The organism is Annamia dubia NIES-4383, assembly GCF_055394725.1.
In genome coordinates this window covers 2,343,358-2,574,043 of sequence record NZ_AP025630.1, presented here as the reverse complement: position 1 = coordinate 2,574,043, position 230,686 = coordinate 2,343,358, and the positions used below count along the sequence as shown (strand labels likewise).

Annotated in this window: 216 protein-coding genes, 2 tRNA genes, 1 other RNA gene and 4 pseudogenes (2 of these 223 running past the window's edge); 123 read left to right on the top strand and 100 right to left on the bottom strand. The window is 33.7% G+C overall.

The window, feature by feature from the left end:
• Together Anndu_RS11620 and Anndu_RS11615 are read left to right on the top strand one after the other, a co-directional pair.
• On the top strand, positions 1-577 hold the final stretch of the coding sequence (locus Anndu_RS11620) for a CHAT domain-containing protein (protein ID WP_464101357.1). The gene continues 4,046 nt to the left of window position 1, outside the view; only the last 577 of its 4,623 coding nucleotides appear in the window; its start codon lies beyond the left edge, outside the window; its stop codon occupies positions 575-577.
• A 132-nt stretch (positions 578-709) separates the two neighbouring features.
• On the top strand, positions 710-1,729 hold the full coding sequence (locus Anndu_RS11615; protein WP_464101356.1) for a fused MFS/spermidine synthase: 1,020 nt from the start codon (positions 710-712) through the stop codon (positions 1,727-1,729).
• A gap of 35 nt (positions 1,730-1,764) precedes the next feature.
• On the opposite strand, the gene Anndu_RS11610 is transcribed toward Anndu_RS11615, so the two are convergent.
• Positions 1,765-1,974, bottom strand: coding sequence for a DUF2283 domain-containing protein (locus Anndu_RS11610; RefSeq protein WP_464101355.1), 210 nt, complete (start codon positions 1,972-1,974; stop codon positions 1,765-1,767).
• A gap of 100 nt (positions 1,975-2,074) precedes the next feature.
• On the opposite strand from Anndu_RS11610, the gene ileS reads away from it, so the two are divergent.
• The 4 genes from ileS to Anndu_RS11590 all read left to right on the top strand — a co-directional run bounded on the left by ileS (position 2,075) and on the right by Anndu_RS11590 (position 6,051).
• A complete protein-coding gene (gene ileS, locus Anndu_RS11605; RefSeq protein ID WP_464101354.1) occupies positions 2,075-4,990 on the top strand; it encodes an isoleucine--tRNA ligase in 2,916 nt (971 codons plus the stop codon).
• 63 nt (positions 4,991-5,053) lie between these two features.
• Entirely contained in the window at positions 5,054-5,437 is a 384-nt protein-coding gene (locus Anndu_RS11600; protein WP_464101353.1) for a type II toxin-antitoxin system RelE/ParE family toxin, read from the top strand.
• 5 nt (positions 5,438-5,442) lie between these two features.
• Entirely contained in the window at positions 5,443-5,766 is a 324-nt protein-coding gene (locus Anndu_RS11595) for a helix-turn-helix domain-containing transcriptional regulator (RefSeq protein WP_464101352.1), read from the top strand.
• A 24-nt stretch (positions 5,767-5,790) separates the two neighbouring features.
• Complete coding sequence (locus tag Anndu_RS11590) at positions 5,791-6,051, top strand: hypothetical protein (protein WP_464101351.1); 261 nt, start codon at positions 5,791-5,793, stop codon at positions 6,049-6,051.
• 194 nt (positions 6,052-6,245) lie between these two features.
• Here the strand turns inward: Anndu_RS11590 and Anndu_RS11585 are convergent, their stop codons facing one another.
• Positions 6,246-6,647, bottom strand: a complete 402-nt coding sequence (locus tag Anndu_RS11585; protein WP_464101350.1) for a hypothetical protein — start codon at positions 6,645-6,647, stop codon at positions 6,246-6,248.
• A gap of 144 nt (positions 6,648-6,791) precedes the next feature.
• On the opposite strand from Anndu_RS11585, the gene Anndu_RS11580 reads away from it, so the two are divergent.
• The 4 genes from Anndu_RS11580 (at position 6,792) to Anndu_RS11565 (ending at position 8,357) form a co-directional block, all read left to right on the top strand.
• Positions 6,792-7,355, top strand: a complete 564-nt coding sequence (locus Anndu_RS11580) for a helix-turn-helix domain-containing protein (RefSeq protein WP_464101349.1) — start codon at positions 6,792-6,794, stop codon at positions 7,353-7,355.
• A 3-nt stretch (positions 7,356-7,358) separates the two neighbouring features.
• Positions 7,359-7,718, top strand: coding sequence for a DUF6972 family protein (locus tag Anndu_RS11575; RefSeq protein WP_464101348.1), 360 nt, complete (start codon positions 7,359-7,361; stop codon positions 7,716-7,718).
• Positions 7,681-7,938, top strand: coding sequence for a hypothetical protein (locus Anndu_RS11570; RefSeq protein ID WP_464101347.1), 258 nt, complete (start codon positions 7,681-7,683; stop codon positions 7,936-7,938). The genes Anndu_RS11575 and Anndu_RS11570 overlap by 38 nt, the downstream gene beginning before the upstream one ends.
• A gap of 191 nt (positions 7,939-8,129) precedes the next feature.
• On the top strand, positions 8,130-8,357 hold the full coding sequence (locus Anndu_RS11565; protein ID WP_464101346.1) for a type II toxin-antitoxin system HicB family antitoxin: 228 nt from the start codon (positions 8,130-8,132) through the stop codon (positions 8,355-8,357).
• A gap of 24 nt (positions 8,358-8,381) precedes the next feature.
• Here the strand turns inward: Anndu_RS11565 and Anndu_RS11560 are convergent, their stop codons facing one another.
• The 3 genes from Anndu_RS11560 to Anndu_RS11550 form a co-directional block, all read right to left on the bottom strand.
• Positions 8,382-9,161: a CorA family divalent cation transporter gene (locus tag Anndu_RS11560; protein WP_464101345.1), complete on the bottom strand. Its 780-nt coding sequence runs from the start codon at positions 9,159-9,161 to the stop codon at positions 8,382-8,384.
• 83 nt (positions 9,162-9,244) lie between these two features.
• A complete protein-coding gene (locus tag Anndu_RS11555; protein ID WP_464101344.1) occupies positions 9,245-11,434 on the bottom strand; it encodes a GAF domain-containing sensor histidine kinase in 2,190 nt (729 codons plus the stop codon).
• Positions 11,435-11,518: 84 nt separating this feature from the next.
• On the bottom strand, positions 11,519-13,498 hold the full coding sequence (locus Anndu_RS11550; RefSeq protein ID WP_464101343.1) for a VgrG-related protein: 1,980 nt from the start codon (positions 13,496-13,498) through the stop codon (positions 11,519-11,521).
• A gap of 242 nt (positions 13,499-13,740) precedes the next feature.
• On the opposite strand from Anndu_RS11550, the gene Anndu_RS11545 reads away from it, so the two are divergent.
• Complete coding sequence (locus tag Anndu_RS11545) at positions 13,741-14,877, top strand: DegT/DnrJ/EryC1/StrS family aminotransferase (protein ID WP_464101342.1); 1,137 nt, start codon at positions 13,741-13,743, stop codon at positions 14,875-14,877.
• A 125-nt stretch (positions 14,878-15,002) separates the two neighbouring features.
• Positions 15,003-15,767 carry a pentapeptide repeat-containing protein gene (locus Anndu_RS11540; protein WP_464101341.1) on the top strand — a complete coding sequence of 255 codons (765 nt, stop codon included), beginning with the start codon at positions 15,003-15,005 and terminating at the stop codon, positions 15,765-15,767.
• Between the two features lie 406 nt (positions 15,768-16,173).
• Here the strand turns inward: Anndu_RS11540 and Anndu_RS11535 are convergent, their stop codons facing one another.
• Positions 16,174-16,653: a DUF4112 domain-containing protein gene (locus Anndu_RS11535; RefSeq protein WP_464101340.1), complete on the bottom strand. Its 480-nt coding sequence runs from the start codon at positions 16,651-16,653 to the stop codon at positions 16,174-16,176.
• A gap of 96 nt (positions 16,654-16,749) precedes the next feature.
• On the opposite strand from Anndu_RS11535, the gene Anndu_RS11530 reads away from it, so the two are divergent.
• The gene (locus Anndu_RS11530) at positions 16,750-17,067 is read left to right on the top strand and encodes a muconolactone Delta-isomerase (RefSeq protein ID WP_464101339.1); all 318 of its coding nucleotides are present in this window, start codon (positions 16,750-16,752) and stop codon (positions 17,065-17,067) included.
• 32 nt (positions 17,068-17,099) lie between these two features.
• Here Anndu_RS11530 and Anndu_RS11525 read toward each other — a convergent pair whose 3' ends face one another.
• Positions 17,100-17,423, bottom strand: coding sequence for a hypothetical protein (locus Anndu_RS11525; protein ID WP_464101338.1), 324 nt, complete (start codon positions 17,421-17,423; stop codon positions 17,100-17,102).
• 130 nt (positions 17,424-17,553) lie between these two features.
• Here Anndu_RS11525 and Anndu_RS11520 point away from each other — a divergent pair, with 130 nt between their 5' ends.
• Positions 17,554-18,201, top strand: a complete 648-nt coding sequence (locus Anndu_RS11520; protein ID WP_464101337.1) for a DUF6861 domain-containing protein — start codon at positions 17,554-17,556, stop codon at positions 18,199-18,201.
• A 71-nt stretch (positions 18,202-18,272) separates the two neighbouring features.
• On the opposite strand, the gene Anndu_RS11515 is transcribed toward Anndu_RS11520, so the two are convergent.
• Positions 18,273-18,518 carry a transposase gene (locus Anndu_RS11515; RefSeq protein WP_464101336.1) on the bottom strand — a complete coding sequence of 82 codons (246 nt, stop codon included), beginning with the start codon at positions 18,516-18,518 and terminating at the stop codon, positions 18,273-18,275.
• 12 nt (positions 18,519-18,530) lie between these two features.
• Positions 18,531-19,557, bottom strand: a protein-coding gene (locus Anndu_RS11510) for an IS630 family transposase (protein WP_464104048.1) whose coding sequence is annotated in 2 segments (ribosomal slippage) — positions 18,531-19,113 and positions 19,112-19,557 — 1,029 coding nt in all. Because the reading frame shifts where the segments join, the coding sequence is not laid out codon by codon here.
• 340 nt (positions 19,558-19,897) lie between these two features.
• Here Anndu_RS11510 and Anndu_RS11505 point away from each other — a divergent pair.
• Complete coding sequence (locus tag Anndu_RS11505) at positions 19,898-20,485, top strand: exopolysaccharide biosynthesis protein (protein ID WP_464101335.1); 588 nt, start codon at positions 19,898-19,900, stop codon at positions 20,483-20,485.
• 38 nt (positions 20,486-20,523) lie between these two features.
• Here Anndu_RS11505 and Anndu_RS11500 read toward each other — a convergent pair whose 3' ends face one another.
• Positions 20,524-21,141, bottom strand: a complete 618-nt coding sequence (locus Anndu_RS11500; RefSeq protein ID WP_464101334.1) for a hypothetical protein — start codon at positions 21,139-21,141, stop codon at positions 20,524-20,526.
• Positions 21,142-21,307: 166 nt separating this feature from the next.
• Here Anndu_RS11500 and Anndu_RS11495 point away from each other — a divergent pair.
• The 3 genes and pseudogenes from Anndu_RS11495 to Anndu_RS11485 form a co-directional block, all read left to right on the top strand.
• A pseudogene (locus Anndu_RS11495) lies at positions 21,308-21,534 on the top strand (helix-turn-helix domain-containing protein); the annotation flags it as partial.
• Positions 21,535-21,558: 24 nt separating this feature from the next.
• Positions 21,559-21,780, top strand: coding sequence for a hypothetical protein (locus Anndu_RS11490; RefSeq protein WP_464104143.1), 222 nt, complete (start codon positions 21,559-21,561; stop codon positions 21,778-21,780).
• A gap of 92 nt (positions 21,781-21,872) precedes the next feature.
• Positions 21,873-22,148, top strand: coding sequence for a transposase family protein (locus Anndu_RS11485; protein ID WP_464104082.1), 276 nt, complete (start codon positions 21,873-21,875; stop codon positions 22,146-22,148).
• 19 nt (positions 22,149-22,167) lie between these two features.
• Here Anndu_RS11485 and Anndu_RS11480 read toward each other — a convergent pair whose 3' ends face one another.
• Positions 22,168-22,362 carry a hypothetical protein gene (locus Anndu_RS11480; protein ID WP_464101333.1) on the bottom strand — a complete coding sequence of 65 codons (195 nt, stop codon included), beginning with the start codon at positions 22,360-22,362 and terminating at the stop codon, positions 22,168-22,170.
• 167 nt (positions 22,363-22,529) lie between these two features.
• Positions 22,530-22,868, bottom strand: coding sequence for a hypothetical protein (locus Anndu_RS11475; protein ID WP_464101332.1), 339 nt, complete (start codon positions 22,866-22,868; stop codon positions 22,530-22,532).
• A gap of 129 nt (positions 22,869-22,997) precedes the next feature.
• On the opposite strand from Anndu_RS11475, the gene Anndu_RS11470 reads away from it, so the two are divergent.
• The 10 genes from Anndu_RS11470 (at position 22,998) to rnc (ending at position 30,888) form a co-directional block, all read left to right on the top strand.
• Positions 22,998-24,017 carry a permease gene (locus Anndu_RS11470; protein WP_464101331.1) on the top strand — a complete coding sequence of 340 codons (1,020 nt, stop codon included), beginning with the start codon at positions 22,998-23,000 and terminating at the stop codon, positions 24,015-24,017.
• A 91-nt stretch (positions 24,018-24,108) separates the two neighbouring features.
• A complete protein-coding gene (locus tag Anndu_RS11465; protein WP_464101330.1) occupies positions 24,109-24,900 on the top strand; it encodes a TIGR03943 family putative permease subunit in 792 nt (263 codons plus the stop codon).
• 17 nt (positions 24,901-24,917) lie between these two features.
• Positions 24,918-25,199 carry a type II toxin-antitoxin system RelE/ParE family toxin gene (locus Anndu_RS11460; RefSeq protein WP_464101329.1) on the top strand — a complete coding sequence of 94 codons (282 nt, stop codon included), beginning with the start codon at positions 24,918-24,920 and terminating at the stop codon, positions 25,197-25,199.
• An 11-nt stretch (positions 25,200-25,210) separates the two neighbouring features.
• A complete protein-coding gene (locus Anndu_RS11455; protein ID WP_464101328.1) occupies positions 25,211-25,510 on the top strand; it encodes a HigA family addiction module antitoxin in 300 nt (99 codons plus the stop codon).
• A gap of 70 nt (positions 25,511-25,580) precedes the next feature.
• The gene (locus Anndu_RS11450; RefSeq protein ID WP_464101327.1) at positions 25,581-25,772 is read left to right on the top strand and encodes a type II toxin-antitoxin system HicA family toxin; all 192 of its coding nucleotides are present in this window, start codon (positions 25,581-25,583) and stop codon (positions 25,770-25,772) included.
• Between the two features lie 23 nt (positions 25,773-25,795).
• Entirely contained in the window at positions 25,796-26,002 is a 207-nt protein-coding gene (locus tag Anndu_RS11445; protein ID WP_464101326.1) for a type II toxin-antitoxin system HicB family antitoxin, read from the top strand.
• Positions 26,003-26,056: 54 nt separating this feature from the next.
• Positions 26,057-27,982, top strand: a complete 1,926-nt coding sequence (locus Anndu_RS11440; protein ID WP_464101325.1) for an ABC-F family ATP-binding cassette domain-containing protein — start codon at positions 26,057-26,059, stop codon at positions 27,980-27,982.
• Positions 27,983-28,085: 103 nt separating this feature from the next.
• Positions 28,086-28,559 carry a single-stranded DNA-binding protein gene (locus Anndu_RS11435; protein ID WP_464101324.1) on the top strand — a complete coding sequence of 158 codons (474 nt, stop codon included), beginning with the start codon at positions 28,086-28,088 and terminating at the stop codon, positions 28,557-28,559.
• A gap of 135 nt (positions 28,560-28,694) precedes the next feature.
• Positions 28,695-29,741, top strand: a complete 1,047-nt coding sequence (gene trpD / locus Anndu_RS11430) for an anthranilate phosphoribosyltransferase (RefSeq protein ID WP_464101323.1) — start codon at positions 28,695-28,697, stop codon at positions 29,739-29,741.
• Positions 29,742-30,213: 472 nt separating this feature from the next.
• Complete coding sequence (gene rnc / locus Anndu_RS11425) at positions 30,214-30,888, top strand: ribonuclease III (RefSeq protein WP_464101322.1); 675 nt, start codon at positions 30,214-30,216, stop codon at positions 30,886-30,888.
• Between the two features lie 88 nt (positions 30,889-30,976).
• Here rnc and Anndu_RS11420 read toward each other — a convergent pair whose 3' ends face one another.
• The 3 genes from Anndu_RS11420 to Anndu_RS11410 all read right to left on the bottom strand — a co-directional run bounded on the left by Anndu_RS11420 (position 30,977) and on the right by Anndu_RS11410 (position 32,475).
• Positions 30,977-31,684, bottom strand: a complete 708-nt coding sequence (locus Anndu_RS11420; protein WP_464101321.1) for a TerC family protein — start codon at positions 31,682-31,684, stop codon at positions 30,977-30,979.
• A 100-nt stretch (positions 31,685-31,784) separates the two neighbouring features.
• A tRNA-Leu gene (locus Anndu_RS11415) sits at positions 31,785-31,866 on the bottom strand.
• Positions 31,867-31,947: 81 nt separating this feature from the next.
• Entirely contained in the window at positions 31,948-32,475 is a 528-nt protein-coding gene (locus tag Anndu_RS11410) for a DUF4168 domain-containing protein (RefSeq protein WP_464101320.1), read from the bottom strand.
• A gap of 223 nt (positions 32,476-32,698) precedes the next feature.
• Between Anndu_RS11410 and Anndu_RS11405 the strand changes: the two genes are divergently transcribed.
• The 3 genes from Anndu_RS11405 to guaA all read left to right on the top strand — a co-directional run bounded on the left by Anndu_RS11405 (position 32,699) and on the right by guaA (position 38,171).
• The gene (locus Anndu_RS11405) at positions 32,699-35,029 is read left to right on the top strand and encodes a transglutaminase TgpA family protein (RefSeq protein WP_464101319.1); all 2,331 of its coding nucleotides are present in this window, start codon (positions 32,699-32,701) and stop codon (positions 35,027-35,029) included.
• Between the two features lie 57 nt (positions 35,030-35,086).
• Entirely contained in the window at positions 35,087-36,238 is a 1,152-nt protein-coding gene (cbiD, locus tag Anndu_RS11400; protein WP_464101318.1) for a cobalt-precorrin-5B (C(1))-methyltransferase CbiD, read from the top strand.
• 334 nt (positions 36,239-36,572) lie between these two features.
• Positions 36,573-38,171, top strand: a complete 1,599-nt coding sequence (gene guaA, locus Anndu_RS11395) for a glutamine-hydrolyzing GMP synthase (protein WP_464104081.1) — start codon at positions 36,573-36,575, stop codon at positions 38,169-38,171.
• Positions 38,172-38,349: 178 nt separating this feature from the next.
• Here guaA and acsF read toward each other — a convergent pair whose 3' ends face one another.
• The gene (gene acsF, locus Anndu_RS11390; protein WP_464104080.1) at positions 38,350-39,414 is read right to left on the bottom strand and encodes a magnesium-protoporphyrin IX monomethyl ester (oxidative) cyclase; all 1,065 of its coding nucleotides are present in this window, start codon (positions 39,412-39,414) and stop codon (positions 38,350-38,352) included.
• 159 nt (positions 39,415-39,573) lie between these two features.
• Complete coding sequence (locus Anndu_RS11385; protein WP_464101317.1) at positions 39,574-41,211, bottom strand: alpha/beta hydrolase; 1,638 nt, start codon at positions 41,209-41,211, stop codon at positions 39,574-39,576.
• 463 nt (positions 41,212-41,674) lie between these two features.
• Here Anndu_RS11385 and trpE point away from each other — a divergent pair, with 463 nt between their 5' ends.
• The 6 genes from trpE to lpxA all read left to right on the top strand — a co-directional run bounded on the left by trpE (position 41,675) and on the right by lpxA (position 48,742).
• Positions 41,675-43,204, top strand: a complete 1,530-nt coding sequence (trpE, locus tag Anndu_RS11380) for an anthranilate synthase component I (protein ID WP_464101316.1) — start codon at positions 41,675-41,677, stop codon at positions 43,202-43,204.
• 590 nt (positions 43,205-43,794) lie between these two features.
• On the top strand, positions 43,795-44,367 hold the full coding sequence (locus Anndu_RS11375) for an HD domain-containing protein (RefSeq protein WP_464101315.1): 573 nt from the start codon (positions 43,795-43,797) through the stop codon (positions 44,365-44,367).
• A 140-nt stretch (positions 44,368-44,507) separates the two neighbouring features.
• Complete coding sequence (locus Anndu_RS11370; RefSeq protein ID WP_464101314.1) at positions 44,508-46,478, top strand: BamA/TamA family outer membrane protein; 1,971 nt, start codon at positions 44,508-44,510, stop codon at positions 46,476-46,478.
• A gap of 36 nt (positions 46,479-46,514) precedes the next feature.
• Entirely contained in the window at positions 46,515-47,363 is an 849-nt protein-coding gene (gene lpxC / locus Anndu_RS11365) for a UDP-3-O-acyl-N-acetylglucosamine deacetylase (RefSeq protein WP_464101313.1), read from the top strand.
• A gap of 42 nt (positions 47,364-47,405) precedes the next feature.
• Complete coding sequence (fabZ, locus tag Anndu_RS11360) at positions 47,406-47,864, top strand: 3-hydroxyacyl-ACP dehydratase FabZ (RefSeq protein WP_464101312.1); 459 nt, start codon at positions 47,406-47,408, stop codon at positions 47,862-47,864.
• Between the two features lie 95 nt (positions 47,865-47,959).
• Positions 47,960-48,742 (top strand): acyl-ACP--UDP-N-acetylglucosamine O-acyltransferase, encoded by a 783-nt coding sequence (lpxA, locus tag Anndu_RS11355; protein ID WP_464101311.1) that lies wholly within the window; start codon positions 47,960-47,962, stop codon positions 48,740-48,742.
• Between the two features lie 45 nt (positions 48,743-48,787).
• Here the strand turns inward: lpxA and gmk are convergent, their stop codons facing one another.
• Positions 48,788-49,351: a guanylate kinase gene (gmk, locus tag Anndu_RS11350; RefSeq protein WP_464101310.1), complete on the bottom strand. Its 564-nt coding sequence runs from the start codon at positions 49,349-49,351 to the stop codon at positions 48,788-48,790.
• 78 nt (positions 49,352-49,429) lie between these two features.
• Positions 49,430-49,684, bottom strand: coding sequence for an extracellular matrix/biofilm regulator RemA (gene remA, locus Anndu_RS11345; RefSeq protein ID WP_464101309.1), 255 nt, complete (start codon positions 49,682-49,684; stop codon positions 49,430-49,432).
• 367 nt (positions 49,685-50,051) lie between these two features.
• Here remA and Anndu_RS11340 point away from each other — a divergent pair, with 367 nt between their 5' ends.
• Positions 50,052-50,687 carry an LOG family protein gene (locus Anndu_RS11340; protein WP_464101308.1) on the top strand — a complete coding sequence of 212 codons (636 nt, stop codon included), beginning with the start codon at positions 50,052-50,054 and terminating at the stop codon, positions 50,685-50,687.
• A 36-nt stretch (positions 50,688-50,723) separates the two neighbouring features.
• Here Anndu_RS11340 and Anndu_RS11335 read toward each other — a convergent pair whose 3' ends face one another.
• Positions 50,724-51,230: a TIGR02652 family protein gene (locus Anndu_RS11335; RefSeq protein ID WP_464101307.1), complete on the bottom strand. Its 507-nt coding sequence runs from the start codon at positions 51,228-51,230 to the stop codon at positions 50,724-50,726.
• A gap of 93 nt (positions 51,231-51,323) precedes the next feature.
• Here Anndu_RS11335 and Anndu_RS11330 point away from each other — a divergent pair, with 93 nt between their 5' ends.
• Positions 51,324-51,860 (top strand): gamma carbonic anhydrase family protein, encoded by a 537-nt coding sequence (locus Anndu_RS11330; RefSeq protein WP_464101306.1) that lies wholly within the window; start codon positions 51,324-51,326, stop codon positions 51,858-51,860.
• A 110-nt stretch (positions 51,861-51,970) separates the two neighbouring features.
• Here the strand turns inward: Anndu_RS11330 and psbD are convergent, their stop codons facing one another.
• The gene (gene psbD, locus Anndu_RS11325) at positions 51,971-53,029 is read right to left on the bottom strand and encodes a photosystem II D2 protein (photosystem q(a) protein) (RefSeq protein WP_464101305.1); all 1,059 of its coding nucleotides are present in this window, start codon (positions 53,027-53,029) and stop codon (positions 51,971-51,973) included.
• 278 nt (positions 53,030-53,307) lie between these two features.
• Between psbD and Anndu_RS11320 the strand changes: the two genes are divergently transcribed.
• The 3 genes from Anndu_RS11320 (at position 53,308) to nuoH (ending at position 56,421) form a co-directional block, all read left to right on the top strand.
• A tRNA-Ser gene (locus Anndu_RS11320) sits at positions 53,308-53,394 on the top strand.
• A gap of 38 nt (positions 53,395-53,432) precedes the next feature.
• Positions 53,433-55,172, top strand: coding sequence for a CHASE2 domain-containing protein (locus tag Anndu_RS11315; protein ID WP_464101304.1), 1,740 nt, complete (start codon positions 53,433-53,435; stop codon positions 55,170-55,172).
• Positions 55,173-55,302: 130 nt separating this feature from the next.
• The gene (gene nuoH / locus Anndu_RS11310) at positions 55,303-56,421 is read left to right on the top strand and encodes an NADH-quinone oxidoreductase subunit NuoH (protein WP_464101303.1); all 1,119 of its coding nucleotides are present in this window, start codon (positions 55,303-55,305) and stop codon (positions 56,419-56,421) included.
• A 65-nt stretch (positions 56,422-56,486) separates the two neighbouring features.
• Here the strand turns inward: nuoH and Anndu_RS11305 are convergent, their stop codons facing one another.
• Together Anndu_RS11305 and msrB are read right to left on the bottom strand one after the other, a co-directional pair.
• On the bottom strand, positions 56,487-57,059 hold the full coding sequence (locus Anndu_RS11305) for a DUF2808 domain-containing protein (protein ID WP_464101302.1): 573 nt from the start codon (positions 57,057-57,059) through the stop codon (positions 56,487-56,489).
• 238 nt (positions 57,060-57,297) lie between these two features.
• Positions 57,298-57,696, bottom strand: coding sequence for a peptide-methionine (R)-S-oxide reductase MsrB (gene msrB / locus Anndu_RS11300; protein WP_464101301.1), 399 nt, complete (start codon positions 57,694-57,696; stop codon positions 57,298-57,300).
• A 215-nt stretch (positions 57,697-57,911) separates the two neighbouring features.
• Here msrB and psb29 point away from each other — a divergent pair, with 215 nt between their 5' ends.
• The 4 genes from psb29 (at position 57,912) to gltX (ending at position 63,506) form a co-directional block, all read left to right on the top strand.
• Entirely contained in the window at positions 57,912-58,589 is a 678-nt protein-coding gene (gene psb29, locus Anndu_RS11295; RefSeq protein ID WP_464101300.1) for a photosystem II biogenesis protein Psp29, read from the top strand.
• A gap of 33 nt (positions 58,590-58,622) precedes the next feature.
• On the top strand, positions 58,623-58,823 hold the full coding sequence (locus tag Anndu_RS11290) for a hypothetical protein (RefSeq protein WP_464101299.1): 201 nt from the start codon (positions 58,623-58,625) through the stop codon (positions 58,821-58,823).
• A gap of 338 nt (positions 58,824-59,161) precedes the next feature.
• The gene (locus Anndu_RS11285) at positions 59,162-61,837 is read left to right on the top strand and encodes a phycobilisome rod-core linker polypeptide (protein WP_464101298.1); all 2,676 of its coding nucleotides are present in this window, start codon (positions 59,162-59,164) and stop codon (positions 61,835-61,837) included.
• A 217-nt stretch (positions 61,838-62,054) separates the two neighbouring features.
• Entirely contained in the window at positions 62,055-63,506 is a 1,452-nt protein-coding gene (gene gltX / locus Anndu_RS11280; protein WP_464101297.1) for a glutamate--tRNA ligase, read from the top strand.
• A 239-nt stretch (positions 63,507-63,745) separates the two neighbouring features.
• On the opposite strand, the gene Anndu_RS11275 is transcribed toward gltX, so the two are convergent.
• Entirely contained in the window at positions 63,746-64,720 is a 975-nt protein-coding gene (locus Anndu_RS11275; RefSeq protein WP_464101296.1) for a cytochrome c oxidase subunit II, read from the bottom strand.
• Positions 64,721-64,976: 256 nt separating this feature from the next.
• Between Anndu_RS11275 and Anndu_RS11270 the strand changes: the two genes are divergently transcribed.
• Entirely contained in the window at positions 64,977-65,612 is a 636-nt protein-coding gene (locus Anndu_RS11270) for a pseudouridine synthase (RefSeq protein WP_464101295.1), read from the top strand.
• Positions 65,613-65,700: 88 nt separating this feature from the next.
• On the opposite strand, the gene Anndu_RS11265 is transcribed toward Anndu_RS11270, so the two are convergent.
• The 4 genes from Anndu_RS11265 to Anndu_RS11250 all read right to left on the bottom strand — a co-directional run bounded on the left by Anndu_RS11265 (position 65,701) and on the right by Anndu_RS11250 (position 68,551).
• Positions 65,701-66,408 (bottom strand): hypothetical protein, encoded by a 708-nt coding sequence (locus Anndu_RS11265; RefSeq protein WP_464101294.1) that lies wholly within the window; start codon positions 66,406-66,408, stop codon positions 65,701-65,703.
• Positions 66,409-66,571: 163 nt separating this feature from the next.
• The gene (locus tag Anndu_RS11260; RefSeq protein ID WP_464101293.1) at positions 66,572-66,889 is read right to left on the bottom strand and encodes an MgPME-cyclase complex family protein; all 318 of its coding nucleotides are present in this window, start codon (positions 66,887-66,889) and stop codon (positions 66,572-66,574) included.
• A gap of 148 nt (positions 66,890-67,037) precedes the next feature.
• Positions 67,038-67,757, bottom strand: a complete 720-nt coding sequence (locus tag Anndu_RS11255; protein WP_464101292.1) for a pyridoxine 5'-phosphate synthase — start codon at positions 67,755-67,757, stop codon at positions 67,038-67,040.
• 152 nt (positions 67,758-67,909) lie between these two features.
• Positions 67,910-68,551: a DUF2301 domain-containing membrane protein gene (locus Anndu_RS11250; protein ID WP_464101291.1), complete on the bottom strand. Its 642-nt coding sequence runs from the start codon at positions 68,549-68,551 to the stop codon at positions 67,910-67,912.
• Positions 68,552-68,699: 148 nt separating this feature from the next.
• On the opposite strand from Anndu_RS11250, the gene Anndu_RS11245 reads away from it, so the two are divergent.
• From Anndu_RS11245 to obgE, 3 genes are all read left to right on the top strand, one after another.
• Positions 68,700-69,254, top strand: coding sequence for an RNA 2'-phosphotransferase (locus Anndu_RS11245; protein ID WP_464101290.1), 555 nt, complete (start codon positions 68,700-68,702; stop codon positions 69,252-69,254).
• Between the two features lie 66 nt (positions 69,255-69,320).
• Positions 69,321-70,145, top strand: a complete 825-nt coding sequence (gene larE, locus Anndu_RS11240) for an ATP-dependent sacrificial sulfur transferase LarE (protein ID WP_464101289.1) — start codon at positions 69,321-69,323, stop codon at positions 70,143-70,145.
• A 75-nt stretch (positions 70,146-70,220) separates the two neighbouring features.
• Complete coding sequence (obgE, locus tag Anndu_RS11235) at positions 70,221-71,270, top strand: GTPase ObgE (RefSeq protein WP_464101288.1); 1,050 nt, start codon at positions 70,221-70,223, stop codon at positions 71,268-71,270.
• A 112-nt stretch (positions 71,271-71,382) separates the two neighbouring features.
• Here obgE and Anndu_RS11230 read toward each other — a convergent pair whose 3' ends face one another.
• Positions 71,383-72,357 carry a cysteine synthase A gene (locus Anndu_RS11230; protein ID WP_464101287.1) on the bottom strand — a complete coding sequence of 325 codons (975 nt, stop codon included), beginning with the start codon at positions 72,355-72,357 and terminating at the stop codon, positions 71,383-71,385.
• A gap of 108 nt (positions 72,358-72,465) precedes the next feature.
• Here Anndu_RS11230 and Anndu_RS11225 point away from each other — a divergent pair, with 108 nt between their 5' ends.
• The 4 genes from Anndu_RS11225 (at position 72,466) to nusB (ending at position 75,308) form a co-directional block, all read left to right on the top strand.
• Entirely contained in the window at positions 72,466-72,909 is a 444-nt protein-coding gene (locus Anndu_RS11225; protein ID WP_464101286.1) for an NUDIX hydrolase, read from the top strand.
• Between the two features lie 49 nt (positions 72,910-72,958).
• Positions 72,959-73,759, top strand: a complete 801-nt coding sequence (locus tag Anndu_RS11220) for an HpsJ family protein (RefSeq protein WP_464101285.1) — start codon at positions 72,959-72,961, stop codon at positions 73,757-73,759.
• 133 nt (positions 73,760-73,892) lie between these two features.
• Positions 73,893-74,570, top strand: coding sequence for a DUF502 domain-containing protein (locus Anndu_RS11215; protein ID WP_464101284.1), 678 nt, complete (start codon positions 73,893-73,895; stop codon positions 74,568-74,570).
• Between the two features lie 99 nt (positions 74,571-74,669).
• A complete protein-coding gene (gene nusB / locus Anndu_RS11210) occupies positions 74,670-75,308 on the top strand; it encodes a transcription antitermination factor NusB (protein WP_464104079.1) in 639 nt (212 codons plus the stop codon).
• Positions 75,309-75,384: 76 nt separating this feature from the next.
• On the opposite strand, the gene Anndu_RS11205 is transcribed toward nusB, so the two are convergent.
• The 3 genes from Anndu_RS11205 to Anndu_RS11195 are packed head-to-tail and all read right to left on the bottom strand — an operon-like array spanning position 75,385 to position 76,810.
• A complete protein-coding gene (locus tag Anndu_RS11205) occupies positions 75,385-75,801 on the bottom strand; it encodes a hypothetical protein (protein WP_464101283.1) in 417 nt (138 codons plus the stop codon).
• Positions 75,802-75,806: 5 nt separating this feature from the next.
• Complete coding sequence (locus Anndu_RS11200; protein ID WP_464101282.1) at positions 75,807-76,259, bottom strand: hypothetical protein; 453 nt, start codon at positions 76,257-76,259, stop codon at positions 75,807-75,809.
• A 59-nt stretch (positions 76,260-76,318) separates the two neighbouring features.
• Positions 76,319-76,810: a hypothetical protein gene (locus Anndu_RS11195; RefSeq protein WP_464101281.1), complete on the bottom strand. Its 492-nt coding sequence runs from the start codon at positions 76,808-76,810 to the stop codon at positions 76,319-76,321.
• Between the two features lie 150 nt (positions 76,811-76,960).
• Between Anndu_RS11195 and rfbB the strand changes: the two genes are divergently transcribed.
• Positions 76,961-78,028 carry a dTDP-glucose 4,6-dehydratase gene (gene rfbB / locus Anndu_RS11190; RefSeq protein ID WP_464101280.1) on the top strand — a complete coding sequence of 356 codons (1,068 nt, stop codon included), beginning with the start codon at positions 76,961-76,963 and terminating at the stop codon, positions 78,026-78,028.
• 279 nt (positions 78,029-78,307) lie between these two features.
• Here the strand turns inward: rfbB and rsmA are convergent, their stop codons facing one another.
• Both rsmA and Anndu_RS11180 read right to left on the bottom strand, forming a co-directional pair.
• Entirely contained in the window at positions 78,308-79,123 is an 816-nt protein-coding gene (rsmA, locus tag Anndu_RS11185) for a 16S rRNA (adenine(1518)-N(6)/adenine(1519)-N(6))-dimethyltransferase RsmA (RefSeq protein WP_464101279.1), read from the bottom strand.
• Positions 79,124-79,168: 45 nt separating this feature from the next.
• Entirely contained in the window at positions 79,169-79,735 is a 567-nt protein-coding gene (locus Anndu_RS11180; RefSeq protein ID WP_464101278.1) for a manganese efflux pump MntP, read from the bottom strand.
• 179 nt (positions 79,736-79,914) lie between these two features.
• Here Anndu_RS11180 and pheA point away from each other — a divergent pair, with 179 nt between their 5' ends.
• The gene (gene pheA / locus Anndu_RS11175; RefSeq protein ID WP_464104078.1) at positions 79,915-80,754 is read left to right on the top strand and encodes a prephenate dehydratase; all 840 of its coding nucleotides are present in this window, start codon (positions 79,915-79,917) and stop codon (positions 80,752-80,754) included.
• Between the two features lie 285 nt (positions 80,755-81,039).
• On the opposite strand, the gene Anndu_RS11170 is transcribed toward pheA, so the two are convergent.
• Complete coding sequence (locus Anndu_RS11170) at positions 81,040-82,917, bottom strand: hypothetical protein (protein WP_464101277.1); 1,878 nt, start codon at positions 82,915-82,917, stop codon at positions 81,040-81,042.
• A gap of 169 nt (positions 82,918-83,086) precedes the next feature.
• Positions 83,087-84,670 (bottom strand): HsdM family class I SAM-dependent methyltransferase, encoded by a 1,584-nt coding sequence (locus Anndu_RS11165; protein WP_464101276.1) that lies wholly within the window; start codon positions 84,668-84,670, stop codon positions 83,087-83,089.
• A 174-nt stretch (positions 84,671-84,844) separates the two neighbouring features.
• On the opposite strand from Anndu_RS11165, the gene chlP reads away from it, so the two are divergent.
• Positions 84,845-86,068 (top strand): geranylgeranyl reductase, encoded by a 1,224-nt coding sequence (gene chlP / locus Anndu_RS11160; protein ID WP_464101275.1) that lies wholly within the window; start codon positions 84,845-84,847, stop codon positions 86,066-86,068.
• A 217-nt stretch (positions 86,069-86,285) separates the two neighbouring features.
• Here the strand turns inward: chlP and Anndu_RS11155 are convergent, their stop codons facing one another.
• Together Anndu_RS11155 and Anndu_RS11150 are read right to left on the bottom strand one after the other, a co-directional pair.
• Positions 86,286-87,050, bottom strand: a complete 765-nt coding sequence (locus Anndu_RS11155; RefSeq protein ID WP_464101274.1) for a transposase — start codon at positions 87,048-87,050, stop codon at positions 86,286-86,288.
• Between the two features lie 148 nt (positions 87,051-87,198).
• Positions 87,199-87,474 carry a transposase gene (locus tag Anndu_RS11150; RefSeq protein ID WP_464101273.1) on the bottom strand — a complete coding sequence of 92 codons (276 nt, stop codon included), beginning with the start codon at positions 87,472-87,474 and terminating at the stop codon, positions 87,199-87,201.
• 65 nt (positions 87,475-87,539) lie between these two features.
• Here Anndu_RS11150 and Anndu_RS11145 point away from each other — a divergent pair.
• Positions 87,540-88,186 (top strand): annotated as a pseudogene (locus tag Anndu_RS11145) (transposase).
• On the opposite strand, the gene Anndu_RS11140 reads toward Anndu_RS11145, so the two are convergent.
• Positions 88,154-88,555, bottom strand: coding sequence for a helix-turn-helix domain-containing protein (locus Anndu_RS11140; RefSeq protein WP_464101272.1), 402 nt, complete (start codon positions 88,553-88,555; stop codon positions 88,154-88,156). The pseudogene Anndu_RS11145 and the gene Anndu_RS11140 overlap by 33 nt on opposite strands.
• Before the next feature lie 283 nt (positions 88,556-88,838).
• Between Anndu_RS11140 and Anndu_RS11135 the strand changes: the two genes are divergently transcribed.
• Complete coding sequence (locus tag Anndu_RS11135) at positions 88,839-90,341, top strand: MBOAT family O-acyltransferase (protein WP_464101271.1); 1,503 nt, start codon at positions 88,839-88,841, stop codon at positions 90,339-90,341.
• Between the two features lie 81 nt (positions 90,342-90,422).
• Here Anndu_RS11135 and Anndu_RS11130 read toward each other — a convergent pair whose 3' ends face one another.
• Positions 90,423-90,755: a ribbon-helix-helix domain-containing protein gene (locus Anndu_RS11130; RefSeq protein WP_464101270.1), complete on the bottom strand. Its 333-nt coding sequence runs from the start codon at positions 90,753-90,755 to the stop codon at positions 90,423-90,425.
• Between the two features lie 582 nt (positions 90,756-91,337).
• Between Anndu_RS11130 and Anndu_RS11125 the strand changes: the two genes are divergently transcribed.
• Together Anndu_RS11125 and tkt are read left to right on the top strand one after the other, a co-directional pair.
• Positions 91,338-91,718 (top strand): alr0857 family protein, encoded by a 381-nt coding sequence (locus tag Anndu_RS11125; RefSeq protein WP_464101269.1) that lies wholly within the window; start codon positions 91,338-91,340, stop codon positions 91,716-91,718.
• Positions 91,719-92,048: 330 nt separating this feature from the next.
• A complete protein-coding gene (tkt, locus tag Anndu_RS11120; protein ID WP_464101268.1) occupies positions 92,049-94,055 on the top strand; it encodes a transketolase in 2,007 nt (668 codons plus the stop codon).
• A gap of 175 nt (positions 94,056-94,230) precedes the next feature.
• Here the strand turns inward: tkt and Anndu_RS11115 are convergent, their stop codons facing one another.
• A complete protein-coding gene (locus tag Anndu_RS11115; protein WP_464101267.1) occupies positions 94,231-94,434 on the bottom strand; it encodes a transposase in 204 nt (67 codons plus the stop codon).
• A gap of 24 nt (positions 94,435-94,458) precedes the next feature.
• Positions 94,459-95,519: pseudogene (locus Anndu_RS11110) on the bottom strand (IS630 family transposase).
• A 119-nt stretch (positions 95,520-95,638) separates the two neighbouring features.
• Here Anndu_RS11110 and Anndu_RS11105 point away from each other — a divergent pair.
• From Anndu_RS11105 to Anndu_RS11085, 5 genes are all read left to right on the top strand, one after another.
• Positions 95,639-96,841 carry a hypothetical protein gene (locus Anndu_RS11105; RefSeq protein ID WP_464101266.1) on the top strand — a complete coding sequence of 401 codons (1,203 nt, stop codon included), beginning with the start codon at positions 95,639-95,641 and terminating at the stop codon, positions 96,839-96,841.
• Between the two features lie 233 nt (positions 96,842-97,074).
• Positions 97,075-97,314 (top strand): DUF4160 domain-containing protein, encoded by a 240-nt coding sequence (locus Anndu_RS11100; RefSeq protein ID WP_464101265.1) that lies wholly within the window; start codon positions 97,075-97,077, stop codon positions 97,312-97,314.
• Complete coding sequence (locus Anndu_RS11095) at positions 97,292-97,555, top strand: DUF2442 domain-containing protein (RefSeq protein ID WP_464101264.1); 264 nt, start codon at positions 97,292-97,294, stop codon at positions 97,553-97,555. The genes Anndu_RS11100 and Anndu_RS11095 overlap by 23 nt, the downstream gene beginning before the upstream one ends.
• Before the next feature lie 153 nt (positions 97,556-97,708).
• Entirely contained in the window at positions 97,709-97,939 is a 231-nt protein-coding gene (locus tag Anndu_RS11090) for a hypothetical protein (RefSeq protein WP_464101263.1), read from the top strand.
• 3 nt (positions 97,940-97,942) lie between these two features.
• Positions 97,943-98,392: an HNH endonuclease gene (locus tag Anndu_RS11085; RefSeq protein ID WP_464101262.1), complete on the top strand. Its 450-nt coding sequence runs from the start codon at positions 97,943-97,945 to the stop codon at positions 98,390-98,392.
• A 76-nt stretch (positions 98,393-98,468) separates the two neighbouring features.
• Here the strand turns inward: Anndu_RS11085 and Anndu_RS11080 are convergent, their stop codons facing one another.
• Positions 98,469-98,846, bottom strand: coding sequence for a hypothetical protein (locus Anndu_RS11080; protein WP_464101261.1), 378 nt, complete (start codon positions 98,844-98,846; stop codon positions 98,469-98,471).
• A gap of 501 nt (positions 98,847-99,347) precedes the next feature.
• Here Anndu_RS11080 and Anndu_RS11075 point away from each other — a divergent pair.
• The 7 genes from Anndu_RS11075 to Anndu_RS11045 all read left to right on the top strand — a co-directional run bounded on the left by Anndu_RS11075 (position 99,348) and on the right by Anndu_RS11045 (position 101,931).
• The gene (locus tag Anndu_RS11075) at positions 99,348-99,911 is read left to right on the top strand and encodes a hypothetical protein (protein ID WP_464101260.1); all 564 of its coding nucleotides are present in this window, start codon (positions 99,348-99,350) and stop codon (positions 99,909-99,911) included.
• A 124-nt stretch (positions 99,912-100,035) separates the two neighbouring features.
• Complete coding sequence (locus Anndu_RS11070; RefSeq protein WP_464101259.1) at positions 100,036-100,371, top strand: DUF6883 domain-containing protein; 336 nt, start codon at positions 100,036-100,038, stop codon at positions 100,369-100,371.
• A 10-nt stretch (positions 100,372-100,381) separates the two neighbouring features.
• On the top strand, positions 100,382-100,621 hold the full coding sequence (locus Anndu_RS11065; protein WP_464101258.1) for a DUF4926 domain-containing protein: 240 nt from the start codon (positions 100,382-100,384) through the stop codon (positions 100,619-100,621).
• A 137-nt stretch (positions 100,622-100,758) separates the two neighbouring features.
• On the top strand, positions 100,759-100,965 hold the full coding sequence (locus Anndu_RS11060; protein WP_464101257.1) for a hypothetical protein: 207 nt from the start codon (positions 100,759-100,761) through the stop codon (positions 100,963-100,965).
• Complete coding sequence (locus Anndu_RS11055) at positions 100,946-101,215, top strand: type II toxin-antitoxin system RelE family toxin (protein ID WP_464101256.1); 270 nt, start codon at positions 100,946-100,948, stop codon at positions 101,213-101,215. Before Anndu_RS11060 ends, Anndu_RS11055 begins: the two co-directional genes overlap by 20 nt.
• 199 nt (positions 101,216-101,414) lie before the next feature.
• The gene (locus tag Anndu_RS11050) at positions 101,415-101,702 is read left to right on the top strand and encodes a type II toxin-antitoxin system HigB family toxin (RefSeq protein ID WP_464101255.1); all 288 of its coding nucleotides are present in this window, start codon (positions 101,415-101,417) and stop codon (positions 101,700-101,702) included.
• Between the two features lie 4 nt (positions 101,703-101,706).
• Positions 101,707-101,931, top strand: coding sequence for a hypothetical protein (locus tag Anndu_RS11045; RefSeq protein ID WP_464101254.1), 225 nt, complete (start codon positions 101,707-101,709; stop codon positions 101,929-101,931).
• Between the two features lie 194 nt (positions 101,932-102,125).
• Here Anndu_RS11045 and Anndu_RS11040 read toward each other — a convergent pair whose 3' ends face one another.
• Positions 102,126-102,560, bottom strand: coding sequence for a hypothetical protein (locus tag Anndu_RS11040; RefSeq protein WP_464101253.1), 435 nt, complete (start codon positions 102,558-102,560; stop codon positions 102,126-102,128).
• A gap of 202 nt (positions 102,561-102,762) precedes the next feature.
• Positions 102,763-103,740, bottom strand: coding sequence for a chlorophyll synthase ChlG (gene chlG / locus Anndu_RS11035; protein ID WP_464101252.1), 978 nt, complete (start codon positions 103,738-103,740; stop codon positions 102,763-102,765).
• 374 nt (positions 103,741-104,114) lie between these two features.
• On the opposite strand from chlG, the gene Anndu_RS11030 reads away from it, so the two are divergent.
• On the top strand, positions 104,115-105,446 hold the full coding sequence (locus Anndu_RS11030) for an ABC transporter substrate-binding protein (RefSeq protein WP_464101251.1): 1,332 nt from the start codon (positions 104,115-104,117) through the stop codon (positions 105,444-105,446).
• Positions 105,447-105,721: 275 nt separating this feature from the next.
• Here the strand turns inward: Anndu_RS11030 and Anndu_RS11025 are convergent, their stop codons facing one another.
• Complete coding sequence (locus Anndu_RS11025) at positions 105,722-105,919, bottom strand: hypothetical protein (RefSeq protein WP_464101250.1); 198 nt, start codon at positions 105,917-105,919, stop codon at positions 105,722-105,724.
• Positions 105,920-106,152: 233 nt separating this feature from the next.
• Here Anndu_RS11025 and Anndu_RS11020 point away from each other — a divergent pair, with 233 nt between their 5' ends.
• Positions 106,153-107,259 carry a Gfo/Idh/MocA family protein gene (locus Anndu_RS11020; protein WP_464101249.1) on the top strand — a complete coding sequence of 369 codons (1,107 nt, stop codon included), beginning with the start codon at positions 106,153-106,155 and terminating at the stop codon, positions 107,257-107,259.
• Positions 107,260-107,475: 216 nt separating this feature from the next.
• A complete protein-coding gene (locus Anndu_RS11015; RefSeq protein ID WP_464101248.1) occupies positions 107,476-108,894 on the top strand; it encodes a protein kinase domain-containing protein in 1,419 nt (472 codons plus the stop codon).
• Between the two features lie 11 nt (positions 108,895-108,905).
• Here Anndu_RS11015 and Anndu_RS11010 read toward each other — a convergent pair whose 3' ends face one another.
• Together Anndu_RS11010 and Anndu_RS11005 are read right to left on the bottom strand one after the other, a co-directional pair.
• On the bottom strand, positions 108,906-109,118 hold the full coding sequence (locus Anndu_RS11010) for a hypothetical protein (RefSeq protein ID WP_464101247.1): 213 nt from the start codon (positions 109,116-109,118) through the stop codon (positions 108,906-108,908).
• Between the two features lie 109 nt (positions 109,119-109,227).
• Positions 109,228-117,813: an alpha/beta fold hydrolase gene (locus Anndu_RS11005; protein WP_464101246.1), complete on the bottom strand. Its 8,586-nt coding sequence runs from the start codon at positions 117,811-117,813 to the stop codon at positions 109,228-109,230.
• Between the two features lie 548 nt (positions 117,814-118,361).
• Here Anndu_RS11005 and Anndu_RS11000 point away from each other — a divergent pair.
• The 3 genes from Anndu_RS11000 (at position 118,362) to prmA (ending at position 123,916) form a co-directional block, all read left to right on the top strand.
• On the top strand, positions 118,362-121,145 hold the full coding sequence (locus Anndu_RS11000; RefSeq protein ID WP_464101245.1) for a cyclic nucleotide-binding domain-containing protein: 2,784 nt from the start codon (positions 118,362-118,364) through the stop codon (positions 121,143-121,145).
• Positions 121,146-121,327: 182 nt separating this feature from the next.
• The gene (gene serA, locus Anndu_RS10995; protein WP_464101244.1) at positions 121,328-122,908 is read left to right on the top strand and encodes a phosphoglycerate dehydrogenase; all 1,581 of its coding nucleotides are present in this window, start codon (positions 121,328-121,330) and stop codon (positions 122,906-122,908) included.
• Positions 122,909-123,013: 105 nt separating this feature from the next.
• A complete protein-coding gene (prmA, locus tag Anndu_RS10990; protein WP_464101243.1) occupies positions 123,014-123,916 on the top strand; it encodes a 50S ribosomal protein L11 methyltransferase in 903 nt (300 codons plus the stop codon).
• A gap of 21 nt (positions 123,917-123,937) precedes the next feature.
• Here prmA and murD read toward each other — a convergent pair whose 3' ends face one another.
• From murD to Anndu_RS10970, 4 genes are all read right to left on the bottom strand, one after another.
• Positions 123,938-125,278, bottom strand: a complete 1,341-nt coding sequence (gene murD, locus Anndu_RS10985) for a UDP-N-acetylmuramoyl-L-alanine--D-glutamate ligase (RefSeq protein ID WP_464101242.1) — start codon at positions 125,276-125,278, stop codon at positions 123,938-123,940.
• Positions 125,279-125,388: 110 nt separating this feature from the next.
• Positions 125,389-125,871, bottom strand: a complete 483-nt coding sequence (ribH, locus tag Anndu_RS10980; protein ID WP_464101241.1) for a 6,7-dimethyl-8-ribityllumazine synthase — start codon at positions 125,869-125,871, stop codon at positions 125,389-125,391.
• A 106-nt stretch (positions 125,872-125,977) separates the two neighbouring features.
• Positions 125,978-126,166 carry a photosystem II reaction center protein PsbZ gene (gene psbZ, locus Anndu_RS10975; RefSeq protein WP_464101240.1) on the bottom strand — a complete coding sequence of 63 codons (189 nt, stop codon included), beginning with the start codon at positions 126,164-126,166 and terminating at the stop codon, positions 125,978-125,980.
• 192 nt (positions 126,167-126,358) lie between these two features.
• Positions 126,359-127,642 (bottom strand): inorganic phosphate transporter, encoded by a 1,284-nt coding sequence (locus Anndu_RS10970; protein ID WP_464101239.1) that lies wholly within the window; start codon positions 127,640-127,642, stop codon positions 126,359-126,361.
• 283 nt (positions 127,643-127,925) lie between these two features.
• On the opposite strand from Anndu_RS10970, the gene Anndu_RS10965 reads away from it, so the two are divergent.
• The 3 genes from Anndu_RS10965 to Anndu_RS10955 all read left to right on the top strand — a co-directional run bounded on the left by Anndu_RS10965 (position 127,926) and on the right by Anndu_RS10955 (position 131,013).
• The gene (locus Anndu_RS10965) at positions 127,926-128,294 is read left to right on the top strand and encodes a 2Fe-2S iron-sulfur cluster-binding protein (protein ID WP_464101238.1); all 369 of its coding nucleotides are present in this window, start codon (positions 127,926-127,928) and stop codon (positions 128,292-128,294) included.
• Between the two features lie 103 nt (positions 128,295-128,397).
• Entirely contained in the window at positions 128,398-128,514 is a 117-nt protein-coding gene (locus tag Anndu_RS10960; protein ID WP_464101237.1) for a photosystem II reaction center protein I, read from the top strand.
• A gap of 183 nt (positions 128,515-128,697) precedes the next feature.
• Positions 128,698-131,013: a DUF3769 domain-containing protein gene (locus tag Anndu_RS10955; RefSeq protein ID WP_464101236.1), complete on the top strand. Its 2,316-nt coding sequence runs from the start codon at positions 128,698-128,700 to the stop codon at positions 131,011-131,013.
• A 171-nt stretch (positions 131,014-131,184) separates the two neighbouring features.
• Here the strand turns inward: Anndu_RS10955 and Anndu_RS10950 are convergent, their stop codons facing one another.
• Entirely contained in the window at positions 131,185-131,553 is a 369-nt protein-coding gene (locus tag Anndu_RS10950) for a single-stranded DNA-binding protein (RefSeq protein WP_464101235.1), read from the bottom strand.
• A 226-nt stretch (positions 131,554-131,779) separates the two neighbouring features.
• Between Anndu_RS10950 and Anndu_RS10945 the strand changes: the two genes are divergently transcribed.
• The 3 genes from Anndu_RS10945 (at position 131,780) to mreD (ending at position 134,307) form a co-directional block, all read left to right on the top strand.
• Positions 131,780-132,805 (top strand): rod shape-determining protein, encoded by a 1,026-nt coding sequence (locus Anndu_RS10945; protein ID WP_464101234.1) that lies wholly within the window; start codon positions 131,780-131,782, stop codon positions 132,803-132,805.
• Between the two features lie 123 nt (positions 132,806-132,928).
• Entirely contained in the window at positions 132,929-133,732 is an 804-nt protein-coding gene (mreC, locus tag Anndu_RS10940; protein ID WP_464104077.1) for a rod shape-determining protein MreC, read from the top strand.
• 23 nt (positions 133,733-133,755) lie between these two features.
• Positions 133,756-134,307 carry a rod shape-determining protein MreD gene (gene mreD, locus Anndu_RS10935; protein ID WP_464101233.1) on the top strand — a complete coding sequence of 184 codons (552 nt, stop codon included), beginning with the start codon at positions 133,756-133,758 and terminating at the stop codon, positions 134,305-134,307.
• A 24-nt stretch (positions 134,308-134,331) separates the two neighbouring features.
• Here the strand turns inward: mreD and Anndu_RS10930 are convergent, their stop codons facing one another.
• Positions 134,332-135,927, bottom strand: coding sequence for an MBL fold metallo-hydrolase (locus Anndu_RS10930; protein ID WP_464101232.1), 1,596 nt, complete (start codon positions 135,925-135,927; stop codon positions 134,332-134,334).
• 458 nt (positions 135,928-136,385) lie between these two features.
• Between Anndu_RS10930 and Anndu_RS10925 the strand changes: the two genes are divergently transcribed.
• Entirely contained in the window at positions 136,386-137,729 is a 1,344-nt protein-coding gene (locus Anndu_RS10925; RefSeq protein ID WP_464101231.1) for a MurT ligase domain-containing protein, read from the top strand.
• Positions 137,730-137,822: 93 nt separating this feature from the next.
• Here the strand turns inward: Anndu_RS10925 and Anndu_RS10920 are convergent, their stop codons facing one another.
• The gene (locus Anndu_RS10920) at positions 137,823-139,136 is read right to left on the bottom strand and encodes a recombinase family protein (RefSeq protein ID WP_464101230.1); all 1,314 of its coding nucleotides are present in this window, start codon (positions 139,134-139,136) and stop codon (positions 137,823-137,825) included.
• A 164-nt stretch (positions 139,137-139,300) separates the two neighbouring features.
• On the opposite strand from Anndu_RS10920, the gene Anndu_RS10915 reads away from it, so the two are divergent.
• From Anndu_RS10915 to proB, 6 genes are all read left to right on the top strand, one after another.
• Positions 139,301-139,519: a hypothetical protein gene (locus Anndu_RS10915; RefSeq protein WP_464101229.1), complete on the top strand. Its 219-nt coding sequence runs from the start codon at positions 139,301-139,303 to the stop codon at positions 139,517-139,519.
• Positions 139,520-139,854: 335 nt separating this feature from the next.
• Positions 139,855-140,889: a PstS family phosphate ABC transporter substrate-binding protein gene (locus tag Anndu_RS10910; RefSeq protein ID WP_464101228.1), complete on the top strand. Its 1,035-nt coding sequence runs from the start codon at positions 139,855-139,857 to the stop codon at positions 140,887-140,889.
• Positions 140,890-140,983: 94 nt separating this feature from the next.
• A complete protein-coding gene (locus tag Anndu_RS10905; RefSeq protein WP_464101227.1) occupies positions 140,984-141,904 on the top strand; it encodes an MBL fold metallo-hydrolase in 921 nt (306 codons plus the stop codon).
• A 180-nt stretch (positions 141,905-142,084) separates the two neighbouring features.
• The gene (gene dcm, locus Anndu_RS10900; RefSeq protein WP_464101226.1) at positions 142,085-143,029 is read left to right on the top strand and encodes a DNA (cytosine-5-)-methyltransferase; all 945 of its coding nucleotides are present in this window, start codon (positions 142,085-142,087) and stop codon (positions 143,027-143,029) included.
• Positions 143,026-144,189 (top strand): hypothetical protein, encoded by a 1,164-nt coding sequence (locus Anndu_RS10895; protein ID WP_464101225.1) that lies wholly within the window; start codon positions 143,026-143,028, stop codon positions 144,187-144,189. The genes dcm and Anndu_RS10895 overlap by 4 nt, the downstream gene beginning before the upstream one ends.
• Positions 144,190-144,222: 33 nt before the next feature.
• The gene (gene proB, locus Anndu_RS10890) at positions 144,223-145,341 is read left to right on the top strand and encodes a glutamate 5-kinase (protein ID WP_464101224.1); all 1,119 of its coding nucleotides are present in this window, start codon (positions 144,223-144,225) and stop codon (positions 145,339-145,341) included.
• Here the strand turns inward: proB and Anndu_RS10885 are convergent.
• The 3 genes from Anndu_RS10885 to Anndu_RS10875 form a co-directional block, all read right to left on the bottom strand.
• Positions 145,338-146,375 (bottom strand): class I SAM-dependent methyltransferase, encoded by a 1,038-nt coding sequence (locus tag Anndu_RS10885; protein ID WP_464101223.1) that lies wholly within the window; start codon positions 146,373-146,375, stop codon positions 145,338-145,340. The genes proB and Anndu_RS10885 overlap by 4 nt on opposite strands.
• An 81-nt stretch (positions 146,376-146,456) precedes the next feature.
• Positions 146,457-146,849, bottom strand: a complete 393-nt coding sequence (locus tag Anndu_RS10880; protein ID WP_464101222.1) for a DUF4280 domain-containing protein — start codon at positions 146,847-146,849, stop codon at positions 146,457-146,459.
• Positions 146,850-146,884: 35 nt separating this feature from the next.
• Positions 146,885-148,330: a phospholipase D-like domain-containing protein gene (locus tag Anndu_RS10875; protein WP_464101221.1), complete on the bottom strand. Its 1,446-nt coding sequence runs from the start codon at positions 148,328-148,330 to the stop codon at positions 146,885-146,887.
• Between the two features lie 174 nt (positions 148,331-148,504).
• Between Anndu_RS10875 and Anndu_RS10870 the strand changes: the two genes are divergently transcribed.
• Positions 148,505-149,335: an inositol monophosphatase family protein gene (locus Anndu_RS10870; RefSeq protein WP_464101220.1), complete on the top strand. Its 831-nt coding sequence runs from the start codon at positions 148,505-148,507 to the stop codon at positions 149,333-149,335.
• Between the two features lie 66 nt (positions 149,336-149,401).
• Here Anndu_RS10870 and rnpB read toward each other — a convergent pair.
• Positions 149,402-149,777: RNase P RNA component class A (rnpB, locus tag Anndu_RS10865), an RNA gene on the bottom strand.
• 107 nt (positions 149,778-149,884) lie between these two features.
• Positions 149,885-150,526 carry a hypothetical protein gene (locus Anndu_RS10860; RefSeq protein WP_464101219.1) on the bottom strand — a complete coding sequence of 214 codons (642 nt, stop codon included), beginning with the start codon at positions 150,524-150,526 and terminating at the stop codon, positions 149,885-149,887.
• A gap of 109 nt (positions 150,527-150,635) precedes the next feature.
• Between Anndu_RS10860 and Anndu_RS10855 the strand changes: the two genes are divergently transcribed.
• Positions 150,636-153,572, top strand: a complete 2,937-nt coding sequence (locus Anndu_RS10855) for a sensor histidine kinase (protein ID WP_464101218.1) — start codon at positions 150,636-150,638, stop codon at positions 153,570-153,572.
• A gap of 51 nt (positions 153,573-153,623) precedes the next feature.
• On the opposite strand, the gene Anndu_RS10850 is transcribed toward Anndu_RS10855, so the two are convergent.
• Together Anndu_RS10850 and lipB are read right to left on the bottom strand one after the other, a co-directional pair.
• Positions 153,624-154,571, bottom strand: coding sequence for an Hpt domain-containing protein (locus Anndu_RS10850; RefSeq protein WP_464101217.1), 948 nt, complete (start codon positions 154,569-154,571; stop codon positions 153,624-153,626).
• Between the two features lie 209 nt (positions 154,572-154,780).
• Positions 154,781-155,458: a lipoyl(octanoyl) transferase LipB gene (gene lipB, locus Anndu_RS10845; protein WP_464101216.1), complete on the bottom strand. Its 678-nt coding sequence runs from the start codon at positions 155,456-155,458 to the stop codon at positions 154,781-154,783.
• A gap of 569 nt (positions 155,459-156,027) precedes the next feature.
• Between lipB and hpf the strand changes: the two genes are divergently transcribed.
• Positions 156,028-156,609 carry a ribosome hibernation-promoting factor, HPF/YfiA family gene (hpf, locus tag Anndu_RS10840; RefSeq protein ID WP_464101215.1) on the top strand — a complete coding sequence of 194 codons (582 nt, stop codon included), beginning with the start codon at positions 156,028-156,030 and terminating at the stop codon, positions 156,607-156,609.
• A 79-nt stretch (positions 156,610-156,688) separates the two neighbouring features.
• Here the strand turns inward: hpf and Anndu_RS10835 are convergent, their stop codons facing one another.
• Together Anndu_RS10835 and Anndu_RS10830 are read right to left on the bottom strand one after the other, a co-directional pair.
• On the bottom strand, positions 156,689-157,843 hold the full coding sequence (locus Anndu_RS10835) for an ABC transporter permease (RefSeq protein WP_464101214.1): 1,155 nt from the start codon (positions 157,841-157,843) through the stop codon (positions 156,689-156,691).
• Positions 157,844-157,857: 14 nt separating this feature from the next.
• Positions 157,858-158,715 carry an Npun_R2479 family HD domain-containing metalloprotein gene (locus Anndu_RS10830; protein WP_464101213.1) on the bottom strand — a complete coding sequence of 286 codons (858 nt, stop codon included), beginning with the start codon at positions 158,713-158,715 and terminating at the stop codon, positions 157,858-157,860.
• Positions 158,716-158,799: 84 nt separating this feature from the next.
• Between Anndu_RS10830 and Anndu_RS10825 the strand changes: the two genes are divergently transcribed.
• Both Anndu_RS10825 and Anndu_RS10820 read left to right on the top strand, forming a co-directional pair.
• Positions 158,800-159,870 (top strand): hypothetical protein, encoded by a 1,071-nt coding sequence (locus tag Anndu_RS10825; RefSeq protein ID WP_464101212.1) that lies wholly within the window; start codon positions 158,800-158,802, stop codon positions 159,868-159,870.
• Between the two features lie 87 nt (positions 159,871-159,957).
• Positions 159,958-160,539: a TIGR04376 family protein gene (locus Anndu_RS10820; protein ID WP_464101211.1), complete on the top strand. Its 582-nt coding sequence runs from the start codon at positions 159,958-159,960 to the stop codon at positions 160,537-160,539.
• 102 nt (positions 160,540-160,641) lie between these two features.
• On the opposite strand, the gene aroQ is transcribed toward Anndu_RS10820, so the two are convergent.
• The 7 genes from aroQ to Anndu_RS10785 form a co-directional block, all read right to left on the bottom strand.
• Positions 160,642-161,088, bottom strand: a complete 447-nt coding sequence (gene aroQ, locus Anndu_RS10815; protein ID WP_464101210.1) for a type II 3-dehydroquinate dehydratase — start codon at positions 161,086-161,088, stop codon at positions 160,642-160,644.
• 111 nt (positions 161,089-161,199) lie between these two features.
• Positions 161,200-161,343, bottom strand: coding sequence for a hypothetical protein (locus tag Anndu_RS10810; protein ID WP_464101209.1), 144 nt, complete (start codon positions 161,341-161,343; stop codon positions 161,200-161,202).
• 343 nt (positions 161,344-161,686) lie between these two features.
• Entirely contained in the window at positions 161,687-161,824 is a 138-nt protein-coding gene (locus Anndu_RS10805; RefSeq protein WP_464101208.1) for a hypothetical protein, read from the bottom strand.
• A 17-nt stretch (positions 161,825-161,841) separates the two neighbouring features.
• Positions 161,842-163,461 carry a SpoIID/LytB domain-containing protein gene (locus Anndu_RS10800; RefSeq protein ID WP_464101207.1) on the bottom strand — a complete coding sequence of 540 codons (1,620 nt, stop codon included), beginning with the start codon at positions 163,459-163,461 and terminating at the stop codon, positions 161,842-161,844.
• 130 nt (positions 163,462-163,591) lie between these two features.
• On the bottom strand, positions 163,592-164,038 hold the full coding sequence (locus Anndu_RS10795) for a DUF2996 domain-containing protein (protein ID WP_464101206.1): 447 nt from the start codon (positions 164,036-164,038) through the stop codon (positions 163,592-163,594).
• Between the two features lie 92 nt (positions 164,039-164,130).
• A complete protein-coding gene (locus Anndu_RS10790; protein ID WP_464101205.1) occupies positions 164,131-166,050 on the bottom strand; it encodes a peptidoglycan D,D-transpeptidase FtsI family protein in 1,920 nt (639 codons plus the stop codon).
• Between the two features lie 101 nt (positions 166,051-166,151).
• The gene (locus Anndu_RS10785; RefSeq protein WP_464101204.1) at positions 166,152-166,805 is read right to left on the bottom strand and encodes a hypothetical protein; all 654 of its coding nucleotides are present in this window, start codon (positions 166,803-166,805) and stop codon (positions 166,152-166,154) included.
• Between the two features lie 199 nt (positions 166,806-167,004).
• Between Anndu_RS10785 and Anndu_RS10780 the strand changes: the two genes are divergently transcribed.
• Positions 167,005-168,414 carry a 1-acyl-sn-glycerol-3-phosphate acyltransferase gene (locus tag Anndu_RS10780; RefSeq protein ID WP_464101203.1) on the top strand — a complete coding sequence of 470 codons (1,410 nt, stop codon included), beginning with the start codon at positions 167,005-167,007 and terminating at the stop codon, positions 168,412-168,414.
• 9 nt (positions 168,415-168,423) lie between these two features.
• On the opposite strand, the gene Anndu_RS10775 is transcribed toward Anndu_RS10780, so the two are convergent.
• Positions 168,424-168,822, bottom strand: a complete 399-nt coding sequence (locus tag Anndu_RS10775; protein ID WP_464101202.1) for a bacteriohemerythrin — start codon at positions 168,820-168,822, stop codon at positions 168,424-168,426.
• Positions 168,823-169,049: 227 nt separating this feature from the next.
• On the opposite strand from Anndu_RS10775, the gene Anndu_RS10770 reads away from it, so the two are divergent.
• Positions 169,050-169,895: a YaaW family protein gene (locus Anndu_RS10770; protein ID WP_464101201.1), complete on the top strand. Its 846-nt coding sequence runs from the start codon at positions 169,050-169,052 to the stop codon at positions 169,893-169,895.
• A gap of 55 nt (positions 169,896-169,950) precedes the next feature.
• On the opposite strand, the gene Anndu_RS10765 is transcribed toward Anndu_RS10770, so the two are convergent.
• Positions 169,951-171,327: a PrsW family glutamic-type intramembrane protease gene (locus Anndu_RS10765; protein ID WP_464101200.1), complete on the bottom strand. Its 1,377-nt coding sequence runs from the start codon at positions 171,325-171,327 to the stop codon at positions 169,951-169,953.
• Positions 171,328-171,570: 243 nt separating this feature from the next.
• Between Anndu_RS10765 and Anndu_RS10760 the strand changes: the two genes are divergently transcribed.
• The 8 genes from Anndu_RS10760 to Anndu_RS10725 all read left to right on the top strand — a co-directional run bounded on the left by Anndu_RS10760 (position 171,571) and on the right by Anndu_RS10725 (position 176,942).
• Positions 171,571-171,777 carry a DUF2949 domain-containing protein gene (locus tag Anndu_RS10760; RefSeq protein WP_464101199.1) on the top strand — a complete coding sequence of 69 codons (207 nt, stop codon included), beginning with the start codon at positions 171,571-171,573 and terminating at the stop codon, positions 171,775-171,777.
• Between the two features lie 588 nt (positions 171,778-172,365).
• The gene (locus Anndu_RS10755; RefSeq protein ID WP_464101198.1) at positions 172,366-174,063 is read left to right on the top strand and encodes a phage tail sheath family protein; all 1,698 of its coding nucleotides are present in this window, start codon (positions 172,366-172,368) and stop codon (positions 174,061-174,063) included.
• Between the two features lie 201 nt (positions 174,064-174,264).
• Positions 174,265-174,750 carry a phage tail protein gene (locus tag Anndu_RS10750; protein WP_464101197.1) on the top strand — a complete coding sequence of 162 codons (486 nt, stop codon included), beginning with the start codon at positions 174,265-174,267 and terminating at the stop codon, positions 174,748-174,750.
• Between the two features lie 132 nt (positions 174,751-174,882).
• Positions 174,883-175,374: a phage tail protein gene (locus Anndu_RS10745; protein ID WP_464101196.1), complete on the top strand. Its 492-nt coding sequence runs from the start codon at positions 174,883-174,885 to the stop codon at positions 175,372-175,374.
• A 101-nt stretch (positions 175,375-175,475) separates the two neighbouring features.
• The gene (locus Anndu_RS10740; RefSeq protein ID WP_464101195.1) at positions 175,476-175,964 is read left to right on the top strand and encodes a phage tail protein; all 489 of its coding nucleotides are present in this window, start codon (positions 175,476-175,478) and stop codon (positions 175,962-175,964) included.
• Between the two features lie 111 nt (positions 175,965-176,075).
• The gene (locus Anndu_RS10735; protein ID WP_464101194.1) at positions 176,076-176,462 is read left to right on the top strand and encodes a hypothetical protein; all 387 of its coding nucleotides are present in this window, start codon (positions 176,076-176,078) and stop codon (positions 176,460-176,462) included.
• Positions 176,463-176,484: 22 nt separating this feature from the next.
• Positions 176,485-176,805, top strand: a complete 321-nt coding sequence (locus Anndu_RS10730; RefSeq protein WP_464101193.1) for a hypothetical protein — start codon at positions 176,485-176,487, stop codon at positions 176,803-176,805.
• An 8-nt stretch (positions 176,806-176,813) separates the two neighbouring features.
• Complete coding sequence (locus Anndu_RS10725; RefSeq protein WP_464101192.1) at positions 176,814-176,942, top strand: DUF6760 family protein; 129 nt, start codon at positions 176,814-176,816, stop codon at positions 176,940-176,942.
• A 39-nt stretch (positions 176,943-176,981) separates the two neighbouring features.
• Here Anndu_RS10725 and Anndu_RS10720 read toward each other — a convergent pair whose 3' ends face one another.
• Positions 176,982-177,626, bottom strand: coding sequence for a lysophospholipid acyltransferase family protein (locus tag Anndu_RS10720; RefSeq protein WP_464101191.1), 645 nt, complete (start codon positions 177,624-177,626; stop codon positions 176,982-176,984).
• A gap of 293 nt (positions 177,627-177,919) precedes the next feature.
• Here Anndu_RS10720 and Anndu_RS10715 point away from each other — a divergent pair, with 293 nt between their 5' ends.
• The gene (locus tag Anndu_RS10715) at positions 177,920-179,227 is read left to right on the top strand and encodes an FAD-binding oxidoreductase (protein ID WP_464101190.1); all 1,308 of its coding nucleotides are present in this window, start codon (positions 177,920-177,922) and stop codon (positions 179,225-179,227) included.
• Positions 179,228-179,328: 101 nt separating this feature from the next.
• Here the strand turns inward: Anndu_RS10715 and Anndu_RS10710 are convergent, their stop codons facing one another.
• The 3 genes from Anndu_RS10710 to Anndu_RS10700 all read right to left on the bottom strand — a co-directional run bounded on the left by Anndu_RS10710 (position 179,329) and on the right by Anndu_RS10700 (position 183,187).
• Positions 179,329-180,855: a phosphomannomutase/phosphoglucomutase gene (locus tag Anndu_RS10710; RefSeq protein ID WP_464101189.1), complete on the bottom strand. Its 1,527-nt coding sequence runs from the start codon at positions 180,853-180,855 to the stop codon at positions 179,329-179,331.
• Between the two features lie 198 nt (positions 180,856-181,053).
• A complete protein-coding gene (gene mnmG, locus Anndu_RS10705) occupies positions 181,054-182,961 on the bottom strand; it encodes a tRNA uridine-5-carboxymethylaminomethyl(34) synthesis enzyme MnmG (protein WP_464101188.1) in 1,908 nt (635 codons plus the stop codon).
• A gap of 16 nt (positions 182,962-182,977) precedes the next feature.
• Positions 182,978-183,187, bottom strand: coding sequence for a hypothetical protein (locus Anndu_RS10700; protein WP_464101187.1), 210 nt, complete (start codon positions 183,185-183,187; stop codon positions 182,978-182,980).
• A 455-nt stretch (positions 183,188-183,642) separates the two neighbouring features.
• On the opposite strand from Anndu_RS10700, the gene Anndu_RS10695 reads away from it, so the two are divergent.
• Positions 183,643-185,661, top strand: a complete 2,019-nt coding sequence (locus Anndu_RS10695) for a DUF262 domain-containing protein (protein ID WP_464101186.1) — start codon at positions 183,643-183,645, stop codon at positions 185,659-185,661.
• Positions 185,662-185,746: 85 nt separating this feature from the next.
• Here the strand turns inward: Anndu_RS10695 and Anndu_RS10690 are convergent, their stop codons facing one another.
• The 7 genes from Anndu_RS10690 to Anndu_RS10660 form a co-directional block, all read right to left on the bottom strand.
• Positions 185,747-186,082, bottom strand: a complete 336-nt coding sequence (locus Anndu_RS10690; protein WP_464101185.1) for a ribulose bisphosphate carboxylase small subunit — start codon at positions 186,080-186,082, stop codon at positions 185,747-185,749.
• Between the two features lie 152 nt (positions 186,083-186,234).
• Entirely contained in the window at positions 186,235-187,647 is a 1,413-nt protein-coding gene (locus tag Anndu_RS10685; protein ID WP_464101184.1) for a form I ribulose bisphosphate carboxylase large subunit, read from the bottom strand.
• A 469-nt stretch (positions 187,648-188,116) separates the two neighbouring features.
• A complete protein-coding gene (locus Anndu_RS10680; protein WP_464101183.1) occupies positions 188,117-188,920 on the bottom strand; it encodes an LbetaH domain-containing protein in 804 nt (267 codons plus the stop codon).
• Between the two features lie 71 nt (positions 188,921-188,991).
• Positions 188,992-190,944, bottom strand: coding sequence for a ribulose bisphosphate carboxylase small subunit (locus Anndu_RS10675; protein ID WP_464101182.1), 1,953 nt, complete (start codon positions 190,942-190,944; stop codon positions 188,992-188,994).
• 60 nt (positions 190,945-191,004) lie between these two features.
• Positions 191,005-191,304: a EutN/CcmL family microcompartment protein gene (locus tag Anndu_RS10670; protein ID WP_464101181.1), complete on the bottom strand. Its 300-nt coding sequence runs from the start codon at positions 191,302-191,304 to the stop codon at positions 191,005-191,007.
• A 106-nt stretch (positions 191,305-191,410) separates the two neighbouring features.
• Complete coding sequence (locus Anndu_RS10665) at positions 191,411-191,746, bottom strand: carbon dioxide-concentrating mechanism protein CcmK (RefSeq protein WP_464101180.1); 336 nt, start codon at positions 191,744-191,746, stop codon at positions 191,411-191,413.
• A gap of 197 nt (positions 191,747-191,943) precedes the next feature.
• Positions 191,944-192,255 (bottom strand): carbon dioxide-concentrating mechanism protein CcmK, encoded by a 312-nt coding sequence (locus Anndu_RS10660; protein ID WP_464101179.1) that lies wholly within the window; start codon positions 192,253-192,255, stop codon positions 191,944-191,946.
• 715 nt (positions 192,256-192,970) lie between these two features.
• Here Anndu_RS10660 and Anndu_RS10655 point away from each other — a divergent pair.
• Complete coding sequence (locus Anndu_RS10655) at positions 192,971-194,863, top strand: NAD(P)H-quinone oxidoreductase subunit F (RefSeq protein WP_464101178.1); 1,893 nt, start codon at positions 192,971-192,973, stop codon at positions 194,861-194,863.
• Between the two features lie 356 nt (positions 194,864-195,219).
• On the opposite strand, the gene Anndu_RS10650 is transcribed toward Anndu_RS10655, so the two are convergent.
• The 3 genes and pseudogenes from Anndu_RS10650 to Anndu_RS10640 form a co-directional block, all read right to left on the bottom strand.
• Positions 195,220-196,515 carry a dihydrolipoamide acetyltransferase family protein gene (locus Anndu_RS10650; protein WP_464101177.1) on the bottom strand — a complete coding sequence of 432 codons (1,296 nt, stop codon included), beginning with the start codon at positions 196,513-196,515 and terminating at the stop codon, positions 195,220-195,222.
• Positions 196,516-196,792: 277 nt separating this feature from the next.
• Entirely contained in the window at positions 196,793-197,317 is a 525-nt protein-coding gene (locus tag Anndu_RS10645; RefSeq protein ID WP_464101176.1) for an outer membrane beta-barrel protein, read from the bottom strand.
• Between the two features lie 209 nt (positions 197,318-197,526).
• Positions 197,527-197,673 (bottom strand): annotated as a pseudogene (locus Anndu_RS10640) (DUF1902 domain-containing protein); the annotation flags it as partial.
• Positions 197,674-197,839: 166 nt separating this feature from the next.
• Here Anndu_RS10640 and Anndu_RS10635 point away from each other — a divergent pair.
• On the top strand, positions 197,840-199,684 hold the full coding sequence (locus Anndu_RS10635) for a protein kinase domain-containing protein (protein ID WP_464101175.1): 1,845 nt from the start codon (positions 197,840-197,842) through the stop codon (positions 199,682-199,684).
• A gap of 86 nt (positions 199,685-199,770) precedes the next feature.
• Here the strand turns inward: Anndu_RS10635 and Anndu_RS10630 are convergent, their stop codons facing one another.
• The 3 genes from Anndu_RS10630 to rpmI form a co-directional block, all read right to left on the bottom strand.
• Entirely contained in the window at positions 199,771-200,865 is a 1,095-nt protein-coding gene (locus Anndu_RS10630; protein WP_464101174.1) for an alkene reductase, read from the bottom strand.
• A 162-nt stretch (positions 200,866-201,027) separates the two neighbouring features.
• Positions 201,028-201,378 carry a 50S ribosomal protein L20 gene (gene rplT, locus Anndu_RS10625; protein ID WP_464101173.1) on the bottom strand — a complete coding sequence of 117 codons (351 nt, stop codon included), beginning with the start codon at positions 201,376-201,378 and terminating at the stop codon, positions 201,028-201,030.
• 178 nt (positions 201,379-201,556) lie between these two features.
• On the bottom strand, positions 201,557-201,760 hold the full coding sequence (rpmI, locus tag Anndu_RS10620; RefSeq protein WP_464101172.1) for a 50S ribosomal protein L35: 204 nt from the start codon (positions 201,758-201,760) through the stop codon (positions 201,557-201,559).
• A 324-nt stretch (positions 201,761-202,084) separates the two neighbouring features.
• Here rpmI and purF point away from each other — a divergent pair, with 324 nt between their 5' ends.
• On the top strand, positions 202,085-203,557 hold the full coding sequence (purF, locus tag Anndu_RS10615; RefSeq protein WP_464104076.1) for an amidophosphoribosyltransferase: 1,473 nt from the start codon (positions 202,085-202,087) through the stop codon (positions 203,555-203,557).
• A 75-nt stretch (positions 203,558-203,632) separates the two neighbouring features.
• Here the strand turns inward: purF and Anndu_RS10610 are convergent, their stop codons facing one another.
• A complete protein-coding gene (locus Anndu_RS10610; RefSeq protein WP_464101171.1) occupies positions 203,633-204,364 on the bottom strand; it encodes an undecaprenyl-phosphate galactose phosphotransferase family protein in 732 nt (243 codons plus the stop codon).
• Positions 204,365-204,527: 163 nt separating this feature from the next.
• A complete protein-coding gene (locus Anndu_RS10605; protein ID WP_464101170.1) occupies positions 204,528-205,661 on the bottom strand; it encodes a glycosyltransferase in 1,134 nt (377 codons plus the stop codon).
• 268 nt (positions 205,662-205,929) lie between these two features.
• Here Anndu_RS10605 and Anndu_RS10600 point away from each other — a divergent pair, with 268 nt between their 5' ends.
• Positions 205,930-206,649 carry an SIMPL domain-containing protein gene (locus Anndu_RS10600; RefSeq protein ID WP_464101169.1) on the top strand — a complete coding sequence of 240 codons (720 nt, stop codon included), beginning with the start codon at positions 205,930-205,932 and terminating at the stop codon, positions 206,647-206,649.
• A gap of 100 nt (positions 206,650-206,749) precedes the next feature.
• Here Anndu_RS10600 and Anndu_RS10595 read toward each other — a convergent pair whose 3' ends face one another.
• Complete coding sequence (locus Anndu_RS10595; RefSeq protein ID WP_464101168.1) at positions 206,750-207,586, bottom strand: acyl-CoA desaturase; 837 nt, start codon at positions 207,584-207,586, stop codon at positions 206,750-206,752.
• A 971-nt stretch (positions 207,587-208,557) separates the two neighbouring features.
• Here Anndu_RS10595 and Anndu_RS10590 point away from each other — a divergent pair.
• Positions 208,558-212,613, top strand: coding sequence for a peptidoglycan-binding protein (locus tag Anndu_RS10590; protein ID WP_464101167.1), 4,056 nt, complete (start codon positions 208,558-208,560; stop codon positions 212,611-212,613).
• 181 nt (positions 212,614-212,794) lie between these two features.
• On the opposite strand, the gene Anndu_RS10585 is transcribed toward Anndu_RS10590, so the two are convergent.
• Positions 212,795-213,598, bottom strand: a complete 804-nt coding sequence (locus tag Anndu_RS10585; RefSeq protein ID WP_464101166.1) for an SPFH domain-containing protein — start codon at positions 213,596-213,598, stop codon at positions 212,795-212,797.
• Positions 213,599-213,710: 112 nt separating this feature from the next.
• On the opposite strand from Anndu_RS10585, the gene Anndu_RS10580 reads away from it, so the two are divergent.
• Genes Anndu_RS10580 through cutA form a run of 3 tightly spaced genes read left to right on the top strand, consistent with a single transcriptional unit; the run spans position 213,711 to position 215,492 of the window.
• Positions 213,711-214,502, top strand: a complete 792-nt coding sequence (locus Anndu_RS10580; RefSeq protein WP_464101165.1) for a YdcF family protein — start codon at positions 213,711-213,713, stop codon at positions 214,500-214,502.
• Positions 214,503-214,560: 58 nt separating this feature from the next.
• On the top strand, positions 214,561-215,145 hold the full coding sequence (locus tag Anndu_RS10575; RefSeq protein WP_464101164.1) for a thioredoxin family protein: 585 nt from the start codon (positions 214,561-214,563) through the stop codon (positions 215,143-215,145).
• A gap of 26 nt (positions 215,146-215,171) precedes the next feature.
• Positions 215,172-215,492 carry a divalent-cation tolerance protein CutA gene (cutA, locus tag Anndu_RS10570; protein ID WP_464101163.1) on the top strand — a complete coding sequence of 107 codons (321 nt, stop codon included), beginning with the start codon at positions 215,172-215,174 and terminating at the stop codon, positions 215,490-215,492.
• A gap of 67 nt (positions 215,493-215,559) precedes the next feature.
• Here cutA and clpB read toward each other — a convergent pair whose 3' ends face one another.
• Positions 215,560-218,169 (bottom strand): ATP-dependent chaperone ClpB, encoded by a 2,610-nt coding sequence (clpB, locus tag Anndu_RS10565; protein ID WP_464101162.1) that lies wholly within the window; start codon positions 218,167-218,169, stop codon positions 215,560-215,562.
• 380 nt (positions 218,170-218,549) lie between these two features.
• Between clpB and lepA the strand changes: the two genes are divergently transcribed.
• Both lepA and Anndu_RS10555 read left to right on the top strand, forming a co-directional pair.
• Complete coding sequence (gene lepA / locus Anndu_RS10560; protein WP_464101161.1) at positions 218,550-220,358, top strand: translation elongation factor 4; 1,809 nt, start codon at positions 218,550-218,552, stop codon at positions 220,356-220,358.
• Positions 220,359-220,555: 197 nt separating this feature from the next.
• On the top strand, positions 220,556-222,559 hold the full coding sequence (locus Anndu_RS10555) for a diguanylate cyclase (RefSeq protein ID WP_464101160.1): 2,004 nt from the start codon (positions 220,556-220,558) through the stop codon (positions 222,557-222,559).
• Here the strand turns inward: Anndu_RS10555 and Anndu_RS10550 are convergent.
• From Anndu_RS10550 to sds, 3 genes are all read right to left on the bottom strand, one after another.
• Positions 222,556-223,515: an RpnC/YadD family protein gene (locus Anndu_RS10550; protein ID WP_464101159.1), complete on the bottom strand. Its 960-nt coding sequence runs from the start codon at positions 223,513-223,515 to the stop codon at positions 222,556-222,558. The two genes, Anndu_RS10555 and Anndu_RS10550, sit on opposite strands and share 4 nt — an antisense overlap.
• Before the next feature lie 63 nt (positions 223,516-223,578).
• Positions 223,579-224,334: a response regulator transcription factor gene (locus tag Anndu_RS10545; protein WP_464101158.1), complete on the bottom strand. Its 756-nt coding sequence runs from the start codon at positions 224,332-224,334 to the stop codon at positions 223,579-223,581.
• A gap of 161 nt (positions 224,335-224,495) precedes the next feature.
• Positions 224,496-225,467, bottom strand: a complete 972-nt coding sequence (gene sds, locus Anndu_RS10540) for a solanesyl diphosphate synthase (protein WP_464101157.1) — start codon at positions 225,465-225,467, stop codon at positions 224,496-224,498.
• Between the two features lie 180 nt (positions 225,468-225,647).
• On the opposite strand from sds, the gene Anndu_RS10535 reads away from it, so the two are divergent.
• The 4 genes from Anndu_RS10535 to purB all read left to right on the top strand — a co-directional run bounded on the left by Anndu_RS10535 (position 225,648) and on the right by purB (position 229,633).
• Positions 225,648-226,775: a peptidylprolyl isomerase gene (locus tag Anndu_RS10535; protein ID WP_464101156.1), complete on the top strand. Its 1,128-nt coding sequence runs from the start codon at positions 225,648-225,650 to the stop codon at positions 226,773-226,775.
• Between the two features lie 131 nt (positions 226,776-226,906).
• Positions 226,907-227,794, top strand: a complete 888-nt coding sequence (speB, locus tag Anndu_RS10530) for an agmatinase (RefSeq protein WP_464101155.1) — start codon at positions 226,907-226,909, stop codon at positions 227,792-227,794.
• Between the two features lie 95 nt (positions 227,795-227,889).
• Positions 227,890-228,102, top strand: coding sequence for a ferredoxin-thioredoxin reductase variable chain (locus Anndu_RS10525; protein WP_464101154.1), 213 nt, complete (start codon positions 227,890-227,892; stop codon positions 228,100-228,102).
• Positions 228,103-228,337: 235 nt separating this feature from the next.
• A complete protein-coding gene (purB, locus tag Anndu_RS10520; protein ID WP_464101153.1) occupies positions 228,338-229,633 on the top strand; it encodes an adenylosuccinate lyase in 1,296 nt (431 codons plus the stop codon).
• A 102-nt stretch (positions 229,634-229,735) separates the two neighbouring features.
• Here purB and Anndu_RS10515 read toward each other — a convergent pair whose 3' ends face one another.
• Positions 229,736-230,554 (bottom strand): hypothetical protein, encoded by an 819-nt coding sequence (locus Anndu_RS10515; protein WP_464101152.1) that lies wholly within the window; start codon positions 230,552-230,554, stop codon positions 229,736-229,738.
• 120 nt (positions 230,555-230,674) lie between these two features.
• Positions 230,675-230,686, bottom strand: partial view of a hypothetical protein gene (locus tag Anndu_RS10510; RefSeq protein ID WP_464101151.1) — the 3' end only. 141 nt of this gene lie beyond the right edge of the window; the window shows 12 of its 153 coding nt (coding positions 142-153); its start codon lies off the right edge, out of view; it ends in the stop codon at positions 230,675-230,677.

Sequence of the window (230,686 nt, the reverse complement as noted above, 5' to 3'; positions counted from 1 at the left end):
ATTAGGGGGAATTACTGACGAGATTCAAGGTTTTAATGCGCTACCAAATGTGGAGATAGAATTAGAAGAAATCGCTAAAAATATCAGTAATGAAATTTTATTAAATCAAGATTTTACTTATAATCATTTACAAGAAATTATTAGTAATAATTCATTTCCAATTATTCATTTAGCCACTCATGGCGAATTTAGTTCACAAGCACAAGATACATTTATTTTGACCTACGATGGTAAAATAAATGCTAAACAATTAGAGGATTTATTGAGTTCAGGAAAACAAAATGTTGAATTATTAGTATTAAGTGCTTGTCGCACGGCCGCCGGAGATAATCGGGCGGCGTTGGGATTAGCCGGAATCGCCGTCAGAGCGGGAGCTAGAAGTACGGTTGCAACCCTGTGGTATGTGGATGACAAGGCAACTTCTGAATTAATGATTGAATTTTATCAACAATTACAAAAACCAAATATTACCAAAGCGGAGGCTTTGCGCCAAGCCCAAATCAAACTTTTAAAAAATCCCGAGTCTTCCCATCCACTTTATTGGGCCCCCTATGTTTTAGTTGGTAATTGGTTGTAAGAGAAAATCAAAATATTAGTAATTTTCTTTTCTTATTTTTGATAATCATTTCTATAGTTTTATCAACCAATTTAGTATATTATTTAGCTAAAGTTAACTCCAATTTTGAACATAAAATATTTAAGTAAAACCATGACAAATAATAACCCAAATTTTCAAAAAAATCATTTTAGTTTACTACAAAAAAAGTTTATACAATTACAAACTAAACCTGATGGTTTTTTATTTTATCAACCTTCAGGAGTTCATTTCATTGTAGTAGAAAAACAACAAAATTTTATTAAATTAGGTTTAATTGATCAAGTTAATTTATCTTCTGCTTTAACTCAATCTCAATTTAACTTAAATGATCCTTTTAATCTAATTGCTGATTATAGTAAAGCTATTGTCTTATCTTTATTGTGGCAAAATAATCCGAAAAATATCTATATTGCAGGTTTAGGTGGTGGCATAATTCCCCTATTTTTCTATCATTATTTTTCTGAAACTATGATTAATACCACAGAAATTGATCCCAATATTATTAAAATAGCTAATCAATTTTTTGGCCTTGATTTTGATGATAGATTAACTGTTGATCCTGATGATGGTAGAGTTTTTCTAACTAAAGTTAATCCTGATTTTAAATATGATCTGATCATAACTGATGTTATATTAGGTAATGGTTATACTCCCTATCGTCTTTTTACTAAAGAATTTTATCAACTATGTCAAGATCATTTATCAGATCAGGGTGTGATGATTATTAATTTAGTAGAAACCGATCCTTTTTTACTAGAAAAAATAAAAACAATTCAAGAATGTTTTAAATATGTTTATGTTTGCAGTTTAGCAAGTGGAAATATTGTTATTATTGCCAATAATCATCAAAGTTTAAGCAGTGAAAATATTATGAAAAAAGCTAAAATTTTACAAGAAGAATATAATTTTAATTTTTCACTTTTAGAAGTAGCTTCTGAATTAAAATCTTTAACAGATAATATAGAATTATTAACAAAAGTTAATCAAGTTCAATCTTTAACAGACAACCATCCTCCTGATGATTATTTTGATTATTTACCCTCTTTTAATACCATGTTTGCTAAAGTTAATCAAGGTGATCCTTGCCCTTGTGGATCGGGAAAATTATATCAAAATTGTCATGGTTTATAAATAAATTTATGATGGTTTCAAACTGTTAAACTTAGTTAAAAATTAGCTTTAATTGGCAATTCAAACCATTGATTTAGAAGTAATCTTTTAGAAAAAAACATTACTTCTAAATTTTCAATTTCTTCTGATTCCTGTTCAGCATAGGTATCACATTTATTAATATAAAGTATATCCCCTTCTTTGTCATATTCAAAAGTTAATTCTACTAAACTATTTAGATAAGAACAAAAAAATTTTTTAGTCACTTTATATTCAATAAAATTAAAGTTATTTTTAATATTAAGATAACATAAAATCCCTAGACACGATAATATAAACAAATGTAAACCTATTTTAACAATAATCATGACTGAAGAAACTAAAAGTTATAAAGATACGGTTAACCTGCCCCAAACTAAGTTTGATATGAGGGCAAATGCTACCAAAAAAGAGCCAGAAATCCAGAAATTTTGGCAAGATGAGCAGATTTATGAGAAATTAGCACAAAATAACCCCAAAGAGCCGTTTATTCTCCATGATGGGCCGCCCTACGCCAACGGAGACTTGCACATGGGTCATGCTTTAAATAAAATTTTAAAGGATATTATCAATAAGTATAAGTTATTGCAAGGTCATAAGGTGCGATATGTGCCGGGGTGGGATTGTCACGGGCTACCGATCGAGCTTAAAGTGTTGCAAAATATGGATCAACAAACGAGAGAGGGTTTAACCCCCCTCAAAACCCGCTACAAAGCCCGTGATTTTGCCCTTAAAACCCAACAAAAACAGGCTGAAGGTTTCAAAAGGTATGGCATCTGGGGCGACTGGGAAAACCCCTATTTAACCCTCAATCCTGAATATGAGGCGGCACAGATCGAAGTTTTTGGTCAAATGGCTCTGAAAGGTTATATTTATCGAGGCTTAAAGCCTGTGCATTGGAGTCCATCCTCACAAACTGCTTTAGCTGAGGCTGAGCTAGAATATCCTGAAGGTCACACCTCCAGAAGTGTTTATGTGGCTTTTAAAGTAACAGAATTAAGTGATAAAGCTCAGAATATTTTGGGCGATTATAAAGAGGATTTAGCTGTTGCAATTTGGACTACTACCCCTTGGACATTACCCGGAAACTTGGCTGTGGCGATTAATGGTCATTTAGATTATGCCGTAGTTGAAGTTAATTCTGCTGAAAATATTGCTACAAAATATGTAATTGTTGCTAAAGATTTAGCGGAAAAACTAACAGAAACTCTAGGAGTTCAATTAACAGTAAAAGCCACATTTAAAGGAGAAATTTTAGAACATTGTCAATATAAACATCCCCTGTTCGATCGTCAAAGTCCTGTTGTGATTGGGGGTGATTATATTACCACAGAAAGCGGTACAGGATTAGTTCATACAGCGCCCGGCCATGGTTTAGAAGACTATTTTACAGGACAAAAATATCATTTACCCATTTTATGCCCTGTGGATGCTAACGGTAATTTTACATCAGAAGCAGGTCAATTTTCCGGTTTAAATGTATTAGATAAAACTCCTAAAGGTGCGAATCAAACTATTATTAATTCTTTAAAAGATTGCGGTGCATTATTAAAAGAGGAGGCTTATCAACATAAATATCCTTATGATTGGCGCACGAAAGAACCTACTATTTTTCGCGCAACTGAACAATGGTTTGCATCGGTTGAAGGCTTCAGAAATCAAGCATTAGAGGCGATTAAAAATGTTAATTGGATTCCCTCGATCGGTGAAAATCGAATCACCGCTATGGTGAGCGATCGAGGTGATTGGTGTATCTCCCGTCAACGTGCTTGGGGTGTTCCCATTCCCGTATTTTATGACACAGAAACAGGCGAGGCTTTATTAACAGAAGAAACTATTAATTTTGTGAAAGAAATTATTAGAAAAGAAGGGTCAGATGCTTGGTGGAAAATGTCAGTGGAGGAGTTATTACCCCCTAGTTATCGTAATAATGGGAAAACCTATCGGAAAGGTATGGATACTATGGATGTGTGGTTTGATTCTGGTTCATCTTGGAATGCTGTTGCTAATAATAGATCAGAATTAAAATACCCAGTTGACTTATATTTAGAAGGTTCAGATCAACATCGGGGTTGGTTTCAATCTAGTTTATTAACTAGCGTGGCTGTTAATGGAATTGCCCCCTATAAAACGGTGTTAACTCATGGTTTTGCCCTCGATGAAAAAGGGCATAAAATGAGTAAATCATTAGGAAATGTGGTTGATCCAAATATCATTATTAACGGTGGAAAAGATCAGAAAAAAGAACCGCCTTACGGTGCGGATGTATTACGTTTGTGGGTTTCTTCCGTTGATTATTCTTCCGATGTTCCCATTGGTCAAACTATTTTAAAACAGTTAGCAGACGTTTATCGTAAAATTCGTAATACTGCCCGTTTCTTATTAGGAAATATTCATGATTTTAACCCCCAAACTGATGCAGTAAGTTATGAAAATTTACCAGAATTAGATAAATATATGTTACATCAAATGAGTAACATTCTAACAGAAATTACGGAAGCTTTTGAAGAATATCAATTTTTCAAATTCTTCCAAAAAGTGCAGAATTTCTGTGTAGTAGATTTATCTAATTTCTATTTAGATATTGCCAAAGATCGCTTATACATTTCTGCTGAAAATGCTTTACGCCGCCGTAGTTGTCAAACAGTAATGGCAATCATTGTAGAAAATTTAGCCAAAGTTATTGCTCCCGTATTATCCCACATGGCGGAAGATATTTGGCAAAATTTACCATACAAAACTGAGTTTAAATCAGTCTTTGAATCAGGTTGGTTACAGTTAGAAACTCAATGGACACAAAACCCTGAAATTTTAGCAAAAGGTGAAAAATTAAGAAATATTCGCACGGGAGTTAATCAAATTTTAGAAAAAGCCCGTACTGAAAAATTAATTGGTTCATCTTTAGAGGCTAAAGTATTAATTTATGATGAAAGTCAAAAATTAATAGATTGGTTAACAAAACTCAATCCTATTGATAGTTTAAACGCTGAAAATAGGGTAGATGAATTACGTTATTTAATCCTAGTTTCTCAAGTTGAAATTATCACAGATGAGGCTAAAATTAACGAATCAAACTATCACGATGTAATTAATTTATCTGATGGTAATTTAAAAATTGCTGTAGTAAAAGCCGATGGTGAAAAATGCGATCGCTGTTGGAATTATTCAGTTAAAGTTGGAGAGTTTAAAGACGATCCAACTATTTGTGAAAGATGTAATGATGCTTTAGTTGGGAAGTTTTAGAGAACAAAAGTCGGGGATTTTAAAAATCTCCGACTTTTGATTATTACTAAACAAGTAACTTATATGTTACTATTAGTATTTATGATTAAAATTCAAGAATATATTAAAGAAGATGGCTCAAATCCCTATCAAAAATGGTTTAATAGTCTTGATCCGATAGCGGCCTCCAAAGTGACAGTTGCTAAAACAAGATTAGAATTAGGCAATACATCAAATATTAAATGGTTTGATGGAATTGGCGAATATAAAATCAATTGGGGTGTAGGTTATAGAATTTATTTAGCTCAAGATGGAACACAACTAATTATTTTATTTGGAGGTGGTACAAAAAAAAATCAACAAGCTGATATTCAAAAAGCTAAACAACTTTATCAAGAATATAAACAACGAAAAAAAGCAATTACTAAACAAACAAAAGAAAAATCTAAAAATAATAAAAAGAGGTAAATTTTATGAAGTTAACAAGAGATTATAAAGAAACTATCAAAGAAAGAATTAAACAAGATGAAGCTTTTGCTAGAGCTTTATTTGATGAAGCTATTTATCTTTTTCTTAATGGGGAAGCCGAAACAGCAAGATTAATTTTAAGAGAAGTTATTGATGCTACAATTGGTTTTGAAGCATTAGCGATCGCTACTTCTAAACCTAGTAAAAGTCTTCATCGAATGTTATCAGCTAAAGGTAATCCCACGATGAATAATTTAACTAATATTATTAATATTGTTCGTCAAAATCTTAATGTTAATATTCAAGTTAAAACCGTTTCTTGTATTTAAAATTAAAGAAATTTATCAATAAGAATGAAAGTTAGAGAACGAAACATTACTACAAATAACTCTACTTTAAATCATTTAATAATGGAGTTGGGAGAAGAATGTCAAAATGTTATTTCTTTAATTAATCAATTACAATTATCTGATTTAAGTAACAAACAAACAGTAGAAATTTTAGCAGAATTATTAGCATCTACAATTCATTTACACAGCCATTGTGATCAAGATTTTCAAGATTTAATTGCTAATGAATTAGAATTTTTACCTTATACCATTTACATAAAGTAAATTCAGACTGAGGCTTAATAGAATAGTTTATTCACAAAGATTTCAGTGATTTAACTATGTAACTAGTAAATGTAAATGGTATTAGTTGATAAATTTTCAATTTCAAAAGTAGGAAATTTTAAAAATTACCTACTTTTATAACAATTTCTTAAAAGGAGAATTTATATAACAATTAATATTAAACTAATGGGGGACTATTTAGATGGATTTGTCCCAATAATAGTATTGAGATCGTTATTGATTGCTTGTTCATCATAAATAGTTAGCATCCCATCACGAAGACTTTGATAATAATTTCTTCCTGCTTGTAAAGCCTCAAATCTCAAGGCTGAATTATTGGGTTCTTTTCGTAATTTATCTAATGCTTCTTGATAGGCTAATTGAATTTTATCTCTTTTCTTTTGATTATTTGAGATCCATTTGAAAACTAAAATTAAGGGTAAACCAAGTATTCCAAAAAATACTAAAAAAGCAAGAATCTTACCAAAAAAACCTCTAAAAACAAAAATAACTAATCCTATTATTGCAAAGATTATTACTTTTTGTATTATTGGTAGTGACTTTATTTTGTTTTGTAGTAACTTAATTTGACTCATAAAACTAACCCATATTTTTATTTTTTTATAACTTACTTTAGTTTTTAGTTAGTTTCAAGTATATTTTCCCCAAAATAAGTTATACTAAGTTATAATTTACGTTATAATCTAGTTAGTCAAAGTTACTGTAAAAATCAAATAAATATGGCTATTACAAACAATCATTTTCGACAAGCAGAAAAATCTTGGGACTTAACAAAACTTTACAAAGATCTAGCACAAATGAAAGGAAAACCTCTTACTGAAATTGAAAAATTGCATCTAAGAGGTTTATTATGTGGTTATAGTCCGGCGGAAATAGCAAACAAAAGAGGTTTAAAAAATAGAGGTATTGAAGCTAATTTCTGTAATACTTTATATCAATATGTTAAAAAGTTAGTTAATAAATGTGATCATAAATTAGATAATTATGAGCAAGTGGTGAGATGGTTAGAAGAAGTTGGTTATAAAATAGAATCACCTCATGATTTTAATAATGAAGATGCTTTTTCTTTAGAGATTAATTCTTTAGATGTTAATGTTAAGGTTAGAAAAGCACAAATTAACTTAAAACAAAATAAAGTTTTTGTGGATATTAATATTAGACTTGTAGCACCGATCGAAGATGATATTTTAGAGGAAGAAATTATGACAGATCATTTAGAGGAAAATTTTAATGAAAATGGTTATATATTTAATAATGATCAAGTTGAAGAATATAATAATTAAAAAATGACTGGAATTAATAAAAAAATTATTCCTGATCCTAGAATTAGTTTATTTCAAAAACATTTACCTGAAACTACACAAGTTAAAAGATTATTAAAAAAGGAAGGGAAAGCTCATGTTTTTAATGATCAGGCTACAATGGAAAGGGTAATTGAAATTATTATTAATCAAGGTGAACAAACAGGAATTAATGATGAGACGGATAAATATGAAAGATATGGTTTATATTTTACTGAATCCATTGGCTATATAATTAAAATTGATGGTAGTAAAATCCCTCTTTACTACGCCGAAATAAAAATTATTAAAGGAGACAATTTGTATCATGTTATCCCCAGAACTAATCCAAGAAAAACAACTTAATCAATGGGAATTTATCGAATTATGGATTGATCCGATTGTTTTCCCTCCTACAATATTAATGTTAATTAAAAATAAAAATAATCAATTTAATATTTGTGATATTGCTAATCATAATAAAGTTATTTTTTCTACTTCAAATTATGATGAGGCTAATTCTTGGTTACTTGAAGATGAATATGAAAGAGTTGATGGACGTTTATTAGCAGAAGAAATGATTTAAAATAGTAGGGTGGGCAAAGAAACAATAATTAAATAAAATTTGCCCACCTTACAAGATTATTTGTTATAATTTTGATTAAAAATTGTTGATTTATGCTAAAAAAGATTAGAGAATTAAAAAAATGGTAATGATGCTAAACTTTATTTAGAAAAACAAGTTAATCAAAGATTAAAACAACTGGAGGAATTATTATGAATATTAATTACTCAATGGTTATTACATGGAGTGACGAAGATCAATGTTATTTAGTCCATTTACCTGACTTTCCTTTTCAAGAATTTCATACCCATGGTGATACTTATGAAGAAGCGGCTAAACATGGTAGAGAAGTAATTGAAAGTTACATTGAAATTTATCAAGAAGATGGAAAAGAATTACCCCAACCTAAAAATATTTTATATGATCTAACTGCCGCCTAATTTCATTTTTAAAAGTCGGGGATTTTATTTTTCTTTTTCTCTAAAATTAGAGAGAATTTTACTATTAAAAACCCAACCTCTCATCACAAAACCAAGGAAAATACCACCACTAAAAATCAACCAAAAAAAGATAGTTGGGCTATTTTCTAAGCCACTGGGTAGATTCATCCCAAAAACGCTTGTAATAGCAGTTAAAGGCAAAAAAATTGCCATTAAAATATTAAGACGATCGCTAAAATGCAAAGATTGAATGGTTAAACGATTTTGTTCTTCTGCTTTTTGTGCTAAATAAAAATCAAGGGCATTCTTAGTATCAGTATAAATTAAATCTAAATTACGTTCTAATTCGTAAGCAAAATCCCTTAAATCTATTAAATCTCGATCGTCTGGGATTTCTTCTCTTGCTGATTGTAAAGTAGCGTGTAAATTTTTAATCGAACGATTAAGAGGAGTCAAATGTTGTAAAATTAAAAAATAATCTTGAGCATTTTTAGCATTATGATATTGTTGAGTAAAATCCCTTTCCATTTGCGCATATTCTTGAAGATGATTAATTAATTGTTTAATTCCTGCGGCTTTTTGTTGACTTAATAAAGTGTTTTTTTGTTCACTTGATAACCATTCACCTGAAGGTTTGCGCCAATAAAAAACACTTTCCCGATTTTTTTGATGTTGACGAGGGGCTTTATGTAAAACTAATAATAAATGCCCTTGAGCCTCCATTGCTCGTTGTTTTCCCGAACTTTTTTGGCCAAATCTAGTTTTAATAATTTCCGGTAAATCCCATGATAAAGGTAATGGCATAATCAAAATTTAATCAATAAATAACAAATAAAAAATTGGGTAAGATATTCAATTTTAAGTCAAAGAAATTGTCAATTATTAAACTAATAAGGTAAAGTAATTTTAAAAATTGTACCCTTACCTTCTTCAGAAAAACATTGAATTTTACCCCCATGTTTTTCCACAATAATTTGATGGGTAATAGCCAAACCGAGGCCTGTACCCCTTCCCACAGGCTTAGTAGTAAAAAAAGGTTCAAAAATGGATTGACGTACAGTTTCCGGCATTCCTTTGCCATTATCACTCAATTCGATCAAGATTTCTTGAGTTTGGGGAAAGTTTTGAGTGGAAAGGGTAATTTCTGGAGCAAAATCAGGTTTAAGCATTAATTTTTCCTCGATCGCATCAATAGAATTGCTAAAAAGATTCATAAAAACTTGATTTAATTGCCCCGCATAACCCTTAATTTCAGGGAGATCACCATAATTTTTAATAACTGTAATTTCCGGTTGAGAACCTTTAGCTTTCAAACGATGATATAATATTAATAAAGTGCTATCAAGACCTTCATGAAGATTAAGAAATCTTTTTTCTGTTTGATCTTTATGGGAAAAATTGCGCAAAGATAACACAATTTGACGGATTCTTTCGGCCCCAATTTTTAAAGAATTAACTACTTTTGGTAAATCTTCCTGTATAAATTCTAAATCAATTTCTTCAATTTCATCTAATACTTGATCCGGCGGATCGGGATAGGCTTGATCATAAACAGAAATTAACTTCATTAAATCTTTAATATAACCTTCTAAATAAGTTAAATTTCCATAAATAAAGTTAACTGGATTATTAATTTCATGGGCAACTCCGGCCACTAATTGCCCTAAACTTGAGAGTTTTTCCCCTTGAATTAACTGGGTTTGGGCTTGTTTTAAATCATTTAAAGTTTTGGTGATTTTTTCCGTTTGTTGTTGAGTTTTAGTTAATAATGAACTTTGTTGAATTGCTACCCCTAAATGAGTGGAAATATGTTGAACAAATTGAATTTCTGAAGGTAGCCATTCCCTTGCATAATGACAGTTATGTAAATAAATTATCCCCCATAAATTATCATTTTTAAATAGAGGGATCCCCAAATGGGAAAAAATATTATATTGTCCAAAAAATTCTTTTTCTTCTGTCAATAAAGTATCTTGTACTTGTTCCACATCATCAATTTGTTCAATTAATCCCTTTTCAAAAATTGATTTAATTTTATCAGTTAAATAGGGATAATCAAATTTTAATTTTAACAATGAGGGGCAATTTTCGTTTAATCCTTCGGCGATAAAATTGATAGTAATGGGCTGATCTGTTTGATTAAATAATTGATTTTCTAAACAACAAATAGCCACTCGATCGAGATTTAAAACCTGTTTAATTTCTTCAACAGTTGACTCAAAAATAGTAGTTAAATCAAGGGATTCTCTGATCTTGGTAACAACTCTAAAAGTAGCCTGTTGTTGTTCGATTACCCTTTGTAATTTAAAGGCCGTTTCGGTTGCTATATCAGCCGTTTCACAACTTTGTTGATATAATTGACTTTGATAAATTGCCATGCCGGCCTGAGTAGAAATCTGTTGAAGTAATTTAATTTCTTGAGGTAGCCATTCCCGAAAAGAATTACATTGATGACAAATAATTAAACCCCATAAATTACCACTTACACTAATAGAAACGATTAAACTTGATTTAACATTTAATTGTGCTAAAAATTTTTGATGACAAGGTGATAAATCAGCTTGTGTAATATTATTAATTATCCTAACATAATCGGGAGCTTGTAATTGTTCATAATTATTAATAAAACATTGATCTTGATTGCTAAGATTTAAAACAGAACTAACTTGATCATTAATCGCTTCTACAATAACTTTTCCGGTAATATCATCTAAAAATTGATAGATTAAAACTCGATCGCAAATTAAAACATGATGAATTTCTTTAACAAAAACTTGTAAAATAGTTTCTAAATCTAAACTACTATGAATTTGTTGCGTAACTTTAATAATACTATTTTGAAAAATCAAATTATTTTCTAATTCTTTAGTTTGTGACAATAACTTAGTTTGGATAATTTCTTCTAATTTAGTTTGAATAATTGATTCTAACTCATTAATACTATTAGTTTCTAATTTTAATTGCTGATGGATTACCTTGGCGATCGTTTGAGAAAAATCAGTCACAGAAAGATCAGACAACTCAAGCGATCGCCGGAAATTTTGTAAAAGTTCTGATAATTGAGTTTCTTGAGTCATCTTTCTTTGTGATCCAATAAATTAAGAAATGAACACCTTAATTTTAGTTTATCAAAATAAGTTTAAATCGTTACCTAATTAATATTAATTAATCTTAACCATTGATCCCTTAACATTAGTAATAGCACTAGATTCAACCGTCATCATACCAGAGGCTTTAATCGTCATGGAAGCATTGGCTTCATAATTAGCAGTAGCCGTTGCTTTAGCCTCAATCTTAACACCATTAATTTTAATACCACTTTGACTAATTTCAATAGTATTAGAACCAACCTTCAAGGTAATTTTCGTCATTGCGGTTAAATTAATATTCCCCGCATTAATATTAATATCTTTAGAAGTGCCACTGGTGCCTGATTTTACATTAATATTACCAGTAGAAATCAGATCAATATTTTTGGCAGAATCATCCATTAAAATTTTATGACCACCAGAGGTTTTAATTTCAATTTTTTTATTTTGATCATCTAATAAAGCATAGTGGGATCCCCCCGTTTCAATATTAATTTTTTTCTCACTATCATTACAGTGAATTTTATGTTTATAAACCGTATCAGTATAAACCCCCTTCTTACTACTGGCCTTATCTTCCTCTACAAATTGTAAAGTATGGCCAGTGCGAGTTTTAAAAGTTCTCAAGCGCACTTTACTACTTACTACCGACTCAGTAACAACGGTGGGAGGGGCATCCTTCCCATTCCACACACCCCCCAACACAAAAGGCCGATGAATGTCACCATGTTCAAAAGCCACTAAAACTTCATCATTGATCTCCGGTAAACAATCAAAACCCCGATCAGGGCCTGCCCCGATCGCCACTACCCTTGCCCAATGACTCTCATGTTCCTCCGTTAAAGTAGGAAACTTAACCTTAACCCGTCCCCATTTTTTGGGATCATTATTATTCGTCACCATGCCGATCATTAAAGTTTGGCCGGGCTGTAAACGGGTTTGAGGAGATAAAGCCGTTAAAATATCACCCCCCCTCAAGCCCCTCACACTAAACTCAGTGGTATAAACCCGATTGACAAACAAATGACGGGTTTCCGTGACATAATAACTCCCCGTATATTTGCCCATTTCCTGTAAAGTTACCACCTTCCCCGGCCGGATCGTAGGATTGCCAATGGCGATCGCATCGGCTTGGATAAACTCTCCTCCCAACTCATCACATAAAGACTGGGCGATCGAGGTGGCTTCCGTAGCTAAATAAACAGGCTGATCCACGATAGTGACAGTGGGAGTAGTGGGTTTACCCTTAAAAGCACTACTTTTAGCCGATCCCGTACCATGTTGATTAGACGTTAAAACCGTTGCACTACTAGCCGTTCCCACGATGGCCTTTTTCTGTTCATAATCCCAGCCCCTTACTTCAACTTTATTAACCTGTTCACCACTACTGACCCGAACTTTAAAACTTTGTAATTCTTCTAACCATGTTAAAGCAACGGATCCCCCACTTTTCGGTTTGCGAAAATTCAATTTTCCATCCTGCACAAACAACTCATAACCATTACGCGCCGCCCTTTCGCGCAAAAACTCCATATTAGTTTGATTTTCTTGAAAAAGATATTCATGGGTGGTACTGGTAGCCTCCACTGTTCCGGCGGAGATCCCCACTTCACCAATCACTTTTGAGACCACATCAGAATCTTTCACATTTTGGAAAGAACGGTTAAAACGCCCCCGATGTAACCGATGTGCCACATCATAACCTCTGATGATAATGGGGGCTTGAGATTCTTGAGTAAAAAAGTTTTCGATCGCCGTGACTTCACCTTGAAAAATATCACCTTTTAACTGAGTGGCAAACTCCGCATCATCCATTGTACTAGAACCAAAACCAACGGAAATTTCCGTGCCGATTTCAAATAAACTCTGATGCTTCCAGATCTGATCATTGCTTCGGGCTGAAAAAGGATCATTTTTAATAATGATCGTTACCATAGCGGGTAAATGGAGACTTTCTTCCACACAAATTTGTAAAATATCCTCAATCAAAGCATCGGAGGCCGCAGAGCCGTTAATTTTTAAAATTGGTTCAACAATGTAAGTGGTAGCCATAAAGATTAGACTTGTTGGGAACTAGGGATTGATTAGGTTATGATGACGGGGCGATCACCACAGGCCATCAACAACTGATCATAAATTAATTGTAATGCCAATTTACAGTAGTATAAAAAATTAAATAAAATAAAATCAAAAATCTCCTTTGAACCATAATCAAAAATTAATCACTCTTGTTAGATTAAAGGCAACTTTTCCGTTATTCTACAAAGATAATAAATTACGATTTTAGATATTCAATGAGCAAAACCATTCCTCCTGTTAATCTTAAAAAACAATACGAAACCATCGCCCAAGAGCTTGACTGTGCCGTTTTAGAGGTTCTTCGCTCTGGACATTATATCGGCGGCGAGGTAGTCAGTCAGTTTGAACAACAATTTGCCCAATATCATGATGTTTCCTATAGTGTTAGTTGTAATTCGGGTACTGATGCTCTCTATTTGGCTTTAAGGGCTTTAAATATTGGGGCGGGAGATGAGGTAATTACCACTGCTTTTACTTTTATTGCTACGGCTGAAGTTATTTCCACAGTAGGAGCTAAACCTGTTTTTGTTGATATTAATAGGGAAACTTTTAATCTTGATGTGAGTCAAATTGAGGCTAAAATTACCCCCCAAACTAAGGCCATTATTCCGGTACATTTATTCGGTTTACCTGTGAAAATGGATCCAATTTTAGAGTTAGCTCAAAAATATAATTTAATTGTGATTGAAGACTGCGCCCAAGCCACAGGAGGAGAATGGGAAGGTAAAAAAGTTGGTAGTATCGGCCAGATCGGCTGTTTCAGTTTTTTCCCTACCAAAAATTTAGGTACTTGTGGTGATGGGGGGGCGATCACCACTAATGATCATCATTTGGCCGCCCAAATTAGAATGTTAAAAGAGCATGGCAGTCGTCAAAGATACCATCATGAAGAAATAGGAATTAATAGTCGTTTAGATGCCATTCAAGCGGCCATTTTAGCGGTTAAATTACGTTATTTGGATCAATGGAATGACCAACGCCGTGCCATCGCCGGCCGTTATCATGAATTATTAAAAAATATCCCCCATTTAACTTTACCCCAAAGGATAGAAGGGGGAAAACATACATGGAATCAATATACTATTTTAATTAAAAATAATGATTCTTCGGAGCATAATTTTCGAGATCAAGTTAGGGAAAAATTGTTAGAATTAGGGGTAATTGCGATGATTTATTATCCCATTCCTTTACATTTACAGGAAGTTTATCAAAATTTAGGTTATCATCGGGGGGATTTTCCCATTACAGAACAGGTAGCAGGTCAAGTTTTATCTTTACCGATGTTTCCAGATCTAACCATTGAGGAACAAGAAAGGGTGGTTTATTGTCTCAAAGATTGTTTAATCAATTGACAATGGAAAATTGACAATTGAATTGCCCCAAACCCTCAAGGGTCGGGCTAGATAGACAAAGCCTGCCCGCGCAGGCTTTAGCCTTAATGATTATCATTAATATTCAAAATTTAATAATAATAATTATGAAAAAAACTATAATAATTTTCACAGTGATCGCCTCAGTCTTTAACCTAACTAGCCCAGTTAAAGCTGAAAATCTCACCCATTTAAGACAATTAATCAATACTAAACAATGTGAAAATTGTGAGCTTTCTAACAGTGGCCTCGTCATGGCTAACTTAGTGGGGGCTAACTTGAGGGGAGCTAACTTAGTCAGAGCTAACTTAAGTCGTGCCGATCTCACTGGGGCTGATCTCACAGGTGCAAACTTAACGGGCGCTTCCCTAAATGGTGCAAACCTAACGGGCGCTAACCTAACGGGCGCTAACTTGACGGGCGCTGACTTAAGGGATGCCTATTTAGTTAATAGTAATTTAATGGGAGTAGACCTTAATTTAGTCTATCTTCAAGGGGCGATCGGTGTGCCAAATTATGCCGGAACACCTGAACAGTTCCAACGCTGGGCTTTAACCGAAGTCAATCAAGGACATTATCAAGCGGCCGCTAACTATTATAATCAAGCCATTAGCGTTGATGGCGAATACGCTCCCGCCTATTTAGGGCGAGGAATTTTACGTTATCGCATGGGGGATCTCAACGGTGCCATGCAAGACGCTCAGATGGCCTCCCAACTCTTTGAAACTCAAGAAAATACCCAAGGCTATGAGGCTTCTCAAAATTTAATTAAAGGCTTAGAAGTGGCCATGAATCCTGAAAGTGAGGGAGATGGCGGTTTTGGCCAATTTTTGACGGGAGTTGGCTCATTATTATTACGCTTTTTATTTTAATTGTCAACTCCTGATTAAGTTAATTTTTGTTAAGAAATATTAAAAAGTATTTAACAATACTGTATCAAAACTTTACTTAGATCATACTTAGATCAGTAAATACACGCAAAGTATATCCGTAAATATACGGATCATACCCAAGGGAATTTACCAAATTTGGGTAAGATCTCCCTTGTAATTTTCAAAAAACATAGCCATAATTAAATTATCCGTTGATTTGACGATGGGGGAAAAGAGATGTTAGAAAAATTTTGTTTAGCAATTGTCTTTACTTTATCTTTATATTTATTTTTGCAGACTAATCAATCGTCAGCAAAACCGAATTTTATTGGAAATCAAACACCAATTTTTTCACCAAAACCGACTCTTATCTCTCATTTTTTTGCTAAAAACAATCTCCATTTTCCTAACTAGGGGACAAAAAATTCCAAATTAAGGTTAAGATTAACCAAGAAATTAGGGAGATTAGACTAACAAATATAATGAGAATAATAAACATTAATAATAAAAATAAATTGTCTGTTTTTTTTCTGGATTCGGGAGATTTTAAATGATTTTCTAGTAAAATTAAGTTTTGAGAATTGGCTTTCCATGTCAGATCAAAAAAATCTCCCACTACCGGAAAAATCCCGATTGTCAAGTCTATCATAATATTTAAAATCATCTTAAAAAGAGTAGATTTACTAACACCTAACTTTGCACTTTCCCAAACAATATAAATAGAAAAAATTAATCCTAAATAATCCCCGATCGCCGGAAATAAACCCAATAAAGGATCGATCCCTACACGATAAGAAGTAAAAGGAATTGTCACAGCATTATCTAATAAGTTTGCTAGTTTTTGTAATTTTTGAAAGGTTGCTTGATTATTTTGTGAATTGTGCATAATTTTAGATTTTCTTAAAATTTCGAGTTAATTTAATCAGCTAAAATGAAACTAAATTAATTGTCAAATTTCAACTGATAAGGAGTTTAATTAATTATGTTATATCATCTTGATTTTCAGGTAGAATATTCAGCGCAAATGAGTCAACAAGATTTATTTAAAATTTGGTCTGAAGAAGCGAAAGTGGCTTTAGATGCTAAGTCAAAAGGGGTGGTAATAGACTTATGGAAATGTGTAGGAATGCGCAGAGTTATTGTGATTGTTGATGTAGATTCTCCTGATACTTTAGATCAAATTTTATTTGATTTACCTATTATGAAAAAAATGGGTCAGCACGTTCAAATTAAAGTAACTTCTTTACGCCGTTATGAAGATTTTGCTAATGATGTTAATAGCAGATTAAATGATAAATAATTGGTTAAGGTGGGCAATACCCACCCTACAAATTAAGTTTTAATTGGTAATTTATTTACCTTAATTACTGCATCTTCGGAATCGTATTCTTCCAATTCAATTTTCACAGGTAATTTAATATTTTCCTGATTATGAAATTGATTAACTAATTTACAAATATCAGAAGCAATAATCTGATTAAATTTAAAAAATTGAGAAAAATGATCATCTCCATTAGTAACTTGTATTTCTTGATTAGCAATATTTACAGATTCAACTTTGATCATAAATTGATCTTGTAAACCTTCAATTGAGACGTTAATTTTATATTGTCTTGGCTTTGAAGTTTTGTCAATGGCAATTAATTGTATATTCATAATCTTAAAGATTATTTAATTTAATGTAACTAATTTTTTATTAAGATTAATAAATCTTAATCTCTCAAATTGGGATTATTTATATTAAAATAGAATAACATTACACAAATTAACTGTGAGAGACAACATTATGTTAAGAGCTTTATTAAATTGGACTCTTGCCTTAATTTTCCTAGTAAACACAATTGTCAATTTCCCTGTATTTGCATTAGATACTTCAATCAATCCTTCAACGAATATAGAAATTCAAGAAAATATCAAAAAAATAAATTTTTCAGATTCATTGAGTTTTTATCAAAACGTAATTAAATCAATTAGAAAAGATGAAACTTTTGAAATTGTAACTCCTTATAAAACGACAGATGAATTTCCAGAAAATCTAAAAAAAATAATTCCCATAACAGATGATACTGAAATTGATCCAATAGAAATATCTAATGATATGACTACGCCAAGTTTATCGGCAGAATTAACGGAAATAGACACAAATGCTATTGAAGTAACAAGTTTATTCCCTAATAATAATATTGAAAATATAATACAAATAGACCTTAATATTGATACCTTATTTTTTATTGGTTATACTTCATTAGGTACTGGTATTGGTGCAGGAATTGGTAGTTTTTTTGGAGGTGTAGGTGTAGTCCCCGGAGCATTAACAGGAGGAGTAATTGGCTTTGGCGGTTCATTAGTTGCTAAAGCTTTTCAAGAACATTATATCGTAGAATTGATATTTGATATAACAGGAAAAGTTATTATAATTGTTAGACCTGCATAAAGTAATTATATTATTAATTAATAAGGTATATCAGACTTAAATTTGATTGTTATAGCATTTACATTTAGTAGCTACACAGATAAAGCATTAATAATATAATCCCAACCTGCTAAAGACAGGATAAAATCTTCTTGTAAATTATTTAAGATATTAGCTACTTTATTTTTGACATCATCTAAGTTCTTAAACCAGATATTTTTTAACTGTTGTTTGATATATAACCACAGTCTTTCAATCGGATTTACTTCTGGACAATAAGGTGGTTGAAATAACAAAATTATATTCTCAGGTACTTCTATTTTTGATATTCCTGACATACTATAGCAATCCTAAATAGGTTGTGGCAAAATTCCATATTGATAAAGTTTGGGGAAATCAAATATTTGACCATGCGCAAAAAACTTAAATAGCCACTTTACTATTTTAAATGATTTACATAAATGATAGAATTGTCTAATAAAATTTTTCACTTGTAGCCAAATATCTTCTACCGGATTTTGTTCTGGAGCATTAGGGGCAAATTTATGACAAGTAATTAACCATTCTTCTTCCAATAAATCTTGATTTATTATAGTTAAATACTCCCTAAATTCTTTTGAGTCATGATAGGTTGCTCCATCCCAAAATATTGCTAATCTTTTTCCTTTTCTTTTTGATAGTAAATACTTGATAAATTTGATCGTATTTTCTGTATTTCCACTTTCATATTCTTTGACAATAAATTCTTTAGTTTGATAGTCTAATGCCCCATAATAAGTTTGTCGGCTTTTTTCATTTTTAATGGGAATTTCTATTCTTTGATCTGTTCTTCCCCAAACATAACCTAAAATGTCTCCCCAAAGTAAATGACATTCATCAATCATAAACACTACAAGCTCTCCACTCTCTATTTCTTTTTCCAAATCTCTAATTTTTCACTGATTTCTTTTTTTTAGCTTCGACTAATTCGTCATTTTTAGCCGGATTCTTTTTTTGAGTTTTTTTCCAACTTATTTTCGCTTCTTTGAGCAAACTATAATAACTTTGATTGGATTTATAAATAATATTATATTCTCGCTCTAAATAAATTTTTAAATCTGATAATCTTAAATATTCTTGCTCTCTTAACCAATTAATAACTTGGTCTTTTTCTTCTGGTTTTAATTCACTTTTAGTTCCTTTAAACTGTAATTTCAAGCTTTCTACTCCACAAAAAAGAGCTTGATTTTTCCACATACTAATAAAGCTATGAGAAACTTGTAATAATTCTTTTACTTCATGGTATGATTTTCCTTCTAAAATCATTTTGACAGCTAAAGCCCTTTTTATTTCTTTAGCCTCTTTTGTTTGATTGATAAAATCATTTAACTCAGAAATAATGTTCATTTTTTTTTCCTTGAATTTAGATTATAATTAATATTATATCTGTTATGACCTATTTAGGATTGCTATATTGCTCCTGTTAATCTATTCTTATACTAACCCTGAACTTACTTTTTGTAAATGGTATAAAGAGCCAAAAAAAATAGTGATCTACTTTCTGATTTTATCAAGAAAAGATCACTTTTATTTTGCATTTTAACCCCGACTTTGAAAAAACCCTCCTCTAATCAATGAGAAAAATGTTATAATATTTAATTATTAACAATTGACAGTAGATAATGACTTTTTTAATTGTCAATTGTCCATTGTTAATTGTCAACTGTTAACGGAATCAATGCACCTAAAATTTTCTCAAGAAATTGAATCTTTACTCAAAAAATCAGGAGAAAGCCCCTTAACTTTAGAAGAAATTTTAAGAGAAACTTCAGAAAGAGGTATTAGTTTAACTATTGGTTTATTAACCTTACCTTTTTTATTTCCCATGCCTCCGGGGTTATCAATTCCTCTTGGTTTAGGGTGTTTATTTTTAGCCTCTCAAATGGCATTAGGGAGGCGTTCTCCTTGGCTACCAAAAAGAATTGCTCAATTAAAATTTACCCGTAGTTTTAGTATTATTTTATTAAAAAGATTAAACAATTTGACTAAATTTTTAGAAAAATTTGTGCGCCCTCGTTGGTTTGAAATAGCGGAAAATCCCTCTGTTTGGAAAATTAATGGATATTGTATTGCATGGTTAACTATTTTATTAATGTTACCTATTCCTTTAACTAATCCTATTCCTTCTATTTCTATTTTAACTTTAGTTATTGCTACTTTAGAAAGTGATGGTTTATTAATGTGTGTAGGTTATGGTTTCACTTTAATTAATACCCTTTTATTTAGTTTTTTAGTATACACAATTTACCAAGCTTCAAATTTTTAAATAATCCCTCCTCTCCTTTGGGAAAGGAGGATTTACTTTTATTTATTAATCGTAAAAGAATCAAAAAAAGCATCCGCTTCAGGAAAATTAAAATCACCTTTTTCTACTACCATTAAAACTTGATAGAGAGTAGGCCCTTTAGGATCAAGAAAAATTCTGGCTTTTTTCTGATAACCATTAGCATCACTAATTAGTAATTCTTTGCCTAAAATATCTTCTTCTGAAATATCTGTTTCAGAAACTAATGTAGATTTATCTCCACTACCTAAAATCCCATTTTTTACTCCCTCAATTCCTTTTTGTGCATCATAATCTTTAGGATCGATCGGATAGGTAATACTATTAGTTAAATACGCCCGTTTATTGTTAGTATCTTCATACATTACAATTAATAGTTCTAAATCTCCAACTTGACTAGGTTGAGTTTGTGTTTCCTGTTTTGGAGTAGCGGGAAATTTAACAGTATAATCATTATCTTTTGAGGTATATTCCACCCAATCTTTAGTCAAAGATTCTTGGGGATTTTCTGGAGGGGGAGGATTGGGATTAGTGGTATTATTTGCCCCATTATTTGAGGTTATTGTTGATGTGCCACATCCTACTAAACCTAAAGGTGTAACCAATAAAAATAGTAGTAAAATAAAAAATTTTTTCATTCTTTTGATTGATTCTCCAAAATATAGAAAGAGATTGATTAAATTGTAATCAACTCAATCGCTAATTGGCACTAATATTAAGTTTAATTAATTTTCATTAATAATTAGACCTCTTGCGAAAGTGGGATCATGAAAGTACAATAAAGAAAAAATTGGAGAACAGAATATGAATTATGAAGAAGTCAAAAAATTAAACTCAACTGAGTTTAAACGCTATTGTGGAGTTCAGCTCGAAACATTTAATGATATGGTAAAAATTGTCAAAGCTGAAAAAATACTCCAAAAAAAACCGGGAAGGAAAAGCAAATTATCTATAGAAGATCAAATATTAATGACTCTTGCCTATTTAAGAGAATATCGTTCTTTTTTCATTTAGCAATTGATTGGGGAATTCATGAATCAAATGTTTGTCGAATTGTGAATAAAATTGAGAAAATTTTAATTAGTTCAGGTTTGTTTACTTTACAGGGGAAAAGAACGCTAATTCAAAGTGAGAATGAGATCGAAATAGTAGCAGTTGATGTCTCAGAACATGAGATAGAACGTCCTCAAAAAAAACAGAAAAGTTATTATAGTGGGAAGCAAGGCTATCATACAATAAAATCCCAACTATTGATCAATAAAAAAGTGCAGAAATAATTTGTACAGCTTTTGCAAAAGGACAAATTCATGATTTTAACCTGTTTAAAAAAGTAAAATAAATCTAAATGAAGATACCAAATGTTTAGCAGATAAAGGGTATCAAGGAATTAATAAAATTCATAAAAATAGTACCATCCCTATCAAAAAAGAAGAAACAAAAACTCAGTTCAGAAGAAAAACAATTTAATCGTCAACTAGCAAAAGAAAGGATAATTGTTGAACATATTCATCGTCATTTGAAAATATTTAAAATACTTTCATCACGATATAGAAATAGAAGAAAACGTTTTAGATTAAGATTTAATTTAATTGCAGGTATTTACAATTATGAGCTTTCTTTGAAGACAAAATTGGCGATCGTCTGATACTTTCGCAAGAGGTCTATTAATGTAAAATTTGTTGAAAATGGAGAAGACAATTTCCCATTAAAAAATAAACGACTAACATAGCGGCGGCAGAAAAAGCCACTAAAGTACCCGCAAACATAAAAGAAAACTCTTGATAATCAAAGGCTTTTTGCATTAAATTCAATGACCAAGCCACCAGCACCACATCAAAAATGAGAATTGAGATCAACATATTTTACGAAATGTAAAGTTAAGTCCATTTTAGTATAAAGTTTTGTTAAGCTAAAGGACAATAGAAAAATTTTATGAAAATTTTATAATTGCTCAAAAATCTGTTATAACAAGCTTTAAACCAAAAAAAACTTGAGTAACAGTCAAAAAAAAATTTTTTTACATTACTTAAAAATTAACTTTAGTGATCAACCAGTTAGTTAAGCGAGTGGGAACATTTTTATGAAACCAACGTAGGGCAATAATTAAAAAAAGAGGTTTAGAGAGGTTAATAATATATTTCATAAGTCCATTAACAGAGCGATTATGAATTTTTTTGTTAATTAACCGAATTGAACCCACATCATATAAACAAGCTAAAACCATCCTCACAGTAGTTTCTTCCCGTTTAAATAAATTTTCTAATAAAAGATGAATTTCGCGCATTTTTTCCTGTTCCATTAGGTCTTCCTTCATGCGTTCTTCCTCAAGACGGGCAAGGGCTGATTTTTTAGTAGAAGTTAACATAATTGAATTGTGAGATTGGGATTTTGCTTGGTATCATTGTTGCTAATCATTTATCATACTTTAATTACTCAGATTTGTTACTTTTAAATATAAAATTTAAAATCTAAACTTCGGACTATTTTAACCAGCATGGATCAATTTTATGCCGCTTTAACTTTATTTTTTAGTTTATTAGTGGAAGCCATGCCCTTTTTATTGTTAGGGGTGTTGCTTTCTAGTTCATTATTACTATTTATTGATGAAGGACAATTAATTGCGAAATTACCCAAAAATCCCTTTTTAGGAGCTTTTGTAGGTAGTTGTGCGGGTTTTTTATTCCCTGTTTGTGAGTGTGGTAATGTACCTGTGGCCAGACGTTTATTAACTCAGGGCATCCCTGCCTCTGTAGCGGTGAGTTTTTTATTGGCCGCCCCCACCATCAACCCGATCGTAATTTGGTCTACTTATGTGGCTTTTAAAGATCAACCTGAAATTGTTATTTTTAGGGTAATTTTCTCCCTTGGAATTGCCACTATTTTAGGGTGGGTGTTCTCTGTCCAAAAGGATTTAAGCCCTTTATTACAACCTATTTTAGCTCAAAGAATCAAATGGTTAAATAAACGTAATTCTCAAGGTCAAAAAACTAAAAAATTAACTGATAATATTTCACCTTTACTTCAGTCGGGGACATTTTTATTAAATAATGATGGTCAACCCCTTGCGATGGAACAATTAGAGGATAATTTAATTGGTAAAAAATCTTTTAAGCCAAAAATGATGGTTTTTTTAGAAAATTTAACTCAAGAATTACGGGAATTAGGAGCTATTTTAATTTTTGGTAGCGCGATCGCCGCTATGATTCAAGTATTTGTACCTAGAGAAATTATTTTAAGTTTAGGGCAAGATGAGATAACCTCAGTGGTAGCGATGATGATCTTAGCGGCCGTAGTGTCCATTTGTTCAACAGTAGACTCATTTTTTGCCCTCTCATTTGCCTCTACTTTTACCACTGGATCGATATTGGCTTTTTTAGTTTTTGGCCCGATGATTGATATTAAAGCGATCGGATTAATGTTATCAATTTTTAAGCCAAAAATGTTAATATATTTATTTGCTTTGGCCGCTCAATTAACCTTTATTTTAACATTAGGTTACGGTTATATCTTTTAAGTTATTTGTTATGGGTTACTGGTTATTCTTTATTCGTTATTTGAACAATTAAAAAATTTATTTAAAATTATTAAAATTAATTTAATTAACTATGCTTAAAAATAAAAAATTAACAATCTGGTTAGATGTCGTAGCCATTTTTGCTTGGGGTTTACTATTAGTTAAATATTGGTTAACCAATGAATTATATTTATTAATTCATCCTAATTATTTTTTGTTAGTAAAAATCACCGGAATAACTTTATTAATCTTAAGTATTTTCAAAACAATCGAAATTATTAAACAAGTCAAAAAACCCAAAGGTTTAGATCAGCCTATGGTTGAACATTTAACCCTTTTACCCCCCGGATGGAGTAGCGGTTTATTAACAGTTACGGCGGCGATCGGTTTGATCATTTCTCCTCAAGTTTTAACCTCTCAAACTGCCTTACAAAGAGGAGTTAGTGAGACTTTACCTGTTACTAGATCCCAACCTCAATCATTCCGTTTAAATAGTAAACCAGAGGAGAGAACATTAATCGAATGGATCCGCACTTTAAACGCCTATCCCGAACCCGATGCCTATACAGGTCAAAAAGCAAAAATTCAAGGTTTTGTGATTCATTTACCCCAACTTCCAGAGAATTATTTATTAATAAGTAGATTTGTGTTAACCTGTTGTGCAGTGGACGCTTATCCCGTTGGTATTCCGGTAAAATTAAACGCATCTCGTCAAACTTATCCCCCTGATACATGGTTAGAAATAGAAGGAGAAATGGCTACAGAAACTTTAAATGTTGATGCTAATACTTTAACTGAAACTACTTCAGGAAAACGTCAATTAATATTAGTTTCTAAGAATATTAAAGAGATTCCAACGCCAAAAAATCCTTATAATTATTAAGTATTTAATTAAATCAAATGATTAAATCTTTTAAAAATAAAGAAACAAAAAAAATATTTGAAAGACAACAATCTAAAAAATTGCCTTTAGATATTCAACAAATAGCTTTAAGAAAATTAAGAATGATTAACCGAGTACAAACCCTTGAAGAACTAAAAATTCCTCCTGCTAATCGTTTAGAAAAACTAAAAGGTGGACGATTAGGTCAGTATAGTATTAGAATCAATGATCAATGGAGAATTTGTTTTGAATGGTACGAAAATAACGCTTTTAATGTAGAAATTGTAGATTATCATTAAGGATAAAATTTATGCAAACTGAAAAATTAAACCCAATTCATCCCGGAGAAATTTTATTAGAAGAATTTTTAATTCCTCTAAATTTATCACCTGAAAATTTAGCTTTAGACCTTAAAGTTTCAGTCAGTCTTATCAATGAAATAATTGAACAAAAACGTCCGATTACTGCTGATATAGCTTTACGTTTAAGTCGTTATTTTAAAATATCTCCTCAATTTTGGCTAGGTTTACAATTAGATTATGATTTAGATCTAGCAGAGGATAAATTAGGGGAAATAATTAATCAAGAAGTTATTGCTTTAGTAACTTAAATGTGAGAGAATATTATTTAATAAAAATTAATTTTTATTAGATAATATTGATTTATGGTAAAATAAAATTGTGAAAGTAAAAGATGTAATTAAATTAATCGAAAAAGATGGCTGGTATTTAGTGAGAACTAAAGGCAGTCATCGTCAATTTAAACATTCAATTAAATCAAGTTTAGTGACCATTTCGGGTAAATTATCTGATGATTTAGCCATCGGGACATTACACAGTATTTATAAACAAGCACAATTAAATGTAAATTAAGTAAATTCAAAGGACAAAAAATTATGCGTTATGCAATTATCATCGAAAAAACAGAAAATAATTACTCTGCTTATGTGCCAGATTTACCCGGATGTGTAACAACGGGAAATACAATTCAAGAAGTAGAAGAAAATATTAAAGAAGCTATCTCTTTTCATTTAGAAGGGTTACAAATTCAAGGTTTACCTATTCCACAACCGACGACAGAATGTCAATATGTAGAAGCATAAAATTAATTTTAATCAATAAATTTCAGATAAAAAATAATCAAAAAAACTTAAAATATGACTATTATTGCAGTACAATCTCTTAAAAAAGATTTCGGGATTAAAGAAATATTAAAAAATGCTACTTTTAGCATTGAAGATAATGATAAAATCGGTTTAATTGGTGTTAATGGATCGGGAAAATCTACCCTTTTAAAAATATTAGCAGGAATTGAATTAAGTGACGGTGGCCAACAAATTGTTAAGTCTGGAGCGAAAATTGTTTATCTACCTCAACAGGAAAATATTAATAAAAATTTGACGGTTTTAGAGCAGGTTTTTGCTAATTGTAGTCAAGAAATGCAATTAATTAAAGAATATGAGGATTTAACTCACCGTTTAGCTCATGAAAATTCAGAAAATCAAACCCAATTAATGGAAAAATTAACTAAAATTACCCAAAAAATCGAAAATGAGGGTATTTGGGAGTTAGAAACTAATGCGAAAATTATCCTCCAAAAATTAGGAATTGAGGATTTTGAGGCTAAAGTGAGTGCGTTATCTGGGGGTTATTGTAAACGCATCGCCTTAGCTTCGGCTTTAATGGCTGATCCTGATTTATTATTAATGGATGAGCCGACTAACCATTTAGACGCACAATCCGTAGAATGGTTACAGGAATATTTAAGTAAATTCAGAGGGTCTATTTTATTAATTACCCATGATCGTTATTTTTTAGATCAAGTTACTAACCGTATTTTAGAAATAGATCGGGGTGATTTATATAGTTATAGCGGAAATTATAGTTATTATTTGGAGAAAAAAGCGTTAGCTGAAGAATCTATTGCGAGTACCCAACAAAAACATAAGGGTATTTTACGCCGTGAGTTAGAATGGTTGAAAAAAGGCCCTAAAGCCCGTAGTACCAAACAAAAAGCCCGTATAGGCAGGGCTTATGAGTTACAGGAAAAGACTTTTAAAGAGGCTCAAGGTAAGGTGGAAATTGATACCCCCGGCCGCCGGATCGGTAAAAAAGTAATTGAGCTTAAAAATATCTCCAAAGGCTTTAATAATGGCACTTTAATTAGGGATTTTAGTTATGAATTTGTCCCCGGCGATCGCATCGGTATTATTGGCGGTAATGGGGCGGGAAAATCCACTTTAATGAATATGATGACGGGGCAAATTGACCCAGATCAGGGAACTGTGGAGATCGGCAGTACCATCCATTTTGGTTATTTTGATCAACGCTCTGAAGACATTGTGAGCAATGCCGAGGCTCAGAAAAGGGTGATTGACTATATTAAGGATGTGGCGGCGATCGTGGAAACTAGCGATGGCACACAGATCACGGCATCTCAAATGTTGGAGCGATTTTTGTTTACACCTAATCAACAATATACCCCCATTTTTAAGCTCTCTGGGGGGGAAAAAAGAAGGCTATTTTTATTAAAAATTTTGATGAGTGCGCCCAATGTTTTATTATTAGATGAACCTACTAATGATCTGGATGTGCAAACTTTAGCAGTTTTAGAAGAATATCTGGAAAAATTTAATGGTTGTGTGGTGATTATTTCCCATGATCGCTACTTTTTAGATCGCACGGTTAATACAATTTTTGCCATTGAAAAAGATGGTAAAATTCGCCAATATCCGGGCAATTATTCTGTCTATTTAGATTATAAAAAACAAGAGGAAAAAGAAATTAAAATCACTAATAATCTTCAAGAAACTGTTAATAAAAAAGAGAAAGTTAAAACTAATTATGCACCTCAAAAACCAAAGCGTTTATCTAATTATCAAAAGAAAGAATTAGAGAAATTAGAAACAATAATTATTCCCGATTTAGAAAGTAAAAAAGAAGAAATTGAAGCTAAACTTTATCAAAATCCCCCTAATGATTATAATGAATTACAAAATTTAACCGAACAATTAGCTAAAATTAATGAAGAAATAGATCAAGCTACTAATAAATGGCTTGAACTTTGCGAACTTGAAGGTTAAAATTTTGTTATTTATCATTGATCATTATTAATTAATTAATTGTCAATTATCAATTAATCAAGTACAATTGTTCTAAATTATCAAAAAATAAGGAGTTTCAATCATGAATAGTTGCGTTTTAATGGCAAAAGTGATTAAAAGCCCAGAGTTACGCTATACCGTTGATCAAAAGCCTGTAACTAATATGATCGTTGAGTTTGAAGGAGTTAGCCCCAATGATCCACCCCAAACAGTGAAAGCGGTGGGCTGGGGGAATATTGCCCTAGAAATTAATGAGCAGTATAAAGAAGGGGATCAGATCGTGATGGAAGGGCGTTTATCTATGAATATGATCGAGCGTCAAGAGGGCTTTAAGGAAAAACGAGCAGAATTAATTATTTCTCGCATTGTGGGCGTTAGTGGCTCATCTTCATCATCTAATTATCAAACTTCAACAACATCAAATCAAGCCAGTAATTCTAGTAATGTCATTCCTTTTCAAAGTAATCCTACTACTACTGCAACCCCATCATCAAGCCCTTTTAATCAGAATGCAAATCAAATTTCAGAAGAAAATTTAGATGATATTCCATTTTAAATATTAGACTTTTAAGCCTTGCTTAATTAAGATATGTTCAACAATTGACAATTACCTCTCACTAACGTGAGAGGATTGAAAATAAGGAAAAATTGTCAATTGATAATTTTTAAAAACTATAGCTTAATTTTATTTATGAATAATAATAATACAGAAAACTGGTCAAATTTATTACAACAATTATTAGATAAAGAATCCCTCACAATTGATCAAGCCAGTACCCTCATGACAGGGTGGTTAAATAATCAAATTCCTGAGGTTTTATCCGGTGCAATCTTAACAGCAATTCAATGTAAAGGTGTATCAGGAAATGAATTAACGGGAATGGCTAAAGTGCTACAAAATCAAGCAAATCAAGCTGATCTTATTACTTATAATTATCCCGTAATTGATACCTGTGGCACAGGCGGAGATGGGGCATCAACTTTTAATATTTCCACTGCGGTGGCTTTTGTTACTTCAGCCGCCGGAATTAAAGTGGCCAAACATGGGAATAGATCCGCATCTAGTAAGGTTGGCTCCGCCGATGTTTTAGAAGCTTTAGGCCTTAATTTATCTGCGGATTTAGTAACAGTAAAACAAGCATTAGATCAAGTAGGAATTACCTTTTTATTTGCTCCGGGATGGCATCCAGCGATGAAAAATGTTGTCCCGTTAAGGCGTACTTTAAAAGTAAGAACTGTATTTAATTTATTAGGGCCTTTAGTCAATCCTTTATGGCCTAATGGTCAAATTATCGGCGTTTATAGCCCTCAATTTTTAACAAGTATGGGTGAAGCTTTACAGAATTTAGGTATAAAAAAAGCAATGGTTTTATATGGTAGAGAAAAAGTAGATGAAGCTTGTTTAGGCGATTTAACAGATATTGCTTTTATTGAGGGACAAAATTTAAAAATTGAGACAATTAATCCCCAAGAATTTAATTTAACTAAGGCAACTTTAAGCGATTTAAAAGGAGGAGAAGTAGAAGAAAATAAAGGCATTTTAACTAAGGTTTTACAAGGAAAAGGTACACCTGCTCAAAATGATGTAGTTGCTTTAAATGTTAGTTTAGCTTTACAAGTGGGGGATGGGATCAAATGGGGTGATCATCAAGCAGGAATTGATCTAGCAAAAGACATATTAAAAAGTGGGAAAGCTTATGATAAATTACAAGAATTAGTTAAATTTCTTCAGGGTTAATCTGTCCGGTGGGTAATTTTCTTTTAAATTATTAATTGCCCACCTTATAACAAAAAAGTCGTAAGATTTTTTAACAAGATGGACAAAAAAAATTAGAGAGAAAAAATCCCAGACTTTTGATTTTTTTTCTTGACACAATTCAATTATTATGCTACAAATAAGGCAGAGTATTAAATATCTTTAACTTGATATTTGTCTCATCTATATAAACTTAAAATCTAACATTTTTGTAAATCTTTTCTCTTGATTTAGTTGTAACTAAACCATTACTAAATCAAAAGAGAAGATTTACAAAGGGATTAGGTTTAAAGATTGTATTTTTGAGACTTATAATTTAAGTTAAAAAGTAGTTTTCCTGCTAGTTATTTTAAAAATTGGTGATAGTTGAGCTACTTTTTAGGTTTTGAGACTCCTGAAAATTTGCCCACCTTATTATTACTTTAAACAATTCATCTTAATCTGAACAAAAATTATGCACGAACTATTAAACTTTAACAATCAAAAATTATTATTACAGGCTCTAACCCATCGTTCTTATGTCAATGAGAATACGGATAATATCGAAGATAACGAAAGATTAGAATTTTTAGGTGATGCGATTTTAAACTTTTTAAGTGGTGATTATTTATATCATCATAATAATAATATGAGTGAGGAAGAAATGACTCGCAGACGTGCCGCTTTAGTTGATGAAAAACAATTAGCAAAATTTGCCCAAATAGTAGGTTTAAATTTTAAAATGCGCTTAGGACAAGGGGCGATCCGTGATGGTGGCTTTCATAATCCTAACCTTTTAAGTAGCACTTTTGAAGCAGTTGTAGGCGCTTATTATTTAGATAAAAGTGATATTAAACAAGTAGCAAAAATCGTAGAAGAATTATTTGATTCCGTACCCAAAAATTTAATGGTAGCACGTTCAAATGTGGACTCAAAAAATCGTTTTCAACAATGGGTACAAGCTAATATTTCTAGCACTCCTCCTAAATATATTACGGAAAAAGTTGAGGGAACTCCCGATCATTCTCCTCAGTTTGTTTCTAAAGTTTATGTAGGTAATCAATGTTATGGCCAAGGCCAGGGCAAAAATAAAAAAGAGGCGGAAAAAGATGCGGCTGAAGATGCCTTAATTAAAGTAAAATCTATCTAATTAAAATTAAGTTGACCAATTGATAATTGACAATTGATCATGGTCAATTGTCAATTGTTGAATTAAAATAATTATTGAGCAAATTTAATTATTCTTTGTTGATAACTTCTTTTATTTCTGTTTCTTGAATCGGATTTTTCTCAGAAAAACCCCACACAAACATACCCATAATTAACACGATCATTAACCATTCTGGCGGTAAAAATTCGGGATAAATTACTTTTAATAATAGTCTTAAACCAACAAAGCCTACAGTGATAAAACCTGCATCTTCTAAATGTTTGTATTCTTCTAACCATTTAATAAATAAACCGGCCAAAAATCTTAAGGTTATTACCCCAATTGTACCCCCTAAAATGATTAACCACGTTTGATCAGCTACAGCGATCGCAGTAGTCACACTATCCAGAGAAAAAGCCAAGTCAGTGACGGCAATCATGGGAATGGTTTGCCAAAGAGATTTAAAATTAAGGTGGTGATGATGTTGTTGATCATCATCCTTATCAGAAGTGAAATAATTAAACACCAACCAGAGTAGATAGGCCGCACCTAATAACTCAAACTGCCAATATTTAACCACCCATGTGGCGGTTAAAATTAAAGTGATTCTCAAGACATAGGCCGCTAATAAGCCGATATTTAAAGCATAAGTCTGCTGTTTAGGGTCTTTTAAACCTTGGGCAATAGCGGCTAGGGCGATCGCATTATCGGCCGATAAAACAGCTTCTAAAGCGATTAGGATCATTAATAGAAATGATGTTTTTAGATCAAAGTAAGTCAAGAATTGGTCTAGCATCAAAGACTAAAAAAAACAACGATTATTCTTTTATTATTAATTATTCTATTATTAATTATTCTCTATTATCAAAGATCTGTGAACAAACAAATCTTAAAAATGCGGATGGCGAGACTCGAACTCGCATAGCGTGAGCTACACGCCCCTCAAGCGTGCGTGTCTACCAATTCCACCACATCCGCTGATTGGTACATTCCCCAATCTATCATATTTTAGGTCAAAAGTCAAGTAACCATTGACAATTATCAATTGTCAACTAATCATTAATTTTGTTGTAAACGGATCAAAATAGGATTAAGACGGGAAGCTAATTGTTGCCAATTATTGGTAATTGTATTAAAATCTCTACTACTTAAACCGCTTTCATGAACTGTTCTTTGGGCAAAACGACAATAATTAAAGGCTCGATCTACCACTTGATTTAAGTTAGAGTCATTTAATGAGGCTAAATTTCTTTGTAGTTGTTCTCTTAAGCGACTACGGCTGATGGGTTGAATTTCGTTCCCATTTGATTGATAACAGGATATTTCGGGTACTGTTCCTGCCTTTTCTTTGATAAAGTCGTAGGTTGACTGTCGTTCACTTTCCATCGCTAAAACAGCCCTAGCATAATTTTCCAGTTGTGTATCGCTAAAATTAGTAGTTTGGGCAGAAACGATAAAATTTAATTCAAAATGATTGGAGTGAGGGGAAATTTCGGGAATAAGGCCACAACCTAAGCCCACCCCTGTCAGGGCGACAATGACCAGAGAACGAACGGAATAAGGCAATAAGGATTGAATATTTAACATAATAACCAGCTTGTATAATAATTGATAAATAATAATCTAGTTTATCTGAACGATTTTAACTTTAATAAGTTCCATTTTTCATTAAATTGTTTAAATAATCAAGAGCAAAAACAATTAATATTTTTGATCTCTGATAATATTAATAATTGGGATTAGGGTAGGTCAAATTCAACAAAGGTACTGATTTTTTGTTGATAATTGAAATAAAATTGAATTAATTTTTATGGTAAAACTGCAACAATCGCACAAAAAATCTTTTTTTCAAAAATTTCAAGAGCGTTTAGAGTCTTTGCCTGTGCCAAAGACGGAAGAATCGGTGTTACTGAGGATTTTTGTACAGGCTTTAGTGATTGTGGGAATTATTGCAACGGATGTGGCGGGGGAAACTTGGCTCAGTTTATGGGCTGTTCCCCTTTCGATCGTTGGGGCGATCTGGAGTTGGCACAATCGCAAAAAACCCAATATTACGGCTAAATTTTTAATTGCCATCGGCATGATCTCCATGATGTTATTGTTTTTTGGCGATTTATTTAGAAGTTTAAATGATACTCGTTTAGTTTTAGCTAAATTATTAATTGAATTACAAGTATTACATAGTTTTGATTTACCTCGCCGTAAAGATTTAGGTTATTCAACTCTCATCGGAATTATTTTATTAGGGGTAGCGGGAACGGTGTCTCAAACTCTGGCTTTTGCTCCTTTTTTATTACTTTTTTTAGGTTTAGTTTTTCCTGTTTTAATTTTAGATTATCGTTCCCGTTTGGGTTTAAAACCATTAGATCAATTATTATTAAATCCGCCTAATCAAGATTCTAAAAATCAATCTTTTAAATTATTACAATATTTTCCGATCGCTCCTCGTAAATTAGCTCGTTTGTTTGGAATTGTCTTAATTTTAGGATTATTCATTTTTGCCATTATGCCAAGATTTCCGGGTTATCAATTACAAAATTTTCCCGTCAGTAGTGGCATTGAACAAATTGATGAAAAAGAACAAACATTTAATGAAAATAATCAAGGTATTTCTAATCCGGGTTATGTGAAAGAGGGGGAACAGGGTACGGGAGGCCAAAATCAGGGCAATAGCCCAACTTCAGGACAGGGTGAGATGGATGAGACTTTTTATTATGGTTTCAACCGTACCATGAATATGAATTTGCGTGGAGAAATGGAGAAAAAATTAGTGTTAAGGGTGAGATCGCAAAATCCGGGCTTTTGGCGAGTTTTAGCATTTGATCGGTATAATGGTCAAGGCTGGGAATCCTCACGGCCAGATGATTTGAAGACGATCAATCGTCCCAACTGGACTTATCGCTTTAATATTTATCCTCCTTTTATCAAGGGAGGCACAAAAAGAATTATTCAAAGTTATACGGTAGCCTCTGATTTACCTAATATTATCCCTGCTTTAACTCATCCATCGGCCTTATTTTTTCCCACTAAAGAAATCGCTTTAGATCCGGAAGGAAGTTTGATTTCTCCTACTTTTATGACAGAAGGTTTAACCTATACTGTTATTTCTGATGTTCCCTATCGTAACCGGACTTTATTAAGAACGGCCTCAACAAAATATCCTCAAGAATTTGAAAAATATTATCTACAAATACCTGAAGAAATTAAAGCAAAAGTTAAACAAAAAGCAGAAGAATTAATGGCGAAATCTACTTATGATTTAACATCTAATTATGAAAAAGCTTTATTTTTAACTCAAGCTTTAAAACAACAATATCGTATTATTCCAGAGATACCTTTTTTTGATGAAAATGAAGATTTAGTCACCGCTTTTTTAGACAAATATCAAGGAGGTTATCCCGATCATTTTTCCGCCGTCTTAACAATAATGTTACGCTCGATCGGTATTCCTGCAAGGTTAACCGTTGGTTTTGCCCCAGGCCAATTTAATCCTTTTACGGGTTATTATTTAGTACATAATACCGATGCTTATGCCATTACAGAAGTTTATTTTGGTAGTTATGGTTGGTTTGCCTTTGATCCCATCCCTGGCCATGATTTATTTCCACCTTCCATTGAAGAATATACACCTTTTGGTATAGTTAAACAATTTTGGGATTGGATAGCAAGTTGGCTTCCTTCTCCTCTTACTGGATTTTTGAAAAATATATGGGATTTTATCATTGTTAAATTAATCACATTAATTAGTAAATTATGGCAATTCTTTTCCAGTGGAATTGTTGGTTTTCTCACAGTAATTATTGTTTTCTTATTGCTTAGTTTAATTAGTTTTTTAGGCTTTAACCAAGTTAAAAAATGGCTCAAAAAAATAGGTTTATCTAAACTATCACCCGAAGCTAAATTATATCAAGAAATGATTGATTTCTTAGCAGAAAAAGGTTATCCTAAATATGCGGCTCAAACTCCTTTAGAATATGCCCAAAGTTGTTTTAATATTTATGAAAAAGAACAGGCAGAAATTATTTTAAAAATTGCGCAAGCTTATGTAAGTTGGCACTATGGAGATCAACCTCAAAATGTTGAATATTTACAGGGGCAATTTAATCTTTTAAAACGTAGTTTTCAACGGATTAAAATTTAGTGGTAAAGTGGGAATTTCCCACCTAAAAATAATATTTATTTAAGTAATTTAAACCCTATGGATAATAATAAAAATTTAAAATCAGGTTATACTTTACCCGTGTTTGCGGTGGCTAGTGCGATGGCTTCTTTAAGTTATTTAAAGGAAGAAAAAACAATTGAAACGATTAATCTTGAATTAATAAAACCTGCTCAAATAGCTTCAATTAAAGTTGAACAAGTGGCCAGAATTAAAGATAATCAAGCCTTAGCTATTACCCTCAGTGATCCGGGGGATAATTTAGATCTAACTCGTCATACTCCCGTCTGGGCATTAGTAGAATTAGAAGAAAGTATTAACCCAATTTTAGACGAACAAATTATTATTAAAGGGGGTGAAGGTATCGGTAAAAAAGTTAAGGAAAATGATCAACCTGCTATTTATAGTTATGCCCAAGAATTAATGATTTTTAATCTCAAAAAGTTATTAACTCCCCATGAAAAAGTAACAGTTACGATCATTTTACCTGAAGGTAAAAGTTTAGCTAAAAGAACATCTAATGAGGCTTTTGGGGTAGTGGAAGGTTTATCTTTATTAGGTACTTCTGGAGTGGCTCAACCCTTGAGTTCTCAAGCTCAATTAGAATATTATTTAGAGGAATTAAAAGTTAAAGCTCAACAGTTTAAAACTTTAGTATTTTGTATTGGTGAAAATGGTTTAAGTTTGGCTCAAGAAATGGGTATTAATTCCCAACAATTACAAAAAACAGCTAACTGGATCAGCCCCATGTTAGTACAAGCTAGTTTATTAGGAATTGAAGAAATATTATTATTTGGTTATCATGGTAAATTAATTAAATTAGCTGGAGGAATTTTTCACACCCATCATCATTTAGCTGATGCGAGAAAAGAGATTTTTATTTATCATTGTGTTAAGTTAAAATTACCCTATTTGATCTTAGAAAAAATTTTATTAACTGAAACCACAGAAGATGCTTTAATGATCTTAAAAGAAGTGGATCAACAAACTAATAGTAATTGGGTAGAAAATATTTATCAACAAATTGCTTTAACGATCGATCAAAGAGCGCAAGAACATATTAAAAAACATACATCTCTTGAGATTACAGTAGGCTCGATCCTGTTCGATCGTCAAAGAAAGATTATTATAAAAAGTGCTGAAGGTACATCAATTTTTACTAACTTATGTTATAATGATCTGAATTTATAAAAAGTCTATCCATTTAGAGAAAGATAGAAAAATGCTGTTAGATATTATAACTTTTTCTAAGCAAAATAATCAAACGGCAATTTCAACAATTGACAATTGACAGTGGACAATTGACAATTACCTCTACTAGCAGTGGAGAAATTGAAAATAAGGAGATATTGAAAATTAAGGAGAAATTGAAAATAAGAAAAAAATTTGAAAAAATTTTTTTATTTTTACCCGATCTAAGGGTAGGTTTTCAACCTAATTAATCTTTACATTTTTATTTGTTAACTTTTATTGTGAATTAAGGTAATTATTAAGAGTGAATACTTCATCTATAACTAAGGAAATTATGCCAGAAAATCTCAATCAAGAAGATTTTTCTGGGTCTTTAAATCGTCAAATAATTGTAATAATTGATTTTGGCTCTCAATATTCTGAATTAATTGCAAGAAGAATCAGAGAAACTCAAGTTTATTCTGAGGTTATATCCTATCGTACCTCTGCTGAACAGTTAAGAAAAATTGCTCCTAAAGGAATTATTTTATCGGGTGGGCCTAATTCTGTTTATGATCAAAATGCGCCCGAATGTGATCCCGAAATTTGGAATTTAGGGATCCCCGTTTTGGGTGTTTGTTATGGGATGCAGTTAATGGTGAAACAGTTAGGAGGGAAGGTAGAAAGGGCAAAATTGGCCGAATATGGCAAGGCTTCTATTTTTATTGATGATCCCACGGATCTATTGACCAATGTGGAGCAGGGTTCTACCATGTGGATGAGTCATGGTGACTCTTGTACTAACCTTCCGGCCGGTTTTGAAATTTTGGCTCATACCCATAATACCTCTTGTGCGGCGATCGCCGATCATGACAAACAACTTTATGGTGTTCAATTTCACCCCGAAGTGGTACATTCCCAATATGGGTTAGCTTTAATTCGTAATTTTGTTTATCACATTTGTGAGTGTGAACCCACCTGGACAACTGAGGCTTTTGTACAGGAAGCGATTAGAGAAATCAGAGGAAAGGTAGGGGATAAACGGGTTTTATTAGCGTTATCAGGTGGCGTTGACTCCTCAACTTTGGCCTTTTTACTCCATGAGGCGATCTCGGATCAGTTAACTTGTATGTTTATTGATCAGGGCTTTATGCGCAAAGGTGAGCCGGAGCGTCTAGTGGAGCTTTTTGATCAAAAATTTCACATCAATGTGGAATATGTTAATGCAAGGGAGCGCTTTTTAGAGTTAATGAAAGGTGTTACCGATCCCGAAGAAAAACGCAAACGCATTGGCCATGAGTTTATTAAGGTTTTTGAAGAAGAGTCAAGAAGATTAGGGCCTTTTGACTATTTGGCACAGGGTACATTATACCCCGATGTGATCGAGTCGGCGGATACCAATGTTGATCCCAAAACGGGGGAAAGGGTAGCCGTTAAAATTAAAAGTCATCATAATGTGGGCGGTTTACCTAAGGATCTTCAGTTTAAACTGGTTGAGCCTTTGCGCAAATTATTTAAAGATGAGGTGCGCAATGTGGCACGAGCGATCGGTTTACCTGAAGAAATAGTGCGCCGTCATCCTTTCCCCGGCCCGGGTTTAGCTATTCGCATTATTGGGGAAGTAACCTCAGAAAGACTCAATATTTTACGGGATGCCGATTTTGTTGTGCGCGATGAGATCGCTAAACGTGGCATTTACCATGACTATTGGCAGGCCTTTGCGGTATTATTGCCGATCCGTAGTGTGGGGGTAATGGGGGATCAACGCACCTACGCGCACCCCGTTGTATTACGTTTTATAACCAGTGAAGACGGCATGACGGCCGACTGGGCGAGAGTTCCTTATGATATTTTAGAGGCTATTTCCAACCGCATTGTGAATGAGGTTAAAGGCGTTAACCGTGTAGTATATGATATTACATCCAAGCCCCCCGGCACGATCGAGTGGGAATAATTAATAAGTACCTAAGCAAAATTAATTACATAATGTGGAATGGGCATCCTGCCCGTCACAGGCTAGAAGCCTGTGCCACCATTGAGTAATTAATTACACACATCTACTTAGTTGAAAAGTAGAGACATTGCACCAAAATGTCTCTACTTTTGCATTAATTATGAGGTGGAAGTTAAGTTTAACGTACAGTATCTCTTAATGCTTCAGCATCAATTGGTTTAATCAAATATAAGATAATTAAATTCCACAAAATTGCAATTTGATAGGGTAATTTTTGTAAAGATTTAATCAAAGAGGGAGCGTTACTTTGATCAAGATTAGCAATAGTTTGATTATATTCTGCACATCTTTCTAAACGTGGGAAAAATTCAGGATGTTCTGTGTTTAAAATGGCAGGGAAACAACGCGCGGCCGTTTCATTTGTTTTACGGGTAACTTGACGATCATATTCCGTTGCATCTAAGCCTACTGCTTTATAAAAATCGTCTCTTTCATGTACGGTTAAAGTGTGGGTAGCGAATACAGATAAAAGGAAGAATCTTGCCCATAGACGACCTTTCCAGCCATCCCACATTGAAGATTGAGATCTTAAAAGTGCGTTAAAAATATCTCCGTGACGGTTTTCATCTTGACACCAATTTTCAAATTTTTTAAACAGTGGATAAAATTGAAATTCGGGGTGTTTTTCTAAGTGGCGGAACATGATAATATAACGCCAATAACCAATTTTTTCTGATAAATATACCGCATAAATTACCCATTCTGGTTTAAAGAAAGTATAAGTCCGATGTTGAGTTAAATAGCCTAAATCTAAGGATATATTAAAGTCACTCATGGCTTTATTTAAAAATCCGGCATGACGGGCTTCATCTCTGGCCATTAAGCCAAATATTTGTGACAAAAATGGATTTTCGTTTTTAATGCGGCGAGAAATTTCTTTAAATAAAATAAATCCAGAAAATTCAGAAGTGCAAGAGCGCTCTAAAAAGTTAACAAAGGCTTTACGAGTTGTTTCATCAATATGTTCCCAAGATTGCTCAAAATCGTCATCCCGCATAAAATGGCGACTATTATAGTCCGCTTTCATTTCTTCTAACATGGCTTTAAGTTGCTCCTCTTGGGCAGAAACATCCATCTTGGCGATCGCTTTAAAATCTGTAGTATAAAAGCGTGGTGTGAGCAGATTTTCTTTAACTTCTTTAATTTTTATATGCCCAGAGGGGTTAATTGCGGTACTTACCATAATTTTAATAATTCCTTCAATATTCATATAACTTGATAGTTATATAACTTAACCCTATTTGTGGATTTTAGCAAAAAATTGTTACATTTCGCAATATTTGGGGCGAGGACAAGTTGTAATTTTGTAAAATCAAGCAAAAATTTAAGATGTGAAGAATGTCTAATTATTTACAGTAAAACTATTAAGCCAACTATTTAAACTCGAGGGAATTTCTGTAGTAAATCTTAATTGAATTTGATCTGTTGATAAATTTTGAACATAATCAGCAGAAATAAAATATTTATATTTATTTTCTTCTTCATTTAATTGATTAATCAACGCTAAACTTATTCCTTTAATTACTTGTTTTAAATTATCCGTTTCTGTGCCAATAACTTCGGTTGTAAGATTATTTTCTCTGATGGCATCCCCTGAAAATTGTTGATCCGTAACGCTAAGATGGGTTGCCCCCAGTGCCACAATTAAATATTTTTCTCCTTTTAAATGGCTAAAAGGCCGTAATTGATTTTGAATTGTGGGGGTAAGGGCATCATCTCCTGATGCTAAAATCATCGTAGGAATACTCACATTTTCTAACCCTTTTTCCCCAAATAATGATCCCACTAGGGGATTAAGCGCGATCGCCTGTTTAATTCTCGGATCTTGTAACTTAAAATTCTGATTCGGCAGATTTTGAGCCACACATTGTAGCCAATCAGCAGGATTTCTACCAAAATAACTTAAATTATGACAATATTCTTTTAAATAATTGAAATTTAATTGTCCTCCTGCCAATACTAAAGCGGTATAACCTCCGAAAGAATGACCAATAATTGACACATTTTCTGTATTTAATTTTCCGGTTAAAGTTTCATCACTTTGATTTAATAAAGTTAATTGATCCAAAACAAAACTAATATCTTCAGGGCGATCAATAAATTCCTGTGGGGATAATAATTGACTTAATTCTAAGCCAGAATTAAGATTATTAAAAATATTAAAATTACTTCCGATATGCTCTACACTTACCACTGTAAAACCATGAGAAGCTAAATGCACGGCTAAATATCGCAGAAATTGACGATCTGAGCCAAAACCGTGAGACATCACAATCAGAGGTTTTTGAGTATTTTCAGCCGTAAAAATATTTACAGGAATCTGACGATTACGAGTGTGATCATAAAAATTAATGGTACGCTGAAAAACTTGCATTTGATCAGCTAAAGCAGGATTAAGAGGCGGTAAATTTTCAGGATGAATCTCCTGTTTCAGAGTGCGATCTAAAAGAGGATTAATCATTTGACTCTGTAAATGTGAGCCATTGATCTGTAAAGCAATTCCGACAATTTTAGTTAGATCTATGGTGACATTTTCCTCTGGATAGGCTTGTAAAATACTGACTATGCTTAACTCATTACTTTGTCTAATGGCAAGGGCGATCGCCGCTTGTAACACTTCCACACTACTGCCCGGAATAGCAGTAATAATTTTTTCTAATAATGATTTACCAAGAGTAGATCGGCTTAATTCCTCAATTAATTGATCGCCAATATTGGGATCAATTTCTAATTTTGCTTTTAATAATTGCTGAATTTGAGGATTTAATAAAGGTTTATAAATTTCTAAATTTTCAGAAATTTCTCCATTTTGTGCAAATTCAACTAAATCATTAACGGGGAGCGATCGCTCTAAAGGCCCAATTTTTAAGATTAAATTTTGAGCGGCCAAAACAGGAAAAGTTAAAAAATTAAATAGGGCAATAACCGAGAAAGTAAGCACTTTCCAGAAATTAAGATGATAGGAATTAACTTGGCTCATAATATTTTAAAATCAAATTAGTACAACAAATTTTTAACTTTTTGTAAACTATAGCTGGTGATCTAACACAAGTCTTAAAAATAGATTAAATGTTAATTGATCAGACTGTTTTGGCCGCTGGAAGTTTCCTCACTTTTAAAGATTAAATTTTGGTCATATATTGATATTTTTAGATTAAAATAAAGATAGATTAAAAACATTTAAGTAAAGTCAGGAGGTTTAAATTATGTTGACAAATTACTACAATAACCTTAAATTGACATTAATTGATACACTTTTATATTTGTATCTGATTTTCTATCTTAATCTTTATCTACAAAATTAGTCTTCAACAATTGACACTAGACAAGTGACAATTACCCTTATTTAAAAGTAGAGAATTGAAAATAAAGTTATTTGATATGATTTAATATACTGTTACAAACCCCCAATAACCAATAACGAAGAACAAATAACTAAAATTATGATTTTTCCCGATTTTTCTCAATTTAAAACCCTTGCTAGTGGTGGTAATTTTATTCCCGTTTATCAAGAATGGGTTGCTGACTTAGAAACTCCAGTTTCCGCATGGTATAAAATTTGTGCTGATCATCCCTATAGTTTTTTATTAGAATCAGTAGAAGGGGGTGAAACCATCGGACGTTATAGTTTTCTAGGTTGTGATCCGGTGTGGGTTTTAGCTTGTGAGGGAAATCAGACTATTCAAACCCATCGAGATGGTACGGTAGAATCTTTTGAGGGTAATCCTTTTGAGATTTTAGCCGATCGCCTCAAACCCTATCAGCCCGTGAAATTACCGGAATTACCGGCCGGAATCGGCGGTTTATTTGGCTTTTGGGGTTATGAGTTAATTAATTGGATTGAACCCACTGTGCCGATCTATCCCCGTCAAGAGGGGGATCTGCCAGACGGTATTTGGATGCAGGTTGATAATTTAATCATTTTTGATCAAGTTAAGCGCAAAATTTGGGCGATCGCCTACGCCGATCTAAGGGATCCCTACGTTAATTTAGAAGAAGCCTATCAAAGTGCTTGTGATCGAGTCACAAAATTAGTTTTAAAATTAAAATTACCCCTCCCCGTCAAAGCCAAACAGTTAGAATGGAACTCCCCCCAAAATCCCCGTTATCATCAGCCTTTGAACTATAGCAGTAATACCACTCAAGAGGCTTTTTGTGAGAATGTAATCAAAGCCAAAGAATATATTAAGGCAGGGGATATATTTCAAGTGGTGTTATCCCAACGCTTACAGGCTACCTATCACGGCGATCCCTTTGATTTATACCGCTCCTTAAGATTGGTGAATCCCTCTCCCTATATGGCTTTTTACCATTTTAAAGACTGGCAAATTATCGGCTCATCCCCTGAAGTGATGGTAAAAGCCGAGCGTTTAGAGGATCAAGGTTTAAAAGCCATTGTGCGCCCGATCGCCGGAACACGCCCCAGAGGTAAAACCCAGGCCGAGGATCAAGCTTTAGCCCAAGAGTTATTAGCAGATCCCAAAGAAATTGCCGAACATATCATGTTAGTGGACTTAGGGCGCAATGATCTAGGGCGAGTGTGTGAAAAAGGGAGCGTTGAGGTGGATCAATTAATGGTGATCGAGCGTTATTCCCATGTGATGCACATTGTGAGCAATGTCATCGGCAAATTAGACTCAACTCAAACCGCTTGGGAATTATTAAAAGCCTGTTTTCCGGCGGGTACGGTAAGCGGAGCGCCCAAAATTCGGGCGATGGAAATTATTAATGAACTTGAGCCGGAAAGACGAGGCCCCTATTCCGGCGTTTATGGTTATTATGATTTTGAAGGGCAGTTAAACACGGCGATCGCCATTAGAACGATGGTGGTACGCTCCCAACAGGAAAATTGTCATCAAGTTTCCGTTCAGGCCGGAGCGGGAATTGTAGCGGATTCTGAGCCTGAGAAAGAATATCAAGAGACTCTGAATAAAGCTAAAGGTTTATTAGAGGCTATTCGGAGTTTAATATAATTTTGTCATTGGTCATTGGTCATTGGTTATTGGTAATTATTAGATAAATAAAAAATTAGATGAGTTCAATTTATTGAACGATCACTGTTAGCAATGAAATTAATTTCATTGCGAGTGAATTACTCACCGTGATCTCTTAAAGTATTGATACCGCCTTGAAATGAATTTCAAGGCTAATATAAATCGTTCAATGAATTGAACTTAATTTATATTAGAAATTATCACTTTTTTAATAATTTGTGATTTATTAATCTTAAAAATAAGTGAAAAAGCCTAACATAAAAAGATTACAAAGATCATAAAAATTGACTTTGAAAACACCCTGCTCTGTAAGCATGGCGTTTTCAAAGTCGGGGGTAAAATGCAATTCTTAGTTCAATTTATTGAACGATCACTGTTAGCAATGAAATTAATTTCATTGCGGGTAAATTACTCACCATGATCTCTTAAAATATTGATACCGCCTTGAACTTAAGTTCAAGGCTAATATAAATCGTTCAATAAATTGAACTAAATTTCTAACAGCAATTATCTCCTTTTCATAATTTTTATTTCTTTTCATCGTTCATCGTTCATACTTCATACTTATTGTGAAATTATCACAGCGTTTTTCAGAAGCTTTAAGCTTTGCCTTTGAACTCCATCAAGATCAAGAGAGAAAAGGCTCTGGTATTCCCTATATTTCCCATTTATTAGGGGTGGCCAGTTTAGCCTTAGAATATGGGGCCGATGAAGATGAGGCGATCGCCGCCTTACTTCACGATGCGATCGAGGATCAGGGCGGGATCGCCACCAGAGACGAGATTTTACGCCGTTTTGGGGAAAAAGTCACCAAAATTGTCGAAGGTTGTAGCGACTCACAAACTATCCCTAAACCACCTTGGAAACAGAGAAAAAAAGCCTATTTAGAACATTTAAAAAAGGCAGATCAATCAGTTTTATTAGTAGCAACAGCCGATAAATTATATAATGCCCGTTCAATTTTAAAGGATTATCACTTATTAGGGGATGAAATTTGGGAGCGTTTTCACGGCAAAAAAGAGGGGACAATTTGGTATTATCAATCTTTAGTTACAGTATTAAATTCCCGTAATTGTGATTTATTAATTCAAGAATTAGTTAAAGAATTAATCACAGTAGTAGAAAAAATCCAAAAATTATAATTACAAATCATACCCTAATTCAGCAACGCCACCCCCCAGAGAGGAACATTTTTAAGTAGTCGTAGTCAGCACATCTGATATAATGTCAGATGTCAATTGTCATCTGAAAAAACAAACTTTTATTATTCTGGTATTTGGAAGTGTCTAAAAAAATTAAACAATTAACTTTGACCCCTGTTATTCTTAGCATCTTAGCTGTTGTTAGTCCTTTAAGTTTGGCTCAACCTGCTCATGGTCAGACTCTTGAAGAAACTCCAATCGTGGTTCAATCAAATCATTCTGAATTAATCGCTCAAAATGAAACCCAACCTCAAAATAACACATCAGAAGCAAAAGTTTTAGTAGCGGAAATTGTGGTTTCTCAAAAATCCGGTACAATCACTCCAGAATTTGAAAATCTAGTCTTAGATACCATTCAAACTCGTCCGGGTACGCAAACCAGTAGATCTCAATTACAAGCCGATGTCAATGCGGTTTATGAAACGGGTTTATTTGCCGATGTAACCGTTATTCCCGAAGATACGGATTTAGGTGTGAGGATTACTTTTCAAGTTGAACCCAATCCCATTTTAACAAGGGTTGAAGTACAACATATTCCCGCTAATATGGACAATTCTGTTTTACCAGATGATAAAATTAACGAAATTTTTGCTAATAATTACGGCAAAATTCTTAATTTGAAAGACTTACAACAGGGTATTCAAACTTTAAATCAATGGTATAAAGATCAAGGTTATGATTTGGCTCAAGTGGTGGGCGCACCTGAAATTTCTAGTGATGGAGTAGTTACTTTAATTATCGCTGAAGGTGTGGTAGAAGATATTAAAGTTAGATATTTTAATGAAAATCAAGAAGAAGTGGAAGGAGTGACAAGGGATTTTATTATTAAACGAGAAGTGGAATTAAAAGCGGGTGATGTTTTTAATCGTAATCTGGCACAAAGGGATTTACAAAGGGTTTTTGGTTTGGGTTTATTTGATGACGTGAGGCTTTCTTTTAGTCCGGGGGAAGATCCCAGTAAGGTGGTGGTTAATGTGGATGTAGTGGAAGGTAATACAGGATCATTGGCCGCAGGTGCGGGTGTAAGTTCCGCCAGTGGTTTATTTGGAACTCTTAGTTATCAACAGAAAAATTTAGGGGGTAATAATCAAATTTTAGGGGGTGAAGTGCAGTTAGGCACAAGGGAATTATTATTTGATTTGAGTTTTACCGATCCTTGGATCGCAGGAGATCCCTATCGTACTTCCTACACGGTGGACTTTTTCCGTAGACGTTCCATTTCTTTTATTTTTGATGGGGGAGATCCTGAAATTAATTTACCTAATGGCGATCGCCCTCGCATTGTGCGCATAGGTGGCGGAGTTAGTTTTTCTCGCCCATTTCCAGCTAATCCCTTTGAAAAGGCTGATTGGCGTTTTTCCACTGGTTTAGAATATCAAAGAATAGAAATAACCGATGCTGATGGAAATACTAGCCCCTTGGATGCTTTAGGAAATCAGACCAGTTTTAGTGATAGTGGCATTGATGATTTAATTACTTTTCAGTTTGGAGCGAGTAGAGATCGCCGTGATGACGCTTTACAGCCTACCAGTGGCTCTTTCTTGCGTTTAGGAATGGATCAAACCGTACCTTTAGGATCGGGTAGTATTTTATTTAATCGCATTCGTGGTAGTTATAGTTATTATATTCCGGTGGACTACCTCAAATTAAGTGAAGGCCCACAGACGATCGCTTTAAATATCCAGGCCGGAACGATTATCGGCGATTTACCGCCCTATGAGGCTTTTTCTCTGGGTGGGAGTAACTCGATCCGAGGTTATGATGAAGGGGATGTGGGCAGTGGCCGCTCCTTTTTACAGGCAACGGCGGAATATCGTTTTCCCTTATTTTCCGTGATAGGGGGGGCTTTATTTATGGATTATGGCACGGATCTTGGCACGGGTAACAGTGTTCCGGGAGATCCGGCCGGTGTGAGAAATAAACCCGGTGATGCTTTTGGTTATGGTTTAGGGGTGAGAATACAATCTCCTTTAGGCCCGATTCGGGTAGACTATGCCTTAAATGAGGGTGGTGACAGTAAAGTTCATTTCGGTATTGGGGAAAGATTTTAAACAGTTGATATTTACCAATCATACATAACCAATTTTATGACTTTTACGATTAAAAATCCGGTTGAATGTTCGGGCATCGGGCTTCATTCGGGGGAAATAACTCACGTTAAATTACTTCCGGCTCAAGCTGATCAAGGGCGTTATTTTGTGCGCGTAGATCTACCGGATCAGCCTCAAATTTGCGCTAATTTAAGCTCGGCGGGGGAAACTACCCTTTCCACTGAATTAACTCAAAATGGGGCTAAAGTGCGCACGGTGGAGCATCTTTTAGCGTCTTTAACTGCTTTTGGGGTTAATGATGTGTGCATTGAAATTAATGGGGCTGAAGTGCCTTTATTAGATGGCTCGGCTCAAGTTTGGCTTGAACTTTTAGCAAAGGCTGAATTAAGCCAAAATTCAGAGGGTAATCTTAATTTATTTTCTGAACAAAAAATTGTAGAACCTATTTCTATTTATGATGGGGAGGCTTTTGTGACGGCTTTCCCTTCTAGTGAGATGCGTTTTACCTATGGAATTGATTTTCCCTATCCGGCGATCGCCAATCAATGGTATAGTTGGAATCCTCAGAAAGACTCTTTTGCGGAGGCCATCGCCCCGGCCAGAACTTTTGGCTTTGCGGATCAGGTGGAAAAATTAAAAGCAATGGGCTTAATTAAAGGTGGTAGTTTAGAAAATGCCCTTGTATGTGACAATGAAAAATGGTTAAATCCACCTTTGAGGTTTTCAAATGAGCCAGTCCGTCATAAACTATTAGATTTAATAGGGGATTTAAGTTTATTAGGAACTATTCCCCAAGCTCATTATTTAGCCTATAAAGCCAGTCATCATTTACATATTCGTTTAGCTAAAGCTATCAGTTATCAGCTATCAACTATCAGTCATTAGTTGTTATTTATTACTTATTATTTATTAATTATTATTATTGTTATGTCAGAAGAAACAACTCCCATAAAAACTACTTTTAATGTTCAAGAAATTCATCAATTATTACCCCATCGTTATCCCTTTGCTTTAGTTGATCGAATTATTGATTATATCCCAGGAAAGAAAGCTGTGGGCATTAAAAATGTTACTTATAATGAGCCATTTTTTCCCGGTCATATTCCCAGTTTACCCTTAATGCCAGGGGTTTTAATAGTAGAAGCAATGGCACAAGTTGGGGGTATAATTTTAACTCAAATGCCCGGACTTGAAGGAAAATTTTTTGCTTTTGCTGGTATAGATCAAGTTAAATTTCGCCGCCCCGTTACCCCTGGGGATCAATTAATTATGACGGTAGAATTATTAACGATGAAACGTCAAAGAATTGCTAAAATGAAGGGCGAGGGAACAGTAGATAATCAAAAAGTTGTTCAAGGAGAAATGTTATTTTCTTTAATTGATTAATGGTTATTAGTTATTTGTGATTATCAATTATTAATTATCCATTATTACTTATCAATTATCCATTATTACTTATCAATTATTAATTATCCATTAAAATGATTCATTCTACTGCGATTATTCATCCTCAAGCTCAACTAGATCCCACCGTGAAAATTGCCCCCTATGCTGTTATTGGAGAAGGGGTAAAAATTGGCGCAAATACCACCATTGGAAGTCATGTAATTATTGATGGGCTAACAGAAATTGGCGAAAATAATCGCATTTTCCCCGGCGCGGCGATCGGTTTAGAACCCCAAGATTTAAAATATAAAGGTGGTCAAAGTAAGGTCATTATTGGTAATAATAATACCATTAGGGAATATGTTACCATTAATCGAGCTACTGCGGAAGGTGAAATTACCAAAATTGGCCATAATAATTTATTAATGGCTTATGTTCATGTGGCACATAATTGTCAATTAGAAAATAATATTGTTATTGCTAATAATGTGGCCTTGGCCGGTCATGTTGAAATTGAAAGTAAAGCCGTGATCGGGGGTATGTTAGGAGTTCATCAATTTGTCCATATTGGTACAATGGCCATGTTAGGAGGAATGAGTCGTATTGAGCGAGATGTGCCTCCCTATATGTTAGTTGAAGGTAATCCTTCAAGGGTAAGATCTCTTAATTTAATTGGCTTAAAAAGGGCAGGTTTAACATCAGATGAAATGAAAAGTTTAAAAGATGCTTTTCGTCTTTTATATCATTCTGATTTAACTTTTACTCAAGCACTAACCACCTTAAAAAATCAAGAAAAAAATAATTATATTGAACATTTATGTAATTTTATTGAAGGGTCAATTGCCCAAGGTAGAAGGGGTATTATTCCGGGAAAATAAGACTTTTATTATCAATTGTCAATGATCACAATTATCAATTGTCTATCAATTGTCAATTGATAAATGAAGCACTTTTTCTAAAGTCAGTAAAGAACAATCTAAATTATCATTAATAATTTGTACCTCAAAATTAGACGCTTCTTCTAATTCTTCTATTGCCCGATTTAATCTTTTAATAATTACATTTTCTGTGTCAGTTCCACGGCCTCTTAAACGTCTTTCTAATTCCTCAATTGAAGGAGGTAAAATAAAAATTCTTAAGGCAGAAGGAAAACTTTTTTTAATTAAATTTGCTCCATTAGTTTCAATTTCTAAAATAACAGTTTTCCCTTGATTAATTAATCTTTCAATATTTTGGCGCGGCGTTCCATAATAATTATCCGCATATTGCGCCCACTCTAAAAATTCCCCCTGTTCAATTTTAGTTTTAAATTCATCTACAGTTAGAAAAAAATAATCCTTTCCATCTATTTCACCCTCACGAGGTTGACGGGTAGTAGCAGAAATAGAAAGATTTAAGTTAGAATACTTTTTTAAAAGCGATCGAACTAAAGTCCCCTTCCCAACACCACTTGGCCCAGTAATTACAACTAATTTTCCAATGGACATAAATCACCAATTATTAAACATTAAATGATTGAAAATTATTAATCAATCATAACAGTAAATGGTCATTAAAATTAACAATTAACTAATAGATTTATGATTAATAAAACGATGTGCCACCGTTTCCGGTTGAATTGCCGATAACACAACATGAGTAGAATCCGTAATAATCACCGCCCTTGTGCGTCTACCATAGGTTGCATCAATTAAACGATTATTCTCCTTAGCCTCATTAATAATACGTTTAATCGGTGCAGATTCAGGACTAACAATCGCAATAATTCGATTTGCCGACACAATATTCCCAAAACCAATATTAACCAGTTGAATATCCATAATAATTCCGTATTAATAACTCGTAATTTTGATAAATTAAGACAATCTAAAAATACTTAAAATTCATTCATCTTTTATTAATTGACAATTGACATTAATTTAATTAGGTTTAAAAACCCCAAAAAGTGCAAAAACAAAAAAATTTTTTCTTATTTTCAAACCTCCATTTTTAAGTAAAGGTTCTTGTCAACTGTTCAATAACTTGATTTTGCTTTAATTTTAAATATTTTTGCTTTAATTTTAGCTTTTTTTAACTTTTTGACACATCAAAATTCTAATTGAATGTATTTTGTTGAACCTAGCGTTATAAAATACACTAATCAACCTCAAAATTTTCCTTAATCAAATTATAATTATTTCAGTTTAAATGATTTCAAAAGAAGCCTTAGCCGCCTTTCTCAAACATGAGCGCAAAAATTATCGAGTCACCATTTTTGGTTCAGCACGAATTGAAAAAGAAAAATCCCTTTATCAAGAAGTACAAAAATTTGCTTTTGATTTAACTCAACTAGGCTGTGATATTGTCACAGGAGGAGGCCCAGGCCTAATGGAGGCCGCCAATGAAGGAAGTATTTTAGGAGATCCCCTAGATCAAACTAAATCTATTGGTATTAGAATTGATCTTGATTTTGAACAACATACTAATCCCTTTGTCGAAGAAGTTTACCATCATCATACCTTCTTTTCACGCCTACAACATTTTGCTTTAATTGCTGATGCCTTTGTGGTAGTACCAGGGGGCATTGGTACGGCCTTAGAATTTTTTATGATTTGGCAATTAATTCAAGTCAAAAAATTAACAAATACCCCCTTAATTATGGTGGGAAAAATGTGGTCAGAACTTTGTGATTGGGCAACAGAATATATGGTTAATAACCCTAATCAACTAGCCTCTTTAGATGATCTTAAAATTCCCATTTGTGTCAACAACTTTGAAGAAGCCAAGCAAATTTTAGCCCACCATCAAGAACACTTTAAAACCTCTTTAAAAGAGCCAAAATAATTAATTATTAATAATTGATTCAACCCCAAAAATACCCTATTCAAATAATTGATAATAGGGATATTCTTTAGCGATTCCCTGTTTTTTTTCCAAAGTAAAATTAACAATTTCCCAACTAGGATCACCATCACATTGATCACTAAATTCCACTGGAATACCATATAATTTTAAACTCTGAAATTCCGATTCTTGGCCAACAATTTTACCAGTTTCTAAATAACTAATCATTAAATCTTGATAACGATAAGAAATAGTTATTTTTGTCGCCAAATAACCTTCTAAATAAAGCCGATCTAAAGCTTCATGAATTTCAAAACGTATCCCATCAGGATGATTATGTTGACGATACCATTTATCCTGCCAATAACGCCAATGTCGCCCCGAATGCAAATGCACAAGTTCTCCCGTATTCCCATCAGCCTCAAAAGCCCCATGACGAGAACATAAATAACTATCAGTTAAAGTTAAAGCCCCAATCGTAGCATCACAATGGGGACATTTAATTTCCGGGCCAAAAATCGGGTATTGCGAAGGTAAATCCATTATTTGTGCCTTGGTTGTTGATATAATTAAAATCAGAAATTTTTAAACTTCTAATTTAATTTTAATTCAGAAATCTTGTCAGTCAACAATCAAATGAGTTCAGTTAATCCTAATTATTGGCCATCTCCCGATACTTCAGCCTGTAGTTTTATTGCCCCTAATGCCCTTGTAATGGGCGATGTAGTCTTAAAAGAAGGTTGTAGTATCTGGTATAATGCAGTAATACGGGCTGACATTGAACGTATTGAGATCGGCCGTTTTACCAATATTCAAGATGGAGCAATTTTACACGGAGATCCAGGTGAAATCACCATCATAGAAGATTATGTCACCGTTGGCCATCGAGCAGTGATCCACGCCGCAAAGATCGAAGAAGGTTGTTTAATAGGTATTGGAGCGATTATTTTAGATCAAGTTACAGTGGGCAAAGGCAGTATTATTGGAGCAGGATCAGTCGTCACAAAAGATGTTCCCCCCTATTCTCTAGTGATGGGTGTTCCCGCCAAAAAAGTCAAAGATGTATCTCAACAACAGGCTTTAGAATTAATTGAACACGCCAAAAAATATCAAAAATTAGCCTTATTTCATGCAGGAAAATCTAAGATGACAGGCTTTGAAACCAATCAATAAGCCTTGATTCAACATTTCTCAACTATCAAATATCAACTTTTAACTAATAAAAAAAACCCCTCCCAGATGGAGAGGGGTTTGTGGAGAACTAAAAGCAACTTTATCTAGCCTTAGAGAGCGTTACCACGAGGTAATACTTCTTCAGGGAAGATAAAGCGCTCATGGGGTTGATCTTGAGGAGCCATCCAAGCTCTCATACCTTCATTTAATAAGATATTTTTGGTATAGAATGTTTCAAATTCAGGATCTTCTGCGGCTCTTAACTCTTGAGATACAAAGTCATAAGCACGGAGGTTTAAAGCTAACCCCACAATGCCGATCGCACTCATCCATAAACCCGTTACGGGTACAAATAACATGAAAAAGTGTAACCAACGCTTGTTAGAGAAAGCAATCCCGAAGATCTGAGACCAGAAACGGTTCGCAGTCACCATCGAATAGGTTTCTTCCGCTTGAGTCGGTTCAAATGCACGGAAAGTATTAGCTTCATCGCTATCTTCAAATAAGGTATTTTCTACCGTTGCACCGTGAATAGCACAAAGTAAAGCACCACCTAAAACTCCCGCTACACCCATCATATGGAAGGGGTTAAGAGTCCAGTTGTGGAAACCTTGTAAGAATAAGATGAAACGGAAAATTCCCGCTACACCAAAAGAAGGAGCAAAAAACCAACTAGCCTGTCCGAGAGGGTACATTAAAAATACACTCACGAAAATAGCAATAGGTGCGCTAAAAGCGATCGCATTATAAGGACGAATCCCCACAAGACGAGCGATTTCAAATTGACGGAGCATAAAGCCAATTAGGGCGAAAGCACCATGTAAAGCTACAAACGACCAGATACCGCCAATCTGACACCAACGGGTGAAATCCCATTGAGCTTCAGGCCCCCATAAAAATAACAGGGAATGACCCATGCTATCGGCAGGGGAAGAAACGGCGGCGGTAATGAAGTTACAGCCTTCGAGGTAGGAACTAGCTAAACCGTGAGTATACCAAGAGGTTACAAAGGTTGTTCCGGTTAACCAACCACCTAAAGCTAAATAGGCAGTGGGAAATAATAAAATTCCAGACCAGCCTACGAAAACAAAACGATCACGTTTGAGCCAGTCATCGAGGACATCAAAAACGCCTCTTTGAGCAGGTGCGCGTCCTACCGCAATTGTCATGACGTAAATCTCCTAAATTAGATGTAAGTACAAATTTTTATTTTAGATTAGGGCGTTGTGTTTATGGTGATAAACACAATTGTGAGAAAAATTTACTTTTCTTAACTTTTTTTATTTTAAAACAAACTTGGTCAATTTGCTAGTCAAATTCTTAACAAAATCTAAAATTTCTTGATCAAATTTTGATTAAGGTCAATAATTGACAGTTGACCCATCATTTTTTACAAAAAAGTGGTCAATTTGAGCAAAATACATTAAAATAAAAAAGCTAAATATCTGGAGAGGTGGCAGAGTGGTTGAATGCGGCAGTCTCGAAAATTGTTATGGCGGCAACGTCATCGAGGGTTCAAATCCCTCTCTCTCCGTTAATTTTAATCATTTTTAATCAAGATGCGGCATTAGAATGCAGCGAGAAAAATTCAAACAACAATTATGGCAATGGAGGGGAATTTGGTTGACAGTTCCGGCGGTTGTTATTTTAATTATTGTGGGAATCCTAACGGGTTTTTTTCAATTATTAGAATGGGCGACTCTGGATCAGTTTTTTCGTTTGCGTCCTTCTGAGACTCCTGACTCTCGCATTGTTTTAGTGACCATTGATGAAGATGATCTTAATAGTCTTGGACAGGGTAATTTATCCGATCGAACCATTGCCCAAGTCATCACCAATTTAAAACAATATCAGCCAAGGGTAATCGGTTTAGACCTTTATCGTAATTTTTCCATTGAACCCGGCACTCAAGAATTATTAAAAATTTACCAAACTACGCCCTATTTGATCGGGGTGGAAAAAGCTGTTGGTAAGTTAATTGCACCTCCTGACGGTTTGCCCTATCCCGATCAGGTTGGTTTTGCGGATTTAATTTTAGATGGAGATGGCAAAATTAGACGAGGTTTAATTTCCATTCGTCAACCGGATCAGACAATTGAATTAAGTTTTGCTACTCAATTAGCTTTAAACTATCTTTTAAAAGACAAGATTAAACCCCAAGCTATTGCTGATCATCCCAATTTAATCCAGTTAGGAAAAAGTATCTTTTCCCCCCTTAGAAAAAATGATGGTAGTTATGTGCGCGTAGATAACGGGGGTTATCAAATTATGTTAAATTATCGAGGGCCGATCGAGCATTTTCAAAGAATTTCCATTCGAGAAGTCTTAGATCAAAAATTTCCACCGGAATTAATCAGCGATCGCATCGTCATTATCGGTTCAGTGGCCGAAAGTATCAACGAATTTTTTAACACCCCCTATAGTTATTATTTTTTGGGTAGTCCCAGTCGCAGTTCAGCTTTAGTGATCCATGCTAACTTAACCAGTCAGATCATCAGTGCGGCCTTAGATGGCAGAGCCTTATTAAAAGTGTGGTCAGATCCCATCGAATGGCTTTGGATTTTAATTTGGTCATCGATCGGAACCATTGGCCGTTGGTTATTATTAGAAGCCCGTTTATTTAATCATCATAAAGCCTCTCAATGGACAATGATCGGGGTTTTCATCATACCAGGAAGTTTATTAATTTTCACTATTAGTTATTTGGCTTTTTTAAGTGGTTGGTGGCTTCCAGTAATCACACCCTTAACGGCCTTTATTAGTTCATCTATTATTATCACCAGTTATCACCATCGTTATTTACAAAATTTAGCATCAATTGATCAATTAACTCAAGTAGCTAACCGTTATTTTTTTGATCAATTTTTAGAAAAAGAATGGTGGCGCAAAAGTAAAGAAAAACAAGTAATCTCTTTAATTTTATGTGATATAGATTACTTTAAAAATTATAACGATGCTAAAGGACATTTGGCAGGGGATGAATGTTTACACCAAGTCGCCCAAGCCATTAGTAAAGCCGTGCGTCAAACCGATCTAGTTGCTCGTTATGGCGGAGAAGAATTTGCTGTTATTTTAGTCAATACCCCCCTTGAAAATGCCATCCAAATTGGTCAAAGGATACATAAATCAGTTAATAGTCTTAATCTTCCCCATCCTAATTCAAATGTTAATCCTTATGTTACTTTAAGTTGTGGGCTTAGTACCATGATCCTTAATCCTAATCATAGTCCCAGTGATTTAATTAAAAGAGCCGATCAAGCCCTTTATACCGCCAAAGCTAACGGTAGAAATCGTTTAGAAATTGCACATTGACGGGTAAAATCCCTTCTATTCTAAAGCTTTTCAGTTTTTTGTTACCCCTTGACGGCTAAAATATTCAGCATAATCTCACAGAAAAATATACAATCTTGATAGATTAAATTTAACCTTAGTTATTTAAAAGATGAACTCTGGAATTGACTTACAGGATAGTTTTATAAAAAGTCTAACGGACTTAGGACTTCCGGCGGATCTGGCTAAACTACTGTGGATCCCCCTGCCCTTATTTTTGATGATTATTGCCGCTACGGTGGGAGTTTTAGTCTGTGTTTGGCTAGAACGTAAAATTTCCGCCGCCGCCCAACAGAGGATCGGGCCTGAATATGCCGGGCCTTTAGGGGTGTTACAACCGATCGCTGATGGTCTAAAGCTAGTCTTTAAAGAGGATGTGATCCCTGCTAATGCTGACAACTGGCTTTTTACCATTGGGCCTGCTTTAGTGGTCATCCCCGTATTTTTATCCTATTTAATTGTACCTTTTGGTCAAAACATCGTAATTACTGATCTAAATATTGGGATTTTTTTATGGATTGCCTTATCTAGTATTGCCCCCATTGGTCTTTTAATGTCAGGTTATGCCTCTAATAATAAATATTCGTTATTAGGAGGATTAAGAGCCGCCGCCCAATCTATTAGTTATGAAATTCCCTTAGCTTTATCTGTACTAGCCATCGCCATGATGTCCAATAGTTTAAGCACTATTGATATAGTACAACAACAGTCAGGTTATGGCATTTTAGGCTGGAATATTTGGCGACAACCCGTTGGTTTTATCATCTTCTGGATCGCCGCTTTAGCCGAATGTGAAAGATTACCTTTTGACTTACCCGAAGCGGAGGAGGAGTTAGTAGCAGGGTATCAAACGGAATACGCCGGAATGAAATTTGGTTTATTTTACGTTGGTTCTTATGTTAATTTAACCCTTTCTGCCCTCGTTTTTGCCGTTTTATATCTAGGTGGTTGGGAATTTATTATTCCCATTGATAAACTAGCCAGTTGGATCGGCGTGAGCGAAACAACCCCATGGTTACAAGTGTTAACCGCTTCTTTGGGCATCACTATGACCATTTTAAAAGCTTATTTCTTAGTATTTTTAGCTGTATTATTACGTTGGACAGTGCCAAGGGTAAGAATTGACCAATTATTAAATTTAGGTTGGAAATTTATGTTACCCGTCTCTTTAGCCAATTTATTAATTACCGCCGCCTTAAAATTATCATTTCCCTTTGCTTTTGGCGGTTAAATTTTAAAAATTCGATCCCCTTAAACCCCCTCTCCCAAATGAGAGAGGGGTTTATTTTTGATTAATTAACGTCTGTTCACAGAAACGATCCAAGTGCCAATTTTTAAATATAAAGGAATTTCATTATTGGCCGGCATAAATGAGCCATTAAAATAAAACATTCCACCAAAACGAGGGTTTCTCACATTACTAAATACTACTTCTAAAGCATCTCCCCTCTGTAAAGCCTCTCTTAAATAAGTCTTATCAAGTTGATCTAATTGATCATAATTGATACCTATTTCCACAAAATTAGCTTCTTCATCGGAAATAATATCTAATGCCTCCCTTGGTACTGACTCCTCATTAATTCTTAATTCAATATTATCAGAGTCAATTCTGCCATTAAATCTTTCTTCATAACTAATGCGAATTTTAGATACTCCTTCGGTGATTTTTTCGGCGGGAATATTGAAGCGATAACGCTCTCTAGCATTAGCTCTCATGCCAAAATCCCAACAAAAGGGCAATTCATCGCCCCGCTCTTGGAGGCCACTCCATAAGGTTAAACCACTACATTCAGCTTTAGCTATTTGGGGAAAACCAACGATGACGCTTGTTGATAATAAAACTATTCCAAAAGTAGATTTCCAAGGCATTTTTGAGAATAACATAACTATTTAAACTAAAAGTAAAATTACTATAATTGATAAAAATATATTGTCAGAAAACTTTAAATATTTCTATACTGTAACATTAATTAAACAGGTTACTGATCCCAGTTGACTGTTGAATGTGAAGACGTTAGTTGATCTCAAAAAGTGCCATTGAAGATTCAATTTTACAAAAAAAATAGTCCTCTCCTAATACTTATTACTTATTACTGATTCTTATTTATTAACTTTCTGGCTTAAAATTCAAAGAAACAGAATTAATACAATAACGCAGGCCGGTGGGTTGAGGCCCATCATTAAAGACATGGCCTAAATGGGCATCACAGGAGGCACAATGCACCTCTGTGCGTTTCATAAAGAAACTATAATCATTTTCCGTGGCCACATTTTCATCGTGGAGAGGTTGCCAAAAACTAGGCCATCCCGTGCCTGAGTCAAACTTTTGATCAGAACTAAACAGTTCAGCCCCACAACAAACACATTGATAAATACCTTTATCTTTTAAATTGTAATATTGGCCGGTAAAAGCCCTTTCCGTACCTTTTTTGCGAGTAACTTGGTACTGTTCGGGACTTAAAACTTCTTGCCATTCTTGCTCGGTTTTCTGAACTTTAGCTGACATAGATCTATCCTTGAAAAAAATAAAGATTACATTACATTTGAATTGTAACAATTTTAGAAAATTTGATCATCCTTAATCCTTAATCCGTTGATAATTTTGCTAGATCTCAATTTTGGAAGATTGACTGTGGAGTAATTATTAATCAGTTACCAATGACTAATGACCAATCAATGAGACAATAGAAATAATGTTTATTAAAGTAGATTATATTATTCGTGAATACAAATCGTACAGTTTCAGATACTAAAAGGGATTTTTATACCCATCATAACCGCCCGATCAACTCTATTTACCGACAGGTGGTTGAAGAATTATTGGTAGAAATGCACTTATTATCTGTTAATGCAGATTTTCGCCAAGATGCAATTTATTGTTTAGGTGTAGTTACTGCTTTCGATCGCTTTTTAGCTGGATACCAACCGGAAACTGATAAAATTTCAATTTTTAATGCCCTTTGTCAGTCAGTGGGGGGATCACCTGAAACTTATCGTCAAGAGGCTCAAACCGTGTCTTGTTTGCCGGAAAATTGGTCTATGGATGATTTTCTCAACTGGATCACACAACCAAAGGATGGAGATGGCACTCAAATTTTAACTAATACCATCAATTCGATCCGTCAAAATCCTAATTTTAAATATAGTCGTCTGTTTGCCATCGGGGTCTATGCTTTAATGGAGAAAATTGATCCCCAATCAACGGCCGATAGTCAAAAACGTAATTCTGTTTTAGAAAAAATTGCCTTGGCTTTAGGTTTTTCTCAAGATAAAATTCAAAAAGATTTAGATATTTATCGTAGTAATCTGGAAAAAATAGAGCAAGTTTTATTATTGCTTCAAGAAACCATCGAAAGCGATCGCAAAAAACGCCTAGAAAGAGAAGCCAATAAAAGTTAATCCTCATCAGTAACAGATGACTAAGGAGGAAAAATGATACATTTACGTTTTGAAGGACGCTCCTACGATTTAACACAAGATCAGGTCAAGATTACCCCACAGATGGGCGATCGGCAAATTAAAGAAAAATTAGCCCAATATTTAGATCTTCATCATAGCGGCCTTGATGATTATGTAATCGATCGCCCAGCCAGTGGTGATTTAATCATTCGTCCTGAAGCAGTTTACGGTTAACTCTTAACCCCAAAGCCAACTCCTCTCTAGCAGTTAGGGGAGTTGGCTTTGTAATTTTTGATTGAAGAATCAGTGATCAAGATTTTTGAAATTGTTAAAAAAATATACAATTCTTAATAAATCAACTAAGAAATACCAAAACAGTTTAATCTAGTTTCTGACTGATCTATCAAAAATCAATCAAGTTATATCTTTTCTATTTCATAGAAAAAACCACAGAACAAGCCAAAACTATTGTAATAACTGGATTTAGCTAGTTTTTACCCAGTTGAGGCCATCTGATAAGATAAAAAAAACTCTCTATATTTCAACATTTGATAGGAGATCTTTAATAAATCATGAGTACTAACTCCAGTGGTGGAACTTTTGTGGCACGGCCACAGCTATATCAAACTGTCGCTTTAACCACGATTAGTCAAGCTGAACAACAAGATCGTTTTCCTGAAATTGGTGAATTAACTCAACTCACCGCCTATTTCCAATCGGGTAACAAACGCTTGGAAATTGCTCAAGTTCTCAGTGATAACTCCGATCTGATCGTTTCTCGTGGGGCGAATCGAATTTTTACTGGTGGCTCTCCAATGTCTTTTCTGGAAAAACCGCCTGAAGATGTCGCTCCTCAAAAGGCGCTGGTTTCAGCGACTTCGGCGGTGGAAGAAGGCATGAAATTAGGTACTGTTACATACGTTGATGCTAGTGGTAGCAAAAACAAAGGTGAGGGGATTTTTGGCGGAATCAAAAATCTTTTTGCTGGTAGTGGTGCGGGCCCCATTCCTGCTGGTTTTCGTCCCATTAATGTTTCTCGTTATGGTCCTACTTGGATGACCAAATCTTTACGAGATTTATCTTGGTTTTTACGCTATGTCACCTACGCCATTGTAGCAGGTGATCCCAGTATTCTGGTGGTGAATACCAGAGGTTTACAGGATGTCATCGCTAATGCTTGTCAAATTAGTGCGGCAATTGTAGCATTACAAGAGATGGGAGCGGCCTCAAAAGAATATTTTAGAGGAGATGCTCAAGCCAGAGAGATTGTTGATCAATACTTTAGTGTATTAATTGCGGAACTTAAAGCACCTTCTCCTGAGAATAAATTGCGCCCTAATCCTCATTTAAACGGATGGGGCAGAGAATTGCCTCAAAGTTATTATAATGCGGCTCAAAGAATACAAAAATTTGCGATGAGACCCGGTTTATCTGGGGTGGAAAAGGCAGATGTGCTTAAAGCGGCTTACCGCCAAATTTTTGAGCGTGACATCACCAAAGCTTACGGTCAATCAGATTCTTATTTAGAAACTCAAGTCAAAAATGGCGACATCTCAATGAGAGAGTTCGTCCGCCGTATTTGCCAAGGGCCTCTTTACCGTAAACAATTCTACGAACCCTTTGTTAACAGTCGAGTGGTAGAATTGGCTTTTCGTCATATTTTAGGACGTGGTGTTAGTACCCAACAAGAGTTCCAAAAGTATTTTGCGATTGTTTCGGTTGGTGGACTTAACGCTTTAGTCAATGAGCTTGTGAACTCGAATGAGTATGGGGAATATTTCGGTGAAGAATTTGTCCCCTATCTTCGTGATTTGGGAGAGGAAGCTCAAATGGCTCGGACATGGGGAATGCAACATGACCTGTTTAAGTATAGCGCTCCTTTCCGTAAAATACCTCACTTTATTACCACTTTTGCACAGCGCAATCAACCCTTACCCGATCAGCACGTTTACGGTTCTGGCAATGATCCCCTTGAAATTCAATTTGGTGCGATCTTCCCGAAAGAAACCCGTAATATGAGTGCTAGTCCTGCTCCTTTTGGCAAGGATACCCGTCGGATCCTGATCCATCGTGGGCCTGGTATTAATAACCAACTTTCTAACCCTTCGGCTAAAGCGGTTAACCCTGGTTCTTTAGGGGCGAAAGTATTTAAGGCTTCTGCTTCCACAGGTGAAGATCAACCTTCGGCTAAGGCTTTAATTTTAGCGGCTTACCGTCAAATTTTTGGACGGGATGTGTATGAAGGTCAAAAAGTGGCACAGGAAGAAACTCGTTTCGCTAACGGCGAGATCAGTATGAAAGAATTTGTGAGAGTTTTAGCTAAGTCTGATACTTTCCGTAGTTTATACTGGACTCCTTTCTACGTTTGTAAAGCGATCGAGTATATTCACCGCCGTATTTTAGGCCGTCCCACTTACGGCCGTGCGGAAATGAACCAATATTTCGATATTGCTTCTAAGTCTGGCTTCTATGCCGTAGTTGATACGATGATCAACAGCCAAGAGTATTCTGAAGCTTTTGGTGAAGATACCGTACCTTACGAGCGCTATTTAACTCCGGCCGGTTTACAATTACGTCATGTGCGTCCGGGTTCGATCGGTAAAGGGATCGGTGCCAAAGTGGTTAAAGAAGAAACACCCCGCTTTATCGAACTGGGTCAAGTTACCCAAATGCGTACTACTCCTGATGTTAACTTCCGTATTAACCAAGGGGTATCGGCACAACGGACTCAAACTAAAGCCTTCAAGTTAACCGATCGCAGTGATAAAGTTGCAGTTAATAATTTAATTGCGGCGGCTTATCGTCAAGTATTTGAAAGGGATCTTGCTCCTTTCACCATCGAGTCTGATTTTTCTGTTTTAGAAGCTCGTCTGCGGGATGGACAAATTACCGTTAAAGAATTTATTGAAGGTTTAGGCACTTCTAGCCTTTATATTAAGGAATTTTACGCTCCCTATCCTAACACTAAAGTGATTGAATTAGGGACTAAACATTTCTTAGGACGTGCGCCTTTAAACCAAAAAGAAATTCAACATTATAACCAAATTTTAGCAACCCAAGGTTTAAAAGCTTTTGTGAGTGCTTTAGTTGGTACGATGGAATATGCGGATGTATTTAATGAGGATACCGTCCCTTATCGGCGTTTCCCCACTTTACCTGCGGCTAACTTCCCTAATACGGAAATTTTATACAACAAGTTAACTAAGCAAGATAGTGACATTGTTGTACCTAGTTTTGAGCCTGTATAAATAGGTTAATTGATTTTTTTTAAGTTGAGGGGGGATAAAAGAAGGATCATCTTTTATCCCTTTTTTCTTAAATTTCTATATTTACTCAGTAATTAAATTGTAAACTACATAATAATTTACGTTAAAGCTAAATCTGATTTTAATTGATCTCAATAGCAACAAAACCATTTGTATGAGAAAATAAACCATTGCACACTTTATCAAAAAGGATTTAATTGTGACTGTTAGAGTAAGAATCGCACCATCTCCCACTGGTAATTTACATATTGGCACGGCTCGAACTGCCATATTTAACTGGCTTTTCGCCCGTAATCAAGGGGGAAATTTTATCTTAAGGATTGAAGATACGGACGAAGCGAGATCACGTCAAGAATATACTGATAATATCATGTCCGGTTTAACTTGGTTGGGGATTGATTGGGATGAGGGGCCTTTTTTCCAAACTCAGCGCCTCGAACATTATCAAAAAGCTATTCAAACTTTATTAGATCAGGGTTTGGCCTATCCCTGTTATTGTACACCCGAAGAACTCGAAGCGATGCGAGAAAAGCAAAAGGCTAATCAACAAGCCCCCCGTTATGATAACCGTCATCGTAATTTAAGTGAGGAAGAAAAACAAGCTTTTGAGGCTGAGGGCAGAAAACCTGTGATCCGCTTTAAAATTGAGGATGATCGGGAAATTGTCTGGCACGATCAAATTAGGGGTAAAGTGGTATGGAAAGGAAGCGATCTGGGGGGTGATATGGTGATCGCTCGGCGTGATGAAACGGGAAATGCTCCATTTGGGCAGGTTTTATATAATTTGGCGGTGGTGGTAGATGATATTGATATGAATATCACCCATGTGATCAGAGGTGAGGATCATATCGCTAATACGGCTAAACAGATTTTACTTTATGAGGGTTTAGGAGCGACTGTTCCGGTATTTGCTCACACTCCTTTAATTTTAAATCAGGAAGGCAGAAAACTCTCAAAACGGGATGGTGTAACTTCCATTGATGATTTTAGAGATATGGGCTTTTTACCTCAAGCGATGGGGAATTATATGTCTTTATTAGGTTGGACTCCTCCTGATGCCACTGCTGAAATTTTTACCTTAAAAGAAGCCTCTCAAACTTTTAGTTTAGAAAGGGTAAATAAGGCAGGTGCTAAATTTGATTGGGATAAATTAGACTGGATTAATAGTCAATATTTACATAAAATGCCCATTAATGAGTTAGTTTCTTTATTAATTCCTTACTGGGAAAAAGTAGGTTATTCTATTAATTTAGATAAAGATCAAGAGTGGATTGGGAGTTTAACTGCTATGATTGCACCTAGTTTAACTCGTTTAACTGATTGTGTGAAGGAATCTCGCTTAATTTTTGGGGAAAAGATTACCCATGATGAGGAGGCTTTAAAACAATTAAAACAAGAGGGAGTTAAAGAGGTTTTAAGCTCAATTTTAGAGGGAATTAAGGATAAAACTAATTTAACCCATGATGAAGCTCAAACTTTAATTAATCAAGTAACAAAAGCTCACAATGTTAAAAAGGGTGTAGTTATGCGATCGCTCAGGGCTGGTTTCATGGGAGAATTAAAAGGGCCTGATTTAATTCAATCATGGTTATTATTAAATCAAAAAGGTTGGGATCAAATTCGTTTAGAAAGTTCTTTAAAACAGATTTAAAAAAACCCTCTCCCCGAAATGGGGGGGGTTTCAAAGTCGGTGGTAAAATGCAATTCTTAGTTCAATTTATATTAGAAATTATCACTTTTTTAATAATTTGTGATTTATTAATCTTAAAAATAAGTGAAAAAGCCTAACATAAAAAGATTACAAAGATCATAAAATTTGATTTTGAAAAAACCCTGCTTTGAAGGCAGGGTGAGGGATAAGAATTTTACTCCCCAGAAGGGGAGAATTATTTAGGGTTGAATAGTTAAGGTTTTTAAATCAATACCCATTTCCTCAGAATAGGGGGCTAAAAACTCTTGATCTGAAAGTTCTTTCACATTGGTAGCAACCGCCTGATCTAAATCATTACTAGCAAAGGTGTTATTTTGTACCCATTGATCATAATCTTCTTGACTTTCTACATAAAGAGTAGTTTTCATCCCGCCATGATAGGAGCCACATAACTCCGCACAAATAATCGGATAAGTACCGATGCGAGTAGGTACAAACGATAAGAGGGTTTCTCTACCTGGTACAACATCTTGTTTAATGCGAAACTCCGGCAACCAAAAAGCATGGATCACATCTGCGGCCACCATTCTTAGCTCGATCGCTTGATCAACGGGTGCATGGATCTCCCCTGACACAATGCCTGTATCTTCATAAGTGAAAATCCAAGCATATTGAATACCATTAACATTAATTACTAAAGGTTTTTGGCGCACTGCCCCAGAGGGAGTACCTAAACCTAAAGCCACAGTGCGATCTTGACTATCTAAGGCTACCAGATTATCCCCTAAAGCCTGATCATCCATCTTCATGTCATGGTGATGGGCGATCTTTGTTCCCATATCATGGGAAGCCATCGGATCAAGGCCGCCCATGCGATTATAAATATCAAAACTATAAACCGCTAAGATGAAGACAATAATAGTGGGGATAGCAGTCCAAACAATCTCTAAGCCCACATTTCCTTCAATGGGAGGCCCATCAGTTTGATCGCCTTTTTTACGGCGAAACTTAATCAAAATATAGATTAAAGCCCCTTCTACTAATAAAAATAGTCCGGTGGCAATGGTCATCATCAAATTAAATAACGAATCAACGTCATTGGCTTCGGCTGAGGCCGCAACGGGCATTAAATTGTGATGTTGACCATACCAAAGACTCGCAAGGGTTAAAATAATTCCACAAATTAGGGTAAGGATATTACTAGGTATATTCACTGTTTTTATGTTTAATAAATAGTTGAGTCTTGATGTTAGTTCTATGTTATTAAAATTAAGCTCAATTTGCTCAATTTTCACATTTTTTTAAACAAACCTTGACAATTATTAGTTGACAATGGACAATGGAGGATTGCTTAATTAGGTCAAAGAACCCCTTTTTTTAAAGATAAAAAATTGTTTAATTTTCCTTTTTTTCAATCCTCTACTTTGAAGTAAAAATCACTATCCACTGTGTATTGTTAACTGTTGAATAATGTTTAATTATATTTTATTTTATAAACCTTATGAGGTTTTATGTCAATTTACCGATGCTGACCAAAAAGAAAAACCCCGTAAAACCTTAAAAGATTATCTTAATATTCCTGAAATTTATCCGGTTGGCCGTTTAGATTATGATAGTGAAGGTTTATTATTATTAACCGATAATGGGCGATTACAACACCGTTTAGCCCATCGAGAGTTTGCCCATCCACGCACCTATTTAGTACAGGTGGAAAGAGTCCCAACGGATCAAGACCTTCAACCCCTTCGTCAAGGTTTAACCATTCAAAATTATTGTACTCGTCCGGCGATCGCGCGAATTTTGACAGATGAGCCGGAACTTCCTCCTCGCAATCCTCCGATTCGTTATCGCAAAAATATACCCACTGCTTGGTTAGAAATAACTTTAACTGAGGGTAGGAATCGTCAAGTTAGGAGGATGACGGCGGCGATCGGCTTTCCCACTTTGCGTTTAGTGAGAACGGCCATCGCCTTACAACCATTATGGAAACAGTCAAAATCAAATCAAAAGATTACTCAACTAAATTTAACGGGATTAGCCCCCGGCCAATGGCGAGAAGTTAATCAATTAGAACGTCAACAACTAGAAAAACTGCTTTTTTGTTAACCATTAAAATTATTTGATAGACCTATGGCCAAAATAATTATAATTAATCAAAGAAAATCAATTCTTTGGGATTTCTTATCTTAAAACTCTAATATCTAACTTGAGAAGTTAAAACGATTACCCTTTGACTATCCGCTACCACCGCCCAAAAACCTTGATTTGTTAAACGCATTAAAAGTTGATTGGCCTCGGCCATATTATTAGTTTGTAATGCTAAAAGATAAGGATTTCCTAAATAAACCCCTAAGCCTACTTCTTTTCCGGTGATCGTTCTTAACTCGTTAGCAGTTTCTGGACGGTTAAAATAATTAACTAATACCACATAACCACGTCCCAAGGGTTGGGGGTTATAGCCTACGGTGGGAGGATTATTAGGCTGGTTAGAGGGACTGGGGAATTCCTCTGTCGGAATTTGAGATTGCCTTGGCGTGGCGATCACGGCGGGTAGACCCACCACTTCAACTACATATTTTCCAAAGCGATCGGCTTCATCTAAAGAGCGAAAACCCCCTAAGCGAGTTACGATCTGATCATTATACCTACAAACAATTTGATTCATTTGAGTGGGGATACTATTACGCAGTCTTTCTTGACTTTCCACATTGGGAGTATTGATTAATAACAAAAATTCCCTGTCCAAGGGAGCTTGACAGGTGGGGAAACTCACTTGAGCCAAACTAGGGGCAGTTTTGCCCACCAAACCCATTTCCAGAGGTAATAAACTCAGAAAACTTACCCAGAAAATTAATTGACGTGCCAGACAAAAAGATTTAAGGTTGAAGGAAAGTCTCATCATAAGTTAATGATTTTTTGAGGTCAAAATTCTTTTAAAACAATCAAGATACAGTTATTTTGGATCCTAGCTTAATTTTTCCCATTTCAAGGTAATTTTCTAAGACAAACTGCCACGATCTAAAAGTCATGACAGTTTAATCTTAATTTTTGTTGCTTATTTTAAATTAAGCTTCGTTAGAAGCTAAAGCTTCATCCTGTGTAGAAGCCTCAAAATTACCTGTTGAAACATATTCTAAGCGTAATTTTAACCAAGTAATAAATTGAGAATTAGTAGAAATTACCGCTACACAAGGCTGAGGACATTCGGCTTTAACACTATTCATTTCTGGCCTTTCAATAAAAGCAGGTTGTTTGACTAACCAAAAATCAATTTCTTTATTTTTTTCATTATAGTCTCTGGTACGTTCTTTTAAGACTTCTGCAAAAGGTTCTTCCTCTAATAAAAACTTTTGACTGGCCAAAACGTAATGATAAGTTGTCATGGTGCTTAATCTCCTTTCGTAAAAATTATGATAAAAAAATACGACTTATGTAGTTTACATTAAAACTAGCCACTTCATCCGATTTTTATTTTCACTTAACTATATAACTTAATAGTTAAGTGAAGAATAATGATTAAATAATTGGGGATCACTGTCCTTTCATGGCCTGTTTCATTTCTTTGACAGCCCTTTCTAAGCCCACTAAGACTGCCCGACTGATGATCGTATGACCGATATTTAATTCTTCCATTCCGGGTAAACAAGCCACTGGATAAACATTCCAATAGGTTAAACCGTGGCCGGCATTAACTCTTAAACCCAATGATAAAGCCTGTTCACATCCTCTTTCCAACACCTTTAACTCCTCATGGCGTTGTTGTTCGGTGGTAGCTTCGGCGTATTTGCCCGTATGAAGTTCAATGAACATCGCCTCAGTTTTTTTTGCGGCTTCAATCTGTTTTTCCTCTGCATCAATAAACCAACTTACGGGAATACCTCCACTCTGTAGCTGATCCACTACTTCCGAAAACCTCTGAAAATTACCTACGATGTCAATACCGCCCTCCGTTGTCACTTCTTCCCTTTTTTCAGGTACAAGGGTAACATAATTTGGTTTAATTTCTAGCGCGATCGCAATCATTTCGGGGGTAGGGGCCATTTCCAAGTTTAAATGAGTGCGCACGGTTTGACGCAACAACTGAACATCTCGATCTTGAATATGACGGCGATCCTCCCGTAAATGAACGGTAATACCATCGGCCCCGCCTAACTCAGCTAAAACGGCGGCGGCCACGGGATCAGGCTCAACGGTGCGTCTAGCTTGTCGAATGGTGGCTACATGATCAATATTGACACCTAGTGTTAACATAATTTTGCTTTTGTTATTTATTATTAATTATTCGTTACTATTAAATAATAATTAATTTTATTTGTCAAATTAAGTAATTTAAAACTAAATTTACTCAATTTAAAATATTAGTTTTTTGGGATCATTCCGATCCTTAATTAAAGAGGGTTAAATTATTTTTTCAGATGTTCAAAAACTGATTTATCTCCTATATCAGAAGGGATATTTTGCCAGAATTTTCTTAAGGCAAAAACAAGATATAAAATAGCCCATATTCCTAACCCAATTTTTTCTGTTTTTACTGATAAAATATGAACTAAATGGCCTAATAATAACATGGGTACTAAAGGGGTTAAAATTTTTGTTTCTAAACGGTTAAAACAAAAGGCTTCTTTAAAATAAATCCCTGTTAAAGCCACAAAAATCAAGCCAAGGCCGAATAAATTTAAAGGGTAATTATAAACATATTCAATAATTGGTTGATTAGTTTTAAATAATAAAAAAATACTAAAAATTGTACCAATAAACCAAAATATTTTTAACAAATTGTGTAAGGGTTTTAAATAGATATGAATTTTAGTTAAACTTATTCCTAAGCCTAAAATAAATAGGAAGAAAACACTATTAGAAATAACTGAATTAATAGCTAATTGAGGATAAAATAAAACTAAATTTGTTTCTATTAAAAAGCTAATAGCTGATAAGATTAAACCGCAGCGATAAATAATTACTTCTTTTTTATCTTCAGAAGTAATGGTAAACTGTCCATATTGACCTTCATAAATTTGAGGTTGAGAGTTAATAGATGTTGTCATAATTTATAATGTTAAAATAAATTGAAAATTGATAATTTTGTAATCAAAAATAATGAACTTAATTTTATTACTAATAAAAATCGTTCAATAAATTGAACTTAAAATTATATTTTACCATCTAAAATAAAAATAATCTACTCTAATTTGTATGAATAATTCCCGTTTGACTGAAATTAGTAAATTTTTAAGTTATCATTTACGCCATCACCCTGAAAAATTAGATTTAATTTTAGAAAATGGTGGCTGGGTTAACATTGATGATCTGTTAAATGCTTGTGAGCAAAATAATTTTTCTTTGTCTTTATTAGAATTAACTCAAGTGGTTATTAATAACGATAAAAAACGATTTTCCTTTGATGAAACTAACACTAAAATTAGAGCTAATCAAGGTCATAGTATTAAGATAGATTTACAATTAATTCCTCAACAACCTCCTGATTTATTATATCATGGGACTCATCATCAAGTATTAACAAATATTTTAGCACAAGGTTTACAAAAAATGTCCCGTCATCATGTACATTTATCTTTAGATATTATTACCGCTCAAAAAGTTGGTCAAAGAAGGGGTAAACCTGTAATTTTTGCAGTTAATTCTCAACAAATGAATCAAGATGGATTTATTTTTTATTGTAGTGATAATAATGTTTGGTTAGTTGATCATGTTCCTCCCCAGTATTTAAAATTAATTAATTCTAAATAATAACAAATGACTAATTTTATGATATTATTAAAAAAGTTAATTAATTTTCCTTTTTAAGTTGAGTCAATGATTGAACAAAAATTAGAACAACTCTATCATCTTTTCAGTGAAATGGATCGGGCTTTAATTGCCTATTCTGGGGGAGTAGATAGCACTTTAGTTGCTAAAATTGCTTATGATGTTTTGGGCGATCGCTCCTTAGCCGTTACGGCGGTTTCTCCGTCTCTTTTACCTGAAGAATTAGAGGATGCTCAGATTCAAACAGATTTTATTGGCATTAAACATGAATTAATTAACACAAATGAAATGGAAAATCCTAATTATACCTCAAACCCTGTCAATCGTTGTTATTTCTGTAAAAGTGAACTCCATGACACTCTGAAACCTCTGGCTTTAATGAGAGGCTATGCCTACGTTATAGACGGTGTAAATGCGGATGATCTCCAAGACTATCGCCCCGGTATTCAAGCGGCCAAGGAAAGAGGAGCGCGATCACCCTTGGCGGAGGTGGGGGTAACAAAATTAGAAGTGAGGCAAATTTCCGAAAAATTAGGGCTTCCTTGGTGGAATAAACCCGCTCAACCCTGTTTGTCATCCCGTTTTCCCTACGGTGAGGAAATTACCGTTAGTAAATTGCAACGGGTAGGCAGGGCGGAAGTTTATCTCAAAAAACAGGGGTGGCACAGTTTACGGGTGCGATCGCAAGGGGATACGGCTAGAATAGAATTACCACCTGAGCAAATTAAAAATTTTGTGGAAAAAACTGATTTAAAAGAATTAGTTAAAGTGTTTCAAAATTTCGGGTTTCTGTTTGTTACTCTTGACTTAGAAGGTTATCAAAGTGGAAAATTAAATAAAGAAATTAGTTATCAATTGACAGTTGGCAGTTGATAGTTGACAATTATTATTTAACAGATAACCAATAAACAATAACTAATAACAAATAACCAATAACAACTAACAAAAATGCAATTTATAGATCACGCTGAAATTGAAGTAGAAGCCGGAAAAGGTGGAGATGGAATTGTCGCTTTTCGCCGAGAAAAATATGTACCTGCCGGAGGGCCGGCCGGAGGTAACGGAGGTTGGGGAGGCTCAGTATTTTTTGAGGCTGACTCACAATTACAAACCCTCTTGGATTTTAAATATTTGCGCCGTTTTAAGGCTCAAGATGGTGAAAGAGGCGGCCCTAATAACTGTACGGGTGCATCGGGAGATGATTTAATTGTAAAAGTTCCCTGTGGAACGGTAATTTATGATTTAGAAACAGAGGAAATCTTAGGAGATTTAGTAGAAGCTAAACAAAAAATTTGTATTGCTAAAGGTGGAAAAGGAGGATTAGGAAATCGTCATTTTTTAAGTAATAGTAACCGAGCGCCGGATTATGCTCTGCCTGGCCTAGATGGAGAGTTAAAAAAATTACGATTAGAGTTAAAATTAATTGCTGAAGTGGGTATTATTGGATTACCAAATGCGGGTAAATCAACTCTTATTTCCTCTTTATCTTCTGCACGTCCCAAAATTGCCGATTATCCTTTTACTACTTTAGTTCCCAACTTAGGAGTGGTGAGAAAACCGACCGGGGATGGGACGGTGTTTGCGGATATTCCGGGCTTAATTGAGGGGGCTTCTGAGGGTGTGGGTTTAGGCCATGATTTTTTAAGACATATTGAACGCACCCATGTTTTATTACATTTAGTTGATATTACAGCAGAAGACCCTCTGAAAAATTATCAAACAATTCAAGATGAATTACAAGCTTATGGCAGGGGATTGGAAGCACGTCCTCAGATTTTAGCTTTAAATAAAATTGATGCGGTAGACGATGAATTTCAAACATTAATCATTGAGGAATTTCAAAAAGTAACAAAATCACCTATTTTTAAAATTTCTGCTGTTAGTAAAAAGGGAATAGATTATCTTTTACAAGAAATTTGGCAAACCTTAGATCGGGAAAAAGAGTTAAAAAATTATCTTGAATTAGAAGTAGAAGAACAGTTAACAATTGACAGTTAATAATGGACAAGGTTCAACTTTAATTAGAAAAGTTGTTAGAATGAAGAACTAAAAAGGTCATAAATAAAACGGTTTTTAGGTCTTCATTCTGACAGAATCAAATCAGTAATTATTAACTGATAAAAAGGCTTTTACTCGCTAACCAATCTTGATTAAATAAACGGGATTGATAACGTGAACCACTATCACATAAAACCGTAACAATCGTATGACCTGGCCCCATTTCTTTGGCTAAAGCCACGGCCGCACCCACATTAATGCCAACAGAACCACCCATAAATAAACCATCTTTTCTTAATAGTTGATAAATCACTTTTAAGGCTTGGTGATCATCAATTCTAATGGCATCATCTATGGGGACATTTTTCATATTATCGGTGATTCTTCCCTGCCCAATTCCTTCAGTAATTGAGTTACCTTCTTTAATTAATTCACCTGTTTTAACATAACTATATAAAACACTTCCCATCGGATCCGCTACTATTGATTTAATCTGAGGATTTTTTTCTTTTAAAAATAAAGAAACTCCTGCAAATGTGCCACCTGTACCCGTAGCGGCTACCCAAGCATCAATTTTTCCGTCCGTTTGTTGCCATATTTCTGGGCCTGTGGTTTCATAATGAGCCTGTCTATTAGCTAAATTATCAAATTGATTCGCCCAGATCGCATTTTCCGTTTCTTGGGCAATTCTACCGGATAATTTAACATAATTATTGGGATCGGAATAGGGAACGGCCGCAACGGTGCGAACTTGCGCCCCTAAAGTGCGCAAAGTGTCAATTTTTTCTTGAGACTGGGTATCGGGAATTACAATTAAACATTTATAACCTTTAGCGTTACAAATGTGAGCCAAGCCGATCCCTGTATTCCCCGCCGTGCCTTCCACCACCGTGCCACCGGGCTTGAGCAGTCCTTTTTTTTCGGCATCTTCAATAATATATAAAGCGGCGCGATCCTTAACAGAGCCTCCGGGATTGAGAAATTCAGCTTTGCCGAGAATTTCACAGCCCGTTTCGTCACTAAAGCTATTTAAGCGAATTAAAGGCGTATGGCCAATTGTGTCAACAAATCCGTTTTTAATATCCATTTTTTCTAATTAGATAAGTTTCAATGATCTAGCTTATCAGGAAACTGTTGATAGTTGATAGTTAATAGTTAATAGTTAATAATTAATCTTTAATCTGGAATAAATAATATGAACAATCATCAGAATTTAACTATTGTAACGATGGCGATTTTATATCGAGAAGGTAAATTTTTAATGCAATTAAGAGACGATATTGAGGGGATTCTTTATCCGGGGCAATGGGGATTTTTTGGCGGTCATCTTGAAGCAGGAGAAACCATTGAAGAAGGTTTAAAAAGGGAATTATTAGAAGAAATTAATTATAATTGTCAAGATTTTAATTTATTTTGGAGGGAACAAAAAGCTAATTTTTCTAAATATGTTTATTCTGCACCCTTAACCGTTACAATAGATCAATTAACTTTAAATGAAGGTTGGGATTTTAAATTAGTTACGGTGGAAGAAATTAATCACGGACAAATTTATTCAGAAAAAGCAAAACAAATACGTCCGATTGGTGAACCTCATCAAAAAATTTTGTTAGATTTTTTGAGTAAAAATGTTAAATTTTAGACCCAGATCTGCTATTTTAAATATTTAGTTTTATGTTTAGGAAGATAAGATGAACCGTTCAAATCAACTTTTTTTTATTGCTTTAAGTTTAAAAGTAACAGGAATTATTTTAATTCTGTGTGCTATTTTAGACTATTTACTGTTTTTGACCCTGCCCACTAGCCAAGATGCACAAAAATTACTTGTCATGGGTCAAATTATTGATACTGGCTTAACTCCTATTATTGGCTTAGGTTTTATTCTTGCTAGTTATTGGCTAGAAAGCAAAGATCAATCCCAATCATCTAAATTTTTAACTTTAAAATTTTGGAGTTTAGTTATTTCTGGAATTTTAGGCATAATCTTTTTAACTTTTATTCCCTTTTATTTAACTAATTTGAATCAAGTTAAAGCCGATGAAATTACCAAAATTGAACAAAATCAAAATTTAGGAGATGCTCAAATTCAACTTCAAAATCAATATCAAACTTTAAATCAATTAGCTAATGTTTTTCAAAATCAACAACAACTAAAACAATTAGTTCAACAAATAGATACGGAATTACCAAAAATTAATCAGGCTTTAAGTTCTGGTAAATATAATGGAAAAACTCTTACTCCTCAAGAAATTCAACAGTTACAAGCCCAACGTACTCAGTTAGAAACTATTAAAAATTTTAAGGATAATCCCCAAAATTTAGATAGTCAAATTAAAGAAATTAAAAACAAAATTGAAACGCAAAAAAGTAATAGAACGAAAGAAACTAATGATAAATATTTTAAACAGGGTCTGCGCATTACTTTTAGAAGTTTATTTTTAGCGGTGGGTTATCTTGCGATCGCTGTTTTAGCATGGCTATCTTTTAAATAATTGTCAATTGACAATTGACTAATAACTAATAATTAATTTAGCTGTGCGATCTTGTTAATTTTCCTTTACAATAAAGATTTAATAACCATTATTGAGTATTTATTTTAAGCAAATAAGGAGAGGTGAGCCTTCAGTGCTACAACACTTCAAGCAGGATTTAAAAAATGATTTAATCGCCGGATTATTAGTGGTAATACCTTTGGCCACTACGATCTGGCTCAGTTTTACCGTAGCTTCGTGGGTGATTAATTTTTTAACTCGCATACCAAAACAACTTAATCCTTTTGATGGTTTAGATCCGATTTTAACTAATTTGTTAAATTTGGTGGTGGGTTTTGCAGTTCCCCTTTTGTCCATTTTATTGATTGGTTTAATGGCCAGAAATATTGTGGGAAGATGGTTATTGGATGTGGGAGAGCAAATTTTACAGGCTATCCCCTTGGCCGGCTCTGTTTATAAAACTCTCAAACAACTGCTAGAAACGGTTTTAAAGGATTCTAAAACCCGTTTTCGCCGAGTTGTTATGATAGAATATCCCAGTCAAGGAATTTGGAGTTTAGGTTTTGTCACAGGACAGTTACCAACGGTGCTTCAATCAAATCTATCTGAACCGATGTTAAGTGTATTTATTCCCACTACACCCAATCCTACTTCGGGATGGTATGCGATTGTACCTGAATCAAAATTAATTAATGTTTCTATGTCTATCGAAGATGCTTTTAAAGTTTTGATTTCTGGTGGTATTGTTAATCCTTCTGTTGCTGAACAAATTAATTCTTCTCCTTTATCTTTACCCGAAGTTGTTAATTAGTCATTGGTCATTGGTCATTGGTTATTTGTAAAAATATTAACTTTTTACTTATTATTTTCTACTTCCCACTTATTACTTATTAATTATTATTTATTACCTATTATGTCTCGTCCACAACCTCGTAGAATTGCCCGTGAATTAGCTTTATTAAGTTTATCCCAAATTAAAGGTTCTTCGGCTGAAAAATTAGAAGAAAAAGAATTAGAAGATTTAGTTTCGGCCGCTATTCATGCTTTAACTGATGAAATTAAAGATATTTTAGAAAGTGCTTCTAGTGAAGTAAAAAAAGGTAGTGATCGCCTGTTACAAAGTGATCTACTTTCTAGTGATTTACAAAGTTGTAAAACTAGAGTAGAAGAAGCTTTAGAATCAACAAAAATAGCGATTAATCGTTTAGGAGTGGCCGTAGAATTACCCTTATTTATTCAAGTAGCCGGCCAATATGAAGTTAGAAAATATGCCATTGAATTAATTGGCACAATTAAACGCCGAAAAAGTGAAATTGATCAAACTTTAAATAAAGCTTTAGTAGATTGGCAATTTAAAAGATTACCCAAAATTGATCAAGATATTTTACGTTTAGCAGTGGGAGAAATTTTATTTTTAGAAATACCTGATAAAGTGGCAATTAATGAGGCAATTGAATTGGCAAAACGCTATTCTGATCAGGATGCACACCGTTTTATTAATGGTGTGTTGCGCAGAGTAACTGATCATTTAGGGTTAGTTAAATCTTGAACAATTGACAATTGATAATGGACAGTTGACTTTTACTTAAAAGCAATTTTCAACTGTCAACAAATAATCTTTTTTTTTATTTGATAATTTTCTCTACCGTATCGGAAATATGACCCGGAAAAAAGTTAATTCCCACAACGGATTTAATTAAATAAAGACCTAACAAAATATTACCAATAATAAATAAGTTTAAACTTATTAAAATAATCGAAGCCGTAACAAGATTGCCAAATTTACTAACATTTTCAGGAAGATAATTTCGTTTTTGACTACGGCGATCTTTTCCCACTAATAAAACTACAAAATAACGAGTAATAATTAAATCTACTGTAAATCTTAAATCAACTAATTTGCGCGAAGGCGGGGAAATTAATTTATTAATTAATCTGATCATTTCATTTTTTTGTTCGGGGGAAAAGCTTGACAAAATATCAGGATCAATTAATTTAAGGTATTCTTCAGGGGTGTTAAATTGTTTATTATTATTATTCATTATTATTAGTTAGGATTTAATAAACTTTGTCCAATCTTTAAACCGATTAAAGAAATAATAGTTAATACTGTAAATATGGAAAATTTTTGCTCAAAATTTTGAGATAATTTTTCTTGGGTCATACCATGATAAAAAGTGATAATTGTACCTAATAACCAAATTAACACAAAACTTAAAACCCAAATCAAAATTTTTGGTGTTGGCTTAAAAAAAGAAAATTGAATAGAATAAATAAACTTTGATATATCATAAAACCATTGATATTGATTTAAAAATAAAAAATTATGCCACCAACTATCTAATTTAATTATATAAATACTAAAACCAACTATTAACAATATTAGGAAAATGACTAGGGCGATCGCTCCCGTTCCTGCCCAAGATAAATATAAAATACTCAAAATTGTAAATAACCAAATTAACAAGGAAACATGATATAAATTTAATAAAAATCCCAAACAAATATAGCTAATCAAAATAATGATTAGCCGCCAATATAAAGCTTGTTTTTTCATCATTATCTTTCAAGACAATATGCAAATAAAGAATTAACATCCTGATTAATTTGATTATAATTAAATTGATAAGGAAAATCACTGAACTTAATTGGGTCATCAGAATTAAAAGTTTCCCAATGATCTGTTCCCATTTCAGGATAGGAAAAAATAACATTTTCAACTTGATTTAATTGACTATTATAACTACCATTAACACAGGAAAAAACATCAGAATTTTGAACATAAATTAATCCTTCTATTTGATTACCATTTTCTCTAAAAATAAAATAATCAGCCCCTATTGTCTGGGGGGAAGAATCATTACCATAAAATTTGATCTGATCATTTTGACTAAAAGTTTGACTTTTAACAGGATTAACACAACCAGACATTAATAATAGTAAAAAACTATAAAAAATTGTGCCAATTCTTAACCAAAAATTTGCTTTATTTTGACTTAAGTGATCGGGATCAAATAGATAATTAATAATCGCTTTACTTGGGGTTTTCATAATATTTACCTCCCCCATAATCAATAATATTAATAATTTGTAAAGAAAAAAATTTTTTTAATCAAATTTTTAAAGTTTGTCTTATTTTTATTATAACAATTTTTATGGTAAAGTTAATTAATAATTACAATATTAAGAAAAGTAACAACAATGACAAATAGATCACCCCGTCATCTTTTAATTACTGGAGGAGCAGGTTTTATCGGCTCAAATTTTGTTCATCATTGGTGCGAAAAATACCCACAGGATCGGGTTGTTGTCTTAGATGCTTTGACTTATGCCGGAAGCAAAGATAATTTAACGGCTTTAGAAAATAACCCTCAGTTTCGTTTTGTGGAAGGGAATATTTGCGATCGCACCTTAATAGATAGCCTCTTAAAAGAGGAAGAAATAGACACAATTGCTCACTTTGCGGCGGAATCCCATGTAGATCGTTCCATTGTCGCCCCCGATGTCTTTATCCAAACCAATGTAATTGGCACATTTACCCTGTTAGAAGCCTATCGAGAGCATTACAATCATAATCCTCTGTTTAAAGAAAAAGATTTTGGTAGGTTTCTGCACGTTTCCACCGATGAAGTTTATGGTAGTTTAGAAGCAAATGATCCCCCTTTCAGTGAAACTACCCCTTATGCCCCCAATAGCCCCTATTCCGCCTCAAAAGCAGGGAGTGATCACCTAGTACGTTCCTATTATCACACCTATCAAATCCCCACTATCATTACCAACTGCTCAAATAACTACGGCTCTTATCAATTCCCTGAAAAATTAATCCCCTTAATGTGTTTAAATATCTTACAGGGTAAGGCTTTACCTGTTTATGGTGATGGTCAAAATGTGAGAGATTGGCTTTATGTTTTAGATCATTGTCAAGCTTTAGATTGTGTAATTCACAAAGGAAAAGCGGGAGAAACCTATAATATTGGTGGCAATAATGAAGTTAAAAACATAGATTTAGTTAAAATTTTATGTAAATTAATGGATGAATTAGCCCCAAATTTACCAGTTTATCCCTCTGAAAAATTAATTAATTTTGTGACAGATCGCCCTGGCCATGATCGCCGTTATGCCATCAATGCAACGAAAATTAAAACTGAATTAGGTTGGACTCCTTCTGTTACAGTGGAAGAAGGTTTAAGGGAGACGGTGAAATGGTATCTTTCCCATCAAGAATGGTGGGAAGATAAGCAGAAAAAAGCTTATATTGTTAAGCATTAATTTGGTTATTTGTTAATAATAAATAACAGATTAATGTTAAAATTAGATTAGTTCAATTTATTGAACGATCACTATTAGCCTTGAAATAAATTTCAAGGCGGTATTAATACTTTTAGGTTAAACTTCTATCTAAAAAAATGAGATAGTTAGGAGATTTTTTATAATAATTGAACTCACCTTGAACTTTAGTTCAAGGCTAACATAAATCGTTCAATAAATTGAACTAAATTTTGCTTAAAAATAGTTATTTTTTACGAATAAATAAAAAATAACCAATTCTTATAAATGCTTAATTATTTCATTACTTAATTTAACCCATTCTAACACAGAAAGTTCCTCTCCTCTGGCTTGGGGATTAAGATGTAAACTTTCTAAAATAGCGGTTAATTTTTCAATTTCCATTAAACTTTTTAAGTTATTTCTTAACATTTTTCTTTTACTTCCAAAGCCTAATTTAACGATTGTTTCTAAATTGCGAGGATTATGAGCTTGTAGGTTAAATGTACGGGGAGTTAAAGCAATAACGGCCGAGTCTACCTTGGGTGGGGGATCAAAGGCTTTCGCTGGTACATCACAGACTAAATGGGCATCGGCTAAATACTGCACTCTCACTGTTAATGCCCCAAAAGTTTTATTTTTCGGAGTGGCTACAATGCGATCAGCTACTTCTTTTTGAATTAATAACACAATTAAATCATAAGGATTAGGGTTAGGCGTAGCTATTTTTCCTAATAATTTTTCAATAATTGGGCCAGTAATATTATAGGGGATATTAGCCACAACCTTATTAGGTGAATTAAATTGAGGAAAATTAGTTAAAATTTCTTCTAAATTACTATCTAAAAAATCCTCTTGTAAGAGTAAAAAATTTTCAGCATCTTTAAATTTTTTAACTAAATTTCTACATAATTCTTGATCAATTTCGACTGAAATAACTTCCTTTGCTTGTTGTAATAAACGGCGAGTTAAAATTCCCGTACCCGGCCCAATTTCTAAAATCCGATCATCAGGATTAATAACTGAAGCCATGATAATTTGATTTAAAATTCTATCACTTTTCAACCAATGTTGAGCAAATTTCTTTTTTGGACGCATTTTTTTATTAATTAATAGATACTTGACTATTACTATAACATTAAATTAAGCAATTTGAGTTAAATGTTCTAATAAAATTTTTACGCCAATTAAAATTAAAATTACACCGCCTAAAATCTCTAAATTTTTATTAAAATAATTGCCAAATTTATGCCCTGCAAATACCCCTAAAAATGATAAAGTAAAGGTCACAAAACCGATTAAGGTGGCCGCTAAAAAAATAGAATAATTAATCATTGTTAAACCAATTCCCGCCGCTAAAGCATCAATACTCGTGGCGATCGCTAAAGTAAAAAGGGTATAATTATCAAGGGGATCATATTGTTTTTCTTCTTCATCTAAATGGAAAGATTCATAAATCATTTTACCCCCAATAATAGATAATAAAATAAAAGCAATCCAATGATCATAACTACTAATTAAACCTTTAAAAGTTAAGCCTCCTAACCAACCTAAAATGGGCATAACTCCCTGAAAAACTCCAAAAAATAAACCAATTTTTAAGGCCTTATTAATGTGAATATGTTTGATCATAATTCCACTGGTAACAGCAACGGTTAAAGCATCCATAGCCAAGGCGATCGCTAATAATAAAAGTGTCAGAAATTCCATAAAATTTAATTATAAATCAATACTAATTTTTAATTATTATAACCTATTTTGATCATAATCAATGATCATGTTTAATTCATTTTTTATTCATATTTATGTCAAAATTTAATAATTTCTAAACAAAATAAGCTATAATAAAAATTAAAATGTTAAAGTTTAATTTTTATTTTTTATTTATGATCACTAATTATCTTGCTTATTTAGGCCCTACAGGCACATATACAGAAAATGCCGCTTTATCTTATCTGGAATATTTGGGAAAAGAAACAACAGAAAAATTTATTTTAAGCCCCTATTCTAGCATTATAAAAACTTTACACGCCGTCACTAATCACCAAGCAAAATTAGCAGTTGTACCCGTAGAAAATTCAATTCATGGTAGTGTAGTAATTACCTTAGATACTATTTGGGAATCAGATCAATTACAGATACAAAAAGAGTTAATTTTACCCATCAATCATGCCCTTTTATCTAATAGTAATTCCCTCGAAAATATTAATAAAGTTTATTCCCATCCCCAAGCCTTAGCCCAATGTCAAAGATGGCTAGAAAATTACTTACCTTCTGCTAATACTATCCCCATGAATAGCACGACTGAAGCATTAGAAATTATCAAAAATGAAGCTCGATCGGCCGCTATTTCTTCCCCAAGGGCATCGGATATTTATAATATCCCAATTTTAGCTAATAATATTAATGATTATCCTCAAAATTGTACTCGTTTTTGGGTATTAGGTTTTAATTCTTCTACTCAAGGCGATCGGCTTTCTTTAGCCTTTACTTTACCTCAAAATATTCCGGGGGCATTAGAAAAAGCTTTGCATATTTTTTCCAAAAGAAATATTAATTTAAGTCGCATTGAGTCACGGCCAACTAAAAGATATTTAGGGGAATATTTATTTTATATTGACATCGAAGGATGTGAAAATCAACCTACAGTTAAAGATGCTTTAATTGACTTAAAAAATCATGCAGAAATTGTTAAAGTTTTTGGTAATTATGATATTTTAAATATTTAAAAATGTCTATTTTTCCCTCACCCCCTAACAGTTCAATTTATTGAACGATTTATGTTAGCAATGAAATTAATTTCATTGCGTGTTAATTCTTAAAAGTTGCCCCTAAAAGTATTAATCTTGCCTTGAAATTCATTTCAAGGCTAATAGTGATCGTTCAATAAATTGAACTAATTTTTCTTAGAAATTATCTCTTTCTTAATCATTTTTGATTTATTAATATCAAAAACAAGCTAACAATTGATTATAAAAAGATAATAGTGTCATAAAATTTGACAGGTTGGGAAACTATTTAATTTTTAAATGTTTAATCTCCTTTTCACTAATCACATATAAACCTTGATCTCCCACTAATAACTGACAGTTACTATCTACAAAAGATTCCGTATCAGTGAAAATTTTAGTTTGTACAATTTGCCTATTTTGTAACTCTATTCTCACAATTCCTTCATCAGTTGCTACTAAGAGAAAATTATTAATAGCACAATGGCCATCAAGAGAATTTAACCAAGGTTGATCCCCAAAAATTGCTTCTAAATTAGCTAAAATTTGACCATTTTGATCAATGACAAAAACTCGTTGAATAATTTGGCCTTGTTGTTGAGAATTAATCAATAACCAAGCATATTGATCACTTAAAATACAATTAATTTCTAAAATTTGACCTGATAAAATTGGCAATTTAATCTGATCATTAATACCCTGTCTTTTAAAATCAAAAGTGAAAGCCACATTCAAATTTCCCGCTCGATAAAAACCAAAACCAAAATTACTACCTAACCAAAATTGAGTTTGATTTTGTAACACATCTGCGATATATTCTTGCCCTAATTTTCCATCTTTTAATAATTGGCCATTATGACACCAAAAAGCCTGATTTTGATGAGTTTGTAACATGGGTAAATTTTGATAACGATCAACTATTTTTTTAGTGACATCACCATTTTTAGTAAAACTAATTACTTGATTTTCTTGACCAATTAAAGTATAATCTTCTTGTAACCAAAATTTCATTTTAGGGTTTAATTTTCCCGTAAAAATTATTCTTTGATCTTCCCGTTTAAATTCCCCTTTTTCATAATATAAATAGGTTAATTTATTCTCATAATTATTAGTAACTAAAATTATTCCTTCAGTTTTAAAAATAGAAGTAACAGTTACACTTCCTTTAACAAAAATAGGGGTAACTTTTGTTAATTGTGGCTTAATTTGAGTACAAAAAGGACAAGTTAATCTGGCGTGTTCAATGCCACAATTAACACATTTTGTCCAACGTAAATTTTGCAATAAATTAAGGGGGATGATCCCTCTTTGATCTTCTAAAAATTGACGGTGAAATTGTTGTAATAAATCATCAGATAAAATAGAATAGGGTAGGGCAGGTTTAGGATATTTTACCTCAGGATCAAAAATAGTTATTCTATGTAAAGGTCGGGCAGTATGGGGAATATTTTTACTTTGATCTTTTGGTTTATAAACGCCACCGTAGGGATTAACAAATAATAAACATTGCATTAACATTACATGATAGGCATACCAATCTGAATTTTTATTATGATTTTTAATTAAAATAGGCGAAGTTTCTAGGGGATCACATAATAAAGGATCTACAAAACGACTGGTAAATACTTGACAATAAAAATTCTGAAATTGAAAGGAATCTGCATCAATAAAGTAAGCTTTTTCTTCTTGATTTATTAACACATTTAAGTCATTAAAATCACCAATAACCACTTGATTTTGATGTAATTTTATGATAGTATCATATAAGTTAAGAAAAATCTTAATTATACTTTCTTGATTGATGCCACTTTGGGTGCGAAAATTGCGATCACTGTACCTTAATAAAGGGTTAGTTTGACTTAATAAAGTCATGGTATAACCTAAGATTAATTGACCTTTTCGATCAGTAGCTAAATCTTGAGGAGTAATCACATTAGAAGGTAAAAATTGAGGAAAATTTCTTAATTTTAATTGATGTTCTTTTAATCTTAATTCGGCCGCTTTTTGTTCAAAAGGTAAACCTTGATAATCAGGATGATCGGGCTGTTTAAATATTTTAACCGCTAGATTATTTCCTAAGTCAAAAACATCCGCTTCTCCCCCCTTTCCGATTGATTTTTGTGGGGAAAGTTTAACTTTTTTTCCTTTAATATAAATATCCATAGTTTAGCTGATTAGATTTGATTAAGGCCAAAGCTTTATGCTACAAAAACAAAAGACTTTATTCTAACCTGCGTAGGCAGGTTTTGTCTGTATAACCCAACCCTTTAGGGTTAGGGCTTTATTCATTTTATTTTAGACATTGCCCATCCTACATTTAATGTTAAAAAAGTTAACAATTAGATTTTATAAAATAGTTTTTAAAAATCAAATCTATTTCATTAATTAATTGTTTATTTTCCTGATTAGTAATAACAGAATAACGATATTTTTGATATAATTGCAAAATTAAATTTTCAGTTTTATGATCTAATAAAGATAAATCTAATATTAAAGCAAAATTAAGATCATTAGGCTCAAATTTTGTTAAACCATCTCCATATTCCCTACGATTATCATTAAATATTTGTTGGGCAATATCTGTTAATAAATAGGCAAAAAGTAGATCAAGATTAATCTTATATAGATCATTTTTAACATAAACACAATGAAAGTTTGTCAAATTACTAATTTTTGCTTCATTCAAAATAAATTTAATTTTACTACGGTTAAACACACTAACAAAAATGGGAGAGGGCTGTCTATTTTCTAATAAATACCAAGGCTTTCTTTTTGAGGTTAAATATTTTTGATTAATCTTATTTTCTTCTCCCATTTTCAAATATTTTAAAACATTTTGATCCGTGGGATTTTTTCCTACATTTAATAAATAAATATTACGATTATTAGCTTTTAATCTCTCAAAATCTTCAAGGGTAAAAAAGGCATTAATTATATCTTTTGATTTAGTAATACAGGGTAATAAATAATCAATATTAATTTGATATTTTTCAGCTTTTTCTAAGTTAAAAATAAAATAGTCATTTGCACCTGTGGCAATACCCCTAACTACTTTAGCAACTTGATGAAATGGGATTAATTTTTGATAGTTTAAACTAGCTTGTTTTTGATAGTAATTTCGCCATTTAATTTGAGGATTAAGGTCATTTTGTTTTATGGTAATATTGGGATTATGATTAGGGTAATTATTAATTATTTCGTGAATTTGATCTAATTGATTTTGATTAGTAATCGTGGTAAAATTAATATTTTGACTATGACTATCTTTAGCGAATAAAATAATCGCACTGGTGGTTAAAACTTGCTCAAAAATATTTTTTTGAAAATCAAAAATAATAATTTCTCTTAAGGTTTGAGATTTAATTAAATATTCTTTAATATTTTTACCATAATCAGAATTAAGAAATTCTGACGGTATTAAATAAGCCCCCCTTCCTCCCTCTTTTAATTGATAAATTGATTTTAATAAAAATAAGCTATAAATATTAGTAAATCCCTTAAGATTAATGTTTAGTTTTGTTTTTATTTCTTGTAAACTTACTTGATTATTATAATCATGAAATTTAAAATAAGGCGGATTACAAATAATACCATCATATTGATTTTCCCAATCGTTAAATAAATAATCTTTTAATTGTAAATTAAGATTACAATTATCTTGAAAATAGGCTTTTGCTTGTGTTAAAATAAGCAAATCAATCTCAAAACCTGTAATTTTTAGATCGGTTTTTTTTGCTAAAAATAAACGGGTAAAAATTCCTAAGCCAAAAGCAGGTTCAAGAATTGTGACTAAATTGTTATTACCTAAAAGCCAATTAACCATGAGTTCAGCTATCGGTTGAGGCGTAAAAAATTGGGCAAACTTTTGACGATGTTTTAAACTAATTTTTGTTTTATAATCATTTTCTAAATTCATTTTTATTAAGCAATCAATAATTAAGTCAACAAATAATAAATAACCAATAAATAATAATTTTAATAGTTTCTTAACAAAATGTAACTAAAGTTTACAATCGGCGGTTTTTTTTGTGAGTTCGTGGTAGGATCCCCAAATATTAATTTTATACAGATAATTTAAGGAGATAAAATCTTGGTACTACGGGTTGCTGTTGTGGGCGGTGGGCCTGCGGGTTCATCGGCGGCTGAAACTTTAGCCAAAGCTGGAATCGAAACCTATATTTTTGAGCGCAAACTTGATAACGCCAAACCCTGTGGCGGTGCGATTCCCCTTTGTATGGTGAGTGAGTTTGATCTTCCCCCTGAAATCATCGATCGCCGTGTGCGCAAAATGAAAATGATTTCTCCCTCTAATATTGAGGTTAATATCGGTCAGACTCTCAAAGACGATGAATATATCGGAATGTGTCGCCGTGAGATTTTAGACGGTTATTTGCGTGATCGCTCCGTTAAATATGGTGCAAATTTAATTAATGGTACGGTTTATCAATTAGATTTACCCAGTAATAATTCTGAGCCTTACACCCTCCATTATGCTGATCATTCTAACGGTGATAGCCAAGGGGTGATGAAAACTCTGAAAGTTGACGTGGTGATCGGTGCTGATGGTGCTAACTCCCGCATTGCGAAAGCTATTGACGCAGGTGATTACAACTATGCGATCGCCTTCCAAGAGCGCATTAGATTACCAGAGGATAAAATGGCTTATTATGAGGAATTAGCGGAAATGTACGTTGGTACAGATGTATCACCGGACTTTTATGCGTGGGTGTTCCCCAAATATGACCACGTTGCGGTGGGGACGGGTACAATGAAGGTGAATAAAGCCATTATCAAAGACCTTCAAGCGGGTATTCGCCAAAGAGCGGCCAAACGCTTAGAAGGGGGTAAAATCATCAAAGTTGAAGCGCACCCCATCCCCGAACATCCCCGCCCTCGTCCGATCAAAGGGCGTGTAGTCTTAGTGGGAGACGCTTTAGGCACTGTTACCAAGTCTTCTGGAGAAGGGATTTACTTTGCGGCCAAATCAGGTAGAATGTGTGCGCAAACCATTGTGGAAGCCAGTAACAACGGGCAAAAAATCCCCACCGAAGGAGATTTACAACAATTCTTAAAACGCTGGAATAAACAATACGGTGCGACTTATCTAGTATTAGACTTGTTGCAACGGGTATTTTATCGCAGTGATGCCACTCGTGAGGCATTTGTGGAGATGTGTTCCGATATAGATGTGCAAAAGTTAACTTTTGACAGTTATTTATATAAAACAGTCGTTCCTGCCAACCCTTTTACTCAGTTAAAAATCACAGCCAAAACTATTGGTAGCCTCTTAAGAGGTAATGCTTTAGCGCCATAATAATATATCTTGCATATTTAATTACAGTTAAACTTCTAAAGATTTTAATTTTTTTAATTAGTCTTTAGAAGTTTAATTTTTATCATATACCATTTACATTTAGTAGCTACACAGATAAAGCATTCACAATATAATCCCAACCCGCTAAAGACAGGATAAAATCTTGTTGTAAATAGGACTTACGCATTGACAAAAAAACAAAATATGTATTAAACCTTTAAATATGATCTGAAATCAAATAATTTAGATTAAGAAATTTAGAATCTAAATTATTTAGAATAAACGAGCGGATTACTTCATTAAACATATTTCTTTTCAACTGATACCAATTGATAATCTCTGAATTAAATCGAAATAATTCTAATTGAATAAAAGCCCAGATTGAACTAAAAATATGAGTGGAAATTGCCGCAGTTTGACGCACATAAAATCTTTCAATATTACAAACTTGTTTTAACGCTCGATGATATTGTTCAATTCCCCAATGTTGATCATGAACTATGGTAAATTTTTCTCTATTAATCTTTTTCAGTTCATGATAGTTTGGTAAAAATATAGCATAATACCTAGTTTCGTTTTTGAATCTAGTTGTAAATACTTTTACCAAACCTACTTCTTTGAGATCAACGATTAATCCTTCTTCTTTAATTTCTAGGTCTTTGAGTTGCACAAATTTACCTTGTTCAATCGCCACTTTTCGGTTCGATTTTAAGGCAAATGAAAAGCCTTGTTCCTTGTCTATTACCATATCATCTACGCTTAATGTTCCCCCATTTAAATTAATTAAAGTCTTAATTGCTTCAAATAAATCCTTGGGAGTATATTGTTGTCTAATTAAAAAACGATTGATGGCATCATGAGATAGATCTCCTAAAATATCCGATAATCTTTGACAACTAATCAATTTAGGTTCTGACAATAAAAATAAGGTATATGTTGGCAAATTACATTTAGCTTTTTCCTGTTTTTGTTTTAGTTTCATTGTCAATCAATTCAATCTTAAATTGTTCAAGGACTATATTTTGGGTTTGAATGGACATTTTGTCAAGTTTGGAATTTCAACTAGAAATTTTAGAGAAAAATGTATTCTAAGATACAAATCTTTCAATGAGCATTTTACTCTCTATTTGTCAATGCGTAAGTCCTAGTAAATTATTTAAGATATTAGCTACTTTATTTTTGACATCATCTAAGTTCTTAAACCAGATATTTTTTAACTGTTGTTTGATATATAACCACAGTCTTTCAATCGGATTTACTTCTGGACAATAAGGTGGTTGAAATAACAAAATTATATTCTCAGGCACTTCTAACTTTTTGGCAGTATGACAAGGTGCATTATCTAACTGTATTATATGAACCTCATCGGGATATTGTTTACTAAATTCTGTTAAGTGCTTATGCAAAAAAAATTACTCATTTACAGAAAAAGCGCTAAACTAAAAGTGGAACAAGTAAAAAAGAAACAATCATGAGATTTATTCGAGGATTAAGTGGAGACACACAAAAGATGCTTGAGCGGATTCAAAACTCAAGTAAATCTGCTCAGGTAAGAAAAAGAGCTAGTTGCATCTTGTTAAGTTATCATGGTTTAAAAATTGAGCAATTAGTCTTGATTTTTAAGGTGACAAGAAAAACAATTTTTAATTGGTTCACAGCATGGGATAATTACCAATTAGTTGGCTTATATAATCAAAAAGGAAGAGGAAGAAAACCAAAATTAAAAGAAGAACAAGAAGTTCAAGTAAAAGCATGGGTAAAAGAAGACCCAAAAAAGTTAGATAAAGTTAAAGAAAAAATAGAAAAAGAATGGGGAATAAAAGTTAGTAAAGATACCATTAAAAGAATAGTAAAAAAACGGTAATATTAATGGATCAAGCCTCAATTCATACCAGTGAAAAAATCTTAAACAAGCTTGAAGAATGGGAAAAGAAAAATTTACAAATCTTCTGGTTGCCCCCTTATTCACCCCATCTTAATTTAATTGAAATCTTATGGAGATTTATTAAATATGAATGGATTGAATTATCAGCATATGATAGTTGGGAAAATCTTACTAACTATCTAAAAAAAGTCCTTGATTTATTAGGAACGGAATATGTAATTAATTTTGCTTAGGTACTTATCTTGACAAGTAAATAACCATATTTTTATTTCTTGGTAACTGTTAAATCCTTGAGGCTCACTTAATTCTTTTTTGACTAGAGCAACTGTTTCTAGCTCTAGTTTTTTTGGTCTTCCTGTTTTATTATGTTCTTGTAATAATGCGTCTAATCCTTCCGTCTTATATAAGTGAAACCATTCGTAAATTGTTCTCTCACTACGTCCCATCATTACCGCTAAGTATCTGATCGTTTCAGCCACTTGAATTTTCCAAAGATATAAAGCTTGAACTTTGGCAAAATTCAAAGCTGTTTTTTGTTGTTTCATGAGATTTTTTAGGGTATGTGCTGATTCAATTACTTCTATTTTTGATATTCCTGACATACTATTGCTCCTGTTAATCTATTCTTATACTAACCCTGAACTTACTTTTTGTAAATGGTATAATCAACTAATTGTCAATTATCAATTGTCAATTGATAATTGATACTTGTCTTAAAACAATATATGATAGGTTATTAGCACAATTTTTCTAATCAAATGATCCTATCAGATACAAAATTGTAAAATATATTGATTGTTTAAAGTAAGTTATTGTAATTAAACATAAGGTGAGCAATGCCCACCCTACAATTATTGAATAAATAACGAATAACCAATAACAAAAATGAATTTTATTTCCCAAAGTTACGGTTTTTTCTTAATAATATTAGTTAGTTTATATTGGGGGTTATCTTTGATTTTTCCTCAGTTAAATCAACTTAAAACTATTCTAATTTTAGCATTTAGTCTGGCTTTTTATCGTACCTATCAAGATAATTTTTTAATTATTTTTATTTTATTGATAATTTTGGTAATTAATTATCTATTAGGATTAGTTTTAGCTAATCATCACAATGAAGAATCTAATCCTAATCCTGATTTTTTTGCTTCCCATAAAACTATTTTATTAAGTATAGGAATAATTTTTAATGTATTATTATTATTAGGGTTTAAATATATCCCATTTTTGCTTAATTCTATCGGTATGATTTTCAATTTACCTATTGCTTTAGATGGGGCAAAATGGGTAAGTGATAATTTAATAATTCCCCTTGGTTTATCTTTTTTTACCTTTGAAAATTTGGCTTATTTAATAGACGTTTATCGAGGCTCACCACCTACTAAAAATTTTCTCTCTTTTGCTAGTTATAAATTCTTTTTTCCTAAGTTAATTTCAGGCCCAATTACCCGTTATCATACCTTTGCTAATCAATTAAAAAATCAAGCTTTTCCAGCTTTTGAAGAATGGGTTGAAGGCCTTTGGTTAATTGCTTGTGGGGCTGTCAAAAAAGCTTTAATTGCCGATCAATTGGCCATTTTTATAGACTTATCTTTTAACAGTGTGGAAAGGGCAGGAAGTTATGATTTATGGTTAACAATTATTGCTTATGGATTACAATTATATTTAGATTTTAGTGGCTATGTTGATCTGGCTAGAGGTAGCGCTAAATTACTCGGTTTAAACTTACCAGAAAACTTTGATTTTCCCTATTTTACTACTAGCATTGCTCAATTTTGGAGACATTGGCATATTACTTTAGGAGACTGGTTAAGAAATTATTTATATTTCCCTTTAGGTGGCTCAAGAAAAGGGTTAATTCGTACCTGTATAAATCTATTTTTGATCATGTTAATCGGTGGAATTTGGCATGGTGCTTCATGGGGTTTTATTTTATGGGGAATTATGCACGGGATGGGCTTAGTAATTCATCGTTTAACGGAAGTAATTAGTAATCAATATCAGTTTTTAAAAAAGATTTGGTCAACAATTCCGGGGATTATTTTAGCATGGTTAATCACTCAAATTATGATATTTTTATCATGGATAAGTTTTCGTTTACCTAATCTTAATCAAGCGGGTTTAGTCTATCAACATTTATTTAATTTTAAAGGAGATCAACAATTTTTACAAAAAGTTTATGTTGAAGCTTTAGGAATTAATCGCCCTTATGTGACATTAATTTTAACAATATTATTAATATTAATGTCTTTAATTTATTTAATTCAAAGACGTTGGAAAATGCACTTAAACTACCCCATTAAAATTGTTTTTGTACCCATTTGTTTATATCTAGTTTGGTTATTTTCCCCCGAAGGAAGTTTACCTTATATTTATTTTGATTTTTGATTTAATACTTAGAAAAAATACACCCTTCTCCTACGGGAGAAGGGCAAACGGTTAATACTTTTAGACGTTTTTTATCATTTTTTATCTAAAAGAATTAATACTTAACGGCACAAGATCCCCATTTAAGGTTAAACCCAAATACATCCCCTGATTTTGCCGTATTAATTCTCCCGTTAACACACAACTCTCATCTTTTTGCGCGATCGCCTCAATTGTGGCGCGAATATCAAATTTTGAAAAATGGGGGCGATAATCACCTGATTTTTGATGGACATAATTCCAAAGTATATCCCGAATTAAAGCCTGATAACCTTGATTGCCCGAAAGCTCTTTTAACTTCTCTTTCAGGTTTTTTTCTAAACGAATACTGGTAACTTCCATTTGGGTTGTGGCAGTACGAATTTGAGTTTCCATAATTTTTTTCTCCAAAATACTAGACAGATTTATAATACAAGTGTAGTATGGAAATGGAAAGTTGACCACGTTTATTAAATTAAATCTAATTTTATGACTTTTTTATTGTTACCCCTTCCCGCCAAAAACCTCTTAAATTGCCAGTTTAACTGGCATTTAACGGCTATTGGTGGTTATTTTTTAGGAATGGGCATAATTATAATTAAAGATCACAATTGTAACTTTCTATCTCAACTTAAAACCAAAGTTGATCATGTAACATTTTATCCAATTTTGTATCAAATATTTAATCAAAAATTTAATAGTCCCAAGCTTAATTTATTAGGGGAAAGGTACAGGTTTAACCAAAAACTAATTAGGTTTTTATTAAAATGTCAACTGATGTCCTGACCTAAAATTAACTCAAAGTTTAATTTTCCCCTCCTCTTAAGTTTAAGAAGTGGGGATTTTTTCTTTTAATTCATTAATTAATATCCCAGTCCTAAATTAGTCCTAGCAAATAAGCTTAACTGTTATTTGTAACAAAGCTTTAGCACCAACAGCGTTTCGGAAATTAACCTTGATCAAAGGAGAAAATCACAGATGTTAAAATTAACTTATACCGAAAATGGCTTTTACTTAGAACTTTTAAATCAATCTTTAGAAAAATGGTTAAAAAATCGTTTATTGCTGTCGGTACGGGCGGCCACAAGCTTTTTCGTTGAGCCAAGTTCAGCTTCTTTTTTAATCCCTGCCAATTTAAAAAGCTTAGAAAGTTTGCTCAAACTTCAATTTGAAAATGGTGAAATTATGGCGATCGCCCCTGCCGATGACGAGTTTGTGGAAATTAGTCTTTATGGAAATTGGATCGCCGAACATACCAACACTCAAGAAGGAATTTTCATCACCACTTTAAGTCAAAGGGCTGAATTTTTCCTTTTGAAATTATGGCAAGAAGCTCAAACTACACCCGCCATTCAGTAACCAGTGATCAGGGCAAAAAACCCTCATCCCCTTTCACGGGGAGAAGGGTTTTTTTTTGAGAAACCTGAACTTGACAAAAATAGGCCTAGCTCTTTAGAAAAATTTGTCAAGATGACTTGATTATAAGTCCTATCAATGGGAATATTTTAGTAATGGTCAATCTTGTTACACAAACATCTTGTTTGTGAAAACTCAAACTAACAATTGTGGCACAGGCAAGGCTTTTACTGAGCCTTTAGCCCTGAGACTGGGAAAGGTCAGCTAAGTATGCCTGTACTACAATGTCAAAATTGTACAAACTTATTTTCATTAAATCAAAAAATTAAATTTATGGTAGCTCAATCTACTCAAGAATTATGTGTTAATGCCATTCGCTTTTTATCTATTGATGGCGTAGAAAAAGCAAAATCTGGACACCCCGGCCTTCCTATGGGTTGTGCGCCTATGTCTTTTGTCTTATGGGATCAGTTCATGAAGTTTAACCCTAAAAATCCTAAATGGTTAAACCGTGACCGTTTTATCCTCTCGGCAGGACATGGTTCAATGTTACAATACTCTCTCTTACACCTTTTTGGTTATGACAGTGTAGGCGTTGAAGATTTAAAACAGTTCCGTCAATGGAAATCTAAAACCCCCGGCCACCCTGAAAACTTTGTTACTCCGGGTGTGGAAGTAACTACCGGCCCTCTAGGTCAAGGTATTGCTAACGGTGTGGGTATGGCTTTAGCTGAAGCCCATTTAGCGGCTAAATATAATAAACCCGATGCTACCTTAATCGATCATTATACCTACGTTATCTTAGGTGATGGCTGTAATATGGAAGGGATCTCTGGTGAAGCGGCTTCTTTAGCGGGTCACTGGGGCTTAGGTAAGTTAATTGCCCTTTACGATGATAACCATATTTCCATTGATGGTAGCACCGATGTGGCCTTTACTGAAGATGTGTCTAAGCGTTTTGAGGCTTATGGTTGGCACGTTCAGCACGTTGAAAATGGCAATACTGATTTAGGGGCGATCGCCAAAGCAATTGAAACCGCTAAGGCTGTGACTGATAAGCCTTCCATGATTAAGATTACCACAACTATCGGTTATGGTTCTCCTAATAAATCTAATACCGCCGGAGTTCACGGTGCGGCCTTAGGTGCTTCTGAAGTGGAAGCAACTCGTAAAGCTCTGAATTGGAATTATGAGCCTTTCGTAGTCCCTCAAGAGGTTTATGACCATACTTTCCAAGCGATCGAGCGTGGTGCAAAAGCTGAAGCTGATTGGAATGCAACTTTATCAGCTTATAAAGCGAAATATCCCACCGAAGCGGCCGAATTTGAACAGATTACCTCCGGTAAATTACCTGAAAATTGGGCTGATTGTTTACCTTCCTACACCCCCGAAGATAAACCTTTGGCAAGTCGTAAACACTCTGAAAATTGTTTAAATGCGATCGCTAAAGTATTACCTCAGTTAATTGGTGGTTCTGCGGATTTAACCCATTCTAACTTAACGGAAATTCACGTTTCTGGCGACTTCCAAAAAGGAGCTTACGAAAACCGTAACGTGCATTTTGGTGTGCGTGAACACGCTATGGGTGCGATTTGTAATGCGATCGCCCTTCATGGTACAGGTTTAATCCCTTACGGTGCAACCTTCTTAATTTTCTCTGATTATATGAGAAATTCCATCCGTTTATCTGCTCTTTCTGAGGCTCGTGTAATCTGGGTTATGACTCACGACTCCATCGCATTAGGAGAAGACGGACCCACTCACCAACCCATTGAACAAGTTGGCTCTTTACGGATGATTCCTGACTTAATGGTATTCCGCCCTGCTGACGGTAACGAAACCTCTGGAGCGTATAAAGTGGCGATCGAAAGTACCACCAAACCCTCCTTATTAGCTTTAACCCGTCAAAACTTACCTAACTTAGCAGGTTCTTCTATTGACGCAGTGGCTAAAGGTGCTTATGTAGCGGCTTGTGGTTTTGCTCCTTCTGAACTAGATTTAATTTTAATCGGTACAGGTAGCGAAGTAGGACTTTGTATAGAAGCGGCTGAAAAATTAAAAGCAGAAGGTAAGAAAGTGCGTGTAGTTTCTATGCCTTGTTGGGAGTTATTTGAGGCTCAATCTGCCGAGTATAAAGAGTCAGTATTACCTAAAGCGATTAAAGCTCGTGTTTCTGTGGAAGCAGGTACAACTTTCGGCTGGAGTAAATATGTAGGAGATGCTGGTGCAAGTATCGGTGTTGATACCTTTGGTGCTTCTGCTCCGGGTGATATCATCATGGAACAATTTGGCTTTACTGTAGATAACGTAGTAGCAACAGCTAAAAAAGTTATGGGTTAATTAATTTTAATCTAAAAACTTCAAAAGTCGGGGATTTGTTAGAATTTAGTTTATTACTAGATATTAATAAAATCCCCGATTTTTTTATTAATTAAATTACTAAACAATACGAATTTATTAATAAATTAATGTGATTGTGATTCAGATCACTCATTATACCATTTACATTTAGTAGCTACACAGATAAAGCATTCACAATATAATCCCAACCCGCTAAAGACAGGATAAAATCTTCTTGTAAATTATTTAAGATATTAGCTACTTTATTTTTGACATCATCTAAGTTCTTAAACCAGATATTTTTTAACTGTTGTTTGATATATAACCACAGTCTTTCAATCGGATTTACTTCTGGACAATAAGGTGGTTGAAATAACAAAATTATACCATTTACATTTAGTAGCTACACAGATAAAGCATTCACAATATAATCCCAACCTGCTAAAGACAGGATAAAATCTTCTTGTAAATTATTTAAGATATTAGCTACTTTATTTTTGACATCATCTAAGTTCTTAAACCAGATATTTTTTAACTGTTGTTTGATATATAACCACAGTCTTTCAATCGGATTTACTTCTGGACAATAAGGTGGTTGAAATAACAAAATTATATTCTCAGGTACTTCTAACTTTTTGGCAGTATGACAGGGTGCATTATCTAACTGTATTATATGAACCTCATCGGGATATTCTTTACTAAATTCTGTTAAATATTTACCAAAGCATTCACTATTAAAATGAGATAGTTCATAGAAAAAACTTTTGCCATTTTCTACTTCGATTAATCCATAAAGATAATAATAGTCATAATGCCATTGTAATTCTTGTTCTGGTTTGACTCCTTTTAAAGTTATTTTCCTTCCTAATTCTGTTCTAAAACCTAATCTAGTTTCATCTTGACACCAGTAACAAATATTTTTAGTATCACCCCATTTCTCTTTTATTTGAGCTATTATGCCTTTTAATCTTATGGGTAAATACTCTTTAAATACGGATATTACCCCTTCATTTTGATACTCATGATAAGGACGTGGTACTTTTAATTTTGCCCCTAATTCGTATCTCACTAATTGATGTATTGTGGTATAACTTATCTCAATATCTTGACAAGTAAATAACCATATTTTTATTTCTTGGTAACTGTTAAATCCTTGAGGCTCACTTAATTCTTTTTGACTAGAGCAACTGTTTCTAGCTCTAGTTTTTTTGGTCTTCCTGTTTTATTATGTTCTTGTAATAATGCGTCTAATCCTTCCGTCTTATATAAGTGAAACCATTCGTAAATTGTTCTCTCACTACGCCCCATCATTACCGCTAAGTATCTGATCGTTTCAGCCACTTGAATTTTCCAAAGATATAAAGCTTGAACTTTGGCAAAATTCAAAGCTGTTTTTTGTTGTTTCATGAGATTTTTTAGTGTATCTGCTGATTCAATTACTTCTATTTTTGATATTCCTGACATACTATTGCTCCTGTTAATCTATTCCTATACTAACCCTGAACTTACTTTTTGTAAATGGTATTAGGATAAAATAATGGGTCAAAATATTAGATTGAACAATAAAAAAAGGAGAAATTTTGATGTTTTTTAATTCATTTAAAAATAAAACTATTAAACTATTAATTATTGGTATATTCTTTTCAAATTTAATTCAAGGATGTGAAACAACTTCAACAACGAAACTAGATCCCGAAGAAAAAGGATATTGTAATGAGCTTTGTGATAATATAGAAAGCACAGTAAGCCATATTAAATCATTTTATCAAGCTGTACAAGATATCAAAACATCTGAAAAATTAGGAGAAACAACTAAACTAAAAACTGCGAAAAATACTCTTAATACAGAATGGAAAAATTTAAAAAAAGATGCAAATAGTAATTTACCAAAATTAGATATTATTTTACCTCCAAATTCTTTTAAAAATATTCATGAAAATTGGCAATCACTTTTAACTTTTTTTAAAGAAGATGATTTAGAAAATTTAGATTCACTATCTATTGAGGAACTAGAAAATGGAGCAGATCATTTCCTTGAGTTTAATAAAGAATGGCAAGACTTAAATAAAGAATTTGATGCAAGACCATCAAGAAAAATTAATCCAGATCAACAAATAGCTATTGAATTTTGTCCTATTATGGTGCCAGTTTGTGTTGATACTAATGGCAATTTTAAGCTTAATTTAGATGTTAAAACTCCTTTTGGAACAATAGGTTACACTTCATCAGAATCAGGGGGAATAAAAACATTAATTGTTAAACAAGGGGAACAAATTCGTTATCTTGCTTTAAATCAAAAATTTCAGTTTTTTATTCCTAAAAATTGTGGAATTGTAGTAGAAGGAAATGGTGCTGATACAATTACTTTAATTGTTGATGATTGTAGTGGTAAATCTTCTCCATCTACAAGCTCTACAAATTCTGAATTTCAAAATCCAGCACAAAATAATATTTCTAATGTTAATATGTCTGCTGAAGATTTTATCAAATATTATTATGAAGATTTAATTAATTCAGGGAATTATGATGAAGCTTGGTCACATTTGTCTAAGAGATTTCAAGATAAAGCAGGAAGTTATTCCGAATATACTAGCTTTTGGTCGAAAATTGATAAAGTAAATGTCAAGTCAGTATCATTAATTCAAAGTTTTGATAATTCAGCAGAAGTTTCAGTATCATTACAATTTATTAACAATAATGGAAATGTTACTAATCAAACTGTAGGTTATATTTTAACTTGGGATTCAGATCAACAAAAATGGTTATTTGTTAAAGGAATTAAGTAATATTAAAATGAGTAATTGTTTAATATTACTCGCTTTAGCAGAGTTTAGCTATAAGCCTTGTCAATTTATTGCAAGGCGTTTATTATTTTAAGGGATTAATTTGTAAAGTGGACAACTATTTTAAATTTAATGATAAAATATTAAGTGAATCTTTAGTTGCCAATTTTACTTACTTTTGATTAAAATTATGATCAAACTTAGTCAATTTTTGATAGAGAGGTTTAGTTAAGACAATGCCAACAGTTTTACGAATAGGAGCATATCGTTTCTATTTCTATAGTCATGAACCTAACGAGCCTCCTCATATACATATTGATCGTGATAAGTCTACCGCAAAATTTTGGCTCAAAGATGCTAATTTAGCTAGTAGTATTGGTTTTAATTCTAAAGAATTAAGAAAATTACAATCTCTTGTAGAAGAACATCAACAAACATTATTGGAGGCTTGGTATGAATACTTTAGTAAAAACTGATCAAAGAGTTAAAAATGTTCAATTTAATGAAGAAGAAATTAGTGTGGAGTTAATGGATGGTAGAACTATTACTGTGCCTTTAACTTGGTATCCAAAACTATTAAAAGCAACGCCCCAACAGCGTCTCGCTTATGAAATATGTGGTGCAGGTTATGGTATTCATTGGGAAGAAATTGATGAAGATTTAAGTACAGAAGGAATGCTCAGAGGCGCACCTGCTCCGAGTTTTAATATTAGATGAATTTTCTCATAATAAATTGTAAGGTGGGCAACTATTACAGTTTAATTATTAAAAATTAAACTTAATTTTAGTTGTCCACCCTACAGAGATTTATGATTGTTGAATTAGGGATTGTGTTATAATATAAAAAAGTTTTATTTTAAGGTGATAGAGATGACACAACTAATGAAACAGCCTTCATCTTGGCTATCTAATGGTATTAAACTTAATTCTTGCGATCAATTTCGCCCTTTTTCTTTTACAGAAGAATTACAAAATCGGTTAGAAGAATTATTAGAAAAAAATAAAAATAATTCACTAAATAATGATGAACAAGCAGAATTAGCAGGTTTATTAGAATTAGAAAAGATCTTTAGTTTTATTAATGCTAAACTTGCTTCTTAAATCATGGTTATTAATAATTTTATTCGTTTAAATGTTCGCAAAAGAGCAAAAAATTTATGTGAATATTGTCATTCGCCAGAGCGATCTAATGCAACTCCTTTCACAATTGATCATCTTATTCCTCAATCTTTAGGTGGTTTAGATGATCTTAATAATTTAGCTTTAGCTTGTCATCGTTGTAATCAAAGAAGATATAATTTTACCAAAGGAATTGATCCGGAAACTCAAACAGAAGTACCTTTATTTAATCCTAGAAAAAATAAATGGTCAGAACATTTTGAGTGGTCAAAAGATGGCTTAAAAATTATTCCAAAAACAGCGATCGGTCGTGCTACTTGTAATCGTTTTGATTTTAATGATGAATTTCATGATGAAGGTTTTATTCTCAATTCCCGTCAACTTTGGTTAAATGCCAATTGGCATCCTCCGATTGATGATCCACGTCAAAAATAATGATTAATAATTCTCCAAAAGTGGGCAACTATTAAAATTTAAGAATTAAATATAAAGTTAATTTGAGTTGTCCACCCTACCTACTTTTACTATTAATAATTTTTTTAACCTTTTGATAAAAATTAGGATTTTCATTCAAAACCATAGCAAGAGGTACGATAAACCTATCTTTTAAAGGAACTACAATTACTGGATCACCACTTAAAATCTCAGTAAATGGATTTTCTGTTATATGACTTATATCAATAATTCCTAGATCACTTGGTAATTGATTTATTTCTTCTATTAGACTTTGCATATCATTTATTAAATTTTCCTTGCTATATTCTTGTTCTGTTAATTTGGCAAAATAATCATTTAACTTGTGTTTTGATTGTTTGTCAAATGGCGTATTGTCTAAATTTTCATATTCAATAATATCAAATGCTTTTTTAATTAATTTTTCAATTTTCATTTTTTTATACCTTTATATTGATAAATTTGGATAAATAGATTAATTCTCTTTCGTATTAGAATCTGCTTAAAGTTTTAAGTTATAAGATGGACAACTATTTTATTAATTTGAGTTACTCATCCTAACTACTACTTACTCAATAGTGTAATTTTATTTATATAATTAATTGATAAGTTAACCGGCTTTTCCAATTATATATACCCCCATAAATGCTCCAAAAATTGCACCAATAATAGCCCCAAATGGACCCAATAAAAAATTCCCCGCATAACCACAAACAATGGCATTAAAAATAATTACAAATAGAAACAAAAACAATTTCATAAATATGGAACCTCAATATTTTAATAAATTAAAAATAAATTTATATTCAATTATAATGTATATTTTTATTTGTTCAAGTCGGAAAAGGGCGGAAAAAGAAGGAACTTTATGAATAATTGTTACAAAAATAGTATAATGACGGAAAATAGCGGAAAAAGTCGTTAGGAGTTATTCATTATGAAATCTCAAGTATTAGATTATTTAGATAATTTAGTTTTTAATGAAACAGGAAAACATTTAGATAGTTTACAAGTTTCAATTTTAAAAGGTGTTTATAATAGTGAGAAATATTCAGAAATAGCTAAAAATCATAAATGTAGTAAAGGTCATGTTAAAGATTCTGCTTATGAATTATGGCGTATTTTATCGAAAACTTTAGGAGAAGATATTAATAAATCAAATTTTTGTGCCACAATTGAAAGATTAGGAATTACTAATACAAATTCTCATCTTTTTTCTAATACACAATCTCATTTGTTTAATCCTATTCAAGTTAATAGTATTAATTTTTGTAGAAATCCTGAATTAAATGATGATAATTCTCTCATCAATAATGATGCTGAAGAAGTTAATAATGAAAATTCATCTAATCCTAAAAATGGTTATCAATTAATCATTGAACAAGCACAGAAAAAAGCAAAATTAGAGACTATTCCTAACTTATTAAAAATAGGTTTAACTGCTGAACAAATAGCAGAAGCTTTAGGATTAAGTTTAGAAGAAGTAGAAGAAAATATTTAAGTTTGTAGGGATGACAACTATTTTAAATTTAATTATTAAATATAAAGTTAATGTTAGTTGCCTATCCTGTTTTTATTTTTTTTGTTATAATATTGCCATTATAAATTAATAAATTATTAATTAAATGAAAGTACCAAATGGTGAAAAAGCAGAACTTGGAGATAAATTAGAGCGTTATTCTTTAAACTTAAATCATTCTAAAGGGAAAGATAAGGCTATTATATTTAGAGATAGGTTAGGAATAACCTTAGATAATAAAGATATTTTAGAACAAGCCTTATTAAAATCTTTACTTGAAAATGAAGCAATTATTTATAGAATAGACCAATACGGCACACATTATGATGTCAAATTTACTCTAACAACTAAGATCGGAAGTTCTTTAATATTAGGATGTTGGATCATTCGTCAAGAAGAAGACTTCCCCAGATTAACTAATACTTATCCTGTTAATAAATGAGGAAATTATTATGAATATTCAAGAATATGATGTTGTAGTTTTAACTGAAGATTTTTCCGCAATTCATAAAGAAAATCAAAAACCAATTCTGTTAAAACGTGGACAAGTTGGTACAGTTTTAATGGCATTTAATCAAACAGCTTATTTAATAGATTTTGCTGATCATCAGGGGAATACTTATGCAATGGAAACAATTCCTGCTGATAAATTGATAGTATTAAATTATGAACCTGTGGAAATTTATGTTTAATAAATTAATTTGTAAGGTTGACAACTATTTTTATTTTAATTATTAAATATAAAGTTAATGTTAGTTGCTCAGACTACTTTATTTTTATAACTTTGTGCTACAATGTATCTAAAAAATATTACAATAACAAGACTATTATGATTAATTCTCTCAATCTACATACTCAATATATAACAGATGAAAAAGGAGAAAAAACCGCCGTTATTTTACCTATTTCTGAATTTCAAGAACTTTTAGAAGAATTTGAAGATTTGGTGACTTTAACACAAAGAAAAGATGAATCAACTATTGATCATCAAGATTTAATTAATGAATTGAAACAAGATGGCTTACTATCAAATTAAATGGAAAAACTCTGCTAAAAAAGAACTTAAAAGTTTAGCTAAAGAGATAATTCCTAAAATCATAACAACGGTTGAATCTTTAGCTGAAAATCCTTATCCCAATGGCATAAAAAAGATGGTTGGTAGTAATAATACTTATCGGATTAGAGTTAGTGAATATAGAATTATTTATAATATAGAATCTAATTTATTAATTATTGAAATTATTAAAATTGGCCATCGTCAGGGAGTTTATAAAAAAATAAATTAATTAATCTATAAGGAGGGCAACTATTTTAATTTTAATTATTAAATATTAAGTTAATGTTAGTTGCCCAACCTACAGAGATTTATGATTTATGATTTATGATTTATGATTTATTATTGTTTAATTGTTAATTATGTCATAATTAATTATAATTTTGAAACTTTTATTAATTTTCGGTAAAATCAAAAATCTATGACAAAAAATGCACATTATTACCCGTAAACGACTGAATGAATTTGCGTTAAAATATCCCGAAACAAAAACAGCATTAATTCAATGGTATAGAATAATAAAAGATAATGATTTTAGTTCTTTTGTGGAATTAAGAACATTTTTCCCCTCGGCTGATCAAGTGGGGAAATTAACTGTTTTTAATATTGGAGGTAATAAAGTAAGATTAATTACAGCGATACATTATAATCGTAAAAAAGTTTATATTCGAGCAATTTTAACCCATACAGATTACGATAAAAATAAATGGAAGGAGTAAATTTATGACAACTCTTGAATTGGAAAAAACAATTAATTCTTGGTCTTTTTTAGCCAATAAAATTTATGTACCTCATACAGAAAAAGAATATAATCATCTTGTTAATTTACTAGATGAATTAATTGATGAAGTGGGAGAAAATGAAAATCATCCTTTAGCTTCTTTAATGGAAATTATTGGTATTTTAATTGAAAATTACGAAAATGAGTATATTCCAGAATTAAAATAATCAAATTCAAAAAAGTCGGGGATTTTCTTTAAGTTATCTTCTTAAATTTAACTTATTTAAAGTCACCGACTTTTGATCATAAATTGTAAGGAGGGCAACTATTTTAAATTTAATTATTAAAAATAAAGTTAATGTTAGTTGCCCACCCTACAGCGATTTATTATTTTTAGATTGAATGTTATTCTGAAAAATACTTAAAATTGACAACAAGGAATTTCATTAACGATCAAAGGTTGGGTTAAGTCGTAACCATAACCTTTAAGAATTACTTTTTGGGCAGTTTCATCCCCAATAACTACAACTTGCCATTTTCCTGTTGGCTCATTTAAAACATAGGGAATAGCCTTGGGAATAAACATTCCCCTTTCCCGATATTCTTTTTCTTCCTCTGGGGTTAAAGTTTGTGCCGCATTCATGCTTTCTACTAATTGAATGGCGGCTGTAGTGGGGGTATATCTAACATAACCTGCATCACCAAAACCTCCTAAATTTGATTCTGCAAAAAAAATGGCTTGTTCTAATTCTTGTAATTTCAATCTTGGTACTTTATTATTATTAGTTGATGGTTCACTACAACTAATTAAACTAATCAGTAAAATTGATAAAATTAGATTATTTTTAAGAGACATAATTCAGCCTTCTTTATTAGTTGACAATTGACAGTGAATAATTATCAATTATTTTATTCAAGGGTGAGGTAATTATTATTTTTTTATTGTAAACTAATAGGTCAATATAATGCTCAAAAAATTAAATCGGATATTTTTATATCTTAAAAAATACCCGATTTTAATTAGTCTTAAATTTTGAAAATTTAGCTTTTCAAATAATTTAGATGGCACTATGGCCTAAAGCTAAACCAGCTACTAACATTCCTAATACTAGAAAAGGTTGCGCACTAGCTTGATATTTAACGTCATTTTTCAAAGGATCCCTTAAGAAATACATATCTTGAAAAGTGATTTGAGGAATTACTAATAATAGTAAAATTGTGGCATAAAGTTGTTGATGAATGGTGATCAAATAACCTGCAATTCCCACTTGAAAAAGATCGATCATAATCACACAAACCCAAGCGGCCGCCTTAATTCCAAACATCACAGGTAAAGATTTTAAACCTAATTTACTATCACCTTCCACACTTTTAAAATCATTAACAACCGCAATCCCTAAACCTGCTAAACTATAGAATAAAGTTAATACTACAATTGTCCAATTTAATTCACCAAATAAAGCATGGCCAGCCCACCAAGGTAAGGCAATATAACTCGCTCCTAAAGCATAATTTCCAAGCCAACCATTTTGTTTTAATTTTAACGGTGGGGCTGAATAAATATAGGCCAAAAATGTTCCTAATAAAGTTAAACATAGCATAATCGGAAAGTCATGGCCAGCCCAAAGATCTAATAAATAAGATAAGATTAAACCCCCTCCTAATAATACTACCACTTGAGTGATTACTTGAGGAACGGTGATTGCACCAGAGGGAATAGGGCGATAAGGCTCATTAATAGCGTCAATTTCCCGATCATAATAGTCATTAATAGTCTGGGTATATCCCGTCATTAAAGGCCCTGATAAAAGCATACAAGTTAAAGCTTTCATCACATCTTCAAAACTCCATGTATAAGCACCGGAGGAGGCCGCCCCACACACTACCCCCCAGATCAAGGGGATCCATGTGATGGGCTTCATTAACTGAAGTCGAATTTTCCAAATATTAGTTTCGCCGGAAGTAGCCCCTTTCATTCCGAGAAGTTGACGAGTTTTTGAGGTATTATCTTGAGTTTGAGTCGTATTTTCAGACATAATTTTTATTAAGAAATATTAAGCTTAAACTTCAGATTATAGCACTCATAAGCTCATCGTTAGTTTTGAAACGACAATCAGTATCTATGTATTAAAGTCTTGGCTTGTGATAAGAAAAAATTATCGCAGATCAAAGAAAATACTCAAAAATTAAAAATTACTGCAATTTCTTCTAAAAATGTTAAAATGTTGAGGGTAATTCTCCAGAAAAATAGAGGATAATTTCATATAATCATCGTCTATTTTTAATTACACAAGAAGAAACATTAAGGCAAACTTTTGATTGTTTAATCAATCATATTGACGTTAATATAAAAATTAAAACAACATTTTTAATCAAAATTTAATCAGAAAAAATTAGTGTGAGGATCTTAATGAAAATTTTAATAAAAAAGCGCTCAACCGCTTTACTCTTAAGTCTGATCAGTATTGGTACAGCTTTATTAACTACCGCCTGTAATACCCAAACTACCGAAACTCCTCAAGGTGAAACACCCCAAGCCACTAACACCCTAAAACTAGGGGTGTTAGCACCCACTACCGGAGACTTGGCTTCCCTTGGGCAAAATTTCCCCGTAGCGGCACAACTGGCAGTAGATACCATTAACGCCTGTGGAGGTGTCAATGATGCCCCCGTTACCATGATCACCGAAGACGATGAAACCGATCCGGCTAAGGGTGTTACCGCTATGACGAAACTAGCCGAAGCTGATAAAGTGGCCGGTGTGATCGGATCATTTGCCAGTGGTGTTTCCATGGCCGCCATTGATATTGCCGTCAGAAATAAAATTATGATGATCTCCCCCGGAAGCACTAGCCGAAAATTCACGGAACGGGCGAAAAATGGCGACTTTAAAGGCTATTGGGCGAGAACTGCACCCCCTGACACCTATCAGGCACAAGCTTTGGCCGCTTTGGCACATAAAAAAGGGTTTAAAAAAGTTTCCCTTGTGGTAATTAATAATGAATATGGGATCGGCTTTGAAGAACCTTTTATCAGTGCTTTTGAAAAGTTAGGCGGTACGGTGATCACCAAGGATAACCCCGTGCGTTATGATGAAAAGGCCACAACCCTTGATAGTGAAGCGAAGGCCGCTTTTGAAGGTAAACCTGATGCGGTAGTGGCTATTTTATACCCTGATACGGGCGCAATTTTGTTAAAATCGGCTTATGAACAGGGTTTAAGTGCAGGTATTCCTGTATTATTAACCGATGGTGTGCAAACGGAGCAGTTTCCTAAAGATGTGGGAACAACTACCGATGGTAAATTAATTTTAGCAGGGGCTTTAGGAACGGTGCCGGGGGCTGATGGTAAGGCTTTAGAAGGTTTTAAAAAATTATGGGATGAGAAAATTAAAAAAGAAGCCACTGCTTTTACCTCCCATTCTTATGATGCGGCCGTGTTGTTAATGTTAGCGGCACAGGCGGCTAAAACCAATACGGGAGAAGGGATCCAAAGTAAAATTTTAGAAGTGTCCAACGCTCCCGGAACTGAGGTAACAGATGTTTGTGAGGCTCTTAAACTCTTGAAAGAGGGTCAAGATATTAATTATCAAGGTGCGAGTGGTAATGTGGATATTGATCAAAATGGCGATGTAGTAGGGAGTTATGATATTTGGCAGGTTGAAGAAGATGGTAAAATTAAAGTGATAGATAAGGTACAACCTGCGGGTACTGAAGAAAAATCTCAGGAAAAGAATAATTAATTAATTAATTGTAGAGATGTATTTTAATATGTCTCTACAAGACTTTTTGCGTAGAAATATAATTTAATTGTCAGGATTAATTGGTTGATTATTATTACTTTCATCTTAGCTTTTTTTTTAAATTTGATGTGAAATTATTTATTTTTGTAGCGAGGTTAATTCCTTAATCAAATAATATTAAAAAACATTTAATTATACTTAATAATTTAATCTTATTTTAACAGTAGAATTTTAAATTTAATCTTGAATTATTCTGTAACTGAAAATAATTTTGATTAAAAAGTAATTCTACCTTTGATCACAGATCTTAATAAACGGTTAACAGCCCGTCTTTCATCTTCATTTAAACTTTCATCTAATGAAGCGGCTAATAAACCATAGCGATCGGCTAAAGTTAAAAATCCAGTTTCAGTAACACTGGCAAGAATTTCAGGAATAGCACCTGGGATCAATTGTAGTTGAGGAAACATCATAGCTTAGACCTCTCTATCTTAACTATTTATATTTTTATTATTTCACTTTTTCCTGATGAGAGCAGTGATATATTCTTGATTAACAAGTGATAAAAATCCTTTGATCAATGTGATATAAATTAAGCCAAGAAAGTGATATAAATTAAGTAAAATATGTGATATATGTCACAGATTTAGTAATTGACAATTATTGAATCATCAGTCAAACAAATAACAAATAATTAACAAGTTCTATGAATCAAAAAATAGGTATAGCCCTTGTGGGAACGGGTTTTGGGCAAAAAATTCATTTACCCGCTTTTCAACATCATCACCGCACCGAGGTGGTGGCCGTTTATCATCGAGATCTCAATAAAGCCCAAAAAATCGCGCAAAATCATAATATTCCCCATGCTAATAATAATTTAGCCAAAATTTTAGAAAGACCTGAAGTTAAGGCTGTTAGTATTTCCACGCCGCCATTTTTACATTATGAAATGGCCAAATTAGTGTTAGAATCAGGGAAACATTTAATCTTAGAAAAACCCCTCAATTTAAACGCTAATGAAACTAAGGAATTATATCATTTAGCCCAGACTAAAAATTTAATTGTTACCCCTGATTTTGAATTTAGATTTATTCCAGCATGGCAACTTTTAAAAGAATATTTAGATCACAATTATCTTGGCAAAAAAAGATTAATTAAAATTGATTGGCTTGTCACCAGTCGAGCCGATCAAAATCGTCCTTGGAACTGGTATTCCCAAAAAGAAAAAGGAGGGGGAGTGCTTGGTGCAGTTGGGTCTCACGCCTTTGATTATATTAGTTGGTTATTCGGAGATATTAACAAATTATCTGGCTATTTAAGCTGTGCCATTCCTCAACGCCCCGATCCCCTTGATCAGAATAAATTAAAGTTAGTAGATGGGGATGATACCTGTTTAATTATGTTAGAATTAAGTGATGGTACACCCTGCCAAATTAATCTTAGTTCTGTTACCCATCATGGCAGAGGCCATTGGTTAGAAATGTATGGAGAAGAAGGTACTTTAATCTTAGGAAGTGATAATTTAAAAGATTATGTACACGGCTTTAAATTAATGGGTGCAAAGGTAGGAGCAGAATTAAAAGAAATAGGTATTCCTCAAAGATTAGAGTTTCCTAAAGTTTTTCCTGATGGACGTTTAGCCCCTTTGATTAGAGTAGTTGATCGCTTTGTTCAATCTATTGATCAAAACCAAAATTTAAGCCCTAGTTTAAAAGAGGGCGTTTACTCTCAATTATTAATGGATTTAACCCACAGATCCCATGAACAAAAATGTTGGATCAATGTGCCAAAAATTGAGGATTTTCTATCTTAAATTAGGCTAAAAATATCGGCGATCCTGAACTAAAATTAATGGGGTTTTTAGAGATCGCTTCCTGTCAAAAATTGGCAAAATTCAGTTTCTATTAGAAAGTAAAAAAGCGATCTCTATCTGTGCCATCATAAGCTAAAATTTTGTCAATTTTCCTTATCTGACAACTGAAATAATTGCTATAAATAAATTACAATTAGATCAAATGCAAACATCGCCATGTTATTACAAAATCGTTATCGAATAATTCAAGCTTTAGCTAGTGGGGGCTTTGGTGATACCTATTTAGCAGAAGATACTCAAATGCCCTCCCTACGCCGTTGTGTGATTAAACAACTTAAACCCATCAACCAAGATCCTAATGTTTATCAATTAGTTAAAAACCGTTTTCAGAAAGAAGCAGAACTTTTAGAAAAATTAGGAGAAGAAAACCGTCAAATCCCTCAACTTTACGGGTATTTTGAGGATCAAGGACAATTTTATTTAGTTCAGGAATGGATCGAAGGTCAAACTTTAACCCATTTAGCCCAAACACAAGGCAAACTCTCAGAAATTGTCGTTAAAGATATTTTAGTTAAAATTTTACCCGTTCTCAACTTTATTCAAAATCATCACATTATTCATCGAGATATTAAACCGGATAATATTATTTTACGTCAAAGTGATTCCTTCCCTGTGTTAATAGATTTTGGGGCAGTTAAAGAAACAATGGGAACGATTTTGGCTAGTTCCGGCCATTCTACCAGTTCGATCGTCATTGGTACACCGGGCTTTATGCCCTCGGAACAAATGGCCGGCCGCCCCCTTTTTTCTAGTGATCTCTATGCTTTAGGCTTAACGGCCATTTATCTCCTAACAGGTAAAATTCCCCAAGAATTAGAAACCGATCCCCTCACAGGTGAATTAAAATGGCAACAATATGCTCCTAATCTTAGCCCTGATTTTAGTCAAGTTTTAAACCGTACCATCCAAAATCATCCCCGTGATCGTTTTCCCACCGCTCAAGAAATGCTGACGGTTTTAGCACAAGGATCTATGTCTTCAATTCAAACTCAAATTTCCTCTAATCCTAATGGTCAAATTATACCCTCAACCTCCATACCCTTAATTAATTCAGGCCAATCAACGGTTGTCATCCCCTATTTACAACCTACTGACCCAAATAGCACCCCCCAAGCCTCAAAAAATTGGCAACTTCCGCTTGTCATAACTATAATTTGTTTAACTTTAATTGGTGGCTTTGGCTATTATCAATATGATCAACAACAAAAATTCCAAGCGCAAATGGCTCAGTTAGAACAAGAGCGCAAAGAAAAAGAAGAACAACAACGCAAAGAAAAAGAACAAGCAGAAGCTAGAGCCGAAGCTGAAGCCAGAGCGAAAGCACAAGCCAATCAAAATCAGACTGATTATTATCTTCCCTATCGAGACACTTGTGGGGATCCGGCCGCAAGTGGCTCAACTTGGTATGCAGTGGTAGGAAATGCCAATTTAAGTGATGCAAAAAATTATTGTGGCGATGCTTTCAGAAGAAAAGACGGTTATGTACAAATAGCTAGTTTTTCTTCCTATGACAGAGCCGAAAATTTTGCCAATCAATTAAATAATGCCACTGGTTATAATTTTTGGGTTAAATAAGTAGTCAATTATTAACTATATCCGGCGGTATTATTAGGATCTGGTTTTCCATCATCAGGGGGATCAAAAGTTCCTCCAATTGTAGCTAATAAACTTTTGTCATCTAATTTTAGATTATTAGTAATGTTTAGATCAACACTATTATAAAATAGTACCCCAGATATGATAATAGCACCAAAAATAAAGATATTTTGGATCAAATAAGCAAATTTATTCTTAAACATGATAGAACACCCTTTTTTTATGATAGTAGAATTGCTTAATTTAATAATATCTTAATTATTGAGTTTAAGAAATCCGTTAAAATACTGATTTTTATTTTACAAACCAATTTTAAAGATTTCCAATAATTTCCGCTAAGGCCACAGGTGCATCAAAATGTAAATTATGCCCACCTTTGACTTGATGGCGTTTTGCGTCAGGCATGGACTTATACTGAGCCTCTAAATCCTCTGAACGGTTAAACTCGCTCTGTTCTCCATAAATCAAAGTTATCAGAGTTTTAAGAGTTTTGAGTATGCCGATATATTTTTGGCGACTGATGCCATTAAACTCAATTCCCGCACGGGTGCGTAAAAAGGCATCCCACACCCAACAAACTCCACCCTCACAAGTTTGGGTGATTCTTTTGGCTAATTTAAGAGCTAATTCTTTCGATAAACTGGGGGTAGCTTGGATCAGGCGTTTAGCGGCGGTTTCCACGTCTGGGAAAACGGGATGCTCTGGGCGTGAAGCCAAATAGTCTAAATGGGTAGTTAATTGATCAACGGTGTCTATTTCGTTGGTTTCGGCGGGGATCACAGGCTCAACTAAGACTAAGTTTTTCACCTTTTGGGGGCGAATACTGGTAAAAATGGCCGCTAAAATTGAGCCGAAGGAATGCCCCACAAGGGTAAAGGGTTGATCGGTGACATGGTTAATAATAGCGTCAAGATCACCTAAAAAGTCTAAGAGGTTGTAACTGCCCTCTTTGCCCACATGATCCGACTTACCATGGCCTCTTAAGTCGGGGGCGACAACTTGATAACCTTTTTTGACTAAACGCCAAGCCACTTCGCTCCATGTTGCTCCATGTTCTAATATACCGTGTAAACAGAAAATTAACGGATTATTTTCTGAACCCCAACGGCATAAACATAAATTTAAACCTCTAATATTTATGAGGGTTTCAGTCATTTCGTATGATTTTTCGTCTAATTCAAGATCATTGGGTAATTCATATTTTAAATTACTAGCTAAATTAACGGCGCGATCGCTCAATTGATAGGGCAATTTTAGCTCTTTCCAAGTATCAGCTAAAGTGGGATCAATAGACTGATGTTTTAGAAAATTGGGATCACCTACTGACATTGACTTATTATAAATTCCGTCAGTCATTCTATTACCTTGATAGGGGTTTAACACATTTTCATTAAAGGGAATTTCTAAGAAATGACAAAGATTTTCCATGACTTGACGGGGATTTTTTACTAAGTCTTCATAGTACATTAAATGATGTTTACTTTCATCAATTTCTGAGAAGAATTTTAAGCTATTAGCATTACTTTGATACCAGATATTTTCTGCTATTTTATAGGGGTTGCCTTCCTCTCCCACTAACTTATCCATGCGTAGGCGAGTAAAAGAATCTATGACAGAATAGGGGTGTCTTACTAAGTGAATATATTTAGCATTTTGAAATAATAATTCAGCATTTTCTAAGGTATCTAAATCATTAGCATAGGTGGGAGATTTATCTATTAAAATTTTATCACCACAACAGTCTAATAAATATTGATAAACCTCTTGTATTGATTTATTTTCTTGGGTAAATTGTGCCACTAAATTTTGAGCGGTAGGTGCATCAATTTGTTTTAATTCCATTAAGGCACGTTGTAGCCCTTCCCCTAAATAGGAAACGGATAATTCTTCCTCTCTTTCTACCATATTATTAAAGGGTAAAAGATGTAATTCTGGGGGAGAAGATAGCAAGGGATGGCCTTCTAACATTACCCTTAATAAGGTTGATCCCGATCGAGGGCTAGAGAGGATAAATACAACGGGTTTTTTAATTTTTTGGGTTGGTTTTTGATGTTTTCTTGTAACTTTATGACTATGTGGTAATTTAGTTATATCGTCATTAAGGGTTAGATTTTGAAGATGAGTAAGATCATGTTGTTTAGTAAATTCTAAAGCCAAATATTTAGCTAAAGAATTAATTTTTGGGCGTTCATAAAATTCCCTTGGATATAACATCAATTGTAACTCATTTTTTAATAAAGTGATCGCTTCCATCACCATTAATGAGTCCATTCCCAAGTCTAACAAACTCTCACTTTCACTAATATTATTACTATCAATTTGCAAAATATTACCAAGGGCAGTTTTGAGATAACTTATTAACTTAATTTCCCTTTCTGCTTGGTTATATTTTAATAATTCTGTCACTAAATTAACTTGAGTTTCTTCGGTTAAAATTACCTCTTTTTCTTCTAAAACTTCCTCAAAATAGGGTAATTGATTAATTTGGGGGAACTGTTGTACTACCTCATTCCAATCAATAGAAATTACCCCTATTTGTTGGGTAGAAGATGCTAAAAGTTTGGTGAATATTTCTAGCCCCTTCTTAACAGGTATTAATTTAATTCCCTTAACAGCTAAACGACTAGAAACTGCCATCCCAGAAGCAACCCAAGCCCCCCAGTTAATACTTAAGGCTGGTAAATTTAACTGATGACGATAGGCGGCGATCGCATCGAGAAAAGTATTAGCACTACTATAATTTCCCTGTGCGGGTGATCCTAATAAAGAAGCGGCCGAGGAGAATAAAATAAAGAAGTCTAAGGGGATATTTTTAGTTAATTGATGTAAATTCCATGTACCTTGAATTTTCGGTGCTAAAACTGATGAAAATTGATCCCAGTTTTGACTTATTAATAAATTATCATTTAACACTCCGGCACAATGAATAATACCCTTTAATGGTGGTAAATTTTCGTTAATTTGATTGATTAATTTTGTTAGAGCGTTTGTATCAGTAAGATCGGTATGATTAACTAAAATTTTAACCCCTTGGTTTTGTAAGGCGGTAATAACTTTAGAGGCTTCATTAGTGGGTTTTTTACGCCCTATTAAAATTAAATTTTTTGCACCATTTTCGGCTAAAGTTTGAGCAACTTTTAAGCCTAATGATCCTAAGCCTCCTGTTATTAAATAACTGGCTGAGTGTAATACAGGCATCTTGCCTGTGTTATCTATATTTCCAGTCACAGGCAAGATGCCTGTGCCACTGTTATTTTTAATTTGAGTGAGACGGGCTACATAAATTTTATTATGTCTTAAAGCTATTTGAGTTTCATTATCTTGATGGGTAATTTTATTAACAAAATTTGTTAATTCATGCTCATTAAAATTACTACTAAGATCAATTAAACCACCAAAATATTCAGGATGTTCAAAAGATAACACTTTACCTAAGCCCCATAAAGGAGTTTGGGCAAAAGATAGATTAATATTTTTAAGATCAGTCTCAATATTTTGACTATTTTGAGTAGTTAACCAAATTTTTGCTTTAATATTTTGCTTAACTAATGCTTGTAATAAGAATAATGTACTTTGACAAGATAATTTTTGAGCAGTTTCTAAGTCGGTAATAGTGAGATCATCACTTGACTTAATATCTAAACTCCATAGATGTAAAATACCTATTTCTTGAGTTAGATCAAGTTGATTATTTTGGAAAATTAAACTATAACTTTCGGGCTGATCAAGACTAATATTAATTGCCTTAATATTAAGTGTGGCACAAGCATCTTGACTGTGATCATTTTGATAGTTAATACATAAACAAGTATCACCTTTACTTGTTAAAAATTCTGCTACTTTTTGAGATACACCAGTTTGATCTGCAAAAAATACCCATTGTTTAATATAGTTGGGCTTATTACTATTAAAATGACCTTCCTTTTCTAACCATTTTACCTGATAAAACCAATCATCGCTAGACTGTATTTCATCTGTGTCTAAAATAGGTGTTATTAAACTAGAAGAAAGGGGAGTAATATCCTTTAACCAATAACTTTGACGTTGAAAAGGATAGGTAGGTAAAATAATTTTTTGACAGTGATAGGGGGCGTCAAATTTTTCCCAATTAATTTTAATTCCTCTGACAGATAATTTTCCTAAACTTTCTAAAATATTTAACCAGTCTTGATCAATATTTCTTAAGCTTGGAAGCCAAAGGAAGGATGAGGGATGAGTGATGAGGGATGGGTTTTGGCTTTTATTTGATAACTCATCACTGATATTTTTTTGTAAGTTTTCTATTACATTGGTAGTCATACCCAGTAAAGTTGGTTTTGCCCCAATTTCTAAGAAAATTTGATATTCTTGATCATGTAATTTTTCAATACTTGAGGCAAAGTGTACAGGTTTTAAAATATGATCTAACCAGTAGTTAACTGTGGTAATTTCTTCTTTAATAAAATCTCCGGTAACATTAGAGACTAGATCAATTTGTGGCAAATTAAATTTAATTTCTTTAACTACATTTTCAAACTCTTTAACCATTGGTTGCATTAAAGGAGAATGGAAAGCATGGGAAACATTTAAACGCTTAACTTTTACATCTTGATTTTCAAAATGGATCGCTATTTTTTCAATCGCTTCTGTTTCTCCTGATACCACAATATGAGAACCATTATAGGCGGCGATCGCCAATTTATTTTGATATTTATTAACCTCAATTTCTACGGTATTTTGATCCGCAAAAATAGCCACCATGCTACCATTTTCGGGTAAAGATTGCATTAATTTACCACGATGGGCAATCAATTTTAAACCATCTTCTAAAGAGAAAACTCCCGCCACACAAGCGGCCACATATTCACCCACACTATGCCCCATTACAGTATTAGGAATAATACCCCAAGACATCCATAATTGAGCAAGGGAATATTCTAAGGCAAATAAGGCGGGTTGAGTGTATGCTGTTTGATCTAAAAGCTGATTTTTTTGCTGATCTTCTCCATATAAAACATCAATGAGAGAAACATCTAAATAATTAGTTAAAATTTCCGCACATTGATTAAAATTATCCCTAAAGATCGGGGAAGTTTTGTACAATTGTGATCCCATTTTCACATATTGGGATCCCTGCCCCGTAAATAAAAAGGCTATTTTTTGATCTTTACCTTTTTTAACTTTACTATGTAATATGTCAGGGGTTTTCTTGCCCTCTAAAAATAGTTTAAACTGTTCTTGTAAATGTTCTTTAGAGTCAGTCACGATCGCCAGACGATGGTTAAATTGTACTCTGGTTGTATTAGCACTAAAACATAAATCTTTGAGTACAGTATCAGGGTTATTTGTCAAGTAATTGTTATAATTCTTAACTAAATCTTTTAAAGCAGACTCATTTTTTGCTGATAAATTTAAAATATGTAGTTGTCTATCTTTAGACACAGATAGGATGCCTGTACTACCTAAATTTTCTACAGACAAGATGCCTGTACTACTAACTGGTAACTGGTAACTGGTAACTGTAATATGTGCATTTGTACCACCAAAACCAAAAGAACTTACTCCTGCAAAAATTTGATCCCGATCTTCTAAAGAAATAAGTTTAGTAGGAATAGCAAAAGTTTGATCCTCAAATTTAATTAAAGGGTTTAATTTTTCAAAATTCAAATGGGGGGGAATTTGTTTATAATATAAAGCTAAAACAGTTTTAATTAAACCTGCAATACCCGCCGCCGCTTCTAAATGTCCAATATTTGTCTTAACTGATCCAATATAACAAGTATTAGTAACAGGCAAGATGCCTGTATTACTAATATTATGATCTGTGGCACAGGCATCTTGCCTGTGATCTTTATTTTCACTTAATACTTGAATTAAAGAATTAACCTCGATCGGATCACCTAAAGATGTACCCGTGCCATGTGCCTCTATATAATTAATTTCACTAGGCTTAACATTGGCATTCATTAACGCTTGACGGATAACCTCCTGTTGGGCGATACCGTTGGGGGCTGTTAAACCATTACTACGCCCGTCTTGGTTGATGGCACTACCCTTAATTACCCCTAAAATTAAATTACCATCCCTTTGCGCCTCAGATAGCCGTTTTAACACGATCACACCACAGCCCTCGCCCCGCACATAACCATCGGCGGAAGCGTCAAAAGTCTTACATTTCCCGTCAGGGCTTAACATTCCCGCTTGGGTAAAGGTATCGGTTAACTCAGGGCTTAACATTAAATTAACCCCCCCTGCGATCGCCTGATCACATTCCCCTTTGCGTAAACTTTGAACGGCTAAATGTACCGCCACGAGGGAAGAAGAACAAGCCGTGTCAATAGTCAGAGAAGGCCCACGAAAATCGAAAATATAGGAAAGACGGTTAGCGGCGATACTGTGGGCGTTTCCTGTACCTGCATAAGCGTCTACAGGCACTCCATAATGTAATTGTAACTGAGCATAGTCATTACTGCTCATGCCCACAAATACACCTGTATTAGTTCCTGCTAATTGATCAACTTTAATACCGCCATATTCAAAGGCTTCCCAACTCACTTCTAAAAGTAATCTTTGTTGGGGATCCATGCGTTGAGTTTCACGGGGTGAAATTCCGAAAAATTGAGGATCAAATTGATCCACATCTTCAAGAAAACCACCGTAGCCTTCACCATTCCATCTATTTTTAACTGATGTAATAGCGTCTTTACCTTCTGTTAGTAATTGCCAAAATTGTTGGGGGTTTTTCGCATTAGGAAAACGGCAACTTAAACCCACTATTGCTATTTCTTCTTGAGTGGGAAGTGGGGAGGGGGAAGTGGGAAGTGGGGAGAGGGAAGTGGAAAGTTTAGAGTCGGTTTGATTGGTTAATTGTTCTAAATAGGTAGAAAGTGTGTTAATATTTGGGTAATCATAGAGTACAGTGGGTGGTATCTTGACTTTTAACCAGTCTTCTAATTCTGCTGATAATCTTACCGCCTGTACTGAGTCTAAACCATAACTAGCAAAAGGCTCAAGGGGATCAATTTCTTCTGTAGATACCCCCAAGCGATCGGCTATTTTTTCAACAATGTAATTTTCGATAATAGATAAGGTATTTTGAGATAAAAACTCCTTTCTTTTTACTGTTACCTTTTCTTCTTCAACTTTTAACTTTTGACTTTCGACTTTTGACTTTTCTATATACTCACCAATAACAGTTAAACTGCCGTCAATAAAACCATCTCGACAGGCATGACGTTGAATTTTACCGCTAGAAGTTTTGGGAATAGTACCAGTTTTTAATAGTAAAATTGCATAAGGTAATAATTCATGATTTTCAATTATTTTCTGACGAATAGCTTTAGTAACTTCTTCAACATTTAATTTTCTCACATAACTTCTTTGTACTTCTTGAATAAGTACTAACCTTTCTTCGCCGTTAATATCAACAGCAACAGCCGCCCCTGATCCTTGTTTCACCGCAGGATGGGCTTGATCAATAGTTAATTCTATATCTTGGGGATAGTGATTTCTTCCCCTAATAATTATTAAATCTTTTAACCTACCTGTTACGAATAATTCCCTATCTTGTAAAAAACCTAGATCACCCGTGCGTAAAAAGGTTTCACCCTCTAAACCTTTAACCTGTGCCTTGAAAGTCGCCTCACTCTGTTCTTTTCTATTCCAATAACCTTGGGCAACGCTTCCACTTTGCACCCAGATCTCCCCGATCTCATTAGACTCGCAAAGCTCACAAGTGTCAGGATTAACTATAATTACTTTTTCATCGGGTGCAGATCTGCCAGAACTAACTAAAACCGTTGCATTTTCATTGTTTTCCGGTTCGATAATAATTTGATTTTTTTCTAAAGCTTTAATATTAACGAGTTTTTCAATGGGTAAAGCGAATTTATCACCACCTGAAACAATTAAAGTTGTTTCAGCCATGCCATAACAAGGATAAAAAGCCTCTTTTTTAAACTTGGCTTTAGCGAAATATTGGGAAAAATTATGTAAAGTTTCCGCCCTAACTGGTTCAGCCCCACTAAAAGCCAATGTCCAACTACTTAAGTCTAAACTATCCCTTTGTTCTTCATTAATTTGACTCACACAAAGATCATAAGCAAAGTTAGGCGCTCCCGTAGTTGTCACCTTATGGTTAGAAATAGCCTGTAACCAACGGTAAGGGCGCTGTAAAAAGTTAACCGGAGACATCAATAACATTGATCCCACATTGGCATAAAGGGGCTGTAAAATGCCACCAATTAAACCCATGTCATGATAGGGGGGAAGCCATGAAAAACCGATGGTATTAGGAGTATCTTGGAAAAAATGATTAATTAAATTAGAATTATGTAATAAATTGTAATGACTCACCATCACGCCCTTGGGAATACCCGTTGAGCCACTGGTATACTGTAAAAAAGCGAGGTTATCTGAGGTGATGTTAGGATCAAGCCAATTTTCTGCTAAATTGGGATCTACCGTATCTGTAGCGATAAAATTAATCTGTTCTACAGGTAAAATGCCCGTATTACTGATAATTTGCTCATTAAAACGCTTTTGAATATTATCTATTACATCGGAGGTAGTTAAAGCAAATTTTGCTTGGGCATCTTCCACGATCGCCACTAAACGATCAACGGAGCGGTTAGCTCTGGGGGGGTAGGCGGGTACAGCGATCACTCCTGCATAGAGACAGCCCAAAAAGGCCGCTATAAACTCTAAACCGGGTTGATAAAGTAATAAAGCTCTTTCTCCCTTGCCATGATAAGACTGTAACACCGAGGCGATCGCCTGTGCTTGTTGTTGTAGTTGAAAATAGGTAAGGCTATCGCTGATCGTTTCTCCATCACTGAGAAAAGAAAAAGCGACTTTATCAGGTTGTAATGCTGTTCTATCCCGTAATAAATCTACAAAAGTAGAAAAGTTCCCTATCATTGAGCGTTTTATCAATTTAATAATGTGTATTTGTCAATTGACAATTGATCTTTAACTTTAACCAAAACTAAAGACCATTAGTTAAGTTAAGATAACAGATCTTGACCTATTGTCTCATCAATTGTCTGTTAGTGTAAATCTTTTTCTGGGTTTATGGTTAATTTTGCCCTGATCTTTGACTTCTGTAAAGGTTAGGTGTTTTCTTTCCTCAAATTTTTTGAGCTTTGTAAGCTTTTTGTGATCTTAATCAATCAAAAAATATTAAAAAAGGGATAATTTACAATAAAAATCAGTTCAATTTATGGAACGATCACTATTAGCCTTGAACTTAAGTTCAAGGCGAGTCAAGACTTTTAAAGATTAATCTCACTTTGAAATAAATTTCAAAGCTAACAAAAATCGTTCAATAAATTGAACTAAAATTGATATTTCCCCTCCATTTTGAAAACACCATCTTTACAAAAGTCCTATTTTTTGATAAATAGTTGTATCATAGATATATATATATGCTTTTTAATATCAGGATAGCTTTTAATAAATAGTGTACTATGTTCAATCAGACATCAGAAAGACGAATGCACCGAGTCAGATGGGTTTTAACCGTTGCGTGGTTAACTCTGATTTTATCCCTATTTTATGATCCCATTTCACCATATTTAACGGATCCGAACAATTTAGCCAGTCCTTTGCGGGTAAACTTAGCCACTTGTGTTCAAGTGCAGGGAGTTTGTTTAGAAAAAGGAGCTTATTATTTAGGAGCGCCGATTTTTTGGGGCATAGTTGTACCTAGTGCCATTTTTATTTTATTAATCTTTGGTCATGAATTATGGCGCAGAATTTGCCCTCTATCTTTTTTATCCCAAATACCTAGAGCTTTAGGCAAACAAAGGAAGTTTAAACGTATCAGTAAAACCGGAGCAGTTAGATTTGAAATTGCGAGAGTTGATGCCAATTCTTGGCTAGGAAAAAATTATTTATATGTGCAGTTAGGTTGGTTTTTTATTGGTTTATGTTGTCGCATTTTATTTGTTAATGCTGATCGTCTTGCTTTAGCTATTTGGTTAATTTTTACTATTTTAGCATCAATTACAGTAGGTTATTTATATGGGGGAAAATCATGGTGTAATTATTTTTGTCCCATGTCTCCCGTGCAAAAAATTTATTCAGAACCCAAAGGTTTATTTGGCAGTAAAGCACATATTGGGGATCAAAAAATTACCCAATCTATGTGTAGAATTGTGGAAGATCAACAGGAAAAAAGTGCTTGTGTCGCTTGTCAAAGTCCCTGTATAGATATAGACTCAGAAAGGGCTTATTGGGATAACTTAAAACAAGGAAATCGCCAATTACTTTATTATGGTTATATCGGTTTAGTGGTGGGTTATTTTGTTTATTATTATCTCTATTCTGGCAATTGGGATTATTATTTTTCTGGTATTTGGGCTTATGAAAAAAATCAATTAGCTACTCTATTAAAGCCGGGTTTTTATATAGCTGGAAAGGGGATTAATATTCCTAAAATTATCGCCGTACCCTTAACTTTAGGATTATTTACTTATGGGGGGTATAACTTAGGAAAACTTACGGAAAATTATTTAATTAATAAATATAAAAAGCATCTCAATCCTGATTTAATTAGACATCGAATTTTTACCATTTGTACATTTTTAATCTTTGACTTTTTCTTTATTTTCGCAGGAAGATCATGGTTAAGTTTATTACCAATTAAAGTACAATATATTTGGGATTTTGTCTTAGTTTTATTAAGTTCAATTTGGTTAGTTCAAACATGGGAAAGAAGCCCTGAACTCTATTCTAAAGAGAGTTTAGCCACTCGTTTGCGTAAACAATTAAGCAAATTAAGCTTGAATATTACTAACTTTTTAGAAGGCAGATCTTTAGAAGATTTAACCACCGATGAAGTCTATGTTTTAGCTAAAGTTTTACCCGGTTTTAATAAAGATAAACGTCATGAAGTTTATAAAGGAGTGTTAAAAGAATCTTTAGAAGAAGGTTATGTTAATACCTCCAGTAGTTTAGAAGTTTTAGCACAATTACGCTTACAATTAAACTTAACTGATGACGAACATCGCACTATAATTGAAGAATTGGGAATTGAAGATCCAGACTTATTAAATCCTCAAAAATTACATACAGTAGAAAATACTGTACGTTTAACAGGCTATCGTAAAGCCTTAGAAAGAATGTTAAATTTACAACAAAAACAATCCCTTAATCAATTATTATCAGATAATCCTCAAGCAGTCAGAAAATTACGTCAACAATATTGTATTAATTATGAAGATGAGGCTCAAATTTTACAGGGTTTAGACCATCAAAGTGATATTTCTGTCCGTTCCGAGTATATTTTAACTCAGTTAACTCAGTTAATTGAGCGCTTTCATGCTCTTAATCAACCTCGTTTTTTACCTAAAAGTAATATTCTGAATTTACTACGCCAGACAGTCAAAGAGAAAAAACGTCTCTTAGTGAGGGCAATTTTAGAAATAATTGAAGGGGATCAAGACTCAGAAATAGGGCAACAAATTGCTCAAAAATTAGGGAATTTAGCTCCCTCTGTATTACAAGAAGTATTAATGAATACTACCTCACAATGGTCACAAAGATTAAAACCGGAAATTTTAGCCTTGTTAGCCCAAGCACAAGATCAAATTCTTTTTTGTCCATTGGATTTAGAATTGAAAACAATTATTATTCATTTAGAAGCTTTAATTAATGATCCTAATCCCATTACTCAAGCTTTAAGTTTATATATTTTAGCGCAATTAGAACCGAATCTTGCTAATAAAATTGGTCAAGAATTATTAAATGATCAACAAGCAATTTTAATTCAAGAAACAGCCCAAATTTTAACCAGAGGAGAGGTAGAATTATCGAACTTTCCAACTTTAGAAAAAATAGTGTATTTAGCTAATAATGAACTGTTTAAAGGTATTCATAGTAATACTTTAATTGAATTGGCCGAATTGGCTTATTTTAAACACCATCAAGGAGAAGATATTATTTCCGATGAAGGGGATACCTGTCGAGAATTATTACTTTTAATTGAGGGAAAAGTAGAAATTATTTTACCAGATAAACAGGGCAATAATCCCATTATTTCTAATTTATTACCCGGACAAATTTTAGATGAATTAGAAGTATTGTCCCATGGTAAACAATCGGGTAAAATTGTAGCTAAAACTACTCCGACTAAACTTTTAGCGATCGCCGTAGATACTTTTGACGAAATTTTAGACAAAGATCACGACTTTGCGCGTAGAGTTTTAGAAATGGAAAGTAGTCGTTTAAGAGCAATTTCCATAACTTAAAACATTTTGAGGGGTTAAACATGATTAACCCCCTAAAGTCAGGGAAAACAAATAAAATCAATAATTATCAACTAATGACAGATTAGATGCAAAATTGAGGTAAAATGGAGATTTGGTTAGCGTTTATATCGTCAAAACTAAATTTTATTTGTTAATCCATCTCAAAAAGTCAATTATTATTTATGGCAAAAGTATTAGTTTCGGATCCTATTGATCAAGTAGGGATAGATATTATTTCCCAAGTAGCACAAGTAGATGTCAAGATCGGTTTACCAGAGGCAGAATTAATTAACATTATTCCCGAATATGATGCCTTAATGGTGCGCTCTCAAACTAAAGTTACGAAAGAAATTATTGAAGCAGGTAGTCAACTAAAAATTATTGGTAGAGCCGGAGTAGGTGTGGATAATATTGATGTTCCGGCCGCTACTCGTAAAGGTATTATTGTGGTTAATTCTCCCGAAGGTAATACCATTGCGGCGGCTGAACACGCTTTAGCCATGATGATGTCACTTTCGCGCTATATTCCTTCAGCCAATGACTCTGTTAAAGCCAAAAAATGGGATCGTAAAAGCTTTGTTGGCACGGAAGTTTATAAAAAAACCCTTGGGGTGGTTGGTTTAGGTAAAATTGGCTCTCATGTAGCTAAAGTAGCTCGGACAATGGGCATGAAAATTTTAGCTTATGATCCTTTTATTTCCCAAGAAAGAGCCGATCAACTGGGTTGTCGTTTAGTTGATTTAGATTTAATTTTTAGTGAATCTGATTATATTACCCTACATATCCCTAAAACTCCTGAAACTGCCAATTTAATTAATGCCCAAACTTTAGCCAAAATGAAGCCGACAACCCGCATTATTAACTGTGCTAGGGGTGGGATCATTGATGAAGAAGCCCTTTATGAAGCCTTAAAGGAAGGGAAAATTGCCGGAGCGGCCTTAGATGTGTTTGCTAGTGAGCCTTTAGGAGAATCAAAATTAAGGGAGTTAGGGGAAAAAATTATTTTAACCCCCCATTTAGGAGCTTCTACGGCTGAGGCTCAGGTTAATGTGGCTTTAGATGTGGCCGAACAGATCCGTGATGTATTATTAGGGCTTCCGGCTCGATCGGCCGTGAATATTCCCGGCCTCAACCCCGATGTTATGGAAAAATTACGTCCCTATTTACAATTAGCCGAAACAATGGGTAATTTAGTGGGACAATTAGCAGGAGGCCGCATTGACTGTTTAAATATTAAATTACAGGGAGATTTAGCCAGTCAAGACGCAAAACCCTTAGTAGTGGCGGCCACCAAAGGTTTATTATCCCAAGCTTTACGGGAAAGGGTTAACTATGTTAATGCTAGTATTGAAGCCAAAGAGCGTGGCATTCATATTACGGAAACTAAAGACGCTGATACCCGTGACTATTCAGGCTCAATTTATTTAGAAGCTAATGGCTCTTTAGGGAAACATTCCGTCACAGGTGCTTTATTATCTTATGGTGAAATTCGCATTACAGACTTAGATAATTTCCCTGTCAACGTGCCTCCGGCCAATTATATGTTATTTACCTTACACCGTGATCAACCCGGAATTATCGGCAAAATTGGCTCATTATTAGGCAGTTTTAATGTTAATATTGCTAGTATGCAAGTTGGCCGTAAAATTGTGCGCGGAGATGCTTTAATGGTATTAACTTTAGATGATCCTTTACCTGAGACTATTCTCGAAGAAATTAAGAATGTTTCCGGTATTCGTGATGCTTATACCGTAAGTTTATAAATCCATTGTCATTAGATTTGATTAAGGCTTAAGCCTTCTGCTACAAAAACAAAGCCTGTGCGCACAGGCTTTATTCAACAATTGACAAATAACCAATCACAAATTATGTCAAATAGCTGGTGGGAAATTAAAATTTATGCGGATCCAATGTTAGAAGAAAGTATTTTTTGGCGTTTGGATCAATTTGGTTGTAAAGGTACAGCCACAGAAATTAAACAACAATCTTATTTAATTAAAGCTTATGTGCCTCAAATAGACGTAAGTTTATTAGATCTATCGGCTTTATCTTTATGGTTGCGTCAAGATGCTTTAATGTTAAATTTGACCCCACCAGTGACGAAATGGAAATTAATTGATGAGGAAGACTGGAGTAGTAGTTGGAAAAAAGAATGGCAACCCACTGAAGTGGGCGATCGCTTTTTAATTTGCCCAGCTTGGATCGATCCCCTACCGTTAACCGATCGCACTATTATCAAGTTGGATCCTGGGATGGCTTTTGGCACAGGCACTCATCAAACTACCCAACTTTGTTTGGAGTCTTTGGAAATGCGTTTAAGTTATTCTTCTAATGTGGGAGAAATGACGATCGCTGATATTGGCTGTGGATCGGGTATTTTATCCATCGGATCAGCCCTGTTAGGGGTAAAACACATTTACGCTGTAGATGTAGACTCTTTAGCGGTTAAGGCCACCCATGAAAATCGAGACTTAAATAATATTAATTCAGACTATTTATCAGTAAAAAAAGGAAGTATAGAAGTCTTAGAAGAAGAATTTAAAGAACAAAAAGTTGACGGAATTTTATGTAATATTTTAGCAGAAACAATCCTTGATTTAATACCTCAAATGGGCAATATTTCCCACTCTAAAACATGGGGCATTTTAAGCGGAATTTTATTAGATCAAGCTAAACCGATTGCTGATACTTTAGAACAAAATGGTTGGGTAGTAGCAACTCTTTGGAAAAGGGATGAATGGTGTTGTTTTAATGTGAGAAGAAACCTATAGTCGTTTTTTAAATTAAAATATCTAAAGATTTAAAGCTAATTCTCTAAAATGATCCCCTCGATGTTCAAAACTTTGATATTGATCAAAACTAGCACAAGCGGGGGATAATAAGATTACTTTAGCATGATGTTTTTTGGCAAATTCTAAACTTTGATTAACCGCATTTTCCATCGTTTCAACTATTAGATAATTATGATAATTAATCTCGTTTAATCTTTTAGCAAAAGCCTCACTAGCATCACCAATTAATAATACCATGGCCGCTTTTTCTTCAATTTGTTTTAACCATTTTGTATCATCTCCCTCTTTGGCTTCCCCTCCTGCGATTAAAATTACCGGAGATTTTACGGAAGATAAACCAACTTCGGCCGCATCATAATTAGTTGCTTTACTATCATTAATAAATTCAATTCCATCCCTAACACAAATCAATTCTAAGCGATGGGAAACCCCTGTAAAAGCCATCATCGCCTGACTAATAGATTTTTTATTAATATTAGCTAATTTAGCGGCCAAACTAGCCATTAATAAATTTTGCTGATTATGTTCACCTACCATTTTAAACAGCGAAACGGGCATAATTAATTCCCTACAAACGGTGATCCAACTATCTTCTAAATAAGCCCCATTTCTATTAGATAAAAACTCTTTATCTTTAACACTGATCCAATAAGCCTCACCCCACTGATCCGCCACACTTCTTAAATAGGGATCATCACCGTTAAAAATCTGAGCCTCACAACGCTCTAATAATGACGCTTTAATGCGATAATAATTATCTAAAGTCTTATGTCGGGCGAGGTGATCCGGTGTAAAAGTCGTCCAAACGCCGATTTTAGGGGCAATGGTGGGGGATGCTTCGATCTGATAACTACTCAATTCGGCGATGATCCAATCGGGTTTTTCCTCTTGTAAGGCTAACTCACAAGCGGCATAACCGATATTCCCACAGGCGGGAGCATTGAAACCCGCCGTTTGAAAAATTGAGGCAATTAAAGCGGTGGTGGTGGTTTTGCCATTTGTGCCTGTAATGCCCACCCAAGGCCGATCACTGAGCGATCGCCATGCTAATTCAATCTCCCCAATGGTCTCTATGCCTTTATTTCTGGCCTCAATTAATACTGGTGTATCCCAAGGCACTCCCGGACTTACTACAATTAAATCAGGTAAATTACCAGATTCTAAAGTGAGGGAATAACCTAATTTAACAGTAATTTCTTCTTTTTCTAATTCTAATTGATGTTTTTGTAAATTTTGATGATTAGCGCGATCGCCCAAAGTGACAGTATAACCTTGTTTTTTTAATAATCTAGCGGCCGCAATGCCCGATCTACCTACACCAATAACTTCAGCTTTAGCCATAATAATTAATTGATAATGGATAATTAATATTTTTATTAATAATTGATATTTAATATTTATTAAGAAATAATTGTCAATTGTTCACTGTCAATTGTCAATTGTTAATCAGATTATTTCTTAATTTGTAACATTAAAGTCGCCATTTCAATGGCACTCATGGCATAATTCCAACCTAAATTATTCTTAATTCCGGCTCTTTCTAAAGCTTGTTGCATCGTATCGGTGGTTAAAATGCCGAAAATAACAGGCACTCCCGTCTGTAAAGAAGTGGAAGCAATGCCTTTAGCGGCCTCATTACAAACATAATCAAAATGGGGTGTATCACCACGGATCACCGCCCCTAAACAAATAATGGCATCATATTTGTGGGAAAGTGCCAACTGATTGGCGATCATGGGTATTTCTAAACTTCCCGGCACCCAAGCGTAGTCAACTTGTGATCCTTGGGGATCAATATCAATGCCATGACGTTTTAAACAATCTTGAGTGCCACTTAACAATTTACTGGTAATTAAATCATTAAAACGGCCAATCACAATTGCAAATTTTAAACTTGAAATATTGTCTGTAAAATTGCCCTCAAAAACTGCCATAATTTAAGTAATAAGTAATAGGTAAGTAATAATAAATAATTAATAATAATTAAACAATTTGGAGGGGCTTAACTATGTTAAACCCCTATTAATTTTTTGATTAATTTTAAACAACAAAAAAGTTTAAAATTGCTACAGCTACCACTAAAACAGTCCAAATAATTGAACCTAAGAAAATTAAAGATTTAGACTGATCCCAGTTTTGGGGAGAAGCATAAGCCACAGGTACACCGATCACCATGACAAAGGAAAAGAAAACTAAAGTGATCAATGTTAATTGGAAAATAATAGACATTTGAGATTTCTCCTCTAAAAGAGTTATTGTTTTATTTTTGTTATTTTTTGATAGTTTGAAAATGTCTAAAAATACTTATTTTTAAGTTTTTCAGACAGTTGACTTAGTAAGATTTTACATCTTGTAGGTCAAACTATCATCTATTTAATCAAAATTTGATTATGATTAGTTTTGATTTTACAAAAATTCATTCTACAATAGATTCACTCCCCTTTGAAGCACGATCAAAGATAAAACTTTAAAAACAATCATGGCGATCGCGCTGGCTATGGGTAAAGTGATCAACCATGCTAAAATAACCGATTTTACCGTAGAATATTCAATTTTACGCCAATTTTGAGCAATGCCGATCCCTAAGACTCCCCCCACTAAAGCGTGGGAAGTGGAGACGGGCAGGCCGACACGAGAAGCTAATAAAACCGTGATGGCCGTGGCTATTTCCGCCGAAAAACCACTACTGGGCTGTAATAAAATGATTTTTTCCCCCACTGTTTTGATCACATTTTTGCCATGAATACTTAAGCCCACCACGATGCCGATCGCCCCTAAAATTAAAATAAAATAAGGGATGTCAAAGCCTACTAGGGGGACGGTTTTCGTCTGTAATAAGTAATTTACCACCGCTAAGGGTGCGATCGCATTTCCTACGTCATTTGAACCGTGAGCAAAGGCCACAAAACAAGCGCTTAATACCTGAAAGCCCCCTAAAATCGTTTCTAAGCCCTCTTGTTCTGATTTTACCTCTAATTTGTCATTAACCTGTTGTTTGATGCGTTGTAGGCGTTTCCATGTGTAAATGGTAAAAGAAATTGAGGCTATTGCACCAAAAAGAATGGCTAGATCATGGAGTGGTAAAGGAAATTGGGCAAAAATAGGGTTAGTTAAAATTTTAGGTAGAACAATAATACCAAATAAACTAAAAACAATTAAACTTAACCAAGGTATCCATTGATCAAGAATGAATAAAGAGTTTTTAGCTTGTAAAATATAGCGTTTTAAAAAAGTATAAAATAAGCCGGAAATTAAAGCGCTCATGATGGGAGTAAAAATCCAACCAATGGTAATAATTAAAAGATTATGCCAGTTAACAGCATTAACCCCAAGAGCAAGAAAACTAAAACCAGAAATTGCACCCACTACGGCGTGGGAAGAAGCCACAGGTAAACCGTATTTAGTGGCAATTTGTAACCATAAACCACAACCAAATAAAACAGAAATCATGCCAATTAATAAAGTATTTGGTTGACTTAAAAATTGACTAGGTTTTAGCACTTCAGTGGCTAAAGTAGCGGATACATTTTGACCAAAAAAAACCGCTCCGGTAAATTCTAAAATACCCGCAATAATTAAAGCTTGTTTTAAAGAAATTGCTTTTGAGCCTACGGATGTTCCCATAGAATTAGCAACATCATTCGCTCCTAAATTCCAAGCTACATAAAATGCTAAAATTATAATTAATAAATATATTAAAATCATTGATCAATTTAAGTTTAAATTATTTTTATATTAAATTTGTTTGATCATTATAACCTTTTTGTGATAGTAAATCTTGTTTTAAAATAGATTTTTTCTAATGGTTAAAAACTTTGTAGCTCCTTTACTTAGAACTTATCCACAAAAGACATTATCTAAAGAAAATTTGATCAGATTAACTTACAATATAGGTGGGGGTGAACAGGCTAACCCTTACAAATATTTCCATTAGATTTGGATCAAAATGGTATTACAATTAATTATTGATTAACTTTAAAGTTATATTATGACCAATTATTACACAATAGAAATTCATGATCGTCAAAGCGATCAACATCATAGTTTAACCGTACCAGATGATCAATATATTCTGGAATATGCGGAAAAACAGGGTAAAACCTTGCCTTTTTCTTGTCGCAATGGGGCTTGTACTAGCTGTGCGGTAAGAATTATCTCAGGGCAAATTTATCAGCCAGAAGCGATGGGTTTATCAAATGAGTTAAAAAATGAAGGTTATGCTTTATTATGTGTTAGTTATGCTCGATCGCACTTAAATTTAGAAACACAGGATGAAGATGAAGTCTATATGCTTCAATTCGGGCGCTATTTTGGCAAAGGAAAAGTCCGTTTTGGTCTTCCCTTAGATGAAGATTAGTCAAAATCTAGTATGATGATAAAAGCAAAATGGATTTCATTCTGGTATCCTAAGCTCTCAAGTAAATATTCAACATTCATAATAAACAAAAGGAGAAAAATTAATGTTAACGCTCAAAATTGTTGTTAATATTGTAGTTTTATTTTTCGTTTCGCTCTTTATTTTTGGTTTTCTGTCTAGCGATCCTAGCCGTAACCCCGGAAGAAAAGACGCTGAATAAATTATTTAACCTTGAAACTATTGATTAAATCAAACCGTCCTTTTTTGGTTGGGGCGGTTTTTTCTTGAATTAATTTCTCCAATTCTGTTATATTTTAGTTGATAGATTTACCTAAACAGTAAATTTTTTTGATTCTGTAACTTTTGTCAAAATGGGAATATCCTATCAATCACTTAACTTCATATGTTTCAATTTATTCCACCTTCCACACCTGCGGCTTTAACTCAATTTGTTACAGAGTCACCCTCTCAAGACTCTCATTATCCTCATTCTCCCCAATCCCTTGTGATCGCACCCCCTCAAAATTTGGGTCAAATTTCATCAGAACCTACTCTGAATTTTCAAAATAAATTAACTAATCTTAACCCCTATCTTCAACCCAAACAAGAAATTTTAACAGACAATAATCAAAATATTACTACAAATTTAGAGATTGAATCTGAAAATATTAGAACTGTTACCCATTTAATTACCCAAAATAGAGAGGGAGAAATACAAGAATTTGAATTTACCAATAGCGATCAATCAACCCCCTCACAAATCAAACCCACTACCAACGAAAATGGCGAAACCATTGTACCTATTCCCGTTGAGCAAATTAAAGTAGTTGAAATCTTAGCAGATCAACAGGAATATGATGAGCAAAATCAGGTAGTAACGGCGATCGGAAACGTGGAAATGCGTTTTGCAGAAGCGGTTTTAACCTCCGATCGCCTTCAAGTTAACCTCCAAACAAAAATCGCCGTAGCCGAGGGTAATGTCGCCCTCAAACGAGGGGATCAACTCTTACGGGGCAGTCGTTTTCAATACTTTTTTGTGCAAGATCAAGGCACAGTGCAAAATGCCAGTGGTGAAATTTACCAACCCAGTTTAGCCAGAGACTTGTCTACCACAACCCTTCCCTCACAAGCCTCTGGAAGTAATCTTTCCCCCTACCCCCTCAGTGATCGCCTGTTAGCCAATCAGCCCCTTACTAATGTTACACCAGCCGAGGGCTATCAGTTGACCGTAGGAGGAGGGCAAGACTTAAACCTCGCTTCAGGTAATGCGAGTGCCAGTAGTGGAGGCCAGATCAACCGTTATCGCTTTGAAGCTGAGGAAATGGAGTTTGAAAATAATACTTGGTCAGGTAAAAATGTGCGTATTACCAATGATCCCTTTTCACCGCCTGAGTTAGAAGTGAGGGCGGATACAGCATATTATGAGGAAACTGAGCCTCTGGTTGGGGTATTAACTACCACTAATTCAAGAGTGGTATTTGATCAGAGTGTATCCCTACCTATTTTTCAAGATCGGTTAGTTTTTGATCGTAGGCCTCAAGATCCGGGCTTATTTAGTATTGGGATTGACGGGGAAAAAAGGGGCGGAATTTATATTGAAAGAAGTTTGAATATTGTTAGTAATAATCAATTTAATTTAACAATTACTCCCCAATATTATATTGAAAAAGCCTTATTTCCTGACTTGCTTAATTTAGGAAAAGAAAATGATGATCAAGGTGACTCTTTAAGACCATCAGTTTTTGGTTTAAAAATAGAAGCAGATGGCCGTTTTAGTGATAGAATGAATTTTATTGGTAAAGCAATTTTTACCAGTTTAGATGTTAATGAAATTGAAAATGAAACCGAAGCAAATTTAAGATTAAATCAAAAAATTGGTGATTTAACTGCACCCCATAATTTAAGTTTAGAATTTAATTATCGAGATCGTTTATTTAATGGATCATTAGGCTTTCAAACCGTCCAAAGTAGCCTTGGCATCGTATTAGTATCACCTAATATTGTTTTAGGTGATACGGGTATTAATCTTAATTATCAAGGTGGTATTCAAAACATTAATTCTGAGACAGATCGGGCTGATTTATTAAGTCTTAATCGAGAAAATAATCGAGTTAATTTAACAAGGTATCAGGGAGCGGCCAGTTTAACTAAAAGTTTCACCCTGTGGCGTGGAGAGGCATTACCTGCAACCCCCACGGAGGGCTTAAAATATAGCCCTTCTCTTGTGATTCCCTATTTACAAATTAATACAGGTATTAGTGGCGTAGGAAGCTTTTATAGTAATGGAGACACCCAACAATCATTAAGGGGAAATATGGGTTTATCAGGACAAATAGGACATTTTTCTGATTCATTGTTTGATTATACGGGATTTAATATTAATTATTCCCAGGCAATAAAGGGGGAACAATCACCATTTTTCTTTGATAGAATAGTGGATCAAAAAGTATTATCTTATGGTATAACTCAACAAATTTATGGGCCTTTGCGTTTTGGATTTCAAACACAAATTAACTTAGATACGAATAAAGAAATTAGTACAGATTATATCTTAGAATATAGTCGTAGAACTCACAATATTTCTTTTCGTTATAATCCTGTTTTACAGTTAGGGGCGATTACTTTTCGTTTCAGTGATTTTAATTGGAGAGGCTCGGCCGATCCCTTTGATGGTGATACTGTAGGAGATATTAATGATGGAGTAAGATGGGAATATTAGTAAGTGAAAAGTAAAGGAAAAGCTTTAAGTCTATATGATCCAAATTTTCAGGCTTTGTTAGAATCACAATAAAGTCATTAACCTATTTTTCAACAATTGCACTTAAGAGTTGACAATGATTTTTGATTGTTCACTGTCAACTAGCTGATCAGCGATCGCTAACTGCTGTAATTAAAATTCGCTATCTTGATTATATTGAGGGACAGCATTAGGATCCACATCTCTCTTTGAGCCTAATAGGTCTAAACGGTTAACTCTGATCACAGGCTTTGAACGCAGTGTTCCACTATTGCGATCGTTCCATGTTTCAATTTTTAATGAGCCTTGAATCCCGATTAAACTACCTTTATGAACATAGTTGGCCGCTACTTCAGCCGTTTTATCCCAAATTTCTAAATTAAACCAATCGGGCTGATCATCTTTACTGGTGGGACGATTAACGGCTAAAGTTAGATTACAAACCACTTTGCCAGATTCTAAATATCTAACTTCTGGTTCCCGTCCGGCTCTTCCTACCAGATTAACAATATTTAAACCCATAAATCACCTTTTAAGAGAATTACAATTAATAACAGTACAAATGTTTGATCATTTAGTTTAGCTCATTTCTCACATTTTCGGCCGGTTATTTTAATTTGTATGAGCAAAAATTGAGATCAACTAGACTAAAAAACCAAAACAAGTTAAAATTCACAATCATTAAATTAACTTTTATTAAAATTTGTTACGCCATTGGGGGCTAAGAAATTCAGTGGGATTTTTAGATATGTTTTCCCTATCCAGAGATATGGGAATTGATTTAGGTACAGCTAATACTCTTGTTTATGTAGCCGGAAAAGGTATTGTTTTACAAGAACCTTCCGTAGTAGCTGTTGATAGTTATACTAGACAACCTTTGGCCGTGGGGGCTGAAGCTAAAAAAATGCTCGGCCGTACTCCCGGTGATGTGACGGCGATCCGTCCTTTACGGGATGGGGTGATCGCTGATTTTGAAATGACGGAAATTATGTTACAACATTTTATTCGTCAAGTTCAAAATGGGAATCCTTTTGTGAAGCCTCGCATTGTGGTGGGCATCCCCAGTGGAGTTACGGGAGTTGAACGCCGTGCAGTTCGAGATGCGGCCGAAGAAGCTGGAGCCAGAGAAGTATTTTTAATTGATGAACCTGTAGCGGCGGCGATCGGGGCTGGTTTACCCGTGTCTGAACCTACGGGTACAATGATTGTAGATATTGGTGGTGGGACAACGGAGGTAGCTGTTCTCAGTTTACAGGGAACAGTTTTAAGTGAGTCCGTTAGAACGGCCGGTGATGAACTCAATGATTCTATTACCCAATATATGAAAAAAGTTCATAATTTGATTATTGGGGAAAGAACGGCTGAAGAAATCAAAATTCAAATTGGTTCGGCCTATCCTTCTTTTGAGCAAACAGACGAAACAACGATGGAAGTTAGGGGTTTACATTTGTTATCTGGTTTACCCCGTACGGTGACGGTTAAGGAGTCAGAAATTAGGGAAAGTATGTCTGAACCCTTATCTATGATTATTGAGGCGGTTAAACGTACCCTTGAACAAACTAAGCCGGAGTTGGCGGCCGATATTGTGGAACGGGGGATCATGTTGGCCGGAGGCGGTGCTTTACTTAAGGGTTTAGATACTTTAATCAGTCATGAAACGGGGATTGTTTGTCATGTGGCGGCGGATCCTTTAAGTTGTGTGGTTTTAGGTGCGGGACGGGTTTTAGAAAATCTCGGTCAATTAAACCGAGTTTTTACTAAAGAAAATCGCTAAAATTAGTTATTGGTCATTAATAATTGGTCATTAGTCACTGATCATTTGTTATTATTTCTTAAGTTTTAAATGATAACAAATAATAAATAACAAGTAACAAATAACAAATAACAAGTTTTGAACGTGCGTCGTTGGTGGCAAAAACATGGTTTACCGATTGTTTTAACTGGGCTAGTCATTATCCTAGCTTGGTTTTTGCGTCAAAGTGATGGGGGCTTGATTACGGAAATATATGCCCTTGTTTCCCGTCCTTTTCAAGTGGAAATTACTCCTGAACAGCGTTTTACTAATGCTAAAATTGTTGAGTTAGAAACGAAAGTAAAAGAATTAGAAACAGAAAATCAACAGTTAAAAAAGTTAGTTGGTTATGTTGAACAACTCACAGATGAGGTGATTAGCGCTCGAATTATTGGGCGTAGTGCTGACTATTGGTGGAATCAAATTTTAATCGGAAAAGGCTCCCTTGATGGGGTGAAAAAGGGCTATGTGGTAACGGGTGTGGGGGGGTTAGTTGGCCGTATTATTGAAGTTACGCCCCATAGTAGTAGGGTTTTATTAGTGAGTGATCCCACTAGCAGGGTGGGTTCTTCAATCAGCCGTAGTCGCAATTTAGGTTATATTGAGGGACAAGGCTCTCAAATTGTGGTGATGCACTTTTTTGAAAAAGTCCCTAATGTGAAGGTGGGTGATACGGTCACAACTTCTGCGTTTAGTCCTCTGTATCCTCCTAATTTACCCATTGGTAAGGTTAAAACTTTGGCTTTAGAAAATGGCCCTGAACCTCAAGTAATGGTGGAATTAACTGTTCCCCTTAATTATTTGGAATGGGTAACAATTAATCCTTTTGAGCCGAAAGATGTAATTGAAGATTTGATTGATCAAGAACAAAAAGATAAATCTAAATTATATACTCCTGAAATTCCTTAAATTTTTATCTAATTTTATCCTAAATGTTAAAATATTCTCCTAAATTACGCAATTTTTTTAATAGATTAATCATTGTTTTATCTGTTTTATTGTGTATATTATTATCTTTTACTCGTTTACCGGGTATGGAATTATTGGGAATTAATCCTAATTGGCTCTTAATCTGGGTAGTGGCTTGGAGTGTGAAAAGGTCTTCTTTTGAGGGTGCGATCGCAGGGTTAGTGTTAGGATTGATTCAAGATGGAATAACTGGGGCAGAGCCGACTCATGTTTATGGTTTAATTTTAGTGGGGATGATTACGGCCAAATTACAAAAGGAAAAATATATTAAAGAAGATTTTGTTTCTATTTCTTTAATTGTGTTTGGGATGGTAATTTTAACGGAAACAATTAATGCAATTCAATATATTTTACAGGGTTTAAGAAGTTTAAATAATATTTGGTTTCACTATCAAAAAGTAGCCTTGGCAGGGGCAATTTTAAGTAGTTTATGGGCTCCTGTTTTATATTATCCTTTAAATATATGGTGGTCAAAATTAGAAAAATTAAAAAGAAAATATTTTATTTATGATTAAAGATGTGATTTTAGTCTGAGATTTTTATTTTTCAAAAGCTGGACAATAACCCTCAAAAGGAACTTTTAAACCGTATAAAGGCGAATCTGGATGATAACATTGTTGATTGTTTTGGTAACTACAATTTCCGCAACAATCTAAATCAAATAATTGACTTTGGGCTTCATTTTTATAACGGAAAAGTTCCCTTTGTGAGAGGCCTCTTAATACTAATTCATTGCCTTGCCAACGGGCTTCAATTGTTCCTGTATCGGCTAAATTATGCCAACGAATATCTTTAATAATTTCTTGAGATAATTTAATTTTTACTTCTTCATCTTCTTCTTGAATTTCTCCTTGATAATAGGCCTGAGGTAAATTTTGAGGACGAATAAAACGCTCTCCAATTGGCAATTCTACCGTAGTTCCTACGGTGGGAATATGCAATTGATAACGACTTTGTAATTCTTCTAATGAGGTTAAATCTAATAAATATTCCCTCTTTCCATGGACAAAAATTAAATGTTGAGGCCGTAAATTATGTATTAATTGGGTTGTATTTTGTCCGTCACTATGTTCTGCTAAAAGATAGGTTTCTAATGGGACATTTTGGGGTTGAGTTAAGGCCAAAAAGTGATGATATTTTTTAGCATTAAAAAATAAGGTTAAATTATCAGGAATTAACACTGTCCAATTACCCGGATGGGAATTAAAATAAGGGGTAAAATCTTCAATTTGATCTGTTAAAATAATACAAGGTTTTTGATTAAGAGTAACATTAATTTTATTAGCAAAAGGCCTCATTCTCGGACAAATTTGCTCGTCCCAAAATAGGGATTGATGATGGGCAAAATTCTGTACAGATGAGGGAAATTCCCTTAATAATTTTAAATATAAATCACAAGCTGAGATTAATTTTCCATCTACCCAAATATCAAGATCTCGCCCCGTAAATTGATGATGGGATCTCAATAATTTTAAGATTTCTTGACCAATTCCCAAGGTGGGAACGGGAAATAAAATATTGCGATCGGCCGCTAAAATTTCGTCAATTTGTTGAATTAATTTTTTTTCTTGTTGACGGCGATGGGGATGACGGGCTGTGCCATAACTGGCTTCCAAAATTAAAACATCCGGTGAAATGCCTCTTAATTCTTCAAGGGATAGGCCTTCTACTAATTGGAGTTTTGAGAGGCTAAAGTCTCCGGTGTATAAAACTTTATAAGTGCGTGAATTTTGGCCATAGGTCAGCAAAATGGCGGCCGCTCCGGGTAAATGTCCGGCGGGAAATAACTCAATTTTTAAATTGGGGGCAACTTCGACAGGTGATCGCCAAGGTAAGACATGACTTTGGGATAAAAAGCCTTGAAGTTTGAGAAATTCCCTCGTAATTTTACTACTATAAATGGGAATTTGTGAATATTTTTGTGATAATTCCGTTAAACATTGGGCATGATCTCGATGGGCATGGCTACAAAAAACAAAATCTACAGGAAAAAAAGCACTTTCTTCTAATGTTTTGAAATCTGTTATACCACAATCCAATAAAATTTTATAGTTGCCCATTTTTAATAATAAACAGACCCCTTCCGTGTCATGTCCAACGCCAAAGGGCTGACAACTTAATAAATTTTGGCTCATGGTTTTACTGTAGAAAATTTAGAAAAAGTAATAAGTATTCAACAATTGATAATTGATAGTTGAGAGTTGATAATTACTTCTAAAGCCTAAAAACTAGCTATGAGAGGAAAAATCAATTAGCTGATAGCTAAGGGCGCTATCAACTATCCATGATCAATGATCAATTATTAATGTGCCGTTCCATTTCCGTGATAGTTGTCGGAGTCATAGAAACCGTTTTTAGTGCCGAAGAAAAGGGCAGACACTGTGAAAAGAGCGGTTAAAATTAGGAAAATTGTTTTGAGATCCATAAATAATCAATTGATTGCTGTTTAAATTTTATGCTTAATATTATGACAGAAAAAAATCAATTTTAGTGATTGGTCATTTGTTGATTATTAAAAATGTACCCTGTATAAGAAATGCTATATAATAGATCAACTTAAACTAAGTTAACAAATCAATTATTTTTAGATCAAATGGGATTTATTTCACAAATTCGTTTAGCTTTAGCGGTCATAATTGCCAAATTAATTACTAATTTAGTCAGAAAATTACGTTTAGGGGCGGCTAGTGTTTTACCCGGAAGTATTGCTTTGCGTATTTATCCTAAGTTACTTCCATTGTTATTTAAACAAGTAAAAAAAGGAGTTATTTTAATAGTTGGAACTAATGGTAAAACTACAACTTCTTTACTTTTAAGAACTATTTTAGAGCGAATGTTAAATGTTAAAATTGCTCACAATATTGCTGGAGCAAATTTAATTAATGGCATCGCAACAACTTTATTAGAAAATACTAATTTATGGGGTAAATTATGGGCAGATTATGCTATTTTAGAAGTTGATGAGAATATTTTACCATTATTATTAAAAGATTGTCAACCTCAATTTATTTTAGCTTTAAATTTATTTCGAGATCAATTAGATCGTTATGGAGAAGTTGACACTATTAGTCGGCGTTGGCAAGAGGCAATTAAACCTCTACCTTTAGATACAAAAGTAATTTTAAATGGAGATGATCCAACTCTTTGTTATTTGGGACAAAATTTACTTCAAACTGTTAAATTTTTTGGCTTAAATGAAACTGAATTATATTTAGAAGAAATACCCCATGCGGTTGATTCTATCTACTGTCCCAGTTGTGGAGAACCCTTAGAATATGGGGGAGTTTATCTGTCCCATTTGGGGGATTATGATTGTCCTAGTTGCGGTTTTAAAAAGAGTGAATTAGACGTTAATAGTCAAGAATGGGGACAAATTTTAATCGGGGTTTATAATAAATATAATACTTTAGCGGCCGGTTTATTAGCCCAAGAAATCGGGATGGAAAAAGAGTTAATTTTTGATACTATTAAAAACTTTAAGGCCGCTTTTGGTAGGGCTGAAGAATTAACAGTTAAAGGCAAAAAAGTTAGAATTTTATTATCAAAAAATCCCGTTGGCATGAATGAAACTATCCGCACGGTTAATGATATAAAAAAACAAGGTAAAGCTAATACTTGTTTAATAGTTTTAAATGATAGAATACCAGACGGAACTGATGTTTCTTGGATCTGGGATGTGGACTTTGATAAATTAACTCAAGCTGGAGGTAAAATTATTGTTAGCGGCGATCGAGTTTATGACATGGCTTTAAGATTAGAATATTGTAATTTAGAATTAGAAAATAAACCTTTTCAATTAATTATTAAAGAAAATTTATTAGAAGCAATTGAAACGGCCTTAAATGAATGCCCAGAGGATGAAACTTTACATATTATACCCACTTATTCGGCAATGTTAGAAGTTAGACAATTATTAACAGGAAGAAAAATCTTATAATTTAGATTAATCTTACCCCCTAAGCCCCATCAAAAAAGCATTAGGGGCTTATTTAATAAGGTTTGATTTAACTAATAAATTAAATTGGCAAAATTAAAAAATAAAAATTAATTTTAATTGCCAATTTTTGGGATCAATTCTAATTAATTCTATTTGTTTAATAAACTCTCGAAAATAAATCATTCTTTCCGTTTCTGATAAGTCTAACCAAAATTGAGGAATGGAAATTGTTTGAGCAATTTCTTGTAAATTAACGGGGGGAAGTTGGGCTAATTTAGCTTGTAATTTAGCTATTTCTAATCGTAATTGATAACTTCTCATTTTGCTTGTTATTTCATCTAAAATACCCTCATCTTTTAGCTTAGATAACTGTTGTAAAATCTCCTCTTTTTTTCTAATTTCTCCTAACAATTGATTTTTCAGACCTTCAGGATTGGGTAAATTGAGATTTTTGACAGCTACCACTAATTCCTCACAAATACTCTTAATTGTAGTAAAAAGGGCTTCTTGATAGGAAATAGAGCAACATTTTGGCTTAAGGGTACAATTAACGGGAGTTAAATATAAATATTGATGTTTGTGATGGCGTGAAGTAACGGAGGTAATTTTCATTTTACCTTGGCATTTTTGACATTTAATTAAACCTGCTAAAGACCTTTCACAAGTGGCACTTCTGGGGGGTAAACGCTCATTTAAACGCAATAAACGATCAATTTGAGCGCCTTCTTCTCTGGAAATAATTGGAAGATGAGTATTAGGAATAATCTCTTGATTTTGATAGATTAAATCTCCCCGATAAATGGGATTTTTCAACCATTTCTGCCCTGTAGAAATGGAAATTTTTTTGTTATATTTTGCTTCTAAATAACGCACTGCTCCCCTTAATGAGCCAAATAAGAGGAATTGATCAAAAAAATCTTTAACAATGGGGGCGCTGGTGCGATCAATCACATAACGATCTTTTCCCCTACGGTATCCATAAGGAGCTTTTCCGGGGGGTGGGAGTAAGTTTAAACGATTGTGAGCATGACCTTTTTTTAATTTATTTATTTGTTGATTTTTGGCTATTTCTGTTAAAAGCAAAGTTAAATTATTTCTGATTTCTTCATAATTATTTTTAAAGATTTGAATTGAATTATAATCTTGTTCAGTGGTAATAATTTTTATATTAAGAGTTTCTAACTGATTAATCTTAAGATTAATTTCTTTTAAATTATCACCTAATTCATCTAATTTTCTGATTAAAAGAAAATTAGGGGGGGTAGCCTGACAATCAGCTAATAATTGGATCAATTGAAGGCGATCGCCGAGATCTTGATAAACTCGATCGACTTCTAAGCCCCAAATGAAAGGATCAGGGGGTTTTTCTAATAAAGGATCACTATAAATATAAGCGATAGTATTCATGATTAAGGGATCATTGATAATTAATACTAATAATTAATCACTAATTTACAATTTTTAAACATTTAATTTTTGACAATTGACAAATCTTAAGAAATTACAAATTTACGACTATAATAAAAAAAGGATGTAAAATATTATATATATTTAGAAACAGGAGTCAAGCAATGTTATTTATATTATTTATCTTAGTAGCAATTGGAATAGTTGCTTTTTGGATAGATCGAGATAATTCGGAAGAAATGCACATTTTAACGATTCTAGGTCTAGTTTTATTCGGTTTGATGTTAATTAGTTTTTCCCCTTGGCAAGTGCAACTTGTGGTAATTTGTTTAAGTTTGATGCCTAAAATTTTCCTATCAATTGTACATCATCTTCATCTTTAGTTACATCTAATTATTTATAATAATGTGTTCTTTTTTTAACTTACATTATTTAAGCCTCCCCAATCTTTTTTTCATAAAAATTATTTCCCAAAAAATTAACTTACACCTCTTTTCTGACTCTTGATCTACTGAAAGTAGTTAAAGTTTAAAAAATTTTTTCTCCTAAGATTAAAGTGGGGGTAATTGCCTTTAATTGTGTAGAATATGATCTTAAAAAATGGTGGCCATCTAGTGAGGGCATGATATTAGTTATTCTTGAGACAATTTCTTATTTTTATGGTAAATTAGTTATGATATTTATTAATAATTAAACTGTCATTAAAGGAGACCCAACAATGTCACAGCAAAAACAATTAATTACTTTAAGTTTAGCACTAATAATTACTTTAGGCTTAGTGTCTGGTGGAGTTTGGTTTTTGCTCAAAAAATCTAATCTTAATATTTTGACAAAAAACCCACAAAATCAAACTTCTTCTAACAATAATTCCCAAAATTCTGATAATATTATAGTTAATTTTAATGACGTTAAAGATGTTCCTTCTGGTACTTTTAGTTATGGTGGTAGTTCGGTTTGGGCATCAATTAGAGGCAAAATTGATCAGGATTTAAAAATAGTTTTTCCCACTTTTCAATTACGTTATGTTAATCCTCTCCAAGGTGCGCCAAGTTCAGGAAAAGGGATTAATATGTTATTAGAAAATCAGTTAGATTTTGCCCAATCTTCTCGCTCTTTAAGTGATCAAGAATATCAAAAAGCACAACAAAGAAATATCAAATTAAAAGAAATTCCCATCGCCATTGATGGCATGGCCATCGCCGTTAATCCTAACTTAAAGATAACGGGATTAACTATTAATCAATTTTGTGATATTTACACCGGAAAAATTACGAATTGGAATCAAATTGGCGGCGAAAACATCAAAATTCATCCCTATTTAAAACCAGATCAAGATATTTTTCCCTGCGATCTTGAAGTAAAAGATGTTAGTAAAAATGTTAAATTTATTAATACTACCACTGAAGCTTTAAGACAAGTTGCTAAAGATAAAAATGGCATTTATTGGTCTTCAGCCTCTTTATTAGTATCCCAATGTACCATTAAAACTATACCCGTTGGTATGTCATCAGATCAATTAATTCCCCCTTATCAAATGCCTTTTATTCCCCTTGATCAATGTCAACAAAATCCCAATAAAATTAATATTGGTGTGTTTCAAAATGGTAGTTATCCGCTGAGTAGAAGACTATTAGTTATTATTAAAGAAGATGGAGATCAAGCACAAAAAGCAGGGGAAGCTTATGCTAATTTATTATTAACGAAACAAGGACAAGACTTAATTAAAGAATTAGGTTTTGTTCCTTTAAGATAATTAAAATCAAAAATTAATAGAGTATCAAAACTAAATTATGATACCATATTTTTATATTTTAATCAACTAAAATAATCAAGGAAAATTACACCCAATGTTTCAATCAATTAAAAAATTATCTAATGTATTAACGGCGATCTCAATTGTTTTAATATCCTCCCCATCTCAAGCCCAAATGGAAGATTTTGAAACAGTAGAAATTAAGACTATTCCTGTTAATGAAAATATCTATATGTTGGAGGGTACAGGAGGTAATATTGGAGTAGCAATAGGTGAAGATGGAGTATTTTTAATAGATGATCAATTTGCCCCTTTAACTAATAAGATAAAAACAGCGATCGCCCAAATTAGTGATCAACCAATTAGATTTTTAATTAATACCCATTGGCATTTTGATCACACCGGAGGAAATGAAAATTTAGGCCAAGAAGGTGTTATTATTGTGGCACAAGATCAAGTTCGTCAACGCATGAGTATTGGTCAATTTATTGGCGGTTTGAATATGCAAATTGAGCCTACTCCTGACATTGGTTTACCCATAATTACTTTTAATGATCAAGTAACATTTTATCTCAATAATGATACCATTAAAGTTATTCATTTAGAGCCATCTCATACCGATGGAGACTCAATTATTTTCTTTCAAAATGCCAATGTAATTCATACCGGAGACATTTATTTTAATGGCATTTATCCTTTTATTGATAACTCTAGTGGTGGATCAATTAATGGTGTAATTAACTCCGTTGATCAAATTTTAATGTTAGCAAATGAAGAAACCAAAATTATTCCCGGCCATGGCAATTTATCTAATAAACAAGAATTATTAAACTATCGGGATATGTTAATAGAAATTCGTCAAAAAATTCAAGAATATATTGATCAAGGTTTATCAATTGAAGAAATTTTAGCATTAAACCCAACCGCTAATTTTGATGAAAAATGGGGTAAAGGTTTTCTAACTTCTGAACAATTTACTCGCATTGTTTATCAAGATTTAACGGAAATAGAATAATTAATAAATAAAAAATAGAAAGGATAATTAAGCAAGTTAAAAAATTAATCTAGCTTGTTTAATTATCTATGTTTAAAGTCAATCAAATATGAATATAACTATTTGTATCAAAAATAAAATATTCTAATAAGAGCAGTTATGATGATATTATAATCAAGCTAATTAAATTTGAGATCAAATATGTTTAAAACTATAGATTTATTTGCAGGAATAGGAGGATTTCGTTTAGGATTTGAATTGACAGGTCATTTCCAAACAATTTATGCTAATGATATTGATCCGTTATGTCAACAAACTTATAATTTGAATTTTGATCAAGCACAAATGTATGTAGAAGATATTAGGAATATTAAAACTAAAGATATTCCTAAACATGATTTTCTTTTGGCTGGATTTCCTTGTCAACCTTTTTCTGTTGCTGGAAATAGAAGTGGTTTTGCTGATCAACGTGGAGCTTTATATTTTGAAGTAGAAAGAATTTTAAAAGAAACAAAACCGTCTGGTTTTTTATTAGAAAATGTTAAAAATCTTCAAAATCATGATAATAAACATACATTAGAAGTAATGATTAATAATCTTAATGATTTAGGATATAAAGTTAAATATCGGGTTTTAAATACATTAGAATATGGAAATATTCCTCAAAATAGAGAAAGAATATATATTGTAGGATTTCTTAGAGATCAACATATTGAAAATTTTGAATTTCCTGCTCCTATTCAACTGACAAAAACAATTCAAGATTTACTTATTACTGAGCCTGTTTCTGAGAAATATCACTATAATAATAAACCTTTATATGATAGAATAAAAGATGATATTATCAGAGAAGATACTGTTTATCAATGGAGAAGAAAATATGTAAGAGAAAACAAAAATAATGCCTTTCCCACTTTAACAGCAAATATGGGAACAGGAGGGCATAATGTGCCTATCATTAAACAAGGCAATATTATCAGAAAAATAACGCCTAGAGAATGTGCGAGAGTTCAAGGATTTCCTGATTGGTATAAAATACCTGATCATATTGCGGACTGTCATTTATATAAACAGTTTGGGAATTCTGTATCAGTGCCAGTTATAGAAAGAATTGCAAAAAATATTTATCAAACGTTAATTTTATGATTTTTTTACAATATCAACAAGATAAAATACAAAACTATACTAATTTATTAAAAATAATTGGTTCTCTATCTAATTTATTTTCAGATTCTACTTCTCCTTATTTGAGTTATAGAGTTTCAGAAAATCTTTTTTGTCGAGCTTTTGATGCTAAAAATTTATCTAGATCAGATGTCTCAGTAGACGCAAGTAAAACAATTAATAATATTAATTTTGGAATTGGGATTAAAACTTTTTTAGAACAACGAGGAAATACAATACAAAAAGTTGCAGAGTTTAATCGAGATAAAAAAAGATACCAAGGAAATCCAGAAAATGAAATTATAACAACAATAGCAAATTTACGAAATGAAAGATTATCAATTACCAAAACAATCTATAATCTTGATCATTTAGTTTATCATTGTATTACTCGCAATATAGGAATGATGAAACTTTATGAAATCCCCATAAATCAAATACAAGAAGATTCAATTAGAGATATAACAGTAAAAGATAATGTCATTAGATTCACAGATGGATTGGAAGAATATAGTTTTAATATTTCTAAAAGTACATTATATAAAAGATTTAATACACCAGCAGATGTTATTACTTTTGATGTTGATATTTTATTAGATCCATTTACTGAATTAGAAAAGCTTTTTACAAGTGGTCAACAATTATTATTTCAGCCTATTCAAAAAGAAAAAGAACATATATTTTTACCGTTATATTCTCCAAGATTAAAAGGAGAAGTTCCTCAACAAAGTCAACTTAATCAATGGAATGCAGGAGGTAGAACTCGAGATTTTGATGAAATTTATATTTCTATTCCTGCATGGATTCACGAGAATTTTCCTGATTTTTTCCCACCGAGAAATGTATCTTTTCATTTAGAACTTCCTAATGGAAACATTATGAGTGCTAAAGTATGTCAAGATCAGGGAAAAGCTTTAATGTCTAATCCGAATAAAGCTTTGGGGAAATGGTTATTAAGAGATGTTTTAAATTTACAAAAAGGAGAACTTTTAACTCGTGATAAATTAGATCGTATTGGGTTAGATTCTGTGGTAATTTATAAAAAAAATGAGCGACAATATTCAATTGATTTTACCAAAATAGGTAGTTTTGAAAATTTTGTGCAAAAAGTAAATGAAAATAAAAATAAAAATAATTTATAAAAATATTTTTATCCATATCTAAAATTTTAAGAAATGAACAATCAAAATCAAACTATTGTAATTAAAATTGGCACTTCTAGTTTAACCAATACGGAAACAGGAAACCTCGCCCTCTCCACGATCGCCAGTATTGTGGAAGTATTAACCCAGTTAAGACAAAATCATCATCAAGTAGTCTTAGTTTCCTCTGGTGCGGTGGGGGTAGGCTGTGGCCGCTTAAATTTAACTGAGCGCCCTAAAAAAATGTCAGTAAAACAAGCCGTGGCCGCCGTTGGTCAAGGTAGATTAATGCGAGTTTATGATGATTTATTTAGTAGTTTAAATCAACCTATTGCCCAAGTATTATTGACAAGACGGGATTTAATGGAGCGAAATTCCTACGTTAATGCGTCAAATACTTTTCAATCTTTATTTGAATTAGGAGTAATTCCGATTGTTAATGAAAATGATACCGTTGCCACCGAAGAATTAAAATTTGGCGATAATGATACCCTTTCCGCCCTTGTGGCTAGTTTAATTAATGCTAACTGGTTATTTATTTTAACCGATGTTGATCGCCTTTATTCCGCCGATCCACGCACTGTACCTGATGCCCAGCCCATCACCTTTGTTAATAGTAATGAATTTGCAGAATTAAGAGTTAATGCAGGAAATAGAGGCTCACAATGGGGGACGGGTGGCATGGCTACCAAATTATCCGCCGCCCGAATTGCCACCAGTGCGGGGGTGAGAACCGTCATTACACAGGGTAAGAATCCTCAGAATATCCTCAAAATCTTAGAGGGAGAACCCCTTGGCACACAATTTGAAGCCCAACCTAGCACGGAAAACGCCCGTAAAAGATGGATCGCGCATGGTTTGTTACCGATGGGTAAATTATATTTAGATCAGGGTGCAGTGAAAGCAATTTGTGAGCAAGGAAAATCACTTTTACCCGCCGGAATTATCAAAATTGAAGGTGATTTTTCGGCGGAAGATGCGGTTTTAATTTGTGATCAACAGGGGGTTGAAATAGCCAGAGGAATTGTTAATTATAAGAGTGAAGACTTAAGCAAAATCAAGGGTTTTCGCTCTCATAAAATTGAAAAAATCTTAGGTTATTTTACCTCAGAAAATGTGATCCATCGAGATAATTTAGTTATTTGTGATTAACTTCTTTCTAATAATAACCATCTTAACTCCATTAAAGGTTGATCAAGATAGGGAAATAAATTTTGTCCTTTAGCCCATTGAATAAACCAACTGGTAGGGGGAAAAGCCTCTGTTGGTAAATGGGCTTTTTCATATTCATAAACTGATTCATTAGAAATTAATTTTAAAGGTAATCCTTCCATTGCTTCTTCTAACTCTTTTTTTGTCATAATATAACTCCAACATACTTGGGAAAGTTCTCTAATTTTTTGATCAGGTTCATAGTTATCATAGGCTAAAAAAGCATTAAATAAGATGAATCCTCCGCTTTTGACCATATCGCATAATTTTGCTAAAAATAATCTGACTTCGTTATTATTTCTTAAATGGGAGGCTACTACTTCCGAGGCGATCGCCAGTTGATAATAAGCAGATTTCATTCTGATTAAAGGGTCTAAAATATCACCTTGGGTAAGATTAATTTTAAGATTTTGACTTTGGCTTGTTTCTTCCATTTGTTGCACAAATAAAGGGGTAATTTCTAAAGCGTCCACAGGATGACCTTTTAAAGCCAAGGGAAAACTATTACGCCCTGTTCCCGCTCCCACGTCCAGAATAGGAGTTTTCAGAGGATTGTCAAACTGAGAAGCTACCTCCATCACTTTGGCATCGGGATGTGAGCCAAATAAAGGGGGTTCTCGATAATTCACCCATTCTTGATAATGATCGGCGATCGAGCTATTGAGAGAAGAAATGCGACAAGATAAGCCCTTTTCAGGGGGATCATTAGGGCTAAAATCAATGATAATTTTACTATGACAAGACTGTTGAAAAGCTTTATAAGCAGTGGGTAAAATGGCTTCTTTTAATTGTAGTAATTCTTCCGGTTTAAAAGGTTGATTAATACCTTTAAAAAGTGCATCTAAACGGTTAAGATTTAGGTCAATTAAAGATGGTAAAGAAGGTAACATTACTCGCCCACTAACGGAGAACAATTCATCATATAATTGATTAATATTTGCTTCTATTTTTTGTAGTAAATCGGGTTCTAACATTGATTATTTATTATTAGTTATTAGTTATTTATTATCAGTGAATAATTAATTATTAATGATCAATTATTAATGATCAATTAGTTAAGGAATCATTACGGTAAATTGACCGGGCATAATCACAGAAATAACACCGCCCCAAGTACACATACATTTACAACTATTATTTAAAGCAGGAAAATTATTAATTAAAACCGTAGGAGATCCCGGAAACCAAGGGGCAGGAGTAACGGGAATACAAGGCATAGGAGTTAAAACCCCCAAAGCCGCCGCCGTTGCGGCCGCTACGGTGGGATTAGCCAAAGAAGTACACATTCCAAAAGGGAGAATATTTGTCATTGGAATATTATCCATAATGTTAGCGGCAAACATGGAATTATCTTGCACAGGCATTCCCTTGGGAATAACGATTAAAGTTGATGGAGCGACCCCAAAAGAACATTGTAACATTGCATTATTAACTACTTGGATTCCCATAAATTTTCCCTGATTAAAATTATTTTTAAATTATATTATAGCGGACATCTATTTCTTTCTTCATTTAATTTTTCTGTTAAAGAATTAGAAACACCTAAATTAGCAGTTTGATATAATTTTTCAAATTCTGCTTTAAAATGATTTCCTACTATCACATTTTCAATAATTAATAAAGTTTCATCATTAATATTATTAGCAGAAGCCGACCAATTATGAGAACCAGTAATGATAATTTGATCATCAATAATTCCAAATTTATGATGTAATTTATCCCCTTGAATTAAATTAGCAGTTCCCACTGTTTCGATCGGATTTGACCAAGGATTATTGTCTTTTTCAAACTGACATTTTTGATTGGGAATAGCTACCCCCAATAAGTCTAAAGCTTCACTATAATATTGAAAAATAAAGTTAGGATCAATTAAAGCTTTAATTGTTACTTGATCAGAATTTTTCAGTTCTAAAATATCAGCAATTTTTTGTTCAGAAAATACAAATAAAGCTAAATTAATACTACGATTAGCCCTTTCTAAAGTTTGACCAATTAAACCATTATTACTATTTTCCCAAGGTTGACGAGGGGAAATTGGCGAAAAACTAATCGTAATTTTATTATTACCAACTTGCACAGTTTGAGGAAATCTAAAAGGTTTTTCTAAGCCAAATTTACTATTATTTTCACCCCCTACACCATCCCCCCACATTAAATTAAATTCTGAGGTAAAAATTTGCGCAACTTGAGCCGAAAAAATCTCTAACAAATGATTAGCATTCCCCCTCGTTTCTAAATTATTAAAATCGCCATGAACATCACTAATCGTAAAATTGGCCGAGCCTGTTACCACCCTTTGATTATCAATAATTAGAAATTTATGGTGCATTAAACCACTACCTTTTGAGCCATCTTCCGTATCATCAATAACCGGAATATTAGCATTTTCTAAAATTTTAATCCCATCCCTTTGATTAATTTCACCTTGACTTAAATTACCATCTTGATTAAGATCAACTAAAGCCCGATATTCTTCATATTTATTTTGGATTCTTTCAACTTCTTCCTCCTCATTTTCAGCAAAATTATTATTAATATTTTCACTTAAAGATTGACTATAATTATTTTCTAAAATAACCCTAACTTTAACTCCCGCTCTTTGTTTTTGAGCTAAAGCTAAAGCCACATTTGGCAAATTAAATTCCTGTACCGCTAAATCTATGGAAGACTGAGCCGAATTAATTTGATTAATAATTACCTGTTCTAAATTATCACCCGCTCTAGTAATTTTACGATAAGGTTCAGTATAATTAGCATTGATCGCTAAATTACGATTAAAATAAACCTTAATATTTTGATCTTGAACTAAATTAGCTGTTCTGGTTTGAGTAAATGCTTTTTTTTGACAACTATTTAAGCCCAATCCCATCATAATTAGTATTAAGAAATAACTAGATTTTAACCCGATTAACTTAATAAATTTAAACATAAAATTATGATTGATTAATAATGGTTAATGTAGAAAAATCATAAACTTAAACAAAATTTAAAATCAACAATAAAAAGTTAAATTAATTCTTGATTTTTATTGTATACTATTAAATAAGTAATGATAGTTGATCAATGATCAATCACCAATAACAAATAACCAATAACTAACACTATGGATCAATTTTGGACAGAAATACTTGATTTTTGTGAACAAACAACTCAACATATTTCTCACTATTTATTGGCTAATGCAGGACAGTTACAAGCCACTCGTAAAACCGATGGCTCTTTGATCACTCAAGCCGATCAATGGAGTGATCAGACGATCAGGGATGCGATCGGTGCTAAATTTCCCGATCACGGCATTTTGACGGAAGAAACAGAACATATTTTGCCCCATACCGATTGGTGTTGGGTAGTTGATCCCATTGATGGCACAACCAATTTTACTAGGGGCATACCCATTTGGGGGATTTCGTTAGGACTATTATATCAAGGGATGCCCGTTTTTGGTTATGTTCATTTTCCACCTGTTCAGCAGACTTTTCACGGTTATTGGTATCATCAAACGGGCTTAAGCGGCCCACAGGGAGCATTTTTAAATCGAAAACCCATTCAAACAAGTCAAGATCAACCTAGTCTCAATCATTTATTTAATCTTTGTGCGCGTAGTACAGAAGTATTAAACAAACCTTTCCCCTGTAAAATTAGAATGATTGGTGTAGCCAGTTATAATATCTTAATGGTAGCTTGTGGAGCGAGTTTAGGAGGTGTAGAAGCCACGTCTAAAATTTGGGATCTAGCAGGTGCGATCCCCATTTTAAAAGCGGCCGGCGGAGATTACTTAACCTTAGAAAGTGAGCCAGTTTTCCCCTTAACAAAGGGTGAAAATTATGGACAGCGACCTTTTCCGAGTTTATTTGTAGCACGTCAAGAATTAATTGAAAGGTTTAATCCTTTAGTTTCATTTATTGGCAAAAAAGTGATCAATAATCAATTGTAGTACAGGCATTAATAAACAATTACCTGTACTTTAACAAGTATCTATTATTAGTTATTAATTAAGAAAAGAAAGAGTTAGACATAAGCCGGATTCTGTTCTCTTAAAAGAGGGTAGTTATCTATCTGGGATATTTGTTACCAAATACCTCTAGCAGTACACCTAAACGGGATCGGAAAAAGACCAACCTTGATCCCTGCGACCTTGCTCCCCACCGGGGTTTACCGAGCCAAGACCTCTCGATCTTGCTGGTGCGCTCTTACCGCACCTTTGCACCCTTACCCTTTAGAGTTATCAGTGATCACTGTAAAAGGCGGTATTTTTCTGTGGCACTATCCTCGCCCTCACGAACACTGGACGTTATCCAGCAAGTGTGGTCTTTTGGGAGTCCGGACTTTCCTCAAATCAATCTCTGAGGATGATTTGCAACTACCTCGCTAACTCTTTCCCTTTTTAATTTTAAACGATCGCCGATCAAATTTAACAGAAATTCTGATTAAAGTTGATTAAATAATCATTAATCAAGTAGTTCTTGATTTAATTGATTAATTGTTAATTATTCTTACTTTGCCAATAAAGAACTTGTCGCCAAGGTATTTCCTCTAAGGTAAATTGACATTTAAGAGTATTTAAGTTAATTTGTGGAGATTGGTAAATCGGCTCCGTAATTTGTAAAACTAATTGTACAGAAAAAGATTTATTTTCAATAAGATTTTCTTTGAGTGTTTTCCAATCAAAAACTGGATTTTTTGCCGTTAAAGCGTTACCTTGAGGGTCTCTACTTAAACAATTTTCCGTTAATAATTTTGCTTCTAAAGTTTGGCCGGGTGCAATTACCGTAAATATTTGAGGCTGAAATAAGTCCACAGTTAATCCGGGTACATCATAAATGATACGGTGCGATCGCCCCTTAAAATCAGTCAAAGTGCTATATTGCCAATTAAGATAAATCGCTTGAGTGAGGGATTTATTTTTAAATTCTAAAATTATTTGAGGTAAAGCCTGATTACGATAAGCATTAGCAAACTTAAACTTTAACTCTAAAATCTTCGTTAAATTTTGCCCAGTAATTTGAGCCTCTAAAGCCGAAGTATCAAGGACGATAATCAAACCTTGATTAATTTCCTCAATCATTTTGCCAAAAATAATCAGTAGAATTAAAACATAAATGATTACAATAAAAATATCAATCATAATTTAGTCATTTGTCATTAGTTATTGGTTATTAACAATTGTCAACTATCAATTGATAATTTAGGTAGATTAATTTTTTAGATTCCACCATTGTATGATTTAAGAGTATATGGTTCAGCAAAAACAAACCTCCAAACCAGAATCTCAATTGATCGCATTAGCAAATATTCTGCAAATTTTACGAGAAGAAGATCATGTAGAAGTTTTGATTGATTCTGTGATTGATTATTTAGCACAAAATTTTAATTATCGTTTAATTTGGCTAGGCCTTTACGATCGAGTTAAACATCAGTTAATAGGCAAAAAAGGCTTTCCCCAACAAGATAATCAGGATTTTTTTGAAGATACTTTTATTCTAAATCCGGGTGAACTCCTAGAACAAGTGGTTATTCAACAACGCCCCATCGGTATTCCCGATTTACGCCAAGAACAAAAAACGCAACAATGGTGTAAAATTGCTCAAAAATATCAGATTCAAGGGACTTTATTATTTCCTTTACGTTGTCAAAAACGCTGTTTTGGCGTGGTATTACTCGGCACTCATTTATGGGGTGTTTCTCCCTATGAAGGGGAAAAAGCTCATTTAGCAATGGTTTTAGGTCAATTGGCCGCTTCTTTATCCAAATTAGAATTAGAATGGACTTTTGCACACCTCAAACGCCCCGATCAACCTTTATTTTCCATTTTAGAACAGATTTATCAAAAACCCTCTTTAGATTTACGCTTAGAAAGTGCTATCATTCAAACGCAAAAATTTATTAATCCTACCCATACCAGCGTTTATTGGTATTCCCCAGAAGAAAGGGCTTTTTGGAATCGTATTGCCATTAAAATGGGAGAAGAACAAATTAATCCTAATCGAGCTAGTTTTTTGCCTAAAATTTTAGTGGGTGATGCCCCTGACTTTTATCAGGCTTTATCGGGTGGGGAATTAGTTTCCATCGGATCGGGGCGCAGTTTATTAAAGGCTAAAACTACGGAAAAATTACTTTCTCAATTAAAAATTAGATCCTTGATCGCCGCTCCCATCATTGTGGATCAATGTTTATTAGGTTTTTTAAGTGTTCATGATCAACAAGCCAGAGTTTGGGATAAAACGGATAAAGATTATTTACGCGCCACCGCTCAAATTATCACTTTAGCAGTGGGTCAAAAAGAATTAGAATGGCGCTCACAACAAAAAGAAATTCACAATCAATTATTAGTTGAAATTGATAAAATTATTCGCACTGAAACCAAAACAAATCAAGCCTTAAACAATGTTACCCAATTGTTAAAAGATAATTTTAAAATTGATAATTTATTGATTTTAACTGAAACTTCTAATCATAAATTTTACGATGTTTTTTATAATAATCAACAGTGGCAAGAGCAATTATTTTTAACAAGAATTACCCCTAAAGAATGGAAAAAATTAAGTAATCAAGATTTAGTTTTAACCATTGATAATGTAGGATTAGATAAGGATTTAGCCTTGTGGCATGAATCTTTAAAAAAAGTCAAAATTGCTTCTTTAATTGCTTCTCCCATTGCCCAAAAATATCTTCCCGCAATTTTAGTTTTAACTCATCATCAAACTTATGTTTGGACAGATGCGGAAAAAGAAATTATTAAAGGTATTAGTGAAAGTATTGCTTATTTATTAGGAGAAGAATTTTTTAAACAAAAAATTACTAATATTTCCCATCACTATCAAAGGATGAAAAAAAGTTTAATTGATTTTTGGGAACTAGCCTTTAAATCTGAAAATTTTGATCAAGCTTGGTTGCGTTATTTATCATTAATTTTAGAAGCACCTGTGGGCATTTTAATTACTTGGGATCAAGGTGAAAAAACCAGTGAAAATGGAGAAATTAAAGGTAAATTAAGTGCTTTATATAACTCAACTTCCTATTTTTCCTTACCTAAAGATTTAACAGTTTCAGTTACAAAAGATCCCTTAATTAGAAATATTTTAAATGGCACTCGTGGCTGTCATTTAATCACAAAAAAAACCATTCCAAACGATAGCCGTTATTGGTTATTCTCCGAAAAATCTATATCTAGTGAAGTTAAAGATCAAGAAAGTACCTCCATTCAATTAGCAGAAGATCAGCCCGTTTTAGAACATTTTTTGACAATGGGTTTACATTCTTTTGATAATAATGAACCTGAAGGAGTGATCATTTTTGGAGAGCAAAACCCTCATAAATGGACAAGCGATCGCCTAGAATTAATAGAACTTTTAATTCGTCAATTTGCCTCTTTAAATCAATTCAGAAAACAGGAAATAATTAGTAGTAATGAAGTCAAAAAATTACAATTTTTAAATTGGTATAAACATTTATGTTTAGAAGTAATACATCAGTCTGTTAGCTCCAGTATGGAAGCATTTGGCCTAGTAGAAAGTCAAATTGTTACCTCGACAGGGAACGAGCCTGAAGGTAGTTCTCTCCATCAAATGCGCCAACAAAAATTATTAGGACAACTTGACACAACCCGCAATTTATTAGAAACGGTTTTACGTCAAGAAAAATTCAAAATGATCCAAAATTTAACTGAAGTTTCTTTAACCAATATGCTTCAAAGATTATTGATCATGTTAGAAGGAATTTATAAACAACGTAGACTTTGGTTAAGATTACAAAATCAAGGCAAAATTAATATTTATTCCGATCCAATTAAATTAGAATGTGTCATGTTTGAACTATTAACTAATTGTTATAAACGCGCACCAAATGGTAGTAATATTGAAGTGAGATTTTTTACTTTAGAAGAAGAAGATTTAAGAATACCCGCCCCTTCTCAAGATCGTCCCTATATTAAATTATCAATTTGGGAAAGTAATGTGTCTCGTTTCCGTAAAAGTAATACCGAAAACAAACCAGTTGCCCCTGACTATGAAAATCTAGTAGCCACAGCAATTAAACCCAGTAATTTTAGTTTATTAATGTGTCAAAGAGTAGTACTTTCTTTAGAGGGAAATATTAAATTTTATACCTTAGAAGACGGCTCATTTTTAACTTTATTATTATTACCTTTATCTTCCGAAATAGTAACAGTTTAAACATCCCTAAACTAAACAAAACCTGCCTACGCAGGTTTTAATTTTTTAATCTTAATTAGAATAACTTTTTAGCAATTGGGCAATTTGAGCCAATTGTTTTTTACTAAAAACTTGAGTTAACATTTGAGCGGCTAATTGTGGTTCAATGGGAATTAAAATTTGAGGAGTTTTAGCCGTAGCAAGACGCTGTAAACTATCACTAGGCACGATTAAATCACCCTTGCCTAACTCCATATAATCACTACCTTGTTTAACTTCCTTAATAATCACCGGAGCAAGGGTAGCGTATGAATGTTTCGGATTAGCGATCGCCTGATGAGCATTTTTAAGTAATTTTTGCCATCCCCGTTGTTGATCAGCCAACTTAACCAAATTAACGCAAAATTGTTGTAATTTCTTACGACTTTCAGGAGTAGCAGGTTGTTTAAATTCCTCTAACATCTGCTTAAGAATAACCTTAATTTTACCCGCTAACACACTATTTTCATCCTTAACAGGGGCAGAAACAGACGTTGTAGCAGGAATGGGAGCAACTACCCCCTTAGTAGGAGCAGGAGTTTCTTCTTCAAGGGACTCACCACTAACCAATTTTTCCAAATAAGTTTGGAGTTGGACAAATTTTGGTTCAGCACTCTTGAGAAGTTGATCACCCTCCTCCGCCGACAAACCAAAAGGACTTTGTAACTTAGTTAATAATTCATTTAAAACATCATAACCATCAAAAAATAAAGACTCCAACTTTTTATCAACAGGAATCTCATTTTCTTTAAAAATTTTAAAAGCATCTTCCAAACGGTGAGCAGTTTTCTGAATACTGGTATAGCCCAACATGGCCGCACCCCCCTTAACCGAATGTGCCGCCCGAAACAACTCGTTAACTCGCTCACTATCATTAACCACTTCAGCGAGTTCTAAAATACCTTTTTCTAGGGTTTCGAGATGTTCTTTTGCTTCTTCAATAAAATATCCTAAAATCCTTTGTTGACTTTCTGCGTCCAACTTCTTGTCCCCCTATCCAAACAATGAAAAATCATGAATCATAAACCCTGAATAACTAACCAGATGATTGAGTTTAGCAAGATTATTATAAAATACTTCTGGTTAATTTTGATGTCAGTTTTTATCTTACCTTATTTTTATCTCAGTTTAACAACTTAATTCAGGATTAATTTAAAAATGGATGAGGCAATAACCTTTTCTTAATTTTATTAAAATTTAAGATTAAAAACATTTTGAAATTCTAAAATTAAATCTTGACGTACTTGTTGTACTGTTAAACTAGGAATGAAATCGGTTAATTTACCTACGGGTTTATCACTGATGCCACAGGGTATAATCTTTTGAAAACCACTTAGATCCGCACAAATATTAATAGCAAAACCGTGCATAGTTACCCAACGTTTAACTTTAATCCCAATGGCCGCAATTTTACAACCTTCTAACCAAACTCCGGTTAAATGGGGAATACGATAACCTTGTAAATTATATTTAGCTAAAACTTGAATTATTACTTCTTCAAGTTGCCTTAAATACCAATGTAAATCTGTTTGATAATATTTTAAATTTAAAATGGGATAACCCACTAATTGCCCCTCACAATGATAGGTTACTTCCCCTCCTCTTTCAATGCGATATAATTCATAATTACTAGAATTGGGATCAAATTTGAGAAATTTGGGATCAGAACCTGTGCCTAAAGTGTAAACTGGGGGATGTTCCAAGAGGATTAAAACATCATCTAAACTCGGATCCTTGATCCTCGCTTCCACCAATGCTTTCTGTTTCGCCCAAGCTACAGGATAGGAAACTAAGCCCCAATTCAATAATAAACCGGAACGGGGAAGGGACGAAACATCAGTTTTTTGAAGATTTGTAACAGAATGCAAAATTAACTCTCAATAATGGGATCAGTTGAACGTACAATGTTAGAAAAGGGTTAATGTCAAATTATCATAACCTTACACAAAAAACAAATAGGATCTAGGTCATAGTTGGGAGTTGATCATAACTTGTTTCAATTTAACCAAATAGATCAATTGTTAAGTAATTAATAGGAAGAAAAATTAAGTTAAACAGTAATTTTTCTAAATTTTAGAAAGGAAAACCAAGGGGTTGTTTTGTGCAAAAAAAAGAGACATAATTAAAGATAAAAAAGATCAAGAAAAAATATTAATTTATTTAAAAAAGCTTGATTATTTTGAAGATCTAGGTAATAATAGAAGAAAAGAAAGTTTCCTTCCTACTTTCAAGTTATTCAATAAAATTAAGAATAAGGATTGACAATTGTAAAATAAAATGGGAAACTAATAATCTCTTGCTTGTTTTTATCAAAAAAATTAAATAAAACAGGCTTTCTTAAAACAAACAGATAGTTAATTAAAAAAATAACTAAACTGATGTTTTTAAAACCCGAACCAATTTCGTTTTTAGAAAATAAAGTAATGGAGTAAGTCGTATGAAGCTTTTAATCCAGGGCAATAATATTGCAGTCACAGATGCTATTCATGATTATGTACAGGAAAAACTTGAAAAAGCGGTTAAGCATTATCAAGGTTTAACCACGAAAGTGGATGTACATTTATCAGTAGCCAGAAATTCTCGAATTAATGATAAACATAAAGCGGAAGTCACGGTTTATGCTAATGGTAAGGTGATTCGCGCTCAAGAAGGAAGTGAGAATTTATACGCAAGTATTGATCTGGTTTCGGATAAAATCGCTCGTCAACTCCGAAAATATAAAGAAAGATATCTTGATAGTAAAACCCATGCGCAACCTAAAACTGCTGAGGTGATCCCTGATCAATCGGTTGATCAAGATTTAATTGGCGATCGCACCCCAGAATTACCCGCCGAAGTTGTGCGGATGAAATATTTTGCTATGCCGGCCATGACGATTGATGAAGCCTTAGATCATCTTCAGTTAGTTGATCATGATTTTTATATGTTCCGCAACAAAGAAACAAATGAAATCAATGTGATTTATCAGCGTAATCATGGTGGTTATGGGGTAATTCAACCTCGTAATGGCAATGAATAATGATTAATTGATTGATGATGATAGGTACTTAAGATCGTAAACCGGATCCCCGAGATCCGGTTTTTTTATTGATTAATGATTATTTATTTAAACTACGGGGATCTAAAGCATCTCTTAGGCCATCTCCTAATAAATTAAAACATAAAACTGTGATAATAATTAATAAAGCGGGAGACCAAATTAACCAAGGTTGTAAGACTAAAATTGAGGCATTTGTGCCTAAAGAAAGTAAATTTCCCCAACTTGGATCTGGTTGTTGAATGCCTAAACCAATTAAACTTAAAACCGATTCTGAAACAATAAATCCGGGGATAGAAAGGGTTGCGGAAATAATAATATAACTAGCAGTTTGGGGTAAAATGTGATTAGTAATAATATAAATTGGTTTAGCTCCGATCGCTTGTGCGGCCTCAACAAATTCCGTTTCTTTGATTGATAAAACTTGTCCTCTAATTACCCTTGCTAAACTTGTCCAACTAATTAAAGAAGTAATTAAAATAATTAATAAAAATCTTTGACTGTTACTTAAATCTTCTTTTACTGTTAATAAAAACCCTGATAAAGCTACTAATAAATAAAGTCCCGGAATTGTCATTAAAACTTCCACTAAACGCATTAAAACAGTGTCAATAATTCCTCCAAAATAACCGGAAATTCCTCCAACTAACATTCCTAAAGGGTAGGAAACAACAATGCCAAAAATTCCGATAAATAAACTAATTCTCCCTCCAAATAATAGCCTTGATAATTGATCTCTACCTTGTTCATCTGTGCCTAATAAATTTAATTTTCCTTCCCCGATTGTACCGAATAAATGTAAATCTAAAGTGATCCCTTTAAATAGGGTTGTATCTATTAATTTTTGAGGGTGGGGAAGGGGGGTTAATTTCCATTTTCTGGGCAAAGGTAGGGTAATTTCTAAAAAATTATAAGAGGATCCTTTGACAAATAAACGAATAGGTGAAGGCTTCGTTTTATCTTCTTGTAAGAGGCGATCTCCTGTCTTTAGATCCGTGGGGCCAAGGGTGGTAGGATAAACTAAAGGATTAAATTTACCCTCTTGATCTGTCCAATAAATATGAGTTGGGGGTAATAAAGAGCCGTCAAGCTGGGAGTTATAGGGATTATATGGAGCAAAAAAATCAGCCCCGATCGCTAACAGATAAAATATGATTAAAATAATAGCGGCGATCTGAGTAGGAATATTTTTTTTTAATTGTTTTAATATAGTCATAAGTATCAAATAAATCATACAGGTAACTGGTCACTGATTACTGTTTTATGTTCAACTACAAACACATTACAATAAAGATTAGCAATAATTTGTTTACCCTCTTGAGTTAAAGCAAGAAAACCTAAAGCATCTTGAATAAAAGGATATACCGCATTCCAAAAAAATTGGGAATAACTATCACGCAGATCTTGTGGGGTTTGAAAGCCCATTGCTTTATTCGCTCCGGTTTCCTCAAATTCATAAAATAAAGCGCTAATTTTCTTTAAGTAACGAGGATCACTTAATTGTCCAATTAAATCAGAAGCGCGCAATAATCCCGGATAATGATTAGTGTCTTTGTGATCTTCTTCATTTGGCACAGGAAAACGGGTTAATTCAATATTTCTCTTAATAATTTCGGCATCAATTAATTTATGTTGACAAAAACGCTCATCAATAAATAATTTTCCTCGATCGACATGATAGGGTGTTAAGGCCGCATCAGATGAGCCTGAAGGTAAGTGTACCATTTTTCCATCTTTCCCAGTGGCATAAAGACCCTTTGACTCTTGATCTTGACGACAAACACCCTTAACATATCCAATATCATGACATAACAGGGAAATAATGAAATGTAACCAGTCTTCAGGGGTGACTCCCCCTTGTTTAATGTGTTTTCCCCTTAAAATTTCCTGCCCCACAAGGGTAACTAAAATTGAATGTTCTACATTATGATAAAGAGCATCACTGTTGGCGATGTTTTCCATGGCCATACTTCCCGCCCAAGTTAAAATTTCTTGGTAATCTTTTTTATAACCGCCATAAGTGCGATTATAACCGTCTTTTAACTCTTTGACAAATTCATTAATTAAAATTTCAGTGGCATTAAACATAAAATCGATCGAAAAAATTAATATTATTGAAGAAAAGAGCTTTTATAATAAAAACAATTATCTAAATTATATAAGGATAAATCTATGACTAGCAACCTCTACTCATCATCAGAAAATAATCATAACCTTACTTCTTCTTCGGTTTCCATGCCAACTCAGTCAGTAGAAGCCGATGCCGATCGCCTTATGGATGATTTATTTGCGGATCTCGATCGCATTCTTGATGGTGGTAGTCGTCTGCCTAGTGAGCCAATTCATCCCGAATATATTGCTTTAAAATCGGTGGTAGTTCCCCCCATTATTATGCCACCTCCTTCCCATGAATCTGCTTTAATTGCGCAAAATGAACAAAATAAATTCTCTGAAAGCTCTCAAATTAATTCACAATCTAATCAAAAACCTCCGACAAATAACCTTAATTTATATCAGTTAAATCAAAAAGAATCGAGGAATTTTATTGATAAAATTTTATTTATTATTGCTTGTTTATCTTTAATTGGAGTATTAGGTTGGTTAATTTATCAAAAGAAAATTCCTTTACCTTTTTTAACTAAAATTAATCCTCAAACCGTAACTAATAATATTACTATTTCCCCTGAAGATCAACAGTTTATCTCCTATATGTTGCGCTCCCTTGAACTAATCGAAAATAAAAATATTAATCCCCCAAAACCTACTGCTACAGCCCTCCCCAATCTTCCTGCTAATGTTAAAATACCCCCTATTGCCAATCCTAATAATAATCAACCTCAAACCGTAATCGAAAGAATTTATATTCCCTATCCCACCGCCCAAAATACTCCATCAACTAATTCTAATTTGAATCAAAATAATAATAAAAATACCACTACTCCCACCCCTATTCCATCTAAAGCCCCAACGCCCCTAGCCATTCCCACCCCACAAACTACCCCCAATCTCGATTTTAATGTGCCTCCACCGCCCTTACCCGGAGTAACTCACACTTTAGTAGGCTTATTAGAGGCAGGAGATAACTCCGCCGCCCTTTTTGATATTAACGGATCAACTCAACGCATTAAGGTAGGGGAAGCGATCGGCACAAGTGGCTGGGCATTAGTATCGGTGGCTTCTCAACAAGCCATTATTCGCCGTAATGGTGAAGTTAGATCCATTTATGTGGGACAAAAATTTTAAATAGTTATTTATCATTTGTCATTGGTCATTTGTTAAAAATTAATTATTTATTATCAATTATTAATTATCAATTATCAATTATTTAACATGGGTTTATTTGACTTTTTAGAACAGCGTTTAGAGGAATTTCTCAAAGAAAATCCCCATTTAGAATTATTAGCATTAGAAGAACAAATTAATGAGCAAAAAAGAAATACAATTAAGTTAATTAATCAATTAGAATTAACCGAAAAAAGATTACAAGATGAAATATTAGCAGTAGCTAATGAAATTCAAACATGGCACAGTAGAATAGCCAAAGCCCAAGCCGCCGGAAGAATAGATTTAGCACAGGCCGCACAGCAAAGAGAAGCGGCCTTATTACGTCAAGGAAATCAACTTTGGGGACAAATGGAAGCGGCCAAACAACAATTAATTCAGTCAAAACAATTATTAATAAAAATTGAACAAAGACAAAAAGAAATTGTTAAGAAAAGACAGGAATTTCAAGCCTCTCAAAAACAAAATACTAGCCAATCTAATGTTAATACAAATTATGATACAAAAGGTTGGAATCAGGGTTATAATTATCAACAATCTAATTCAAATTATGATGATTTAGACGCAAAATTTCAAGAGTGGGAAATGAATGAAGAAATTGAAAAAATTAAACGTAAATTAGGAAAATAAACTTTCCCAGTTTGAACATAAAGTAAAATCTCAGTAATTTTTATTACTGAGATCTGTTCAAATTGGAAAATAAATAATGAATAAATATATCAAAAAATTTAATTAATTGTTCCTTAAATAATTAATTAAAGCCATTAAACCCAAAAGATAACTTTGCGCACCAAAACCACTGATCTGGCCAATGGCAATAGGGGCAATATAAGAATGATGTCGAAACTCCTCTCGCTGATAAATATTGCTTAAATGGACTTCTACCGTTGGAATTTTCACACCAGCAAGGGCATCACGAATAGCAATGCTGGTATGGGTATAAGCACCAGCATTAATCATAATTCCCTGACATTTCCCCATCGCCCCATGAATCGCATCAACAAGCGCCCCTTCATGATTAGACTGAAAACAATCAACAGAAACTTGTTGTTTTTGTCCTTCTTCTTTTAGGAGATTATTAATATTTTGTAGAGTCATCACTCCATAAATATTGGGTTCTCTTTGTCCTAAAAGATTTAAGTTTGGCCCATGTAAAACCAGCAGATTGAGTTGAGTCAAAATTACGAAAATCCTCTGATTGAAATAATTATCTTTAAGTTAAAAATTAATTTTAACTTGATTTTGTATCTAATTATCCTAAAAAAGAACTTAATCAATACAAATTCTTAATTAACGATAACGGCGGCGAGGATGATCTTCCACTGGGATCGGGATCAATTCTGTTTCTGGTTCGGCTTGAGGCCCTAAAAGCGTTTCAATAACTTTACGAGCTAAATCTTTTAGCTTTTCGATGACTTTATCCAAATAGTCCATTGAATTGATGACTCCTTGAGAGTTAATGTATTCAAAAAAGTTAAGGATTCTTAAGTTATCAACTTCTGACTGGTTCAGCACAAAGATCATAAAAATTAACTAGATTTAGTTGATTGTTTTCAATTCTGATGCTAACAAGTGAGAATGACTGTCTTAAGTTTTAAGTTTTGTATACTTACTTATCTTTAGATTAGCACAATTTTGAGTTTTAGAACATTGTTTGAGTGATCTTTGTGTGAAAAAAACCGTCTCTATCGCTTGATTAATAAGACTTTTGCCCATTTCTTAACATTCTATTAAATCTAATGTCAGAGTCTGTTAACCTCTCAGCCTACCCACCGCATCAAGATTGATAATTAGTTTTGATTTTTTCTTTAATGATATTAATATCAAAAATTGTTCGATCAAATAACTGTAAAAATTCCACATCTTCCTGTGTAAAATTCAAGAAATCAAACACAAAAAAGCGTTGATCATCCATAAAAGTGAAAATTTGAATTAATTATTTTCAGCCCAAAAAACAATCGAAGAATTTAATCTTTGGATCGTTGTTCCGGGATAATAAAAACTTAATATTTGTTGCGCACTCCAACCTAAATTGGCTAAATTATAAGAGCCATATTGACTCAATCCTACCCCGTGGCCATAGCCTCCACCAATAAAAGAATATCCCGTTAACGTATTATTATTATATATTGGTTCAAGATAAAATAGGGTACTAATGGGAGTAGAAAAAGCGTTTCTAATTTCATTTTTATAAAGGTTAATTATACCCTGATCTGTTGTTACTTGTAACTGTAAAATTCGCCCTGAAAATGAGCGGGTTTTAATTTCAAGTTTTTCAATTTTATTAATATTATTAATTTGATATTTAGTGCGTTTTAAATAATTTTGTAAATCTTTAGTTAAATCGCTTAAATTACTGTTTTTTGTCCAACGAAATAAAGGGCTTTTATCTACTTCATTAAAACCCTGTTTTAAACTAATAAAACGCTTAAAATTTTCTTCATTATCTAAAGATTGTGTTTCCATATTCCAAACAGTTTGAGGGGAGTCTATTACTGCTTTTAAATATGGTCTTTCTGCACCGTTCCAAATATCACTAAATGGCGCGGTAATACCTCCGGTAGTTGAAGAATATAAAGCGTCTACTAATTCATTATTATAGGTTAAAACTAAGCCACTGGTGGCGGCGATCGCTTGATCGGCGGAAGCTACAGCCCCCGATAAGCCTTTATAAACTTGACAGTGGGTAGTGGCACAAAGTTGATACTCGTCTGCTTTGAATCGTCTGACGTTGCGCAGGGCATAAGTTCGGGCGATAATTGTTTGGGCTTCCATCGCTTTAAGGGGGGCTTTTGGGCCTATTTCGTAGGGAACAACTCCCCTTAAATATATTTCTAAAGGTACGTTATTAATTAAAGTAAAATTGCCATAAGAATTGGGGTGAATTTGTAAATTTCCACCATAAAGACGAGTTTCAGATTTACCAGTTTGAGGGTCTTTTGTGTTAACATTAACTAAGTTTTTATCAGTGGTAATTTTAAGATAATCCCGATTATAACGATAACCATTAATTACAAAAGAAGGGATTGGTTTTTCCGTAACAATTTTTGTTTCTAAATAGGGTTCTTCATAACCTTGTTGTTTTAAATTTTGAATTAACCAACGTCTTAATAATGGAGTTTTATAAACACTTCTTTTCGCCCAAACTTGCCAGCGATCAGGCTGAGTTATTTCCACTTCTATGCCTAACTTTTTCCACTTTTGAGCGCTATCTTCCGCCGTTTCAAATGTACCTTCATCGCTTAAAATAACTCTTTCTTCGATTACATTTTTGCCTAAAGAACGACTACTAATATCAATTTTAACTTGATTAGTTTGAATAGTTTGAGGTTGACCATCACCCCCTGTAAAATTAATAGTTAATTGATCATTTTCGGTGCTAGAAATGGTAATTTGATCATCATTATTTTCGCCAAATCTTTGCACAATACCCACATGAAGATTAAGATCACTTTGAGCGTGAATAGGTTGATTAAAAGGTAGTTCCACCACCAAAACCGAAGCAGTAAAAATAATTGCTCTAAAAGTTTGACGAAATAATTGCTTGATCAAAATTGTTTTTTCTCCCCTTATATAATAATTTTAAATTTAAAATTAAAAAAAATTAAACTATCAATTGTCAATTGTTCATTGTTCACTATGGAGTAATAATTGTTAAGTAATAACTATCAATTATTAATTATTAATTTCCAGTAAGCCATTTTTGACTGTTTAAACGCTGAATTGTATAAAGTACCATTAGATCTAAAGTAACTTTTTTCTCATCAATCATAAAGGATTCAATGGTGCTAGGTTGTTTGCCTAAAATTGAATAGGAAAAAGCTTTAGAACCACTAATATTTTCATCAAGAAAATAAAGGTTAAATTGTCGTTTTTGTGATTGCCAATCCCCCACAATTTGCCAACATTGATCATTGGTAGTAGCACCTATGAGGGCGGGTAAGGACTGTTTAAGAAAACTTAATTTGATGTCAGAAATCCCTTGATTTTGAAAAGCCTTTTCCAGAGCCGGAGTAAAATCATCACTCATAAACTCTGTAAAAGGTTTATCTTCTAAAGCGGGTTTTTTTTCTTTTTTAGCCGCAGGTTTTGTTGTTTCTGTGGCCGGTGTTTTTGTTTCTTCTGCCATTATTAATAATTTGATGATTAATTTTATTTAAGAATCTGATTTTGATTATAACAGTAACTATTGAACAATTGATAATTGATCAATAACTATTTCTAATCTCGAAAATGTTGATTTGATTTTTGATTAGATTCTTCTGGGGTTTGGGGAGCATTAGAAGACGGTGGAATCACATAAAGGGAGATTAAAGCATCCATTACTGATTTGACAAGGGGTGCGGCCACGGTTGAGCCAAAAGTATTTTCCCCTTGTGGCTCGTCAATGACGGCTAAAACGACATAACGTGGTTTTTCGATGGGTAAAATGGCCACAAAACTGGTAATTTTAGCATCGGGTAAATAACCGCCGTTAGGACTGGCTTTTTGGGCTGTGCCTGTTTTTCCACCGATGCGATAACCCGGAATTTTGGCCGCCGAGCCACTACCATTAGTTACCACTGTTTCCATCATTTCGGTGACAATTTTGGCCGTTTGGGGAGAAAAAACTTGTTTGGTTTCAAGGTTGGGTTGCCAGTGAAATTGTCCTTGATAGTCCACTAAGCCTTTCACAATATGGGGTTTAACCAGTTTACCCCCATTGGCAAGGGCTGAATGGAGTTGAGCTAATTTAATTGGGGTGAGGGAAAAACCTTGACCAAAGGCGGCCGTGGCCGCTTCAATATCGGCGGAGGTAAAGAGTTTTTCATCTTTTAAATGACTGGCGGTTTCTCCCGGCAGATCTACGCCCATTTTTTGCCCCAATTCTAGTTTTTTGAGGTAATTATAATAGTCATCACGGTTAAGGCGTTGCATTATTTGTACCATCGCCACGTTACTTGAGCGTTGTAAGACTTGGGCAATATTGATATTACCGTTGCCCCCGTTAGTCAAATAATCATGGTTAGAAATAGGCCAAGTATCTATATAAATTCGTCCGGGATCGTAAATAAGGGTATCGGGTTTGATTAATTTTTTCTCAAGGGCGATGGCTATATTAATCGGTTTAAATGTTGAGCCGGGTTCATAAAGATCCGTAACTGCCCAATTTTTAAAAAGGGAAAAATCCTCCACTTCATAATATTTATTAGCATCATAGGTTGGTTCACAAACTAAACTTAAAAGTGAACCATCATTAATATCCATCACGATGACAGCCCCACGTTTAGCCTCAAAAGCCTCCATCTGTTGTTTAAGAATAGTGCGGATCGCTCTTTGTAAACGTAAATCAATGGTTAACTGTAATCTTAATTGATCTGTATTTAATAAACCTTGATTAATATAAGTGGGCATAATACCACCATTCCCAGAACGACTCAAATGAAGATTCATCATTTGACGTTCTAATAATTTTTGTTGACTTAATTCAATTCCGGCTTGTCCTTCATGTTCTTGATTAACATAGCCTAAAACATCCGCAAGTGCGTCATCTTGGGGATAAAATCTTGTATATTGTTGCACCAACTCAATCCCATCTAAATTAAGCTTATCAATTTGATCGGCCTGTTCTTCTGGAATAGCATAAGCGATCCTAATTCCTGTATCTCTTAAATTAAATTTTTTGATTAATTGATCGGGTGTTTGATTAGCTAAAATTGCACTCAAACGGTTGGCCATTTCTTCTTTAGAAATGGTGAACATTTTAGGGTGAGTATATAAGGTATAAACAAGGCGATCGGTGGCTAAAACATTATTTTGATTATCTACAATTGGTCGGCGTGGTAAATAGGGACGTAGATAGGTCATTTGTTGATTACGAGCCTTTTCTAATAATTCTTGAGCCTGAAATATTTGTAAACGATATAAATTAATTCCTAAAGCCAAAACACTACATAATAAAACCCCCCAAACTATTAATAACCTTGATTTGGGTGGTTCAAGCTCGTTAATTTGAGGTTGTATTACCTTCGCTTTTCTTGAGTTAAGATTTCTTCTAATTGGGGTTTTAGTTGTTAATTTTGAAGACAAAAAATCATTTTTTTTCTGTCTTCTTCGAGAACGGCGATTATTTGGTTCAGGATCATTTCTAACTCTAGTCATTCGTGATGTTGATGATTACTTTTTATAAATTTAATTAGAGATAATTTGTTTCAATACTTTTGATATTAAATTTTAATTTTAAGATCAATTTTTAATCTTAACTAATATCCTAAGGGCATCTTAAAATTAGAAGGCATATTTGATGAAGAATTAGACTTTTCTACAGGTACAGATTCCGGTAATTTTAATTTATCATCAGTTGGTTTTAAAAAAATAGTTGTTTTTGGATTAGGATTAACTAACCCAACTTCAGGATTTTCTGCTTCTTGGGCTAATTCATTTTTGATCATTTCATTAGTAGCCGTTAATTGACGTTCATTTCTTTGTAATAATTCTAAATAACGATAGGCTTTCCCCCAACTTTGTTGAGTATAAACTGTCCAACCATATAAGCTTAAAGTTGCTACAATTAAGATAAAAGTTACACAAGAAAAAGCAATATTTAAAGACATTAAACCCTTTAGCCACAACGGATTATTGTTAATTTTTAATTCTTCAACTTTACCATGATTAAGTTGAGAATTAACATTTAATTGAGGTGATTTTTCAATCAAATTATTATTTTTTTGTCTTTTTTTTAGCTGTGTATTTTGTCTCTTTTTCTTCTGAAAAAGATTCAATTGATGATTAGGAACTTGATTAATGTTACTTTTTAAGTTACCATTTTGATCACTCAAAGGAGAATTAATCCTTTTGGATAAACTTCTTTTTTTCGGAATTTGGTGATTGATGGGAAGGTATTTTGCTGAAGCCATAATTAATATAATCGAATTAAAGTTAATCAGAATTTTAAAACCGATCAAATCTTAATACTAAAAGAGTATAATCTACAACAATTATAGCAATATGATCAATTAACTGTAAAAAATTTTAATTTTTAGGTATTTTTTTATAGTACATAAGTTTTATTAATTGACAGTTGTTGAATATTTTTTATGATATTTGAAACTTTCTATGCACTACGCCCATTCAAAACTTAAATTTATTGCGCCTCAATTTAATCTAATTGTGCTTAAACTTTTTCATTATTTATTGCCCATTTTCTTAACTATACGTTTGCGCCCTTGGCTGGTAGCAGGAATTAAGAAAATTGAGGTAATTAATCCTGAAATTTTAGTCAAACTTTATCAAGAATTTCAATCAAAAAAAATTAGATTTTTAATCGCTTTTAGACATCCAGAAGTTGACGATCCTTTATGTTTAACCTATTTATTATCAAGGGTTATTCCTCACACAGCAAAGCAACAAAAAATTGATCTAAAATATCCAATTCATACCCATTTTATTTACGATCGAGGGATGACTATTTGGGCTGGAAATTGGCTTGGATGGCTCTTTTCTAAGGGTGGAGGTATTCCAATTCACAGAGGAAAACCCTTAGATCGTAGTGCCTTAAAAACCGCTAGAGAATTATTAATAAATGGTCAATTTCCGATGGCGATCGCACCAGAAGGAGCTAATAATGGTCATAGTGAAATTGTTAGTATGTTTGAACAAGGAGTTATTCAGTTAGCAGTGTGGTGTGTCGAGGATTTATTAAAAGAAAATAGAACCGAACAAGTGTTAATTGTACCGATAAATATTCAATATAGATATGTTGATCAACCTTGGCATAAATTAGATCAATTATTAACTCAATTAGAACAGGATAGCGGTATGGAAATCAACAAAATCAAAAATGATAATTGTCAAGAAACAATGATTAATTTATGTTATCAAAGATTATTAACTTTAAGCGAGAGAATGTTAAATTTAATGGAAAAATTTTATTGTAGATTTTATCAGGTTAAAATAGAGTCAATTCATCTTGAACAATTATTAATAAATTATCCAAAAGAAGAAATTTTAATTAAAAGATTAGAAAATTTATTAGACATAGCTTTAACCATTGCTGAAGACTATTTTTTGATAGTAAAACAAGGCAACATTATAGATAGATGTCGCCGCTTAGAAGAAGCAAGTTGGAATTATATTTATCGAGAAGATATTGAAGATCTAAATAATATTTCACCCATAGAAAGAGGGCTGGCCGATTGGATCGCACAAGAGGCAGAAATAAGAATCAAAAATATGCGTTTAGTGGAAAGTTTTGTCTCTGTTACTGCTAATTATATCAAAGAAAAACCTAGTTTTGAAAGATTAGCAGAAACCACTTTAATTTTATTTGATGTAATGTCAAGAATTAAGGGCATTAAAACACCAAAAAGACCCCGTTTAGGTCAAAGAATTGCTAAGTTAACCATCGCATCCCCCCTGTGTATTACTGATGAATTAATCAAGGGAAAAAATCAACAAACTAAAACCAAAGTTTTAGTAAGAAATTTAACTGAGCAATTACAAAAATATTTTGAAATTATCACTTAATTATCATTATTAATTAGTAATTACTGATTTAAGTTGACTGTCTATTTTTCTGATATGATTAGCAAACCATTCTAATAAATTTTGATTAACTTTAATTGCTAAATTAACACTCGCTCCTTGAGAATTTAATTCTTGTTTTATTTCATTTAAAGAATTAATAAAATGAAGGTGCGCACTCTTATTTTCTTTGGCTACAGGGCATTGATAACGGTACATACAGGATTCTTCATAACCAAAATGATCATTTACATATTTACTTAAAAATGTCATTATATTTTGAATTTCTTGCATACCCTGATCATTTTGAATCGCCTCATATAACAAATTCATTTGATTAATTAATTGTTGATGTTGTCGATCAATTTCAGGAACACCTGTTTTAAGTGATTCTGTCCAAATAAGGGGCATTGTTTCGATTCTCCTTATCAAAATAAATTAATTAATTGACTTTTAATTTTTGATTATTTAATCTATTATCCACCGTTAATTGTTAATTGTCAATTGTCAATTGTCAATTTTTTAAAAAAAGATGGTCAATTTTAAAACTGGTTATTGATGATACAACTAAAAACATTTATAATGTTATGATTAACCTATTAAATTAAATATTAAATTTAGCAATTAAGGAGTAAATTTTGGACGAATTACGCAGTGTTTTAGAATTGGCCACCGAACCAGAATTAGAGTATTTAACTCAACTCTTATTTAGTCGCAAATTAAATCCTTTAGACTATTTACAAACACCTGAACCAATTGAGATCCAAAGTCAAAATTTACCAGACTGGTTAGACTCTTTAGAAGCCCGTTTTCGTTATTTAGGGGCTAATGGAATTACTGTTTTAAAAGGTAGAACTCATCAAGTTACTTATCGTCAAATTTTAATCCAAGTTTGCCGTTATTTAAAAATTCCCTACGCCCAAAGTATGACTACTACTGAAATTGAGTCAGAAATATTTTTAAATTTAGTCAGTAAAGCATGGCAAAAATTACCAAAAAAAGAGCAAAATTCTTTAACAATTAAAGTTCAAAAAGCCTTAGCTAAATCAAATTTACCTGAAATTTTACCCCCTCAATTACAACATGATCCCTTCAATATTTTACTGAAAGGAAGTAGCGCTATCGCAGTTAATTCTGTGATTAAACCTTTCTTATTAACACAAATTGCTAGACAAATTGCCTTTCATTTTGCTCAATATCAAGCTACTCAAAATTTAATGATTCAAGGCGGAAAACTTGCTACTTCAACCATTGAAAATCAACTAATTTTATCTATGGCAAAAAGAGGTATAACCCTTAATACAGCACGTTATAGTGCGGTTAAAACTGTATTTTCTTTATTAGGTTCTTTTCTCTGGATTTACTTTTTTGTTGATCTAGGTTGGAGGTCAATTGCTACTAATTATGGGCGCATTATTCCTACTATTTTTACATTAGCTCAAATTCGTTTGACTCGTAGTGAATGGGAATTATCTTTAACTTAAAAATGATGGCGTGTTTTTTTTCTAATCTTAAATAAAAAGTTGATGAGGTTAAATCTTATTTTTTAAAATTAAAAAATTGAGTGGCAAAATTTTGAGATCTATTCGGTGATAAAGCCCTTGCTTTAAGGATAGCGGCCGCTAAAAAAGCATAGGAAAAAATGCCAACCCCCGTAGAAAAAATTAAGCCGATCGAGCCGATCGAGCCAGTGGCATTCCATAAACCATGTAGTAAAGCCGAACTAAGATAACCGATCAGTAAAATGACTGAAGCTTGACGAGGTTTTAACACACTTAAACCGATAAAATAGCCAAAATAACCAGTATAAGCCATGTGTCCCGCCACTGAACCTAAAATTCTAGGAATTAGTAATTGTAACCCGGCCAAGTCACCATAAAGGTCTTGAAAATTAGGCACATATTGACCTAAAGTTTCTAATAAAGTAAAGCCTAAAGCCGAGGCAGAACCAATTAAAATGCCATCTAAAGGTTCATAAACTCCGATTTTTTCCCTATGGGGAGATTTAAAAAATTTACTAACAAATAAAGCCAAAAAAATTGGAATTGATTTTAATAATTCTTCCGCCATTCCTGCCCCGAAAAAATGACCGATTAAACTTTGAAAAAAACCTTGATTTTCCTCAATATTTCCGGGTAAAATATCCCTAAAAATAATGGCAATCAGTTCCCAAATTGGCGTAAATAATAAAATAATTGTGGTCATCATACTTAAAACTAATAACCACCAAGGTTTGGATTTACCACAAAGTTGATAGATAAAATAATAAGCCAATCCCCCAATATAAAAAGCTAATACAGTATTAAATAATTCAGTATTAATAGTTGCAAACATCAAAACAACAAAAATTACTGTCAAACTAGCGGGGACTAAAAAAGCTTTTTTCTTTAAATCTTTTCCCGTTGAAAGAATCGGAATTAATTGAGTAATTGTTAAATTATCATTATTTTTCTGTGCATTTTGAGATAGGGAAAAATTGGGATTAATTGGATTAATTGGAGTACCTACAGCCGGCCGAGAAACCACCGTTGAAGCTTTGGGATCGGGCTGATTAACTGCCATCGTAGCAGGGGAACTTTGAGTATATTCAATCACAAATTCAGGCCCATTTTCCCCCAACATAATGCGATCACCCGTTTGTAAAATTTGTACTTGTTGAATCTGTTTATTATTAACATAAACACCATTGGCACTATTTTGATCCACCACTTCCCACAAAGAACTGCCACTGTGAGCCGAAGGACGGATCAAAGCGTGACGGCGAGAAACACCCGAATAAAGTTGAGGATCTAAAGGAGCTTGACAAGTGGGATCACGGCCGATTATTATTTGCTGACCTTGATTTAACTCACAAGGCTTTAACAGGGATACATTAACCCCCCCAGTGGAAACCTGACGCAAATATCCTATAATCATAAATTTATCTTATATAGTGTTTTTCTTTACTATTTAATTCTGTGCCAAAAGTGGATTCTTTCATCTGAAAATGTTTTCATTAGTTGCCCTACTTATTACTTAACTTATATAATAAGTTTAATCACTTTGAAGATTGATCAAGATCACAACTTATTTTCCATTGTATCACTGATCTTCAGAAGATATTTGATGATAATAAGAACAAATTAAATTAATCATCCCACGATCACAGAGGTTAAAATTATGAAAACGACACACCATGACCAATTTGTTAATTTTTTGAATCAAGATTTAGGACTGCCCTTCTCCTCTATTCATTTGGCGGTCAAACAGTCAGGCTCATCCTTGAATACCTTACCGATGATTTTATGGCAATATGGATTAATTAGTTTACAGCAGTTAGAGCGTATTTTTGATTGGTTAGATAGAATTACTCCTGAATTTAGTTAAATTAAAATTATAAAAGTAATTAATAACCTCTGTATCCCCGATCCCTGACTTATTTTATAAGTCGGGGATTTCATTTTTGACTCTTAATAGATCAATAAAACAAAAAATTTCAAAAACTAAACAAATGTTTTTTTTCGTTAAGAAATTAAACATTTTTGGATAGAGTGAACTAAATTCACATAAAATTAGGGCAGATTTGACATAGAACAAGAATATGGTAACAAAAACATAAATTAAGAAAATCTTAAGACCCCAACTATTCTAAAAAGATAAAGCTTAATCATTATGTCAATAAAAAAACATCAATTTTACCGTTTCCAAAGAATGAATAAAAATAAAGGAGAAAGATCAAAACTTCACTTTAAAGATTAAATAAATTCTGAAAAAGTGGTTAAAACGGGTGAAAAATTGTTGATTAATTGAGCAAAATTGGCAAGTCAAGATTTTTTTAACAAATGTTACTAAATTAACTATTTCAAACCAGATTGAACTATAACTATAAAAAGTTATAGGTTATAAGCAAAAAATAAATGTCAAGTTTGACTTAAACAACAATTTAATTTAATTCCCGATGGAGGATAAAAATTAATGGCACTAGACTATTTTGCTCCCGGTGTCTACGTCGAAGAAGTAGACAAAGGTAGTCGCCCGATCGAAGGTGTAAGCATGAGCGTAGCAGGTTTTATTGGCTTTACCGAAGATGTTAGAGGTGACGCAGAACTTTTCAAACCGATGATGGTAACAAATTGGGGTCAATATTGCGAATATTTTGCCAAACCCGGTTCCGATGGTTTTACGGATTTTAATGCCTATCTGCCCTTTGCTGTGCAAGGATGGTTTGATAATGGTGGTGGCCGTTGTTGGGTAGCTAGTATTGGTACAAAACTCCCCGGTTCTCCCGCACCTGATGATAAAGAAACCGCCACGAAATTATTAACCGGAGGAGGGAAACCTTCTTTAAGCTTCAATCTTAAATTAACTGCTACTGAGGGGGATACTCCTGCCCTTCCTTCTTCTGCTGGTAGAATGGTGGTGACAATTTCCGAAAGTACGCCCAAACCTGCGGCCGAAGGTGAAGAAGAACCTTTAGATACGGGGGAATTTTTCAGCTTAATCGTCAGACAAGGGGATCAGGTGTTGGAAAGTTATGAACATCTTTCCATGAATCCCCAAGTGGAAACGGCGGTAGCTGATTACGTTGTTACTGCTTTAGAGGCCTCTGAATATGTAAGTATTGCTGATATTTCCATCAGTGGACAGGCTTTATCCCGTCGGCCGGCTAACGGTAGTTACGAAATTTCCCCTCCTCCTTATATTGCCCCTAGAGACAAAGTTACCAGAGATGTAACCGGAAACCGTGATAGAAAAGAAGGTATCCAAGGGATTTTTGAAGTGGATGAAGTGGCGATGATCGCTTGTCCTGACATCATGAGACTTTACCAAGAGGGTATTCTTGATTTAGATCAAGTTCACGGTGTGATGGAAATGATGGTTAGTAACTGTGAAAATGCTTTTCCTGGCCCTGCTTTCCGTATGGCGGTGATTGATCCACCTCCTGTTAAACCGGGTAAGGGTGCTGAACCGGTTGCACCTGAACAACAAAAACCCCAAGATGTGGCTCAATGGTTAAATACTTTTAACCGCCGTTCCATGTACGGTGCATTATACTATCCTTGGATTAAAGTGGCTAATCCTCGTAATGGTGGCCGTCCCATTTTCGTGCCTCCTTCTGGTCACATGATGGGTATTTGGTGTCGTACGGATCAATCTCGTGGTATTTTTAAAGCTCCGGCCAATGATACCCCTCGTGGTGTTTTAGGGTTGGCTTATGAAACCAATATGAGAGAACAGGAATTACTCAATCCCCTTGGTATTAACTGTATCCGTAACTTTGCTAGTTATAACCGAGGCATTAAAGTTTGGGGTGCGAGAACTTTAGTTGAACCCGATAACATCCAATGGCGTTATATCAGTGTGCGCCGTTTAATCAGCTACATTGAAAAATCCATCGAAATGGGTACACAATGGGTCGTATTTGAGCCGAATGATGAGGATCTGTGGGGACGGGTTAACCGTACTGTGACAGGCTTTTTAACTGGACTGTGGCGAGATGGGGCTTTATTTGGGTCTTCACCGGATCAGGCCTTTTATGTTAAATGTGATGGAGAACTCAACACCCATGAGACGATTATGAAAGGTCGACTCTATGTGGAAGTGGGTGTTTGTCCTGTCAGACCTGCTGAATTTGTGATCTTCCGCATTAGTCAGTGGGCCCCTAATCAATAATTAATCATTGTCGTGTTCTGAAATGAACTTGTTAGTGATTAAGACACATCTCCAAAAATTAGGATTTTAGGATAATAGATCAAGCTAAAAGCTTGATTTTTGGGGATGTCTAGTCTAATTAATTTAACTTACAAGCTCTTTTCTTTCCTCTTAAATTAATCAATTACTCACAAGTTAAATTAAATGTTAAGGAGATAAATAATGGCTGAACTAAAACCAATCACGATTAGTCGCTTCTATTTTGAAGCGGATGGAATCACGGAAAAAATGTTAAAAAGTGTCCAAGAGGTATCATTCCAAGGACAAACGGCCGGTCATGATAAAGCCTTAGCTTCTACCAAGGATGCGAAAACTTTAAGACAAAGTACCTCGGCCGGTTTTGAAGAAAACCCGAATATTACCATTGAAGTTTATCTGGCTGAAGGGGATATGGATTTTTATAATTGGTTTAAAGCTGTCATGCCTACTGATTATGCAGGGGCTGGTTCTGGAGACGGAAAATGGGCTGATAACCGCAAAAATTGCACCATTACCGCTTATGATCCCGGTGATAATATTATTCTACAGTGGAATCTGACAAAAGCTTGGCCTAAAAGTTATAAAGTTTCTGACTGGGATGCGGCGGGAAAAGATTTAGCTTTTGAGACTTTTGAATTAATTTGTGAAGATATTAGACGGGTTGCATAATAACTAAAATTAAGATAGATCTAGCAGTTCTCAATCTTTTTTGAGAAATGAATCTAACGAAGTCTCAAACTACTTTTTTAATACTTAATCCGATGTCTATTCAATATTAGTTAATTAAGAGGAATTTTCATTATGGCATTTAATGGACAAAATCAAGAAATTCTGGCTAATTCTAAATGGTATCTTCAAATTGACCAATTAGAAGATGCGGTGATTGCTAAAGTTAGTGGTCTTGGTACAACTTTATCTACGGCTGGAGATATGAAATCTTTAGGGGTGTCTAAGGGGGGTAAAAGTACCATGCAGGCCACTGTCTCAGGGGTGGAAAGTGGTTCAATTACGGTGGAATTTGTGGCTACGGTGGAAGATAAAAGAATGCACGACTGGTATCGGGCTTCTCACTCCATTGGCGGGCCGATGGCTGGGGGTGGTTCAACCAGTGGCGGTGAACAGCGTACTGCTTCTTTAATTGTTTATAATCAAGAAGGGAAGGAAGCGGCTAAATGGTCTTTTACTGGGGTATTTCCGAAAAGCTATAAGACTTCTAAAATGGAGCCTGGTGGCACTGAATTATTTAGAGAAACGGTTGAGTTTATTTATCATACATTGCACCGTGTTTTATAATTGATCCGTTTAAATTATAGTTTTTGTAGAGACGTGCTAAGGTGCGTCTCTACGGGTTTTTTGTAATATAATTAAGGTAAATTAGCTAGGGATTAATTACTATGGGTAGTGTACCAAGTTATGAAGTTTTAACGACTTCTAAATATTATTTAGAATTATCGTTAGATGGTTCTAAAGAGGTGATTGATGGTTATTTTATGGAATGTTCTGGTTTTAAACGTAATCAAGAATTAATTGAATTTGCGGAGGTAACGCCTCAAAAATGGGGCAAAAATGCGAAAACGGGACGAGTAGCCCTAACTAAAATGCCCGGAAATGTTAAATCTGATAATTTAACTTTGCGTTTTGGGATGACTATTTCGACTACTTTTTGGAAATGGTTTAAAGCGGTGGAGGACGGTGATTGGGCAAAACAATTTCGGGATGGGGATATTACCATTTATAATCAAAAAGGGGAAATTAGTGCTAGGTTTCGTTTTTTGGGGGCTTGGCCGATTAATTATAAAATTAGTGATTTGAAGGCTGGTAGTGCGGAATTTCAAGTAGAAGAATTACAGTTATCGGTACAACAATTTTTCCGAATTCAATAGAGAAAAAAAGTGTTTTTGTGAATAACAAAAGCGTTAATTTTTTTGGACAGGATCAATTGAGGACTGCTATAGTAAAATTAATTTATTTAAGTTCACAATAGGATTAAATCAATGATTCAAACCGAGTTTGAATTTACTTTGCCCAAGGGTTATATAGATGAGGATGGAAATATTCATCGTTCAGGTGTAATGCGTCTTTCGAGGGCGATGGACGAAATTATCCCCATGCGGGATCCAAGGGTTAAAAGTAATCCGGCTTATGCAACTATTATTATTTTAGCAAGGGTAATTATTCGTTTAGGGGCTTTATCTGATGATGAAGTTAATCCGGGGGTAATTGAAAATATGTTTGCTGTTGATTTGAGTTATTTACAAAAGTTTTATCGTCAAATTAATGGTTTAAATGAAAATAATGAGCCGATCGAAACTGAATCTGATCTTGAAATTATTAATTCTGGTAATTTAGAAGATTTAGATCCTTCAACAATTGACAATTAAATTTTATTACGATTTTTTTTCTATGAAAAACTATACTGAATTTAGTTTTTCCTTACCTAAAGGTTTAATTGATTCACAAGGAAATTTACATCAAAAAGGTAAAATTCGCTCTGCTACGGGAGCGGATGAAATTTTAGTAGCAAAAGATGCTAGAGTTTTACGGGATCAATCTTATGGTGTTTTTGTAATTTTATCTCGTTTAATTATTAGTTTGGGTAGTTTATCTAAAGTAACTCCTCAACAATTAGAAAGTTTATTTTTAACTGATTTTTATTATTTACAAAAGATTTATTTTCAAATTAATCAATATCCGATGGAGTCTAGTTTTTTGGGGGAGTTCTAGGCTACCCCTTGGAACAACTTTATCAAGAGGTAGCGTTAATTGCTTTTCATTTCCATTGGTCTTTAAATGATATTTTAGCATTAGAACATTCACAAAGGCGACTTTGGGTTGAACAAATTGGCCTATTAATTAAGTAATAAGCAATTGATAATTAATTTGTTTGAGGCTAGGGTTTTTTATCTTCCTAAATCTAACATTTCATTAATTATTTTAGCACAATCGTTCGTAATTCCTTCTAACTCTTCTTTTTTCGTAGAAGTGGGTGCAGGAATTACATCTCCAACTCTTAAAGTTAACGGTACTGATTGGGGAATAGCCGAGCCTTTTTTAACAATTTTTTCGACTCCCCAAATACTGACGGGTAAAATTGGAGCGTTGGCCTTGGCCGCAATCAAGGCCGCCCCCAGTTTAGGCTCATAAATTTTGGCATCGGGGGTGCGTGTACCCTCTAAAAATAAACCTACCGCCCATCCGTCTTTCAGAGCATTCAGAGCTAATTTGATCGCATTGCGATCGCTCGCACCACGTTTAACGGGATAAGCACCATATAACTTAATTAACTCCTTTAAAACAGGCACTTTAAACAATTCATCTTTAGCCATAAAAGAAACAGGGCGGCGAATGGTAGTAGAGAGCAAAGGAGGGTCATAATAACTGCCATGATTACAAACTACCACTAAAGGCCCTTTTTTTGGGACTTTCTCTAAACCGTAAGCTTTTCCTCTGAAATAAGTATAATAAAAAGGACTAATAAAACTATACTTAGCAAAGTTAAATAAAAATAAATTTATTAAAGGCTCTCTTTCTCTTTGTTCAATCATAATGTTAGAAAATAGTGCAAAATTTAATTTTAATTTGTTAATAATAATTTTAAGATTATAAACTTAATTGTCACTTTTTGAAAGCATTAAAATTAGAATAATATTTTAAATATCTAAGAATAAATCAACTACATAACCTTGATGATCACTAACTTGTTTATTATTTTGATTTTTTGATCTAAAATTTCATAGTATATTTGTATTGAAATAAATCACAATTGTTGAATGATGTTTATATTGGTATAATTAAAAATTAGTTTAATAATTAACTTATATTTTATTTTAATCCTAAAATGCAAATTTTAACCGATATTCTTCAAGATCTTTCTACGAATGAGGTAGAATTAATCCAATGGGAAAATCTTAATTCTCAACAAAAAATTAAAATTGAAAATGCAATTTTATCACCAAATAAACCCGTTGGTTTATGTTTACCTCAAAATGTTCAAGAATTATCAAAAATTATCAAATATACCCATCAAAATCGTCTTTCTGTGATGATTTTAGGTAAGGGTAGTAAAATTAATTGGGGTAACTTAATAACTGATTGTAATTTAGTCATTTGTACGGAAAAATTAAATAAAATTGTAGAACATTCGGTGGGAGATTTTACTATTACAGTACAAGCAGGAATGACTTTAAAAGAATTAAAAAATCATCTCAAAAAATTTAATCAATATTTACCCATTGATCCGGCTTTTCCTGACACAGCAACAATCGGGGGAATTATTGCTACTGCTGATGGTGGCAGTTTAAGACATAAATATAACGGTATTCGTGACTTAATTTTAGGAGTTTCTTTGATTAGAAATGATGGAGAAATTGTTAAGGCTGGAGGTAAAGTTGTTAAAAACGTGGCTGGTTATGATTTAATGAAATTATTAACAGGAAGTTATGGAAGTTTAGGGATTATTACGGAAGTAACTTTAAGATTATTTCCTATCTTAGAAAATGCCAAAACTATCTTAATTACTGGAAATTCTCATAACATAGATCAAGCAATTCAATTATTAAAAAATTCTGCCTTAACACCTTTAAAAGCTGACTTATTATCTGCCAGTTTAATTCAGGAATTAAACTTAGGTAATAGTATGGGAATGTTAGTACAATTTCAAGGAATATTAGAAAGTATTAATTATCAAAGTGAACATTTAATTAATATTGCTAAAAATTTAGGCTTAAAAACAGAAATTTTACCCGAAGATCAAACGGATCAATTATATGATAAAATCAATCAATTGTTAACAGAAATTAACTCAAATTGTGGGGTTACTTGTAAAACAGGAATTTTGCCTAGTTTTGCGGTTAAAATGTTAGAAAAATTAACAGAATTAGTAGTAATTAAACAACAAGCAATTATACATTTAGGTAGTGGGATTGGTAGAATTTATTTAGAACAAGAAAAATTATTAAATTCTTTAAAAACCATGCGAGAATATTGCCAAGAAAATCAAGGTTATTTAATAGTATTAGATGCCCCCTTAAGGGTAAAAAAAGAATTTGATAGTTTTGGTTATAATGGCAATGCTAAATATTTGATGAGACAAATCAAACAAAAATTTGATCCGCAAAATATGTTTAATCCTGATATTTTTATTTAATCAAAAATTGTTATTTTAAAAGTTGGGGATTTTTAAAATCCCTAACTTTTAATTGAGGTGATCGCAAGTTAATCAAAATTTAATTAACTAGGTATTAATTATTAATTAAAACAGGAAAGATCGAGACTTTCAAACTCTTTAAAAAAGGTTAAAAGTCGGTTCGCAATTTTATTAACTCCGCCTTTAATATTAGATTCAATATTTAAGGGAATCACAGGATCATGTAAGGATAAACGTAATAAAAACCAACCTTTTTCATCTTCTTTTGTGCAAGAAACCCTGATCCCTTCATAATTATTAGGGACAATTTTCCAATCAATTTGATTACTAGCAAATTCGGTTAATTTCTTAATAACTTGATTGCCATAATCTTTAAATTCTTCAGTCTTAATATTAATGCGAAATTCCTCACTTTCTTCTGGTTCTTTTAAATTACTAATTAAATCGGTTAAAGATTTATTTTCTTGTTTTAATTTGGCCAATTCAATTAATAATTTAGTAATTAAATAAGCCCCATCATCAAGAAAGTAATTTTCTTTCATTGCCCCATGGCCAGAAGTCTCGATCGCTAACCATGATTCTTGACCTTCATTATTTAATCTAATGGCTTCATTAATGACATTTTTATAACCACGTTTAAAACGGTGATGAATGCCCTCTAATTCTATTTCAATAAAATCCGTTAAACCCTCTGAAGTAATGGAGTCTGTGACGATCACCGAGTTAGGATGTTCCTGTAAAACTATGGCAGAAATTAAAGCAATTAAACGGTTACGATTTAACTCTTTTCCATTAGTATCAACGGCCGCACCTCGATCCACATCTGTATCAAAAATAATGCCAAAATCAGCGTTATTTTTAATAACAGCCTCGGAAATTGAAGCCATTGCTTCTTTATTTTCAGGGTTAGGAATATGGTTAGGAAATGTGCCATCAGGCTCTAAAAATTGACTGCCATTAATATCAGCACCTAACGGTTTTAAAACCTGATCAGCATAAAAGCCACCAGCCCCATTTCCGGCATCAACAATAATTTTTAAACCCTTTAAAGGTTGGTTATAATTATCAGGATGGTTAACTCCTTCTCTGATTTTTTTAACTAAAATTTGGGCATAAACTGAGATAAAATTATGTTGAGAAATTGAACCTTGATTATTACTTTCCTCAAAATTATTAGCCTCAGCTAATGTTAAAATTTGACTAATATCAGGCTTATCTAAACCGCCTTGATGGGTGAAAAATTTTAAGCCATTTCTATTAAAAGGAAGGTGACTAGCGGTTAACATAATTGCACCATCACAGTTATAATTTTCGGTCACTGTACTCATAAACATAGCCGGAGTAGAAGCCAGTTGAAAATCATAAATATTACAGCCCATTTCTATCATTGCAGAGATAACTGCTTGACTTAAATTTTCACCTGATAAACGACTATCTCTCCCCACCGAAATTGTTAATTCAGTGGCTTTTTTTCCTAATTTTTCTGTTAACCAAACCACAAAACCTTTACCAATTCTAGCAATAATTTCAGGAGTTAAATTAACAGTTTCATTGGGTATTCCTTCAAGGGCAATTCCTCTAATGTCTGAGCCGTTTTGTAATTTTTTCCAGTTAAAGTTTTCTAGCATAGAGTTTAATCATTTCATTAAGATAAATTAAATTAAAAAGTCGAAACATGATCTTAATTAGATCTTAATTATAAGCAAAAAAGAAACCAATTATTCAACAATTGACAAGTTAAAAAGGGGTAAAAATAAAAAAATTTTTTCTTTATTTTTAATTTTATACTTTATAACTAGAGGTCATTGTCAATTATTAATTAATTATTAAATCATTACTTTTTGACGATTTCTTACTTCTAAATAAATCAAAAGTGCATTAAGATCAGCAGGGTTAACTCCCCCAATTCTTGAGGCTTGGCCAATGGTTAAAGGGCGAACTTTTGTTAATTTTTCCCGTGATTCCATTGATAAAGTTTCAATTTTCATATAATCTAAATTATCAGGTAATTTCTGATTACTATGACGGGCAATTTGATCAATTTGATTTTGTTGCCGTTTGATATAACCTGAATATTTAATATCAATTTCTGCACCTTCTTTTTCCTGTTGATTTAAGTTAGTATTACCCAAATTATAACGCTCTAAATTAACATAATGAAAATTAGGACGGCGCAACAGATCAGCTAAGGTAATTGAACTTTTAATTTTATCACCTGTATCGGCGATAATTTGTTGAGAAACCTCATCATTTTCTTTAATTCTCGTACTATATAAACGCTCTTTTTCTGCGGTAATATTTGCCTGTTTTTCTTGATATAATTGCCAACGGCGATCATCAATTAAACCAATTTCTCGCCCTAAAGGTGTTAATCTTTGATCAGCATTATCAGAGCGCAAAATTAAGCGATATTCCGATCGAGATGTTAACATTCGGTAAGGTTCTCTTAAGTCTTTGGTACACAGATCATCTATTAATGTACCAAGGTAACTTTGCTCTCTGGAAAAGATAATCATTTCCTGATTTTTCACATATTTAACAGCATTTATTCCCGCAACTAAACCTTGAGCGGCCGCTTCTTCATAGCCCGTTGTACCATTAATTTGACCCGCCGAAAATAGCCCCTCAATTTTTTTAGTCATCAAAGTTGGATAACATTGAGTAGCAGGTAAAAAGTCGTATTCTACGGCGTAGGCAGGGCGCAACATCACACATTTTTCTAAGCCCGGAAGGGTGTGTAACATTGCTAATTGAATATTCTCAGGAAGCCCAGTGGAAAAGCCTTGAATATATAATTCAGGAATATCTCTCCCCTCTGGTTCAATAAAAATTTGATGGCTTTCTTTGTCGGCGAATCTAACAATTTTATCCTCAATTGAAGGACAATAACGAGGCCCTTTTGAGTCTATAAATCCGCCATAAATTGGTGATAAATGTAAATTATTTCTTATTAATTGATGGGTTTCTTGAGTAGTTCTAGTGAGATAACAGTTCATCTGTTCTCGTTCCACCCAAACTTGAGGATCAAAACTAAACCAACGCACTTCCTCATCAAAGGGCTGTAACTCCATCTTAGAAAAATCAACCGATCGCCGATCAACCCGTGCAGGTGTACCAGTTTTCAGTCTACCCGTTTCAAAACCCAGATCATTTAAAGTTTCCGTTAAGCCGATGGCCGCAAATTCCCCCGCTCGTCCGGCTTCCATAGACTTACCGCCGATCCAAATTTTACCGCCTAAAAATGTACCCGTTGTTAAAATTACCGCTTTTGCTTTAAAACAAGTTCCAAAATAGGTTTGAACTCCTAAAACCTCATCATTTTTACCCAATATTAAATCCGTAGCCATGCCCTCACGGATGCTCAAATTCTCTTGATTTTCCACAATTTCCTTCATAATCTGAGCATATTCCCTTTTATCAGTTTGGGCGCGTAAAGCCCACACCGCAGGGCCACGAGAAGAATTTAAAACCCGTTTCTGTAAATAGGTGCGATCGGCCATTTTCCCGATTTCTCCCCCTAAAGCGTCCACTTCATGGGTTAATTGAGACTTGGCCGGCCCTCCCACGGCCGGATTACAGGGTTGCCATGCAATTTTATCCAAATTCAGAGTTAACATGAGGGTACGACAACCGAGTCTTGCAGAGGCTAAAGCCGCCTCACAACCGGAATGACCCGCTCCGATCACAATAATATCAAATTCATCCTGAAATTCAACAGCAGTTCTAATAGTCATAGTTAACAATAATTAATTAATCTAAATCTTTTGCTATTCCAATAATACCTAATTTCTTAGCTAAATCATAGCAACTTTGATCATTTCCATCATTAACCTTGAAAAGATTATTATTAACATTCTTAATAATAATCTGATTTTCTAGTTGAGTAATTTCAACTTCTTGACTATTTCCTAATAATTTTTTAGGAATTAAAACACCTCCTTCTGTTACTTGTAATTTCATAAATTATCCGGTTTTAAACCTGTTTTTCTACCCTCAATTCTTGAATACTTTTTTGATCTAAATTAATCGTTTTGCGTAACTGTTTTATTTATTTAATTACTGTTTGGATAGATTATTTTGTAACTGGATTGCCCCAAGCATTATAAACAATTTCAGTTTCATTTTTATTGTAAAAATTTGTGATCATTTGTTGTAATTGTTCAATTTATTTTTGTTTAAGTCCGGTAACATTAATTGTTTTCATAATAACTTATCTCCTAATTTCACTTAATAACTTTTTATGATTAGATCAAAGCCAATAAGCAGTCCTTTTTAATTAATTTTATCATATTTTAACAATTTGAATCATCGTCTTTTTTGTAAAATAGAGAAGAAATAGATCAAGTAATCATAATGTTTATGATTATCTATGTTATAATCCAAGATAAAACAACCTAATTTTTATTTAAAATCTAATGGTTATGCAAGCATCAGAAACTAAATTACAAGAACTCATCGAAGGAACAAAACAATACATAATTCCGTTATTTCAACGTCCTTATAGTTGGCTAAAATCAGATTGGCAAATCTTATTAGATGATATAATGGAGCTTTATGACAGTGAAAATCCCCATCCTCATTTTATGGGATCAATTGTTACAATTCAAACGGATTCTGTACCAGAAGGAGTGCCTAAATATTTATTAATAGATGGACAACAAAGATTAACTACTATTTTTATTTTATTAGCGGTGTTAAGAGATCGAGCCAAAGAATTAGAAAAAATGAAAATAGCTAAAGCTATTCATAATAAATATTTAGCTAATATTTATGAAGAAGATGAAGATGAATTTGATTATTATAAATTACAACCGACTCAAGTAGATAGAAGTACATTTTATAAAATTATCAAATCAGATTTTCCTTGTGAAGAAAAAAATAATATTAGTCAATGTTATTCATTTTTTGCGAAAGAAATTAGAAAAAGTAAAAATGCAGATCTTGATCTTCTCAAAATAACTGATATTATCTGCAAAAGTTTATTATTAGTTAGTATTTTACTAGGAAAAGATGATAATCCTTATCTAGTATTTGAAAGTTTAAATGCTAAGGGAAGACCTTTAACTCAAGCCGATTTAATTCGTAATTATTTCTTTATGCAAATTAAGCCTAATGAACAGGATAAAATTTATCAACAATATTGGCTACCAATGCAAAATTTGTTAGGGGATAACTTAACAGAATTTATCCGTCATTATTTAACAAAAAGTGGCGTAATTGTTAATAAAAACGAGGTTTATTTTAATTTAAAAGAGCGAATTAATAAGGGACAAGAAAGTGACGCTATTTTTTATCTTAAAGATATTTTTAAATTTTCCCAATATTACGCTAGATTTTTAAATCCAGATTTAGAAACAAATTTAAAAATTAGAAAATATTTACAAAAAATTAATCGTTTAGATCAGGCGACAGTTTATCCTTTTTTATTAAATTGTTTTGATGATTGGCAAGGGAAAAAAATCACAGAATTAGAATTAATTGAAATCTTAAAAGTAATTGAAAATTATATTTTAAGGCGTTTTGTTTGTAATATTCAAACTCAAGGTTTAAACCGTCTTTTTGCATCTCTTTATCCTAGAATTATTAAAGAAACTACTTTTGGAACAGCAAGTTTTTTAGAAAAATTAAAATTAATTTTACAAACACAAAATTATCCTAAAGATCAAGAATTTAAAGAAAAAATAATGACGATTCAACTTTATGGGAAAAATCGTACTGAAAAAGGAAAATTAATTTTAGAATCTTTAGAAGAATTTTATCAACATAAAGAACAAGTATCTTTTGATCATCTAACAATTGAACATATTATGCCCCAATCTTTAACTGATTGGTGGATCAATCATTTAGGTGAAGATTACGAAATTACCCATGAATTATTATTACATTCTTTAGGAAATTTGACTTTAACTGCTTATAATCCAGAAATGTCAAATAGTGAATTTTCAACCAAAAAAGATAAATTAAAAAATAGTCATTTAGAATTAAATAAATATTTTTCTAATCTTGATTCTTGGAAAAGAGAAGACATGGAAAAAAGAGCAGAATTTTTAGCAGATATTGCTTTACAAAATTGGATTTATTTTGGAGATGAATCTTTAAAATTTACCCATCAAGATGGTGTTACTGGCACAAAACCTAAGTTATTAAGTTTTTTTGATCAGGAATATTCTGTTAGAAGTTGGCGGGATGTGTTAGAAATTACTTTAAATAATTTAGCAGACTTAGAACCTGAAAAATTTAATGAAATTGTAGAGAAATTTCCCCGTTTTTTAAGTCAAGATCATAAAAATTTAAAGGCAACTCGTCAACTCAAAAATGGACTATTTGTTGAAGTTGGTTTATCTGCTAAAGATATTTATTCTTTTTGTCAAAAAGTAATTGAAATTACGGAATTATCAAGTGAAGATTGGCAAATTGAAACGATCGATTTTTAATTTTTTTACTCACAAAGAACCCCCCCCTTTCTCATAGAAAGAGGGGAAAGAGTGGGGTTAAATCAAATTAACCCCCACGTTATGCTTAGTAACGAGTTTGGTTAGGTTTGTAAACAATGAAACTAACGGTTTGGCACTGTCTGATGTTGTCAAATCCTACAACACGAATGTAAGAATCAGAGTATTCAGAGCGACATTCACGCACTTCATTTAATACATCTTGAGCAGAAGAAGCATTGAATAAAGGTAACTTCCATAAAGTCCAGTGGTGAAGTTGAGGAGTAGGATCTTTTTCAAATTCGATCCCAGGGATAAAGCCCTGCTCTAACATATATTCAACTTGTTTAACGATCTGTTGATCAGTTAAAGGAGGTAAATAAGAAAGGGTTTCGTAGCGGCGCTCTTTAGGTAATGTTTTCATGTTGCAAAATTCCTATTAATAAATTAAAGGTTTACTTTTAAATCAAAATGTTCGCAGTCAGTTACCAGTTAACAGTAATCAGTATTTTTGAAATCTTTTACAGGCAGGATGCCTGTACTACTGGTCACTGTTCACTGGTCACTGTTTACTGATTAGAGGGTGTCAACGGTGTCAAATTCAAATTTGATTGCTTTCCAAAGTTCACAAGCCGCCGCAAGTTCAGGACTCCACTTACAAGCTTCACGGATAACATCGTTACCAGCTTCACCACTAAGAGAACGACCTTCGTTACGAGCTTGGATACAAGCTTCAAGAGCAACACGGTTTGCAGTTGCACCAGGAGCATTACCCCAAGGATGGCCTAAAGTACCACCACCAAACTGTAAACAAGAATCATCACCGAAGATTTCTACCAGTGCGGGCATATGCCAAACGTGGATACCACCAGACGCAACGGGCATGGTACCGGGTAAGGAAGCATAATCTTGAGTGAAGAATACACCACGAGAACGATCTTCTTCTACATAGTCTTCACGCATTAAGTCAACGAAGCCCATAGTAACAGCGCGATCGCCTTCTAATTTACCTACAACAGTACCAGAGTGTAAGTGATCACCACCGGATAAACGTAAACACTTAGCTAATACACGGAAGTGAATACCATGATTTTTCTGACGGTCAATTACAGCGTGCATCGCGCGGTGAATGTGTAATAACACACCATTGTCACGACACCATTTAGCTAAGGTAGTATTAGCAGTGAAACCACCAGTTAAGAAGTCGTGCATGATGATGGGAGTGCCAATTTCTTTAGCAAACTCAGCACGTTTGAGCATTTCTTCACAAGTTCCGGCGGTTACGTTTAAGTAGTGACCTTTAACTTCATTGGTTTCAGCTTGAGATTTTTCAATAGCTTCTTGAACGAATAAGAAGCGATCGCGCCAACGCATGAAAGGCTGAGAGTTAATGTTTTCGTCATCTTTGGTGAAGTCTAAACCACCACGAAGACACTCATAAACAGCACGACCGTAGTTTTTAGCAGATAAACCTAATTTGGGTTTAATAGTACAACCTAATAAAGGACGACCGTATTTGTTTAATAAATCACGCTCAACGGTAATACCGTGGGGAGGGCCTTGGTAAGTTTTGATTAAAGCTACAGGGAAACGAATATCTTCTAAACGTAACGCTCTTAAAGCTTTGAAACCAAATACGTTACCAACTAAGGAGGTTAAAACGTTAGTGACAGAACCTTCTTCAAATAGATCTAAAGGATAAGCAATAAATACAAAATATTGATTATCTTCACCGGGTACGGGTTCAAAATGATAACAACGACCTTTGTAACGATCTAAGTCAGTTAAACCATCAGTCCATACTGTAGTCCAAGTTCCGGTAGAAGACTCAGCCGCAACCGCCGCCGCACATTCTTCGGGAGGTACTCCGGGCTGAGGAGTCATACGGAAACAAGCTAAAAGATCAGTATCTTTAGGAGTATAGTCAGGAGTATAGTATGTTAGGCGGTAGTCCTGTACACCAGCCTTAAAACCAGCTTTGGTTGCCATTTGGTTATTTCCTCCAAATTAAATAATAAAAAACGTAAATTTTTGGCTTTCGCAATGTATACCCTTAAGTTTGACGCAAGAATTTTAGTTAAAAATTTCTACATCAACGCCGGAATAATATATAGAAATCTCTTAGAAAACTTAGGCTTAATAATCGTCTTAATAATCTAAGTTAACTTTATTTTATTTTCGATTTCTCATCTTATCATGAAAGGGAATTTTATTGTCAATCTTTTTTTCATTTTTTTTAACAATTTTTCATTGTTTTTTTTGAGGGCAAATATCAGTTAAACTAATCGGTTCTCTGGCCAGATTATCCAATGAACAGTTAGGCCAGATTAATCACCTGTCATTTAGCCCAAAAAAAGAGAAAAAGATCGGGATCATCATCAACAAAAGTTAAAACATCAATCAGTTTTAAATATTTTTTTAGTAAATATTTAAAGCTCAATCCTCTGGGTTAGATGTATTAATTGACTTGACGATGGGGGAACAAAGTTAATAACAAGTTATTAATGTAAACCTTCCCAACAACAGGAGCTTTAGGACTTTCTGGATTAATTTCTGTTTCTAAATTTTCACTGGAATTTTCAGTTAAACTTTCAGAAATGTTAATTAATTGCGGTTCAACTTCATCCACTACAGAAGTAAAAGTTTCACTCAAAACTTCTTGGGTTTCTTCAAGTTGAACTATTAAATTTTCTTGCTCTAATGTTGATAAAGTTTCCCCCAATTTTTCCGACTCAGTTTGACCATTTAATGGTTCTACAAAATTCTGATTCAACTGATCACTTGATTGGTCATCCCAAGGATCTTTTATTTCCTCATTAATTTCTGTAGAAATTGATGGATTAACCTGCTCATTGATTGAGGAATTTTCAACTATTTCAAGATCAACAAATCGAGAAAAATCTCCTAAAACTGAATAAGCATTTATTACTAACATTGACTCAACCGAACTATTAAAAATAGTCGTAGCCGCGCCAACACAAGCATGATTACCTATTCTGCCCTGGCCGATTATTAATACCCTTGCTCCCAATACCGCCCCCTGTTCAATGACAATCGTTCCCTGATAGGCTTTGATCACCACACCCACCCCGATACAAGCCCCGGCCTCAATAATGACTTGACTATCTTCGGCCGCTTGGATCACTACCCCCGCAGCGATCGCCGCTTGAGGATGAATGGTAACATTACCGATCAGGCAACTGTGATCACTAACTAAGGGAAAAGAGGGTAATTCAGAAATAGCATTTAAGCTTGATTTCATTTGGATAAGTAGGTGTTAGGTGTGAGGTAGTAGGGGGGTAGAATTTCCTAACTACTCCCTACTCCCTCAAACTAGGGGCGTTGAATAATAATTTCAGCGACACGGCGTTTAGCTTGGGCATCAACCCCGATCAAACGCACATATTCGCCTTGATGTTCATTTAAACAGCCTTCTAAAGCTCTGATTACCTCAGCTTCTCTGGTGGTTTCAATCAAGCCACAACTCGACCAAGATTTTGCTTTAAAACGGCGTTTATCAGCGTGTTCTGTGCCAATTTTACAACCTTGATTTAATAAAGAACGAACTTTACTAATTACCTCAGAATCTAATTTGCTAGAACCAACGGAACTAGAAGCACTGCCAGAACTGCTAGAGCTAACGGGGGCAGATGTGGTGGTAGTTGTGACGGCCGCATCGGTGGGACGTTGAATGATAATTTCAGCTACACGGCGTTTAGCCTGAGCATCAATCCCAATTAAACGCACATATTCTCCCTTATGCTCATTTAAACAACCCTCTAAAGCTCTGATTACCTCAGCTTCTCTGGGGCTGTCGATCGTGCCACAGCTAGACCAAGATTTAGCTTTAAAATGACGTTTATCGGCGTGTTCCGTGCCAATTTTGCAACCTTGAGCTAACAAAGAACGAACTTTAGCGATCGCATCCGCACTTAGGCCACCACTAGCAACGGAAGCAGAACCACCGCTAAAACCACCACTAGAAGCACCACCGCTTACGGGAGCAGAACCGCCCGGACGTTGTACAATAATTTCCGCCGCTCTGCGTTTAGCACTAGGATCAACGGCAATTAAAGATACATATTCATTAGGGAATTGGGCAATAATTGATTCAACATCTCTTAAAGCTTGGTTAGGGTTGGTACTATTAACAGAACCGGCCGTTAACCAAGATTTTGTTTTAAAACGTCTGGCATTAGCGTGTTCCACACTTAAGCGATAACCTTGACGCACAAAAGATTGAATTTGATCAGCTAAATTGCTATTACTAGAACCAGTGGTAACGGGGCTGGGGGCCGACTTCGCCACACTAACAGAGGAAGAAGTTTGTAAAGGCGCATTACCATCGGGACGTTGAATAATAGCCTCTAAAACTCGGCGTTTTTGTTTAGGATCAAAACCAACTAAACGCACATATTCACCGGAATATTGGGAGGTAATACTCTGTAATTGGCTTAAAATTTGATCTTCACGGTTGCCAGAAATAACACCAGCATCTAACCAAGATTTAGTTTTAAAACGACGAGCATTAGCGTGTTCGGTGCTAATTTTATAACCTTGAGCTAACAGGGATCTAACCTGTTCTCTTGTTTGTGAAATTACACTCATATCTGCTTGTGATGAATTGTTATAGGATGAGTTAGAAGGGTTATTTTGTTGGCCTAATTCTTGACGTACCTGATCAATACAAGAGTCACTTTCAGCACAGAGATAACCAACTCTTAAAGCTTCGTTAATTTGCACCACATGATGAGCAAATTCTTTATCACTGTCAATAACATCGGGTAAACGATCGGCTTGTTGTTGAGTGGTGATAACCGCTCCAGAGGGAACATATTTACCCGCAGGTATGGTTACATCTTGGATCAGGGCGTGCATCATCACAATACAGCCATTTCCCACCTTGGCATTAAATACCGTTGAACGAAAACCGATAAAACAGTGATCTCCGATATAGGCAGGACCGTGAATTAAGGCCATGTGAGTAATACAGGTCTGTTTTCCGATCCAAACGGAGTATTCATTTCCATCATCTCCGGTCACTCTGCCCTGTTCTAAGCCGTGAATAACTACCCCGTCTTGAATATTGGTTTCCGCTCCAATATAAAAAGGTGTACCCTCATCGGCTCGAATAGAAGTTCCGGGAGCAATTAACACATTGCTACCAACTTTAACGTCACCAATTAAATTAGAAAAAGAATGCACAAAGGCACTTTGATCTATGGCAGGTTCGGCTAAGTTGCGTGACCAAGGAGTAGGTGGTGCCGCCGTTGCACGGGCAACCATTCTTTATTCCTCCTTTAATTTTTTAATAGTCATTAGTCATTAATGGCTGATAGCTGATCGCTAATTAGCATTTTTTTTGTTATAAATACAATTATTCGCCACATTGATGGTGTCAATGATGCCCACTACCATGGCATCTAAAGGACGGTTTTCTTGTCCTTGTTCTTTTCTGGCCGCACTGCCTCTAGTAACTAAGACCCATTCAGAAATTCCGGCACCGACAAGATCTCCGGCTACTTCATATTTAGGTAAAAGTTGTCCAGTTTCATTAATAAACTGAACTAACAGTAATTTGACTCCTGTTAAATTCTGACTTTTATGAGTGCTGACGACTGTACCGAGAACTTTGGCAATTTGCATTAGATTTTGTTAGATTAAGGGAGTGGGTTTGAATAAAAGATTTATCTAAATTTTCAATTCTCTATTTTTAAATAGAGCTAATTGTCAACTGTCAACTGTTAATTATTTATGGTCTTAAAGGACGGGGGTTAACACTTTCTCTGAACTGTTCAACGGCTTCGGTGTAGCGAATGGGTAAAACATATTCAAGGTTTTCATGGGGACGAGCAATAATGTGATGGGATAAAACTTGACCACCATTAACTCGTTTAACATTTTCAATACCTGCACTAACGGAAGCTTGTACTTCAGATACATCTCCTCTGACGATCACGGTAACACGGCCTGTACCGATTTTTTCATAACCCACTAGGGTAACACGGGCGGCTTTCACCATAGCATCGGCGGCTTCCACAACTGCGGGAAAACCAAGAGTTTCAACCATTCCAACGGCGATAGACATTTAATTTTTCTCCTTAAATTTTAAGAAATAAGTTTTTTTGCTAAGAATTTAGTTTTAATTAAAAAATTCGCTATTTAATTCAAAATTCTCATTATTCAAAATTATAGGACTTGGGTAGTCAATCTTGAAAATTAATTATGATTTTGAGAGTTGCTATGGTTCTATTTTTGAAATATGAATTTTGAATTGTCAATTTTTTAATAGGTGCGGAACTGTTCTACATCTTCGGTGTAACGAATAGGTAAAACATATTCAAGGTTTTCATGGGGACGAGCAATAATGTGATGGGATAAAACTTCACCGCCATTAACTCTATTGGCCGCTTCAATACCCGCTCCTACGGAGGCTTGAACTTCAGAAACGTCACCTCTGACGATCACGGTGACTCTACCTGTGCCAATTTTTTCATAACCTACTAAGGTAACACGGGCGGCCTTCACCATTGCGTCTGCGGCTTCAACGACTGCGGGAAAACCTTTGGTTTCAATCATTCCAACTGCAATAGACATTTTGTTTATTTCCTCGTTTGTAAAATCCTACCTCAAAAGTAAGAATAATTAGATTTTTGGTAAATATAGTTAACTTGATTATGGTTAACGACTATTGATAGCTCCACTTTCACTTGAGTTATTTGCAAATACACCTTTGCAAATACACAATAGACAACAGGCTCAATTTAAAAATTAAATTGAGGGGTTGATCTGGAGTGGATTTATTTTTAGTCTCTAAAAAAAGCTTATGAGACCTTGACACTTTTGGCAATATAAAACATTATGATATTTTTTAATCTGACAGTTAATAAAATTTAATATGACTTTTTGTTGAAGGGGATCGTCAAAGTAATACTATTATTTTGGGCTAGTTAAACTCAGCCTATTCCCCATTTTATAATCTTCTGATTTTTCTTTTGGTTGAGGGGGATCACTGAAAACAAAAGTCTTTATAAGTATTTCTTACTAAAGATAAATGCTTAAGCTAGACTTAAGTAATATCTTGATTGTTTTTCTTTTAAAGTTATTTAATCACTAAATTTAAAGAATGACATTATATCATATATTGACCATTTCTGATCATTTTAATTGATTTTTTTGATTTTAATTTGAACTTAATAAGTTAAGTATAAATACTTATCAGTTGACAGTTAATAATGGACAATTAAGAATTAGTCATTAGTCACTGGTCATTGGTCATTGTTCCCTATTTCCTTTATTTTATTAAATATTTATGATTGAATTTTTATATAATTATATCTGGTTTATTCCTTTTTATGGTTTAATCGGAGCGTTTTTTACTTTACCTTGGTCTACGGGGTGGATCAAAAAAACCGGCCCTAGGCCGGCGGCTTATTTCAATCTATTTATGACCTTTGTGGCTTTTTTACATGGCTCTTTAGTATTAAATACGGTGTGGAAAAGTCAATCTCAAAATTTAGTTTTTCATTGGTTAAAGGTAGCAGAATTAGACCTAACTTTAGCGATCGAAATTTCTCCCGTGAGTATTGGAGCTTTAAGCTTAGTGACGGGTATTAGTTTATTAGCTCAATTTTACGCCCTTGGCTATTTGGAAAAAGAAAACTCCATGGCCAGATTTTTTGGCTTAATGGGCTTTTTTGAGGCGGCCTTAAGTGGTATTGCCTTAAGTGACTCTTTACTCTTAAGCTATGGTTTATTAGAGCTTTTAACCCTTTCTACCTATCTCTTAGTCGGTTTTTGGTATGCCCAACCCTTGGTAGTTAAAGCGGCGCGAGATGCTTTTTTAACTAAGAGGGTAGGAGATATTATTTTATTAATGGGTTTAGTGGCACTTTCTAGTTATGGAGCGGGTTTAAGCTTTTCCCAGTTAACCACATGGGCGCAAAATGTGGATCTGCCACCTTTGACGACCACTTTAATTGGTTTAAGTTTAATTGCCGGGCCTACGGGTAAATGCGCTCAGTTTCCTCTCAATTTATGGTTAGATGAGGCCATGGAAGGGCCGAACCCGGCCGGTATTTTAAGAAATTCGGTGGTGGTGTCGGCGGGGGCTTATGTTTTAATTAAGTTACAGCCCGTTTTCACTTTATCGCCGATCGCCGCCAATGCTTTAATTGTGATCGGTACTACCACAGCGATCGGGGCTTCTTTAATGGCGATCGCGCAAATTGATATTAAACGAACTTTATCCCATTCCACCAGTGCCTATTTAGGTTTAGTGTTCATTGCAGTGGGTTTTGGACAAGTTGACATCGCCTTTTTATTGCTGTTTAGCCATGCGATCGCTAAAGCCTTATTATTTATGATGGTAGGTTCAATTATTATGACCACCAGTAACCAAAACATTACGGAAATGGGCGGTTTATGGAAAAGAATGCCCATCACCACGATCGCTTTTATGGGCGGTAGTGCCGGCCTAGTGGGCTTATTACCCTTGGGGATGTTTTGGACATTGGAAAAATGGTTAAATGGCAGTTATGAGGTAACAGGCTGGTTATTAGGAGTTATTTTATTTGTTAATTGCTTAAGTGCGCTTAATTTAATGAGGGTATTTCGTCTGGTATTTTTAGGAGAACACCAAATGAAAACGAGACGCACACCGGAAGTTATCTGGACAATGGCCGTTCCCATGTTCAGTTTAGCAATTATTAATTTATTAACCGCCTTTGTGCCTCTGAATTGGAATTTATGGCTAAGTCCAAATCCTCCCTTAGACACTCAGATTTGGCTCACTAATTTCTCAATTCCTGCGATCATTAGTTCAGGCTTACTAGGTTGTTTAATCGGAATTTTAATACCTTTAAGACGGGCTTGGGCAATGCCAAATCAATTTTTACTACGTTTTATTCAAGACTTATTAGCATACGATTTTTATTTAGAAAAAGTCTATCAATATACGGTAGTTTGGGCAGTTTCAAGCTTATCAAAAGTGATGTCATGGCTCGATCGTTATGTGATCGATGGAGCAGTTAATTTAGTAAGTTTAGCCACAATTTTTAGTGGAAATGCGCTTAAATATAATGCTTCAGGCCAATCACAATTTTACATTTTAACGATTGTTTTTGGCTTAAGTTTATTACTATGGTTTGTGTTAAGTGGTCAATGGTCAATTTTAATTGATTATTGGGCTAAATTTTTTAATTAAAGCTAAAATTGGGCAATGGAAAAAACAATTGAAAAGAGCAATTATTTAATTATTTTTTCATTGCCCATGATTGACTTATTTTGTGTTAATAACTATTACATATTTTAAATTTTAAAGAAGTAATAAAAATAACAAATTAAATCAATTCTTTAAAGGTTTTAATAAATTTTTATTACTTTACCCTTCTTTTCTGAGCAATAAAACAAGTCTCATCTTTAAAATATTCCGAATAAAAAATAAAAATTTAATTAAAAATCGGGGATTTAATTTGACTTAATCTTGATCACATTTTGAGCAGATTAAACAATTAGTAAAATCCCCGACTTAACTTTAATTATTAACAACTTTAGTCAAAATTACATCACTAAAGATTGAGCATTATTTTCGATTAGATCCGCTAAATCTTTTAAGAATAAAGCCGCATCTGTACCATAAATAACACGATGATCACAAGTTAAATTAACTTGCATTTGATTTTTAATGGCGATCATTCTTTCTTTTGTTGCCACCACAGTGGGTTTAGAAGCGGCGATCGCCAAGATCGCACCCTGGCCGGGTGGTAAAATCGCATCAAAACGATCTACGCCGAACATTCCTAAGTTAGAAAGGGTAAATGTGCCAGAATTGTACTCTTGGGGCTGAAGTTGCTTTAATCTGGAGCGATCGACTAAATCTTTCCAACTACGGGATAAAGAATAAATATCTACTTGATCCGCATTTTGTAAGACAGGAGTAATTAAACCGCCGCCCTCCATTGCTACAGCTACCGCCACATTACAAACACTATGATAAGCAATACCCTGATCGGTATAACTAGCATTCATGATGCGATGTTTGCGCAAAGTGACAGCCACCGCTTTAGCTAATAAAGCCGTCATAGTGACACCTTTCGACTTAATCTGTTGATAAAGAGCGTCTAAACCATCGGTAGTAATGGTATAACCCACATGGAAAGTAGGAGCGGTTAAACTAGCTACCATGTTCTGTACAACCGCTTTCTGTAAGGTATTGAAGGGGATCGTTTCATCAGCAGTTGTCATCACTGGAGTGGCTACCACAGGTGCTACGGGTGCTACGGGGGCGATGGGTGCTACGGGTACTACAGGCGTACTAATAACAGGAGTGGTAACCACAGGGGTGGGAGCTTTACCAGAGGCTCTTTCCACGTCCGCCGTCACGATTCTACCATAGGGGCCGCTACCATTGAGGGAATTTAAGTTAATTCCTAATTGTTTGGCTAACTTACGCGCCCGAGGTGAAGCCACGATCCGGTTACTCGCAGGAGTGGAAGGGGTGGAAGTTGGCACAAAGGTGGGGATGGGAGCGGGAGCGGGGGCAGAAGTAGTGGAAGTAGCAGAAGTAGCAGGAGAAGCACTAGCAGAAGCTTGTTGTTTAGCGATCTCAATTTCTTCGATGGTTTCAGCGATCAGCGCGATCGCTTCTCCAACAGGAGCTTCTTGACCAGCTTCGACTAAAATAATGGCTAAATAGCCTTCATAGAAGGATTCAACATCCATATCCGCCTTATCAGACTCTACGACAAGGACTGTTTCACCCTTTTCTACTTTATCTCCGGGGGCTTTTGCCCAAGACACAATTTTACCCTCCGTCATAGTAGAGCTTAAGGCCGGCATAAAAATATCATGAATCATGTTGTTTTTTCCTTTGCACAGATTTTTAACTATAAATTGAGAAATAATAAATTTCTGGTGTAGTGTGGATTTTATCACGGAAAATCAACATCAAAACAGGTAATAGGGAATAGTCAAATTAAACAAGATTTTGAGAAATTAATTAAAATAGCAAAAAAGAGTGGTTAAACTTGATTAACTCACCCTTTTTCAATTTTACTCAATTTGTATTTTTTTAATTATTTGGTCAGAACTTACCCTTTTCTTAATAATTAAATAAGTTCTAATCATTTTAATCTTAGAATTTATAACCTAGTCCTGCTTGTAAACTAACGGCTGAAGCAGGGCTATTTTCATAGGCATCAATACCCCATTTTGCATCGCCATAAACCATTATATTTTGACTAACTAAGGCTTCTGATCCTAAAGTTAAAACCAGAGAATTTTGATTACCTAAAGGAGTTGCATTAGCGTTATTTTCGACAAAAGAATATCCCAAACCTAAATAGGCATTAACTTGATCACCAATGGGAAGATCATAAGAAATTGTAGGAATTAAAGCCACATTTTCATCGGTAAATAAAATCGCTCCTCTTAAAGAAACTGGTACATTCTCGATCGCATAACGCCCCTGAATATTACCACCTAAAGTAGCCCCAGTATTATCTTGACCACCATTAGTAACACCTGCTGAAAGGCCTGCTCCCACATAACTTCCATCTGTTCCATTTTGATTTGTTGATTGAGCAAAACTAGGTTTAGCAATTAAAGAAACTAAGGTTAAGGAAACAATAACTGTTAATTTTGTAACTAAGCTTTTCATAAGATTAAACCTCTATTTATTAGTAAATTTATGTTCGTTTTCTTGGTTTATTAGTCGTTATTATTTTCTCAAAAGTTCCCAGATAAAATAAATAATTTTTTCTTTATTTTAATAATTTGAAATTATAGAAATAACATCTTTATGCAAAAATTAATGACTTGATAGACTGTTTTTTAACTGTCATCTTTATGACAATTACTCATCTGTCATAAAATTAATAATTCAGGAATAATAACCTTTAACTTTTTACTTAAATCTTCTAAACTTTGAGCTTCTGTTGCTAAACCAAAAACATCTTCACTTGTTGCCACCCAAACTTGAGCTTCTTCATCCCAAAATGTTTCAATTTTATACATAGTTAAAATTTATTGATAACATATTTTTTCTCAAAAACCAAAGGTCAGGAATTTTAAAAATTTAATTTTTATTCTCATATTTCTATAGTAAAATTATAAAAGTTACCATTTAATAAATATTAAGATACTTTTAAAATTTGCTCTTAGCTAATAATTAATAACTAACATGAGTTACTGCTTAAATCCTAATTGTCCAAAACCAGAAAACCCACCTCAAAATAAATTTTGTATTTCTTGCGGTACTAAATTATTATTGAGCGATCGCTACCGTTGTTTAAGATTAATTGGCCAAGGTGGTTTTGGGCGTACTTTTTTAGCAGAAGATGAATATAAACCTTCTAAGCCTCGTTGTGTGGTAAAACAATATTTTCCTGAACAAGAATCAAAAAAAGCTAGTGAACTTTTTGAACTTGAAGCTGTTAGATTAGAACAGTTAGAAAAGCATCCCCAAATTCCTAATTTATATGCTTATTTTACCTACAATAATCGTCAATATATTATTCAAGAATTTATAGATGGTGATAATTTAGAAGCTGAATTAATTAATGAGGGAACTTTCAATGAAGAACAAATTAAAGATATTTTATTTAAGTTACTTCCAGTCTTAAAATTCATTCATCAAGCTCAAATTATTCACCGTGATATTAAACCTGCTAATATTATTCGCAGAAGATTCGATCGTCAATTAATTTTAGTGGATTTTGGGGCGGCTAAACAAGCAACTAATACCTCTTTAGCTAAAACGGGAACGATGATCGGTAGTGCGGAATTTGTTGCTCCTGAACAAATGCGAGGAAAACCTATTTTTGCTAGTGACATCTATAGTTTAGGGGTTAGTTGTTTGTTTTTGTTGACTAATATTTCCCCTTTTGAATTATATAATATTCATGATAATAAATGGCTATGGCGTGACTTTTTAATTAATAATCCCGTGAGTGATCATTTAGGTAAAATTTTAGAAAAAATGGCTAGTGAATCATTAAGAGAGCGCTATCAAAATATCGATCAAATTTTAGCAGATTTAAACTACAATCAACCAATTATTTCGACTCCTCAAACTCCAGTTAAACCTATTTATAATTATCATAATTTAAGTTTAAATTGTGTGAAAAATTTAAGCGATCATCCTAGTTTTGTTCGGGCTGTTGGCTTTTCTGATGATGGTTATTTTTTAGCAACTGGAGGGTGGTCTTATGATCTTAAATTATGGCAGTTTCCCCAATGTCAACTTGTCCATTCTTTTAAACAAGAATATCGGTCTTGTTATAGTTTAAAATTTAGTCATAATAGTCAAAAATTGGCGGCTGGATATGATAATAATTTAATTGTTATTTGGGATGTCAAAACTGGTAATATTTTACAAACTTTAATCGGTCATACGGGCGTTTTTGCGGGGGTTAATTCTTTAGTATTTACCAAGAATGATCAGTTTTTAATTAGTGGTGGTGGGGATAAAACGGTGAGAGTTTGGAATTTAAAAAATAATCAAGAAATATCAAATTTAAAGGGTCACAATCGTTGGATTAGTTGCGTTGATCTTAGTGTTGATGATAAAATTATTGCCAGTAGTAGTGCGGATAAAATGATTAAATTATGGAATTTTGAAACTGGTCAAATGATGGGAAGTTTAGAAGGACATAAGGGAATGTTTGCTGGAGTTAATCAAATCAAATTTACTAAAGATGGTCAATCTTTATTAAGTGTTAGTGATGATTATTTAATTAAATTATGGGATTTTCATAAGCAAAAAGAACTTAAAAGTTTTGCAAGTAATGAAACTTTTATTTATAGTTTAGCTATTAATAATAATAACGAAATTTTCGCTACTGGTGACGGGAATGGGGTGATTAAACTTTGGAATTTTACTCAAGAAAATTACTTATTTTCCATTAAAGCACATCAGAGTAATATTCATACTTTGGCTTTTAGCCCCGATGGACAATATTTGGTGAGTGGAAGTGATGATAATAAAGTTAAAATTTGGCAAGTTATACCATCTTCAATCTTATAAAAAAATTGTTTTACCCGTGAAGAGCAAAACAATTTTTTTAAAAACGTAACTACCAATGATTCCATTATAACATATTTACGCAATTTTTATTCTAAAAAAGAATAATCTAAATAACCTTTTTCATCTCCACCATAAAAAGTTGAGCGGTTATATGGATTTAACTCAGCATTTTTCGCAAAACGCAGGGGTAAATCAGGATTAGAAATAAATAACCGTCCATAGGCCACCAGATCCGCTTCACCACTGGCTAACACCTGATTTCCTAAGTCTCGATCGTATCCTCCAGCACTCATAATTAAACCGTCATAAAATTGACGGAAAAAGCCGGAAGTTAAATCGGTGGAAGGCTGATCTAAAGTCTCGTTTCCCTCTACTCTCGGCTCAATTAAATGCAAATATCCTAATTGATATTGATTTAACTCTTTTACTACATAACTAAATAACTTTTTAGGGTCAGAATCAGACATTGAATTAAATGAATTAGAAGGTGATAATCTGATTCCTACTTGACTAGACTCCCAAACCTCATAAATAGCCTCGATCACTTCTTTAACTAGCCTTAGACGGTTTTCATAACTGCCTCCATATTGATCAGTACGTTTGTTCGTGCCATCTCTTAAAAATTGATCTAAAAGATAACCGTTAGCACCATGGATCTCCACCCCATCAAAACCTGCTAACTTGGCATTTTTCGCCCCTTGACGATATTGCTCAACAATCTGAGGTATTTCTGAGGATTCTAGGGCTCTGGGAGTCACAAAAGGCTGTAAACCCTGATAGGTGACGGCCTGACCTTGAGCGGCGATCGCACTGGGAGCTACGGGTAAGTTATTATTAGGTTGTAACGAAGGATGGGAAATGCGGCCAACGTGCCATAATTGCAGGAAAATTCGTCCTCCTTTTTGATGGACGGCCTGCGTGACTAACTTCCACCCCTCCACCTGTTCGGGGGAATAGATGCCAGGGGTGTTGGCATAACCCATGCCTTGGGGTGATACCTGAGAAGCTTCCGTAATAATTAATCCGGCCGAAGCTCTTTGCGCATAATATTGGGCATTCATGGCGGTGGGGGCAAGGCCGACTCCTGCCCTCATTCTCGTTAATGGTGCCATGACTATTCGGTTTGAAAGTTGATAGTTACCGAGGGTAATCGGAGTTAAGAGGTCAATTAATTGATTCATGTCTATTTTTTTGAGTGAATAAATTTAATTATTACCAAAAATATTAATAATAACTAAAGATAATTGTTAATGATTCAAGATTTTATAAAAAAAGTCCCCTCGCCATGAGACAAGGGGTTTTGGGGAGAGGTTAAATAAAAATAATTTAATCGTTAAAAAAAATTAACTAGCCTTAGCAATTTCAATCACTTTAGCAAAAGCATCAGGATCAACCATTGCTAACTGTGCCAACATTTTGCGATTTAACTCAATATTAGCTTTTTTCAAATTACCCGCTAATTTACTATAGCTTAAGCCGTGAAGTCTAGCACCCGCATTAATCCGAGTGATCCATAAACGGCGAAAATCTCTTTTACGTTTTTTACGGTCACGATAAGCATTGCGTAACGCTTTCATCACCTGTTGATTAGCTGTGCGGAAAAGCTTAGAATGAGAACCTCTAAAACCTTTCGCTAACTTTAAGATTTTTTTACGGCGTTTTCGGGCAACATTACCCCGTTTTACTCTAGTCATATTATTTATTGAATCTGGTTAAATTTAATTTAAAAAAAATCCCTATATCCTTAACAATTGACAATTGACAATGGACAGTTGACAATAACCTTACTCAAAAGTAGAGTATTAAAAATTAGATTTGAAACCTAATTAATTGTCAATTGTCAATTGTCAACTGTCAACTAATAACTAACTTTTAGAGATAGGGAAGCATTTTACGAACATTTTTTTCATCGCTTTCATCCACTAAAGTTAAAGCAGATAAACGACGACGGATTCTTTCAGATGATTTTTTCTGCAACAAATGATTTTTGAATGCTTTACGACGAAGGATTTTTTTCCCACTTCCTGTCACTCTAAATCTTTTTGCTGCGGCTTTGCGAGTTTTTAGTTTCGGCATATATCAACGTCAATTCGACACAATTTTTCATCATAACATATTTTTGTCAAATAAAAATATTTCTATCACATTTTTAATTTAATTTTCTAGGGGTGTGTTTTTTCTATTTTCCCTTTAAATTGAAGATCAAGAAAACCTGTAGCTGTTTAATGTTATATTACTTAATCAGATGTTAAAGTTAAGAAACTATTAAGCAATCTTAATTAAACTTCCTTATTTTTCTAGCCTTTTGGCTCTATCTACTTACATTAGAACAGTAACTAAACCATCTTGAAAGTCCAGATGATACCTAATGATTCTTTTCCTAACGATCACCATTTCTCAATGGTTAATCCCTTGATCCAGCCAACCTCAACCTTAGATCAACCATCCGATAAACCCAAGGAAGCTTGTGGTGTCTTTGGTATTTATGCACCCGAAGAAGATGTGGCCAAATTAACTTATTTTGGCTTATATGCCCTCCAACATCGAGGACAAGAATCAGCCGGAATAGCTACTTTTGAAGGTGATACCGTTCATTTACATAAGGATATGGGCTTGGTTTCTCAAGTTTTTAACGAGTCCTTATTACAAAAGTTACCCGGCTATTTAGCCGTAGGTCATACTCGCTATTCTACCACAGGCTCCAGTTTAAAGGTTAATGCCCAACCGGCCGTCCTCAAAACTCGTTTAGGACATTTAGCCTTAGCACATAATGGCAATCTTGTCAATGCTGATCAATTAAAAACGGAATTAACTAAACGTAATTGTGATTTTATCACCACTACCGATTCGGAAATGATTGCGGTGGCGATCGCCAATGAAGTAGACAAAGGGAAAGACTGGTTAGAAGCGGCCATCAGTGCTTTTCAAATGTGTAGCGGAGCTTATAGTTTAACCATTGGCACTCCGGTGGGGCTGATGGGAGTAAGGGATCCCAACGGTGTACGTCCCCTTGTGATCGGGACTTTAAAAGAAGAAAATAATCCAATCCGTTATGTTTTAGCCTCGGAAACCTGTGCTTTAGATATTATTGGCGCACAATATTTAAGAGATGTGGAGCCAGGAGAGTTAGTCTGGATCACCGAAGATGGTTTAGCTTCTTTCCATTGGACTCAAAAATCCCAACGCAAGTTATGTATTTTTGAGATGATTTATTTTGCCCGTCCTGATAGTTTAATGCACGATGAAACCCTTTATCGTTATCGTTTAAGATTAGGTGAGCAGTTAGCGAAGGAATCCTATGTTGAGGCGGATATGGTGATGGGTGTCCCTGACTCCGGTATTCCGGCGGCGATCGGTTTTTCCCGTACTTCAGGGATTGCCTACGGTGAAGGTTTAATCAAAAATCGTTATGTGGGGCGCACCTTTATCCAACCGACTCAACATATGAGAGAACATGGCATTAGAATGAAACTTAATACCTTAAGGGATGTGCTACAGGACAAAAGAATTATTATTGTAGATGATTCGATCGTGCGAGGTACAACTAGCCTTAAGATTGTGAGAACATTGAGAGAGGCAGGGGCGAAAGAAGTTCACATGAGAATATCCTCTCCCCCTGTCACCCACCCCTGTTTTTATGGCATTGATACCGATACTCAAGATCAACTGATCGCCGCCACTAAATCAGTTCAAGAAATAGCTAAACAGATCGAAGTTGATAGTTTAGCCTATTTAAGTTGGCAGGGAATGTTAGATGTGACGGGAGAAGACACCAATAGTTTTTGTTCAGCCTGTTTTACAGGTGATTATCCCATCGCCATTCCCGATCAAGTAAAACAATCTAAATTAATGTTAGAAAAAAGCAAAAGTTAAGGAAATTTAACTTTAAGCCCTCACACCTTCTTTGATAGAGGGGGTGAGGGCTAATTTTTCAATAGATTAAAAAGTCTAATAAGCCCCATTATTACGGGGAAATAACATCACTCCAATGGTTTTAACAACGATCCATAGATCCATTAACCAATTATGAGAACCTGCATAATAAACATCCATTCTAATGCGTTTATCATAGGGAATATCATTACGCCCTGAAACTTGCCATAAGCCAGTAATACCCGGACGAATACTTAAAACTTTTTGAATGCGATAGCCATATCTACTCAGTTCATCGGGTACTAAAGGGCGAGGCCCTACCACACTCATCTCTCCCATTAACACATTCCAAAATTGGGGAAATTCATCTAAACTGGTATAACGTAAAAACTTACCAATCCATGTAATACGAGGGTCTTGTTTTAGTTTGAAATTTTCATCAAATTCTTGTTTTAAATGGGGATTTTCTTCTAACATTTTAGCTAAAACTTGATCCGCATTTTGAACCATCGTTCTAAATTTAACACAACCAAATGTTTTAAAATTTTTTCCTACTCTTTTTTGAATATAAAAAATAGGCCCAGGGGAACTAATAGCAATTAAAATTGCTAAAATTAAATATAAAGGGGAACAAAAAATTAAAACAGATAGGGAAAAAACAATATCAAACAGTCGTTTAATAACTTCTCCGCTTAAAGTTGGAACAGATGTTCCCTGAAGTCCTAAATTTGACATCATTGCATACAAACTTCTTTTAAAGAAAGATTGTACCACTTTAACGGAGATCAATTGGCTATTAGTAGTCATTTCACTCCTTTTATACACAAATCACACCACATATTGTCAGATCATATAACCTTTAGCCCAAAAATTGAGCATCTTTGATCACAGATCTAGTTTTTTGATTCTCTATAGAATCATCTTTATATATTATCCTGTTTCTTGATAATTGGTCATTGTCTACTGTTCACTATTTACTGTTAACACAAGTTTCCACAAATTTCAGATAATTTTGGTGGAAAATAGGGGTAGAAAATTTTTCGGCCTGTTGGCGACAATTTTCTAAGTTAAATTGATGTTTAATTTCCTCAAATGTTTCCACTGTTTCCACTAGGGCTTGGGGCGTTTGGGGATAAAAATGTAAGCCTGTACCATGTTGGGGATCACGCCTTAGATCTATGACAGTTTCTAAAGCTCCTCCCCTACCATAAGCGATCACGGGTGTGCCACAGGCTTGGGCTTCTACTAAGGCGATCCCAAAGTCTTCACAGGAGGCATAAATAAAGGCTTTGGCTTTTTTCATATATTCTTCTACAATGTGATTAGGTTGTGATCCTAAAATTTTAATATTAGGTTTAGCCATTTTTTTGATTAATTCCAGTTGTTTTCCCCCCCCAATAATGACTAAATTTTTCCCTAATTGATTAAAAGCTTCTACCATTAAAGTTACTTGTTTATAACTAACTAATCTTGTTACTGTTAAATAATAATCTTCTTTTTTTTCATAATAGTTAAAACGCTCTAAATTAACGGGGGGATAAATAACTTTTGCTTCCCTACGGTAACATTTTAAAATACGGTTAGCGGTGTGTTGAGAATTAGCAATAAAATAATCTACTCTATTAGCTGAAATTACATCCCATTGTCTTAATTGATGTAAAATAAATCTAGTTAAAATACCTTGTAAACCTTGCCCTGCAAAACTCTCTTTGAGATAGTCAAAAGTTAAATCCCAAGCATAACGCATGGGAGTATGACAATAACAAATATGTGTTTGATGGGGGCTAGTTAAAATTCCTTTAGCGACTGCGTGGGATGATGATAAAATTACATCATATTGTCTTAAATCTAATTGTTCAATGGCAAAAGGTAACAAAGGTAAATATTTTTGAACACCATTTTTAGCAAGGGGAAAATGTTGTAAAAAAGTTGTACCGATGTTTCTTTGATATAAATAACTATCGAGGTTTGTAGATTCAAAATCTATTAAAGCATAGAGATCAGCTTCTATTACTTTTAATATTTCTTGTACAACTAATTCCGATCCTCCTGTTGCGTGAGGAGTTAACCATTCATGTATTAAGGCGTAGGATAATTCTGTCATTGGTTATTATTTATTAATAATTTCATTAAGGCTGAAGCCTTATGCTACAAAAACAAAGCCTGCCTGCGCAGGCTAAAATTCTAGCCTGCGCAGGCAGGCTTTGTCTATATAGCCCTACCCTTCAGGGTTTGGGTACTAATCATATATAGCTATTGATTAAAATAACCAATAACCAAAAACAAAATTGTTTCTTTTTTGGTAACAAAGGTGAATCTTTTAAAAAACTGTTTTAAATTTAAGATAAAAATAATTTAACATAAGAGGTGTTATGAAAAATAATTTAACTAGAAAATCCGTTAATTTAACTCAATCTTTAGTTTTAGCGGTGTGTTTGACTTTTTTACCTGTTTTACCTAGTTTTGCTCAACAGGCGGTTTTGCGCACTTTAACGGTGACAGGCCAAGGTGAATTGTCAATTCCTACCACTTTAACTAGAATTAGTTTAGGGGTGGAAATTCAAGGGAAAACCGCTCAAGAAGTTCAAGCCGAGGCCGCCCAACGCTCTACCCAACTGGTTAATTTTTTGCGATCGCAAAATGTGAGTAAATTAGAAACAACCGGAATTAGTTTACAGCCCCAATATAATTATGAGAGTAATCAAAGAGAGTTAATCGGTTATATTGCTACTAATATGGTGAGTTTTGAAGTGGATACCCAAAAAGCAGGATCTATTTTAGATCAGTCGGTGGCCGTGGGCGCTACCCGTATTGATAATATTAGTTTTACGGCCACGGAGGCGGCGATCGCGCAGGCACAAAAAGAAGCATTAAGGGAAGCCACATTAGAAGCCCAAGCCCAAGCAGAAGCAGTTTTAAGCACTTTAAATTTAACCCCCCAAGAAATTGTCAGTATTCAAGTTAACGGGGCAACTCCCCCCGTAACACCGATGTTACAGGCCGCAATGATGCGTGATGAGAGTTTTAAAACGACGGTAGTGGGAGGAGAACAAACTATTCAAAGTTCTGTTACTTTACAAATTAGATATTAGTAAATAATTGATTATTAACTAATCATAAAAAGATCAGAAATTGATTTAAAAATTAACAATTTCTGATCTTTTTTGTGATTAATTAATAATTAAATTAAGATTACTTTTGAGTAATAACTGGTGCTAATTTAATATTAGTAGCTAAACCTAACATTTTTAAGAGTGAAATTGTCATCCAAGTTAGATCAATTTCCCACCATTGCCAACCGTGACGGGCTGAATATTGATAAGCATGATGATTATTGTGCCATCCTTCACCGTAGGTTAATAATGCCACCCACCAACAATTTTTAGAACGATCATTTGACTCCTCATAGCTTTGATAACCAAATTTATGAGTTGCACTGTTAACAAACCAAGTACAATGGAAAACTAACACTAAGCGAACAAAAATGCCCCAAATCACAAAAGGCCATCCGCCCCATAAATATAAAAGATAACCTAATAAAGATTGAATTACTAAAAAATATTTATCTAAAAATAAATACACTGGATCGCTATTAATATCTTTGGTAACACGCATGATCAGATCCGGAGAGGGATATTTAAAAAACATCCATCCCATGTGACTCCACCAAAAACCTTTACTTGAGTCATGGGGATCTAAGGGTAAACCCTGATCTGAATATTTGTGATGTAAACGGTGTAAACCTGTCCAGTTCAATAATGATCCTTGACAAGCTAAAGTGGCACAGAAAGCAAAAAAGTATTCTAACCATTTTGGCACATCAAAACTGCGATGGGAGATTAAACGATGTAAGCCAAGGGTAATACCTAAGCCTCCTGTGATCCAATGAAATAAAATAGCAACTCCGACTGCTTTCCAGCTAAACATCCCCGGCAGAAAAGCTAAACAGGCGAAAGAGTGCATTCCAACTAGATAAAAAGCATTGATCCAATCAATTTTTAGTTTTTGATTTGTGGTTGCTACGGTCATGTAAATTCCTAACTATATAATTATAAATTTGTTTTTGAGCAGAGTAAGTTATTTTAAAGTATAAATGATGAGACCTGATCCATTCTATTTTTAATTTTTTTTTAATTTTAGAATCAGAATTTTGGAGGCCGCACTGTCTTAAACTTTAGTCTATTACAAACAATAATCATTTTTTGAGCTTGTTTAGTCAATTGTTTTTTATGTTAATTGATTAACTTCATTGACGCTAAAAAAACTTTTTTGTTGTTATTTTTTATGCTCAGACCTAGATTTTTTAATAAAATTTATCAAAATAAGAATAAAGTAAACTGATAAAAATTCTCTATATTGAGAAAATAGTTATTTGATCAAGGTACAAAGCAAATAATTTATCCAAAATTAATTATAAAATTGGACATTAGGACTAATTCTTAATTAGAATTAGAGGGAAGATTAATCTTTTTCTAAGAGGAGAATTAAGTCCAATGGTTTAATTGATAATAAAAAAATTATCATCTTTTTTAATTATAATACTAATAAGTCTATTTTGCTACTCGATTATACCATTTACTCGTCTCTTGCTGTGACAAAAATTTTCCCCACTCAAGAGGAGATCGAAAGCATAATTAGTCTTTGAACCAAATCGTTTAGAATTGGTTGTAGGACGAAAATATAAATTATTATTAGATAATCCTACTGCGAGTAAACTTTATTTTACCCCAAGGGATGGCGATCGCATTTTGCTCAAGAAATTTGATCCTACGGGTTAAAGTTACAATCAATGACTTAAAATTAAGATCGGGAGCAACTGCCTTATGGGTATTGATCCCAATAAAGGGAAAATTTGTTATTTACATTGTACCGTGCAGGGGTCATTCTGAAACGGAAATGATCGGATAAATTATTTTTTATTAATAAGTAATAGGTAATAAGTTAAAGTTTAATAAATGACTAATAACTAATCAAAAAAATTTATTTTACTAGCAAAAAATATGATTAATAAAAAACCAATTTTAAGATTTGGCAGTGGCTTTGAAACACCAGAATTAAAAAAGGATGTACAAGAATTACAAACATTATTAAAACAAGGTGGCTTTTTACCGGAAACTGCCCCCATTGATGGGCTGTTTGATCATCAAACTGAAAAGGCTGTTAAACTTTTTCAAAATAGTAAAAATTTAGAGTCTGATGGGGTAGTTAACTTTGAAACTTGGAGTTATTTAGAATTATTATTTGAGCCTAATTCTTCTTTGATTAATAATGCTATTAATTTAGATTATACTGATACGTTTAAAGAAATTTCTAGCCATAGTAATCAAGGAAATAAACATCATATTTTAAGGTTGGGAGATGGAATTAATACACCTGAATTACAAGATGAAGTCAAATATTTACAGGAATTATTAAAAGATAATCACTGTTTAGAAGAAACTTCTTTAACTGATGGTTTGTTTTGGAGAAAAACAGAGGCCGCCGTTATTAAGTTTCAAAAAAGTCGTAATTTAGTGGCTGATGGTATTGTTAATGAAGAAACTTGGCATAATTTAGAAACCCAAGTTATTCAAGCAACTTTAGAAAAAGATCAGATTAAACTTCCATCTATTAATGTTAATTTGAATCAAGAAAATATTAAGACAATTATTCAGCTTAGTCAAAATGAATTAACGGAAAAATATCCTACTTTAATGATGGGAGATGGTTTAAATACTCCTCATTTACAAACGGCTGTTAAATCTTTACAACAATTATTACAAAAACAGGGTTTATTGGGGGAAAATTTTGCGTTAGATGGCTTTTTTTGGATTGAAACTGAAACTGCGATCAAACAATTACAACAGAATAATAATTTAGAAGAAAATGGCATTGTTACTCAAGAAATTTGGGAAATTTTAGAAAGTAATTTAACTGTTGAAAGTGTTGAAAGTTTAGATCATAAACTTGAAGAAAAAGAAGTTATTACACCGCAACAAATAACGATTAGCCCTGAACAAATTAAGCCAGTAGAAGTTACTAATTTTAATAATTTAGAGGCTTCAAAAAGTATTAATATGATTGAACCTTCTGCTAATATATCTTATCATAATTTAACGATTGGAGACGGTTTAAATACTCCTGAATTACAAGAGGAAGTAAAATATTTACAAAAATTATTAGAAAATCAAGGCTTTTTCCCTGAAAATTTTTGTGTTGATGGTTTATTTTGGCAAGAGACAGAAATGGCGGTTAAGGCTTTTCAAAATCAGAACAATTTACCACAAACTGGAATTGTTAATACGGCCACTTGGTTGGCTTTAGAAAATGAAAAATATCATGAATTAATCTTAAGTAAAAATCAAGAGCAAACTAATCAATTTGCTTTTAAATCTCAATTTTTAAAGTCGGAAGATTTGACGGAAAATGTCATAGAAAATACTAATTTGATCACTGAAATTCCAGACAATCAAGAGATAAAAACAGGTAATGATTTAACTTTAAAATTAGGGGCAGGAATAGATACTCCTGAATTACAAGAACAGGTAAAATATTTACAAACTTTATTACAAGAATGGGGTATTTTAGGTCTTGATTTAGAAGTTAATGGTTTATTTTGGAGAGAAACGCAAGAAGCTGTTAAAAAATTTCAACAGCAACATAATTTAACTGTTGATGGTATTGTTAATCAAAATACTTGGCAAGTTTTAAAGGGTTTAAGCCCTATTTCTGAAGAATTTGATCAATCTAATTTAACTGAAAATTTACCAGAAAATCAACCTATTAAGCCTGAATTTGAAACAATTTTAGAGGTTTTAAAACCTACTGATCTTTCTTTGCCCCCAATTTCTGAAAGTCAAGAAAATGAAAATATTATTAATCAAAGTCAGCCTAAAATGGTTGGTTTAAATTTACCTTCATCTAAAAAAATTAATAAAAATTATTCTAATTTAAAGTTAGGTGATGGCATTTATAATGAAAGTTTAAAGGATGAAGTAAAATATTTACAAACACTTTTAAAAAGACATAACTTTTTGCCTCAAGATGCGGAAATTGATGGTTTATTTTGGCATAAAACAGAAAATGCGGTTAAGGAATTTCAAAAAAGTAGAAAATTAGTCGCTGATGGAATTGTTGGTAATTTAACTTGGAATGCCTTAGAAGAAGTTGCAACATCATTAAATCTGAGTAATACTGTCAATAAAAATGCTAATTCATCTAATAATAATTATCCTATTTTAAAGATAGGCGATGGCATGACTAATCCCCAGTTACAACCTGATATTAAAAGGTTACAAAAATTACTGCAAAAACATCAATTTTTCCCCCAAGATCAAACAATTGACGGTTTATTTTGGCGAGAAACGGAAAAGGCGGTTAAGGCTTTTCAAAAGAGTAAAAATTTAGTGGCTGATGGGGTTGTAGCGGATAAAACATGGAAAGCTTTAGAAAAAGAACCTGTTAAGATTGCTGTTAATTATAGTAGTCAAAAGCCTGTTTTAAAATTAAGAGATGGCATTGATACTCCCCATTTAAAAGATGAGGTTATTCTGTTACAAAATTTACTCAAAAAATGGAATGTTTTAAACAAAAATACAATTTCTGATGGACTATTTTGGAAAAGTACAGAGGAAGCAGTTAAGGCTTTTCAAAAGAGTCAAAATTTAGTTGTTGATGGAGTTGTTGGTGCCAAAACTTGGCAATTATTAGAGAAAACTCCTCCGATTACTCCTAGTAAACCTACAATAATTAATAATCAAAATATGAATAGAAAAGAACCGATTTTAAAGTTAAGAGATGGTGTGGATACTCCTCATTTAAAAGATGAGGTGCAACGGTTACAAACTTTATTAAAAAAATGGAAGTTTTTACCAGATCAATCTCCTATTGATGGTCTATTTTTACAAGGTACAGAAACTGCGGTTAAGGCTTTTCAAAAAAGTAGAAATTTAACGGCTGATGGTGTAGTGGGTGACAAAACATGGGAATTTTTAAAGAAAAATCCTGAGCCGATTAATGTTAATAAATATCCCGTGTTAAAGTTAGGAGATGGGATTAAAACCCCTCAATTAATTGATGCGGTTAAAAGATTACAATTAATCTTAAAAACCTATCGTTTCTTACCAGAAAATACAGTGATTGATGGTTTATTTGGGGAAGAAACTGAAACGGCTGTTAAATTATTTCAACAGACTCAAAATTTAACTGCTGATGGTGTAATCGGCGAAAAAACTTGGCAATTTTTAGAAAGTTTAATTGATGGAAAATCAATTGTTAGACCTGTTTTAAAAATTCAAGATGGCATTGATTTTCCTGATTTAATTAATGAGGTAAAATCATTACAAAATTTATTAAGAGAACGTAATTTAATTAGAATTGCTGATGGTTTGTTTGGCAAAGATACGGAAAATGCGGTTAAAATTTTTCAAAGAAATAATAATTTAATGGCTGATGGTGTCGTGGGGAAAGGAACTTGGTCTTTATTAAGTAATCAAAACATTACTACCTACGTTCCTTTACGCAAATTTAGTAATGTTAATTTAGTGAATACATTAATTAATGCTATTTCTAATACAACTATTAAGCGTTTTGCTTCTCAATCTATTCCTTTAATTTTACAAGAAGCTCAGAAATATAATGTTACGGATAAGGGGCAAATTGCTTATATTTTGGCTACGGCACAACATGAGTCAAGATTAGGGCAATGGATGGTAGAATTTGCTAGTGGTCAGGCATACGAGGGAAGAAGGGATTTGGGGAATACTCAGCCAGGGGATGGTGTACGTTATAAGGGGCGTGGTTTTGTGCAGATTACCGGCCGACGTAATTATACTGATTGGTCACAGCGATTAGGGATTGATTTGGTCAATAATCCTCATAAAGCCACTGATTTTGCGATCGCCGCCAAAATCCTAGTTTTAGGAATGCGAGATGGAACTTTTACCAGTCGCCGTCTCAGTCAATATGTGAGTGGCTCAATGCGAGACTTTTATAACGCTAGAAGGGTGATTAATGGGCTGGATCAGGCGACTCATATTGCAGGTTTAGCGCAAAACTTTTTCACAGCAATGTCTTAAATAATTGACAATGTACAATTATTTTTTAGCAAAATAGGATCAAAATAATTGTACTAAAAATTATATTTGTTAGTTGATTTTAACAGATATTTACTATTAGCTAGGAAATAAATTTCCTAGCTTAATAATTAATAAATTGAACCCAATTAATATACAATTTAATTTTAATTTATTACTGAATTTATGGATTAGGAGGATTTTTTGATTGACTACTTTTTTCCGAAATTAAATGATGAAGTGCCTCATTTAAAGCCTTTGGATCCATAAATAAGATCTTAGAATTTTCCGAAGTTCCTAACTGTTCATTCGCCTCAACATAGCGTTTAGCGACTAAAAATTGCAAGGCTAATTCTGCATTAGGTTCTTGTTGTAAAACCTGCGAAATAATCTTAATATAACCCACAATTGATTCCGCTTCTAAAAGTGCAGTTCTTTTTTTACTTTCCGCCGCCCTTTCTTCTTGTAAAGAAGCCATTACACTTGAGATTGGCTCAAGTGTTTTAAGTTCAACCCTAGTTATTTTTACCCCCCAATTTCCCGTAGCATCATCTATATTTTTTAGCAAAATTTCATTAATATTTTTACGAGAAGAATAGGTTTCTTCTAACAGTAATTCCCCAATAACAGAACGGATATTTGTTAATACTAAATTTTCGATCGCCTCTTTAATATCTTCTACCCCATAAAAAGTTTTTTCTAAGTCCATCACTTTCCAATAAATGACCGCATCAACTTTTAAAGGAACATTATCTTTAGTAATCGTATTTTGTGGCTCAATATCTAAAACTTTTTCTTTGAGATTTTCTTCAATGACAATTGAATCAAATAATGGCACAATAAAATTAAGTCCGGGTTCAAGTTTACGGTGATATTGACCTAAACGCTCAATAATGGCTTGGTTTCCTTCTTTCACAATTCTCATCGAAGCAAAAATACCAGTCAAAAAAACTGTCATCATACCCACTAACGATAAAATAATATCCATTTTATTTCAAATAATTTGTCCATTTACTGTTAACTGTAAAAGTTAATTAATTATCAATTATTAATGATCAATTGTCAATTATTTAATCTCTATTTTTTAAAATTAAAATAACATGAATTTTCTTTTTTTATCTAAACTTTTACCCTTATTTATTTATCCTTTAGGTCTGAGTTGTTTTTTACTGATTATTGCTTTAATTTTATTATGGAAAAAACCCCGTTGGGCGATGTTTCCTGTTGCCATTTCTTTAATTATTTTATTAATCAGTAGTAACGGTTTAATTGCTAATTATCTCGTTAAATCCTCAGAATGGAGGTATTTACCATCAGAAATTCCTAAAGCCGATGCGATCGTAATTTTAGGAGGGGCAACCCGTACCCCCGCCAAACCCCGCCCAATGGTGGATTTAACCGAACAGGGCGATCGTGTTATTTATGGAGGAAAATTGTATTTAGAAGGAAAAGCCCCTGTGATTATTTTAGCAGGTGGCAGGGTAAAATGGCTAGGAGGAGGCAATCCCGAATCTCAAGATATGTTAGAAATATTAAAATTAATGAACATTCCAGAAAGTGCAATTATTCAAGAATCTTTATCATTAAATACATACGAAAATGCAGTTAATGTTAAACAAATTTTAGAAGAAAAAAAGCTTAAAAAAATAATTTTAGTAACCTCAGCTTTACATATCCCTAGAGCTTATGCTATCTTTAAAAAACAAGGAATTGATGTTATTACTGCTCCTACAGATTTTTTAATTAGTGAACAGGAAATAACAGAAATTAATGATAATCAAGAAGCTTTTATCTTAAATAATATACCAGATTCTTTGGCTTTAGACAAAACAACTAAAGTTTTAAAAGAATATATTGGTACTTTTATTTATTGGTTAAAAGGATGGCTTTAGACAATAACTAATAAACAATAACTAATAAACAATAACTAATAAAAAATAATTAATAATTATGGTTTTAACACCTTCTACAATGTTACCTCTTGGCACAATTGCCCCTAATTTTCAATTACTTGATATAGTTTCAGAAAAAATCATTTCTTTAGATCAATTTAACCATCAAAAAGGGTTATTAATTATGTTTATTTGTCAACATTGCCCTTTTGTTAAACATATTCAAATTGAATTAGGAAAATTAGGTCAAGACTATCAAAATCAAGGCTTAGAAATTATTGCAATTAGTTCTAATAGTATTGAAACTCATCCTGAAGATTCCCCTGAAAAATTAAAACAAATGGCCGAAGAATTTAACTTTAATTTTCCTATTTGTTACGATGAAACTCAAGAAATTGCTAAAGCTTATACGGCCGCTTGTACTCCTGATTTTTTCCTATTTGATCATAATAAAAAATTAGTTTATCGAGGACAATTAGATGATTCTCGCCCTAGTAATGGCTTACCAGTAACGGGTAAAGATTTGCGTCAAGCAATTGATTTATTATTAAATAATCAGCCTATTTCTGAAGATCAAAAACCTTCAATTGGTTGTAATATTAAATGGAAAAAAGGCAATGAACCTAATTATTTTAACAATTAAAAATTACTTTTTAAGTATTATTAAAAATGATAAAAGATTCTAATTATGGAGTGGTTTTAGTAACAACTTCTAGCCCTGAAGAAGCCGAGGCGATCGCTAATATTTTAATTCAACAAAAATTGGCAGCCTGTATTAACATTATACCCCTTAAATCTTTATACACTTGGGAGGGTAAAATCTGTAAAGATCAGGAATATCAACTATTAATAAAAACTGATTTAAGTAAGTTTTCAGAATTAGAAACTACGATTAAAAATAATCATAGTTATGAAGTACCTGAAATTATTGCCATACCAATTATTAAAGGTAGTGAAAGTTATTTAAGTTGGCTTAAACATAGTTTATAGACATACAAAATAATACTAAAAATCAAAAGTCGGGTATTTTAAAATATCCGACTTTTTAAGTTCTATTTTAAACAATTGGAGCTAAACTTTTAAACATTAAACGCTCATCTTTTACGTCAACAAAAATAGTTTCTCCCGCTTTAAAATCACCCCTTAAAATTGCTTTGGCGATCGCTGTTTCTAAATATCTTTGAACGGCACGTTTTAAAGGTCTAGCACCATAAACAGGATCATAACCAATTTCGGAGATAAAATCAAGGGCTTCTTCTGTCATTTCTAAACTCAATTTTTGCTCCTCTAAACGTTTAGTTAAACGTGCCACTTGTAGCTGTACAATTGATCTTAATTGAGCCTTTTGAAGACTGTGGAAAATGATAATTTCATCAATTCTATTTAAAAATTCTGGGCGAAAATTAGCACTCATGGCATCCATGACACGCCCTCTCATTTCCTCATAACGGGAATCATCTCCGGCCAAATCTAAAATATATTGTGAGCCAATATTACTGGTCATAATAATAATTGTATTTTTAAAGTCAACTACATGACCTTGAGCATCAGTTAACCTACCATCATCCAGTATTTGAAGCATAACATTAAAGACATCATTGTGAGCCTTTTCGATTTCATCAAACAGAATAACGGAGAAAGGACGGCGGCGAATAGCCTCAGTTAACTGCCCCCCCTCATCATAGCCCACATACCCCGGAGGCGCACCCATCAAACGGGAAACGCTGTGTTTCTCCATATATTCGGACATATCAATGCGCACTAAGGCCTCCTCCGTATCAAAAAGATTAGCGGCCAAGGCTTTGGCTAACTCAGTTTTTCCTACCCCCGTAGGGCCTAAAAAGATAAAACTGGCTGTAGGACGATTAGGGTCTGCTAATCCTGCTCTTGACCTCTGAATAGCCTCAGAAACAGCTAAAACAGCCTCATGTTGTCCTACTACTCTTTGATGTAATTCATCTTCTAAATTTAATAATTTTTCTTTCTCAGATTCTACCAATTTACTGATAGGAATACCCGTCCATTTAGAGATAATTTCCGCAATATCTGCTTCTAAAACTTCCTCCCTTAAAAGGGATTTTCCAGAGGTTTGTTTTTGTGCCAAATTTGCTTCACTTTCCTTAATTTTGCGGTTTAAATCTGTTAGTTTGCCATACTCTAATTCGGCCGCTTTATTAAGGTCATAATTTTGTTTCGCTTGTTGAATTTCTAAGTTAGTTTTATCAATTTCTTCTTTAATTTGTCTGATCTGATCAATTTCCGTTTTTTCTGACTGCCATTGAGCGTTTAAAGTGCTTTGATCTTCCTTTAAATTAGCTAATTCTTTTTCTAATTTTTCTAACCTTGATTTAGACAGTTCATCATTATCTTTTTGTAATGATAATTTTTCCATTTCTAATTGTAAAACTTTGCGATCAATCTCGTCTAATTCTTCAGGTTTAGAAGTAATTTCCATTTTTAATTTAGCCGCCGCTTCATCCACCAGATCGATCGCTTTATCAGGTAAAAAACGATCACTAATATAACGATTAGATAACATCGCCGCCGCCACTAAAGAAGTATCAGATATTTTAACACCATGATGCACCTCATAGCGCTCTTTTAAACCCCTTAAAATTGAGATCGTATCTACCACATTGGGTTCATTTACCATTACTTCTTGAAAACGTCTTTCTAAGGCCGCATCTTTCTCAATATATTTTCTATATTCGTCTAAAGTTGTTGCACCAATACAACGCAATTCTCCCCTTGCCAACATAGGTTTTAAAAGGTTTCCAGCATCCATTGCACCTTGGGTTGCACCCGCTCCCACTACAGTGTGGATCTCATCAATAAACATGATAATATTACCTTGAGAATCGGTCACTTCTTTTAATACCGCTTTGAGTCTTTCTTCAAACTCACCTCGGTATTTTGCCCCAGCTATTAATGCCCCCATATCTAACGCAATTAATTTGCGATCTCGCAAAGATTCAGGCACATCTTTATTAATAATTCTTTGTGCTAAACCTTCAACAATTGCCGTTTTTCCTACTCCGGGTTCACCAATTAAAACAGGATTATTTTTAGTTCTACGGGATAAAATTTGAATCGTTCTACGAATTTCATCATCCCTACCAATGACAGGATCTAACTTACCTAAACGGGCTAATTCTGTTAAATCTCGTCCGTATTTTTCGAGAGATTCATATTTACCTTCGGGGTTTTTATCGGTCACTTTTTGACTACCTCTTACTTGTTTAATAATGTCTTTTAATTGTTTTTCAGTTAAGGAAAATTCCTTAAATAAATTCTTACCAAAACGGTCATCTTTACCGTAGGCTAAAATGATATGTTCAATGGAGATAAATTCATCATCAAAATCATTTTTATATTGATCAGCAAAGTCTAAAAGTAAATCTAAACTTCTGCCTAAATAAACCGATTCACTAGGGTTAGAAATAGTCGGCTGACGGCGAATAAAATTATCAGTATAATCAATAATTCTTGAAGTATTAACATCCCCTTTATTGAAAATACTAGAAGCCAAACCTTGTTGTTCTAAAAGTGCTTTTAATAAATGTTCACTTTCAATTTGTTGATGTTTGCTGTGTTTAGCAATATCAGGAGTTCTAACAATTGCTTCCCAAGCTTTTTCTGTAAATTGATTTGGATTAGTTGGTTGCATAATAATAACTAATTATTAATAATTAATATAAAACTTTTAGCTTTAATTGTAAAGAATAAATCATCATTAATTTAAGAGGGAAAACCCATCTTTGTTAGTAGGGTTTTCTGCATTTCTCCCTAATAATTAATTATGATATTGTTTTCATCAATTCTTCCACTTATTACTGATTATTTATTACTTATTACTTATTACTTGACTTGTGCTAAAACTCTCATATTTTTGGAAACTGAATTTGTATCCAAAGTAGTACAGATACACGGGTTTAAGTTCAGTTATGGTTAAATTTAAAAAAACTTGAACATTTTGAGCAAAAAAATATTACAATGAATTAAATATTGTTAATTTTTAGAGATTAAATCAAAATTATTTTTCTTAATATGACAGCCGTTCCCGTTTCTCGCATTCGTAACTTTTCTATTATTGCCCATATTGATCACGGTAAGTCAACTTTAGCCGATCGAATGCTACAGGAAACCAAAACTGTGGCACAAAGGGAAATGAAAGAGCAATTCCTCGATAATATGGACTTAGAAAGAGAACGGGGAATTACGATTAAACTCCAAGCGGCGCGCATGAATTATACTGCTAAAAATGGAGAACAATATGTTTTAAATCTGATTGATACTCCCGGTCACGTTGATTTTTCTTATGAGGTTTCCCGCTCTTTGGCCGCTTGTGAGGGGGCTTTACTGGTAGTTGACTCATCCCAAGGGGTTGAGGCTCAAACTTTAGCAAATGTTTATCTGGCTTTAGAAAATAATTTAGAAATTATCCCCGTATTAAATAAAATTGATTTACCCGGTTCTGAGCCTGAGCGAGTGGCCAGTGAAATAGAGGAAATAGTAGGTTTAGATTGTAGCGATATTATTAAAGCCTCTGCGAAAGCAGGGATCGGAATTGATCAAATTTTAGAGTCGATCGTTAATCAAGTTCCACCGCCAGAAGATACCGTAGATAAACCATTACGGGCTTTAATTTTTGATAGTTATTATGACGCTTATCGAGGTGTAATTGTTTATTTTCGGGTGATGGATGGGAAAGTTAAACAGGGCGATCGCATTAAATTAATGGCTTCCCAAAAAGAATATCAAATAGATGAATTAGGAGTTTTATCTCCTAATCAAATCAGGGTAGATGAGTTACACGCTGGAGAAGTAGGTTATTTTGCGGCGGCAATTAAATCAGTGGAAGATGCGAGGGTAGGTGATACGATTACCCTTGTTAATAACCCTGCACCTGAGCCTTTACCCGGTTATACAGAGGCTAAACCGATGGTTTACTGTGGGATGTTTCCCACTGATGCGGATCAATATGAGGATTTAAGAGATGCTTTAACTAAATTAAGGTTAAATGATGCGGCCTTATGTTATGAGCCAGAAACATCCACAGCGATGGGTTTTGGCTTCCGTTGTGGCTTTTTAGGTTTATTACACATGGAAATTGTGCAGGAACGCCTAGAAAGGGAATATGACCTCGATTTAATTATTACAGCCCCCTCGGTAATTTATCAAGTAACAACTATTGATGGTGAGGTTTTAGAGGTAGATAATCCCAGTCAATTACCACCCCCTCAGAAAAGGGAGAAAATTGAAGAACCTTATATCAGGGTAGAAATACTTACTCCTGAGACCTATGTGGGGGCGCTGATGGATCTGTGTCAAACTCGGCGCGGTGTGTTTACGGATATGAAATATTTTACCCAAACTCGCACCAGTCTGGTGTATGAGTTGCCCTTGGCAGAGGTGATCACGGACTTTTTTGATCAGTTAAAATCCCGCAGTCGGGGTTATGCTAGTATGGAGTATCATTTAATCGGTTATCGTGTCAATCCTTTAGTACAGTTGGATATTTTGGTCAATAAGGATCCGGTGGATTCTTTAGCGATGATCGTACACCGTGATAAGGCTTATAATGTGGGGCGTGCCTTAACGGAAAAATTAAAAGAGTTGATCCCCCGTCATCAATTTAAAATTCCTATTCAAGCGGCGATCGGTAGTAAAATTATTGCCAGTGAACACATCCCCGCCTTAAGAAAAGATGTACTAGCTAAATGTTACGGTGGTGATATTTCCCGTAAGAAAAAACTGTTACAAAAACAGGCTAAAGGTAAGAAAAGAATGAAAGCGATCGGCACGGTAGATGTACCTCAAGAGGCATTTATGGCCGTGTTAAAATTAGACCAATAATGATCAATTGACGATTAGAAATTATTGCCCCAAACCCTTAAGAGTTTGGCTACACAGGCAAAGTCTGCGTAGGCTTTGCCTGTGTAGGCAGACTTTGTTTTTCTAGCATAAGGCTTTAGTCTTAATGACTTAAATTATACTTAAATACTTAAGAATAACAAATAACAAATAACGAATAATAAATAACAAAATGAAGAATGAAAATTAAATCTTTATTATTCTTTGTAATCGTCTTTTTCTGTACTAAAATTAATTTTGTTTTAGCTAAAGATCAAAACATTGCAGAGTCAGCAATAACAACAATTAATTTACAATTACAATGGAAACATCAATTTCAATTTGCCGGATATTATGCGGCGATCGCCAAAGGATATTATCAAGAAGCAGGATTTAAAGTTAATATTTTAGAAGTTTCTGATAGCATTAAACCAATAGATAATGTCTTAAAAGGTAATGCTCAATTTGGAGTTTCTACTTCTGATTTATTATTAGATCGTGTGCAGGGAAAACCAGTAGTTGCTTTAGCAACAATATATCAACATTCCCCTTTTATTTTTCTTACTTTAAAAAAATCAGGAATAGATAATATCCATCAATTAAAAGGTAAAAAAATAATGATCGAACCCCATGCGGCCGAATTATTAGCCTATTTTAAACAAGAGCAAATTCCCGTAGAAAAAATGATCCAGATACCCCATAGTTTTAACCCCAATGAGTTAATAAAAGGGGAAATAGATGGAATGTCAGCCTATTCAACAGATGAACCTTTTTTATTAGAAAAAGCGGGAATAGAATATCAAATATTTAAGCCTCGTGCGGGGGGAGTTGACTTTTATGGAGATACCCTTTATACCACCGAAGACTATTTTAAAAAACATCCTAAAGAAGTAGAAGCTTTTCTCAATGCCTCTTTAAAAGGTTGGCAATATGCAATGAATCATGAAGATGAAATAATTGAACTTATTTTAACAAAATATAGCCAAAGACATAGCCGAGAACATTTAAAATTTGAAGCTCAAAAAATGAGAGAATTAATATTACCAAATGTGGTAGATATTGGTTATATGAATCCGGGTAGATGGCGCTATATTAGGGATACATACGCTGAGTTAGGAATGATCCCCCCTAACTATTCATTAAAAGGATTTTTATATAATGATTATTCTTTAGAAATTTTAAAAAATCAAGCTCGTATTTTTTGGCTATCAATTTTGTTACTTAGTAGTGTTTTAATCTTATTAATTGTGGGGATTATTGCTACTAAATTTTATAAATTAAATCAAATTATTTTACTAGAAATTAAGGAAAGAAATTTAGTAGAAACCGAATTAAAAAGAATAGAAAAAAATTATCGCATTTTAGCGGAGAATGCACCTTTTCCCGTGATTATTTCCTATCTTCCTGAAGGGAATATTTGTTATATTAATAGTAAAGGTTATCAAGTATTAGAAGTAACAAAAGAAGAAGCATTAAAAAGTTTTACCAAAGATTTTTATGTGAATATTGAGGAGAGAGAAAAAATAATTAAAATGTTACAAGTACAGGGTTTTTTAGAAAACTTTGAATTACAATTAAAAACAGGAAAAGGTAGAATATTTTGGGCTAATTTGGCAATTACTCTCATTGAATTTGATGAAAAACCAGCCTCTTTTATTGCCTTAATAGACATAACAGAACAAAAATTATTAGAACAAAAATTACATTTAATGGCCATGACTGACGAATTAACTGGAGTCTATAATCGGCGTTATTTTATGATGAAAGGAACGGAAGAATTATACCGTGCCAAACGCTATCAATCATCTTTTTCTTTATTAATGATAGATGTTGATTATTTTAAATCAATTAATGATACCTATGGTCATGATATTGGGGATCAAGTCTTAAAATATTTAACTAATTTATTACAACAAAATTTAAGAAAGACAGATATTTTAGGAAGATTAGGAGGAGAAGAATTTGGAATTTTATTAATTAATACCAATACCAATCAAGCTTTAATCTTTGCAGAAAGACTAAGGCAAATAATTGAAGAAAATTCTTTTCATATTAAACAACAATTATTTCCCATAACTATTAGTATTGGTTTATCAAGTTTTACCCCTGAACTTACCAATTTAGATCAATTATTAAAAAAAGCTGATCTTGCCCTTTATCAAGCTAAAGAAAATGGACGAAATTGCGTTGTAATTTTAAGTTAATTTTGATTAATTAATGCTTCAAATTCTTCAAGAGAATTAACTTTAATTGTCTCTATTAATAACTCTTTTAAAAGAGCTAAATCATCAATTTTATTAAGACTTTTCACCAGACTTTCTGGTAAAGTATTAAACCGAGTTTCTAACAGATCAAAAATATCTTGTTGACGAGCTTCTTTTGCTCCTTTTTCTTGACCAATTTCTTGACCTCTTTCTAAAGCCATTTCTTCGATTGTACTTAAAAAAGGCATTTTTCTCTCCTGTTCAAATTGATTAACTTGTTCTTTAAATTTTTGTTGTAATGAAGGCGGTAAACTCATCATTTTATCAATGAATTTTCCCAAATTGATAATGTCAAATTTAGTTAAACCTTCTTCATATAAACTTCTGATTAATTGCCATTTCCATTCTTTTCTTTCTGCAAAATTCTTGCTGGTAGCTTTGGTTTTTAAATGTGCCATTACTACTTTAGCAAAAATGTTATTACTTGCTTCTAATTCCTCCCATTGAAAATCTAAAAGTTTAACGATACTAAACTCTATTTTAACTTGACTTGATCCTATTCCATATTGGTATGAATCAGGTCGCCATTTTTGGTTATCATCTCCTAGTATAGCCAAACTAATCACAGGTTGATGATATAAGTCAAAGGCACGATAATTATAAATAAATATTCGCATCGGAAACTCTTTGTCATACTGACTTTGTACTTCAATATGGATTAAAAGCCAAACTTCTTGATCATTTAATAACCAAACTTTGAATAATTTATCAGCATGACGTTTTTCTGTTTTGGCCGATGCAGTAATTTGTTGTAATTCTTTTTCTAAGGAAATAGGGGGTTTTTCCCAGTTAATTTGTTGATGAATATTGTGATAGAAAAACTTAAGAAAGTCCTCAAAATAAATGGTGATCGCTTCTTTCCATGTTTCATCATAATTAGCCGTTGTTTCAATCATTATTTTGATTTGTTTCAAGTTTAAATAAAATCTATCTTAAATAAGTTCAATCTTCACCTATTATTAATGACTAATGACCTTTGATCTGGTAGGATCTAAATCTAACAATGGAGATGGGATCGGTATTTCACTTTGGATCACATCTGGATTAAAACGATAACCCACATTGCGCACCGTTTGAATTAAACTCGGTTGTCTGGGATCTAATTCAATTTTTTTGCGTAAAGATAATACATGGGTATCAATCGTACGAGGGTTATCAATGGCATCTGGCCATGCTTTCTGCAATAATTCAGAGCGACTGAGGGGATCCCCTTCCGCCTGAGCTAAAACATATAATAAACTAAATTCTTGGGGAGTTAAATCTATATATTCTCCTTTTAATTGTACTCTACGATGAACTAAATCAATTTTGAGATCCCCATAATCTAAAGAAATAGGAGCGCAAGTCACCCGCATTCGCCGCAGAAGGGCTTCCACCCTTGCCATAAATTCCTGCATCCCAAAAGGTTTTTTGATATAATCATCTGCCCCTGCGTTTAAGCCTTTAACCACATCTTTTTCCGTGATTTTCGCTGATAACATCAAGATTAAAGATTGTCTCTGCTGATGTAACCAATAACAAAATTCAAAGCCATCCCCATCGGGTAGATCCGTATCTAAAATTACTAAAGTTGGCTGACGATGATAAAAAATCTTTCTCGCTTGTTGGATGGTGGCAACTTGTTGCACTTGATAAGCGGCTTGTTGTAAATGCCAACCTAAGAGCGATCTTAAATGAGGATTACCTTCAATAATCGTAATAGAAATTAAACTCACTTTAACCTCATTGATAAATTAATCTAATTTTCAATTGTAAGGTTATCAAAATAATTGTCAAGATTTTGTAACAACGGTTACTTGATTTGTCATTAGTCATTTGTTATTCTTTATTTTTCATTGGTTAACTTAATAATTATCAATTAATAATTATCAATTATTTAATAGAGTCTGCTTAAAACATAATCAGTTAATTCAACTAAAACATCTTTAGAAGGTGAAGATACTAAACAATCTAAATATTTAAGTGCTAATTTAGCATGATAATCAGCTAATTCACGGGAACGCTTAATACTATCACTTTTTTCAATAATATTTAAAGCTTCTTCTATATCTCCATCCTCATTAAATTCTCGCTCAATTAATGTTTCTAAATAAGGAGAATTTTCCATTGCAAATAAAGCAGGAGCAGTAATATTACCACTGATTAAATCAGAGCCGGCCGGTTTGCCTAAAACATCAGTTTGAGCCGTAAAATCTAAAATATCATCTACTATTTGAAAAGCCAAACCTAAATGACGACCATAATGATAAAGATTTTGGGCAATTACTTCAGAAACATCACTTAAAACACAGGCCGCCTTGGCACTATTAGCAATTAAAGAAGCAGTTTTATAATAACTTTTTTCTAAATAAGAATCTAAAGTAACTGAAGTATCAAAACGATTTAAACCTTGTTGAATTTCACCTTCCGCAAAATCCCTAATTACTTCTGAGAGCAATTTTACCACTTCTAAATTATCTAAATTGGCCAAATACCATGAAGACTGAGCGAATAAAAAATCCCCCGCTAAAACAGCAATGCGATTATCATAAAGATTGTTAACCGTGGGAACTTGACGGCGTAATTCGGCTTCATCTACCACATCATCATGGACTAAACTGGCGGTATGGATCATCTCCGTAATTTCGGCCAAACGGCGATGACGAGAAGTTAATTCTCGCTCTAATAAAGTTGCTTTAGACACCAATAGCACGATCGCCGGCCGGATCCGCTTTCCACCAGCACTAAAAAGATGTTCGGCGGCCGCTTGGAGGATGGGATGACGAGACCCAACTAATTTTTTTAAGTTTTCGGTGAGGATCCGCAGATCGTCTTCAACGGGGTAAAAAAGGGATGTTGCTGAAATCATTGCTACGCCAATTGTGGCTTAAGGTTTACGAAAGTTTACATAATTTTACACTTATTTTAAGCAACTTATCAACAATTAGGAAAGGGTTATCTCAAAAATTGTTAGTAGTTTAGGGTTTGTGGTCAAAAGATGCCTGTTGTGATCAACAATAGAGATAAACCTAGATTTTTAATAGACAAAATGACTAAAAACAAATTTTTGAACTGGTCTCAACGTTTTCTGAAAACCAGTATTACTTTATTATTACTGCTGGTATTATCCTTTAGTTTTTCTAGTCCTGATTATTTTTCAGCCCAAGCACAGCCCCGTAAAAGTGTTTTAGCTCAAGGTGATGCTATTTTGGATCCCCAAGCTATTTTACGTTATGCCCTACCCATTGATAACCAAGATGTAAGAAAAATACAGGGCAGTATTGAACAAATATCTTATGATGTGCGCACAAAACGCTGGAGCGCTGTCTCAAAAGATGTGAAAAATGCCGCCTTTAATTTATCTTTCCATCGAGATGATTTAATTAAGGCTGTACCTGAAAAGGATCAGCCCCAAGCGACTGCCTTAGTTGATCAAATGAAAAAAGAGGTTGATCTATTACCTGACTTAGTGGCGACTAAAGATAAAGGGCAAGTTTTAACCATTAGAAAGGAAATTTTAGCTCATGTTAGCGCCCTTGAAGAATTAATGGTGACAGGTTTTCCCTTTGAAGTACCGGCCGAATATGCTAATTTAGCTCAGTTAAAGGGACGTGCTACCATTGAGATCGAAACCACTAAAGGTCTTTTAACTTTAGTCGTTGATGGCTATAGCGCCCCCGTTAATGCGGGAAATTTTGTAGATCTCGTACAACGTAAATTTTACGATGGTTTACCCTTTACCCGTGCCGAAGATTTTTATGTTTTACAAACCGGAGATCCCGAAGGTGAGGCCGATGGTTTTATTGATCCCCAAACTAACCAATATCGGGCTATTCCTTTAGAAGTTCTAGTAAAAGGTCAATCTGAGCCGATCTATGGTATTACTTTAGAGGATGCGGGTTTATATTTAGAACAACCTGCTTTACCTTTTAATGCTTATGGTGCGGTGGCTTTAGCCCGTCCAGCGGATGATCCCAATGGCGGATCTTCTCAATTTTTCTTCTTTAAGTTCGATCGAGAGTTAACTCCCCCCGGTTACAATGTCTTAGATGGTCGTTATTCCGTCTTTGGCTATCTAGTAGATGGTGAAGATGTGTTAGGAGAATTAACGGCCGATGATAAAATTATCAGTGCTAAAGTTACCCAAGGTTTAGAAAATTTAGTTCAACCTTCTTAATTTTGTGTTACCTCACCCCCTAGCCCCCTCTCCTTATCAATGAGAGGGGGAATAATGAGCAAAAAAACTCCTCTTTCCTTAGTAAAGAGAGGGGCAGGGTGTGAGGTTATCAACCGTTATTAATAAAAAAAATGTACACTCAACTAAAACCATTTTTAGGCTACGATCAACCTCAAAATTATGAAAGTTCTCCCACTGTAATTTTACCCATCCCTTTTGAGGCTACTACTACCTACGGCAAAGGCACTAAATACGGGGCTTTTGGGATTTTAGATGCTTCTAGCCAAGTTGAATATTATGATTATGAATTAAAATCTGAAACTGGTTTAAATTTTCCAATTTTTACCCATCAGGCGATCGCTAATACCATCGAAAACCCAGATTTTTCCCCTTCGGCCATGATCGATCTGACTTATCAAACTGTCTCTAAATTACTCAAAGATGATAAATTTGTGATTGGTTTAGGTGGTGAACATAGTATTACAACGGGAATAATTAAAGCCTATCAAGATCACTTAAATGAGCCTTTTACCGTTGTACAAATAGATGCCCATGCGGATCTGCGTTATGATTATGAAGGTTCGATTTATAATCATGCCTGTGTGATGCACCGTATTTTAGATCTGGGTATTCCCACCGTGCCGATCGCTATTCGGGCGTTATCTCAACCGGAAGCAGACTTAATCGAAAAACATCAAATTCCGGTCATTTGGGGTTATGATCTCGATCGTAACAATTATTGGCTTCAAGAAGCGATCGCCAGTATTAAAACCAGAAAAGTCTTTTTAACCATTGATCTTGATGGCTTAGATCCCTCCATTATGCCCGGAGTTGGTACACCTGTTCCGGGGGGTTTACAATGGTATCCTTTGTTAAGTTTTTTAAAAACTTTATTTAAAACCCATGAAGTGATCGGTGCAGACGTGATGGAGTTAGCGCCCATTGAAGGGAATGTGGTTTCTGAATTTTTGGCCGCCCAATTAGTATATAAATTAATTGGTTATAAATTTATTGATTAGTCATGGATCAAATAAGTAATAATCTATCTAGCTAATTGTTGAAAGAATATGTCAAAATAATAAAGTTGTTTCACTATTAATTATTAGACAAAATTATGAATATAGGCGATCGTGTAGTGGTATCACAATCTGTTTTCGTTTATCACCATCCAGAACATAAAAAGGAATCTTTTGATCTTAAAGGTTTTGAAGGGGAAATTCTTAATATTATTGAAAAACCTGTTAGTGCTAATTTACCAATTTTAGTCAAATTTGATAAAAAATTTAAAGCCCATTTTCAGGAATATGAATTAGAATTAATCCCTTAAATATTAAAAATCCCCGATTTTAGCTCTTAAAAATTGGGGATTTTTTATTAAGTAATAATCATTAATAAATGTCAATTATTCAATGATAAAGTTCGGATTTCTTCAATAGAAAGTCCCGTAGTTTTACTAATAGTTTCCTCATCTATCAACTATCAATTATTACTGTTAAGATTGTATTTTTGACTCCCTAATGATAAAATAACCAAGTTGTTTTATTAAAAATTACTCGATTACCGTGATAGAACGTTATACTCTGCCTGAAATGGGCAACCTTTGGACTGATTATTATAAGCTTAAAACATGGCTTCAAGTGGAAATTGCTGTATGTGAGGCTCAAGCTGAGTTAGGCTACATTCCCAAAGAGGCGGTAGAAGAAATTAAGGCCAAGGCCAATTTTGATCCCCAACGGGTATTAGAAATAGAGGCAGAAGTTCGTCATGATGTGATCGCTTTTTTGACCAATGTTAATGAATATGTGGGTGACGCAGGGCGTTATATTCATTTGGGTTTGACCAGTTCGGATGTATTAGATACTGCTTTAGCTCTCCAGTTAGTGGCTAGTTTAAATTTAATTTTAGAGGAATTAGAAAAGTTAATTCAAGCGATCCGTTATCAGGCTCAACAACACCGTTATACCGTGATGGTGGGGCGTTCTCATGGTATCCATGCAGAACCGATCACTTTTGGCTTTAAGTTGGCCGGATGGTTAGCCGAAGTGTTACGGGGGCGCGATCGCTTGGTACATTTAGCTAAAAGTATTGCTGTGGGTAAAATTTCCGGTGCGGTGGGTACTTATGCCAACGTAGATCCACGCATTGAGGCGATCGCCTGTCAAAAGTTAGGGCTTGAGCCAGATACCGCTTCAACTCAGGTTATTTCGCGCGATCGTCATGCTGAATATTTACAACAATTGGCTTTATTAGGAGCATCTTTAGAGCGTTTTGCGGTGGAAATTCGCAATTTACAACGCACCGATGTGTTAGAAGTGGAAGAATACTTCTCTAAAGGGCAAAAAGGATCCTCCGCTATGCCTCACAAACGTAATCCGATTCGTTCTGAGCGTTTAACAGGGATGGCCAGACTATTAAGAGGTCATGCCGTGGCCGCCTTAGAAAATGTGGCTTTATGGCATGAAAGGGATATTTCCCATAGTTCCGTTGAGCGGGTAGCCTTCCCAGATGCTTGTATTTTAACCCATTTTATGTTAAGGGAAATGACAGATTTAGTAAAACATCTGTTAGTTTACCCCGAAAATATGAAGCGTAATATGAATGTTTACGGAGGAGTGATCTTCAGTCAAAAAGTATTATTAGCTTTAGTCGAAAAAGGTGTTTCCCGTGAGGATGCTTACCGCCTTGTGCAAAGTAACGCTCACAAAGCTTGGAATAAAGAAAACGGCGATTTTCATAAGTTTGTGAGCGAAGATCCAGAAGTTACTAAATATTTAACCTATCAAGAAATTGAACATTGTTTTGATCCTCAAGATCATCTTAAAAATTTAGATGACATTTATCAACGCTTAGGTATTTAGTTTTATATTCTCTCTTTGTTTAACATCAACATTGTAGGGTGTGCCAATGAATTAAATCATAAATATTATTGATCAATTATTTTCATTGTTCACCCTACAAATTTAAGATTTTTGTTGTTGTCTTACCCACTCTCTAGCTTGAGTAGATGTCGCTACACCTGTTACCATTTTTCTAGCCCAATGTTCACAATTATAACTAAATTTATTCCAAATTTGATTAAGAATTTGATTTGAAGTTTCTATTCTTTCTTGTATTTCTTGATAAGTAACATTTTCAGGGGGATGCTCTTTAAAAATCCATTCTGAAGTATAAGTTACACTATGAACATAACCGATCCCTTTTTCTACTAATTGATTTCTACCTTTTACCGTTGGGCCTGAAAAAAAATGTCTTACTACTAAACCTTTTGCACTGTGCATAACAACTCCATAATGATCATATTTTCTCCCTTCTTGATCCTCACAAGGATAAACCACTAAACTACCCGGAAGTATCTCATTTCCTTCTTTATCATAAACACTAGGTTCACGATCTAATCTAACAATTAGTTGAGACAAATAAATCAATTGTTTTTCAGTTGCTCGATATAAACCTTCAGTCCATTGAGAATCATAATTAGGCAAAATTTGTACAATTTCTGCATATTTTTGATTAGCTTGTTTTAAATGATTCGTCAAATTTTTAAGCCCATCTTTAAACCATCTCATATCTTCATTTTTAAAAGTTTCTATGATTTTAATTTCCATAAAATCAGCAATTTCTTGACAAATAGAAACAATTTTCGGATCTCGAATATGTTTAACAATTTGGTTTAAATTATGACGAATAACATGATTATGAAGATGATCTTGAAGATTACCAAATTCATGAATTATTTTAGCAGGATTAGCCGGATTAGATGAATGTCTGTGTGTAGCCATAGTTGTCTATTTTTATCATAAATAAATCAAAGCAAACTCATCTCATCATTATAAATAAGTTTGCTTTTTTCTCAGAATTTTATATTTTTAATGATTAATCTTACGATCAATCATCAAAATTTACTTTTTATT

Coding starts and splice junctions, on each gene's coding strand:
- dcm (WP_464101226.1), top strand. CDS start 142,085: ATGTTTAAAACTATAGATTTATTTGCAGGAATAGGAGGATTTCGTTTA.
- Anndu_RS11015 (WP_464101248.1), top strand. CDS start 107,476: ATGTTATTACAAAATCGTTATCGAATAATTCAAGCTTTAGCTAGTGGG.
- Anndu_RS10655 (WP_464101178.1), top strand. CDS start 192,971: ATGATTGAATTTTTATATAATTATATCTGGTTTATTCCTTTTTATGGT.
- Anndu_RS10710 (WP_464101189.1), bottom strand. CDS start 180,855: ATGCTAGAAAACTTTAACTGGAAAAAATTACAAAACGGCTCAGACATT.
- Anndu_RS10970 (WP_464101239.1), bottom strand. CDS start 127,642: ATGATTTTAATATATTTATTAATTATAATTTTAGCATTTTATGTAGCT.
- Anndu_RS11260 (WP_464101293.1), bottom strand. CDS start 66,889: ATGACAACTTATCATTACGTTTTGGCCAGTCAAAAGTTTTTATTAGAG.
- Anndu_RS10745 (WP_464101196.1), top strand. CDS start 174,883: ATGGCATTTAATGGACAAAATCAAGAAATTCTGGCTAATTCTAAATGG.
- Anndu_RS10870 (WP_464101220.1), top strand. CDS start 148,505: ATGGATCAATTTTGGACAGAAATACTTGATTTTTGTGAACAAACAACT.
- Anndu_RS10960 (WP_464101237.1), top strand. CDS start 128,398: ATGTTAACGCTCAAAATTGTTGTTAATATTGTAGTTTTATTTTTCGTT.
- Anndu_RS11315 (WP_464101304.1), top strand. CDS start 53,433: ATGCAGCGAGAAAAATTCAAACAACAATTATGGCAATGGAGGGGAATT.
- fabZ (WP_464101312.1), top strand. CDS start 47,406: ATGTCAGAAGAAACAACTCCCATAAAAACTACTTTTAATGTTCAAGAA.
- Anndu_RS10760 (WP_464101199.1), top strand. CDS start 171,571: ATGAAAACGACACACCATGACCAATTTGTTAATTTTTTGAATCAAGAT.
- Anndu_RS11065 (WP_464101258.1), top strand. CDS start 100,382: ATGAATATTCAAGAATATGATGTTGTAGTTTTAACTGAAGATTTTTCC.
- Anndu_RS10635 (WP_464101175.1), top strand. CDS start 197,840: ATGAGTTACTGCTTAAATCCTAATTGTCCAAAACCAGAAAACCCACCT.
- murD (WP_464101242.1), bottom strand. CDS start 125,278: ATGGCTAAAGCTGAAGTTATTGGTGTAGGTAGATCGGGCATTGCGGCC.
- Anndu_RS11165 (WP_464101276.1), bottom strand. CDS start 84,670: ATGAATTTAGAAAATGATTATAAAACAAAAATTAGTTTAAAACATCGT.
- Anndu_RS11410 (WP_464101320.1), bottom strand. CDS start 32,475: ATGTTAAATATTCAATCCTTATTGCCTTATTCCGTTCGTTCTCTGGTC.
- Anndu_RS11105 (WP_464101266.1), top strand. CDS start 95,639: ATGTTTTTTAATTCATTTAAAAATAAAACTATTAAACTATTAATTATT.
- Anndu_RS11265 (WP_464101294.1), bottom strand. CDS start 66,408: ATGATGAGACTTTCCTTCAACCTTAAATCTTTTTGTCTGGCACGTCAA.
- nuoH (WP_464101303.1), top strand. CDS start 55,303: ATGAACTCTGGAATTGACTTACAGGATAGTTTTATAAAAAGTCTAACG.
- Anndu_RS11055 (WP_464101256.1), top strand. CDS start 100,946: ATGGCTTACTATCAAATTAAATGGAAAAACTCTGCTAAAAAAGAACTT.
- Anndu_RS11170 (WP_464101277.1), bottom strand. CDS start 82,917: ATGGATATTTATATTAAAGGAAAAAAAGTTAAACTTTCCCCACAAAAA.
- Anndu_RS10965 (WP_464101238.1), top strand. CDS start 127,926: ATGACCAATTATTACACAATAGAAATTCATGATCGTCAAAGCGATCAA.
- sds (WP_464101157.1), bottom strand. CDS start 225,467: ATGATTTCAGCAACATCCCTTTTTTACCCCGTTGAAGACGATCTGCGG.
- trpE (WP_464101316.1), top strand. CDS start 41,675: ATGATTTTTCCCGATTTTTCTCAATTTAAAACCCTTGCTAGTGGTGGT.
- rsmA (WP_464101279.1), bottom strand. CDS start 79,123: ATGCGTCCAAAAAAGAAATTTGCTCAACATTGGTTGAAAAGTGATAGA.
- Anndu_RS11445 (WP_464101326.1), top strand. CDS start 25,796: ATGCGTTATGCAATTATCATCGAAAAAACAGAAAATAATTACTCTGCT.
- Anndu_RS11515 (WP_464101336.1), bottom strand. CDS start 18,518: ATGTCAGGAATATCAAAAATAGAAGTACCTGAGAATATAATTTTGTTA.
- Anndu_RS11285 (WP_464101298.1), top strand. CDS start 59,162: ATGAGTACTAACTCCAGTGGTGGAACTTTTGTGGCACGGCCACAGCTA.
- Anndu_RS10740 (WP_464101195.1), top strand. CDS start 175,476: ATGGGTAGTGTACCAAGTTATGAAGTTTTAACGACTTCTAAATATTAT.
- acsF (WP_464104080.1), bottom strand. CDS start 39,414: ATGGTAAGTACCGCAATTAACCCCTCTGGGCATATAAAAATTAAAGAA.
- Anndu_RS11255 (WP_464101292.1), bottom strand. CDS start 67,757: ATGTTAACACTAGGTGTCAATATTGATCATGTAGCCACCATTCGACAA.
- Anndu_RS11455 (WP_464101328.1), top strand. CDS start 25,211: ATGCAAACTGAAAAATTAAACCCAATTCATCCCGGAGAAATTTTATTA.
- Anndu_RS10880 (WP_464101222.1), bottom strand. CDS start 146,849: ATGGGAATCCAAGTAGTTAATAATGCAATGTTACAATGTTCTTTTGGG.
- Anndu_RS10700 (WP_464101187.1), bottom strand. CDS start 183,187: ATGAAATTACAAGTAACAGAAGGAGGTGTTTTAATTCCTAAAAAATTA.
- Anndu_RS10715 (WP_464101190.1), top strand. CDS start 177,920: ATGCAAATTTTAACCGATATTCTTCAAGATCTTTCTACGAATGAGGTA.
- Anndu_RS11010 (WP_464101247.1), bottom strand. CDS start 109,118: ATGTTTAAGAATAAATTTGCTTATTTGATCCAAAATATCTTTATTTTT.
- hpf (WP_464101215.1), top strand. CDS start 156,028: ATGAAGCTTTTAATCCAGGGCAATAATATTGCAGTCACAGATGCTATT.
- Anndu_RS11070 (WP_464101259.1), top strand. CDS start 100,036: ATGAAAGTACCAAATGGTGAAAAAGCAGAACTTGGAGATAAATTAGAG.
- Anndu_RS10735 (WP_464101194.1), top strand. CDS start 176,076: ATGATTCAAACCGAGTTTGAATTTACTTTGCCCAAGGGTTATATAGAT.
- Anndu_RS11180 (WP_464101278.1), bottom strand. CDS start 79,735: ATGGAATTTCTGACACTTTTATTATTAGCGATCGCCTTGGCTATGGAT.
- Anndu_RS10680 (WP_464101183.1), bottom strand. CDS start 188,920: ATGAAATCAAGCTTAAATGCTATTTCTGAATTACCCTCTTTTCCCTTA.
- Anndu_RS10950 (WP_464101235.1), bottom strand. CDS start 131,553: ATGGGTTTAAATATTGTTAATCTGGTAGGAAGAGCCGGACGGGAACCA.
- Anndu_RS10765 (WP_464101200.1), bottom strand. CDS start 171,327: ATGATTATAGGATATTTGCGTCAGGTTTCCACTGGGGGGGTTAATGTA.
- Anndu_RS10535 (WP_464101156.1), top strand. CDS start 225,648: ATGACTAAAAACAAATTTTTGAACTGGTCTCAACGTTTTCTGAAAACC.
- Anndu_RS11555 (WP_464101344.1), bottom strand. CDS start 11,434: ATGACTCAAGAAACTCAATTATCAGAACTTTTACAAAATTTCCGGCGA.
- Anndu_RS11030 (WP_464101251.1), top strand. CDS start 104,115: ATGAAAATTTTAATAAAAAAGCGCTCAACCGCTTTACTCTTAAGTCTG.
- Anndu_RS11560 (WP_464101345.1), bottom strand. CDS start 9,161: ATGCCATTACCTTTATCATGGGATTTACCGGAAATTATTAAAACTAGA.
- Anndu_RS10925 (WP_464101231.1), top strand. CDS start 136,386: ATGGGATTTATTTCACAAATTCGTTTAGCTTTAGCGGTCATAATTGCC.
- Anndu_RS11045 (WP_464101254.1), top strand. CDS start 101,707: ATGACAACTCTTGAATTGGAAAAAACAATTAATTCTTGGTCTTTTTTA.
- Anndu_RS11435 (WP_464101324.1), top strand. CDS start 28,086: ATGAATAGTTGCGTTTTAATGGCAAAAGTGATTAAAAGCCCAGAGTTA.
- Anndu_RS10775 (WP_464101202.1), bottom strand. CDS start 168,822: ATGCCCCTTATTTGGACAGAATCACTTAAAACAGGTGTTCCTGAAATT.
- tkt (WP_464101268.1), top strand. CDS start 92,049: ATGGTAGCTCAATCTACTCAAGAATTATGTGTTAATGCCATTCGCTTT.
- Anndu_RS10830 (WP_464101213.1), bottom strand. CDS start 158,715: ATGTTTAATGCCACTGAAATTTTAATTAATGAATTTGTCAAAGAGTTA.
- purF (WP_464104076.1), top strand. CDS start 202,085: ATGGTTAATCCCTTGATCCAGCCAACCTCAACCTTAGATCAACCATCC.
- gmk (WP_464101310.1), bottom strand. CDS start 49,351: ATGTCCATTGGAAAATTAGTTGTAATTACTGGGCCAAGTGGTGTTGGG.
- Anndu_RS11575 (WP_464101348.1), top strand. CDS start 7,359: ATGACTGGAATTAATAAAAAAATTATTCCTGATCCTAGAATTAGTTTA.
- Anndu_RS11440 (WP_464101325.1), top strand. CDS start 26,057: ATGACTATTATTGCAGTACAATCTCTTAAAAAAGATTTCGGGATTAAA.
- Anndu_RS11155 (WP_464101274.1), bottom strand. CDS start 87,050: ATGAAACTAAAACAAAAACAGGAAAAAGCTAAATGTAATTTGCCAACA.
- Anndu_RS11135 (WP_464101271.1), top strand. CDS start 88,839: ATGAATTTTATTTCCCAAAGTTACGGTTTTTTCTTAATAATATTAGTT.
- Anndu_RS11100 (WP_464101265.1), top strand. CDS start 97,075: ATGCCAACAGTTTTACGAATAGGAGCATATCGTTTCTATTTCTATAGT.
- Anndu_RS11385 (WP_464101317.1), bottom strand. CDS start 41,211: ATGAGCCAAGTTAATTCCTATCATCTTAATTTCTGGAAAGTGCTTACT.
- Anndu_RS11565 (WP_464101346.1), top strand. CDS start 8,130: ATGAATATTAATTACTCAATGGTTATTACATGGAGTGACGAAGATCAA.
- Anndu_RS11125 (WP_464101269.1), top strand. CDS start 91,338: ATGTTAAAATTAACTTATACCGAAAATGGCTTTTACTTAGAACTTTTA.
- Anndu_RS11545 (WP_464101342.1), top strand. CDS start 13,741: ATGAGCAAAACCATTCCTCCTGTTAATCTTAAAAAACAATACGAAACC.
- speB (WP_464101155.1), top strand. CDS start 226,907: ATGTACACTCAACTAAAACCATTTTTAGGCTACGATCAACCTCAAAAT.
- Anndu_RS11535 (WP_464101340.1), bottom strand. CDS start 16,653: ATGCACAATTCACAAAATAATCAAGCAACCTTTCAAAAATTACAAAAA.
- Anndu_RS10685 (WP_464101184.1), bottom strand. CDS start 187,647: ATGGCAACCAAAGCTGGTTTTAAGGCTGGTGTACAGGACTACCGCCTA.
- Anndu_RS10955 (WP_464101236.1), top strand. CDS start 128,698: ATGTTTCAATTTATTCCACCTTCCACACCTGCGGCTTTAACTCAATTT.
- serA (WP_464101244.1), top strand. CDS start 121,328: ATGGCAAAAGTATTAGTTTCGGATCCTATTGATCAAGTAGGGATAGAT.
- Anndu_RS11020 (WP_464101249.1), top strand. CDS start 106,153: ATGAATCAAAAAATAGGTATAGCCCTTGTGGGAACGGGTTTTGGGCAA.
- Anndu_RS10785 (WP_464101204.1), bottom strand. CDS start 166,805: ATGGCTTCAGCAAAATACCTTCCCATCAATCACCAAATTCCGAAAAAA.
- chlG (WP_464101252.1), bottom strand. CDS start 103,740: ATGTCTGAAAATACGACTCAAACTCAAGATAATACCTCAAAAACTCGT.
- Anndu_RS11550 (WP_464101343.1), bottom strand. CDS start 13,498: ATGGCTACCACTTACATTGTTGAACCAATTTTAAAAATTAACGGCTCT.
- Anndu_RS10585 (WP_464101166.1), bottom strand. CDS start 213,598: ATGGATATTATTTTATCGTTAGTGGGTATGATGACAGTTTTTTTGACT.
- rfbB (WP_464101280.1), top strand. CDS start 76,961: ATGACAAATAGATCACCCCGTCATCTTTTAATTACTGGAGGAGCAGGT.
- ribH (WP_464101241.1), bottom strand. CDS start 125,871: ATGGCAGTTTTTGAGGGCAATTTTACAGACAATATTTCAAGTTTAAAA.
- Anndu_RS10525 (WP_464101154.1), top strand. CDS start 227,890: ATGAATATAGGCGATCGTGTAGTGGTATCACAATCTGTTTTCGTTTAT.
- Anndu_RS11060 (WP_464101257.1), top strand. CDS start 100,759: ATGATTAATTCTCTCAATCTACATACTCAATATATAACAGATGAAAAA.
- Anndu_RS10820 (WP_464101211.1), top strand. CDS start 159,958: ATGGGTTTATTTGACTTTTTAGAACAGCGTTTAGAGGAATTTCTCAAA.
- Anndu_RS10755 (WP_464101198.1), top strand. CDS start 172,366: ATGGCACTAGACTATTTTGCTCCCGGTGTCTACGTCGAAGAAGTAGAC.
- Anndu_RS10665 (WP_464101180.1), bottom strand. CDS start 191,746: ATGTCTATCGCCGTTGGAATGGTTGAAACTCTTGGTTTTCCCGCAGTT.
- Anndu_RS11005 (WP_464101246.1), bottom strand. CDS start 117,813: ATGATAGGGAACTTTTCTACTTTTGTAGATTTATTACGGGATAGAACA.
- Anndu_RS10690 (WP_464101185.1), bottom strand. CDS start 186,082: ATGAAAACATTACCTAAAGAGCGCCGCTACGAAACCCTTTCTTATTTA.
- Anndu_RS10695 (WP_464101186.1), top strand. CDS start 183,643: ATGGTTATGCAAGCATCAGAAACTAAATTACAAGAACTCATCGAAGGA.
- Anndu_RS11595 (WP_464101352.1), top strand. CDS start 5,443: ATGAAGTTAACAAGAGATTATAAAGAAACTATCAAAGAAAGAATTAAA.
- clpB (WP_464101162.1), bottom strand. CDS start 218,169: ATGCAACCAACTAATCCAAATCAATTTACAGAAAAAGCTTGGGAAGCA.
- Anndu_RS11570 (WP_464101347.1), top strand. CDS start 7,681: ATGTTATCCCCAGAACTAATCCAAGAAAAACAACTTAATCAATGGGAA.
- Anndu_RS10905 (WP_464101227.1), top strand. CDS start 140,984: ATGTTTCAATCAATTAAAAAATTATCTAATGTATTAACGGCGATCTCA.
- Anndu_RS10805 (WP_464101208.1), bottom strand. CDS start 161,824: ATGGATGATCAACGCTTTTTTGTGTTTGATTTCTTGAATTTTACACAG.
- remA (WP_464101309.1), bottom strand. CDS start 49,684: ATGGATATTCAACTGGTTAATATTGGTTTTGGGAATATTGTGTCGGCA.
- lpxC (WP_464101313.1), top strand. CDS start 46,515: ATGACTTTTACGATTAAAAATCCGGTTGAATGTTCGGGCATCGGGCTT.
- Anndu_RS10550 (WP_464101159.1), bottom strand. CDS start 223,515: ATGATTGAAACAACGGCTAATTATGATGAAACATGGAAAGAAGCGATC.
- Anndu_RS11475 (WP_464101332.1), bottom strand. CDS start 22,868: ATGTTAACTTCTACTAAAAAATCAGCCCTTGCCCGTCTTGAGGAAGAA.
- Anndu_RS10650 (WP_464101177.1), bottom strand. CDS start 196,515: ATGATTCATGATATTTTTATGCCGGCCTTAAGCTCTACTATGACGGAG.
- Anndu_RS10810 (WP_464101209.1), bottom strand. CDS start 161,343: ATGGACTATTTGGATAAAGTCATCGAAAAGCTAAAAGATTTAGCTCGT.
- psbZ (WP_464101240.1), bottom strand. CDS start 126,166: ATGTCTATTATTTTCCAATTAACATTGATCACTTTAGTTTTCTTTTCC.
- rpmI (WP_464101172.1), bottom strand. CDS start 201,760: ATGCCGAAACTAAAAACTCGCAAAGCCGCAGCAAAAAGATTTAGAGTG.
- Anndu_RS10605 (WP_464101170.1), bottom strand. CDS start 205,661: ATGACAGAATTATCCTACGCCTTAATACATGAATGGTTAACTCCTCAC.
- mreD (WP_464101233.1), top strand. CDS start 133,756: ATGTTAAAATATTCTCCTAAATTACGCAATTTTTTTAATAGATTAATC.
- Anndu_RS10575 (WP_464101164.1), top strand. CDS start 214,561: ATGGTTTTAACACCTTCTACAATGTTACCTCTTGGCACAATTGCCCCT.
- Anndu_RS11525 (WP_464101338.1), bottom strand. CDS start 17,423: ATGAATATACAATTAATTGCCATTGACAAAACTTCAAAGCCAAGACAA.
- lepA (WP_464101161.1), top strand. CDS start 218,550: ATGACAGCCGTTCCCGTTTCTCGCATTCGTAACTTTTCTATTATTGCC.
- Anndu_RS11140 (WP_464101272.1), bottom strand. CDS start 88,555: ATGTCAGGAATATCAAAAATAGAAGTAATTGAATCAGCACATACCCTA.
- Anndu_RS11290 (WP_464101299.1), top strand. CDS start 58,623: ATGATACATTTACGTTTTGAAGGACGCTCCTACGATTTAACACAAGAT.
- Anndu_RS11590 (WP_464101351.1), top strand. CDS start 5,791: ATGAAAGTTAGAGAACGAAACATTACTACAAATAACTCTACTTTAAAT.
- proB (WP_464101224.1), top strand. CDS start 144,223: ATGAACAATCAAAATCAAACTATTGTAATTAAAATTGGCACTTCTAGT.
- Anndu_RS11520 (WP_464101337.1), top strand. CDS start 17,554: ATGTTAAGAGCTTTATTAAATTGGACTCTTGCCTTAATTTTCCTAGTA.
- lpxA (WP_464101311.1), top strand. CDS start 47,960: ATGATTCATTCTACTGCGATTATTCATCCTCAAGCTCAACTAGATCCC.
- Anndu_RS11505 (WP_464101335.1), top strand. CDS start 19,898: ATGCACCTAAAATTTTCTCAAGAAATTGAATCTTTACTCAAAAAATCA.
- Anndu_RS10555 (WP_464101160.1), top strand. CDS start 220,556: ATGAAAATTAAATCTTTATTATTCTTTGTAATCGTCTTTTTCTGTACT.
- Anndu_RS11225 (WP_464101286.1), top strand. CDS start 72,466: ATGAACAATCATCAGAATTTAACTATTGTAACGATGGCGATTTTATAT.
- Anndu_RS10645 (WP_464101176.1), bottom strand. CDS start 197,317: ATGAAAAGCTTAGTTACAAAATTAACAGTTATTGTTTCCTTAACCTTA.
- Anndu_RS11420 (WP_464101321.1), bottom strand. CDS start 31,684: ATGCTAGACCAATTCTTGACTTACTTTGATCTAAAAACATCATTTCTA.
- cutA (WP_464101163.1), top strand. CDS start 215,172: ATGATAAAAGATTCTAATTATGGAGTGGTTTTAGTAACAACTTCTAGC.
- Anndu_RS10660 (WP_464101179.1), bottom strand. CDS start 192,255: ATGTCTATTGCAGTTGGAATGATTGAAACCAAAGGTTTTCCCGCAGTC.
- cbiD (WP_464101318.1), top strand. CDS start 35,087: ATGGATAATAATAAAAATTTAAAATCAGGTTATACTTTACCCGTGTTT.
- Anndu_RS10580 (WP_464101165.1), top strand. CDS start 213,711: ATGAATTTTCTTTTTTTATCTAAACTTTTACCCTTATTTATTTATCCT.
- mnmG (WP_464101188.1), bottom strand. CDS start 182,961: ATGACTATTAGAACTGCTGTTGAATTTCAGGATGAATTTGATATTATT.
- Anndu_RS10795 (WP_464101206.1), bottom strand. CDS start 164,038: ATGGCAGAAGAAACAAAAACACCGGCCACAGAAACAACAAAACCTGCG.
- Anndu_RS10730 (WP_464101193.1), top strand. CDS start 176,485: ATGAAAAACTATACTGAATTTAGTTTTTCCTTACCTAAAGGTTTAATT.
- prmA (WP_464101243.1), top strand. CDS start 123,014: ATGTCAAATAGCTGGTGGGAAATTAAAATTTATGCGGATCCAATGTTA.
- Anndu_RS10930 (WP_464101232.1), bottom strand. CDS start 135,927: ATGAGCCAAAATTTATTAAGTTGTCAGCCCTTTGGCGTTGGACATGAC.
- Anndu_RS11220 (WP_464101285.1), top strand. CDS start 72,959: ATGAACCGTTCAAATCAACTTTTTTTTATTGCTTTAAGTTTAAAAGTA.
- Anndu_RS11245 (WP_464101290.1), top strand. CDS start 68,700: ATGAATAATTCCCGTTTGACTGAAATTAGTAAATTTTTAAGTTATCAT.
- Anndu_RS10920 (WP_464101230.1), bottom strand. CDS start 139,136: ATGAATACTATCGCTTATATTTATAGTGATCCTTTATTAGAAAAACCC.
- Anndu_RS11540 (WP_464101341.1), top strand. CDS start 15,003: ATGAAAAAAACTATAATAATTTTCACAGTGATCGCCTCAGTCTTTAAC.
- Anndu_RS11530 (WP_464101339.1), top strand. CDS start 16,750: ATGTTATATCATCTTGATTTTCAGGTAGAATATTCAGCGCAAATGAGT.
- Anndu_RS10895 (WP_464101225.1), top strand. CDS start 143,026: ATGATTTTTTTACAATATCAACAAGATAAAATACAAAACTATACTAAT.
- Anndu_RS11460 (WP_464101329.1), top strand. CDS start 24,918: ATGATTAAATCTTTTAAAAATAAAGAAACAAAAAAAATATTTGAAAGA.
- Anndu_RS10790 (WP_464101205.1), bottom strand. CDS start 166,050: ATGACTAGAGTTAGAAATGATCCTGAACCAAATAATCGCCGTTCTCGA.
- Anndu_RS10610 (WP_464101171.1), bottom strand. CDS start 204,364: ATGACTACTAATAGCCAATTGATCTCCGTTAAAGTGGTACAATCTTTC.
- Anndu_RS10630 (WP_464101174.1), bottom strand. CDS start 200,865: ATGAATCAATTAATTGACCTCTTAACTCCGATTACCCTCGGTAACTAT.
- Anndu_RS10515 (WP_464101152.1), bottom strand. CDS start 230,554: ATGGCTACACACAGACATTCATCTAATCCGGCTAATCCTGCTAAAATA.
- Anndu_RS10855 (WP_464101218.1), top strand. CDS start 150,636: ATGGTTCAGCAAAAACAAACCTCCAAACCAGAATCTCAATTGATCGCA.
- Anndu_RS11270 (WP_464101295.1), top strand. CDS start 64,977: ATGTTTAATTATATTTTATTTTATAAACCTTATGAGGTTTTATGTCAA.
- Anndu_RS11250 (WP_464101291.1), bottom strand. CDS start 68,551: ATGACAACATCTATTAACTCTCAACCTCAAATTTATGAAGGTCAATAT.
- Anndu_RS10945 (WP_464101234.1), top strand. CDS start 131,780: ATGTTTTCCCTATCCAGAGATATGGGAATTGATTTAGGTACAGCTAAT.
- larE (WP_464101289.1), top strand. CDS start 69,321: ATGATTGAACAAAAATTAGAACAACTCTATCATCTTTTCAGTGAAATG.
- Anndu_RS11405 (WP_464101319.1), top strand. CDS start 32,699: ATGGTAAAACTGCAACAATCGCACAAAAAATCTTTTTTTCAAAAATTT.
- Anndu_RS10750 (WP_464101197.1), top strand. CDS start 174,265: ATGGCTGAACTAAAACCAATCACGATTAGTCGCTTCTATTTTGAAGCG.
- Anndu_RS10675 (WP_464101182.1), bottom strand. CDS start 190,944: ATGGTTGCCCGTGCAACGGCGGCACCACCTACTCCTTGGTCACGCAAC.
- Anndu_RS11205 (WP_464101283.1), bottom strand. CDS start 75,801: ATGAATAATAATAATAAACAATTTAACACCCCTGAAGAATACCTTAAA.
- Anndu_RS11580 (WP_464101349.1), top strand. CDS start 6,792: ATGGCTATTACAAACAATCATTTTCGACAAGCAGAAAAATCTTGGGAC.
- rnc (WP_464101322.1), top strand. CDS start 30,214: ATGCACGAACTATTAAACTTTAACAATCAAAAATTATTATTACAGGCT.
- msrB (WP_464101301.1), bottom strand. CDS start 57,696: ATGTCAGCTAAAGTTCAGAAAACCGAGCAAGAATGGCAAGAAGTTTTA.
- Anndu_RS11050 (WP_464101255.1), top strand. CDS start 101,415: ATGCACATTATTACCCGTAAACGACTGAATGAATTTGCGTTAAAATAT.
- Anndu_RS11600 (WP_464101353.1), top strand. CDS start 5,054: ATGTTACTATTAGTATTTATGATTAAAATTCAAGAATATATTAAAGAA.
- Anndu_RS10835 (WP_464101214.1), bottom strand. CDS start 157,843: ATGACTATATTAAAACAATTAAAAAAAAATATTCCTACTCAGATCGCC.
- Anndu_RS11470 (WP_464101331.1), top strand. CDS start 22,998: ATGGATCAATTTTATGCCGCTTTAACTTTATTTTTTAGTTTATTAGTG.
- Anndu_RS11585 (WP_464101350.1), bottom strand. CDS start 6,647: ATGAGTCAAATTAAGTTACTACAAAACAAAATAAAGTCACTACCAATA.
- Anndu_RS10670 (WP_464101181.1), bottom strand. CDS start 191,304: ATGCAAATTGCCAAAGTTCTCGGTACAGTCGTCAGCACTCATAAAAGT.
- Anndu_RS11000 (WP_464101245.1), top strand. CDS start 118,362: ATGTTCAATCAGACATCAGAAAGACGAATGCACCGAGTCAGATGGGTT.
- Anndu_RS11075 (WP_464101260.1), top strand. CDS start 99,348: ATGAAATCTCAAGTATTAGATTATTTAGATAATTTAGTTTTTAATGAA.
- rplT (WP_464101173.1), bottom strand. CDS start 201,378: ATGACTAGAGTAAAACGGGGTAATGTTGCCCGAAAACGCCGTAAAAAA.
- Anndu_RS10780 (WP_464101203.1), top strand. CDS start 167,005: ATGCACTACGCCCATTCAAAACTTAAATTTATTGCGCCTCAATTTAAT.
- Anndu_RS11305 (WP_464101302.1), bottom strand. CDS start 57,059: ATGCCTTGGAAATCTACTTTTGGAATAGTTTTATTATCAACAAGCGTC.
- Anndu_RS11500 (WP_464101334.1), bottom strand. CDS start 21,141: ATGAAAAAATTTTTTATTTTACTACTATTTTTATTGGTTACACCTTTA.
- Anndu_RS11080 (WP_464101261.1), bottom strand. CDS start 98,846: ATGAAAATTGAAAAATTAATTAAAAAAGCATTTGATATTATTGAATAT.
- Anndu_RS10595 (WP_464101168.1), bottom strand. CDS start 207,586: ATGACCGTAGCAACCACAAATCAAAAACTAAAAATTGATTGGATCAAT.
- Anndu_RS11025 (WP_464101250.1), bottom strand. CDS start 105,919: ATGATGTTTCCTCAACTACAATTGATCCCAGGTGCTATTCCTGAAATT.
- Anndu_RS11340 (WP_464101308.1), top strand. CDS start 50,052: ATGATTTCAAAAGAAGCCTTAGCCGCCTTTCTCAAACATGAGCGCAAA.
- Anndu_RS11195 (WP_464101281.1), bottom strand. CDS start 76,810: ATGAAAACCCCAAGTAAAGCGATTATTAATTATCTATTTGATCCCGAT.
- Anndu_RS11230 (WP_464101287.1), bottom strand. CDS start 72,357: ATGGATATTAAAAACGGATTTGTTGACACAATTGGCCATACGCCTTTA.
- Anndu_RS10825 (WP_464101212.1), top strand. CDS start 158,800: ATGACTAGCAACCTCTACTCATCATCAGAAAATAATCATAACCTTACT.
- Anndu_RS11085 (WP_464101262.1), top strand. CDS start 97,943: ATGGTTATTAATAATTTTATTCGTTTAAATGTTCGCAAAAGAGCAAAA.
- Anndu_RS10875 (WP_464101221.1), bottom strand. CDS start 148,330: ATGTTTAAATTTATTAAGTTAATCGGGTTAAAATCTAGTTATTTCTTA.
- Anndu_RS11615 (WP_464101356.1), top strand. CDS start 710: ATGACAAATAATAACCCAAATTTTCAAAAAAATCATTTTAGTTTACTA.
- Anndu_RS11040 (WP_464101253.1), bottom strand. CDS start 102,560: ATGTCTCTTAAAAATAATCTAATTTTATCAATTTTACTGATTAGTTTA.
- Anndu_RS11090 (WP_464101263.1), top strand. CDS start 97,709: ATGACACAACTAATGAAACAGCCTTCATCTTGGCTATCTAATGGTATT.
- Anndu_RS10590 (WP_464101167.1), top strand. CDS start 208,558: ATGATTAATAAAAAACCAATTTTAAGATTTGGCAGTGGCTTTGAAACA.
- Anndu_RS11330 (WP_464101306.1), top strand. CDS start 51,324: ATGAGTTCAGTTAATCCTAATTATTGGCCATCTCCCGATACTTCAGCC.
- Anndu_RS11465 (WP_464101330.1), top strand. CDS start 24,109: ATGCTTAAAAATAAAAAATTAACAATCTGGTTAGATGTCGTAGCCATT.
- Anndu_RS10720 (WP_464101191.1), bottom strand. CDS start 177,626: ATGATTGAACAAAGAGAAAGAGAGCCTTTAATAAATTTATTTTTATTT.
- Anndu_RS10600 (WP_464101169.1), top strand. CDS start 205,930: ATGAAAAATAATTTAACTAGAAAATCCGTTAATTTAACTCAATCTTTA.
- obgE (WP_464101288.1), top strand. CDS start 70,221: ATGCAATTTATAGATCACGCTGAAATTGAAGTAGAAGCCGGAAAAGGT.
- Anndu_RS10915 (WP_464101229.1), top strand. CDS start 139,301: ATGTTATTTATATTATTTATCTTAGTAGCAATTGGAATAGTTGCTTTT.
- psbD (WP_464101305.1), bottom strand. CDS start 53,029: ATGACAATTGCGGTAGGACGCGCACCTGCTCAAAGAGGCGTTTTTGAT.
- trpD (WP_464101323.1), top strand. CDS start 28,695: ATGAATAATAATAATACAGAAAACTGGTCAAATTTATTACAACAATTA.
- Anndu_RS11095 (WP_464101264.1), top strand. CDS start 97,292: ATGAATACTTTAGTAAAAACTGATCAAAGAGTTAAAAATGTTCAATTT.
- Anndu_RS10885 (WP_464101223.1), bottom strand. CDS start 146,375: ATGTTAGAACCCGATTTACTACAAAAAATAGAAGCAAATATTAATCAA.
- Anndu_RS11130 (WP_464101270.1), bottom strand. CDS start 90,755: ATGGAAACTCAAATTCGTACTGCCACAACCCAAATGGAAGTTACCAGT.
- guaA (WP_464104081.1), top strand. CDS start 36,573: ATGCCAGAAAATCTCAATCAAGAAGATTTTTCTGGGTCTTTAAATCGT.
- ileS (WP_464101354.1), top strand. CDS start 2,075: ATGACTGAAGAAACTAAAAGTTATAAAGATACGGTTAACCTGCCCCAA.
- Anndu_RS11335 (WP_464101307.1), bottom strand. CDS start 51,230: ATGGATTTACCTTCGCAATACCCGATTTTTGGCCCGGAAATTAAATGT.
- Anndu_RS11480 (WP_464101333.1), bottom strand. CDS start 22,362: ATGTTGATCTCAATTCTCATTTTTGATGTGGTGCTGGTGGCTTGGTCA.
- Anndu_RS10910 (WP_464101228.1), top strand. CDS start 139,855: ATGTCACAGCAAAAACAATTAATTACTTTAAGTTTAGCACTAATAATT.
- Anndu_RS10860 (WP_464101219.1), bottom strand. CDS start 150,526: ATGATTGATATTTTTATTGTAATCATTTATGTTTTAATTCTACTGATT.